Below are 225,946 nucleotides of genomic sequence, written 5' to 3' on the forward strand. Positions count from 1 at the left end.
GCGACTTCGCCGGCGGCGGCAGGGGCGAAGAGCTGGGCTTCATCGACGACGACGAGGACAGGGTACCAATAGTCGCGGTCGGCGTCGAACATGCCGCCGAGGAATGCGGCGGCGGCGCGCATCTGCTGCTCAACGTCGAGGCCCTCAAGGTTGAGGACGACCGAGACGCGGTGCTGGCGGACGCGGGCGGCGATGCGGGTCAATTCGGCTTCGGTGCGTGTCGCATCGACCACGAGGTGGCCGTAACGCTCTGATAGCGTTGTGAAATCGCCTTCCGGGTCGACGATGCACTGCTGCACCCAAGGGGCAGATTGCTCAAGCAGGCGGCGCAGAAGATGGGATTTGCCGGAGCCGGAATTGCCCTGCACCAGAAGGCGCGTGGCCAGCAGCTCTTCGAGGTCGAGAGTCGCGGGCGCAGTGCCGCCGCTCACGCCCATGTCGATTGCTACCTTCATCAAGTCTCCGGATCGGCGGGTCACATCCCATCGCTCGGGAGGCACGCACACTACGAATTCGCTAGCAGACTGTTAGCACTGACGCGGGCGATTCGGGGAAAGTGTGAAAATTTGCGCACAGGCGTGAGATTTGGTGCGTCGTTGCGGGTTTTGGGCTGGTGGCGTCATCACCCGGCTTGTCCGGATGATCCATTGTTGCGGGAACCGAGAGATGGATTGCCCGGACAAGCCGGGCAATGACGGTTGAACGGCAGGCGGTCGTCCTACAGATCGCGGAGGAGTCTTGCGGGTCTCGCCGAGGCGGCGCGGAGGATGGTGAAGGCGCCGAGGAGGGCGGTGATGACGATGGCGGAGAACAGGACCACGCCGAGCGCATCGGTGTTGGAGGTGAACTCGACATTGAGCATGACCATGCTGACCAGCCAGCCGACGCCCAGACCCAGAATGACGGCAGGGATGGCGGCCAGCGCTGCGAGGATCAGATATTGCGTGAAGGCGGAGGCGAGCAGTTCAAAGCGGGTGGCGCCGAGCACCTTGGTGATGACCGTATCGGCTTCGCGCTGACGGCGACCGGTGGCCAGGCTGCCGATGAGGACGAGCAGGCCATTGCCGACGGCGAGGCCGCCGACCAGGGTTGCCGCAAAGGACAGTTGGCTCAGGGCATCGGTGATTTGCTTGAGCGTATCGCCGATGGCGATGAAGCGGACGTCGGGCAGCTCGGCGGCGAGGGCGCGCTGTACGGCTTCTTCCTGACCCGGTGCGGCGGTGACGGCCGCGAACAGGGTCGACGGATAGCTTTCGAGCACGCCGGGCGAGAAGGTGGCGAGGAAGTCGATGCCACCCTGCCAGGAATAGTCGCGGAAACTGGCAACGGTGACGGTGATGGGATCGCCGAAGACGGTGAAGGTCAGGGTGTCGCCGAGATCAACGCCGAGGCCGGAACGCAGGCTCTGGTGCAGCGAGACGAGGCCGGGGCCGGAATAATCCTGTGGCCACCATTCGCCGGCGACGACGCGCGACGAGGCGGGCAGCACGCTGCGATAGGTGAGGGGGACTTCGCCGGCCAGCAAGAAAGTGGCTTCGGGGCCGCGGGTGCGGACCTGAGCGGAGGGGACGCCGTTGATTTCGGTCAGGGCGCCGCGCAGCATGGGGGTTGCGACGAACTTGGCGATGTCGCTGCCCTGACGGGTTTCGAGCGTTTCGACTTCATCGGGGAAGAGGTCGGAGGCCACCAGTGTCGGGGCGTCAAAGGCCGATGCGCCCAGAAATTCCTGACGGAGATTTGCCTGTAGCACCAGAACGACGATGAGCATGGCCAGCGCCATGCCGGCCGAGACGACGACCGATGCGGCGTTCTGGCCGGAGCCTGAAATGGCGCGCAGGGCGTGGCGCAGGATGCGGATGTTGGGTTCGGGCAGACGGCGCAGCACGAACTGGATGGCGTGGATGAACAACTGGAAAATGATGGCGGCCAGCGCACTCGCCAGACCAAATGCAGCGACCAGCAGAACGTCGCCGGTCATCAGATAGGCCAGAACGAAAAAGGCGATGCCGGCGGCGATCAGCGGCAGCACCTGCCAGGACAACAGCAGGCCGCGCCAGTCGATGGGCGGTGCCGAGAGGCCCTTGGAGCGGAACAGCAGGACCGGGCGAATGGTCTGGGCCTGTTGCAGTGGCAGATAGGCGAAGGCAAAGGCGGTGACAAAGCCAGCGCCGGCGGCGACCAGCAAGGGCTGGATATGCAGCTGTGGCGCAAGGCCAATGCCGACGGCCTGACCGATGAAGGGCAGCACGAAATAGGCCGCGCCACCACCTATGATCAGACCGATGCCAACGCCGACGGCGGCGAGCATGGCGACCTGGGAGAAGAAGTGGATGAAGACGCGCGAGCGGTCGGCACCCATGCTGCGCAGCACGGCGATGACGCCAGCGCGTTCGGCGATATAGGCCTGCATGCCGGTCCAGACGCTGACGCCGCCGATGAGCAGCGAGCCGAGGCCGACGATGACGAGGAAGCGCATGAACAGGTCGTAATAGAGCACCATCTGGCCGAGGCCATCGCGGGCCGAACGGACGGTCCAGCCGGTATCGGCAAAGACGTCCTCCAGCGCGGTCTTGCCGGCTTCGGCGTCGCGATCGTTGAGCAGCAGCTTGTAGCGGAACCAGCTGCCCAGGCCGGGGAGCGGCGAGGTGCGGTCGCTGACGGTGGCAAAACCATCGGTGGTGATGAGCGTCGTCAGGCCCAGGCGGAAACCACGCACGGCGCTATCGGGGAGCTTGGACAGCGTGCCGCGCGCCTGAAAGGTGGTGCCGCCGAGCGAGAAGGTGTCGCCGACAGAAATGCCGAGCTGGTCGAGCAGCAGTGGATCGACCAGAGCGCCATGGTGGCCGTCGCGTTCGGCGAGGAATTCATAGAGCGGGGTGCCCGATGCCATTTGCGGACTGACGATCTGGCCCAGTAGTGGATAGGTCGGGCCGACGGCGCTGAGATCGACAAAGGCGTCGGCCGTCATGGTTTCGGCGCGCAAATTGGTATCGACTACGCTCGACACAATGCCGAACTGGGCCATGGTGGCGAGTTCGTCGGCAGAGGCGACGCGGTCGGCACGGGACAGTTCGAGATCGCCGCCCATCAGTTCGGCGGCGCTGTCATCAATGGCGCGGGTAATGCTGGCGCCAACCGAATTGACGCCGGCGATCAGGGCGGTGCCAACGGCAAGGCAGACCACGAGCAACAGGAAGCGGCGCAGGTCGCCGCGCATGTCGAGCAGCCCGATGCGGACTGCGGCCAGAAGCGAGCGCATCAGCGCGCCACCGTCGTTTCGACGAGTTCGCCCGAGGTCATGGTGAAGACCCGGTCGGCGCGTTGCGCCAGATGGGGATCATGAGTGATGAGCACGACGGCGGTGCCCTGCTTGCGGGCCAGGTCGAACATCAGCTCGACGACGAGCGCGCCGGTGGTCTGATCGAGATTGCCGGTCGGCTCGTCGGCCAGCAGCAATGGCGGATTGGCGACCATGGCGCGGGCGAGGCCGACGCGCTGCTGTTCGCCACCGGAAATGGCGGAGGGGCGGTGATCGAGGCGCTGGCCGAGGCCGACAGCCTCAAGTGCTGCAGCGGCCTTTTCGCGCACCTGGGACATCGAGAGTTCAGGATTGGCGATTTCAAGCGCCAGCCCGACATTGTCGAGCGCGGTCAGCGATGGAATGAGATGGAAGCTCTGGAACACGATGCCCAGCGTCTTGCGGCGGAAGCGGGCCAGCTCGTCTTCGCCGAGCTTGGACAGGTCCTGACCCTTGACCGAAACGAGACCGGAGGTAGCGCGTTCGAGCCCGGCCAGCAGCATCAGCAGCGAGGTCTTGCCGCTGCCCGACGGGCCGACAATGGCGACGACCTCGGCCGGCGCAACGCGCAGCGAAACCTTTTTGAGAATGTGGAGCGGCCTGCCGGCGACTTCGAGCGAATAGGTTACATCTCTGGCATCAACGATCGGTGTGTCAGTGGTGTTCACGCGAACCAATTCCATCTTTAGGGCGTTCAGTCATCAAGCGGCGGAAAAGCCGAAGCGGCTGCCCCGGTCTAACCCGAACTTTATAGCGCATTCATAACATCTGCGTCAGGTGGGGCAGATTTGTACTGGCTTCCGCTTCTTTCTGCTGGCAGACATAACAAATTATGATTGTTTCGGATCATAGCGAGGAATTTGTAGATGAAGAAGCGGACTGGCATTATTGCGGCTCTGCTGTTGGCCCCTTTGGCCATGGTCAGTGTACCCGCACAGGGGGGCCAGGCAGAGCTCGATCTGCTGACATCCTATGTCGGGGACTGGCGTGGTGAAGGCGCCCTGGTTGGCGGAGATCGCAACGAGCCGTTCCGTTGCCGCCTGACCGTTTCCAAGGGCAATCAGCTGCGCATCAATTATGCCGGACGTTGTTCGCTGGTGAACGCGAACCTGTCGATCAGCGGCACCATCGCCTACAACGACAATGCCAAGCAGTATGAAGCAGCGATGAGCTCGAATGCCGGTTTCACCGGCATCGCCATCGGAACAGAAAACGGCGGCCGGATCAGCTTCGATCTGCGCGAACGCCAGAAGGACCAGGGCGGCAGCGACGTGCGCATCGGTTCGCGGATTTTGCTGGTGAACAACAAGATCACGGTGGACTTCGAGGTCGAGTTCAACAATTCGGGCGAAGTGCTGAAGGCCTCGGTGCCCTTTAACCAGTAGGTTCTTCGGGTTTGAATTTGTGGAGTGCCATCCCTGCGGTCGTGGGGGTGGCATTTTTGTTTTGGCGCAGGCGCGAGGGCCATGAGAGGCGATTGACAGCGCAACTGATATGATCAACCTTGTATGGAAGATGTAACTGACCGGTTCGGTCGCTTCCAGCAGCAAGATCCATGTCCAAGAAATTCGCCATTGTCGGCACCGGTGGGCGCCATCAGATGTTTCGCGAGGCGGTCGCGGAAACCCATGCCGATACCGCCGAACTGGTCGCGCTGTGCGACATCAATCAGAGCCGGCTGGCGCTGAGCGCCAATAAGGTGGCCAACAAGGGCGGCAATGGTATCGCCACCTATCTGGCGGCCGATTTTGACCGGATGCTGGCCGAGCAGGACCCCGATACGGTGATCGTGACGACGCCCGACTACCTGCACGACGAATATATCGTGCGGGCGCTGCATGCCGGACGCAATGTGATGACCGAAAAGCCGATGACCATCGATCTGGCGCGGCTCAAACGGATTTTGGATGCGCAGCGCGAGACCGGTAAATCGGTCACCGTGACGTTCAACTATCGCTATTCGCCGGCGCGGACGCAGCTCAAGGATATTTTGCAAAGCGGCACCATCGGGGAGATCACGGCGATCGATTTTCGCTGGTATCTCGACCGAGTGCATGGCGCCGATTATTTCCGCCGCTGGCACCGTTACAAGGACAACTCGGGCGGCTTGCTGGTGCATAAATCGACGCACCATTTTGACCTGCTGAACTGGTGGGCCGGATCGACGCCGAAGAGCGTTTCGGCGACGGGGAAGCGCGATTTTTATACGCCGGAAATGGCGATCAACCTGGGGCTCGAGGGGCATGGCGAGCGGTGCCATACCTGCCCGGTGGCGGCGAAATGCGATTTCTACATGGACCTTGAGGCGGACGAGCCGCTCAAAGAACTCTATCTCGATGCCGAGGATGATGACGGTTATTGGCGCGATAAATGCGTCTTTGCCGAGGACATCACCATCGAGGATACGATGCAGGTGCAGGCGCAATATGCGTCGGGGACGTCGCTGAATTATACGCTGGTGGCCTATTCGCCCTGGGAAGGGCTGGAGGTCAAATTCCACGGCACCAAGGGCGAGCTGACGCATCGCCATATCGAGGTGCATGGCGTGTTTGCCGGCGGTGAGCGCGATAAGGAAGAACGCCACAACATGACCACCGAACTGCATCTGGCTGGCGGACTGCCGCAGCAGCTTGTCGTGTGGGAGGGCAAGGGCAGCCATGGCGGGGCCGATCCGATCATGCTGGGCTATCTGTTTGACCCCGAGCATATGGAGGCGGACACATATGGCCGGGCTTCCGATCAGGTGGCGGGGGCGTGGTCGATCCTGTCGGGGATTGCCGCCAATCGCTCGATTGCGCGCAATGGCGAGCGGGTGTTTTTGGATGAGATGTTGAAGGAAGCTGGCATAAGCCTCTAGAAAGCTGTGAATCACCGCATTTGCCGCACACACAGACAGACCATTCCGGCCCAAGGTCGATGAAGCAAACAGCAAGGTGGCGACTTTGGTGAACGAGACGGGCGAAGAAACCATGTCGCTGCGCGTCGTGGGCGCGTTGCGGGACGATATCGTCACCATGGTGCTCAAGCCGGGCGATGTGATCTCCGAGAGCGATATTGCGGCGCGCTATGGCGTGTCGCGCCAGCCGGTGCGCGAGGCCTTCATCCGGCTGGCGCAGCAGGGGCTGTTGCTGATCCGGCCCAAGCGGGCGACGGTGGTCAAGAAAATCTCGCCAGAAGGGGTGCGGCAGAGCCGGTTTATCCGCGAGAGCATCGAGGTCGAGATCGTGCGCCGGCTGGCGGCTTTGCCGGGCTCTGGGTCCGGTCCGGTGCTGCAGAGCCTGATCGCCGATCAGGAAGCGGCGTCGGCGGCCAATGACAGCCGCACGTTTCATACGCTGGACGAGCTGTTCCACCGCACTTTGGCGCGGCTGGCGGGCGTCGAATATGCTTGGCGGCTGATCGACGACCACAAGATGCAGCTCGACCGGGTGCGGTATCTGACGCTGGGTGTGTCCTCGTCACAAGTGGCGATCGGCGAGCACAAGGGGATTGCCGCGGCAGTGGTCGAGGGCGATGCACCGCGGGCGGAAGCGGCGATGCGGGCGCATCTGGCGCGGGCGGAAGTGCTGCTCAACCAGACCATTGGCGATCATCCAGACTTTTTCGAGTAGGCGTTTTTCGACCCCAATCCTGGTTTCGCAGGAATGCCATTTTGCGGTGGCAGTGTGATGTCGCTTGACCGCGTTCATGTGCTCGGGCATCGGTGAAAGTCTAATCTGACTTTTATCATCACCAAATTATGGGTCGCCCATGAAGCCGACGGAATGGTCGCTTATCTACCCCCCGTTGCGCGCCATTTACAGCCGGTTCTGGTCGGGTGAGCGGTGGCTGCTGATCGGCACGGCGCTGATCGTTCTGGCCTCCGCCATCACCGAAGTTCTGACCCCTTATGTGTTTTCGCGGCTGATTGACGGGCTGGGCCTGGGCGAAGTGGGCACGGCCATCGTCTGGGCGTTTATCGCTTATGCGGTGCTGCGCGGCATCACCACGGCGCTCGACTATTGCGTCAATTACCTGTCGATCATCGCGGCGGAAAACCTCAACTTCATCACCTCGACGGTGTTTTTCGCCGAACTGCTGAAAAAGCCGATTTCGTTTTTCATCGAGCACAATCCGGTTGAGGTGCAGTCGGCGCGCACAAAGGGCGAAAACGCCGTCTATATGGTGGTGCAGCTGCTGATCATCGTTTTCGTGCCGGGGCTGACGCTGATTACGCTCAGCATTGCCATGCTGGGCGCGGTGATCAACCTCGAAATGGCGCTGATCGTTCTGGCCTATGGCACGATCTTTATCGGGCTGACCTATCTGTCCAACAAATGGACGCGGCCGCTGCTCGATCACGCCATCGAGGCCAATCAGGACAATGCGCGCTTTGTCGGCAATGCCATGACGGCGATGGAGACGCTGCGCTATTTCAATGGCGACCGCTGGATCAGCCAGCGCTTTGGCGAAAAGGCCGATCTGTCGCGGGCCAGCTGGGTCAACTGGTCGTCCAAGCGCATGGCGCTGTCGGTGGTGTTTGGCGCAGCGCTGGCGGCGCAGCTGGCCCTGACCTTTTTTCTGCTGCTGCCGCGCTATAGCGCCGGTGAACTCAGCGTTGGCGATATCGTTCTGATCAACACCATGCTGATCCAGCTCAACCGGCCATTCGAGATGATCGGTTCGGCGATTGACGACGTGATGCGGGCTCTGAGCAATTTCCGGCCGTTCGCGCAGATGTGGAACGAGCCCAATGACCGGCTGGTGGTCGGGGCCGGGGCGCTCGATCTCAAGCAGGGCAGGTTGGCGTTTGAGAATGTCAGTTTCTTCTATGGCGAAAAGCAGATCCTCAAGGATCTCAGCTTTACCGCGGGGCCGGGCCAGATCACGTTCCTCTCGGGGGAAACAGGCGCGGGCAAATCGACGGCGTTCAAGCTAGCGCTCAAGGCGCTGGAGCCGGCGAGCGGGCGCATCACCGTCGATGGCATCGACCTCGCCGATGTGCAGCGCGAAAGCTGGTATGCCCATATTGGCGTCGTGCCGCAGGAAGTGATGCTGCTCAGCGATACGCTGCGCGCCAATATCGTTCTGGGCCGCGATGATGACGAAATGCGGCTGCGGGCCGTGGCGGCTAAGGCGCATATCCTGCCATTCATCGATCGCCTGCCGGAGGGCTTTGAAACCAGTGTCGGCGAGCGTGGCCTCAAACTATCGGGTGGCGAGCGGCAGCGCGTGGCGATTGCGCGGGCGCTGTATGGCGATCCTAAAATGCTGCTGCTCGATGAAGCCAGCTCGGCGCTGGACGAAGTGACCGAGGCCTCCATCGTCAACGAGCTGCGCGAACTCGATGGTGACGTGACCATTTTGGCCATCACGCATAGAAAGAGCGTGATTGCGCCGACCGACCAGGTGATTCAGTTCACGGGCGGCTCGGGCGCGCGAGACAAAGTGGAGACCGACAATGAAGACACGGCGACTGGGCAAAACGGGATATGAGGTTTCCGAAATCGGTCTGGGCTGCTGGCAATTGGGCGGCGACTTCGGACCGGTGGGCGACGACACGGCCAATGCCATTCTCGATGCGGCCAATGCGGCTGGCGTCAGCTTCTGGGACACGGCTGACGTCTATGGCGGTGGGCTGAGCGAAAGCCGGATCGGCGCGCATGTGAAAAATCCGGGCGTGCATGTGGCGACCAAGCTGGGTCGCTCCGGCGCGCTCTATCCGGACCAGTATTCACGCGAAGGCGTCAAAGCGAGCCTTGTCGCTTCGGCGCAGCGGCTGGGTGTCGATACGCTCGATCTGGCGCAGCTCCATTGCGTGCCGCCGGCCGTATTGGCCGATGGCGCGATCTTTGGCTGGATGGACGAGTTCAAGGCCGAGGGGTTGGTGCGCCATTGGGGCGCGAGCGTCGAAACCATCGAGGAAGGCCTGTTGTGCCTTGAGCAGCCAGGTTGCTCGACGCTGCAGATCATCTTCAACCTGTTCCGTCAGGACGCGGCCAAACAGCTGTTGCCGAAGGCGGCGGAAAAGGATGTCGGCATCATCGTGCGCCTGCCACTGGCCAGCGGTTTGCTGAGCGGCAAATACGACAAGACCACCACGTTCGACGCCACCGATCACCGCAATTTCAATGCGGATGGCGCGGCGTTTTCGGTGGGCGAGACATTTTCGGGCATTCCGTTCGAGCGTGGCGTGGAGCTGGTGGGCGAACTGCGCGGGCTGGCGCCTGAAGCCATGCCGATGAGCCAGTTTGCACTGCGCTGGATTTTGGATCACCCGCAGGTCAGCACGATCATTGCTGGCGTGAGCAAGCCCGAGCAGTTGGCAGACAATGTCGCGGCCAGCGAGCAGCGGAGCCTGTTCCCAGCGCTGATGGGGCAGCTCAGCGAGTGGTATGAGAAGGACGTGAAGTCCGCCATTCGTGGTGGGGTTTAGGTTTGTCACCTCGCCCCGCTGGTGCGTGTGAGGGGACGAGATTGTTTGTCGTCCTGACACTGCACCCCTCACCCTAGCCCTCTCCCCTGAGGGGCGAGGGGACTGTTCGGTGGTTTGGATTGAAGTCGTGTGAAATGGCCGCTTGGTGTGGCATCGCTCTGAACCTTACGCTTCCGCTTCGATCTGCGTGAAGAACTCCATCAGGCCAAATGGCGCGCGGTCGCCTATGCAGAGGTCCATGACTTCCTGGGCGTCGATGGCCTCCTGGTGGGTGCGGGGGAACATGGCGGTTTCGTAGGCGGTGAAGGCGGCTTCGGTGTCGTCGGGATAGGCGGCGATGGCTTTGGCGAGTTCGGCGGCGTCGAACATGGCAAGGTTGGCGCCTTCGCCGGCGGGTGGCATCAAGTGGGCGGCGTCGCCGATCAGCGTCACGCCGGGAACGCGATCCCAGCGGTGGTTGTCGGGCAGGGCGTAGATCTTGCGCGAGACGGGGGCGGTTTCACCATCGGTGATGAGGGCGGTCAGCTCTGGGGCCCAGCCTTCGAACTTGGCGGCGACCAGAGCCTTCACGGCGGTGGGATTGGTGAAATCAACGCTGTCGGCCCAGTCTTCGGGGCAGCTCAGCTGGACATAGGTGTGCAGCACCGCACCGGCTTCGCGGTGGGCGGAAATGCCCTTGCCGGGGCTGAGCGAGAACATGCCGCCATCGCCAACCGCAGCGGCGGTCGCGGGGTGGCGGGCATCCACGTCGTAGAGATAGGTCTCGACATAGGTGGTGCCGGTATAGGCGGGTTTGACGTCGGTCAGCAGTGGGCGAACCTTTGACCAGGCGCCGTCGGCACCAATCAGAATGTCACTGATGACATGAGTGCCATCGGTGAAGGTCAGCTCATGTTTGCCCTGGCCGAGGGCGGTGACGCTGGCGAGCTTTTTGCCCCACTGAATGGTGCCTTCGGGCAGGGACTCCCGCAGGATACGACGCAAGTCGCCGCGCAGCACTTCGGGACGCGTGTCCTTGCCATCATCGGGCTCGTCGAGCAGCACGGTGCCATCCTGAGCGAGCACGCGGGAGGCGGCACCGCCTTCGTGGATGATGGCGCGGAACTGCTCGGTAAGGCCGGCATCGGCGAGGGCGAGCTGGCCATAATAGGTGTGAATGTCGAGCTGGCCGCCCTGGGTACGGGCTTCGGGCGAGGCTTCGCTTTCATAGATGGTTGATGGGATACCCTGCACATGCAGGACGCGGGCGAGCATCAGGCCGCCGAGGCCGCCGCCGATGATTGTGACTGGTGTCATGGTGAACTCCTGTTGAAAAAACTGGCTGGAACGCCGTTCCATTAATAGTAATTGGAACGCCGTTCCAGTGATGTCAAGATGGTGCCCATGGCAAATTCGATTCCGCAGACCGAACGCCGCCGCGAAGGGCTCTCCAAGGAGCGCATTGTCGAGGCGGCCATTGAGATCCTCGACAGTACTGGCGAAAGCGGGCTGACCTTTCGCGCGCTGGCGGCGCGGCTGGCGACGGGGAGTGGCGCGATCTATTGGCACGTCGCCAACAAGGACGAGCTATTGGCGGCGGCGACCGACCATATCGTGGCGCGCGTGATGGCAGAGATGGCCAAGAGCGCTGGGCCACGCGAGGCAGTGCGGACCATTGCGCTGGGTGTGTTCGATGCGATCGACGTGCATCCCTGGGTCGGGGCGCAGATGCAGCGCGCGCCGTGGCACACTTCGATGCTGCAGATTTTCGACAGTATCGGGCGGCAGCTAGAGGCGCTGGGCGTGCCGCAGGCAGCACAGTTTGACGCGGCGACGGCGCTATTGAGCTACATTCTGGGCGTGGCCGGGCAGAACGCGTCGAACGCGCGGATGCATGGGCATGACCCCGACCGGGCGGGCGTTTTGGCCAAGACCGCCGCGCACTGGGCGCAACTGGACGCGGCGGAGTATCCGTTCGTCACCAAGGTGGCGGATCAGATGAACGATCACGACGATACGGCGCAGTTTTTGGCCGGGATCGATCTGATCATGGCTGGGATCGAAGCGCTGACGTGAGGCTTAGTCCGCACAGTCCAGCGGCAGGATGGCGGAGAGTTCACCTTTGGCCGGTTCGAGATGGCCTTCTTCGATGTGGAGCGGGCGGAACGGCGGGGCGGCCTGATTGGCGGGCTGGACCAGTTTGAGCGTGTAGCAGCCGGCAAACTGGGTGTGCTCGCCTGCCTCGTTGACCGCGTCGATGGCGACGGGGAGCTTGTAATAAATGCTGCCGGCGGCGCCTTCTGAATCTTCCTCGCCGGTCAGCACCGTCACCGTTTTGGTATCGGCATAGCCCTTGGCGAATTCCTCGAATTTGGCGGTGATTTCGGCCGGGTCAGTTTCCTCGTGCTGGTAATAGGACCAGGCGCGGGTCAACTCGTTGCGGGCGACGGCGTTGTAGAACGAGGTGATGGTGCTGGTGGCCGTGGAACGGTCATCGATATAGCCATCGTCTGCAAAGGCGGCAGTGGACACGAGCACGGCAAGCGAAGCGGCAAGCAGCAGGCGGGGCATGACGGGCACCTCATCGATAACGATCATCAGCACTATCGCATATGTTATGGCGAAAGTGGGCCAGCGGGGGCCGCTTTGACTGGCGTTCGTCAATCGGGCTCCCTATCTTGAGGCCAACACGAATAGAGTATTGTTGTCATGACTTCCCATCCCGCCTTCGAATTGATCCGCGACGAGCATGTTGGGGAGGCCAATTCTCAGGCGCAATTGTTCCGGCACAAAAAGACCGGCGCCGAAGTGCTCAGCCTGATCAATGACGACGAAAACAAGGTGTTCGGCATCACCTTCAAGACGCCGCCCGATGACTCGACGGGCGTGGCGCATATCCTGGAACATTCGGTGCTGTGCGGGTCGCGCAAATACCCGGTCAAAAAGCCGTTCGTCGAGCTGATCAAGGGATCGCTCAACACCTTTCTCAACGCCATGACATTCCCGGACAAGACCGCCTATCCGGTGGCCAGCCAGAACCTCAAGGACTTCTACAACCTCGTCGATGTCTATCTCGACGCGGTGTTTTTTCCGCTGATTTCCGAGGATACGTTCCGGCAGGAAGGTTGGCACTACGAGCTTGAGGATACCAAGGCGCCGCTGGTTTATAAGGGCGTGGTGTTCAACGAAATGAAGGGCGTGTTCCAATCGCCCGACGCGGTGATGCGCGATATTTCGCAGCGCTCGATTTATCCCGACACCACCTATGGCGTGAGCTCGGGCGGCGATCCCAAGGCTATTCCCGACCTGACCTATCAGCAGTTCAAGCGCTTCCACGAGACGTTCTACCACCCGTCCAATACGCGGGCGTTTTTCTCGGGTGACGACGACGCGAACGAACGGCTGGCGATCCTCGATGCCTATTTTAGCCAGTTCGAGCGGACCAATGTGGACGCAGAGGTCAAACTCCAGCCGCGCTTTAATGCGCCGCGCTCAGTGGTGGCGACCTATGCCGGCACCAAGGAAGAGGGCAAGGCGCGCGACGGCATGGTCTCGGTCAACTGGATGATCGATCCGCCGGCCGACCGCGCGGAATCGCTGAGCCACGGCATGCTGAGCTATCTGCTGGCCGGCAATTCGGCGGCACCTTTGCGCAAGGCACTAACCGAAAGCGGCCTGGGCGAGGGCATGACCGGCGGCGGCATTGGTGGAGGGTTGCGCCAGCCGATGGCGAGCTTTGGCATGAAGGGGATCGACGCGGCGGATGCCGAAAAGGTGGAGGCGCTGATCCTCTCGACGCTCGAAGCGATTGCCGAGCAGGGCTTTGCGGCCGACCAGCTGGAAGCGGCGGCCAATACTTTTGAGTTCTCGCTGCGCGAGAACAATACCGGGTCCTATCCGCGTGGCATGGTCTATATGTTCAATGCGCTGGGGACCTGGCTGCATGGCGGCGATCCGATTGCGCCATTGGCGTTTGAAGACGCGCTGGCGGGGCTCAAGGAGAAGGCTGCGAACGGCCATTTCGAGCGCGAAATCCGCCGCCTGTTCCTCGACAATATGCATCGCACGACGGTGACGCTGAGCGCTGATCCTGGGCAGGGCGCAAGGGAAACGGCCAAGGAAGTCGAGATTTTGGCCGGTGTGCGCGCCGGGCTGGATGAGAAGGCGCTGGAAGAAACCGTCGCCGAGACCGAAAAGCTCAAGGCGCTGCAGGAAGCCGTGGATGATCCGGCTGAACTGGCGAAAATCCCGACCCTGACGCTGGCCGATCTGCCACGGGAATCGCGCACCACGCCGATCGATATCGGCACGTTGGGCGATGCGCGGTTGTTCTACCACGACCTGCCGACGCTGGGGATTTTGTACCTCGATTTCGGCTTTGACCTGCATGTGCTCGACAAGGGGCTGCTGCCCTATCTGCCGCTGTTCGGGCGGGCGCTGCTGCAGACCGGCACGAGCAAGGAAGACTTCGTGTCGCTGACGCAGCGCATCGGGCGGTCAACCGGCGGCATTGCGCAACATCGGGGCCTCTCTGCTCGACGGGGCAGCGATGGTAGTGCGGCGTGGTTTTTCCTCTCGGGCAAGGCCGTGCCGGACAAGATCGAGGAAATGCTCGCCATCATGGGCGATGTGCTGCTCGATGCGCGGCTCGATAATCGCGAGCGCTTCAAACAGATGGCGCTCGAGGAAAAGGCCGGATTCGAAGCGCGACTGGTGCCGAGCGGCAATGCGATTGTGGATACGCGGCTGAAATCCGGGCTGACGGAAGCGAGCTGGATTGCCGAGCAGATCGGTGGCGTCAGCTATCTCAGCTTCCTGCGCGATCTGGTGAAGCGGGTCGATAGCGATTGGGATGGCGTGCACGCGGCGCTGGTGCGTATCCGCGATACGCTGTTCAACCGGGGTCGCATGGTGGTCAATGTGACCGCCGACGGCGCGCTGTGGAACCGGGCCAAGGGCGAGATCGAGAGCTTCCTGACGCGCCTGCCGAATGGCGATTTCCCCTATGCCGACTGGAGCATCGACTATGCGCCGAAGTCGGAAGGGCTGATCATTCCGGCGCAGGTCAACTATGTGGGCAAGGGGGCAAATCTGCGGGCGCTCGGGTTCGAGTTGACCGGCGCATCGAGCGTGGTGCTGAAGTTTTTGAACACCACCTATCTCTGGGACAAGGTGCGTGTGCAGGGCGGCGCCTATGGCGGGTCGAGCCGGTTCGATCTGACCTCGGGCAATTTCAGCTTCTTGAGCTATCGCGATCCGAACCTGCTCAAGACGCTCGATGCCTATGATGGGGCAAGTAAGGCGCTCAATGCCGGGATCGGTGAGAACGATCTGACGCGCTCGATCATTGGTGTGATCGGCGATGTGGATGGCTATGAGTTCCCCGATGCCAAAGGCTATTCGTCGATGTGGCGGCAGCTGACGGGCACGACGGACGCGATCCGCCAGCAGCGGCGTGACGAGATTTTGGGGACGACTGGGGCTGACTTCAAGCGGCTGGCGGAGGCGGTGGATGCCGTGGCCCAGCATGGCCATGTAGTGGTGCTGGGTGGTGAAGCGGCGATCAATGCGGCCAATGAGCAGCGGCCGGGGTTGTTGGCGGTGACGAAGGTGATGTGAGGGGCGGGCTTTGTGCTGAGCCGATATTGCGGTGCGTGTGACTCACCCCCACCCTTGATCCCTCCCCGCAAGGGGGAGGGTGTCGACTGAGAGGTATGGCTGGCTGGTGGGTGGGGAGAGAGCTGGGGCACGCCCTCGTGGTTCGACAGGCTCACCATGAGGGCTACTGGTGGTCGGGGCTCGGTTTCGCGACTGGACGCCTTCTTCACCTCTCCCCTGAGGGGAGAGGTCGGCGCGGAGCGCCGGGTGAGGGGTTCGGTGGTTGGTGCGTCTGCGGTGCCTCAACTTGACACTGAACCCCTCACCCCAACCCTCTCCCCTCAGGGGCGAGGGGGTTGTCTGGTGGGTGAGGTGAGGGCGTTGTGCTCCTAAGCGCTCAACGCCTTGGTCAAGTAGGGCAAACTGATATCCATGCGGTAGTCGACGCTGGAGTGGTTGTCGGGGAATTCTTCGTAGCGGTGGGGGATATTCTTTTCGTCCAGCGTGCGGTGGATGCGGCGGGTGCCGTAGAGGATGTTGTATTGGTCGTCGGTGCCGCAATCGAGGAAGAAGGCCTTGAGGGTGCCGATGGCGTCGGCGTGGGTTTTGACCAGATGGGCTGGATCGAACGCCAGCCAGTTGGTCCAGCGGTCTTCGATCAGCTCGCAGGTATAGGGATCGACCGGCAGGCGCAGGCCGAGGAAGGTGTCTGGATTTGGGTCCGGATCAAAGCTGGCGGCTTGCGCCAGGATCATCAGCGTATTGATGTCCTTGTCGCCGGGCTTGGGCTTGGCTTCAAAGGCTTTGAACCAGGTTTCGATGGAGAGGCCTTGTTTGGCGAGTTCGCGCAGCAGAGGCGGGAATTCGGGCAGGTAGAGCGTTTCAAAACCGGCATCGCCGGAATGGCTGGCGGCGGCGGCCCAGACATTTGGGAACATCATGGCGTGATAGAGCGCGCCAAAACCGCCCGAGCTTTTGCCGAAAACGCCGCGCTTGCCGGCGCCGCCGCAGGCAAAACGGGTTTCAACGGCTGGCAGCATTTCTTCGATCAGAAAACTCGCCCAGCGGCCCATCACGGCACTATCGACATATTGGTTGCCGCCCAGGCGCGTAAAGCAATCGGGGAAGGCGACGGCGACCGGCGGCATAGCACCTGAGCCGATCAGGCGATCAAGCCGTTCCGGCACGTTTTCGCCAAGGCCTTTCCAGGATGTGTGGGCGGGGCCACCTGCGGTATAGCCGACGAGATCAACCAGCAGCGGCAGGTCTTTGCCGTCATGGCCATGGGGCACATAGACATCGACAATGCGGGTGGTGTCTTCGTCCAACCGGTTGCCGGCCAGCAGCGCGCTATCGACGGTGAGGCGGTGGACGGTGCCCACGGGGTGATTGTGTCGGCGCATGTGTGATTTCCCCAAGCTGCAAAACCTCTTTGTCCCGCGCGGGCAAGGCATTGGCAAGGCATGTCGACGGAACGCCGGGCAGGGCGGCGCGTTGCAGTGGGACATGGAGCGAGTAACGAATGGAAAAGGCCAAGGCCGGCGCGTTGGGGCGGATCGTTGAAAAGGTCGAGCAACGGGTCGAGAACGGCGAGCAGATTTCCATTGGCATGATCCAGGCGGTGGCGGGACGACGCGCGGCGGGGCCGATGCTGTTGTTTCCGGCGCTGATCGTAGTGTCGCCGCTCAGCATTATTCCGGGCCTGCCGACGCTGATCGGGCTCAATACGATTTTGGTGGCGAGCCAGTTTGCGCTGGGTCGCAAGACGATCTGGTTGCCGCGCTGGCTGACTGAACGGTGCCTGCCGGCCAAGAATGCCAAAAAGCTGCTGGGGTTTTTGAAGCCGGTGACGGCCACCATCGACGGCGTGTCGCGCAAGCGCTGGGGCGCGGTGATGATCGACCCGGTGCTGCGGCTGGGCGCGGTGGTGTGCATGGCGGTCGGCATGATCATGCCGGCGCTTGAATTCATCCCCTTTACCTCGACCTGGGCGGGGGCGATCATTGCGACATTCGGGCTGGCGCTGACGGCGCGCGATGGCATGGTGGCGCTGGCCTGGGTGGCTCTGGTAACGGCTGTCGCGGGTGTCGCGACCTTCCTTTTGGTGTGACCATGCTGCTGGACCGCAACCTCCATATCCGCGCCATCGACGCCTATATCGACCCCGGCGTGCCGCGCGAGCGGGCGATCATTACCCATGGCCATGCCGATCATGCGCGCAGCGGGCACAGGCATGTGCTGGCGACGCCGGACACCATCGCCATCATGAAGGTGCGCTATGGCGAGGATTGCGCCGGGTCGTTTGAGGCGCTCGATTTCGGCGTGCCGCTTCAGATCGACGATGTGACGATCACGCTGTTTCCGGCCGGGCATGTGCTGGGATCGGCGCAGGTGCTGATCGAAAAGGACGGGCAGCGTGTGGTGGTGACGGGCGACTACAAGCGCCTCGCCGACCGGACGGCGCAGCCGTTTGAATTGGTGCAATGCGATCTGCTGGTCACCGAGGCGACGTTCGGGCTGCCGGTATTTCAGCATCCCCATCCAAATGTCGAAATCGGGCGGTTGCTGAAATCGGTGGCGGATCAGCCCGAGCGGAGCCATCTGGTTGGGTCCTATGCGCTGGGCAAGGCACAGCGGGTGATCGGGCTATTGCGGGACGCGGGGTGGGATGCGCCTATTTATCTGCATGGCGCGATGATCCGGCTGTGCGAGCTTTATCAGGAGCTTGGCGTCGATTTGGGTGATCTGCGGCCGGCGACGGGGACGGTCAAGGCCGAGATGGCGGGGCAGATCGTGATCGCGCCGCCTTCGGCCATACGCGACCGGTGGAGCCGGCGTTTTCCCGATCCGGTGGTGTGCCAGGCGTCGGGCTGGATGAGCGTCAAGCAGCGGGCGCGGCAGGCGCTGGTCGAATTGCCGCTGGTGATTTCGGACCATTGCGACTGGGGCGAGCTGCAGCAGACCATCCGCGACACCAAAGCGGGCACGGTGTGGGTGACCCATGGGCGCGAGGATGCGCTGGTTTATTGGTGCCAGACACAGGGACTGACGGCCGAACCGCTTAATATCCAGGGCTTTGAGGACGATGGCGGGGAGGGCGCGGAGGAATGAAACGCTTTGCCCAATTGCTGGAACTGCTGGCGCTGACGCCATCGCGGACGCGCAAGCTCGCGGCGCTGACGCAATATTTTCGGGAAGTGCCGGACCCCGATCGCGGCTATGCGCTGGCCGTTCTCACCGGGGCGCTGACATTTCGCAATGTGAAGCCGGCCTTGCTCAAGGACATCGTGCTGCGCGAGGTCGATCCGACGCTGTTTGCGATGAGCTATGATTATGTCGGCGATCTGGGCGAGACGATTGCGCTGATCTGGCCGCATCATGGGCAGCAAAGCGATCTGCCGTCGCTGACCGATCTGATCGAGCTGTTCAATACGACGTCCAAATCCGAACTGCCCAAGCTGATTGCCGCGCTGCTGACGCAGGCGGGGATCAATGAGCGTTGGGCGGTGGTGAAGCTGGCGACGGGGGCACTGCGGATCGGTGTGTCGGCGCGGCTGGCCAAGACGGCGCTGGCGGATATGAGCGGGGTGGATTTGCAGGCGATAGAAGAGGTGTGGCACGGGCTCAAGGTGCCTTATCTTGATCTTTTTGCCTGGCTCGATGGCAAGGCGGAGCGGCCGGATATCGACCAGTCGGCGCGGTTTCATCCGCTGATGCTGAGTAATCCCATCGACGAGGAAAAAGACCTCGGCAAGCTGGTGCCAGCGGACTTTTCGGCGGAGTGGAAGTGGGACGGCATCCGCGTGCAGCTGGTGCTGGGCGAGGGGACGGTATCGCTGTTTTCGCGGACGGGCGACGACATTGCGGCGGCGTTTCCCGACATTGTCGAGAACGTGCAGGGGCAGGCGGTGCTCGATGGCGAATTGCTGGTGGGCAAGGATTTTGAGCCGGGGAGTTTCAACGACCTGCAGCAGCGGCTGAACAAGAAGGTCGCGAGCGCCAAGCATCTCAAGGAGGGCCCGGCCTTTATCCGCGTCTATGACATGCTGTTTGACGGGCGCGAAGATGTGCGGGTGCTGGAATGGACCGAGCGGCGCAGGCGGTTGGAGGCCTGGTTTGAGGCCAATCCGCAGTCGCGGCTCGATCTGTCGCCGGTTTTGCCGTTTGCCGATTGGGACGATCTGGCGGCGCAGCGACGGCAGGGAGCGGATGAACATGGCCATGAAGGGGTGATGATAAAGCTGCGGACCTCGCCCTATGTGCCGGGGCGGCCGAAGGGCTATTGGTTCAAATGGAAGCGCGATCCCAATGTGGTGGATGCGGTGCTGATGTATGCGCAGCGCGGGCATGGCAAGCGTTCGAGTTTTTATTCGGACTATACGTTTGGCGTGTGGAAGGGCAATGAGATCGTGCCCATCGGGAAGGCCTATTTCGGGTTTACCGATGAGGAGCTGAAGCAGCTCGACAAGTGGATCAGGGCCAATACGATCCAGGCGTTCGGGCCGGTGCGTGAGGTGAAGAAGGAGCTGGTGTTCGAGGTGGCGTTCGATAGCGCGCAGGAGAGCACACGGCACAAGTCGGGCGTGGCGCTGAGGTTTCCGCGGATCAGCCGGATCCGGTGGGACAAGCCGGCGAGCGAGGCGGCGACGCTGGCGGATATGGCGGTGTTTGTCGGGGCGACTTAGAACGGGAAGAAAGTTGGATTGCCCGGACGAGCCGGGCAATGACGGTGGGGTGGGGGCTCATGGTCCATCCACCGTCATCACCGGGCTTGTCCCGGTGATCCAACTGCTGGTGCCGGGTGCCATGCTTGAAGGAGGCAAAGATGTCATCGCGATCGATCAATGTGAAGTTGACTGAGCTGACGACGCAGATGAATGCGGCGGCCGAAGCGATGGATTTTGAGAAGGCGACGGCGCTGCGCAATGAGATTGCGCGGATCAAGGGGGAGGCGCCGGTGCAGGAGGGCGATCCCGATACGGTGACGGTGGGGCAGCCGCCGCCGGGGGCGATGGGGTTGGGGACGCAGGTGCCAGTGCGGCAACCGCCCAAGGGGTGGGTGAAGCCGAAGAAGCCGGATTTTATGACGAAGGGGCGGAAGTAGGGGGGCGAATGCCTTGCTCGCCTGACATGCGCAAAGAACTATGTTGGCGTGATGTGGGCACGCCCCCGTGGTTCGAGGCTCGTAAGAACTCGCACCTCACCATGAGGGGTGCTGGTAGTTTGATGTCATGCGACTGAGGGATCGGAGTACCCCCACCTAGCCTCCCCCTGATAGGGGGAGGAATCCGCGCGGTGATTGGGGCGGGGTGGTGCTTCGCACTGGATCTGTTCCTCCCCCCTTTTCAGGGGGAGGCTAGGTGGGGGTATTCTCTGGCTCAGCTCGCCTTTTCTAGCCGCTCATCGGCCAGACGTTTGATCTCGCGCAGTTCGCCGATGGTGGTTTGCAGGTCGAGCAATTGGCCTTCGAGCGAGGCCAGTCTCTCGTCGACTTTGGCGGTGAGGAGGTGGACCTGCTGGCTGCGGTTGGCGTCGTAGAGGCTGAGGTAGTCGGAGATGTCGCGCAGCGAGAAGCCGAGGCGTTTGCCGCGCAGGATGAGGATGAGCCGCGCGCGGTCGCGGCGGCGGAAGATGCGGGTGGCGCCGACGCGCTCGGGGGCGAGCAGGCCCTTGGCTTCGTAAAAGCGGATGGCGCGGGTCGAAATGCCGAACTCCTTGGCGAGGTCGGCAATGGCGAACAGGTCGCGATTTTCAGCGGTGGCGCGGGTCACTTTTTTGCTCGTGTCTTGGCATATTCTTCGCGGAGCTCTTTTTTGGAGAGCTTGCCGATCAGCGTCTTGGGGAGAGCATCCTTGAAGATGATCTCCTTGGGCATTTCGATCTTGTTGAGGCGCGTGGTGAGGTACTTCTTGAGCGCCTCTTCGGTGACATTCTGGCCGGGGCGGAGCTTGACATAAGCGACCGGAGCCTCGCCGCGATACTCGTCCTTGACGCCGATGACGTTGGTTTCCTCGACCGCTTCATGGGTCATCAGCGCTTCCTCGATGGTGCGCGGATAGACGTTGAAACCCGAGCAGATGATCAGGTCCTTGATGCGGTCAACGAGGAAGACATAGCCGTCATCGTCCATGTGGCCGACATCGCCGGTGCGCAGCCAGCCGTCCATGAAGGCGTCCTTGTCGGCGTCCGGGTTTTCGAAGTAACCGGCCATCACCTGCGGGCCTTTGACCTGAAGTTCGCCGTCCTGGCCCTGTGCGGCGACCTCGCCGGAATCGACATCGACGAAGCGAATGTCGGTGCCGGGGAGTGGCATGCCGATGGACATGGGTTTGGAGGCAACGCGCAGGGCGGCGCAGCAGACGACCGGCGAGGCCTCGGTGAGGCCGTAGCCTTCGGCGAGGATGGCCTTGGACTTTTTGCCGAACGCGGCGCGCACTTCATCGGGCAAAGCGGCGCCGCCGGAAATGGCGACTTCGAGGCTGGCCAATTGATCGGCGGTGGCGCTATCGGCGCGGGCGATGGCGTTGAGCAGGGTGGGGACGGCAGGCAGCACATTGGCGCGGGTGCGGACCAGCAGATTGAGCAGCGCCTTGAGCTCGAAGCGGGGCAGCATGACGACCTGCGTGCCATTGCACAGCGGCACGTTCATGCAGACGGTCATTGCGAAAATGTGGAAGAAGGGCAGCACCGCCACGACCTTGGAGGGCGGATAAAACAGCCCGTCACCCCATTTGTCGATCTGGCTCATATTGGCCGAGATATTAGCGTGGGTGAGCAGTGCGCCCTTGGGCAGGCCGGTGGTGCCGCCGGTATATTGCTGGACCGCGATATCCTTGATCGGATCGATGACGACAGCTTCAGGCGTGTCGCGGCGGTCGATCATGTCGTGGAAATAGGTGATCTTGTCGCGAATTGGCGAGCGCCGGAGATGGGCCAGATCCTTGCGCTTGGCGACCGTGTAGAGGACTTTTTTGAGCAGCGGCAGCGCATCGGGGAAGTGGCAGACGATCAGCGATTTGATGTCGCCGGCAGCGACCAGTTTTTCGGCCTTTTCGTAAATCTGCTGCAGATCGAGCGTCACCATCACATCGGCCCCCGCATTGGAGGTGATGTGGCTGAGTTCAGCGACGGTATAGAGCGGGTTGCAATTGACCACGATGCCGCCGGCGCGCAGCACTGCGTAATAGGCGATGGGATAGAAGGGCGTATTGGGCAGCATCAGCGCGACGCGAGTGCCCTTTTTGACGCCGAACTGGCGCTGCAAGGCCCCGGCAAAAGCGATGATCTTTTTGGCCAGGTCGCCGAAGGTCGTGGTGCCGCCAAGGAAATCGAGCGCGACCGCGGACGGGTTTTTGGCGCAGGCGGCGAGCACCTGTTCATGGACCGGGCGGGTATTGATCTGCGCATCCCAGACGATGCCGTCAGGGTAGCTGGCAATCCAGGGGCGGATGGCGGCAGCTTTTGCGGTCGTCGTGTCCATGAAATGTCCTCCGGGCGCCAGTTTCGGCGATGCGCTTTGCGCATTCATTGAGAGGAATATTTCATGGCTTTACGTTAGCGTCAAACCGTTGCCCGAACTTTTGAGCGGGTGGTGCGTTGACGCTTGGGGTAGGGCGTGACGTCGTCTCTGTCTACGTATTGGGCACTTGGTTGACGTTTACGTAAACCGCGTTAGACTGGGTGCATGACTGGCGGGCTTCTGCGCGACGATCCCGGCGCGGCGAGCAAAAAGCGACCTAACCGAATCTTCGGAAAGTGGTGGCCATGATGGGGATCGAGTTGCTTGGCTACTCGCCAGGGCAACGCCAAGGAGGGCATGCCGTGACCTTAGCGCTTATCGCACTCAGCCTCGTGATCTTTGCCGTATTGGCAATGCGGGAGAGCCCGCTGTGGCAGTGGGGCGTGGCTGCGCTGGCGATCGGGCTGCTGTCGGGGCTGAGCTTTCCCGGCACGGGCATCAGCTATGGGCTGGGCGGCGGAAGCTGGGTGATCCTGATTTTTGCAGCGGTGTTGCTGCTGCTCAGCGTTGCGCTGATCCGCAAGGTGGCGCTGATGACGCCGGTCTATGGCGCGGTCAAATCCATCCTGCCCAAGGTGAGCCGCACCGAGCAGGAAGCGCTCGACGCAGGCACGGTGGGCTGGGACGCGGAGCTGTTTTCGGGGCGTCCCGACTGGACCAAGCTGACCTCGATCCGCCCGCTGACGCTGACCAGCGACGAGCAGGCGTTTTTGGATAACCAGACCGAAGTCGCCTGTTCGATGATCGACGACTGGGACATTCGCAACAATCGCGCCGACCTGTCGCCCGAGCTTTGGCAGTATTTCAAGGACGAAGGGTTCCTCGGCATGCTGATTGCCAAGGAGCACGGCGGGCTTGGGTTTTCGGCGCAGGCACAGTCGATGATCGTCTCCAAGATCGCCAGCCGCTCGGTGGCGGCAGGGATTACGGTGATGGTGCCCAATTCTCTCGGACCGGGCGAGTTGCTGGAAAAATACGGCACGCAGAGCCAGAAGGAAAAGTATCTCGGCCGTCTGGCGCGCGGGCTGGAAGTGCCGTGCTTTGCGCTGACGGGCGTGCATTCGGGATCGGATGCGGGTGGCATGCGTGATATCGGCATCGTCACCAAGGGGCAGTGGCAGGGCAAGGAAGTGCTTGGCGTCAAGCTGAGCTTTGACAAGCGCTATATCACGCTGGCGCCGATTGCGACGCTGGTCGGCCTGGCGTTTTTGCTCAAGGACCCGGACAATCATCTGGGGCGTGGCGAAGATATTGGCATCACGCTGGCGCTGGTGCCGCGCGACCATCCGGGCGTCGAGATCGGGCGGCGGCATTTCCCCGCGCGGCAGGCGTTCATGAATGGTCCGGTGAAGGGCCGAGACGTGTTCGTGCCGATGGAGTTTCTGATCGGCGGCACCGACTATGCCGGACAGGGCTGGCGCATGCTGATGGAGTGCCTGTCGACCGGGCGCGCCATTTCGCTGCCGGCGATTGGTTCGATTTCGATCAAGCAGACGCTGCGCACGACCTCGGCCTATGCCCGGGTGCGGCGGCAGTTCGGCATTCCCGTCGGGATCATGGAAGGCGTGGCGGAGCCGCTCGGCGAGATGGTCAAGCGCGCCTATACGTTCGAGGCCGGGCGGCGGTTGACGGCGTCGATGGTTGACGAAGGGCAGCGCCCGGCGGTGATCGCGGGACTGCTGAAGTACACCACCACGGAAGCCATGCGCGACAGCATGGACGACGCGTTCGATATTCACGGTGGCCGCGCCATTCAGGATGGGCCGGGGAACTATCTGTTTGGCGCCTATATGGCGCTGCCGGTGGCGATCACGGTGGAAGGCGCCAATATTTTGACGCGCACGCTGATGACCTTTGCGCAGGGCGTGCTGCGGGCGCATCCGTATCTGCTCAAGGAAGTGCAGGCGGCGCAGAACAAGGATCGCAAGGCCGGACTTGAGCAGTTCGACGTGGCGTTCGGTGGCCACACGAAATTCATGCTGCGCAATATCGTGGCGAGCTTCCTGCATGGCATGAGCAATGGTGCTTTTGCGACGACGCCCAATCAGGGGCCGATGGCGCATTGGTATCGGCGGCTGCATCGCTATAGCCAGGATTTTGCGCTGGTGGCCGACTGGACCACGGTGTTTCTGGGCGGTGCGCTGAAGCGCAAGCAGAAGATTTCGGGCCGTATGGCCGATATTTTGAGTGACCTTTATCTGATGTCGGCGACGTTGCGCCGCTTCGAGGATGAGGGCCAGATTGCCGAGGATCGGGAACTGGTCGAGGCGATCATGGAAGATCGCGTGGCTTCGCTCGAAAAGACCTTTGGCGAAGTGTTTGCCAATTTTCCCAATCCGGCCTTTGCCTGGGCGATGCGGTTCCTGTGCTTCCCGCTGGGACGCCATGCCAAGCCGGCCAGCGACCGCGTGAACTATCGCTTCGTGCGGTCGGTGCTGCGGCCCGGTGCGTTCCGGGATCGGCTGACGACGGGCACCTATGTGTCGTTTGACCCCGACGACATTACCGGTGTGCTCGAAGATGCGTTCATCAAGGTGACCGAGGCCGAAGAGATCGAAGCGCGGTTTGTCAAAGCGGCGCGCAAGGGCGTCATCGAGCGTCGGTTGGATCGCGATGCAATTGACGATGCGGTGGCGGCGGGCGTGCTCAACGACAATGAGGCGGGCATCATGCGGGCGGCCGATGAAGCGACGGACCGCGTGGTGAAGGTGGATGATTTTGCCAGTGATGAACTGGCGGCCGAGCATAAACATACGGTGGCGGCGGAGTAGTGCCACGCTCTCGTGGTTCGAGGCTCGGCAAGGCCTCGCACCTCACCATGAGGGCTACTGATAAACCGAGCTCCCAGTAGACCTCATGGTGAGGTGGGAGCGCAGCGACCCTCGAACCACGAGGGCGTGGCGAGAGGAGCAATGATGATTCAGCCAGTGATGCCTGCAACCCGGAACTGGAGCTTTCACCGCGATGTGGAAAATCTGGGCTGGCTGACGATCGATACGCCCGATGCGCCGGTTAATACGCTGAGCCGCGAGGCGGTCATGGAGCTCGAAACGCTGGTGACGCGGTTCGAGGAACTGGCGCAGACCGGGGAGCTGGTGGGCGTCATCCTGCTCAGTGGCAAGGATAGTGGCTTCATTGCGGGTGCGGACATTTCCGAGTTCGATGCAATGAGCGATTTTTCGGTTCTGCCGGAGGCGCTGAAACGCACCCATGCGCTTTTTGCGCGGATCGAAAAGCTCAAGATCCCGGTGGTTGCGGGCATTCACGGCTTTTGCCTGGGCGGCGGGCTGGAGCTGGCGCTGGCGTGTCACTATCGCGTGGCGGTCAATGACGACAAGACGCGGATCGGGTTTCCGGAAGTCAATCTGGGCATCTTTCCGGGCTTTGGCGGCACGGGTCGGTCGATCCGGCAGGCTGGGCCGGTTGACGCCATGGGGATCATGCTGACGGGGCGGATGCTCAAGGCCGGTGCGGCGCGGGGGCTGAACCTGGTCGACAAGCTGGTGCGCCATCGCGACATGCTGCGCTGGGAAGCGCGCAAGGCCGTGTTGCAGAAGCGCAAGGCGAGCCCGGCGGCGCTTTACAAGAAGGTGATGGCAATGGGGCCGCTGCGCGGTTACGTGGCCAACAAAATGCGCGAGCAGGCGGGCAAAAAGGCCAACAAGGCGCATTATCCGGCGCCGTTCGCGCTGATCGACCTGTTCGAAAAGCACGGCAATAACTGGCAGGCGATGATCCGGGGCGAGATCGACGCCTTCGTGCCGCTGATGGGCAGCGATACGGCGACCAATCTGCGCCGGGTGTTCTTTGCCTCCGAGGCGCTGAAAAAGCAGGGTCGCAAGGGCCAGAAATTTGCGCGGGTGCACGTGATCGGCGCGGGCGTGATGGGTGGCGATATTGCCGCGTGGTGCGCGCTGCGCGGCATGAGCGTGACGCTGCAGGATATCGATATGGAGCGCATCCAGCCGGCGCTGGAACGCGGCAAGGCGCTGTTTAAAAAGCGGCTCAAGAAAAAGCACGAAGTGGACGCGGCGGTGCTGCGGCTGGAGGCCGATCCGACCGGCAAGGGCGTGAGCCGGGCCGATGTGATCATCGAGGCGGTGGTGGAAAAGCTCGAGGTCAAGCAATCGATCTTTGGCGGGCTGGAAGACAGGCTGAAGCCGGGCGCTATTCTGGCGACCAATACGTCTTCCATTGAGCTGGAGCGGATTGCGGAAAAGCTCAAGCAACCGGAGCGGCTGATCGGGCTGCATTTCTTCAATCCGGTGGCGCAGCTGCCGCTGGTGGAAGTGATCCGCTCGACGTTCAACACCGATGCCGAAATCGGCAAGGGCGCGGCCTTTGCGCTGGCCATTGGCAAGTCGCCTGTGGTGGTGAAATCCGCACCGGGCTTCCTCGTGAACCGGGTGCTGATGCCCTACATGTTGGGCGCCGTGCAGCGGGTCGAGGCGGGCGAGAGCAAGGAATTGCTCGATGCGGCGGCGGTGGCATTCGGGATGCCGATGGGGCCGATCGAGCTGATGGATACGGTGGGCCTCGATGTCGGCAAGTCGGTCGCGACCGAGCTCGGGCATGCCGTGCCGGTCGAGAGCAAGTTTTCGGGTCTGGTGGCTGCGGGCAAGCTGGGTCGCAAAACCGGCGAGGGCTTTTACAAATGGGTGGATGGCAAGGCGCAAAAGGGCGAGGTGCCGGCGCATGCCGATCTGGCTGGATTGGGCCGAGAGCTGGTGAAGCCGCTGGTGGATACGACCGAGGTCGTGGTCGCCGAGGGCGTGGTGGCCAATGAGGGCATGGCGGATATCGGGGTGATTTTGGGGACGGGGTTTGCGCCGTTCCTCGGCGGGCCGCTCAAGGCGCGCAAGGATGGGCGGGCGTGAAATCGGTCCCGCAATGCGTGATGCCGGCCTGCGACAGGCGTTCGTCAGCGCTCCGGTGCTCACGTAGTAATCTCCGCTCCGCTCCGGTGCTCGACGAACACCTGTCTCGGCTCGGCCTGACGCATTCCAGAACCAATTTCCGGAGGAAAAATGACTGAACTTCGTAGAGTCGCGATCGTCGGTTCGGCGCGGATTCCGTTTGCGCGGGGGAACACGGCCTATGTCGAGGAGACCAATCTGTCGATGCTGGGCACGGTGTTGGCGGGGTTGGCCGACAAGTTTGGGCTCAAGGGCGAAAAGATCGATGAGGTGATTGCCGGGGCGGTGATCGGGCATAGCCGCGATTTCAATCTGGCGCGCGAGGCGACGCTCGATGCCGGGTTTTCGCCGCGCACGCCGGGGACGACGATGCAGATTGCCTGCGGTACGAGCCTGCAAGCCGCACTGGTGCTGGGCGCCAAGATCGCGTCGGGCGAGATCGATAGCGGTATTGCGGCGGGGTCGGACACGGTCAGCGATAGCCCGATCGTGTTCGGCAACAAGTTCCAGCATCGGCTGCTCGATGTGAACAAGGCGCGCTCGACGGGCGAGAAGTTCAAGGCGTTCAAGGGCTTCTCGTTTGGTGAGCTGACGCCAGTGGCGCCCTCGGTCAACGAGCCGCGCACCGGCATGTCGATGGGCCAGCATTGCGAGCTGATGGCGCGCGAATGGGGCATTACGCGACAGGCGCAGGACGTGCTCGCCGTGGCCAGCCACCAGAACGCCGCCAAGGCCTATGACGAGGGGTTTCACGACGATCTGCTGGTGCAATGCGCGGGCCTCGTCCGCGACAACAATGTGCGGGCGGACTCCAATCTCGAAAAGATGTCGACGCTCAAGCCTGCCTTCGACAAGTCGAGCGGGCTGGGCACGCTGACGGCGGGCAATTCGACGCCGCTAACGGATGGCGCAAGTTCGGTGCTGCTGGCGAGCGAAGAGTGGGCGCGGGCACGGGGCCTGCCGATCCTTGCCTATCTGACCATGGGCCGGGTTGCGGGCAATGATTTTGCGCATGGCGAAGGGTTGCTGATGGCGCCGACCATTGCGGTCAGCGAAATGCTGGCGCGAGCCAATCTGAGCTTCGACCAGATCGATTATTTCGAACTGCATGAAGCCTTTGCGGCGCAGGTGCTGTGCACGCTCAAGGCATGGAATGACCCGGAATACTGCAAGACGGTGCTGGGCCGTGACAACGTGATGGGCGAGGTCGATCCGGCCAAGATCAACGTCAAGGGATCGAGCCTTGCCTATGGGCATCCGTTTGCCGCGACCGGGGCGCGTATTCTGGGGCTGACGGCCAAACTGCTCTCGACGGAGCCAGGAAAACGCGCTTTGTTGAGCGTCTGTACGGCCGGCGGCATGGGTGTCGCGGCCCTGGTTGAAAGCGCTGCATGAGCGACAATGTCGTAAAATTTCGCCCCATCAAAAAAGAACCCGAACCCAAGCCACCCCGCAAGCCAATGCCGGGCTGGATGACCTGGCTGGTGTTTTTTGCGCTGGCCTTTGTGATCTATGGTGCGCAGCAGGCTGGATTGCTCGGATAGAGGGTATTTCGTTCCGATTCCTGTCCTTCGCGCGCAAAGGCGTGCTGTTTTTCTCCAGTTCAGAGCCTGTTAACAATCGGGGCAAGCTTGACGCTTAGGTCAATGTTTTGCTTGTCAGTGGACGGATTTGCGTAATACCGTCCATCCAAGTTGGCGGGTTCATGACCCTGCCACCGAATTTTGAACTCCGCTGCACCAAGATGGCGGGCAAAAAACGATCAGAGACTTCCACAAGGAGATGGGACGACAATGAAGCTCATGCAAACCCTCACTGCGGTAGCAACCGCCGGCGCCGTAGCGCTGATGATGAGCACGTCTGTCATGGCGGCAACGCTGCAACTGCACAACGGTGGTGATCCAAAATCGCTGGATCCGCACAAGGTTTCCGGCGACTGGGAAAACCGCGTTGTTGGTGATTTCATTGAAGGTCTGCTGACTGAAAATGCCAAGGCCGAGGCCATTCCGGGCCAGGCCGAAAGCTGGGAAATCTCCGAGGATGGCACTGTTTATACGTTCCACCTGCGCGACGGCATTCAGTGGTCTGACGGCACGCCAGTGACCGCAGGCGACTTCGAGTTCGCCTTCCGCCGCCTGTTCGATCCCAAAACTGCTGCCGGCTATGCCTATCTGCAGTTCCCGATCAAGAATTCGGAAGCCATCAACTCGGGCGAAATCACCGATCTGACCCAGCTTGGCGTCAAGGCGATCGATGACAAGACGCTTGAGATCACGCTGAACGCGTCGACGCCATTTTTCCTCGATGCGCTGACCCACTACACCGCTTACCCCGTGCCAAAGCACCTGGTGGAAAAGTTCGGTGATGACTGGGCCAAGGTTGCCAATATCGTCAGCAACGGTCCTTATTCGATCAAGGAATGGCTGCCGGGCTCCTATGTCCGCTCCGAAAAGAGTGAGACCTATTACGATGCTGCCAATGTGCAGATCGACGAAGTGTTCTACCACGTGCTGGAAGATCAGGCGGCAGCGCTCAACCGTTACCGCGCGGGCGAATTCGACATTCTGACCGACTTCCCGGCTGACCAGTATCAGTGGCTGCAGGACAACCTGCCTGGCCAGGCACACGTCGTGCCGTTCCTGGGCGTTTATTACTACGTGATGAACCAGGAAAAGGGTCCACTGACCGACATCCGCATCCGTGAAGCGCTGTCGACCACCGTTGTGCGCGAAGTGATCGGGCCAGACATTCTGGGCACCGGCGAACTGCCAGCTTATGGCTGGGTGCCTCCGGGCACCAACAACTACGTTCCAGATGCCTATCACCCTGCCTGGGCTGATCAGCCATATGAAGAGCGCGTTGAGCATGCAAAGCAGCTGATGGCTGACGCTGGCTATGGTCCAGACAAGCCGCTGACCCTGCAGCTGCGCTACAACACCAATGACAACCACCAGCGTATCGCTGTGGCGCTCGCCGCCATGTGGGAGCCAATTGGCATCAAGATCGAGCTGTTCAACGCTGAAACCGCCGTGCACTACGACGCACTGCGCGCCGGCGACTTTGAAATCGGCCGTGCCGGCTGGCTGCTCGACTATTCCGATCCGTCCAACACGCTTGACCTGCTCAAGACCGGCGTTGAACAGAACGGCGTCGTGAACTGGGGCAACAATTACGGCCGTTACTCGAACGAAGAGTTTGACAACCTGCTGGTTGAGGCTTCGACCGAACTCGACCTCGTCAAGCGCGGCGAACTGCTGGCCCAGGCCGAGCAGATCTCGATGGACGAATTCGGCGCGATCCCGATCTACTGGTACGTGTCCAAGGACGTCGTGTCGCCCAAGATCACTGGCTTTGAAGAAAACGCCAAGAACATCTTCCGCACCCGCTGGCTCTCGAAGTCGGAATAAGCGGACCAGAAATCAGATCGTGGGGGCCAAATGGCCCCCACGGTTCTTTTGTCCGTGAAGCACAAGTGGCCCCTGTCGCACCGGTGCTCCGGCCAAGGAGTTCAAATACATGTTGGCCTATGCCTTTCGGCGCGTGTTGTCGGCGATCCCGATTGCACTGATCGCCGTTACAGTCTGTTTCTTCATCCTGCGTCTGGCGCCGGGTGGTCCTTTTGATGGTGAACGCGCCCTGCCGCCGACCGTGCTGGCTAACCTGCGCGCCCATTACAATCTCGATCAACCGCTGTTCATGCAGTATTTCATCTATATCGGGCGGCTGTTCCAGGGTGACCTGGGCCCCTCGATGGTGATTGATGGTTTCAACGTTTCCGACCTGATCCGTATCGGCTTTCCGTTCACGCTGACCATGGCGATGACGGCGTTCGTCATCGCCACCATCATTGGCGTTATCGCCGGCATGGTTGCGGCGGTGAACCAGAACAAATGGCCAGATTACGTGCTGGTGCTGGCCGTGATGCTGGGCGTCGTGGTGCCCAACTTCCTGATGGCGGCGCTGCTGCAATTGTGGTTCGGCGTTTATCTCAAATGGTTGCCCGCCGGTGGCTGGGTCAACGGCTCGTGGCTGCATCTGGTGTTGCCGGTGACCGTTCTGGCGTGGCCGCATGCGGCGCGTATCAGCCGGTTGATGCGCGGTTCGATGATCGAAGTGCTGGGCACCAATTATGTGCGTACGGCACGGTCCAAGGGCATTGGCGAACGGCTGGTGCTGGCGCGTCACGCCATCAAGCCCGCGCTGATCCCCGTCGTCTCCTATCTCGGACCGGGCCTCTCGTATCTGTTGACCGGCTCGCTGGCCGTCGAGCAGATTTTTGGCCTGCCGGGTATCGGCAAATACTTCGTCACAGCCGCGCTTAACCGCGACTACGGCATCGTGCTGGGAACCACCATCCTCTACATGTTCATCATTCTCGCGCTCAATCTCATCGTCGACCTCGTCTATGCCTGGCTCGACCCCAAGGTGAGGTACCGCTGATGGCTGGGTTCACTGGAAAAGACCACGTCCTCACCGAGTACGCCAAAAAGCTCGAAACGCTCGACCCGCCCAAGGGCCGCTCGCTGACGCAGGACGCCATTCGGCGTCTGGTGCGCAACAAGGCGGCGGTGGCGTCCATCGCCATCGTTATCCTGATCGTGCTGGTGGCGTTTATCGGGCCCTATTTCGTGCCATGGGGCTATTCGCAGGTCGACTGGGGCAATATCCGCAAGCCGCCCAACTTCGATGCCGGGCACTATTTCGGCACCGACCAGAACGGGCGCGACATGCTGGCCCGCGTGCTGCAGGGCACGCAGATGAGCCTGATCGTGGCGTTTGTCGCCACCTTCGTTTCGGTGTCGATCGGCGTCGTCTATGGCGCGGTGGCCGGCTATTACGGTGGCCGGGTCGACGCGATCATGATGCGCATCGTCGACGTGATGTATGCGCTGCCTTACATTCTCTTTGTGATCATCCTGATGGTCATGTTCGGGCGTAACCCAGTGCTGCTGTTTGTCGGTATTGGTGCCATTGAGTGGCTGACCATGGCGCGTATTGTTCGTGGGCAGACGCTGAGTTTGAAGGAAAAGGAATTCGTCGAAGCGGCCAAGGCCGGCGGCGCAAAGCCTTTCACCATCATCATGCGCCACATTGTGCCCAACCTGACCGGGCCCGTGGTGATCTATGCAACGCTGACCATTCCCGAAATCATCATCGCCGAGAGCTTCCTGTCATATCTGGGCCTTGGTGTGCAGGAGCCGCAGACCTCGCTGGGTACGCTGATTTCCGCCGGTGCGCCGGTGGCCGAAGTGCTGCCCTGGATGCTGATCGCCCCCGCCGCCGTGCTCGTGACGTTGCTGTTGTGCCTCACCTATATCGGTGACGGTTTGCGCGATGCGCTGGACCCGAAGGATCGCTGATGACCAAAGTTCTCGACGTTCAGGACCTCGGCGTGACCTTTGCTCTGCATGAGAGCGAGGTGCGCGCGGTCAATGATCTCAACTTCTCGCTCGAAGCAGGCGAGACCCTTGCCGTGGTGGGCGAAAGCGGTTCCGGCAAGAGCCAGGCGTTCTTGTCCATCATGGGGCTGCTCGCCAAAAACGGCCGCACCAGCGGCAAGGCGATGTTTGGCGACATAAACCTCGTTGGTATGGAAAAGTCGCGGCTCGACAAGATACGCGGCAAAGACATTGCCATGATCTTTCAGGACCCGATGACCTCGCTCAATCCCAGTCTGCGGGTCAAAACCCAGCTGGCCGAGGTGCTGGTCAAGCATCGCGGGTTCGACAAGGCCAAGTCTATCCGCACGGCCATCGAAATGCTGGAGCGTGTCGGTATCCCCGAACCGGTTAAACGCGCCAATGCCTATCCGCATGAACTGTCAGGCGGTATGCGGCAGCGCGTGATGATTGCGATGGCGCTGCTGTGCCAGCCGAAAATCCTGATCGCCGATGAGCCGACCACGGCGCTCGACGTGACAGTGCAGGCGCAGATGCTGGACCTGTTCAAGACACTGACCGACGATTTCGGCACGTCGCTGGTGATCATCACCCACGATCTGGGTGTGGTGGCCGGTGTGGCTGACCGCATGATGGTGATGTATGGCGGACGCGCAGTGGAAAAGGGCACGGTCGACGACCTGTTCTACGATCCGCGCCACCCCTATACGCTGGGGCTGCTGCATTCGACGCCGCACATTGCTCATCGCGCGGCGCGGCTTGACCCAATCCAGGGCCTGCCGCCCAGCCTTGAACACTTGCCCAAGGGCTGCTCGTTCAATCCCCGGTGTGCCTTTGCGTTCGACCGGTGTCTGGTCGAGCGGCCGCCGCTGACCGATACCGGCAATGGCCGCCAGAAGGCGTGTTTCTATGATGGCCCGATGGCCTATGGGAAGGTGGCGTGATGAACCAGACCCCGGTCAATCTGCTCGAGATCAAAAATCTCAAGAAGACCTTCTCGCTGTCGAGCGGCCTGCTTAGTCGGCCGCTGACGCTGACGGCACTGGAAGATATCAACTTCTCGATCCGCAAGGGCGAGACGCTCGGCATCGTGGGCGAAAGCGGCTGTGGCAAGTCCACGCTCGGACGCTGCATCCTGCAATTGCTCAGCCCCGATGAGGGGCAGGTGCTGTGGCTGGGTCAGGACCTGACCAAGCTGCCCGCCGAGGAAATGCGCAAGCGTCGCGCCGACCTGCAGATCATTTTCCAGGACCCGCTGGCCTCGCTTAATCCGCGCATGACGGTGGGCGAGATCATCGCCGATCCGCTGCGTGCCCTGCGCCCTGAGCTGACCAAGATCGAGCGGCAGGCGCGCGTGCTCAAGACCATGGAATCGGTCGGGCTGCTGCCGGAAATGATCAACCGCTATCCGCACGAATTTTCGGGCGGGCAGGCACAGCGTATCGGCATTGCCCGGGCGCTGATCACCGAGCCCAAGCTGATCGTCTGCGACGAGCCGGTATCGGCGCTCGACGTGTCGATCCAGGCGCAGATCTTGAACCTGCTGGCCGAGCTCAAGGATGAGTTCGGGCTGACGCTGATCTTTATCTCGCACAACCTCAGCGTCGTGCGGCACGTGTCGGACCGCATCCTCGTGCTCTATCTGGGGCGTATCGTGGAGTTGGCGACGGGTGATGAGATCTATGACGATCCCAAGCACCCCTACACGCGGGCGCTGCTGACGGCGGTGCCGATCCCCGATCCGAAACTGGCGCGATTACGCAATATCGACGCGCTGAAAGGCGAAATTCCATCGCCGATCAATCCGCCATCGGGCTGCACCTTCCGCACGCGCTGTCGCTTCGCCAAGCCATTCTGTGCGGAGACGCGGCCGCCGCTGGAAATGATCGACAATAGCCGATTGGTGGCCTGCCATCGCTGGCGCGAAATCGAAGTGCCCGAAGTTGCGGTGCTGGGCGTTTGACATGTTTTTCACCGCGCCTCAGGGCGCGGTGATTTCAAATTGTGCTGCGGCCTGGGTGACGTAGCTGTCATCGGCAAAGAGGCGCAGCTCATAACGGCCCGGCGGCAGGTCGCCGAGTGTGTCGGCATCGAGCACCTGGCTGCCGTCGACGCGGGCGCCGGTATAGATGTAGCCGCCGTAATCATAGACATCGGGCGCGGGCAGGGCATAGACGGCCATCCAGTCAAAGCGCAGGCCAAGGGCGCTGGTCCAGCTGGCGGTGATTGCTTCGCCAGTGGTGTACTGGCTTTTGTCGAGGCTGAGCGTGGCGCGGTTTTCGGCGGGCACTACGGTGAAGCGCGTGCGGGCACGTTCGGCGCCGGATTCATCAAGCAAGACCGCATCATAGGGCGCGGGTGGCAAGCCAATGGTCGAGAGCTTGATGGTCGGGCGGTCGCTCTGGCCGACATTGGCAATGCCGGTGAGGCCATCTGTCGTCGCATCGCCGCCGCGGGGCACGACGACGCCAGACCACAGACCCAGGCCGGGAATGCTGGCGCGCAGGATGAAGTTCTGGCCATCGACGATGCGGGGCGGTTCGACGGCGATCATGCCGGGCGCGATCGCGGGCGTGACTTCAAACGTGGTCAGCACGGCGCGGTGATCGGACGGATAGGGCGCAAAGCCGACATCGACATCGGGGCCGCCGACTTCGCCGAAGATTTCGCTGCTGACCGGTTTTGCCGTGGCGCTCCAGACATAGTCGATACGGTCATGGGTGCCGTCATCGGGCTGCAACGGATAGGGCGCGCCGGGGGTCCAGGTGAGGCCGGGCCGCTGGGCGGCATCGGGATAGACGGCGCGATAGCTGTCGGTGAGGCCGGCCTGTTCCATGACGCGGCTGACCGGCCAATCGACGGCGTATTTCACTTCCGGGCGGATTGCCGTCATCTCGGCGGTCCAGTCGCGCCACGACGGCACGTTGAAATCGCCGGTGAGGAAGACCGGCAGGCCGCTGGCAATGACGGGGGCCAGCGCATCGGCAAGGCTTTGGGCTTCCGGCAGGCGCGTTTCGGCTTCGATAGCCAGAATGGCGTCGAGCGGCTCGCCGTCGCGCACCGCTTCTGGGCCATAGGGATTGCTGGTCAGATGGGTATTGGCCATGGCGATGACCTGGCCGGGCGCGACCGCGATCAGCGCATGGACCGCGTTGCTATCGAGCGAGGGCATGGAATAAAGCCCCGGGCCGGCCTGGGTGCGCTCGCCCAGCGCTGGATCGAAAATGGGGAAGCGCGAGATGATGTTGCGGCGGGTGTCGTAATAGACAAGGCCCGTTGCAGCCGCGAGGCGGGCCAGATTGCCGTCGGTTTCCTGCAGGCCGACAATATCGGCGCCGGAGGTGCGGATGACCTCGGCAATGGCCGCCTGATTCACATTCTCGCCGCCATACCAGACATTAAAGCTCATCACCTTGAGAGTGATGGCCTCAGGGGCGGGCTGCGCCAGAACGGGCACGGCGAGCGCGGCAAAGGCAAGCGACAGCATGAACTTGTGCATCACGGGCTCCAGAACGAGCCCGTGCAGTAGGGGCGACGTGTGAAGCCCTGATGACGTCGATTGCGGGGCGACTAGCTGGCTTTGCTGGCCCTGGCGGCGTCGCGGCGGTCTTGCTCGACATCGACAGTCTTGCGACGGCGATCGGGGCCTTTGTATTCGCCGGCCTCGATAAAGCCGCGCGGATTGGCGGCGATGCTGGTTAGGCGGGTTTGCAGGTGATTGGAGGCGAAGGGCTTGCGCAGGAACTCGGTGACGCCGGCATCGCGGGCCTCGGCGATGCGCTTGGCATCGGGCGCGGAGCTCATCATAATGATGGGGATCAACCGGTTTTCGCACTCTGTCCAGGCGCGCAACTGGCGGGTGAAAGCCACGCCATCCATGCCGTCGAGCGCATCATCGATGATCAGCACCTCATAATTGCGGCGCTTGAGCTCGATCATGGCCTGATTGGCATCGGTGGCTTCGCGGATGTCCTTGCGGCCAAGATTGCGCAGCATCTGTGCCACAAGCGATGTCATATGTGTGGAGCGATCAGCGATCAGAACCCCGCTGCGGGTGATTTCCTCTTTGCCCACCAGGCGTATCCCTAGGTATATTTCCCATCGGAGACAGTAACTTAGCTTTGACTACAGGCGGTTAACCGGGCGCGCATAATGCAATTGGGGGAAACCGACGCGGTGAGGTGATTTCTCGGTCCGTTGCGCGTTGACAGGCAAAGTCATTTTCCATATGTATGCCCCCAAGTTTCCGGGCGCCTTGGCGCCTCTTTTGTTTGACTCAAGGATTGACCGATGAAAGTCCGTAACTCGCTGAAGGCGCTGATGACTCGCCACCGCGCGAACAAGCTCGTCCGCCGTCGCGGCCGGGTCTACATCATTAACAAGGTGGACAAGCGCTTCAAGGCCCGTCAGGGCTAAGCCGATCCGCATTGACGACTTTCAAAGCCCGCGCAAGCGGGCTTTGTTGTTTCTGGCCGCTCGCGTTTGGTGCGACCGCCGCCTTGGCCGATAGAGCCAGATCCCGATCATGTCTAATGCTGCTGAGCACGACTTTCCGCTGTGTCGGGGTGGCGGGGCTTTCGTTGGTCGGCCAGATGGTCCAGCCAGCAAGCCGCAGTCAGCTTTTCGGCTAGACCTTGTTGGCTGGCTTGCAATGTTTGTGGTGTGCGTTGTTTTCTTGATGTTGCTTGATATAGTAATCATAAGGACATAGGTCCTAAAACTCGGACTATATTCGGATTTCTGATGAATACATCGCCATTCAAACTATACAAATTAACAAAAGATTAATAAGAGATTCTCGTGGCCCGCTGATTACGCGGGGTAACTGGGAGGCGGGTTGTGACATCAAGTTCTGTATTCGGGAACTGGGGGAAGAAGAAGACAACAGAGGCGGAGGCAGCACCAAGGGTTGACGTGGTGCAGCAGACTGCGCCCGCTCCAGCCCCGACCTTCGTCAGTCCGCCCGATATTGGCATCGACCACAACGGGGCCTTTGGGGCGTTCGTCGAGAAGAACCAGCAGTTCTCCCAGGATCTGCTTATCCAGATCAAAGACATCAACGACAGCGCAGCCACTTTGGTCAGCAGCTATGGCCAGACGCTGACCGATCTCGGCCAGTTACGGATCGAGCATTCGCGGGTCAATTCGCTGCTGGAAGACGAGGCCTCGGCCCGCCGGAAGTTTGAAGGCATGGCGGGAACGCTGAGCGCTGAAAACCGCGATATCTATGCCCAGCTGGTGCAGCACCGCTCGGACCTTGATTCCCGCACGTCCGATCTGGCGCAGATGCGCACGCTTTATGAGACTGAGGCTGAGCGCTATCAGGCCGCGGATTCTCGCCTGCGGACACTCGAAACCGAGGTGACCGAACAGACGGCTCAGCTTGAACTCAGCCAGGCTGATCTGACCCAAACGCAGGAAGAACTCGATGCGCGTGGCGCTGAGCTGCTGACCATGCGCGAGGCGCTGGACCAGGAACGCGATGCCCGGGCTATCGACATCGAAACGTCGGGCAAGCAGATCGATGCGCTGGCCCGCGAAAACGCGGCGCTGGTCAGCTCCAACACGCAGCTGCGCAGCGAAGTGGAAGAGAACCGCACGCTGGTGGCGAACCTGACTGCGGCGATCGAAACGCTCAAGCTCGACGCCGCCGAACAGGCACCGCGCCATCGCAAGACGCGCGAAGAACTCGATACGCTGCGCTCCAGCAGCACGCTGGAAATCTCGCAGCTGTCGACACGGCTTGAGGCGCTGACGTCCAAGGCCGCTTTGCTCGAAAAGCTGCTTGAAACGGCCCATAGCCGCAGCACTGCTGTGGAAGAAGAACTGCAGGCCTCGCGCAACGAAACGCGTCGGGCCAAGACCGACGTGACCAATGCGACAGCACGGGCCGGACGGCTCAACGATGCGCTTGAAAAGCTGCGCGCCACAGCAACGCAGAGCGAAACGGCTCGTCGCGCGCTGGCGCTGCAGCTCGACGATGTGGTGACCAAGCTCAACAATGGCGCCAATACGCAGACCGCGCTGGAGCGCGATCTGGACGTGTTGACCCGCGAGCAGGGCGTGCGCACCGAGGCGGATCAGCGCGAGATCGACTTCCTACGCTCAAACCTTGAAATTGCGCGGGCCGATATTCGCCAGCTCAAGACCGAGGGCGCTCAGCTCAAGGGGCAGCTTGAAGTGGCGCGTAGCGACAAGGGGCGGTTGAGCAGCGCGTCTGCGCAGGCCGAAGCGACCAAGGCAGGACGGCCATTGTCGGTGGTGGCGATCAGCAGCAAAGCCAGCGCCAAGGCCGAGGCGACGGAGCCACGAGCAGAGGGCTAGTCGCCCGACGACGGAGACAATCAAAGAGGCCCGCTTCGATGGTGAAGCGGGCCTTTTGCTTTGGAGATTAGCGGCGGGTCAGCTCGACGACAGGAATGCTGTCGCGGGTGGTTTTTTCGGCGTACTCGGCGAATTGGGGGAAGAGGCTGGCCTGTCTGGTGTAAACGGTGTCGCGCTCATCGCCTTCGAGCACGCGGGCATGCACGGGGATGCGCTCGATGGTGGTGCCATCGCCAACGGAAATGTCGAAATCGGGCTGAGCGACGACATTGTGGAACCAAGCCGGGTCCTTCGGACCGCCGCCATAGGAGGCGAAAACGAACCAGGGGCCATGGCCTTCATGCAGGAACATCAGGGGCTGGGTGCGCTCAAGGCCTGATTTGGCGCCGATGGCATGGAGCAGCAGCACGGGAGCATTTTCGAAGTAGCCACCGGGCTTCCCGCCGCTCTTGTTAAAGTCGGCAATAACCTGATCGTTGAAGTCGCTCATGATCCTGAACTCTTGTGTGAATGGTGGTGCGCCCTACAGCTAGGGAGCGCGATCTTGCCAGACAAGGGCCATGCTTGGGATGGCGTCATAAGATCCCGCGCGCCGGACAGGGCGCCCAGGTTGCGAAATGCGGTCAGGCCGGCTGGACGCTCGACTTGGGTGTGTTGAAGCGAAGGCCGAGGATCAGCGGAATGCTGATGAGGTAGACGGCGACGACGGTGAGCCAGATGGCGCCGGGCCATTGTTGGCGGACCACGAAGTAGAAGCTCGAAAAGAACAGTGGCGCGATAATCGAGGCGAGGCTGAGCGCCGAGGCCAGAACGCCCTGGAACTGGCCCTGCAGGCTTTCATCGACCTGCCGGGTGGCCAGCGATTGCAGCGTTGGCACGCCAATGCCGCCAAGGGCAAAGATGGGCATGATGGCAAAGATCATCCACGGCTGGGTGGCGAAGGCCATGACGGTCAGCGCGATGCAGGCGCAGGCGATGCCGGTGAGGATGGCGCCGCGTTCGCCGAGCAGCTTGACGGCCGGGCCGGGCAGGAAGGCCTGGGCCAGCGCTTGACAGACGCCGTAGGCCCCCAGCGACAGGCCGATCCAGAGGCCATTCCACTCGAATGTATCCTTGCCCCACAGCGCCCAGGTGGTGCCATAGGCTTCGCCGGTGGCGCTGAAGATGAAGAAGACAAAGACGATGGGCAGCACGCTTTTGACCGTGAAGATCCAGCGCAGGGGGCGGAGCGGATTGAGCGCGGCGAAATCGATCGTGCCACCAGCTGGCTTGCGCGATTCTGGCAGCACGAAGATGGCGAGCAGGAGGTTAAAGCCATTGAGCACGGCGGCAGCGATGAAGGGGAGACGGACCCAATAGTCGCCGAGCAGGCCACCGAGAATGGGGCCGATGATAAAGCCGATGCCGAACATGGCGTTGAACAGGCCGAAGCGGCTGGCGCGCTTATCTTCGGGCGAAATGTCGGTGATGTAGGCGGTGGCCACCGAGACGTTGGCACTGCTGATGCCGGCAATGGCGCGGCCGAGCAGCAGTAGCCAAAGGCTGGGGGCGAAGGCCAGGAACAGGTAGTTGATGGCGGCGCCGCCGAGCGAGATCAAAAGCACCGGGCGGCGGCCGAGGCGGTCGCTGAGCGAGCCGAGCACCGGCGCGAAGATGAACTGCATGGTGGCATAGAGCGCCGCCATGATGCCGATATAGGTCGCGACATTGTCTGCGTGGGTGACGTCCTCGAGCAGCGTCGGCAGAATGGGGAAGATAAGGCCAATACCGACGGCGTCGAGCACAATGGCGGTGAAGATGACGATGAGTGGTTTATTCATGAGCGTGTTCCGATCAGCGCAAACACGCAGCCCCAGTGGAGCCAATGCTTGCGGAATAGCCCGACGAGTCAGGCATTGATGTTTTGGGAACGCTGGCCGATCCATGCCAGAAATTGCATGAATGGCGTGTGCTTGACTGCCTGGACGATAATTCGTCCACCTTCTTACTCCGTTACTGAACGGATCTAGGGAAGCAGTCGCTTTTCGCGATGGCTGTCAATTACGCCCGAAATTTGCTGTGTGCAAGAGTGATTTTGCGGGCGAATACTTTCGGATGGTGGTGCAGGTCAGGTTCTGGAAAGTAAAGCGCAAGCTGGCTTGGTCGATTTTTGGAGATCAGGTGTTACAAGCCACGATTGTGGATAGCCTTGCTGATGGTCAAATCGGGTGGAAGGCGGAGTGGCGGCTTTTACCGTCGTGTCACTCAGCCTGACATCGCGGGTCGGTTGCAGAAAGGTCGAAGGCCGAACTTTCCAAGCCAGTGACAGCATCGGCAGTGTGAGCGTTCCCATCGCTAACTCGCCGGCCTTACCACCCGGGTATCACTCCAGGTCATCGGTCGACCCGTTTGCGCTTGCAGTTCCAAACGCGCTACTTGGGCCCCTGTCTCCGTCTCGACCAGCAAGGATCGAGGCTCATTGATTTGGTAAAGGTGGTCTTCACCCCATTGACGCAACGCAACGATAACCAGGAAAAGTCCCCGCCCTTTTTCGGTCAAGGCGTATTCCCTATAGGCGCTGCCGTCTGAGGCAGGTGCCATTTCCAGAACACCGCTTTCCACCAGATTGCGCAATCGGGTGGAAAGCATGCCCTTGGCGATTCCCAACCCATTCTGAAATTCACCAAACCGTCGGGCGCCATCGAGGGCGTCTCGTATGATCAGCAATGACCACCAGTCTCCGATTACGTCGAGCGCTCTTGCAACCGGGCAATCCACATTTCCAAAGCTGATGCGCTTAACCATGACCTACCTATGGATCTGCCAGAACTGGTTCTAACTTAGAACTAGAAATCGAGCGGCACAAGTGGTCTTAACTTGGAACCAGAATTTGTTTCCGAGGATTTGTCATGGACCATGGCTTAATAGCGGGCGCCAAGCCCGCGTCGGCCGGCGGACTGGGGAAGATCACCACTCTGATCTTTGCCATCGCTGCCGGTTTGAGCGTAGCAAACATCTACTACGCACAACCCCTGCTCGATACGTTAGCCCGAGACTTCGGGATGTCGTCCGCATCGGTTGGCATCGTCGTCACTCTCACACAGGTTGGTTACGGTCTAGGGCTGATTTTCCTCGTCCCTTTGGGCGATCTGATCCCGCCACGCCGACTCTTCCTCGCCCAAGGTGCTTTATCGGTCTTGGCATTGATCGGCGTTGCCACAGCGAGAACGGAAGCAATCCTGCTGGCTAGTTTGGCAGCTGTCGGCCTGCTGGCCGTTGTCGCACAGGTGCTGGTCGCACTCGCTGCCAGTTTGGCAACGGCGGCCGAGCGGGGCAAGGCTGTCGGCGCCGTGACGAGTGGCATCGTCATCGGCATTCTGGCCGCTCGCTTCTTTGCCGGCCTACTGGCCGACATGGGTGGGTGGCGGGCGGTTTACCTAACCTCCGCCTTATTGACGGCGGTGACCGTCGCCCTGCTTGTGCGTGTTCTCCCGCGCAAAGGCTATCGGGTGGGGCATGAAGATTACACGGCTGTGCTGCGATCCATTCCGGCCCTGTTTCTGCACGATCGTGTTCTTTTGCTCCGTGGCGTTCTCGCCTTTCTTATCTTTGCAGCATTCAGCACATTCTGGACGGCGCTTGTCCTGCCATTGAGCGCCGCGCCGTTCTCCTACTCACACACCCAGATAGGCCTGTTTGGGCTGGTCGGTGTGGTGGCCGCTATGGCTGCAACAGTTGCGGGCAAGCTCGCCGATCGTGGCCTGGGGCAACGCGTGACCGGGGTTTCACTCGCCATACTGCTCGTATCTTGGGTTCCCATCTCATTTCTACCGACGTCGCTCCCCTTGCTGCTTGTTGGTGTCATTTTGCTCGACCTCGCCGTGCAGGCCGTCCACGTCACCAACCAGAGCATTATCCTCGGGCGACACCCTGAGGCGCGTAGCCGCCTAATAGGCGGCTACATGGTCTTCTATTCCTTCGGCAGCGCCCTTGGCGCTGCTGCATCGACATTGGCCTTCGCCATGGCCGCTTGGCCGGGTGTGGTGACACTGGGCGCCGGCTTCAGCGGTTTAGCCCTTCTCGTCTGGGTCCGCACGCGAGGCCTGCGATAAAGCTTTCTGTTAAGACTGCTCGACAATGCTACGATCCTAAACGAGGTCGACAAGGGAGACATGATGTGGGCCGGGGCCTCCGCGCCAGGACATTGTCTCGCGGCCAACTCTTGAACTGGGGGCGGGGGTACCCATTTCATGGGGCGAATGGAGAACCTTACATGACCATGGACCGCACTTCGGCCCAATATGATATCGAAAAGAAATCGCTGCTCGTTGCCTATCTGCTATGGGCGCTGCTTGGCTATGTCGGGGCGCATCGGTTTTATCTCGGGCGGCCGGTGAGCGGGATTATCATGCTGGCGCTGTCCGCGGTGACACTGGTGCTGACATTCGTGTCGTTTGGCCTGTTGGGCTTTTTATGGTTCGCGGTGGCGCTGTGGTGGCTGATTGATGCCCTGCTGATCCCCGGCATTGTGGGGCGCAGCAATAGTCGCATTGCTGATCGCGTGTTTTCAACGCGACGCTGACGGAACGAAAAAAAGGCCCGCTTGCGCGGGCCTTTTTTATGGGGTGATCGCCAAGGCTTAGCTGGAGCCAGCGCCGTCCTGGCGGACGAAGGCGATGCGCAGCATGTTGGTGGCGCCGGGCGTGCCCAGCGGAATGCCGGCTGTGATGGCGATGCGGTCGCCGGGGCGGGCAAAGCCTTCCTGATAGGAAATGACGCAGGCGCGGTCGACCATGTCTTCGAGCGATACGGCATCTTCGGTCTGCACGCAGTGCACGCCCCAGACCACTGACATGCGGCGGATGGTGCGCATGTTTGGCGACAGCACGATGATCGGCTTGCTGGGCCGTTCGCGGGCGGCGCGAATGCCGGTCGAACCGGATGCGGTATAGGTGACGATAGCGGCCAGATCGAGCGTTTCGGCAACCTGGCGCGTCGCCGCCGAAATGGCGTCGGCGGCAGTGGCTTCGGGTTCGGTCTGGGCAGCGCGGATGATGCCGCGATAGTTGGCGTCGCCTTCAACGGCCACGGCAACCTTGTTCATGGTCGCAACGGCTTCGACGGGGTAGGCGCCGGACGCAGACTCGGCCGAGAGCATGATGGCGTCGGCGCCTTCGAACACGGCAATCGAAACGTCCGAAACTTCGGCGCGGGTCGGGACCGGTGCGGTGATCATCGATTCCAGCATCTGGGTGGCGACGACCACTGGCTTGCCATAGCGGCGGGCCATGCGGATCATGCGCTTCTGCAGGCCGGGAACGGTTTCGAGCGGCAGTTCAACGCCCAGATCGCCACGTGCCACCATGATGGCGTCGCACAGCTTGATGATTTCTTCGAGGCGATCGATGGCCTGTGGCTTTTCGATCTTGGCCATGACGCCGGCGCGACCCTGAACGATCTTGCGCACGTCGATGATGTCTTCGGGACGCTGGACGAAGGAGAGCGCGATCCAGTCGGCTTCGGCCTTGAGGCCTTCGAGCAGATCGGCGTGATCTTTTTCGGTCAGTGCGCCGGTGGGCAGCAGGGTGTCTGGCAGCGAGACGCCCTTCTTGTCGCTGAGGCGGCCGCCATAGATGACTTCGGTTTCAATCGAGCCATTACCGACTTTAGTCGCCTTGAGCGCGAGCTTGCCATCGTCTAGCAAGAGACGGTCACCGACCGAAACGCTCTCGATGATTTCCGGATGGGGCAGGTAAACGCGCTCGGCATTGCCGTTGTCGTTCTTGTCGCTGTCGAGCGTGAACTTCTGGCCGGCGACCAGATTGACGGCGCCTTCGGCAAACTTCCAGACGCGCAACTTGGGACCCTGAAGGTCGACCAGGATGCCGAGTGGATGGTTGAGACGTGCCTCGACCGCGCGGATGCGCGCCACGGTCTGATGCAGCACTTCGTGGCTGGCATGGCTCATGTTGATACGGAACACATCGGCGCCGGCCTTGGCCAGTTCCTCGATCATCTTCTCTTCGTGGCTGGCGGGGCCAAGAGTGGCGACGATCTTTGCGCGTCTCATGCGTCTCATTGCGTGTCCGTTTCTTCGGTCGTTATGTCATCCTGAGGCTCGTCGGTGTCGACGTTGTCCGGATCGACAAGGAATGTCGGGTCTTCCAGATCTTCACTCGCATCGGGACCAACCACGGCTGGGCCTGCTGCATTCTCGGTCAGTTGCAAAGTCCAGTCGGTGCGGTTTTGCGTGTCGATTTCAAAGAAGCCGGTTCGCTCATAGCCGCGAGCAAGGCAATCCTCAACCCCGAATATTGTGAAGGTTTCGTCACGTGTGCACATGAAAACCGCGCCATCCCAGGCGCCGCCAGCAATGTCGTCCACCGCGAAGATGTAATAGAAACGCCGCTGCAGGTCGCCCTGATAGAGCACGCGGCAATCGCCGGGTGGGGTCTGCCACCAGCCTTCACTCATCCAGCCGCGGTCGGCACGATAGCCGAGCGACACTGAAACCAGATTGCTGGTTTCATTACAGATGCGCAGATCGGCACGGGCAGGCGTCGCGAAAAATGCGAGGCTTGCGAGCATCGCGCCGATCAGGGTCATGCCGAGACGGGTGATATGCAATTTTCTGCCAGCAAACATCGGAAAACGTGCCTTCTTTGAGCCCATGGTGACGCATTGGTCAATGGCTAAAGCCGTGATTTGACCGAATTGCGGGTATGCACCCTTCAGCCATGTGGATTGGACCACAAAAGTGTTGAACCGCAGCGCGGGGTAAGGTTGAACGGGGCCACAGAACAAGAGGATTATGCCATGGCCGTCGAAGACAGCGTTGCACAGGACCAGTTGCGGGCGTTCATCGAGCGCATCGAGCGCATGGAAGAAGAAAAGGCTGCGATCGCTGCCGACATCAAGGAAATCTACGCCGAAGCCAAGGGCAACGGCTTCGACACCAAAATCCTGCGCAAGATCGTGACGATCCGCAAGCAGGACGCCAATGAGCGCATGGAGCAGGAAGCAATCCTGGAACTCTACATGGCTGCTCTGGGCATGGTTGACCATCCGGCCGACGACTGATCGCGGCACAAACCGCACGAGATTGAATGGGCCTGAGGATCGCGGCATCCTCAGGCCCATTGTTTTTTTGTCGATCTTAAGGGCGCTCCCGCATAAATTTCACTTCGTTCAGTATTGATTGAACGAAGCGAACGATCTAGTGAGTGGCGATGAGCACGCCAGAGTCAGCAGAAGAAAATTTCATCGAGCAGATGGGATTGATCACGCAGGTGGACGGAGGGCCGCGCATTGCGGGGCGGATCCTCGGCCTTTTGCTGGTTGAGGGCACCGCTTTCAACCTCAGTGAAATGGCCAAGCGACTCAAGATCAGCAAGGCCAGTGCCAGTACCAATGCGCGGATGCTTGAAGCCAGTGGCATTATCCGGCGGACGGCGCGGCCGGGTGATCGGCAGGACTATTACGAACTGGGAAGCGATCCCTTTTCGCGCATGATCAGCTCGATCAGCACGCGGATGCGCGACACGGCGGGGCTGGTGCTGGAAGCGGAAGCGCAGTTCCTGCCCGGTCAGGAAGCGGCGCGCGCCCGGGTTCACGAGCTGGCCGACTTTTATATGCGTTCAGCGCAATTCATGGCCGGATGGTCGGCCCATATCAAACATCAGCCTTCTGACGCCCCAACAGAAATCACAGGTCCAAAATGACAACCGAACAGCTCAAACCCGAATGGGCCCAGTCGAAGCGGGAAAAGGAAAATGTCGAGCGCGTTGCCGCTGGGCTGAAGCCAAAGCGTCGCCGTTGGCCCTGGATCATTCTGGCGCTGATCATTATCGCGGCGGCCGTGGGGTGGTATCTGTCCAGCCAGCAGCCGGCTGAGACGCCGGTCGTTGAAGCGGAAACTGCGCCGGTGATGCAGATCAATCCGTCGGAGATTTCGACGATCCAGCCCCAGACGCTGGTGCAGACGGTGCGCGTCACAGGTTCGCTTGAGCCACAGCAGCAGACTGACCTCTCGTCGCAGGTTTCGGGGCGCGTGGTTGCCGTGATGGTGCGGCGCGGCGATGCGGTCAAGACCGGCGACGTGCTGTTGCAGCTCGATACCGAAAGCCTGCGCATTCAGCTCGATCAGCAGACCAGCACGGCGGAAGCCACGCGGGCCCAACTGGTGCTGGCGGAAAGCCAGTTGCTGCGCACGACCGACCTGATCGAGCGTGGCCTCGCCGCGTCGTCGGGCATCGAGCAGGCGCAGTCGAGCGTAAACGCCTTGCGGGCCAATCTGGCAGCGCTGCAGGGGCAGGTTGATGCGGCTCAGATCGCGTTGCAGAACGCGACGCTGAAGTCGCCAATGACCGGTGTCATTTCGGAGCGCAGCGTGCAGCCGGGGCAGACCGTGCAGCAGGGTGCAGCGCTGTTCACCATCGTTGATCTGTCGACGCTTGACCTCAACGCTGCGGCGCCGCTCGGCTCCAGCGCGCTGCTGGCCAAGAACCAAGCCGTGACTATTACCATTGAAGGCGTTGCCAACCGCACGTTTGAAGGCGTGGTGGATCGGATCAATCCGGTTGCCGCGACCGGCACGCGGACGATCCCGGTCTATATCTCGCTCGACAATACGGACGGCCTGCTGCGCGGTGGCATGTTTGCCATCGGTCAGGTGGTGATCGCCGACCGCCCCGACGCATTGGCGGTGCCGCCAGCGGCGCTACGCGAAGATGCCGAGGGCTATTATGTGCTCAAGCTGGCCGACGGCAAGGTGGTGCGCCAGGCCATCAAGCAGGGCGGCAGCTGGAACGGCAATCGTCTGGTCGAAATCACCTCGGGCCTTGTGGCTGGCGATGTTGTCGTCACGGCGCCCCTCACCCAGTTGCAGCCGGACGATCTGGTTGAGATGGTGGAGGGCTAAATGTTTCTCACCCGCATCAGCGTAAACCATCCGGTTTTCGCCACCATGATCATGGTGGCGATGCTGGTTTTTGGTATCTATTCATACCAACGCCTGCCCATCGAGCAGTTGCCCGACATCGACCTTCCGGTCGTTGCCGTGGTGGTCAGCTATCCCGGCGCCTCGCCGGAAGCGGTCGAGAACGATATCGTTCGACCGATCGAAGAAGCGGTCAATACGATCAGCGGGCTCGACACCATTCAGTCGACCTCGCGTTCGGGCCAGGCCCTGGTCATCATCCTGTTCGACATGAGCGTCAATTCGCAGGCCGCCGCACAGGACGTGCGCGACCGGCTAGCGACGGTTGAGGCGAATTTCCCCGACAATGCGGGCGATGCGCAGGTGCTGCGGTTCGATCCGTCGGAACTGCCAGTGATGTCGCTGGCTGTGAGTTCGGAGACACTGTCGCCGCGCGATCTGACCGCGCTGACCGATGACGTCATCGTCAGCCGGCTGTCCAATATTGCCGGTGTCGGTCGTGCGACCGTCGTCGGTGGCGTGCCGCGCCAGCTCAATGTTCTGGTCGATCCTGATCGGTTGAACGCCTTCAATGTGGGCGTTGGCGAGGTCATTCAGGCGCTGGGGCAGGACAATCAGAACCTGCCGGCCGGCTCGATCACCGATGGTGCCGTGGTGCAGTCCATTCAGGTGGAAGGCCGTATTGAGAACGCCGACGATTTCCTTGAAATCGTAGTATCGCGTCAGGGTGGGCAGGCGGTTTACCTGCGCGACGTTGCGACCATCGAAGACGGTCAGGCCGATGTGACCAGCCTTGCGCTGCTCAACGGCGAGCGGGCCTTGGCTATCGACGTGGTCAAGACGCAGGGCGCCAATACGGTCGGCGTTGCCGAAGAGGTGCGCAAGGTCATTGCCAATATGCAGGCCAATGTCCTGCCCGATACGGTGCATCTGGAAATCATCACCGACAATGCCGTGCCTGTGGAAGACTCCTTCCACGCGGTGCAGAACATGCTGGTCGAAGGCGCCGTTCTGGCGGTGCTGATCGTCTTTGTGTTCCTCAACTCGTGGCGGTCGACGGTCATTACCGGCCTGACGCTGCCGATCTCGATCATCGGCACGATGATCGTGCTGTATTTCGCCGGCTTTACCCTCAACATGATGACCCTGATGGCGCTGTCGCTGGCGGTGGGTATTCTGATCGACGACGCCATCGTGGTGCGTGAAAACATCATGCGACATCTGCATATGGGCAAGAGCCACCGTCAGGCGGCGCTTGATGGGACCAACGAAATCGGCCTTGCCGTGTTGGCGACAACGCTGTCGATTGTGGCGGTGTTCCTGCCGGTGGCGTTCATGGATGGTATCCTTGGCCGCTTCTTCCTGCAGTTCGGCGTCACCGTTTCGGTGGCAGTGCTGATCTCGCTGTTTGTGGCGTTTACGCTCGATCCGATGATGTCTTCGGTCTGGTACGATCCGGCGGCGCATCCCGGCGTCAAGCGTGGTCCGGTGGGCCGCGCCATCAACCAGTTCGACCGGTTCTTCCAGTGGATCAATGATGGCTATCGCGGCGTGCTGCGCTGGTGCCTCAAGTTCCGCAAGACCACGCTGGCGGCAGCTTTCCTGTCGTTGATCGGCTCGTTCTTCCTGTTCCCGCTGGTCGGGGTGGAATTCGTGCCGGCGACCGATACGGGCGAGTTCCAGGTGTCGATCGAAACGCCGACCGGCTCGTCCATCGACTATACGGCAAGCAAGGTTCGTCAGGTTGACGCGACGCTCAAGCGTTTCCCGGAAGTTGAAAGCACCTATGCCACGATCAATGCGGGCACGACTTCGGGTGATAATCGCGCCAGCGTCGTCGTTTCGCTTGTGGACAAGGGGCTGCGCAACCGTTCGCCACAGGACATGACGGTGGAAGTGCGTCAGGCCCTGGCACAGATCCCCGGCGCGGAATTCACCATTGGTGCCGCGTCCGGTCTGGGCGGTAGCTCGGCGCCGATTTCGATCACCATCTATGGCGATAATTTCACGGTGCTCGAGCAATTGGCCGACCGGCTGGCGGCGCGCATGCGCTCCATCGAAGGTCTGGAAGACGTCGAGTCGAGCCTTGATGCGGCGCAGCCTGTGCTGGGTGTGCGGATCGACCGAGACCTTGCCAGCGATCTGGGCGTGAGCCTGTCGCAGATCGGCAATACGCTTGGGCCCATGCTGGGCGGTCAGGAAGTGACCGACTGGACCGCACCAAACGGGGACAATTACAAGGTCATGGTTCGCCTGCCGGAATGGGCGCGCAATGACATTGAATCCCTCGGCTCGCTGCCGATCACCCAGAGTGGGGCGACCGGGTCCAATTCGATGATCCGGCTCGATCAGGTTGCGCGCATCGTGCAGTCGGAAGGTCCGGGCGAAATCCTGCGTAAGGATCTGTCGCGTCAGGTCAGCGTCACGGCCAATCTGTCGGGCGTTGGTCTGGGCGATGTGACGGCACAGGTGCAGGCGGCCATCGACAGCATCGAAATGCCGACCGGCTATCGCATCACGCAGGGCGGTGATGTCGAGCAGTTGGGTGATACGGCGGCGGCAGCGGGTTCTGCGCTATTGCTGGCGGTGATCTTCATCTACCTCGTGCTGGCCAGTCAGTTCGGCAGCTTCCTGCAGCCGATTGCGATCATGGTGTCGTTGCCACTCGCGTTGATCGGCGTGATGGTGGGTCTGCTGATCGGCGGGTCGACGCTCAACATGTTCTCGGCCATCGGCTTCATCATGCTGATGGGTCTGGTGGTGAAGAACGCCATTCTGTTGGTCGACAATGCCAACCAGCATGTGCGCGAAGGCTGGAACCTTTATGAGGCGCTGGTCGAGGCGGGGTCTACCCGTTTCCGCCCGATCATCATGACGACGCTCGCCATGATCTTTGGCATGTTGCCGCTGGCACTGAGCCTGCATGAAGGCAGCGGCCAGAACGCGCCGATGGCTCATGCGGTGATCGGTGGCCTGATCAGCTCGACGGCGCTGACGCTGGTCGTGGTGCCGGTGATGCTGACCTATATCGAGTCGTTGGGACGCTTTATCGGGCGCTTCATGCCCCGCGCGCCCGATGACGAGGAAGCGGCAATCGCAGCCCATCCGGCGGGGTAGGCCGGTCAGACTACGGCGAAGGCGCTGAACGACACATTATCCCGCCCGGCAGTCATCACGCTGCTGGGCGGAACTGTTTCCCAGTGGTCGCCGCTATCGCCGAACGGTTCGGAGGCGATGGCAATGCCGGCGTCCATCTGGCGCCAGTAGAGCGAGGGCGGGTGATCGTCGCTCGACCAGCGGAAGGCGCGCAGGGTTTCGCCATCGGCCAGAATGGCGGTAAAGCGCAGGGCGGTGGTGACGTCATTGGACGCCATGATGCGCAGGCATATGCCCAGCGTCGCGGCGACGGCGGCGACCGGATCGAGCGCCAGACCATTGCCGAGCGCGGCAAGGAATATGGCTTCGCTGTCGCCATTGCCACGGCGCTTGGCATAGAGGTCGTCGGGAATGACGGCTTCGATCGAGCGGCGGATGCGGTCGTAGCCGCCGATCTGGCCATTGTGCATGAAGAGGTGGCGGCCAGCGACGAAGGGGTGGCAATTGGCCATCGAAACTTCGCCCGACGTGGCCGAGCGCACATGGGCCAGAAACATCGGGGCGCTGACCTGATGGCAAAGCGAGGCCAGGTTTGCATCGGACCATGCGGGGAGAGTGCCGCGATAGCAGCCCGGTTCGAGCCGGGCGCCGTACCAGCCAACGCCGCAACCGTCGCCATTGACGACGGTCTTGGCTTCACGCGCGGCCAGCGACTGGTTGACCAGCGACGAGGCGGGTTCGATCAACAGCTTGTCGAGGAAGACCGACTCCCCCGTGTAAGCGAGGAAGCGGCACATGTCAGGCGGCGCGCTCCATCACGTCAGCGAGGGCAAACCGCACGGCGGCTTCGGCATGGATGGCGGTCGAGTCATAACCGCGCACCGGCAGGGTTGCCGGATCGACCAGCATCGAGATTTCGGTGCAACCAAGGATCACCGAGTCGATGCCCTTGGCGCGGGCGGCGTCGATGATGTCGAGATAGCGAGCGCGCGACATGTCGTGCACCTTGCCCTGGCAGAGCTCGTCGAAAATGATGTTGTGCACGTCGCCGCGCTCGTCATCGCCCGGTGTCAGCACTTCGATGCCGTGCTGCTTCATGCGCTCGGCGTAGAAGCCGTGCTCCATCGTGTAGCGGGTGGCCAGAAGCAGGGGGCGACGGCGACCATCGGCGAGCAGGGCGTGGGCGGTTTCATCGATGATGTCGATCAGCGGTACGCCACTCATGGCCGCGACGGGCTTGGAGACCAGATGCATGGTGTTAGTGCAGATCAACACGCAGGATGCGCCGGACCTGGCCAGACCCGCACCAGCTTCGCCGAGCAGGGTGCCGGCATCGTCCCAGCGGCCGGCCTTTTGCAGTTCAACCACGCGGGTGAAATCGAGCGAGCGCATGGCGATCTCGGCAGAATGCAGGCCACCACGCTGGTTGCGCACTGCTTCATTGATGAGGCGATAATACACCGCGGTGGATTCCCAGCTCATGCCGCCGATAAGGCCAATGGTCTTCATGCTAACGCTCCTATTCTGACCTCGGAGTGTGCGGCAGGATGGGTGCAGTCGGCGCGCATTGTTGCGAGTGTAATGGCTGGTACTTGCATGTTTTACGCGCGAATTCGGAAAGAGGCGCTTCGGGTTTGCAATTGTGGTCCGGATGGCGCATGAATCGCGGCATGCTTGATGATCGCGACCGCAAAATTCTCGACCTGTTGCAGGGTAACGCCGAAATGGCCGTCAACGACATTGCCGATGCGGTGTCGCTTTCGGCGTCGGCCTGTTCGCGCCGCATCGCGCGGCTGCGCGAGGAGGGCTATATCGAGCGCTCGGTGGCGCTTCTGAATCGCAAGAAGCTCGGCCTGCCGACCACGGTCTTCGTCATCGTGCGCACGGGCAAGCATGAGGCCGGCTGGCTCGATGATTTCCACGCGGCGGTCAGCACCATTCCCGAGATTGTCGAAGTGCACCGGCTGACCGGGAATTTCGATTATATCCTCAAGCTGGTGTTGCCCAATGTGGAGCATTACGACGTCATCTATCGCCAGCTGGTTGGCCGGGTCGAGCTGTTCGACATGTCGGCCTATATCTCGATGGAAACGGTGAAGCTGTCGACGGGGCTGCCGACGCATTACGTGGGGTGAGGGAGGCATCCACCGGAAGTGCCTATGCACCCAGCTGCCCTCGGGCTTGACCCGAGGGGCTGTTTCGGAGCCACAATAATGGCATCGTGAGCGTGGATGGTGGCCCTCGGGTCAAGCCCGAGGGCAGCGCGGTGGTTTATTGATGGACAGATTGAGGGCCAGTCGCCCCTAGCTGATCTTGCCCAGTGCGGCAGCCATGGCGGCTTCGTCGTAGCCGAGGGTGGTCAATGCAGTGGCGACGATGCCAGCGCGGTCTAGACCGGCATCGGCGTACATGTCGGCCTGGCTGGAATGCTCCACGAAACGATCGGGGATCATCAGTGGCCGGAAGCGCAGTTTGCCGTCGAGCAGGCCATTGGACGCCAGGAACGTCGCGACGTGGCTGCCGAAGCCGCCGATGGAGCCTTCTTCCGTGGTCAGCAGCACATCGTGCGTGGTGGCCAGCTTGGCAATCAATTCTTCATCAAGCGGCTTGAGGAAGCGGGCATCGGCGACGGTTGGGTTGAGCCCCAGAGCGGCCAGTTTGTCGGCTGCCGCCAGTACTTCAGCGAGGCGGGTGCCGTAGCTCAGAATGGCGATGGTTGCGCCTTGACGGACGATACGGCCCTTTCCGATGGTCAGCTTTTGGCCACGGGCGGGCATGTCGACGCCCATGCCTTCACCACGCGGGTAGCGGAAGGCGATCGGGCCGTTGTCATAGGCGGCGGCGGTCGCCACCATGTGGCGCAGTTCGGCTTCGTCTGCGGCGGCCATCTGCACAATGCCGGGAATGGCGCCGAGATAGGCGGCGTCGTAATTGCCGGCATGGGTCGGGCCGTCGGCGCCGACATAGCCAGCGCGGTCGATGGCAAAGCGCACCGGCAGATGCTGGATGGCGACGTCATGCACGACCTGATCGTAGGCGCGCTGCAGGAAGGTCGAATAGATGGCGACGAAGGGCTTCATGCCTTCGCTAGCCAGACCGGCGGCAAACGTGACCGCGTGCTGTTCGGCAATGCCGACGTCAAAGACGCGCGTGGGGTGCACTTCGCCGAATTTGTCGAGGCCGGTGCCGGATGGCATGGCGGCGTTGACGGCGACGATCAGCGGGTCGTCATTGGCTTCCTGGATCAAGGTCTCGGCAAAGACATTGGTATAGGAGGGCGCGTTGGAGACGGCCTTGGCCTGCGCGCCGGTGATGACGTTGAACTTGGAGACGCCGTGATATTTGTCGGCGGAATCCTCGGCCGGGCCATAGCCCTTGCCCTTTTTGGTCACGACATGAACGAGGATCGGGCCAGCGGCCGCGTCCCTTACATTATCGAGAATGGGTAGCAGGTGATCGAGGTTGTGGCCGTCGATGGGCCCGACATAATAAAAGCCAAGCTCTTCAAACAGCGTGCCGCCGGTAAAGAACGAGCGGGCAAACTCTTCGGTGCGGCGAGCCGGTTCGTGCAGGAACGGCGGCAGCTTGCTGAGGAGGTTCTTGGCCGCTTCGCGCGTGCCGCGGTAGACCGGGCCTGAGACCAGCCGGGCCAGATAGGCGCTGAGCGCACCGGTGGGCGGGGCAATCGACATGTCATTGTCGTTGAGCACGACGATCAGCCGGGCATCCATGGCGCCAGCATTGTTCATCGCCTCATAGGCCATTCCGGCCGACATGGCGCCATCGCCGATAACCGCGATGACATTGCGCGGGGTGTCGGTCAGTTCGCTGGCGACCGCCATGCCGAGGCCGGCGGAAATCGAGGTCGAGGAGTGGCCAGCGCCAAACGGATCGTATTCGCTCTCGGCGCGGCGGGTGAAACCGGACAGGCCATCCTTTTGGCGCAACGTGCGAATGCGGCCGCGGCGGCCAGTCAGGATCTTGTGCGGATAGGCCTGATGGCCGACGTCCCAGATGATCCGGTCATGCGGGGTATCGAACACGGCATGGAGCGCAACCGTCAGTTCGACAACGCCGAGCCCCGCGCCCAGGTGGCCACCAGTGACGGAGACCGCGTCGATCATTTCCGCGCGGAGTTCATCTGCGACCTGGCGCAGGTTCTCACGGGGCATGGCGCGCAGGTCAGCAGGGGACTGCACGGTGTCGAGAAGGGGTGTTGTGGGCTTGTCAGCCAAGGGCGGCGTCCTTTGCCAAAAGCGTCGTTAACCCAGTTCTTTAGGCTCAGGTCGGGGGCTTTGCAATAAGTTCAACCCCGCTGCGCCAAACTGCGGCAGGTTTAGCTAGGGCGCTAACGCGCCCCAATTATGGCTGAGATTGCGAAGGCTTAGTTGACCGCGAGCGCGACGGGCGCTGCCGTGACGAAACCGGTATGGGACAGGCCCTGTGGGAAATCACCCACGGCAAGCGTCGTCACATAGCGGCCCATTTCGGCAGTTGGGTCGAAATCGGCTTCGTCATGATCCCAGATCACTGCGAAGTGGTCCGAAGTCAGGGCGGCCGGGGCGGTGAACACATCGGCGATATGCTCGAGATCGGGCGCGATCAGGTCTGGCGTGCGCATGTCGTTGACGCCGGGGCGCTTGGCGAGATGGGCAGCAAGGGCTGCGGCGACAGGTTCGTCCTGCTTGGCGGCTTCAAAGGTGCCGCTGAACAGGTTGCTGGCGCCGGTAACCGTCTGCTGACCGCCGAGAGAGGCCGTGCGCACGTTTGGAACGAGAGCGGGCAGGGCACTGGCCGGCGCCGGAATGGCGGCGGTGGTGGCTGGAGCGTTCTCGATCAGCATCTGCAGGGATCGCTGGGATTCAGGATTCTGCGTTGCGGCATAGGCGGTCACGATATCTTCGCGATCCGACATGATCAGGCGTGGCTGAGGTACAGGGGCCATGAAGGAGGCCAGAGCGCTGACGGCGCTGCCGGCCGGCATGGCGGCAGCGGTTGCAACCTGCAGGCGCTCGGATTTGAGCGCAGGAACTGGCGCGATGTCAGCAGCTGGAACTTCGGCGGTGCGCAGTTCTTCTTCACTCAGTGGCGCGCTGCCAACGGTCGAGAATGGAATGGCGATGGGAGCGGGCGCAACATCGGCCTGCGCAGCCTGCATTGGCGCAGGAGCGGCGGCGAGCGACGCCGAGCGCATGGCTGGCATTGGGGCCAACTGTGAGCTTGCCTGTTGCGGCGCAATAGCTGCCATCTGAACAGGTGCAGCCGCGGCAATTGGCGCTGGGGCCGGAGCCCGTGGTGCTGGCGCTGCGGCTGCGGCCTGAACGGGGGCCGCGGGGCGGGCTGCTGCCTGCTGGCTGTTGCCATTGCCGCCAAAGAACATGTCCATCAACGTGCGGCCACCATTGCTGTTGGACGCAACCTGGGTGCCCGAGCTGCTCGAGGAACCATTGCATGGATAGGCGTGGCACTTCTTCCACTCGGCCATGGCGACCTGATAGCCTTCCTGCGACAGCGGCTTGCCATCGGTGGGAACGTGCATGGTGCGGCCGTCGGGAAAGAGTTCCTGCAACTGGGCACGGGTCATGCGTGGCCAGGCGCGGACGGAGCCGACGTCAAGGTGAACGAAAGGGCTGCCCGAGGTTGGGTAAAAGCCGACGCCGCCGACCTGCTTGCGCATGGCCGCAGCGCGCAGACGTGGCAGGGCCACGCCGGGAATGAAAAAGTCCATCGCTGTGCCGCGCATGTGCTGGGAATTTTCAGCAACGCCCGATGAGGTTTCGCGCAGCATGGCATTGGTGGCGGGCGAGCGATAAGCCGACACGACATTGATCGGCTGGCTCGCGCCAACTTCCTGGTAAACTTCCCAGACCAGATCGAACAGACGCGGGTCCATCTTGGCAGGTTCGTTACGGCGCCAGTCGCGCAGGAAGACGTTGAGCTCATTCAGGCCCGATTGGACATATTGCCCATTGCGCTTGAAGACGATCCGCGAGGTTTCCTTGGTGTGGGTATAGTAGAGGTACAGCGCACGCTCACTGGCCGCTGCGGCCGGAACAACGGCCTGCGGCAGGATGATTGTGATGCTCATAAGGGCGGCTACAAAGAGCCGCGCGATATGGTGCCGTATCAAATTGGAATTCCCCGTCACGCGATACTCTGCCCGGTTGGTTGCCAGTGTGGTCAGATATTAGCGTAGAAAGTCATCGAATTTATTAACGCTAAGAAGACCTCTAGCAGCCCATTGGGCCCCTCACGGATAGTTTATAACCCCCAAAACGGGGCGCAACCAAGGCAAAATTATGAACTGAGGGTTAAGAGCCATGGCGGGGGAGGCAGCGTGGAGGGCCAAGTTATGACCGATGAAACGGTCTCGGCCCTCCCGGCTTAATGCGTGATCAGGGTGCCAGCTGATCGACCACCGGGGCCGTGTCGGCAACGATGGCAGGCGTGCTGCCGGCAACCTTGAGGCCCATGGCAGCGATCAAAGCAGCGTTGTGGCCATAGACGTCGCCGTAGGAGCGGAGCGAGCCATCGGGGGCAACGCGGATCGTGAAGTAGGCGATGTGGACCGGGATCTGCTTTTCCGGATTTACCCAACGCTCGGACGGGCCAAACATGGCCTCAAGCGAGGCACGGCTGATATTGGCTTCATTTTCCATCAAGGCGCCGGCAAATTCCATCGGGTTTTCCACACGCACGCAGCCATGGCTGAAAGCGCGCGCCGAGCGGGCAAACAGCGACTTGGACGGGGTGTCGTGCAGATAGACGTCATGCTTGTTGGGGAACAGGAACTTGATCTGGCCCAAAGCATTGCCCGGCCCGGGGCGCTGGCGCACGCGGAACGGGAAGTTGTTGACGCTGACCTGGGACCAATCGACCTGCGACGGGCTGACCGGGTTGCCATTGTAGAGCAGGTCCATGTTCTGGCGGTCGGTATAGCTGGTATTGCGCATCACAGCGGGGGCGATTTCGCCCTTGATGATGGAGCTTGGCACGTTCCAATAGGGGTTTACGACGACATGGCGGATGTTGTCGGAAAAGACCGGCGTCTGGTTTTTCACGGTGCCGACGACGACGCGGGTGGCGTATTCTTCGGCGCCATTGCGATTGATCGAAAGGCGGTATTCGGGGATGTTGACCAGTACGTTGAACGCGCCAAGGTCGCGCGGCATCCAGCGCCAGCGTTCCATATTGGCCACGATGTCGGCTCGGGTGATCTGGAGGCCACCATTGAGCGCGACCAGGGTCGCCGGGCCCATGACGCCATCAACCTCAAGGCTGAGGCTGGCCTGGAAGGTCTTCATCACTTCGACCAGGGCATCGTCATAGACGAGGCCATCGACAGGCGGCAGGCCGAGGCGGGCGCGGAGCGCTGGCACACGTGGATCGCTCATACCTGGCTTCAGGGTCGGGCCGGACGCGATCTGGGCCGGGCGCTGGTTGTTCTTGTCGTCGAAGTTGACGAGAGCGGCCTTGAGCGCCAGAAATTCGGGATGGGTTGGTTCGAGCGCTGCCAGCACTGCCACTGGATCGGGGCTGGTGGCGAGCTGCACGAGGAGCGCGGCCTCATCGAGCTTTTTGGGCGTGATGTCGAGGTTTTCGCTGACCGATAGCGGCACGATGCGGCCGGTATAGATATGGGTCGCATAGCGCAGGGCGGCAGCCGAAAACGCGGTTTCGAGCGCGGCCATCTTGAGCGGTTCGCCCTTGGCGCCAGCGGTATTGAGGTTAGCGGTCAGATAATCCTCAGGGCGCAGGCCTTCGTCGGCCGCGGATTCAAACAGCTTGAGGATTTTCTGGGCAGGGGCGGAAAAGGTCACGTCGCCATTGGCGGCCTGATCGAGCCAGATCGGCTCAAAATGGCGGCCGCCATAGAAGAAATAGAGCTTCTGGGCTTCGTTATAGGCGACCGTCTGCTTGGCCGAACCGTAATAGGTCGCCGACAGGCCGGTCTTGATGGTCTGGGCCAGTTCGGATTGCGGTGGAGCGATAATGACCGGGCTGGCGGCAAGGCCGGCCACTTCCTGGGCATAGACGGGAAACACGCCACCAGCGCCAGCGAGGGCGACAACCAGACAGACCGCAATCTTATTCATTTGTGCTCCATGCACGGCAAAGGATTTTCGCCGATCAACTGACCCGTTGCTTGCTGAGTCCAAAGATCAGGCGATGAAAATCAATACTCTGCAAACCTTAACAGGAGCAATTGCTCGCAATTTTGTGAGCATGAATTGTGGTGCTGGTGCAACGTTTTGGCCACGGCGCGGCGTGTGGTTACGCCGCGTCGTTGATCAATTCTTCGGCCAGGCCGTATTCGTGGAGTTTGCGATAGAGCGTCGAGCGACCGATCTTGAGGGCGCGGGCCACGCGTGACATGCGACCGCCATGATGGGCGATGGCAAAGACGATTGCGGCGCGCTCGATTTCGGCAAGGGCGGCGATTTCCCCGGTTGGATCGAGGAAACGATCTGGCACCGACGGCATTTCGATCACGGCGCGCTGGCGGGCAGGGGCGGTGTCGATGTGGATCGGGCCATCGGGAACAGGAACGGCGGCAATGGCTTTGACGGCGATGTCGCGGCCTGAAGACTGGGCGACGATCTGCGGGAAATCAACGCTTTGGAGGAAGGCTTCGTCGGTGAGGACGATAGCGCGATAGACCGCGTTTTCGAGTTGGCGGACGTTGCCCGGCCAGTCATAGGCCATGAGAAGGCTGAGCGCCGACGGTGAAATGCCCAGGATGCGCTTGCCGGCTTCGGCGGCAAAGCGCGAGGTGAACATCGACACCAAGTCCTGAATGTCTTCCATGCGCTCGCGCAGTGGCGGCACATAGATGGGGAAGACATTGAGGCGGTAATAGAGGTCTTCGCGGAACTCGCCGGATTTGGCGAGGTTGAGCAGGCGGCGGTTGGTGGCCGAGATGACCCGGACGTTGACGCGCTCTGAGCGGGTGGCGCCGACCGGCTCGATCTCGCCGTCCTGCAAAGCGCGGAGCAGTTTGACCTGCGTGTCGAGTGGCAGTTCGCCAACTTCGTCGAGGAATAGCGTGCCGTTATGGGCTTCGGCGAATTTACCGACCTGATCGGCCACGGCACCGGTAAAGGCGCCCTTCTTGTGGCCGAACAAAACCGACTCCACCAGATTGGGTGGAATGGCGCCGCAGTTGACGGTGATGAAGGGCTTGCCGGCGCGGTCGCTGGAACCCTGAATGATGCGGGCGATCAGCTCTTTGCCGACGCCGGTTTCGCCTTCGATCAGCACCGGAATGGTGGATTTTCCGGCCTTGGCGCAGAGCGTCAAGACACGCTCCATGCTGGGCGCGCGGGCGATCATGTCGGAGGCCGAGAATGTGCCGCTCTTGCGGGCGCGTTCGGAGCGGATGGCGGCTTCGAGCGCATCGAGCTTCATGGCATTGCGCAGCGAGACAACGAGGCGTTCGGGCGCGACTGGTTTGACGAAATAGTCGGCAGCGCCATTGCGCATGGCCGAAATCACGGTTTCAAGCGAGGCGTTGGCAGTCTGGATGATGACGGGCGTGGTCAGGCCTTCGCGGCGCATCGCGTCCATCACGCCCATACCGTCGAGGTCGGGCATGACGAGATCGAGAATCATCGCGCCGATATTGCGATCATCGCGCAGAATGGTCAGCGCCTGCTCGCCGCTGGTGGCGGTGAGCGGCTTGAAACCAGCGCGATTGGCGACTTCTGCCGTCAGGCGCAGTTGAACCGGATCATCATCGACTACCAGAACGCGCGTCATCCAAACTCCAGTCTTCTTGGTTACGGCATCGAATCGTGTGCCGTTTTGGGAAGAGGATGGGGCGAGGGTGTTAAGGGGCGATTAATCATAGGAATTTTATCGCCGCGTTTTAGCAGTGCGCATTAATTTGACTGTAGAAGTCATATTAATTACAGGCTCAGGCAATGCCGCCATTTGGTGGTGGTGCTGTTGACGGAGACTGTCGTGCGCCTGCCCAAAACCATCCTTTTCGCCTTGGCACTGCTGGCGACACCCGTCGTTGCCCAGGAGTTTCCGCAGGTGTTCGAGCACAAGTTCGGCACGACGACGCTTGAGGCTCAGCCGGAGCGCGTGGTGAGCCTGGGCTATTCCAGTATCGACCATTATCTGGCGATGGGCGTGGCGCCGGTCGCCGTGCGCGAATGGTATGGTGGGTATCCGAACGGATCGTGGCCCTGGGCGCAGGACGCGCTGGGCGATGCGAGCATCACGCTGATTCCGGAAGACTTCACCTATGAGCAGATCGCGGCGCTGGAGCCCGATGTGATCGAGGCAGTGTCCTCCGGCATTACCGCCGCGCAATATGCCGAGCTCTCCCGGATCGCGCCGGTCGTGGCGCCGCAGGAGCAGTATGGCGACTATGGTACGCCCTGGTATGTGCAGACCGACACGATCGGCCGGGTGCTCGGCAAGAGCGCCGAAGCCAAGGTGCTGGTTGATGGTATCAATCAGCGCATCGCCGATATCGCGGCGGCTCATCCTGAATGGAAGGGCATGACCGCAGCGGTGGCCTTTGCCGACGTCAATCCCGGCGCGTTCCGCTCGGACGATATCCGCGTCATGACGCTCAACCAGCTTGGCTTTGTGACCCCGGCCGGGATTGACGAGGCGGAATCCAAATATGGCTTTTTCACCGAGTTCTCGCTGGAAGACCTGTCGCTGATCGATACGGACCTGTTGGTCTGGATGATGGGCGATGACCTGCCAGACGGTATTGCAGCGCTCACCATGCGCTCGCGCCTCAAGGCGCATCTGGAAGGTCGCGAAATTCTGGCGGACCGGATGCTGGCGGGAGCCTTCTCTTACTCCTCGCCGCTCAGCCTTGACTATCTGCTCGACCGGCTGGTGCCCGAGATCGAACTGGCGGTGGATGGCGATCCGGCGACGGTGGTGCCTTCGGCGGCGGCGGTTGGCCTCGCGCCATAGTGCCACAGGGCGGGTTGACGGGCGTGGCAGCTTGCGCCCTTCCCATCATCCCGCCCGCTCGCTAAGGTCCGCGCAAATTCTGACCAGCCGGAGAGCCACGCCATGACCGCCACCGCCCAGAAAGGCCACAACCAGTTCGGCAATCTGCCGGTATGGGACCTGACCGACCTCTACACGAGCGGCGACAGCGCGGAATTCAAGGCCGACCTCGAAAAGGCCAAGGCGGACGCGGTCACCTTCGAGGCGACCTATAAGGGCAAGCTGATCGAGCTGACCAAGTCCGGCAAGCTGCTAGCGGCGATCAAGGACAGTGAAAAGCTGGGCGACCTGACTGGCCGTCTCGGCTCGTTCGCGTTTCTGCAATATGCGCAGAAGGCCACTGATCCGGACCGCGCCAAGTTCATGGGCGATACCAATGAGGCGATCACCAATCTCGCCACCAAGGTGCTGTTTTTTGAACTCGAACTGAACCGCGTCGATGACGCCGATCTTGAGGCGGCGTTTGCCAAGGATGCCGAGCTGGCGCGCTACCGCACCTGGTTTGACGAGCTGCGCAAGGCCAAGCCCTATCAGCTCGACGACAAGCTCGAGGAGCTGTTCCACGACAAGTCCACCACGGCGTTCTCGGCGTGGAACCGACTGTTTGACGAGACGCTATCGAGCCTGGAATTTGAGGTCGATGGCGAGACGCTCAACATGGAGTCAACGCTCCACCTGCTGAGCGAAAAGGACGAGACCAAGCGCGAAGCCGCCTTCAAGGCATTGGGCAAGACGCTGGCCGCCAATAGTCGCCTGTTCACACACATCACCAATGTGCTGGCCAAGGACAAGGAAATCTCGGACCGTTGGCGCGGCTACGAGGACATTGCCGATAGCCGTCACATGGCCAATTCGGTCGAGCGCGAAGTGGTCGATGCGCTGCAGAAGGCCGTCGAGGACGCCTATCCGCGCCTCAGCCATCGCTACTACAAGATGAAGGCCAAGTGGTTCGGCAAGGACAAGCTGAACGCCTGGGATCGCAATGCGCCGTTGCCGACCAGCGATGAGCGCGTCTGGGACTGGGACAGCGCCATTTCGACCGTGATGGAAGCCTATGGCAAGTTCTCGCCAGAGCTCGCCGAGGTGGCTGCGCCGTTCTTTAATTCGGGCTGGATCGATGCGCCGACCGGCAATGGCAAGCTGTCGGGTGCCTTCGCGCATCCGACCGTGCCGAGCGCCCATCCCTACCTGATGCTGAACTATCTCGGTCGGTCGCGCGATATCATGACGCTGGCCCATGAATTGGGTCACGGCGTGCATCAGCGGCTGGCGGCGGCACAGGGACCGATTCTGGCCAACACGCCTTTGACGCTGGCCGAAACCGCGTCGGTGTTTGGCGAGATGCTGACCTTCCGGCATTTGCTCAACAACACCACCGATCCCAAGCAGCGCTTCGCGCTGCTGTCATCGAAGGTGGAAGACATGCTCAACACCGTGGTGCGCCAGATTGCGTTCTACACCTTCGAGCGGCGCGTCCATACCGCCCGCCGTCAGGGCGAATTGCGCACCGAAGAGATCAACCAGATCTGGCTCGATGTGCAGAAAGAATCACTGGGCGATGCCATTGTTGCCAATGAAGGCTACGACATCTTCTGGGCCTACATTCCGCACTTCATCCATTCCCCGTTCTACGTCTATGCCTATGCGTTCGGGGACTGCCTTGTGAACTCGCTCTACGCACAGTATGAGAAATCAAGTGACGGCTTTGCGGAGCGCTATTTCGAGCTGCTCAAGGCCGGCGGAAGCAAGCACCATTCCGAACTGTTGGCGCCGTTCGGGCTGGACGCCAAGGATCCCCAATTCTGGTCGTTGGGTCTGTCCATGATCGAAGGACTGATCGACGAACTGGAAGCGACTTCGCCTTAAGCTTTTCTGCTTGGAAAGCGAAACAATCCGACTGGCCGACTTTCGGCTGATAGACTTTTGGACGACTGGACTAAAGAGGACGACATGGCCACTAAACACCGCCCCGAGCACCACTCCGAATTGCAGGTTGAATCCCCGATGGACTACGCACAACACGAAGCCACCTATAACGGCTTCCTGGCTGGCGTGAAGTACGGGATCGTCTGCATGGCTATCCTGCTGGTGGGGCTGTATTTCGCAATCATCGCCGATCAGGCAGGCGTTGGTTTCGTGCTGATTTTCGCATCGGTGATCGTGCCTGTCGTCATGGCGGTCATGTCGCGCAAGTAACGCACGTCAAACAGATCATGCCCGGCACTCGTGCCGGGACTTAATGAGCCGCGGACGCAGGCCAACTTGGCTCGCCTGACGCGCGAGGAGAAATTGGCATGAAGATCGCAGTTATTCGCGAGCGTTTCGAGGGAGAAAACCGCGTTGCGGCGACTCCCGAAACGGTCGGCAAGCTTATTGCGCTGGGCGCCAGCGTCAGCGTGGAAAAAGGGGCCGGGCTTGGCTCGCGCATCCTCGACAAAGAATATGAAGCCGCTGGCGCGACCATTGCCGCCAGCGCCGACGCAGCCCTAAAGGCTGCCGAAATCGTGCTCACCGTGCGTCGCCCGACTGCGGCTTCGCTCAGCGGCGTCGCCAAGGGCGCGCTGGTGATCGGTGCGCTTGACCCCTACGGCAATGACAAGGACGTCGCCGCACTGGCCAAGGCCGGTGTGACTGCCGTGTCGATGGAGTTCATGCCGCGCATTACCCGTGCGCAGGTGATGGATATTTTGTCGTCGCAGGCAAACCTTGCCGGTTATCAAGGCGTCATTGAGGCAGCAGCCGAATTTGACCGCGCGTTCCCAATGATGATGACGGCAGCCGGTACCGTGCGTCCGGCCAAGGCCTTCGTCATGGGCGCAGGTGTTGCTGGCCTTCAGGCCATTGCGACCGCCAAGCGCCTCGGCGCCGTGGTTTCGGCAACGGACGTTCGTCCGGCAGCCAAGGAACAGGTTGAATCGCTGGGCGGCAAGTTCGTCGCCGTCGAAGACGAAGAGTTCAAGCAAGCCGAAACGGCTGGCGGTTACGCCAAGCAGATGTCGGCGGAATACCAGGCCAAGCAGGCCGAGTTGACCGCTGCCCACATCGCCAAGCAGGACATCGTCATCACCACCGCTCTGATCCCCGGGCGCCCTGCGCCACGGCTGATAACCAAGGCGATGGTCGAATCGATGGCGCCGGGTTCGGTGATCGTCGATCTGGCGGCTGAGCGCGGCGGCAACGTCGAGCTGACCGTGCCTGGCAAGATTGTCGAGCACAAGGGCGTCAAGATCGTCGGCTACACCAATGTGCAGGGTCGCATTCCGACCACCGCCAGCCAGCTCTATGCGCGCAACCTGCTCGCGTTTGTCACCACGCTGATCGATGCCAAGGCCAAGGTTCTGGCGATCAATTGGGACGACGAACTGGTCAAGGCAACGGTGCTGACGCGCGATGGCGCTGTCGTGCACCCAAGCTTTGTGACGGCCGCTGCTGCAGCGCCTGCTGTTGAAGCCAAGCCAGCTGCTGTTGCCAAGGACGCGCCAAAGGCACCAGCCGCGACGGTTGAAGCCAAGGCCGCTCCAGTCAAGACCGGTGCCGCCAAAGCTGCACCAACCAAAAAGCCGGCCGCCCCAAAGGCTGTCGTGGCCGCAATGGCCGATACGCCGAAAAAGGCCGAGCCCGGTGTGGAGCAATCCATTCCAGCCGCTGCCGAAGCCCCGGCAACGCCTACCCAGACTGCTGCCACCAAGAAGGCCAGCGCCGTGATCGACGCCGCTGCAGCCGTTCCGGCCGCCGCCAAAAAGCCTGCTGCCCGGAAACCTGCGGCCGCCAAGCCAGCGGCTGAAAAGCCAGCCACCGCGAAGCCAGATGCTGCTGCCAAGCCGGCTGCTGTCAAGAAGCCCGCAGCCAAGAAGCCTGCTGCACCCAAGGGAGCCAACTAAATGGAAGCGACGGCAGAACAGACCGCCGATGTGATCGCGGCCGCGGTGCATTCCGCAACAGGTGGGGTCATCGACCCCTTCACCTTCCGTCTCGCCATTTTCGTGCTGGCGATTTTCGTGGGCTATTTCGTGGTGTGGTCGGTGACCCCGGCGCTCCATACCCCACTGATGAGCGTGACCAACGCGATCTCCTCGGTGATCGTGGTGGGCGCACTGCTCGCCGTTGGCGTGAGCCTGGTGCATGGCGGCAGCTGGGAATCCAAGATCTTCGGCTTCATCGCCCTGGTCTTTGCCAGCGTCAATATTTTCGGCGGGTTCCTCGTCACCCAGCGCATGCTGGCAATGTACAAGAAGAAGGGTTGATTAGATGATCTCTGGGGATATCTCTGCCCTTCTTTATCTGGTCGCGGGCGCCCTGTTCATCCTGGCGCTGCATGGGCTTTCCAGCCCCAAGACGTCGCGTCGCGGAAACACGTTCGGCATGGTCGGCATGGGCATTGCCATCGTCACCACGCTGCTCGTTGCTGCGCCGTCCGATTGGGAAAGCTGGGCGCTGATCATCGGCGGCATCGCCATCGGTGGTGGTATCGGCGCCTATATGGCCCGCACGGTCAAGATGACCGACATGCCGCAGCTGGTTGCCGCTTTCCACTCGCTGGTTGGTCTGGCTGCCGTGTTCGTGGCTGCTGCCGCACTCTATGCACCAATCGCTTTCGGCATTGCCGAAGTGAATGCGCAGGGTCTGGTTGACCACATTCACGTGCAGGCGCTGGTCGAAATGTCGATCGGTACTGCCATCGGTGCCTTTACCTTCACCGGTTCGGTCATCGCCTTCCTCAAGCTCAACGGCAATATGGGCGGCAAGCCGATCATGCTGCCGGCGCGTCACGCCATCCACATCGTGCTGGCTGCCGTGATCGTTGGTCTGGTTGTGGTGTTCGCACAGTCGGGCGATCCGATGCTGTTCTGGGTCATTACCGTGCTGGCGCTCGTGCTGGGCGGCCTGATGATCATCCCGATCGGTGGCGCCGACATGCCCGTCGTCGTCTCGATGCTCAACTCCTATTCGGGTTGGGCTGCGGCAGGCATCGGCTTTACGCTGGGCAATACCGCGCTGATCATCACCGGTGCGCTGGTGGGTTCGTCGGGTGCGATCCTCTCCTACATCATGTGCAAGGCCATGAACCGCAGCTTCATCTCGGTGATCCTGGGTGGCTTTGGTGCCGATACAGGCGCTGCCGGTTCGGCTGAAGAAGAGACCCGTCCGGTCAAGCAGGGCGCGGCAGACGACGCTGCCTTCCTGATGAAGAACGCCGGCAAGGTGATCATCGTCCCCGGTTACGGCATGGCCGTTGCCCAGGCTCAGCACGCGCTGCGCGAAATGGCCGACTTGCTCAAGAAGGAAGGCGTTACCGTCAAGTACGCGATCCATCCCGTTGCCGGTCGTATGCCTGGCCACATGAACGTGCTGCTGGCGGAAGCCAACGTGCCTTATGACGAAGTGTTTGAACTCGAAGACATCAACTCCGAGTTTGCCCAGTCCGACGTGGCGTTCGTTATCGGCGCCAACGACGTGACCAACCCTTCGGCCAAGACCGACAAGACATCGCCAATCTATGGCATGCCGGTTCTCAACGTCGAAGACGCCGGCACCGTGCTGTTCATCAAGCGCGGCATGGCGGCTGGTTATGCGGGCGTCCAGAACGAGCTGTTCTTCCGCGACAACACCATGATGCTGTTCGGCGACGCCAAGAAAATGACGGAAGACATCGTCAAGGCTCTCGGCCACTAAGAATTGAAAAGGCCCGCTTCGGCGGGCCTTTTTTATGTCTGGGAGTTGAACATGGCTGATGTGACGCTGGAGCCCGGCGAGACGGTGGTGCTCGATACGCTTGGCGATATCGGCAAGGGGGTTGGGTTCGCCAAGGGCAGGGTGGTGTTGACCACTCAGCGGCTGCTGTTACGGCCGGATGGGTTCAATCTCGATAATCGGCCAAGCGATGTGGCTTTGGCGGATGTGGCGTCGGTCGAGGCGTTCAATATCCTCGGCTTTATCCCGTGGGGCGTGACGCTGCGCTGTCGGGATGGACGGGTGCAGAAATTGCGGGTGATGGGGCGGGATCGGCTGGTGGCTGCGATCCGGCGTGGTGCTGGGGTTTAGGCTGAGATCCCTCAATAATGCGGCGGTGGCGGCTCGCTGCTTGGATCGGCGATATGTACGCCGGAGCGCACCTGTTGTTCCATCTGATCGAGCTTGCGCGTCAGCAGGTCGATCTGGCGCCACTGGGCGGTGATGGTGGCGTTCAGTTCCTCGATGGTCTGGTCCTGATAGGCGATCCGCGTTTCGAGCGCTTCGAGGCGATTGGTGATGTCGGTCATGGGGCGCTCCGTCGATTTTGCTCGCTTCTAAAGCATGCGCGGAGCTGTCGCCAGCTTGGGCGTGGTTGACGTAAACGGAACCCTTTTGCTGTCTCGACCATTTCTCTGGCAGGCAATGGCAAGGGCGGGAGCCGATGATGGCCACCAGCATGACAGTTTCTAGGGCATTCCATACAGCACTTGATGCAGACCGGCACAATATGCTGGGCCTGGTGCTCAGTGCTACACTGCCTCTTGCCGTTTTTGTCATCGCCAATGGTATCGGCGAACTCAATCACTATCTGCCGCTGTTCTTTGCGCCATTCGGCCTGCCCGGCTGGGTGGGCGGTGCGTTGCATCTGGGCAGTCTGCCCCTGCTGGGTATTGCCCGCTGGATGGTGGTCAATCACGGTGCGGAGGGCAAGCGCGCCGGCTGGTGGATTGTCGGCTTGATGGCCGCGACGATTGCCTTCCCCTTTGTTGTTGCCCCACTCGATTCCCTGATGCTGTGCATCATCGCCTTTGCGATGCTAGTGGTGGCTCTGGGCACCATGGTGAGGGTTGCCGCCGTTGAGCCAAAGGCCGCGCTGGTGATGGCGCCGGGCCTTGCCTGGATGGGCTTTTCGGCCTTTGTCGGACTGAGCTTTGCCGCTGGTTGGGCACCGCCTTTTGCAGTCACTAACAGCCACGCTGCCGTCTAGGTTACCTTCACGTACGTTCTTGCGAAGCGGGTCATTCCGCGCCATGTCATGGGCAAAGAGGATTTTTGCCATGACCAAACTGCTTAAGATCGACGTGTTCACCGACGTGGTCTGCCCCTGGTGTCTCGTCGGCTCGGCACGGCTCGACAAAGCCATTGCGGCGCTGCCCGACGATGTCGACGTCGTCGTTGAAAACCACCCCTTCTATCTTGATCCCAACACGCCTGAAGAGGGTGTCGTGGTGGCCGATATGCTGCGCGAAAAATACGGCAAAGAGCCCAAGGAAATGTGGGAGCGCGTCGAGAGCGAAGCCAAAAAGGCCGGCATTGACCTTGATCTGAGCAAGCAGCCACGCATGTTTCCGACCAAGAAGGTCCACACCATCACCCGTCTGGCCAAGCCGCTCGGCAACCAGCACGAATTGGCCAATGCCATTGCCAACGCCTATTTCCTCGAACATCGTCAGGTCAACGACGATAATGTGCTCGCCGATATCGCGGTCGAGTTCGGCTTTGATCGTGGCGATGCGCTTGATGCGATGAATGACGAGAACGAGCTGGCGATCACCGAGCAGCTGGCGACGGACGCGGCGGCACAGGGTATTCGCGGCGTGCCGTTCTTTGTCTTCGGCGAGAAATATGCGCTTTCGGGCGCGCAGCCGGACGAAGTGTTCGAGCGCGCTCTGGCGCAGACGATCGACGAGCTCTAGGCCTTCGTTGCCAGGCCACCCTCTCTCGCGAACGGCGGGGTGAGGGTGCCCGGCGGCGCGGACTGGTGTAGTCTGCCGTCGAATCTAGTCTGGGGTCTGCGTCGTGAAGCTGTTGAGCCGTCTTGTCATCGGTCTCGTTGTCCTGATCGTGCTCGCCTATGCGGCGGCGGTTGGCTACATGTATTTCAACCAGCGGGCGCTGCAGTATGATCCGCAGGGGCCGATAACGACGTTGGCCGAAACGACGCTGAGCGGCGCCGAGAACGTCGCCATTCCGGTCGATGGTAGCGTCGTCAATGGCTGGTATCAGGCACCAGCGCCGGGCAAGCCGATCATCGTCTATTACAAGGGCAATTCGGGCAGCTTCAGCGCCGAGCACGAGCGCTACCAGCAGTTTGTGGCCGATGGCTTTGGCTTTGTCGCGTTCGATTATCGCGGTTTCCCCGCGTCACCCGGCAGCATCAGCCAGCAGGGCATTCTGGACGATGCGGTCGCCGTGTTTGACTGGGCGGCGCAAAAGGGCTTTCCGCTGGTGATCTGGGGCCGTTCCATTGGCTCGGGGCCGTCGACCTATGTGGCCAGCGTGCGCGACGCCAAGGCGCTCCTGCTCGAAACGCCGTTCCTTTCGGCAGTGACGGTGGCCGGCGAGCGCTATCCCTATCTGCCGGTCGCGCTGGTCATGCAGGACCAGTTCCCCGTCAATCAATGGATCCTTGATGTCGCAGAGCCGGTGCTGATTGCGCATGGCACGGCTGATACGGTGATCGAGGTGACCAATGGCGAGCGGCTGTACCAGCTGGTGCCCAACAAGGATGAGCTGTGGATCGTGCCCGGTGGCAACCATGGCGACCTGTGGGCGCGCGGCATCTGGCGCCAGGCCGAGCCGTTCTTCGAGCGTGCGGTTGCGACCCCTTAGGGCTTGACCTTCCAATCTGTCAGGCTGGCCTATGCGGCCTGACGTTTCTCTGATCTGCCTGAGACCATGACCAGTTCTGTTGCCGCTACGCCAATGTCCGCCCGCCGCACCGCCTGGGTGGGCGGTTTGATGGTGGCGGCTGGGCCATTGTCGATCACGCTTTATGGTCCGGCGCTGCCCACCATTGTCGCCGACCTAGGCAGTACCGAGGCGATGGGTAAGCTGTCGCTGGCGGTCTATTTCGGCGCCTTCGCGCTGGCGCAACTGGTCTGCGGCCCGCTGTCGGACAGTCTGGGGCGGCGGCGCGTCACGGTGCTGTTTTTCCTGCTCTATGTGATGGGCAGTCTGGTCGCCGCCTTTGCGCCGAGCATGGAATGGCTGCTGGCGGGCCGCGTGTTGCAGGGCGTTGGTGTTTCGGTCGGCGTGGCGCTATCGCGAGCCATGGTGCGCGACCAGTTTGTCGGCGGCGAATCGATCCGCATCCTGACGCTGATCAATTTGATCCTCACCGTGGCGCCTGCTGTTGCGCCGACACTGGGCAGCCTGATTCTGCTGGGCGGAAACTGGCATTTGCTGTTTCTGGTGATGGCCGCCTATGGGCTGGCGCTAGTGGCTCTGATCGGACTGGCGGCACGCGAGACGCATCCGCCGGAGCGGCGGGTCCCGTTCCGGCCAATTGGCATCATGCGGAATTACGGCACGCTGCTGTCATCGCCCGCGTTTCTCCTGCCCGCGTTGGTGCTGGGGCTGGCCTTTGGCGGCTTTTATGGATTTTCGGCCTTGTTGCCCTTTGTCATGATTGACGGGCTGGGGCTCAGTCCCTTTCAATATGCCATGGCCATGCTGATCCAGACGGCGTCGTTTATCGCCGGCAATATCGTGGCTGGGAGACTGTCGCGCAGATTGACCGGGGTCGGCATGGTGCGCGTCGGGCTGGTGATGATCGCGCTGGCCGGCATCGGTTTTGCCCTGGGCCTACGAATCTTTCCGGGCTCGGTGATGGCGGCCATGCTGCCGGTGGGGCTGTGGATGCTGGCGCTGGCTTTTATCGGGCCTAGCGCCACCTCGGGCGCCATGGCTGGCTTCGGGGCGATAGCGGGCGCTGCCGGGGCCCTTACGGGCGTCTTTCAGGTGGGCGGGGGCTTTCTTGGCTCGACGATCGCCAGCCTCGCCTTTGCGGACGCCACAACGGCCCTGACGACACTGATGCCCATCATGGCGGCGCTGACGGTGATTGTCGCGTTGCTGCGCCGCATCACAATGCGGGCGCACAACACGACACCACCCCAGACCTGACAAACAAAAACGCCGTCCCGAAGGACGGCGTTTTCAAATTCTTGCTCGGCGCGACACTTACGTGCGTGGCGTTGCCGATGCTGCAGCGGCCGGACGGCCGGGCTGGCCTGGACGCGTGGTGGTTGGCGCTGGCAGACCGCCTTCGCGCTGTGCGCGCTTGCGAGCCAGCTTGCGGGCGCGGCGGATAGCCTCGGCCTTCTGGCGAGCCTTCTTCTCAGAGGGCTTCTCATAGTAGTTGCGCAGCTTCATCTCGCGGAAGACGCCTTCGCGCTGCAACTTCTTCTTAAGCGCGCGCAGCGCCTGATCAACGTTATTATCGCGAACGACTACTTGCAAAGGTCAACCGCCCTTTCGAAGCTTAGACATGTGGGTTTGGATGATAGCGACCGAGCCAAATAACTCCGTCGCCGACCAGCAGGGCTAGTCACCGTGGGCCGCTCTATAGCCCAGCTATCTGGGCTTGTCCACTGCGACGGTAAGAAAAACCAAGGAATCCGACTCTCTTGGGGTTGCTGCACCGCACGCAAGACTGAACAGTCGAGCCAGACGATTTTGCCGACCGGAGACGAAAATGACAAGCGCGTTGGTATTATTGCCAGGTTTGATCTGCGACGAGCGCCTGTGGCGGGACGTGATCAGCGGGTTGGACGCCCAATCGAGCGTCGCCGATCTGACGCAGGATGACACGATGGCGGCAATGGCGGCGCGCACGCTAGCGGCTGCTCCGCCCCGATTCGCCCTGGCTGGGCTGTCCATGGGCGGCTATGTGGCGCTCGAGATCATGCGGCAGGCGCCCGAGCGGGTGACCCATCTGGCGCTGCTCGATACCTCGGCCCGACCGGACGACGATGCGCGCCGCGCCACACGGCGGAAGGGCATTGAAATGGTGGGGCAGGGCAAGTTTGTCGGGATGTCTCGTGGCCTGCTGATGAACCTGATCGCGCCCCAACATATGGGGACCGAGATTGGCCGCGAGGTGCAGGCAATGAGCGAGCGAGTGGGGCAGGTGGCCTATCTCAACCAGCAGGTCGCCATCATGAACCGCGCCGATTCTCGGCCTCTGTTGGCCAGCATCAAGGTGCCGACGCTGGTGGGAGTCGGTGAGGTGGACAAGATGACGCCGCTGGAGCTGGCGGAGGAGCTTGCAGCGGGGATCGAGGGTGCGGAGCTGGTGCGGTTCGCCGATAGTGCGCATTTGCCGACCATGGAGAACCCCAAGGCGGTTGTGGCGGCGATGCAGGGGTGGTTGAGGCGGTAACCCTTCACCTCTCCCCCAGAGGGAGAGGTGAAGAGGGCGCTACACCCGCCGTGTAATCCTGTTCACATGGCCCATCTTGCGGCCGGGGCGGATCTCGGTTTTGCCGTAGAGGTGGGGCTGGGTGTTGCCGTCGAGTCCGCCGGGAACGGTCAGCACTTCGTCGCCGACCAGATTTTCCATGACCACGTCGGCCATGCGAGCCGGGTCGCCCAGCGGCCAGCCGACGACGGCGCGGATATGTTGTTCGAACTGGTCGGTGAGGCAGACGGCCTCGGTCCAGTGGCCCGAATTGTGCACGCGGGGCGCGATTTCGTTGACCATCAGCGTCGGCTTGTCGCCGGGGATGACGAAGAACTCGACGCCGAGCACGCCGACATAGTCCAGCGCCACGACGATAACCTTGGCCAGCATGGCTGCGTGCTTTTCAACGCCCGGTGGAATGTCGGCCGGGACGGTACTGGTGAAAAGGATGTGGTGGCGATGCACATTCTCGGCGGCATCGTAGGCGCGGACTTCGCCACTGGTGTTACGCGCCACGACGACCGAGATTTCTTTTCCGAACGGCACGAAGGCTTCGAGCACAAGCGGCTTGGGCTCAAGCGCTGCAAAAGCTGCGGCGGCTTCAGCGCGTTCGCGGATAACGCGCTGGCCCTTGCCGTCATAGCCGAGCCGCGTGGTTTTGAGCACTGCAGGCAGGCCGAGAGCGTCGATGGCAGCTTCGAGGTCTGCCAGCGTCTCGACGGCCCTGTGGGGCGCGACGGGGATGTTCTTGCTGGTGAGGAAGTTCTTTTCGGCCAGCCGGTCCTGTGACACGGCCAATGCATTGGCGCCGGGGCGCAGTGGCTTGCGGGCGGCGAGAAATTCGGCGGTCGCGGCGGGAACGTTCTCGAACTCGTATGTGATGACATCGACGGCGTCGGCGAAGGCGGCGAGGGCCGCTTCATCGTCATAGGCGGCGACGGTCTTGAACGGGGTGACGTCGAAGGCCGGGCTGTTCGCATCCGGGCAATAGATGTGGCTGCGGAACCCGAGCTTGCTGGCAGCAAGCGCCAGCATGCGGCCGAGCTGTCCGCCACCCAAAATGCCAATCGTGCTGCCGGCAGGCAGCGGAGAATTATCGTGCGCCAAGACTTACTCGGTATCTGTGGGGAAAAGCGGGACGGAGGCCGTCTGGCGGGCCCGATGGGCATCCAGCCGGTCGGCCAGTTCGTCGTCATTGAGGGCCAGCACGGCGGCTGCGATCAGCGCCGCGTTGATGGCGCCGGGTTCGCCAATGGCCAGGGTGCCGACGGGGATGCCGCCCGGCATCTGGACGATGGAGAGCAGGCTATCCTGCCCATTGAGCGCCTTGGAGCGGACCGGCACGCCAAACACCGGCAGCGGCGTCATTGCGGCGATCATGCCCGGCAGGTGAGCTGCGCCGCCGGCACCGGCGATGATGACCTTGTAGCCTTCGGTTTTGGCCGTGGTGGCAAACTCGACCATGCGTTGGGGGGTGCGGTGCGCCGAGACGATCATCGCCTCGTATTCGACCTCAAGAGCCTCGAGCGTTTCGGCGGCGAGGCGCATGGTGGGCCAATCGGACTGGCTGCCCATGACGATGGCGACTGGTGGTTTGGTCAGCATAGAGCCGGTTCCCTCAAGCTCCACAAAGCGCGCATTTAGCCCAGATTTCGCCACAACTCAAGGCTGCGGAGGCCCTCAGGCGATGATGTCGGGGAGCAAAATGTTCTCAAGTTGGACGATGCGATCCTTGAGCGCCAGCTTGCGTTTCTTGAGTCGCTGAATCAGCATGCGATCGGCGACATGAGACGCCGTCAGCGTATCGATGGCCGCGTTGAGATCGCTGTGTTCTTGGCGTTTGGTGGCCAACTCCAGCCCGAAGCCGGCTTCCTGTTCTTTGGTGAGCGAAAGCATAGATTCCAGCGCACTCCTGACGCCTCAACCGTCACCCTTGGTTAACCGATCGCGATAAGTTTTGCACCCGATTTCCAGAGGGCCCGGAAAGGGCGTCGACAAAGCATGAATTATTTGTGACGATCGATTCGTCCAAATAGGCTTTCAAGGAGTTGTTATGACGACTGAAGGGCATATCGCGGCGCTCGAACGGCGCCATCAAGAGTTGGATCGGCAGATCCAGACCGAGATGCAAAGTTCCCGGTTTGACGATTTGACGATCGCCGCGCTCAAGCGCAAGAAGCTCGAAGTGAAGGACGAACTGAGCAAGTTCAGTATGACGACTCAATAAAGCTCAAGGATTATCCCAGGTGGGGATGCGAAGGGTCACAGCGGATGCTGCGGCCCTTTTTTGTTGGATTCTTCATGGCTTTTGAATGAGAGCGGCTAGAGGCCCCAGAAGACGCCGCGGGCACCGTCCCAGACCAGTTTGAGCGCCAGCAGGAACACCAGCCAATAGGCGATGCGGTAGAACCATTTCATGGAGATACGGCGAACCAGCCAGACGCCGATCAGCACGCCGCCAATGCCGACCGGGATCAGCGTGGCCGACAGGGTGAGATTGTGCGTGTTGAGCTGGCCGAGGAAGAAATAGGGGATCAGCTTGGCGGTGTTGACGATAGCGAAAAAGATCGCCGTCGTGCCGGCATAGATGGCGGGCGACAGGCGCTGGGGCAGCACGTAGATCTGGAATGGCGGGCCACCGGTGTGGCTGATGAAACTGGTAAAGCCGGCAAAGCCGCCCCAGAACGTGCCCCAGGGTTTTGACGGCGGCAGGCCTTCGAGCTTTTTGCGCAGCGGCAGAATGGCGTCGAGAATGAACAGCAGCGTCACCACGCCGACAAACAGCAGCACCGCAGAATCGGACACAAAGGCCCACAGCGCCCAGCCGAGCAACGTGCCGACGGCTGCGCCCGGCAGCATGATCCTGAGAATCCGCCAATCGAACTCCTTGCGGTAGTTCCAGATGGCGATGGCATCCATGGCCAGCAGCACCGGCAGCATCACCCCGGCAGCCTCGCGTGCGGGCATGACGAGCGTCAGCAGCGGCACGCCGACCATGCCCAAGCTGCCCAGCAGGCCGGCCTTGGACAGACCGACGATAAAAACGGCCGCCACGGCGACGGTGACGAAATAGGGATCAAAGATGGGCATGGAAACGTCCGAGGCAGGGTGCGTACTAGTGGGTACGCTTCGGGCCACGTTGTCAACGGGGAAGCGTTGGGCGGTCGGTGCGAATCCGCCACCAGATGTTTTCGGCGCTGACTGCTCGAATGCTGGCTCGCGCCGCTAGAAGGGGGAGTTGGGAAATTCGGCGGTGATCGGCCCGAATTTGGCATCTCGGCAAAGGGGGCTGTCGTAGCCGCTTCTGACGGTGGCCCGCACGCCGTGCTCCGAGAAGACGAGGATCGTGTCGAAAATCCCCTGCGGTGGCGACACAAGATTTGTCACTGCGGCTTCCAGATTGGGCGTGCGCGTTGATGGCGGCGGCGCAGGCAGGCCCCTGATGCAGGCGTACCAACGACGTGGACTAAATGCTGAAGCCCCCAAGGTTGGCAGGGGATATGAAACCGTCGAGCTCTTTAAGTCTCCGCGCTTCTCTTTGACCACGCGGGCCGCTTCATCCTGATAGTTATTGGGAAACGCGATCTGCTCGCCAGAGAACTGCATGCGCTGAAGGTGGATGTTCGGCCCGGCGCACCCGGCCAATAGTGTCAAAGCAAGTCCGAAAAGCAGCGCCCGCATTCGTAACTCCACCGAGTATCCTCAATGATGCTAGCAGACATGGCGTGAGTTCCAACCTCAAAAGACTCTCTTGTTTGTCGACCTGCTCGGGGCGCGCTCCTTGGGTTGTTCATGGGCAAACAAAAAGGCCACCCGGTGGGGTGGCCTTTGTTCGAACTGGCTGATGCCTAGTTGTCGGTGTCGCTCTTGAGCGACTTGAGCTTGGAGAACACGGAGTCGGCGTCGAAATCGTCCTGGGCGTGCTCGGGGCGATGGTCGTTGGCGGCGAATTCATTTTCTTCCCCTTCGACATGGCCGCGGTGGCCGGAACGGGCCAGAGCCTCTTCGGCGGTCATCAGAGTTGTGCCTTCTTCGGCCTCATCAGGGCCCGTAGAACCCTTGGATGCGCGCTTCACTTCCAGATCGAGGTCGATCTGGCTGCAAAGGCCCAGCGTCACCGGGTCCATCGCGGCAAGGTTTGCAGCGTTCCAGTGGGTCGATTCACGCACCGATTCGATGGTCGACTTGGTGGTGCCGACCAGGCGCATGATCTGGGCGTCCTTGAGCTCGGGATGATTGCGCACCAGCCACTTGATGGCGTTCGGGCGCTCATTGCGGCGCGAGATCGGGGTGTAGCGTGGGCCCTTACGCTTGGCAGCGGCAACACGAACCTTCGGCTCGCTGAGCTTGAGACGATAATTTGGGTCTTTCTCGGCCTTCTCGATTTCCTCGCGGGTCAGCTGACCGTTCTGGATCGGGTTGGCGCCCATGATGCCACCAGCGACGTCACCGTCGGCAATGCCCTGGACTTCGAGAGGGTGCAGCGTGCAGAAGGCGGCGATCTGTTCGAACGACAGCGCAGTGTTGTCGACAAGCCAGACAGCGGTTGCCTTTGGCATCAACAGTGGCTGGGTCATGATAAATCTCTCCTGCAGGCGCGGCCGGTTTTCCTCCGGACCGCTCCGCCTCTTTGCTTCATGCTGAGGGGGAACAGCCCCCAATATATGGCTTTGCAGGCCGATCCGCAATGGCAATATGGGCTATTGCCCACTGCCGAACCGAGTGATCAGGACAATTTTACCTATGTGAGCGCGTGTTTCCATCAGTCGATGCGCGTCTTGCGCCTCGGCAATGGGAAAGGTCGTGATGCGCGGTTTGGTAAAGCCGGGTGCGGCAAGAGCCGGCAGCAGGGCGGTGCGAATGCGGTTGGCGATGGCGGCTTTGGTTGCGGGTGTTTGCGGCCGAAGGGTTGAGCCGGAAAGGGTCAGTTGCTTGGCCATGATGGTGCGCAGGGCAATATTGGCGCTGCCGCCGTCGAGCGTTGAGACCTGCACGATGTGGCCGCCGCGCGCCGAGGCCGCGACGTTCTTTTCAGCCATGCTGCCGCCGATGATGTCGAGCACGCGGTCGACGCCCTTGTTGTCGGTTAGCTCCATGACGCGGGCGACAATGTCTTGGCTGGTATAGTCGATGGTGGCGATTGCGCCGAGCGAGCGGGCATAGTCGGCCTTTGCTGGCGAAGACACGACGGCGATGACGCTTGCGCCCAGGATGGTGGCGATCTGGATGGCCGCGCCGCCAATGCCGCCGGCTGCGCCGTGGACGAGGACAGTCATGCCGGCCGTTAAGCCAGCGCGCATGACGAGGGTCTGGGTGACGGTGAACCAGGTTTCGGGCAGGGCCGCGGCTTCGGCAAAACTCCATCCGGCGGGAATTGGTAGGACCTGACCGGCGGGGACGGCGACGTAGTCGGCATAGCCACCACCATTGACTAGCGCCATGACGCGGTCGCCGACAGCCCAGCCCGATACACTCGTGCCGATGGCGGCGATTTCGCCGGAAACTTCAAGGCCTGGCAGGGGCGATGCGCCGGGCGGCGGATCGTAGTGGCCGCGACGCTGGGCCAGATCGGGGCCGTTGACGCCAGCGGCGGCGATCCGGATCAGCACGTCGCCGGGATTGCAGGTGGGTGTTGGCCATTGGGTGGGCTGGAGGGCTTCCGGGCCACCGGGGGGTGCGATGGCGATGGCGGTCATGTCGGTTGGGATGGTCATTTCGCCATGCTGGCGCAACCCGATTTGCGCCGCAAGGCTTTGGAGCTACACTGGGGCTCCTCATCCCGGCACAGGAGGCTGAAAATGTTTGAAGAAGAAATCAAAAAGCCCAAGGGCCACGAAGTCGGCATGCCGATCGACACCATGTCGGTCGAGGAACTGACTGAGCGGGTCGGGATATTGGAAAGCGAGATTGCCCGCCTCAAACTGGCTATCGAGGCGCGCGGCGCGACCCGCAAGGCGGCAGAGTCGGCGTTCAAGTTTTAGGTGCAACCAACAGGGGAGCGCCCGGGGCGTATGCAAAAGCGGTCAACGGAACAACAAAGGGCAAGGTTAAGAAATCGAGTCCTGTTAACCCGCAATTAATACCTGCGCGGTAACCTGACATTATTCAGATTCCTCTGGATTTTACGGAGTGGTTTCTCCCTCTGTTTGACGCCTCCCTGTTAACTTCGAGAGCGGTTCTTACCGCTCTTTTTTCTTTTCTGGGGGGCGTTTTGTCATCGTATGGCCCTGATCTTAAAGCTCTTTTTAGATTGATCCAGCCTTAGGGATGACGGGTCTCCATAATGCGCCTAGCATCGGCTGCAGAGGAGTTACGGCTTGAGCGAAATGAAGGATCCACGCGCTGCAATCGCCATCGGACCACGCATTGTGGCTTCGGGTGGCTTTGACATGCTCTATCGCGAAGGCATGGGGCTGATCGAACAGGTCGCCAGCTATCTCGATGGCGACGGTCGTGGCGATGCCCGTATCCTGTCGCGCGAAGCGTCTTTCCTCTATGCCACCGAATCGATGCGCCTGACGACGCGGCTGATGCAGCTGGCCTCGTGGCTGCTGCTGCAGCGTGCGGTCAATGAAGGCGAAATCACCAAGGAAAATGCCCGCTCCGAAAAGGAGAAGGTTAAGTTCTCGGCGACCCCGTCCGAACGCGGTGGCCCTGGATATGACCAGCTTCCCGAAGTGCTGCGGGACTATATCGACAAGGGCGACCGGCTGTTTGACCGGGTGATGCAGTTCGACACGCTGGAGCGGGGCAAGATGCCCGAGCTTGACCCCGGCACCGCCAATGGCATTGCCGATCAACTGGCGCGCCTGAAGGCCGCCTTCGGCCGCGCCTAGCTGCGCGGGGCGAAGAAGATGACGCCTGCGCCGACGAGGCAGATCGCGACGCCGGCCAGATCCCACATATCGGGGCGAACCTTTTCGACGGTCGCCATGAACACCACCGACGCGGCGATATAGATGCCGCCATAGACGGCAAAGGCACGTCCAGCGCTTTCGGTGCCGGTAAAGGCCAGCAGCAATGCGAAGAGAGCAAGGCAGGCGATAGCGGGCAGCCACAGCCAGATCGGACCCTGCCGGATGGCCTGCCAGATGAAATAGCACCCCGCGATCTCAAAAGCCGCAGCGCCGAAGAACAGTACAAATTGCAGGGCGGGTACTCCGATGGTGCAGACGCCGCCGCTGGTGAAAACGACTAGCCCGACAAACAAAAAACCCGACACGAATGCCGGGCTTTTCGAAACCTGAAAGGGTTGGCTTAGATGCCGAGGCCCTTGAAGCGCTCCTTGAAGCGCGAAACGCGGCCACCGCGGTCGAGCAGCTGGCCCGTGCCGCCGGTCCATGCTGGATGGGTCTTTGGATCGATGTCGAGCTGCAGCGAGTCGCCTGCCTTGCCGTAGGTCGAACGCGTCTCGTACTTGGTGCCGTCGGTCATTACCACGGTGATGGTGTGGTAGTCCGGATGGATGTCAGCCTTCATCGGTATCGCCTCAAATCAAACGGGCGCCGTGGCGCCCGGAGAGCATCTAAAACTATGTGTTGGCGGCTTCATACAGAAAGCGTGCGCTCTCCGCAAGGGCAGGGGCGCGGCAATTTCGCACCAGACAAAGCAGTTGCTGGGACGCCATGCAGTGCCTATATCGGTGCCTCACGCGGCGCGCACCACCCGCTCCCTTCATAAACATACTGGCATAACCGAGCGATGACAGATCAAGCGGTCCCGGTTGAGGCTGACGCAGAAAAGCTCGCCACGACATCCAGGCTCAATCCGCGCAAGCTGCAACCGCTGCGCAAACTCTTCCCTTTTGTGCTGCGCTATCCGCTGCGGCTGGTGCTGACCATCCTGTTTTTGCTGGTGTCGGCGCTGTCGTCGCTGGCCATTCCTTATGTCATGGGCGGCGCGATCGATCAGGGTTTCCTCGCGGAAAACCTCGATAGTGTGACCCAGTATGGCTGGCTGATCGTTGGCATCGCCGCGATCATGGGTGTCGCCAGCGGCGCGCGATTCTATTTCATCTCGAGCCTGGGTGAGAAAGTTCTCGCCGACCTGCGCGAGGCCGTGTTCGGCCATCTGCTGCGACTCGATACGCATTATTTCGACACCAACCGCGTCGGTGAACTGACCAGCCGCCTCAATGGCGACGTGAACGTCATTCGTTTTGCCATCAGCTCAAGCTTCTCGCTGGCGCTGCGCTCGCTGGTGACCATTGTCGGCGCGTTGGTGTTGATGGCGCTGACGAGCCCCGTGCTGACCACGGCAGTCGTGGTGCTGGTGCCGTGCATTTTATTCCCGCTGATCGCCTATTCGCGCCGTTTGCGCGGCATGTCCCGGCGCACGCAGGATGCGCTGGCGGATCTGTCGGCGATGTCGACCGAAATGCTGGGCGCGACCCGCACCGTCAAATCCTTCACGCAGGAAGAAGCGCAGTCGGGCATCTATAACCGCCATAGCCGCGACAGCTATCAGGCCGAAGTCAATCGGCTTGGCGCGCGCGCCGTGCTGGTGGGCATGGCGATTTTCCTGGGCACAGCAGCGATCGTCGTGCTGGTGTGGTGGGGTGCTCGCGCTGTGTTTGAGGGTTCGGTCACGGCCGGCCAACTGGCGCAGTTCATTGTCTATGCTCTGATGGCCTCCGGCGCTTTGACCAATATCAGCGACGTGCTGGGCACGTTGCAGCAGGTGTCTGGTGCCACCGAACGTCTGACCGAAATCCTTGATACCGATGCGACGATCCATGATCCGGCCGAGCCGCGCGATCTGCCGACGCCGCCGCTGGGCACCGTCGCGTTCGAGAATGTCGCGTTTGGCTACGACAAGGTCGGGTTCGAGCGTGTGCTGAGCGATATCAGCTTTACCGTGTCGCCGGGTGAAACCGTGGCGCTGGTGGGGCCGTCAGGGTCTGGCAAGTCCACGACGCTCTCCCTGCTGCAGCGCTTCTATGATGTGCTGGGTGGCGCTATCCGCGTCGATGGCGTCGATATCCGTGAAGCGGGTCTGGTGCAGTTGCGGCAGCGCTTTGCCTATGTCGAGCAAGAGCCAACGATCTTTGCTGGCACGATCGCCGACAATATCCGCTTCGGCAAACCCGATGCGAGCGATGCCGAAGTCGAGGCTGCAGCGCGTGCGGCGCTGGTGCATGACTTCGTCGTCGAAATGCCGCTCGGCTACGGCACGATGGTCGGCGAGCGCGGTATTACGCTCTCAGGCGGCCAGAAGCAGCGTCTGGCGATTGCCCGCGCAATCCTCAAGAACGCACCGATCCTGTTGCTCGACGAGGCCACCAGCGCCCTTGACGCACAGAGCGAGCGTCTGGTGCAGATGGCGCTTGAACATCTTATGAAGGGCCGAACGACACTGGTCATCGCGCACCGGTTGGCGACCATTCGCGACGCTGACAAGATTTTGGTGCTCGAAGGTGGCCGCATTATCGACCAGGGCACCCACGACCAACTGGTCGCCAAGGGGGGCCGCTATTCGGAACTGGCACGATTGCAGTTCCGCATGGAGGATGCCTCGGCTTAGCTGAGGAGAGCGTCCCACCATGCCGTCATTCCCGCGCAGGCGGGAATCCATTATTTCGAACTAGCCCCAGTGCCGTGCGAGCTCGTGATAGCGGTCCAGCCAATGCGGGTTGGCTGTCTCTATAAGGCGGACCTTCCAGGCCCGATTCCATTTCTTGAGTTGCTTTTCACGGGTGATCGCAGATTCAGCACTGTCGTGGGGTTCGAACCAGACGAGGTCGTGCACTCCATATTGGCGGGTAAAACCGGCGATCAGATCGTTCCGATGCGTATAGGTTCGTCCGATCAGGTCGCTTGTCACGCCGATATAGATCGTGCCGTTCTTCCCGCTTGCCAGCATGTAGACGCAAAAGAGCTTTTGCATGTGCGGCCCTAGAAGAATGGATTCCCGCCTGCGCGGGAATGACGTCGTGTGTCGAACCTTCCCGCCCACTACCCCTCGGTCAACTTGAACTCGATGCGGCGGTTGCGGCGGTAGGCTTCGTCGTTTTGCGCTGGGTCTAGCGGCGTGAATTCGCCGAAGCCGGCGGCGACCAGTCGGTTGGGCGAGACGCCGCGCGAGACGAGGTAGCGGGCGACCGAGATGGCGCGGGCGGCCGAGAGTTCCCAGTTGGACGGGAAGCGGGCGTTCGAGATGGGGCGGATATCGGTATGGCCGTCAATGCGGAGGACCCAATTGATATCGGGCGGGATTTCCTGCTCGAGCTGGAGGATGGCTTCGGCGAGTGCGTCGAGGTCGGGCGTGCCTTGGCTCGAAATATCGGCCTGACCGGGCGCGAACAGCACTTCGGACTGGAACACGAAACGGTCGCCGACGACGCGGACATCGGCGCGGCCTTCGAGAATTTCGCGGAGGCGGCCGAAGAAATCGGAGCGATAGCGCGAGAGGTCCTGTACGCGCTGGGCGAGGGCCAGGTTGAGGCGGCGGCCGAGATCGGCGATCTGGGTCCGGCTTTCGGTATCACGCCCTTCAGAGGCCTCAAGAGCGGCTTCCAACGCACCGATCTGGGTGCGGAGGGCTGCCAGTTGCTGATTGAGTAGTGCAACCTGCGCATTGGCTTCGTCCGACAGCTCCTGGGCGCTCAGCAGGTCGTCCTGCAGGCCTGCAATGGTGCTGTCCTTTTCGCCGAGCCCGACACCGATGCCCGCGAGCTGGCCGGAGAGGCTGGCATTGTCGGCCTGGGCGCTCCCGAGCGTGGCGGTGAGCGTCGCGATCTGGGTGGTCAGGTCGTCGGAATTGGCACGTTCGAGCTGCAGCAGGTCGGTCAGTTCGGCGATCTGGCTGTTGAGCCGCGCCAAAGCCGTGTCGCGGCCCTGAATTTCCTGGCCGAGGAAAAACTGGGTCAGCATGAACAGGCTGAGCATGAAAATGATGACGAGCAGCAGGCTCGACAGGGCGTCAACGAACCCCGGCCAGTAATTGGCCTCCTGCCGCCGACGGGAACGGGCTCCCGGCATCGACTAGTCCCGCCGCTCGGTGGTGTCGGCTTGCGACAGGACGGCCTCGATCAGTTCGCGTAGCTTGGCGTTGGTTTCGCCCTGTTCGGTGATGTGCTTGCGCAGATCGTCCTGCTCGACGCGGATGTGCTTGACCAGACCGTCAATGCCGCGGGCCAGTTCGGCCATGGCACGAATGGCGTTTTGCGACGAGTTCTGGTTCTGCATGCTGTCGCCGAGCTTATCGAACATGGCCTGCATTTCGGGGCCACCAGCGTTGGCCTGCATGGCGCTGACCGGGTGATCGAGCTCGGTCATGGAGGTCATCCAGTCTTCGAGGTCGGTATAAAAGGCGTTCTGCGCCTGGCTGGTCTGTAGGTCGAGGAAACCCAGTACCAGCGATCCGGCAAGACCAAATAGTGAGGACGAGAATGCGGTGCCCATGCCCGAAAGCGGCGCTGCAAGGCCTTCCTTGAGGTTGGCGAACAGGGCTGTGCTGTCGGCCGAGGTGACGTCGAGCGCATTGATGACGCCAGCGACCGAACTCACGGTTTCAAGCAGACCGTAGAACGTGCCCATGAGGCCAAGGAACACCAGCAGGCCAGTGAGGTAGCGCGAGGTGTCCTTAGCTTCGTCGAGGCGATTGCCGACCGAATCAAGGATCGAGCGCATCGAGGATGGCGTTATAATCGCCTCGCCGATCCGCTCGCGCAGGATACCGGCGACGGGCGCGAGCAGGATGGGGGGGCGCACATTGGTGGTGGTGCCGTCCTGCAGGGAATTGACCCACTTCACCTCGGGAAAGAGGCGGATCACCTGCCGGAAGCTCAGAAAAATACCGACGAACAGGGCGAAAAAGATCATCGAGTTGATGAACGGATTGGCCCAGAAGAAGGTGATGATCTGGGTGAACAGGATGGCGCCGACGAGCGCAACCAGCACCAGGAAAATCACGATCTTGATCAGGTAAACGGTCGGACTGGCGAGGTGATAGGGATCGTAGCCTTGCGTCATCTTGCCTGAACCTTGCCCCCGTACAGCCAAATCACTTGTGCGCAGACTAGTTAGCGCGCGCGGGCGGGGCAATCACAAAGGTTAATGGTGTTGGAGGTGTGATCGTGGATTGGGCATCGATGGATGTCTGGGGCGCGGGATCTTGAACAAAAAAGCTCTCCAACGCTGAATGTCGCTGGAGAGCTACATTGTGACCTGGTCAGTCGAGTTACTGAATCGGGCGCAGTTCCTTGAGCAGGGCTGGCTGCAGATATTCGTTGCCGGCAACGATCTGGCCGTTCCAGACCGAACCGGTCGTGCCGGCATAATCGGAAACGAAACCGCCGGCTTCCTTGACGGCGAGCAGGCCGGGCGCGACGTCCCATGGCGCCAATCCGGCTTCCCAGATCGCATCGTAGCGGCCGGCGGCGAGCCAGGCCATGTCCATCGAGATCGAGCCCGAGCGGCGGATGCCGGCGACCGCTGGCGTGATATGGGCCAGCTGGCGCAGCTGCAGGCCGTCATTGGACGTGCCCTGAGTCTTGATGCCGGTGCAGATCACGGCATCGGACAGCGAGCGACGACCGGCAACGCGCAGGCGCTTGCGGTCATTGAGCCAGGTGCCGCCACCTTTTTCGGCGGTGTAGAGTTCGTCGAGCACTGGATTGTAGATCACCGAGGCGACGATCTCGTTGGCGCGTTCAAGGGCGATGGCCACGGCAAAAAGCGGGATCGAGTGCAGGAAATTGGTGGTGCCATCGAGCGGGTCGATGATCCAGCGGTGCTGGCCGTCGGTGCCTTTTACCTCGCCGCCTTCTTCCATGAGGAAGGCATAGGTCGGACGCGCCTTGAGCAGTTCGTCATAGACGATCTGTTCGGCGCGCAGGTCGGCCTTGGAGACGAAATCGGCCGGGCCCTTGCGGGAAACCTGCAGGTTTTCGACTTCGTTGAAGTCCTTGGTCAGGGATTTGCCGGCCTTGATGGCGGCGCTGACCATGACATTGAGGATAGCTGAACGTGCCATGGTTTAGTCCGCCCGACGCATGTAAGTGGCTTCTGTGGTGTCGACGACGATGCGTTCGCCGACGGCGATGAATGGGGGCACCATGACCTTGAGGCCATTGCTGAGAATTGCCGGCTTGAACTGGCTGGAAACGCTCTGGCCCTTCTGCACCGGATCAACTTCGGTGACTTCGAGCACGACGTTGGCTGGGAACTTGATGCCCAGTGGGGTTTCTTCGTGCATTTCGAGCGTGATCTTCATGCCGTCCTGCAGGAACGCGGCGCGTTCGCCGACGAAGTCCTTGGGCAGTTCGACCTGCTCGTAGGTGTTCTGGTCCATGAAGACGAGGTTGTCGCCCTGCTCATAGAGATAGGTGAAATCGCGGAATTCGAGCTCGACGGTCTCGACGGTCTCAGCGGACCGGAAACGTTCGTTGAGCTTGGTGCCGCCGAGGATGGCCTTGAGTTCGACCTGGGCATAGGCGCCGCCCTTGCCGGGCTTGACGTGATCGACCTTTACCGCGACCCACAAACGGTCCTGGTGATTGACGACGTTGCCGGGGCGGATTTCGTTGCCGTTGATCTTGGCCATGCGGGTTTTGCTTTCGGGTACCGAATTGTCGGTCAAGGCCTACGCGCCGGATGCGGCGGGCCGATGATGATGGATTGAGCTGAAGGAGCGTGGCGGCTTATTGCCCCAGAACGCCCGTTGGTTCAAGGGTCTTGCGGTTCGGGCGGCGCGGTGGAGGCTGGCGCTTCGCCGCTATCGGTTGGTGCGGGCAGCACAGGGCCGCCGACCTGAGGGGTGGTCGGGATTTCAAGAACTGTCTCGATGCGGGGCGGTGTCGAGGGCCAGAAGCGGGCGCGTTCTTCGGCGCGGGCAAGCTGGGCAGGCGGAATAGAAATCAGCAAACGATCCAGCGATGGGTCCGACAGGCCCTGGCGGCGGGCAAGGGCGCGCCACATCGCCGCTTCTTCGAGATCGAGCGACACGCCTTCGCCGACGGCGAGCAGCTTGGCATAGCGGTTCTGGGCCACGGCATTGCCGGATTCGGCGGCGCGCAAATACCAGAGGGCAGCCGTTGCGACGTCCTGATCGACGCCCTGACCAAGATAGAGCAGGGTGGCATAGTCGATCTGTGCGGCGACAAGGCCCTGCTGCGCGGCAAGCTTGAGATAGCCAGCACCGGCGGCAACGTCAGGCGCAACGCCGGCGCCTTCGATCAGCATGCTGGCATAGTCGTACTGCGCTTCGGGCAGTTCGGCGTCGGCGGCTTCCTTCATCAGGCCAGCGGCGGTCACAAGGCTTGGCGTGGCGTAGATGCCCTCAACATGGAGCAGGGCCATGTTGTATTTGGCGGGGATATAGCCGGCGGCGGCGGCCTTGTTGAACAGGTCAGCGGCGCGGGCACGGTTTTTCGGCACGCCGATGCCGTCCTGATAATAGAGCGCCAGCTCGAACGTTGCGAGGCGATCGCCGCCATTGGCAGCAAGCTGATACCAGCCTGCGGCGCGCTGATCGTTCTGTGCAACGCCGAGGCCCTTGGCGTAGATCTCGGCGATCAGGGTCTGGGCGGCGGCGTCGCCTTTTTCGGCACGTGGCAGGGCAAATTCGAGGGCGGTCAGGAAATAGCCGCGCTGGAAGGCGCCAAAGGCGTAGTCGCTGGGGACGCGTGGCCCAAAGATCTGGTCGGAAATGGCATCAGCCGGTGCAGCCGCAGGAGGGGTGGCGGGCTCCGCTTCCTGTGCGAAGGCGCAGACGGGCGTGAAAGCAATGAGTGCGGTCAGCAGGAGACGGCGCATCATGCGTTTTCTCCAAGGCTGGCAACGATCGCTGCGACAGCCTGAGCGGGATTGGCAGCCGACCAGACGCTGTCGGAGAGCGCGAAGAATTCAGCACCGCGTGCGTCGACTGTGTCGGCGGCCGGCTGGCTCAGAACGGCTGGAATTTCAAAGGTCTCTGCCCACCACTGGCCAAGATCGGCGGCTGTTGCATCGTCGACGCCATCGAGGGGACCAAAAAACACGTAGTCGATGTCCATTTCGCCAGCGGTCATCGCATCGTGGCGCGACGGCACATTGGCAGCGCCGACGATCATGGCGGGCTTAAGCGCGGCGATGGCAGTCTTGATCGCGGCCGGGCCCTTGGTGATGTGGACGCCATCGGCGCCGAGGCGCTTGGTCAGCGCGATATCGTCTTCGATCAGCACGGCGCAGCCGGCGCCCTGGCCGACATTGACGATGGCGGCTGCGAGACGGCCATAGGCGGCGTCATCCATCGCGCCGCGGCTGACCAGCAGCGCGGAGAATTCGGCAGCGTTGAGCACAGCCATCAGGGTGGCGGGAAAGCTCTCCGGCTCGGCATTGGCAGGTGTAATCAGATAAAGCTGGGGGGCCATGGCTTCCGGTACTCGACGCGAACTACTCTTCTTGTCTGCCTATTTTGGCGAAAAGAGGAAGGCCATCCAATAGGCGATGGCCGGAGCGGGCGCAAAGAAAATGCGCGCCACCGGGGGGAGGCGCGCATTTGTCGTCAATTTGAAGCGGTCGACGGCCTTAAGCGGCGCGGTCGAGCGCGTTGTTCCAGGTGCCCAGAGCGGCCAACGAGTTCATATGGGCGCGGTGGGTGAAGGCGGCCTGTGCCTGCGGGAAGTTCTCGCGACGACCGGCCCAGGTGCGCAGGGCAACGTTTTGCAGGGCGCGGCCATAGGAGAAGGTCAGTGGCCAAGGCTTGCCGCCGATCTGGTTCATGGCGGAGAGATGGGCGGTGGCTTCTTCGTCGGTCTGGCCGCCCGACAGGAAGGCAATGCCGGGAACGGCGGCTGGCACATGCTCGCGCAGCACTTCGACAGTGCGGCGGGCGACGTCTTCGACCGTCGGCCGATCGCGCGAATTGATGCCGGGCAGGACCATGTTTGGCTTGAGCAGCATGCCCGAGAGGTCAACGCCGGCCAGACGCAGTTCCTTGAAGACGTTTTCCAGCACTTCGCCGGTCACTTGGGCGCAACGCTCCAGCGAGTGATTGCCGGGTTCGCCATCGCCAACCACTTCGGGCTCGACGACAGGCACAATGCCAGCTTCCTGGCAGAGAATGGCGTAGCGGGCCAGCGAGTGGGCATTGGCGCGGATATTGTTGCGGGTCGGGGCGACGTCATTGATGGTGATCACGGCGCGCCACTTGGCAAAGCCGGCGCCAAGATCGGCGTAGCGCACGAGGCGCTGGCGCAGGCCATCGAGGCCTTCGGTGATCTTTTCACCGCTATCGCCGGGCATCGGGAACGCGCCGCGGTCGACCTTGATGCCGGGGATAACGTCGGCATCGGCAAGGATCGAACGGAATGCAGTGCCGTCGGCAGCCGATTGTTCCAGCGTTTCTTCAGTCAGGATGACGCCGGAAATGTAGTTTTTCATTGCATTGGTCGAGCGAAACAGCATTTCGCGGTAATCGCGACGCAGATCGAGCGAGTTGGGGAGGTTAATCTTGGCGAACCGCTTGGCAATTGTGCCCTCGGATTCGTCAGCAGCCAGAATGCCCTTGCCGGGCTCCATGAGTTTCTGGGCAACAGCATTGAGCGACTTCGTCATGAATACCTCAGCAGTTTGGGTTGCTTTAAGTATTATACTTTGGTTAGGCCGATATCGATTAGACCTGTGGTTATGCGACTAAAGTTAGAGCCGCATTCTAGGCCGCTTCAAGTGCCGCGATATCGAGTTTTTTCATTTCCAGCATGACTTCGAGGACCCGTTTGGCACGGGCTCGATCGGGGCTGGCGATCAGCTCGATCAGCCGCTTGGGGACGATCTGCCAGGAGACGCCAAAGCGGTCCTTGGCCCAGCCACATTGCTCGGCCTCGGGAACGGCCGAAAGCGCCTGCCAATAGCGGTCGACCTCTGCCTGATCGTCGCAGAGCAGTTGCAGCGAAATGGCTTCATTGAACTTGAAATAGTCGCCGCCATTGAGGGCGGTATAGGCTTTGCCGGCGAGCGTAAACTCCACCGTCAGCACCTCGCCCTCTTTGACTGAGGGGTTATCAGCGGGCGAAAGAACGCGCTGGTTGATGCGGCTATCGGGGATCAGCTCCGTGTAAAAACGGGCCATTTCCTCGGCATTGTTATTGCACCATAGGCACGGCGTTATCTTGTCCATCACATACCTCCGCCACTGTGGGTGGAGGTAAACGCGGCACGACGAAAAGCGTTCGCCGTGCTGCGTGTTCGTTGCTTATTTCTTGAGGGCTTCGACGCCGGGCAGGGGCTTGCCTTCCATCCATTCGAGGAACGCGCCGCCAGCCGTCGAAACATAGGTCAGGGCGTCCTTGACGCCGGCATGGGCCAGCGCGCCAACGGTGTCGCCGCCACCAGCGACCGAGACCAGCTTGCCGTCATGGGTGCGCTTGGCGACATGCTTGGCAATGGCGACGGTACCCGCATCGAACGGGTTCATTTCAAAAGCGCCGACCGGGCCATTCCAGACCACGGTATTGGCATCGTCGATGGCGCCCAGAATGCGCTCGACCGAGGATGGGCCGATGTCGAGGATCATGCCATCGGGGTCGATGGCGTCGACGCCGTAGAGGCGGGTCGGGGTGTCGGCCTTGAAGTGCCAGGCGACGACCGCGTCGATCGGCAGGATGATGGCGCAGCCGCTATCGACGGCCTTTTCCATGATGCGGATGGCGGTTTCGGCGAGGTCTTTTTCGCATAGCGACTTGCCGACGCTGACGCCCTGCGCATGCAGGAAGGTATTGGCCATGCCGCCGCCGATGACGAGCGCATCGACCTTGGTGACGAGGTTTTCGAGCAGGTCGATCTTGGACGACACCTTGGCGCCGCCAACGATGGCAACGACCGGCTTCTTGGGCTTGCCGAGGCCGGATTCGAGCGCTTCGAGTTCGGCCTGCATAGCAAGGCCGGCAGCTGCCGGCAGCAGGTGGGCCAAAGCTTCGGTCGAAGCATGAGCGCGATGGGCGGCGGAGAAGGCGTCGTTGACATAAACGTCGCCGAGGCTTGCCATGCGCTTGGCCAGTTCAACATCATTGGCTTCTTCGCCGGGATGGAAACGGGTGTTTTCCATGATCAGCACCGAGCCAGCCGGCGCATCGTCGATGGCCTGCCTGGCAGCGGTCACATCGGTCCAGTCGGTGGAGACAAAGCCAACCGGATGGCCGGTTTCATTGGCGACGGCGGCGCAGACCTGTTCCAGCGAGAATTCAGGATCGACCTTGCCCTTTGGACGGCCGAAATGGCTGAGCAGGATCACCTTGGCATCGTGCTTGACGATGACGCGAATAGTGGGGACCAGCCGCTCGATGCGGGTGGCATCGGTCACCTTGCCGTCAGCGACCGGCACGTTGAGATCGGCCCGGAGCAGCACACGCTTGTTGTTCAGGTCAAGCTCGTCGAGGGTCTTGAAGGTTGCGGACATGCTGGAGTCTCCCAAGGCTGGATCGTGGCCCTTCGCGTAGCAGAGCGGCGGCGAGGGGGGAAGCGCAGCGATGAAGAATCGTTGGGCAGTCGTGAGAAAGTGCCGCCCGGCCCTTTGGCGTCGCGGTTTCACTGTAACGGGCGGCCGTTGGACCTGAAAAGTCAGTAGAGTGGCCCAAGGGCCGCCCGTCACGATCCGCTCTTTGGGCGAGGTCCGGTTCAGGCGGTACCATTCTTGCAGGTCCGGCTGCCGAGTTTCCAACCCCACTGGACAGGCGCCCCCATCCCACGGTCTCCCCGCCCGGCCCTGCGTCGGGGCCGCGTGATGGCGGGAATGGGCACATTGTGCGGCAGGTTTGCGGGGCGGGGATAACTATATCGAAATCTCGCAAAACCATCCGGGAACAGCGGTTCAGGAGCGGACGAACACGCCCGGATAGTCCTCCACCAGCAGATCCGCATCGACTTCGAGCACGCGTTCGAAATCGGCGGACTGGAAGCGGAAGTGGGTTGCGTCGAGCTGGGTGTAGATCTGTTCGCTGCGGCGGACCGCCATTGCGTCGGCATCGATCCAGGCCATGGCGAAGCGTTGCGGCTGGTTGAGTGCCCAGTCGCAGCGCCACAGCGGCAGCGAATTGGTCAGGGGCGTTGGCCAGATGTCGATATCGATGCAGCCGCGCAGGTCTGAAAGCGGCTCGGCGCGATCATCGGACCAGTTGCCGGCGCCATCGGAGAACAGTTCAAGCACCGCGCCATCAGTGCGTTCGAGTTTGACGGTGCGGACGTGCTCGGTGTCATCCAGCTTGATGCGGTAGTAGAGGCCATAGGTGGGCGTGATGATCGTGCCGCGAATACGGGTGTCGCGTTCGGTCGAGATGACGTGGCAGTGCTCGATTGTGGCTGGGTCCAGGCCTTGCCAGCGTATGGATCGGTCAAGGCTCATTTTCGGTTTCTCTTGCCGATTTTGTTTGAAGATGGATCACCCGGACAAGCCGGGTGATGACGATGTCCGGAGAATAATGCGACCCAAATTGTCCAACCACCGTCATTGCCCGGCTCGTCCGGGCAATCCATCACTGGGCATCCAACAACCACGAACCAACATCCTGCCACTCCGGATTGACCGCTTCGATCAGGTTGATCTTCCACTGCCGCGGATATTTCTTGATCGCCTTTTCGCGCCGGATCGCATCGATAACCAGATCATGCTCCTCGATCCAGACAAGCGTCTTAACCCCGTATCGCGCGGTAAACCCTGGGGTAAGCGCATGCTGGTGCTCAAACCAGCGCCGCGACGGATTGGACGTTACACCAGTATAGAGCGTGCCGTTCTTTTTCGACGCAAGGATGTAGACGTAGCCCTTCATGTCCCCAAACATGGCGCGAAATGGATCACCCGGACAAGCCGGGTGATGACGATGTCGGGGAAATAATGCGACCCAAACAAAAAAGGCGCCCGAAGGCGCCTTTCGTGTCGAGTGTTTTGCAGGCTTAGAGCGTCTTGCCCAGCGCGACGGCTGTGTCGGCCATGCGGTTGGAGAAGCCCCATTCGTTGTCGTACCAGGACAGGATCGACACGAAATTGCCGCCCATCACCTTGGTCTGATCGAAGGCCATGGTCGAGGAATGGGGGTCGTGGTTGAAGTCGATCGAGACGTTTGGCTGGGTCGTGTAGTTCAGCACGCCCTTGAGTTCGCCATCGGCGTATTTCTTGATCGCGGCGTTGATCTCGTCTGCGGTCACATCGCGCTTGGAGATGAACTTGAAGTCGACGCAGGAAACGTTTGGCGTTGGCACGCGGATCGAAACGCCGTCCAGCTTGCCCTTGAGCTCGGGCAGCACCAGGCCAATGGCCTTGGCAGCGCCGGTCGAGGTCGGGATCTGGCTCAGGGCTGCAGCGCGGCCGCGATAGAGATCCTTGTGCATGGTGTCGAGCGTTGGCTGGTCACCGGTATAGGAATGGATGGTCGTCATCATGCCCTTTTCGATGCCGAATTCCTTGTGCAGGACATAGGCAACGGGGGCCAGGCAGTTGGTGGTGCACGACGCGTTGGAAACAACGACGTGGTCCTTGCTCAGCTGGGCGTGGTTGATGCCGTAAACGACGGTCAGGTCAGCGCCATCGCCGGGAGCCGAAATCAGCACCTTCTTGGCACCAGCCTTGAGGTGGGCCGAAGCCTTTTCCTTGGAGGTGAAGATGCCGGTGCATTCGAGCGCGATGTCGACATTCATGGCGGCATGCGGCAGCTCGGCAGGATCGCGCACAGCGGTCACCTTGATCGGACCACGGCCGACATTGATGGTGTCGCCTTCGACGGTCACGGTGCCGTTGAAACGGCCGTGCACGCTGTCGAAGCGGAACAGATGGGCATTGGTCTCGACCGGGCCCAGGTCGTTGATCGCCACGACTTCGATGTCGGTGCGGCCGGATTCAATGATGGCGCGCAGGACGTTACGGCCGATGCGGCCAAAGCCGTTAATGGCGACGCGGATTGCCATAGTTAGACGCTCCTAAGGAGGGAGGTGGAAAGGGAGAGCGAGGCTCTCTTACAACTGTGCGGTGACGGCTTCAACAACGGCCTTAGGCGTAATGCCAAAGTGCGCGTAGAGCTCGTCGATCGGGCCCGATGCGCCAAAGCCGTGCATGCCGACAAAGCGACCCTTGTCACCCAGCAGCTTGTTCCAGCTCATTTCCGTACCGGCCTCGATGGCCACGCGAGCCTTGGCAGTGCCCAGAACTTCGGCGCGGTAGGCGTCGGACTGCTTGGCAAAGAGCTCCATGGATGGAACCGAGACGACGCGGGCGCTGATGCCCTTTTCGGCCAGCAGCTTCATGCCTTCGAGCGCGATGGCGACTTCCGAACCGGTGGCGAAGATGATCGCCTGGGCGTCGAGTTCACCGGCAAGGGTATAGGCGCCCTTGGCCGACAGGTTTTCCGTCGTGTGCTGCGTGCGCACGGTCGGCAGGTTCTGGCGCGAGAGCGCGAGGATGGACGGCGCGCTGTCGCTTTCCATCGCGAGCTGCCAGCATTCCGCGGTTTCCACTGCGTCAGCAGGACGGAACACCAGCAGGTTTGGAATGGCGCGCAGGGCGGACATGTGTTCGACCGGCTGATGGGTCGGGCCGTCTTCGCCCAGACCGATGGAGTCGTGGGTCATCACATAGATGACGCGCTGGTGCATCAGGGCCGAGAGGCGGATGGCGGGGCGGGCATAGTCGGTGAAGCACATGAACGTGCCGCCGTAGGGGATCAGGCCGCCATGAAGGGCGATGCCGTTCATGGCCGCAGCCATGCCCTGCTCGCGGATGCCGTACATCATGTAGCGGCCGGAATAGTTATCCGCCTGGAAGGGCAGGGTTTCCTTGGTGTTGGTCAGGTTCGAGCCGGTGAGATCGGCCGAGCCGCCCTGTGTCTCGGGGACAATGGCGTTGATGACTTCGAGTGCCATCTGGCTGGCCTTGCGGCTGGCAACATTTGGCTTATCGGCGCTGAGCTTCTGCTTGTAGTCGTTGATGGCATTGGCAAAGCCAGCTGGCAGCTCGCCTGCCGTGCGGCGCTCAAACTCGGCCTTGTTGGCCGAAGCGGCCAGACGGGACTGCCATTCGCCACGCACGTTCTGCGAGCGGCGGCCAGCAGCGCGCCAGGCTTCCAGCGTATCGGCTGGGATTTCGAAGGCAGGATAGGTGATGCCGAGAGCGGCCTTGGCACCGGCCAGTTCTTCGGCGCCGAGCGGGGAGCCATGCACCTTGTTGGTGCCGGCCTTCTTGGGCGCACCAAAGCCGATGGTGGTCTTGGCAGCGATCAGGGTTGGCTTGTCGGACTTCTTGGAGTCGAGCAGCGCCTTTTCGATGGCGGCCTGGTCATGGCCGTCTATCTCGATGGTGTTCCAGCCCGATGCCTTGAAGCGGGCGATCTGGTCAGTGCTGTCGGAGTTGGACACCGCGCCATCGATGGTGATGTTGTTGTTGTCCCAGATCAGGGTCAGCTTGTGCAGCTTGAGGTGACCGGCAAGCGCGATGGCTTCCTGGGAAATGCCTTCCATAAGGCAACCGTCACCGGCGAGGCACCAGGTATGGTGATCGACAATGTCGGAACCGAACTCGGCAGCCAGCTTGGCTTCAGCAACAGCCATGCCCACAGCATTGCCCACGCCCTGGCCAAGCGGGCCAGTGGTGGTTTCGATGCCCTGTGCATAGCCGTATTCTGGATGGCCGGCGGTCTTGGAGCCGAGCTGGCGGAAATTTTTGACCTGCTCGATGGTCATGTCCTCGTAGCCCAGCAGATAGAGCGAGGAGTAGAGCAGCATCGAGCCGTGGCCGGCCGAAAGGACGAAGCGATCGCGGTCAGCCCACTTGCTGTCTGCGGGGTCGAACTTCATCACCTTGGTGAACAGCACGGTCGCGATATCCGCGCAGCCCATGGGCAGGCCCGGATGACCCGAATTGGCCTTCTCGACGGCGTCCATGGACAGAGAGCGGATCGCATTGGCCAGTTCGTTCTGCTGGGCGGTATTTGTCATCGGTTTCACGCTTTCATCCGGCTGAAAATCTGGGGAGAAGAGGGTCATGAAGCCTCCTCCCAAAGGCGGGTTCGAGGCATAACAGGTTCGCCTATTGTGTCAATGACAAGGCTGGTGCAACGGGTTGGCTAGACCGTTGCATTGGCGGGCAGGGTGATGCAGGCTTACAAGGGCCGGAATCGCCGTGGGCTGAGGACCGTAGTGGCAATGACTGAGACGGAACTTGAAGACGGATTGAACGCCGCCAATGCGCGCTTTGACCGCGCCATGGCGCGGCTGGATCAAAGTGTCCGCAATCTGGAAACACGACTGCGTCAGCATCACCGCATTGAAGTGGACACCCAGCGGCTCGTGCATGAGCGATCGCGGCTGGCCACGGAACTCGACAAGACGGCTGCCCGGGCCAAGCGTCTCGACGATGGTGCCCATGAAGTGTCGCGCCGTCTGGTCGATGCCATGGAAACAGTGCGCGCCGTATTGGCGAAGGCGGAGTAGGCCGATGCCGGAAGTCAATGTCGATATCAATGGCCGCAAATATCGCATGGCCTGCGAAGAGGGCCAGCAAAAGCATCTGATCGGGTTGGCTGAGCGGTTCAACAAGCAGGTCGAGGCGCTCAAGGGCGCGGTGGGCGAAATCGGCGACAACCGGTTGACCGTGATGGCAGGCATTGCCGTGGTCGATGAACTGTCCGAGGCCGAGCGTCGTATCAAGGCGCTTGAAAAGGAAGTCGTGGTGCTGACGCGCGCCGGGCAGGAAGTTGCCGCCGAGATCGAAATGCTCGAGGAAAAATTCGCCTCCAAGCTCAGCGATGCAGCCAAGGCGCTGGAAAGCGTTGCGGGGGCGCTCGATGACGCAGCGCCGATGGCCAGCCGGTAGGCGCTTCTTCGCCCTGACGATCAGACCGTCCTGTCGCGCGTATCCATAAAAGCCTGTTCCAGATCCATGTGTTCGAGCACGTCGCGCAGCACGGTTTCGTCCAGTTCACGCGCGTCGCGCGCAGCGATCAACCGTTTGCGCTTGGCCGCCAGCAGGGTTTTGCTCAGCTCAAATGCCTCGTCCTGATCGAAGTTTCGACCGGTATGTTCGGCTTCGGTGGTCAGCTTGTTGCGACGGGCCATGACTTCGGCGACGCGGCGCGCCGTCGGGGTGTCGTTGGCCTCGCGATATTCCGCCAGCGCCTGTGCGGTGGCCTCATTGGCCAGCTTGCGCGCCAGGTCTTCCTGATCGGCGAGGTATTTTTCGGCGCGTGGATCGTTGAGGTCGAGGTGCTTGATCAGCCAAGGCAGGCTTAGCCCCTGGATCAGCAGCGTCGCGATGGTGACCAGAAAGGCGATGGCGAGGATCGCCTCGCGCCCCGGAAAGTCGAGGCCAGTGGCGGTAACGGCGGGCACACCGGCTGCGGCGGCAAGGGTCACCACGCCCCGCATGCCGGTCCAGGACAGGACGACGTTTTCTTTCCAGCTTAGTGGGCGTTGCGGTGGTTCGAGTTGTGGACGACGACGCGCAGGCGCGTCGGGCCGGTCGGCGCGGGCCGTTCTGCCTCGGCGCTCGAAAGGGTCGTCGCCCCGTGCAAGGGCGGCCTTGTATTCAACCCAGCGTCTCTGGGTGGCGCGGTATCGCCAGCGTCCCACCAATGCAGTGCCGAACACCCAGATGAAGCGGACGGCGACCGTCGCGAGAAACACAGCCGTCGCTGCGAATAGGAGGGTTGGCAGGTCGATGCCGGCTTCTTCGGCGTCGGTGATGACGAAGCGCAGCTGCAGGCCGATATAGGCGAAAACGAAGGTTTCGAGCAGGGTATCGGCCGTGCGCCAGAACTCGCGTTCCTGCATGCGCTCTTCGTAGCCAGATTCCACCGCATGATGGCCGATGGCAAAGCCGGCGGTGACCACGGCGAGCACGCCCGAGGCGTGCAGTTCTTCCGCAACCAGATAGGCAGCGAAGGGCACGATGACCGAGACGACCGTCGAGAGCGACGGATTGCCCAACCGGCGGCGAACAAACTGGGCGAAATTGCCGATGATCAGCCCGAGCAGCACGCCGACGACGGAGGAATAGAGGAAATAGATCGGCAGGTTGTCGATAAAGGCATGGGTGCCAGCGACAGCGGCAACGGCGGCGGCAAAGATGGTCAGCGCTGCCGCATCATTGATCAGGCTTTCGCCCTTGAGCACGGTCATCAGGCCGGTCGGCAGGCCCGCCTTGCGGCCAATGGTGATAGCGGTGACGGCATCAGGCGGCGCCAGCACTGCGGCCAGCACCAGCGCAGCGGGCAGGGTCAGTTCCGGCACGACCCCGGCAGCGACAACGCCGACCGCTGCGGTGGCCGCAAAAACCATGAACACGCCCAGATTGACGATCGAACCCAGCCGTCGCGCAAAGCTGGTAAACGAAAAATCGCTCGCCGCCGAAAACAGCATAGGTGGCAGCACGATGCCCAGAATGATCTCGGGCTCAAGCTCCAGCCTTGGAACGCCGGGAATGAACGATGCCGCAAGTCCCACCATGGCCACCAGAATGGCCGGCTGAATGTTGCGACGCTCGGCAAAAGCGGAAATGGCAATGGCGGCAATAATGACGATGAGGATATGCGCGAACATGGGGCGTCCTGCGAAAGCGGGATAATAGTGCTTTGCGCCGCGCCGAACGGCAAGATGAGAATATAGATGTGACGTTGGCAAAGATTGCCAAAAGTGGTAAAGGTCAGGGATTGAACAAGTGGAGACTGGCCATGGCCACGATGAATGTTTCCCTCCCCGACGCCATGAAGCAATGGGTCGAAGATCAGGTCGCAACCGGCCGCTACGGCAATAGCAGCGACTATGTGCGCGACCTGGTACGCCGCGATCAGGAGCGGGCCGAGGCGCGCGAAAAACTACAGCAGATGGTGGATGAGGCTTTAGCGAGCGGCCGGGTCGAGATGAACCGCGAGCAATTGCTGGAGCGGATGCGCCTTAAGGCCAGGGAAGCCGTCGAACAAAAGAAAAGCGCATAGGAATTGGCGTGGCTACTGACATCTACAGCCATTGCCGACCTTGACGGTGTCGCCAGAGACGGCGCCCTGCGATTTGGATTTGTACAGTCTGAAGCCTATGAGCGCGAACTGGTCGGAATGTTCGATACGCTAGCGGCGATGCCCTATCTGGCCGTCGAACGCCAAGCCTCTCAAAGTGTTGTCCGCCTGATGCCCAGCGGCGCTCACAATATCCTCTATGTCGTTGAGAACGAGGACGTCGTGATTCTACGGGTCCTGCATGGTCTGCAAAACTGGTTCGATCTCCTCTAACTCACCCTTTGCATGGCCGATCAAAACGCCTATATCTCCATGGCTGCCCGGTGCGTGAGGATAACCATATCCCCGGGGCCTTAATCGATCTCTAGGGAGCTGTCCCTGACCGGGCCCGTGGGCTCGGACATACGGCGCCCACCTACGTAAGTAGGTTCCCGGGATCGCATATCCCACGGCCAGGGTGGCACCTTATTTTCGAGCAGGTAACGCGCGCTAATGGTTGATGAGTCGGTCGAGGAAGCCAAGGCGGCGTTGCGGATCAAGGCCCATGCCGCCCGGGCGAGTCTCGACCATCAGGAGCGGGCCGAGGCTGCTGCTGCCGCCGCCAAACACTTCTTTGACGGCATTGCCCTCGATCCATCCCATGTCGTTGCCGCCTATTGGCGCATTCGCGACGAACTCGATTGCCAGCCCATTCTGGTGCGGCTGATGGACAGCAACCAGACCGTTGTACTGCCTGTGGTGCTCGGCGACGAAGAACCGCTGGACCTGCGCGTCTGGGAGCAGGGCGCCTCGCTCTACGAAGCCGGTTTCGGCACGCTGGCCCCGTCCGATCTGGCGCCCCGCGCCGAGCCCGATATCGTCATCATGCCTTTGCTGGGCTTTGACGCGCGCGGGACGCGGTTGGGCTATGGCGGTGGTTATTACGACCGCACGCTGGCCAAGCTCAAGAAGAAGCCGCTGCTGGTCGGTCTGGCCTATGCTGTGCAGGAGCTGGACGACATTCCGCGTGAAGCCCATGACGTGCCACTCGATGCCATCGTGACCGAAGCCGGTGTGCGCCACTTTGGCGACAACGCATGAAACTGCTGTTTTTGGGCGACGTAATGGGCCGTTCGGGCCGCGATGCGGTCAATGAACGTCTGCCGAGCATTATCGAGCGCTACAAGTTCGATTTCGTCGTGGTCAATGGCGAGAATGCCAGCCACGGCAAGGGCCTGACCGAGCCGCATTTCAATGCCATCCGCAATGCCGGCGCCGATATCGTGACGCTGGGCGATCATGCCTTCGATCAGCGCGAGACGATCTCCTATATCGAGCGCGAAAACACCCTGATCCGCCCGATCAACATGCCGCCGGGCACGCCGGGGCGTGGGGCCATGTTCATCGAAGGCCGCAATGGTCACCGTGTGCTGGTGATCAACGCGCAGGGCCGCGTCTTCATGCCGCCGATCGATGATCCATTCCGCGCCGTCGAAGCCGCAGTGGCCGCCTGTCCGCTGGGCGAGCAGGCCGACGCCATCGTGGTCGATTTCCACACCGAGGCGACGTCCGAAATTCAGGCCATGGGCCAGTTTCTCGATGGCAAGGTGAGCCTTGTTGTCGGTACGCACACCCATATCCCCACGGCGGATCATCGCGTTCTGCGCCATGGTACGGCGCTGATGGCCGATGCCGGTATGTGCGGGGATTTCGACTCCATTATCGGCACCGATACCGATGAACCGCTGAACCGGTTTTTGACCGGCATCCCCAATGGAAGGTTCACGCCATCCGAGGGCGAGGCGACGCTGTGTGGTGTTGCCATCCAGACCGATCCGCGCACCGGGCTCACCACCAAGGTGCTGCCATTGCGCTTGGGCGGTTCGTTGGCGCAGGTGGAGCCGATTTTCGATTGAGCCCAAGCTCGGACCGTTTTGGCCCAAGCGGTTGTCGCTCTGGTCGCCCTCCTCCGGCGCGCTCGTTCAGCACATCCCGGGTGGCAGATGCGTCAGCTTCACAAATGCGCCGCACTTGCCTATAACCCGCCACCATAAACCAGCAGCTTCTTTTCGAGGGGAGTGACCTATGGCAGGCCATTCACACGCTAAAAATATCATGCACCGCAAAGGCAAGTCCGACGCGGTTCGCTCCAAGGTGTTCTCCAAGCTGGCGCGCGAAATCACCGTCGCCGCCAAGATGGGCATGCCTGACCCAGCCTTCAATTCGCGTCTGCGCCTGGCCGTTGCCAATGCGCGTTCGCTGTCGATGCCGCGCGACAATATCGAGCGCGCGATCAAGAAGGCCATGGGCAACGATGGCGAGAACTATGATGAAATCCGCTACGAGGGCTATGGCCCAGGCGGCGTTGCCATCATCGTTGAAACGCTGACCGACAACCGCAACCGCACCGCCTCCAATGTCCGCTCCTACTTCTCCAAGAGCGGCGGGGCGATGGGTGAAACCAATTCGGTCGGCTTCATGTTCGACAAGGTTGGCGAGATCACCTATCCGGCCAAGGCCGGCACTGAAGACAAGGTGATGGAAGCCGCTATCGAAGCGGGCGCCGACGACGTCGAGAGCGACGACGAGGGCCACTACATCACCACCACGTTCGAAGCGATGGTGGAAGTGGCTGCGGCGCTTGAGGCCGTTCTGGGCGAGGCTGAATCGGTCAAGGCCGTGTGGAAGCCACAGACCAATGCGCCGATCGATGCCGAAAAAGGCGCGTCGCTGATGAAGCTGATCGCGACGCTCGAAGAAGATGATGACGTGCAGAACGTCTACACCAATTTCGAAATGAGCGACGAAGACGCGGCCAAGCTCGACGCTTAAGCCTTACGGTCGGCGACGAAATTCAGGGCGGTGCTACGGCGCCGCCCTTTTTCATGCGCTGCGCTTGAGCCCGATACTGGGATAGTCATTGACGTGGACGACCGTGGCGCAGTTGCGGCCGGTCTTTTTGGCGCCGTAGAGGCGCTGGTCGGCGATGCGGAACAGGTCCGAGAAACTGGCTGGCTGGTCAAACACCACCCCGCCAATGCTCACCGATAGCGGGTGCTGGCGGCCATCGGGGGCAAAGGTGGCGCTATTGACCGAGCGCCGGATGCCCTCGGCGATGGCTTCGGCGCTGTGCCGGCCGGCATTGGGCAGATAGACGCCAAATTCCTCGCCGCCCATACGCCCCACCAGATCGCCCGACATCAGTGTGGTGCGGATGCAGCGCGCGATGATGGTCAGCGCTTCGTCGCCCGACTCGTGGCCATAGAGGTCGTTGATGGCCTTGAAGTTATCGGCATCCAGCATCAGCAGGGCGCCGCCCGCCCCTTCGCTGCGATGGCTAAGCATGGCACTGACCTTGTGGGTGAAGGCTCCACGATTGAGGCATGCCGTCAGGCTATCGGTGCGCGCCACCAGGCCCAGATGCAGATTGGTGATCGCCATGCCGCGCAGCCTGAGGCTGAGGTAGAAGAAGAACGGCGCGCCCAGCAAAATCGGCAGCACGATGGCGCTCAGCATCGAGCGGCGCTGTGCCTCGGCGCTCATATCGCCAAACATGGCGGCGTTGAACAGGATCGACACGAACATGCAGGCCAAGGTGCCAAAGAGCGTCCAGCGGCCAACGCTGGTCCAGCTTCGCAACGCATTCAAGGTCTTCGAATAGGTCATCGCACCGCTCTTGGCTTGAGTGAGTTGGTGCCGCCTGCTGGAACAGGCGGAGCCGGCATTGTCAGTCTGGGAAACGTGGAGCGCTGACGCGTCAGATCGGGCCGCTTGCATCGCCGAGGGTGCCGCGTCCACGGCCCCCGTCGCGCAAAGCGCCTGTGATGCGAAAAGTCCCAAGCGAAGCCTGCTTTGGCCGCACCCTGCAAAATCTCGACATGCCGTACCCCTGATTCCCACGGGCGAAGCTAGGGTTCGATATTGAAGAAGGTGTTGCCACAATCGTTGCGATTTTATCCATCACAGGTTATCCACCGGCGTTGTTGCCTTTTTGTTCACACTGGACTTGGTAGGGTGTCGTGGTTTCACTAAGGATGTGGGCATGAACGTTGCCACCCGAATCATCGGAATAGATCCCGGCCTGCGCCGCTGTGGTTGGGGGGTTATCGAGACCCTCGGCAACCGCCTGAGCTTTGTTGGCGCGGGGACGGTAACGCCGCCGGTCGATGGCTCGCTGGCCGAACGGTTGGCCGTGCTTTTTGCCGGGCTGGGCGAGGTGCTCGACCGCTATCTGCCCCATGAAGCCGCTGTCGAAGAGACCTTCGTCAATGCCGGCGTGCGTTCGGCGCTGATCCTCGGACAGGCGCGGGGGGTGGCGCTGTTGACGCCTGCAGCGCGCGGTCTGCCGGTAGCGGAATATGCCGCCAATCTGGTCAAAAAATCCGTTGTCGGCACCGGCCATGCGGAAAAATCTCAGGTGGCCCTGATGGTCAAAACACTGATGCCGGCTGCCGACTTCAAAGGCGCCGATGCGGCCGACGCCCTGGCCATCGCCATCTGCCACGCGCATCACCGCGTGGCCAACCAGCGTTTGAAAGCTCTCGCATGATCGGCAAACTCAAGGGGCTGGTGGATAGTTTCGGCGACGATCATGTGCTGATCGATTGCGGTGGCGTCTGCTACGAAGCGTTCTGCTCGACGCGCACATTGCAGAGCCTGCCGCGTGTCGGCGAGGCCGGGGTGGTGTTCATCGAAACCATCGTCCGCGAGGACATGATCCGGCTTTATGGTTTTGCCAGCGAGGGCGAAAAGAGCTGGTTCAATCTGCTGATGACCGTGCAAGGCGTCGGCGCCCGCGTCGCGCTGGCCTTGCTGTCGGCGCTGTCGACGGCAGAGCTATCGAGCGCGATTGCCTTGCAGGACAAGGCAATGATCGGCCGGGCCAATGGCGTCGGACCAAAGCTGGCGGTGCGTCTGGTCACCGAACTCAAGGGCAAGGTGCCGGCTGGTGGCGGCATTGATGCGGGCACACTCGGCCTGCAATCAGCACTGGGCGAGGGCGTCGCGCCGGGGGCGATTTCGGACGCCGTTTCGGCGCTGACCAATCTGGGTTATTCCGGAGCGCAGGCGTCTGCTGCGTTGGCGCGCATCGTCGCGCGGGAAGGCGATGGGATACCGACCGAAAAACTGATCCGTCTGGGTCTGCGGGAGCTTAGCAGTTGACTGATCTGACTTCTCCCGATGCCGGGCGCGACGATCCGCTCGATGTGTCGCTGCGGCCGTCCGGTTTTTCCGAGTTTGTCGGGCAGGCGGCGGCGCGGGCCAATCTTGAAGTGTTTATCCAGGCCGCCAAGCAACGTGGCTCGGCGCTCGATCACGTGCTGTTCGTCGGCCCGCCGGGGCTGGGTAAAACCACGCTGGCACAGATCATTTCGCGCGAACTGGGCGTCGGCTTCCGCGCCACGTCCGGTCCGGTCATTTCCAAGGCTGGTGATCTGGCGGCGCTGCTGACCAATCTTGAAGACCGCGATGTGCTGTTCATCGACGAAATTCATCGTCTCAGCCCCGCCATCGAAGAAATTCTCTATCCCGCGATGGAAGATTTCCAGCTCGATCTGATCATCGGCGAAGGCCCAGCCGCGCGGTCGGTGCGCATCGATCTGGCCAAGTTTACCCTGGTCGGCGCAACCACGCGTATGGGTCTGCTGACCACGCCTTTGCGTGATCGTTTCGGCATTCCTGTGCGGCTGAATTTTTACACACCCGAAGAGCTGGTGCTGATCGTGCAGCGCGGTGCGCGGCTGCTTGGCATGCCGATGGCGCCCGATGGGGCTATGGAAATCGCCCGCCGTTCGCGCGGCACGCCCCGTATTGCCGGGCGCCTGCTGCGCCGAGTGACGGACTTTGCGCTGGTCGAAAATGCCGGCGAGATCAACCGCGCCATCGCCGACAGGGCGCTGTTGCGGCTCGATGTCGACGCGCGTGGATTGGACCAACTGGATCGACGCTATCTCACGACGATCGCCGATTTCTACAATGGGGGCCCGGTGGGCATCGAGACCATTGCTGCCGCGCTCAGCGAGCCGCGTGACGCCATCGAGGAAGTCGTCGAGCCCTATCTGATCCAGCAGGGCTTTATCCAGCGCACGCCACGCGGCCGCATGCTGACGGGCGCCGCCTTCCAGCATATGGGGCGCGTCGTGCCGCAGGGCTTTGTCGGCATGCAGCAGAGCCTGTTCGAGGAGCCCGAAAATGACTGACCGGATTATCCTCAGCTTTCCCGTCGGCGGCACGTGCTTCAACTATCGCGTGGCGGGCGCTGCGATCCGAGACGGCCATGTTCTGGTCTGCCGCGAAGATGGCGATGACTATTGCATGCTGCCGGGCGGTCGCGTCGAAATGGGCGAGCCCAGCGACACCGCCTTGGTGCGGGAAATGGCGGAAGAACTGGTCATGGACGTGACCGTCGGGCCGCTGCTGTTCACCTCCGAGAGCTTTTATGGCCGCGAGGGTGATCGCTATCACGAGCTCGGTTTTATTTATGAGCTGACGCTGCCCGAGGATGTTCGGCCCGGCGGACCACAGCCTTTCCTCGTCCGCGAAGACGAAGGTCATGTGCTGCAGTTTTCCTGGCTGCCGCTCGATGGCTCGGCGCTGTCCGACGCCAACCTGCTGCCGCCCTGGTTGCCGGAACGGCTGCAAAAGCTATCCGGCGCACCAGAGCATGTGATCTTTCACGAGAAGCAGCCATGACGCTGCACACCTTCCCTGTCCGTATCTATTACGAAGACACCGATTTTTCGGGCAATGTCTATCACGCGGCGTATCTGAAGTTCTTCGAGCGTGGCCGCACCGAGTTTTTGCGCGATGAGGGTGTGCATCATTCCGAGCTGGCGGGGCAGGGGATTGCCTTTGCGGTGCGCGGTATGGACATCCAGTTCGACGCTGCGGCCCATATCGATGATCTGCTGACGGTCACCACCGAAATTGAAGCCATTAGCGGCGCTAAGCTGACGCTGGCCCAGACCATTCTGCGCGACGGCAAAGTGCTGACGCGGGCCAAGGTTGTCGTCGTCGCGATCAAGACGGCCGGTGGCGTGGCGCGTCTGCCGCAGCAGATCCGCGATCTGGCGCAGTCCGCTTCGGACAAGAAAAAGGGGGCCGCGTAGGCGGCCCCCCATCACGATTATTTGGCAGCCGTTACCTGGCCGCGAATTTCGCCGTCAGGGTGGGCGGCGGTGTGGACGTTAAAGTACCACTGGCCGTCCTTGAGCTGACCGGCCTGCTCGTCCGTCAGCGTTGCCGTGCCCTTGATCGGGCTGGCTAGCGCGCCGGTGATCGGCACGACAGGCGGGGCATTGGCGTCGGCAGAAGCGGGACCATGGAAGTGCGCGGCGGTGGCGTCGCCGGTCAGCCCTTCATAGGTCACCGTCCAGGCGAAAGCCTTGCTGTCGGTGTCATAGGTTGCTTCGAGCTTGCCGGTGCCCGCTGAGTCATTTTTCGGCACTTCCGATGCGCCATTGAGGTCAGCGCCATAGTTGATGACTTCGGCAAAGGCCGGCGCGGATGCCAGCATGAGCCCGGCGACGATCACGGCGGAAATAGAGGCTGTACGTTTAAACATTGTCGTCCTCCTCCTGTGAGGTGCGCAGCGTCTGCGCGCTCACTAACGAAGCAGTGATCGACCCGTTCCTTCACAAGTTTAAACAATCACGCCGCTGACTCGGTTTGTTAACCAGTCCTTGACCATAATTGCGGCAAAGGGACCCTGCGTCTGTTTGTCTGCCGCTAAGGCCCGGCAAACTGGGCATTTCTCTTAATTTTGACAGATTTCGACCCCATCGCCTGATGGTGGGTCGGGTAAGTGGACCGGGCCGAAAAGGATCATTACATGGAAGCTGTGGACGCTGTGGGAGCCGTTGCCCCCCATGCTGATATGTCCATCTGGGGCCTGTTCTGGGCGGCAGACTGGATTGTGAAGTCCGTCATGATCGGCTTGCTGGGCGCATCGGTCTGGTGCTGGGCCATCATTGTCGACAAGACGATCACCTATCGCCGCACCAATAGCGAGATGAACAAGTTCGAGCGGACCTTCTGGTCTGGCCAGTCGCTGGAAGAGCTCTATCAGCAGCAGTCTGAAAAGGCTTCGGGCGGGTTGGGCGCGGTGTTTGTCGCCGCCATGAAGGAATGGAAGCGCAGCCACGAGCAGAATGCTGCCAGCTTTGTCGGCATGCAGCAGCGCCTCGACAAGGTGCTCGACGTCGCCATCGCCCGCGAAAGCGAACAACTCGAAAAGCGTCTGGGTTTTCTCGCCACCATCGGTTCGGCCGGTCCGTTTATCGGCCTGTTCGGCACGGTCTGGGGCATCATGAACGCCTTTACCGCTATTGCCGCCTCGTCCAATACCAGCCTTGCAGTGGTGGCGGGCCCCATCGCCGAAGCCCTGTTTGCGACCGCTATCGGTCTGGTCGCCGCTATTCCTGCGGTTATCGCCTACAACAAGCTCAGCTCTGATGCCGGCAAGTTGATCGGGCGCCTTGAAGGCTTTGCCGACGAGTTCTCGACCATTCTGAGCCGTCAGCTCGAAGCCCGGAGCCACTGATATGGGCATGGGTGTGGCATCTGGCGGCGGAGGCGGCGGTCGTCGTCGTCGCGGCCGCAAGAAAGCGGTCATGAGCGAAATCAACATCACGCCCATGGTGGACGTGATGCTTGTGCTGCTGATCATCTTCATGGTGGCTGCGCCGATGATGACGGCCGGTGTGCCGCTTGATCTGCCAAGCTCTGCTGCTGCCGCTCTGCCGAACCAGGCTGACCCGATCACCGTTGGCGTCACGCCAGATGGCGCTGTCTATATCGACAATGACCCAGTCGCCGAAACCGACCTGATCGCCCAGCTGACCCAGCGCGGCGTTAATGGCGCCGAGGACCGCATCTTCCTGCGCGGCGATACCAGCGCCAACTATGGCGCCGTCATGCGCGTCATGGGCCTGCTGTCGGCCGGAGGCTACACCAAGATTGGCCTCATCACGCAGCCGGAACCATAGACCAGTCCGATGCGTACCGGCGTAACCGTCTCGATCGTTGCCCACATCGCAATTCTGACCATCGGCCTCATCAATCTGGGGTTCCGTGAACCGTTGACGCCGGTCGTGGAGTCAATTTCGGTCGACCTCATTCCGATCGAGGAATATTCCAATATTCGCGCTGGTCAGCTGACCAACGAAATCGTCGAGACCGATACGCCATCGATCGTTGAAAGCGACACGCCGCCTGAAGTGGCGCAGCCAACCGGCAATACCGAGCAGGATCAGCCGACCCCATCGCCGGCCGATATTCCAACGCCTGCTCCGGTGACCAATTCCGCGCCTGCGCCTGAAACAGCGCCAGAGCCTGCCCCGGTTCCCGAGCCAGAGCCAACGCCTCCGCCGCCACCCCCTGAGCCGGCCCCAACGCCAGAACCCACACCGGCACCGCCAGCACCCGCGCCGACCCCTGAGCCTATCGTGGCGCCTGTTCCGGCGACGCGTCCGGCTCCTACGCCCGCGCCAACCCCGACACCCGATCCGGTCCCGGCGCCTGCTCCAACTCCGACGCCTGCGCCGACGCCAACACCCACTCCAACTCCGGCCCCTACGCCGACGCCAACTCCGGCAACGCCGCAGGCCAATGCACCGGCTCCGGCATCGCGTCCGAGCAATCTGGCGCAATTGCGTGAGCAGTTTGCTGCTGCCGAACGTCGTCGCAAAGAGGAAGAAGAACGTCGCCGGACCGCTGCCGCAGCGCAAACCGCGCCGGTCACACAGCCGCGCCCATCGACCAGCACTTCGGCCGCCGACGATATTTCTGCCATTATCAACACCGATAGGACCACTGGCGGCACCACCGGACGGGGTGGCACGCCAACGCTGGGCGATACCGGCGGAACTTCGGCGCGCCTGAGCCAGTCGGCAATCGATGGGCTGGTGGCGCGGATCAAGACCTGCTGGAACCTGTTGCCAAGCGACATCAACAGCGGTCTCAACGTAACCCTGCGGGTGACCATGAACCAGGACCGGTCCGTGGCCAATACGCAGATCATTTCGGCTGACTCCTCGCCTGCTGGTGGCGCGGTGGCTCGCGCCGCGCAGCGCGCGGTGACGCAGTGCGGTCCATATGAGATGCTTTCGGCAGATGCCTATAACGAGTGGCGGCAGATCGAAGTGGAACTGAGGCCGTGATGGCACTGAAACGCATTTCGGCCGTCGTGCTGGCGACATCGCTTTTGGGCGGCGTTGCCTTGGCGCAAGAGGTTAGCCAGGCGGAAGTGTCCGGCATGGTCGATCGGCTCAAGACCTGCTGGGTGATCCCGCCTGAAGCGCTGAATTCGGGTCTCAGTGTTACCCTGAGCGTTGCGTTCAATCGCGATGGTTCGGTCGCCAGCACTGAAGTTATCAATCCCGGAACCTCTGAACTTGAACGAAACCTCGAAGAGGGGGCAGTGCGCGCGGTGGAACGATGTGCGCCGTACTCTCTTTCTGCGGATACCTATGAACAGTGGAAACAGGTCGAGATCGATCTGCGGCCGTGATTTTGAATTTGGCTTGTTTGGACCGCATAAAAGCGACCGGCAGCGAGAATGGAGACGTGACATGACCCTGTTGACGCGGCGCAATGCGCTCAAGCTCGGCCTGGCTGGCGGTGCCCTGCTTGCCGGTTCATCGATGGCTATGGCGCAATTGCGCATCGTGGTGGAGGGGGCCAACTTCCAGCCGCTGCCCATCGCCATTCCCGATTTCGCCTCGTCCGACCCGGCTTTTGGGCGCGAGATTGCCGATATCGTGCGCGCCGACCTGCGCCGCTCGGGCCTGTTCCTGCCGCTCGATCCGGCCTCGCTGCCGATCCGCGTTGGCGACGTGAACGCGACCCCCGATTTTGCCACCTGGCGCACGGCTAATGTCGATGCGCTGGTGATGGGCGGCGTCGAGCGCGGCGGAACCATTTCCTCGTCGGTGCGCGTCTGGGATACCCAGCAGGCGGCACAGGTTGTCGGCAAGAGCTTCAGCACCGATGGGAACTCGGCGCGTCGCGTGGCCCATATCATCGCCGACGGCATTTATGAATCGCTGGCGGGTGGCTCGGGTTATTTCGATACGCGCGTGATCTACACCGCCGAAAGCGGCCCCAAGGCCAATCGCGTGCGTCGTCTCGCCATTATGGATCAGGACGGCGCGAACGTGCAGTACCTGACCGACGGCAAGACCATGGCGCTGACGCCACGCTTCTCGCCCAACGGCGATATGGTCACTTACATGAACTTTGCCGACGGCAATCCGCAGGTTTACCTGCTGCAGCTGTCGACCGGTCGCCAGCAGCGCCTGACCAATATCGGCGCCATGACCTTTGCCCCACGCTTCTCGCCCAATGGCAGCACCGTGGTGTTCTCGGTTGAGCAGGGCGGCGCGACCAATATTTATTCGGTGGGCACCGGCGGCGGCACGCCGCAGCAGCTGACGTCCGGCGCGGCCATCGATACCGGCCCATCCTTCTCGCCAGATGGCTCTCGGATCGTCTTTGAAAGCGATCGCGGCGGCTCGCCACAGATCTACATGATGGGCGCCGGCGGCGGTAACGCGCAGCGCGTCAGCTTCGGCCAGGGCAGCTATTCGACCCCGGTCTGGTCGCCGGACGGCAAGCTGATCGCCTTCACCCGCGCCTCGGGTGGCCAGTTCAATATCGGCATCATGAACCCCGACGGTTCGGGCGAGCGCATGCTCTATACGAGCTACCACGCCGAGGGCCCGACCTGGGCGCCCAATAGCCGCGTCATCATGTTCTTCCAGGATCCGGGCGGCAATGACGGCCCCAAGCTTCAGAGCGTCGATATCTGGGGCCGTAACCTCCAGACAATTCCGACCGAAACCTATGCGTCCGATCCAGCCTGGTCTGGGCTGCGGACCTAGTCCAAAAACACGCTACAGCCTTAAAAACGCCCGCAGAATTGCTCTGCGGGCGTTTGCATTTGCCCCGGCACTTAACCTTAACGTGATCGACCCGAGCGGTGTTGCAATTGCGCACCATCTCGAAAAAGCCCGGTTTCCCGCCACATTGGCGCCTGAATAGGACAAGATTAACCACGCTGACAAACTCGGCCTTAACACTAAGCGCGGTAAATGCCGTGCTTAAGATTGTTGCCTTTCAGGAGCCTCCCCGTGGTCATCACCGCACCTCTCAATACCGTGTTGCGCGCTGCCGCGATGCTGCTTTTCGTCGTGGTCGTCGCGGCCTGTTCGCGCACGCCAAATAGCAATGTCGGCATGACCGGCGTGGGCAATGTTGGCCCAGGCGGCGGCGCTCCCGGTAGCCAGCAGGAATTCCTGGTGTCGGTCGGCGATCGCGTGTTCTTCACCACCGATTCCAGCTCGCTGACCCCAGAAGCCATGGCCACCCTCGACAAGCAGGCGACCTGGCTGAACCAGTACCAGAACTACCGCGTCATGATCGAAGGCCATGCCGACGAGCGCGGCACCCGCGAATACAACATTGCCCTGGGCGCCCGCCGCGCCTCGGTTGTGGTGAACTATCTCGTGTCGCGTGGCGTTAATAACGGCCGCATCACCAGCCAGTCCTTTGGTAAGGAACGTCCGGTTGCGATCTGTAACGATATCTCCTGCTGGAGCCAGAACCGCCGCGGCGTGACTGTCGTCCAGTAAGAAAAACCAGGCCACGCCAGCGTCTGGCGGGCCTGATCCATCCAGTGCAAACTGGAGGCAAGAGCGTCCGGAGCCAGTCAAATGGCCCGGGCGCTTTCTTTTGACCAAAATTACCCTTTATCCGCGAACCCAACAGCACCATGTTGGGGTCACTGAGACCATACGCTTTGGAGGCGTCGTTTGAAGCTAGCAAAACTTTCACGAAGGGGACGGACGGCGCTTTGCGCTCTGGCCGTTGGCCTCGGGTTCAGCGTGCCAGGGATGGCCGCGCAGAATTCCATGCCGCCAGCCGAGCTTGGCGGATTGACCTTCACCAACAATGTCGCGCCGGCGCGCGTTCAGGTCGCTCAGGCGCAGGATGCTGCCCTGATGGTCCGTATTCAGCAGCTCGAAGAGCAGCTGCGTTCGGTCAATGGCCAGGTTGAAGGCCTGACGTTCCAGCTCACCCAGATGCAGGAAATCGTCAACCGCTTGCAGGAAGACACAGAGTTCCGTTTCCAGGCGCTGGAAGGCGGTGCTGGGGGAAAAACTGAGGCGGTAACCCAACCGGGCGGCGTGACGCAGCCCGAGGCGTTGCCGCAGACCCCCAATGTCGTGCCGCAGGATTCTGGCGCTGTGCCATCGACTGTCATTCCCGAACAGGGCGTTCAGCCACTGCCGGGCGAAATCGAGTTTGACCCGACTTTCGACGATGGCAGCCTCGAACATGGCGAGGATGAGCTTGGCGAATCGTCCGACCCGCTGGTCGGCACGGGCAACCAGGGTGGCATCGACCTGACCACCGGTCAGCCGCTGAACCTGAACTACAATCCGTCGGCTAAGCCGAGCGACAATCCCGATGCCGACGCTCAGTTCAAGGCGGGCTATGACGCCCTCCAGAGCGGCGACTATCTGTTTGCGGAAGACCAGTTCAGCCAGTTTCTGGAGCTCTATCCAACCAACGCCAGGGCGGCGGAAGCAGCCAGTGGTCTGGGTGACGCGCTGATCGAGCGCCAAGCGTATACCGACGCTGCCGAAGTGCTGTTCAACGCCTTCCAGGCCGATCAGACCGGGCCAATTGCGCCTGAACTGCTGCTCAAGCTGGGTGTGTCGCTGTCGGGGGCTGGCGAGCGGGAAACCGCATGTCGGACCTTTGCCGATCTGCGACATCGCTTTCCGGGCCTGCCACCTGATTTCACAGGTCGGTTGGCGCAGGAAAGCTCGCGGGCCGAGTGCCCGCCCGCATGACACCTGATCTCGACGGGGCAGGAGGGCTCCAGGCCCTCTTTGCCGCCGTTGCCGGCGAGGCCGTCATTGGCCTGGCTGTCTCAGGTGGAGCCGATAGTCTGGCGCTGATGCTGCTGGCACAGCGCTGGACGTCCGGCCTGACCAACGCCCCCAAACTCGTCGTCTATTCCGTCGATCATGGCTTGCGCCCGGAGGCCGCCGATGAGGTCGCCGCGGTGTTGGCCGCTGCCCGCGACCTGGGATTGGCGGCGCGAGGTCTCAAGTGGGTTGGCGACAAGCCGGTCAGTGGCCTGCAGGAGGCGGCGCGAATCGCGCGCTATGGGCTGATGCACGCGGCGATGGTCGAAGACGGCGCCAATGTGCTGCTGACCGCCCATCATATTCAGGATCAGGCCGAAACCATTTTGATGCGCATGGCGCATGGGAGCGGCGTAGAGGGCCTTAGGGGCATGTCGGCCTTCAGCGACATTGAAGGCGTGCGCGTGCACCGGCCTTTGCTGGGCGTTGAGCCCGCTGCCTTGCGGGCCGTGGTCGATGCAGCAGGGCTGGTGCCGTCCGAAGATCCATCCAACACCGATCCGCACTACGAACGCGTGCGCTGGCGTCAGGCCATGCCGCAACTGGCGGGGCTGGGCCTCGACGCTGCGACCATCAGCCAGTTTGCATCCCGGATGGCTGATGCCGATGCGGCCATCGCGCAAATGGCCGATGGCTGTTTCAGCGAAATCGTGCGGCTCGACGGGTTCGGCGCGGCACGTATCGAACTCCCTGCTTTTGTTGGCCTCAGTCCGGCGATTTCAACGCGGCTATTGGGCCGTGTGCTCAATATCGTTGGCGGCCGTCAGAAGCCGCGCGCACTGGGGCAGGTCGAGCGTTTGCGCCAATCGATTGCCATCGATGGGTTGGCCAAGGCCACAACGGTGCTCGGTTGTGTCGTCCGCATCAAGGATGGGGCGGTCGTTATTGCTCGCGAGCCGGGCCGGTCGCTGCCCGCCGATGCGCTGCTCACTCCCAATGGCGAACTGGTCTGGGATGAGCGGTTCCGTATTTTCAACGATTCCAGCGACGCAAACCTCACCGCCAGCGTGGCTGACTATCTGCCGCGTCATCGGCTGGAGGAATTTTTGGGCTTCAAGGTGACCGCGCCCGCCGAAGCCATTCGTACCGCCCCCATCGTGCGCGATGCGGAGGGCGGGGTGCTGTCGCTGGGCGGCTGGTCGTTTGATGACCGCATCAAGGTTCAGCTGCTGATCGACTAAATTGCGACAATCGCGATCTGGGGCGTGGAATTGGCGGAACCTTGCTGTATTCCACGGCGTATTAACCCATTCGCGACAATATGACTGGACGGGGCGCTCAAAGGGCCGCAGGTCTTGCCCTTGTAACGCCCCAATGCCGACCATACATTCGGCACAAGCGCCGCGCCCGCTTTTGCCGGCTTCTCCGGGACAGGATTGATGAACGGAAATTTCCGCAACTTTGCCATCTGGCTAGTCATACTTTTCATGCTGATGGGCCTGTTCCAGGTCTTTCAGTCTTCTTCGCGGTCCGTTTCGGTTTCCGATAAGAGTTATTCGCAGTTTGTCACCGACATCGCTGCGGGGAGCGTGACCAGCGTCACCATCACCGACAATGTCGTTTCCGGCACACTGCGCGACGGTACGCGCTTTGAAACCGTGCTGCCTGCTGGCGCCGATGTCATCAGCCGTCTCGAAAACAGCGGCGTGTCGATCACGGCCCGTGCGCCGGAATCGAGCCCATTCTGGTCGATCCTGCTCAGCTCCTGGCTGCCGTTCATCGTCATCATCGGCGTGTGGTTCTTCTTCATCCGGCAGATGCAGGGTGGCGGTCGTGGCGGCGCGATGGGCTTTGGCAAGTCGCGCGCCAAGCTGCTGACCGAAACTCACGGCAAGGTGACGTTTGAAGACGTCGCCGGCGTGGACGAGGCAAAGCAGGATCTGGAAGAAATCGTCGAGTTCCTGCGTGATCCCGGCAAGTTCCAGCGTCTGGGCGGCCGTATTCCGCGCGGCGTGCTGCTTGTCGGCCCTCCCGGTACCGGTAAGACGCTGCTGGCCCGTTCGGTCGCTGGCGAAGCCAATGTGCCGTTCTTCACCATTTCGGGTTCGGACTTCGTTGAAATGTTCGTCGGTGTCGGCGCGTCCCGCGTCCGTGACATGTTCGAACAGGCGAAGAAAAATGCGCCCTGCATTATCTTCATCGACGAAATCGACGCCGTCGGTCGCCAGCGTGGCGCCGGCATGGGCGGCGGTAACGACGAACGCGAACAGACCCTTAACCAGCTCCTCGTCGAGATGGACGGCTTTGAAGCCAATGAAGGCATCATCCTGATCGCTGCGACCAACCGTCCAGACGTTCTCGATCCAGCCCTGCTGCGTCCAGGCCGCTTCGACCGTCAGGTCGTGGTGCCAAACCCAGACGTGTCGGGTCGCGAAAAGGTGCTCAAGGTTCACGTGCGCAAGGTGCCACTGGCGCCAGATGTGGATCTCAAGGTTCTGGCTCGTGGTACGCCCGGTTTCTCGGGTGCCGATCTCATGAACCTCGTCAACGAAGCAGCCCTGATGGCGGCGCGGCGCAACAAGCGCTTCGTCACTCACCAGGAATTCGAAGACGCCAAGGACAAGATCATGATGGGCGCCGAGCGCCGCACCATGGCCATGTCCGAAGACGAAAAGAAGCTCACCGCCTATCACGAAGCTGGCCACGCCATCATCGCGCTCAAGGTTGCGGGCATCGATCCGATCCACAAGGCCACCATCATTCCGCGCGGTCGTGCGCTGGGCATGGTGATGACCCTGCCGGAAAGCGATAGCTATTCGTTCAGCCGTGAGAAGGCTCTGGCCCGCCTCACCATGCTGTTCGGTGGTCGTGAAGCCGAGATCATCAAGTTCGGCCCTGAAAAGGTGACGAGCGGTGCCTCGGGCGACATCCAGATGGCAACGAGCCTTGCCCGCTCGATGGTGATGGAATGGGGCATGAGCGAAAAGCTCGGCCGCGTCCGTTACAAGTCGAGTGAGCAGGAAGTGTTCATTGGTCACTCGATGACCCAGTCGACCAACATGTCCGATGACACGGCCAAGCTGATCGATCAGGAAGTGCGCAAGCTCATCGAGGACGGCGAGGCTTCGGCCAAGCACATTCTCGATACCTACCACGATCAGTGGGAGGCCATTGCCCAGGCGCTGCTCGAGTTCGAAACGCTGACCGGCGACGAGTTGCGGGCCCTGATGGATGGCATTCAGCCGGTTCGTCCGGACGACAACAGCCCATCTTCGCCCAAGGCGACGGGCGTGCCATCGGCCGGCAAATCGGGCAAGAAGCGCCCCGATGCGCCACCTGAAGGCGGCCTTGAGCCACAGCCAGGTAGCTGATCTATCGAACTGCATTAAGGGTCGCCGCAAGGCGGCCCTTTTGCTTGCGCGTTATTTCCGCTATTTCGCCCGAAAGTGATATTATTCGAAGCGGCTGATTTGCCGGACGGCAGGGGGACAGCACAGATGGTGCGTAAATATTTCGGGACAGATGGTATTCGCGGCCTCGCCAACGGCGACAAGCTGACGCCCGACCTGGCGATGCGCGTCGGCATGGCCGCTGGCCACAAATTCGTTCGTGGCGAGCACCGCAATCGCGTTGTGATCGGCAAGGATACGCGCCGTTCCGGCTATATGATCGAGAACGCGCTCGGCGCTGGCTTCACTGCCGTGGGCATGGACGTCTATTTCCTCGGGCCAATGCCGACTCCGGCCGTGGCCATGCTGACCCGTTCGCTGCGCGCCGATCTCGGCGTCATGATTTCTGCCTCGCACAACCCGTTCGACGACAACGGCATCAAGTTGTTCCGCCCCGATGGCTATAAGCTCAGCGACGATCTCGAACTCGAAATCGAAAGCCTGATCGATAGCGATATGGGCAAGCTTTTGGCGCATGGCCGCGATATCGGTCGCGCCTATCGCGACGAGGAAGCCCGCACGCGATACATCGAATATGCAAAGCGCACCCTGCCGCGTGGCGCCGACTTGGGTGGCCTGCGCGTGGTACTCGATTGCGCCAATGGCGCCGCCTATAAGGTTGCGCCAGTTGCCCTGTGGGAGCTGGGTGCCGAGGTTTTCACCATCGGCGACAAGCCCGATGGCTTTAACATCAACGACAAGGTTGGCTCGACTGCGCCTGAGGCCGTTTCGGCCAAGGTCAAGGAAGTGCGCGCCGATATCGGAATTGCGCTCGATGGCGACGCCGACCGCGTCATCATCATCGACGAAAAGGGTGACGTGATCGACGGCGACCAGTTCATGGCCGTGATCGCCCAGAGCTGGCTGGAACGCGAAATGCTGACCGGTGGCGGCATTGTCGCAACCGTCATGTCCAATCTGGGTCTGGAGCGCTATCTGGGCTCGCTGGGCCTGACGCTCGAACGCACGCAGGTGGGCGACCGCTATGTGCTCGAAGCGATGCGCGCCAAGGGCTTCAATGTGGGCGGCGAACAGTCGGGCCACATTATCCTGTCCGATTTCACAACGACCGGCGATGGCCTCGTGGCGGCACTGCAGCTGCTCTCCGTGCTTAAGCAACAGGAACGCACGGTGTCGGAAATCTGTGCGCGCTTCGCCAAGGTTCCGCAGCTGCTGCGCAGCGTCAAGTTCAAGTCCGGCAAGCCGCTTGAACACAAGCAGGTCATTGCGGCGATTGCCGAAGGTGAAGCGCTGCTTGGCACGGGTGGGCGTCTGGTGGTCCGTGCCTCGGGCACCGAGCCGGTGATCCGCGTTATGGGTGAAGCCGACGATGCCGCACTGGTCAGTTCCGTGGTCGCGCAGATCGAAGCAGCCATCCGCGACGTTGCGTAGTTCGGACCAATAGCCTTAACTACAGACCTCACGGGAAACCGGCGCTGACTTGTTTGGGCGTCGGTTTTACTGTTTTTACGGTTAAACGTTTAGGTTAAGTGAGCTTTAAGGAAATCGGCGGATATTGGGCGTCAATCGACTGGTGTCGTGGCAACCCAAAGGACGTTTTTTCATGCGCAAGCTCATCGCTGCGATCCTGGTGGCAGGAGCCGCCTTGACTGCGGGCCAGGCACTCGCGGCCGACATGCCCTACTATCCCCCCGTTATCGAAATTCCAGACGTGAACTACGGCGTCCAGGGTTCGTTCTACCTGCGCGGCAGCGCTGCAGGGAACACCCTGTGGAGCCGCGAAATTACGTCTCAGGGTTGCCCAACGGCATGTGGTGGTCCAACCACATATCGTTACCCGACCGACAAGCTTGGCTACGGCTACAGCCTGGGCGCTGGCTTTGGTTACGAGACCGGTACCGGCCTGCGTTTTGACGCGACCCTTGACTATCTGTCCAACGACGATGCCTCGATCAAGAAAACCGGCAACCCTGCCGTGAATGGCGTCTATGCCCTGAAGTTGCGTTCGACTGTTGCCCTCGCCAACGTCTATTACGATTTTGCCTTCGGTAGCGACTATGGATATGGCGCCGCTGGCGGTGCTTTCGGTTATGTCGGCGCTGGCGCCGGCGTGGCCTTCAACAGTATCGACGTAAGCTCACCACGCGCTAACCCGATCGCATCTGGTACCAATACCAGCATTGCGGCGGCTGGCATGGTCGGTGTTGGCTATGATTTCGGCGCAGTTGTTGCCGATATCGGCTATCGCGGTCTCTACATCAACGACATCTCGAACGGCGCTGCGGCACCCCAGGGCTTCAATGCTAAGGACAACTGGGTGCACGAGATCCGCACCACGCTGCGCTACCGCTTCAACTAAGTCATCGGTCAGCTCTTATGGGCTGATAAGGACTTGGACCAATCAATCGGCGCTCCTCGGGGCGCCGATTTTTTTGTTTGCGGCGGGATGGACATGTCCCCGGGATGAATGATCTCCTTCCTTTCAAGTGGAGGAGACTATGAGAGTTCTGATCGTTGGCGCTGCCGGTATGGTTGGCCGCAAACTGGTGACGGCATTGCTGGATCGCGGCGTCATTTCTGGCCGCAAGATTGAAGCGCTGTCGCTGGTCGACGTCATCACGCCGTCCGTTCCCGATGCCGATATCGCCATCAAGGCGATCGCGGCCGATATGTCGGAACCGGGTGTCGCCGAAACCTTGCTGGTCGACCGGCCCGACGTGATCTTTCATCTTGCCGCCATCGTGTCGGGCGAGGCCGAGGCCGATTTCGAAAAGGGCTACCGGATCAATCTCGATGGCACGCGCTATCTGCTCGAAGCCATCCGCCATGTCGGTTCGCCGTATCGGCCAAGGCTGGTGTTTACCTCATCTATTGCCGTGTTTGGCGAGCCGTTGCCACCGGTGATCAGCGACACGCATGAGCATACTCCGCTCACCAGCTACGGCACGCAAAAGGCGATTTGCGAACTGTTGCTGGCCGACTATTCGCGACGCGGCTTTGTCGACGGCGTCGGCATTCGCCTGCCCACAATTGCGGTGCGTCCCGGCAAGCCCAACAAGGCGGCATCCGGGTTCTTCTCAGGTATCATTCGCGAACCGTTGTCGGGGCAGGAGGCCCTGTTACCGGTGGCCGATAGTGTCCGGCATTGGTTCGCCAGCCCACGCGCGGCAGTCGGGTTTCTGCTCCATGCCGCAGAACTCGATAGTGCCAAATTGAGTAGTCAGCGCAATCTGACCATGCCTGGCCTTGCAGCGACCGTTGGCGAACAGATCGCGGCGCTGGAACGTGTGGCAGGTCCCAAGGCTGTGGCGCTGATCCGGCGGCAGCCCGATCAGACTATCGCCGACATTGTCGCCGGCTGGCCGCAGGCCTTCGACGCCAGCCGCGCAAAGTCGCTCGGCTTTGTCGGCGAGACCAGTTTTGACGAAATCATCCGCATCTATATCGCCGATGAACTTGGTGGACCGCCAGCCTGAGGCGCCGATGCAGAAGAAGACACTGACTATCGACGGCAGTCATATCACTGACATTGCCTCGTTCTACGAAGAGATCAATCGCGTGTTCATGAGCGAAGAAGACTGGGCGCTGGGCCAGAGTCTCGACGCGCTCAACGACATGCTGTTTGGCGGTTTCGGCGCCATCAAGGGCGGCGAGCCGATTGCGCTGATCTGGACGGATTTCGCCGCAAGTAAAGCCGCGCTTGGCCTTGAGGCGACGCGTCAATTCTACCAGGCCAAGCTATCGCGGCCTGAAACCTATGATGTGGCGCGCATCACCAAGGATCTGGCGGAACTCGAAGCAGGTCGCGGACCGACATATTTTGACATTGTGCTCGACATTGTCGCGGACCATCCAAGCATCGAACTGGTACGGCGCTAACAGCCATTCTGGTCAGGTATAGGTCTTCCACGACCATGACTGCTTTGCATGGAAGCCGAAGCACATGCGTTTTTGAAAGGCTGTGCCAATAAGTTTGACGTCGCACTGGTTTTGACTGTGGGTCATGAACGGTAGTCGAATAGGAATATATGACGAGATTTACTAAAGTATTTCGACAATTTGTTAATTTTCATCCGGTTAACTTGCGCGTGAAAGTGCGGTGTAGGGGCTGACTGTGGGGGAGGTTGCGACCGGTTCTGGTCTACTGGCGTGCGCGGCTATCATAATTGCCCCCAACGCATCATGTAGCAACGAACTGCTGTCGTTGGCGGGGCGTGTCGGATTTGGCGCTGCCGTTGATCATGATCGAACGGTCGGACTTGATCCTGATTTGCAGCCATACTTTGTGATGCACTATGCAATCAGCGATACTGCAAAGGCGAGCTTACTCTGTTCAATAAGACAGTCATCAGTCACGAAGGTGCAGTATGCACCCATCGTTGTCATTATGCCTGATGGCCCATTTGAGCAGACAATTCATTACATAAAAATGGGTTTTGACGACGTAATCTCACTGCCGGAGAAGCCCCGAATTCTGTCGACCCGTCTAGCAGGGCAAGTTTGGCAGGATCGCCTGTACATTGAGACAGAAGACTATTTGGGGCCGGATCGGCGGCGAATGGACCTGATGCCGCACGAGAGTCAGAACCGCCGACAGGGCGGTTCGAAGCACGCACGCATAACGTTTGTTCGTGAGCCAGGTGCGGGTATTAGGATTCTCAACCGTCAGCTCGTTCTTAGGCCACCAATGGAGGTGGGACCGGTCGAGGTATTGAATAGTCGCGATGGCCTGGTCTAGTGATGGATCGACTTGTGGGCGACGCCTCTCGTTTGAACTGGTAGAACATCAAAGAGTAGGGCGTGAAGATCGTCCGGAACAAATTGTGGTTGTGATCTCACAATCTCTCTTGCAGCTACGATGAAAGCTTCGTCGTCAGTCGTATCTTCCAATGTCACCAGCATTTCGTCGACACACTTGCCAGCCTTTATGATCTGAACGATCCTTTGCATCTCACCGACCCCCACCGGAGTGGCGAGATTGCCATATATTAATGTTCTGTCAACAAACTCACATTCTGACAATTTGGTGAACTCAAGCAAACCTCTTCCATGACGAGTTTTTGTTTGAAGGTCGTAGTCATTGCTTTAGGTCCTGGGTGCGCTCGAGCTGGCCCTCAGAGGCTAGTGACTCTAGTTGCCCGGATTGCAGGCTGATCGTTTCACCCGGCAGCGGGTGTCGTGGCGTCGGCAGATCGTCAATGCGTCGGCTTCCGCTTCAGCGCGCGTATATCCCCAGTCCGCACCCCAACCGCCGTTGCGGCCGATGGCCAGCGCGCCGCAGGCATTGTTGAAGTTGACGGCGATTTTGCAATCTCTGGCGTACTGGCCGCAATAATACATCGCCCAGTCCTGGGCATTGCCCCGTGACGCCCCTTTGGTGCTGTAGCCGATGGCGCCGGTTTTCGGCGAAAAGGCGATGGCGCCATATTGGGCCGCATTGGCGGTGACACATAGAAAGAGCGTGGCGCAAAGCGCGATTGTCGTTTTAAGCAAGACCGAATTCCCCCAAGGAATAAGTTCCTTATCGGGGAGAGTGCCGCCGCGCCAATGGTTTCTATGCGCCACTATTCCGGCTCTTCCCCCTGCATTGCGGCCTTCCTCGCTTGCTCCACCATGTTCGCGATACGCCGCTTCAGCGCCTTGTTTTCCTCCGTCAGCGCGTTGCAGGTCATTTTGAACTGTCGCATCCGCGCTTCTGCCGCGGCATGCTGATCAACGCCATATTCATGCACGCGGCGGATTTCCACGCCTCCGCCCCTGGTCTCCTGGCGATCCAGCAATTCCCACCAAGTTACACCCAGCGTCGCAACAAGCCGATGCGCCGCCAGCGCCGCCGACGCCCGTTCGCCTGCATGTTCCGACCCCAGCATGCCCAAGACGCGGGTGAGTTTTATCAAATTTGCCCTGTTCATCAGTGCCCTCCCTTTGGTCCCAAAACTGCGGAGTTAGACTACGGAAAGCCACAGCCAATCGGGCATATCTGATGCAACTCAACCCACCTTGCTCAACGTCGTGGGTTTGATAATGTAAGGTCAACGCAGCAGACGTTGAGCCAACCAATTTTAGGAACTGGCTCCGTCGAGATCCGCTCAATTGCGCCTGCGAAGCTCAAGTTGAAATGCCGCCCTTGCTTTACGCGCGTTTAAGGCCGATAAGGTCTGCATACGTTTTCAGCCTACGACGGCTGCCTTTTGCCGGTCATTTCCGGTCCTCGGCTCACTGCTCTGAAATGCGAACGTTTTTGGCCCCATCAGCATGTGCTGGTGGGTAACCGCTCGCGCGCTAACGCATCGAGCTTAGAAGGACTACTTCCATGGGCGCTATCACTGGCACTGTAAAATTCTTTAACACCACCAAGGGCTTTGGCTTCATCTCGCCAGAATCCGGCGGCAAGGACGCATTCGTGCACATTTCTGCCGTTCAGCAGTCGGGCCTGCAGGGCCTGTATGAGAACGACAAGGTCACCTACGACATCGAGAGCGGCCGTGACGGCAAGGAATCTGCTGTCAACCTGACACTGCTCTAGTACCCATCGGCATATTTGGCCTCTCCGTTTGGACTTGCCGAATAGCCTGGGATTGCAAGATTGGCGTTCTACGCCATGTAAGGCTCGCTTCGGCGAGCCTTTTCTTTTTCAGCGGAATATATTGATATTTGGCTGACCACAGGTGAACTGCGTGCCCATCGCCATGGTGGCAATCAGTTGTCGCAATTTTGGTCGCCGCATCCGTCCATCAAGTCTCTTGCGGAGTCTTCGGATTCTGGCTACTAGCTCGTCTCAGGACACTTCTCCCTAACGAGAAGCGCATAGACCTGGGAGGGTCGCTGAAGATGGCTGTTACGCCCCAAACCGCACCGGCGGTAAAACCGGCTAATCCAAATTTTTCGTCGGGCCCATGCTCGAAGCGTCCTGGTTGGACCCTTGATGTGCTTGCTGACGCGCTGACCGGTCGTTCGCACCGCGCCAAGCCCGCCAAGGCACGCATCCAGCAGGCTATCGACCTGACCCGCGAGCTGCTCGAAGTTCCGGCTGACTACCGTATCGGTATCGTCCCCGCGTCCGACACCGGCGCTGTCGAAATGTTCCTGTGGAGCGCTCTTGGCGCGCGCGGCGTCGACATGCTGGCCTGGGAATCGTTCGGCGCCGGCTGGGTCACCGATGTGCAAAAGCAGCTCAAGCTGGACGACGTCCGCATCCTTGAAGCCCCCTATGGCGAATTGCCCGATCTGACCCAGGTCGATTTCAACCGCGACGTGGTGTTCACCTGGAACGGCACGACGTCGGGCGTCCGCGTGCCAAATGCTGACTGGATTGCGGCTGACCGTGCAGGTCTCACCATCTGCGACGCAACGTCGGCTGCATTTGCCCAAAAGCTCGACTTCGCCAAGCTCGATGTCGTCACCTTCTCCTGGCAGAAGGCTCTGGGCGGCGAGGCTGCACATGGCATTCTGATCCTGTCGCCACGCGCTGTCGAACGGCTCGAAAGCTTCAAGCCAGATCGTCCGCTGCCCAAGATTTTCCGCATGACCAAGGGCGGCAAGCTGATCGAAGGCATCTTCAAGGCCGAGACCATCAACACCGTTTCGATGCTGTGCATCGAAGACGCCGTCGATGCGATGAAGTGGGGCCTCGAGATTGGCGGCCTCAAGGCCATGCAGGCGCGTGCCGATGCCAACTTTGGCGTGCTGGCGGACTGGGTTGCAAAGACCGACTGGGTCGAGTTCCTGGCCAAGAATGCCGACCAGCGTTCCAATACCTCGGTATGCCTGTCGATTGTCGATCCGGCGATTGCCGCGCTCGATGCCGATGGTCAGGCAGCGTTCGCCAAGGCCATCGTGTCGCGTCTCGACAAGCTCGGCGTCGGCTACGATTTCGGCTCCTACAAGGACGCTCCGGCGGGCCTGCGCATCTGGGCTGGCTCGACCATCGAAGCCTCTGACCTCGCCGCGCTGACGCCGTGGCTGGACTGGGCCTTTGCCGAAGAAAAGGCCGCGCTCGCAGCGGCTGCCTAACTTCTAGATCCGAGTACCCCCACCCAACCTCCCCCTGATAGGGGGAGGGGCTGATCGAGTAAGTGGCGAGATGTGCTGCCGACTCGGAGCTGTTCCTCCCCCTATCAGGGGGAGGCTAGGTGAGGGTATCCCCTCAAAAAACCTTTATATTTCAGGGATTACCCCAATGCCCAAGGTTCTCGTTTCCGACAAGCTCAGCCCAACCGCCGTCCAGATCTTCAAGGACAATGGCGTCGACGTCGACTATTTGCCAGATCTGGGCAAGGACAAGGAAAAGCTGCTCGAACTTATTGGCCAGTATGATGGTCTGGCGATCCGCTCTGCGTCCAAGATCACCGAAAAGATCATTGCCGCTGCCACCAATCTCAAGGTGATCGGCCGCGCTGGTATCGGTGTCGACAATGTCGACATTCCGGCTGCGACCAAGAAGGGCATCATCGTGATGAACACCCCCTTCGGCAATTCGATCACGACGGCTGAGCATGCCATTGCCATGATGATGGCTTTGGCCCGTCAGTTGCCAGAGGCCGACGCCTCCACGCGCGCTTCGAAGTGGGAAAAGAACCGCTTCATGGGCGTTGAAGTCACCAACAAGACGCTCGGCTTGATTGGCGCTGGCAATATTGGCTCGATCGTTGCCGATCGCGCCATTGGCCTGCGCATGAAGGTCATCGCGTTTGACCCGTTCCTGTCGCCAGAACGCGCCCAGACCCTGGGTGTCGAAAAGGTTGAGCTCGACGAGCTGCTGGCCCGCGCCGATTTCATCACGCTGCACACGCCGCTGATCGACGCGACCCGCAATATTCTGAGCGCTGACGCCCTCGCCAAGACCAAGAAGGGCGTTCGCATCATCAACTGCGCCCGTGGCGGTCTGATCGATGAAGCAGCGCTCTATGACGCGCTCAAGTCCGGCCAGGTTGCCGGCGCGGCGCTCGACGTGTTCCTCGAAGAGCCAGCCCAGAACAATCCACTGTTCGAACTGCCAAACGTCATCTGCACGCCGCACCTTGGTGCTGCAACGACCGAAGCGCAGGAAAACGTGGCGCTGCAGGTTGCCGAGCAGATTTCCGCCTATCTGATGAGCGGCGAAATCACCAATGCGCTCAACTTCCCGTCGATCTCGGCTGAAGAAGCCCCGATCCTGACGCCATGGGTCAAGCTGGCGGAAACGCTGGGTTCGTTTGCCGGTCAGCTGACCGAAACGGCGATCAAGGGCATCAAGATCGAGTTCGAGGGCAATGTTGCCCAGCTCAACACCAAGCCGATGATCGCGGCAGCCATCAATGGCGTGCTCAAGCCATCGCTGGGTGACATCAACATGGTCTCCGCGCCCCAGATCGCCAAGGATCGCGGCATCACGGTCGAAACCACCAATCGCGACCGCCAGGGCGCCTATGAGGGCTATATCCGCCTGACGCTGATCACCGAACGTCAGGAACGCGCCGTGGCCGGTACGCTGTTCGCCAATGGCAAGCCGCGCATCATTCAGGTCAAGGACATCAACATGGAAGCCGAGCTGTCGCCGTCCATGCTGTATGTCACCAACGAGGACAAGCCGGGCCATATCGGTCGTCTGGGCACACTGTTGGGCACGCTTGGCATCAATATCGCCAACTTCAACCTCGGCCGTGCCGATGTCGGCGCCGACGCCATTGCGCTCGTGTCCATCGACGGCACCCTGACCGAACCCCAGCTGGCCGAAATTGCCTCGCTGGAAGGCGTCAAGCAGGCCAAGGCACTGCGGTTCTAAGAAATTCGGCAGACTGACAATTAGAGCCGGCGCGCAAGCGCCGGCTTTTTTCGTTTGCGCTCCCGTGAGCCTGTCGAACCACGAGGTGGGGACGCAGATCCTGTCTTAGTAGACCTCGTCCTTCGACAGGCTCAGGATGAGGTCTACTGCGACAGACCTATCGTCCGCAGTCGCACAGCTGCCTTTGGCGAAATCCCATCCAGCTCGGCAATCGGCGCCCACTTTGCGGCATGGACTTCTTCCACCTGATGCACCAGTGGCGCGGCCGGATCGGCGATGAACAGATATTGCAGGTCGTGATGCACATGCGGCGGTTCATTGCGCGCGGGCTTGCCGGGAACGTCGTGGCTGTCGATGACAAAGGGGCGGTCCGTGCCCCCATGCCATTGGTGCAGCCTTAACCCGGTGATCCCGGTTTCCTCCACGGCCTCGCGCTCGGCAGACTGCCAGAAATGCTCGGATGGCTCATAGTGGCCGCCGGGCTGCAACCAGCGTCCGATGGTGACGTGATCGATCAACAGAACCTGCTGATGATCGGGCGACAGGACGATGGCGCTGGTCGTCAGGTGGCCGGGCATGGTGGTGCGCAGGTCAAGGCGATCGGCTTGGCCGATCTGCCAACGCAGCAGCGAGAGCATTTCGCCCGGCGCGGCCGTCACCCGCAGATAGTGGGCAATAGTTGCTTCAAGATGGGCGGCAAACTGTGCGTCGCTAAGCAATGTGGTCAGTCCGTTTGCGTCGCGCCGCCCATTCGGCCAGCACGATGCCGCCGATGATGATGATCGCTGCGAGATAGTGGTAAAGCTCAAGCCGTTCCCCCAAGATCAGCACTGAACCCAGTGCGCCAAACACCGGGATCAGGTTATGGCTTGGTGCCGCGCGATTGGGACCAACCAGTTCCACGCCGCGGGCGTAAAACACCTGGCTGAACATGGATGGAAAAATCATCACATAGGCCAGCACGGCCCAGACCGTCGGCGACATGGATGGGATGGTGGTGAACGAGCCGACGCCCGGCCCGAACAGCTGCAGCATCACCAGCCCGGTGATGGCAGCGCCCAAAAATGCCACGGCCATAAAGCTCATCATGTGGATTTGCGGGCGGAAGCGCAGCGCCAGCGTATAGGCGGTGTAGGTCAGGCAGGCGAGCAGCACGAAACCGTCGCCGATATTGATGTCGAGCGTCAAAAGCCGGGTCAGGTCACCATGGGTGGCTGTCAGCATGACGCCGGAAATAGCGATCAGCACGCCCAAAATCTGCAGCCAGGTGGCACGCACCCGAAACACGATGAAATTTGCCGCGAGAATCATCATCGGCAGCGCGCCGGTTTCGATCGATGAATTGACGGCGGTGGTCGTGGTCAGGCCGATATAGAGCAGCACATTATAGAGCGCATAGCCCAGCGCCCCGAACCCCATGACCAGCGGCCAGGTGCGCGCAATGACTGGCCAATCCGCCCGCAGATAACGCCAGGAGAATGGCATGATGAACAGCGTAGCGCCCACACAGCGGGCCGCCAGCAGCAGGAAAGGGTCGATTTCGCCGACCACCAGTTTGGCCGCCACGACATTGCCGCCCCAGAACAGCGGCGCTAAAATCAGCAACAAATAAGGCTGATCGAGCAGGCGGGCGGAAATGCCGCGATTTTCGGTGTCTAGCGGCTTTGTCATCGGCGCCTTGGTGATGTAAGGACAATCGGACTTAGCAGTTATTCGGCCGCGTTCAAAATTGAACCAAAGGCGGCCGGGGGAACAGACGTCCAATGTGGATAAGGGAGCGGCCTGTGCGCCGGGCCCTTTGTGTCGTGCCTATCGTGGAGAAGGTATTTCAATGGCTAATGTGGTTGTCGTCGGCTCGCAATGGGGTGACGAGGGCAAGGGCAAGATCGTCGACTGGTTGAGTGAACGCGCCGATGTGGTGGTGCGCTATCACGGCGGCCACAATGCCGGTCACACTCTGGTCATTGACGGGGTCAGCTACAAGCTGGCGCTGCTGCCATCCGGTCTGGTGCAGGGCAAGCTGTCGGTCATCGGCAATGGCGTGGTCGTTGATCCACACCACTTCGTGGCTGAAATGGCCAAGCTGCGCGCCCAGGGCGTCGAAATCACCCCTGAAATCCTGCGCATTGCCGATAATGCTCCCCTGATCCTGTCGCTACACCGCGAACTCGACGCGATCCGCGAAGATTCCACGTCCGGCCTCAAGATCGGCACCACCAAGCGCGGCATTGGCCCAGCTTACGAAGACAAGGTTGGTCGTCGCGCCATCCGCCTGATCGATCTGTCCGAGCCAGAAACGCTGATGGTCAAGATCGAGCGCCTGCTCGGCCACCACAATGCGCTGCGCCGTGGCATGGGCCTGCCTGAAATCGAAGCGCAGGTTATCTATGACGAGTTGACCTCGGTCGCTGCCGAAATCCTGCCTTTCATGGACCAGGTCTGGAAGGTTCTCGACGACAAGCGCAAGGCTGGCGCCCGCATCCTGTTCGAGGGTGCGCAGGGCGCGCTGCTCGACAACGATCACGGCACCTATCCGTTCGTTACCTCGTCCAACACCGTCGCTGGCCAGGCTGCTGCCGGTTCGGGCCTTGGCCCAACGGCCATCGGCTATGTGCTTGGTATCACCAAGGCTTACACGACCCGCGTCGGCGAAGGCCCGTTCCCTTGCGAGCTTGATGACGAGATCGGCCAGCACCTGGCAACGGTCGGTCGCGAAGTTGGCGTCAATACTGGTCGTCCACGTCGCTGCGGCTGGTTCGATGCGGTGCTGGTGCGCCAGACGGTCAAGACTTCGGGCATTTCGGGCATCGCGCTGACCAAGCTCGATGTTCTGGATGGCCTCAAGGAGATCAAAGTGTGCGTCGGCTACGAGCTCGACGGATCACGAATTGATTATTTGCCTGCCTCAATGGGGGCGCAAGCGCGCGTTAAGCCGATTTACGAGACGCTTGAGGGCTGGTCCGAAACGACCGCTGGCGCCCGCAGCTGGGCCGAACTGCCTGCTCAGGCCATCAAATATGTCCGGTTCATCGAAGAACAAATCGGTGCGCCGGTCGCTATGCTGTCTACAAGTCCAGAACGGTTGGATACGATCCTTGTCGTAGACCCATTCCAAGACTAAGTTTTTTTGTTACAACACGTCGCTGCAATAGTGAGTACCAAGTAACCGATGGCGGACTACAAGGAGCTGTTGCGCCGGGCTATCTCGGCGTTGCCGGAGAATAATGGGGCTGCCCGTCGGGCGGTTTATGAGAAGGCGCGTTCGGCTCTTGTGGGCCAGCTGCGCGCCATCAATCCCCCATTGCCGGCACGCGATATCACCCAGCATCGGCTGCAACTTGAAGATTGCATTCGACAGGTTGAGCAGGAAGCCAGCGAGGCCGTCATCTCGCTGGGCCGCGAAACTGTAGCTGCCGCACGCCCAATTCCGATGCCGCCCATTGCGGCATCGACTCCTCCGCCAGCACCTGCTCCAGAGCGGATTTCTCCAGCGCCTGCGCCGGTCTTGGCCGAAACGCCCAAGGCCGCTGAGCCAGTTGCACCCACGCCAAAGCCGGTTGAAGCAGCGGCTGCGCCCGTGCCGACCACTTCGATCGAAGACATCATCTCGCAGGCTGCTGCCAGCTCCAGCGTGCCCGTCACGCTGACCAGCGAAGAAGAGCCTGAGGACGAGCCATCGCCCGAGCCGCAGCCCACAGCCGAGGTGCGTTCGATCCCCTCGATCGTGGCGCGCGCCGAGGCCAGCAAGCAGGGACCATCGTCGACCCTGTCGCCCATTTCCAACGTCCGGCCACTCGAAGCGCCGCTCCGTGCGCCAAGCTTTGAGCCGCGCCGTGATTCGCTGCCTCTGGCCGCAAATACGGCGTCGGAGTCTGTTCGCCTGCCGGGCCGCATCGAGCCGGTGTCGATTTCGGGCAGCCAGGCCGTTGCGCGTCAGTCGGTGCTGATGCCCGTCGAGGTCTCTGAGCCGGTTATCGATCCCGCGCTGTCCAGCGTTCGCGAAGTGGACGTCGAGCGCGATACCAGCGAGGCGGAAGGCGTTATTGCCAGCGCCATCGAAACGCTCGATCGCGAAGCGCGCGGCGAAAGCACGCCATTCGTTGAAGACCGTCCGCCGCTATCTGCGCTGAACAGCGAGCGCGATGACGCCGCCTTTGCCGTGGCGCCGACGCCGCCGCGCAGCGGTTCGGGCCTGACCATTTTCCTCGTCGTGTTCGCCATTCTGCTCGCCGGTGTCGGCGGGGCAGGGTTCTGGGCATGGCGCGAAGGCTATGTCGATCTCGACCAGATGTTTGGCCGCACCCAGGTTCCGGTGACGGATTCCGCGCAGCCGACCGTCTCGACGCCGACGCTTGATCCTGTCGAGCCCAATGCCGACGCTCAGGCTGCGCCCGGCAACACGGTGCCGACCACGACCGATCAGCCCAATGCCGAGATTACCGATCTGCAGGCTGACGATCGCCTTGAGCCAACGCCGCAGGCCGTTCAGCCGACCGGCAATGAGAGCGTCCTGCCGGACGTGACCAATGGCGAGATCAAGTCGGAAGAGCGTCTGCAGGGTGAAGAAGCGCCGGTGGCGATGTCGACCGACGATCCGGCCGCACAGGTTGATCCAGCGGTCCTCGCCGGTAGCCAGTCGCTGCTGCTCGAAGCCAGCCAGAACGGAACCACCGGCGCCGTGCCTTTCTCGGGCACCGTCGAATGGACCGAAGGCGTTGACGAACTGGGCCTGCCGACCCTTAAGGGCGCGGCGAGCATTCCGGCGCGTAACCTTGGCGTCGACATCACGATCCGCAAGAACTCCGATCCGAGCCTGCCAGCCAGTCATCTGATGGAAGTGAACTTCAACGTCAGCGACACCTTTATCGGTGGCACTATTGCCAACCTTCCGGGTGTGCTGCTGAAGGATCAGGAACTGGTGCCGGGTACGGCGCTGGTGGGTGCCTCGGCGCGTGTCGTCGGCAACTCGTTCCTGTTCGCGCTAAGCGCTACGCCGGGCGATGCGACCAACAACACCAATCTGCTTGAGAACCGCAAGTGGATGGATCTGGCCGTGGTCTATGGGACCGGTCGCAACGCCATCATCACCCTCGAAAAAGACGATGAAGCACAGGAACTGTTCAAAAAGGTCTTCACGGCCTGGGCACGCTAAGGGCGGCTGAAGCACTCCTTTGTGCCCTCGCTCTCCAAGCCCCACCACGCTGCCCTCGGACTTGATCCGAGGGCAACTCACAATCCGGCACAAGCGGTAAGGGACCCTCGGATCAAGTCCGAGGGCAGCACCGTGGATGTCGAGCTATCGTTGCTCATCCCATCACCATTCGCGACCTCCCTGAGACCTCATGGTGAGCCTGTCGAACCACGAGGTCGGGCAACAGAAGCAACTAAGCCGCCACCAGTTTACCACCACTCAGCGCATAGTGCCTGCTCGCCAGCGCTTCGACATCATCGGAGTGATGGCTGACCAAGATCGTGTGCCAGCCATGCCGCACCGTCAGCTCCCGCACCAGTTGCCGAATGACACCACGCGTATCGTCATCCAGCGCCGAAAACGGTTCGTCCAGCAGCAGCACCGGCCGATTGCGCAATAGTGTTCGCGCCAGCGCAACGCGCTGCTTTTGGCCACCCGATAGCGTGCTGGCTGGCTGATCTTCCAGACCGGGCAATCCCACTTCTCCAAGCGCTTCAGCAATCTGGCGCTGCGTTTCAGCTTTCGCGGTGCCTGCCGGCAGCCCCAGCGCGATGTTTTTTGCGGCGCTCAGATGGTCGAACAGGCTTTCCGACTGCAGCAGCAGCGACACAGGCCGGGCTTCCGGGGGCAGGGGAACGAGATTGCTGCCATCAAGGTCAATGCGTCCCGCCACCGGCGTCAGGAATCCAGCCAGCAAATCAAGCAGCGTGGATTTTCCCGAGCCACTTGCGCCGGAAATGGCGGTGACGGCGCCAGCCTCCGCCTCGAAGCTGAAGTCGTAGGATTGGCTTTGGCCGGGATGGGCGAAGGTCAGATGGTCAACGCGCAGCATTGGCTATTCTTTCGAAGAGATTGGGCAGGCCGACAAAGGCGACGATGGTGCCGATCAACAGGAGTGCGGCAATCGCGGCCGCATCATTGCTGCGATAGGAGCCGAGCGCGCGGAACATCATCAGTGGCAGGGTCTGGAAGTCCTGCGTGCCGAACAGGGCGATGACGCCGAGATCGCCCAGCGAGAAGCAGAAGGCCAGCGCCAGCATGACGCCGATATCGCGCCCGAGGAGGGGATATTCGACAAAGATGAATTGCCGCCAGCCCGACAACCCCAATGAGCGGATCAGCTTGCCGCGCGTCCGGGCAATCGCCTCCATGGGCGGGCCAAGCGTCGCCATGGCGAATGGCAAAGCCAGCAGACTATTGGCGACGATGACGACGAATGGCGCGGCGGTGGCAGGCGCCACGCCGAGATTACGCACCAGCAGAAAGAACCCCAGCGAAAGCACGACGGCGGGCACGGCAAGATAGGCGAAGGCTGGCATGCCGAGGATTGTTCGCAATACGCCGCTGCCGGTCGCGCCCCGGCCCAGTGCCAGTGTCAGCGCAAGCGCCAGTGTCAGCAGCGCCGACGCGGTGCCGATGGTGATGCTGCTCAGCGTCGCCCACCAGAAGTTGGGCTGCATCAGCACCCTTATCGTGCCGGGGCCGAGGCCATCAATCAGCACCGATACCAGCGGCAGCATGAAGCCGATGGTGCAGACGCCCAGCGCCAGCCATTGCAACAGGCGCGCCGCGCCCCGGTCGCGCCAGCGCGGCGTCGCCGAACTGCCGAGGCTGGTGGGAATGGGTGCGAGGGCCGATGCGGCGAGGATAACGACAGAGCAGATGGCGATCTGCGTTGCCGCCAGCCGCACCGCGCCAGCCAGATCGAAATCCTGCCGCACGGCGGCATAGATCGCCACTTCCAGCGTCTGGTTGGCCGGGCCGCCGCCCAGCATCAAAACGATGGGGAAGCTGGTGAAAGCCAGAAGGAAAATGATCGCAGCCAGTCCCGGAATGGTGCCGCGCAGAGCCGGCCAGTCGATGATGGAAAACCGCTGCCAGGCGGATAGCTCAAGCGATTGCCCGATCTTGAGACGGTTATCGGGAATGGCATCGAGCCGCGCCAGCATGATACGGGCGGCAAAGGCGCCATCGAGGATGACATGGGCAAAGAGGATTCCCGACAGGCCAAAAGCGGGGTTGCCGATGGAGGCGCCAAACAGCGCTTCGCTGGCCTTGTTGATCCAGCCATTGCGGCCCCAGATCGACAGCAGGCCGAAGGCCACCACCATGCCGGGGGTGACGATGGCCGAGGCAAACAGTCCCACTACCAGATCGCGGCCGGGAAATCGCAGCCGGTTGAGCGCCCAGGCCAGCACGATGCCGACGGCGATGGAGAGCACGGTGGTCAGCCCGGCCTGAATGGAGGTCATCCGTAGCAGATGCGGAATGTCGATGCGCGACGTGCTGCCGACATCGCCAGTCGCGGCGGCAAGGATGGCCCAGAGCACGAGCGCGATGAGCAGCGCAATGCCGATGGCAAGCGCGACGGCTGCGGCGATACGGATTGGGCGGTGGGGAAGGGTCAGCATGGTGGCTCTCGCCCCCCACCCTTGATCCCTCCCCACGAGGGGGAGGGAGCTGACTGAAGACTTGGTTGGCATAACGTATCCGCAGGCATGAGGCTGGCGTCCCTCCCCCTTGTGGGGAGGGAATGAGGGTGGGGGTATATTCGACGCGGAGCGAGTTGCAGGGGCGGCGATACTTGATGCCGCCCGCCTGCGTGCTCAGCCATTTCGGCGCCTACTGCACAGCCTTGAGCATTTCGTCGATCCATTCCTGGCCATGCGCTGCGATGTCTTCGTCGGACAGGGTCAGCGTCTTTTCCGGCTGGGGCAGGCTGGCGAAGGTGGGATCGAGATCGCCGGCGAGGTTGGCCACGGGGAACATCCAGTTGGTGTGCGGGATGATCTGCTGGGCGTCGGGCGAAACGAGATAGGCGAGGAACTGCTTGGCGAGGTCCTGGTGCTTGGATGACTTCAGCACGCCTGCCACTTCGATCTGCGGATAGTGCCCTTCGGTGAACAGCGCCGCCTTGATGGTCTCATCGTGGTCTTCGATGATGTGGTAGGCGGGCGAGGTGGTGTAGCTCAGCGCCATGTCGGCTTCGCCGGTCAGGAACAGGTTATAGCTCTCGCTCCAGTCGCGGGTGATGGTCAGGATATGCGGCTTGAGGCCGGCCCAGATTTCGGAAGCGCGGTCGCCATAGGCGGCCTTGACCCAGAGCACCAGACCAAAGCCGGGCGTCGACGAGCGGGGGTCCTGAATGACGATCTTGACCGAATCCGGCAACGCGATCAGCTCCTCGAACGAGGTCGGGGGCGTCTGCATCGTGTCGGTGTCATACATGAAGGCGAAGTGCGAATAGTCGAACGGCACGAACTGCGCGTCGGTCCATTGGCCGGGCAGTGCGAGGTCGGTCAGCGACAGGCCGTGATCGGCAAAAAGGCCGGTGGCGCGGGCTTCACCGGCTACCGCTGTATCGAGCCCGACGATGATATCGGCTGGGGTCGTGTCGCCTTCAAGCTGCACGCGGCGCAGGGTGCCGATGGAGCTGTCGGCGGCAACCCATTCGACGGTGCAGCCGCCGCAGATGGCCTCAAAGCCGGTCTTGAGCGCCGGGCCGGGGCCCCATTCGGCGGCGAAACCGTCATAGGTGTAGATGGTGAGCTTGGGCGCATCCTGCGCCATTGCGGGCGCGGCAATCAGTCCGGTTAGGACCGCAAGCGCCAGACGAGTGAATTTGACCATAGGTCATTCCCTTCATTGGTGTGCGGCCATGAGTAGAAGGGATGTGTCAATGGTACGGACGTCGAGACGCCCTTGCCATCTCGATCTTCCTCCGCCAGCATGACCTGGTTCAGGTTCAATGGGTAACTCTCAGCTCCGGAAAACTCCGGAACACCCCAGCGAGACACCCCACACTTAATGAGAGCGATGTGACAGTGCAAGACACTTCCGTGCGTGCGGTGGATGCGCCAATGGTCGTATTCGATGGGCCCATGGCCATTGTCGGCGGCGGCGTGGTCGACCCGGCGCTGCTGGTAGAGCTGGTCGAACGCGGCGTGGCGCTGGTGGCCGCCGATGGCGGCGGCAACACCATTGGCGATGCCGGGCTGGTGCCCGTCGCCATCATTGGCGATCTTGATTCGCTGACCGATCGGGCCGATTGGGAGCGCCGCACGCGGGTTATCCACATCCCCGAACAGATCACCACCGATTTCCAGAAGGCGCTCTATTCGACTTCGGCGCCGGTGACGCTGGCGCTCGGCATGACGGGCAAGCGCCTCGATCACACGCTGGCCGCGCTTAGCGCCGTGCTGCAGTTTGCGCCCAAGCGGAAGCTGTTGCTGGTCGATGAGGTGGATGTGGCGCTGGCGGTGGTGGGGCCGATTACGTTTACGGCCGGATTGGGCGAGCGGGTGTCGATCCATCCGCTGTTGCCGGTGGATTTTTTGAGGTCGACGGGGCTGCTTTATCCGATGGATGGGCTGCGACTGGAGCCGGGTGGTTTGATCGGGACGTCCAATGAGGGGACGGGCGGGGTTGTGCAGGTGGTGCCGGCGGATGAGACGCCGTGGCTGTTGATTTTGGGCAAGGAGCGGTTGTGGGATCTGGTTGGGCCATAGTGCCAAGCCCCTCGTGGTTCGAGGCTCGTTGAGAACTCGCACCTCACCATGAGGGCTACCGAACCACTGCACCAAGAGTAGCCCTCATGGTGAGGTTGGAGCGCAGCGACCCTCAAACCAGGAGGGCGTGCCTCCAAGCGCCCAACAAAAAAGGCGGGCACATGGCCCGCCTTCATCATCTCTATTCGTGAAGCTTAGTTTACGTGCGCAGCTTGCTTGACCGCGTCCTGTACCTTTTCAAAGGCGCGGACTTCGATCTGGCGGATGCGCTCGCGGCTGACGTCATACTGCTGGGCCAGTTCCTCGAGGGTCGAGGGGTTGTCCTGCAGGCGACGGGCCTGGAAGATGGCGCGTTCGCGTTCGTTGAGTACGTCCATTGCACTGTTCAGCAGACCCATGCGCTCAGAAAACTCCTGGCTTTCGCCCAGGCTTGTTTCCTGGCTTGGGGTGTCATCGACCAGCCAATCCTGCCATTCAGACGAGCCTTCGTCAGCCCGCATTGGCGAGTTGAGCGAAGCGTCCCCGGAGAGCCGCGCATTCATCGACACGACGTCGGCTTCGGTGACCTTGAGCGTCGTTGCGATCTGGGCGATCTGGTCTGGATGCAGCGCACCATCGTCCAGCGCAGCGATCTGGCCCTTTACCTTACGCAGGTTGAAGAACAGACGCTTCTGGGCGGCGGTGGTGCCGATCTTGACCAGGCTCCAGCTGCGCAGCACGTATTCCTGAATGGCAGCGCGGATCCACCACATGGCGTAGGTCGCCAGGCGGAAGCCCTTTTCAGGCTCGAAGCGCTTGACCGCATGCATCAGGCCCACATTGCCTTCCGAAATCACCTCGGAAATCGGCAGGCCGTAGCCGCGATAACCCATGGCGATCTTGGCGACGAGACGGAGGTGGCTGGTGATCAGCTTTTGCGCTGCGCCGGGATCAGCATGTTCTTTGTAGCGCTTGGCAAGCATGTACTCTTCGTCCGGTTCCAGCATTGGGAACTTGCGAATTTCCTGAAGATAGCGGCTCAAGCCCCCTTCGGCAGAGAGGACTGGAAGATTTGTCTGGGCCATGCACGCACCCCTTTCTTGTTCCCCCACACTGGCTTTGCTGGATTGCGGCAGAATTACCAAACCGCTCAAGCGCCCAGTTAGGGCAGATATTATTGCCGGCGTCCCAAAGGCCCATCGGCATAATACGATGGATATATAATCCGCATTTTGGCTTTTGTAAGAGAGGCAGCCGCAAGAAACGTCAGAAAAACGTTTTGGTTGCACCAATCGGCCGCAGCCACGGATTATATACGCGTTCAACCAAGGTTTGGTTCATTCACCTTGTGGTGAGACCGGGGGCACGCCCTTGTGGTTCGAGGGTCGCTTACGCTCCCACCTCACCATGAGGGCTACTCTTGGTGCAGTGCTAAAGTAGCCCTCATGGTGAGGTGCGAGTTCTTACGAGCCTCGAACCATGAGGGCGTACCACTAGCCTATCGTGCAAAAGCCTTATCGTAATTCTCCAGCGCGTCTTCGAGCGCCTGCAGATCTGGCGGCAGCGGGGCTTCAAAGAACATTTCCTCGCCCGTTACCGGATGCTCAAATCCCAGTTCGGCCGCGTGCAGGGCCTGACGGCCCAGCGCCTGGATCGGGCCGGCCACATCGGGTGGCAGGCGGTTGATCTTGGTGGCGTAGCCTGAGGCATAGACGGCGTCGGCGACCAGCGGGTGGCCAATATGGGCCATGTGGACGCGGATCTGGTGGGTGCGGCCGGTTTCGAGATGGCACTGCACGCGGGTGATGTCCCAGCCTTCGTCACCAAAACGGGCTTCGACGAAATAGTGGGTGATGGCCTCGCGGCCATCCTTGCGCACGGCTTGCTTCAGACGATTGTTCTGATCGCGGCCCAGCGGGGCCTCGACAGTGCCCTTGCCGGTTTCAGTCACGCCCCAGACGAAGGCGATATAGGCGCGGTGCAGTGGGCCCGTGCGGCCGTGGTCGGCAAACTGGTCAGAGAGGTGTCGATGGGCGCGCTCGGTCTTGGCGGCAACCATGACGCCAGAGGTGTCGCGGTCGAGCCGATGCACGATGCCGGGGCGCTTGACGCCGCCAATGCCCTGCAGGCTATCGCCGCAATGGAACAGCAGCGCATTGACCAGCGTGTTGTCCGGCGAGCCGGGGGCAGGGTGCACCACCATGCCGACAGGCTTGTTGATGACGATGAGCTGATCGTCCTCATAGAGGATGTCGAGCGGGATATCCTGGGCCTGCGGCTCGGCATCTTCTGGGGGTGGGGCAACAAGGACGATTGTTTCCCCAGCCGTAAGCCGGTATTTGGGCTCGCTAACGGTTTTCCCGTTGATGGTGACGGCGCCGGCAAGGATCAGATCCTTGATCCGGTTGCGGCTCAGCACGGTATGGACCTTCGCCAGGGCGGCATCGAGCCGTCCGCCGGCAATGTCGGCGTCCACAAGGACTTCGACTTCGTCGCCCTCGAACTCTTCAGCGGTATTTTCGGCCATGAGTGATCCTAATCTGACTGGGCCTGGCGGCCCCAAAGCGGACGAGCCACTGTCCCCCGAGGCGCTGGCCATGTTTGCCAAGGCGCGCCGTTCGTTCGGGATATCGATAGGCATCCTGTTGCTGGGCTTTATGGCGATTGGCTTCGCCCTTGTCTATCGCGTGATGCGTGACTCGCCGCCGCCAAAAGTCGCGGAGCAGGTTGCATTGCCGCCCGGGGCGTCGGTCGTGTCGGCTCTCGTCAACGAGGGCGCGATCAATGTGACCTATGTGATCAATGGCGTGACGACACTGGCGCTGTTTGATCAGGCGACCGGCGAGCTGACCCGCACCGTGGTTATCGGCGAATAATCAGCGGGCCTGGATTTCGCGCAGCGCGGCCATGCGGTCCGATACGTTGCCCTTGCGTTCGCGCTTGGGCTGACGGACTGGCGCGGCTTCGGCCACGACTTCATCGGCAAATCGCTGCACGCGGTCGAATAGGCTTTCTTCCTCGACGCGGGCGACCGGGGCCTCCTTGTCGGCGGCGTAAACCAGGCCGCTGACGCTGGCGGCGATTTCCGCCAGTCGGTCGCGCAGTTTGCCTTCGTCCATGCGTTCGGTATCCCAATCGGCCAATATGGTCACTTCGACATTGGCGACCTGCTTGCGCAGGTTTTCAACGTCGGCTTCGCGGCGCAATTGATCGGCGAGCAGGGGCTCGCTGGTTGCGCCCGGCAGTTCCACCACACGGCCCGTCTCAGTCAAGAGCGAGGTGAGGCTTTTCTCGGCGCTGGCGATGCGCGCTTCGGCGGCACTGAGGTTTTCGGCCGCTGCGGCCTTCTTGTCGTCGCTACCGGCCAGCGCGTCGCGCATCTTGGCAATGGCGTCGCTGGCTTCGGCGCTGCGGCGATCCGAGGTTTCCAAACGGCTGATCAGGCTCTTTGCCTGATCTTCGAGGAAACCGACGCGCTTGCGTTCGACCGCCAAGGCGGTGGTCAGGCGATCGACGTCCTCGTCATAGTCGCCGCTCAGGGTGTCGGCATCGAGCTGGGTGTCACGCGGAATGCCATCGCGCAGGGTATCGCGGAGCTTGCTGACTTCCTCGCCACGCGCTTCGAAATCGCGCTCGCGCATGCGCAGGCGTTGCGCCAGATCGGTGCCTTCGCGTTCGAGTTCGGCAAGACGGGCGGTCGCTTCGGCGTTGCGGGCTTCGAGTTCACCGACGATGGAAACGTGCTGCTCGCGCTCGGCCTTGAGCGCGCCCAGATCGCTGCGCTTCTGGTTGACGTCGCCCAGCTGTTCGGCCAGCCGACCGCGCAGGGTCTCGACATTCATTTCCAGCTTGCGCGTCGACAGGGCAAATTCAGCGCGCAGCTGATCCTTGTCGGCGCGGAATTCCGCCATGGTGATGGGGGTGGCGGCTTCGATGCGGCGCTTGGTCAGCCGGACGGCGCGCTTCCAGACGGCTGGAAGAATGATCAACGCGCCCAGGCCCGCGACGAGCAGGCCGAGCGCGAAATACATCATGTTCTCGATGACCATTGGTCAAACTCCGAAATCCATGTGCGCCCACGGACTTTTGCGACTGTATAGCAACGAAGTGCAGTGGCCATCTTCGCCGGGGATTAACCCTAACGCTTTTTAAACGGCCCGTCACGTGGCGCCTGAGATCGTGACTTCGCGTATTGCAAACATATCTTTGCAAATATTTGTTTGCGATATATGCTGCCGCTATGAGCCAGTCCGAAAAGCCCTCCGCCGTAACTCCCCGCGACCTGTCCCGCGTCGTCCCAGACGCCACGGCGCTCAAGGCGCTGACCCATCCGGTGCGTCTCAAAATGCTCGGCATGCTGCGCATCGATGGCCCGGCCACGGCCACGCAATTGGCCGGGCTGTTGGGCCTCAATAGCGGCGCCACCAGCTACCATTTGCGGCAGTTGGCGTTGCACGGATTTATCGAGGAAGCACCGGGCATCTCGCGCCGCGACCGCGTCTGGCGCGCCCGGCATGAGACGACGCAGGTGTTGAGCGATGTCACCGACGGCGACGAGATGCAGGCCGGGCTCGCCTTCACGCAGGCAGCTCTGTCCTGGCAGGTTGGCCAGATGCAGCAGGCACTCGACGAATATCCGGCCCTCTCAGAGCCATGGCGGCAGGCCAGCACCGCCAGCGATTTCACCATTCCCCTGACACCCGAACAGGCCAAGGCCCTGACCGAGCGAATGACCGAACTCTTGTTTGAAGTCATGCGCACCGCGCCCAAGCTGGGTGAGCCATTGCCTGAGGGCACCGTGCCATTTTCGGTTCACCTCCATGCCTTCCCCTATCCGGGGCGGATGCCCGACCCCGACGACACAAGATGAGCGCGCGCGGGCCCTTCCTTGCGCTGTCCGTCGCGCAGACGCTTTCCCTGTCGGGCACGCGGCTATCGACCATCGCCATTCCCTGGCTGATGCTGACCACGACGCGCGATCCGGTGCTGACCGGTTTCGTCGCCATGCTGGAACTACTGCCCTATGTGGTGGCCAAGGCGTTGGGTGGGCCGCTGATCGACCGTGTTGGCCCCAAGCGCGTGGCGATCGTCTGCGATTTTGCCTCGGTCTTCGTCGTCGGCCTCATTCCGCTGCTGCACACGCTGGGATTGTTGTCGCTGCCGGTGCTGTTGCCCATCGTCTTCCTCATGGGTGTGCTGCGCGGCCCGTCAGACGCCGCCAAGCAAGCCATGGTGCCCGATATTGCCGAACTGGCCGACGTGCCGCTGGAGCGCGTTACTGGCGTGGTGGGGGCCATCGAGCGACTTGCCTCGAGCGTCGGCGCGGCCGGGGCAGGGGCGCTGATCGGGTTGATTGGTTCGGCCGAGGCGCTGTGGGTCAATGCCGCCACCTTTGCCCTGTCGGCACTGGTCGTCTGGTGGGGCATTCCGCGCCTGCAAGCTGCCCCAAAAGAGCAAACCCTCCCCGCCACTTCCTATCGTCAGGAACTGCTCGAAGGCTGGAATTTCCTGCGGAGTGATGCGGTGCTGGTCAGCATCATCATCATGGTCGCCACCACAAATCTGCTCGATCAGGCCTATGCGGCCATCCTTCTACCGGTCTGGACTCAGGATGGCGGACATGGTCCCGAACTGCTCGGCATGTTGCTGGCGGTCTTTATGGCTGCCTCGATTGCCGGGGCCGCCATTGCCGCCATGATCGGCGCGCGCCTGCCGCGACTGCCGGTCTATGTCATTGCATTCCTGCTTACCGGGTTTCCGCGCTTTATCATCTTCGCGGTGGATGTGCCGATGGCGGCGATCTTTGCCACGTTGATTATCGGTGGCTTCGCCTCGGGATTTCTCAATCCCATCATTTCGGCAGTGATGTTCGAACGCATCCCGCGGCCGCTGGTGGGCCGGGTGATGTCACTCAATATGGCGCTGTGCTGGGTGTTGTTGCCCTTTGGCGGGCTGGTCGGCGGGGCGATGATCACCCTTGCCGGGCTGCCCATGACGCTGGTGGTCATGGGCCTTGTTTATTTGGTCGTCACACTGTTCCCGCTGGCCCGCAAGAGCTTTCGGGAGATCGAAAAACGGCCGGTATCGAACCCGGTCTAGATCAGAAGGGGTTCCAGGTCGGCTCGGAGGTGAACTTGAGGTAGCCGACATTGACGCCGAGACGCGCGCCGACACCGGAGCGGATCGGCACGATGACCACGCTGGCGCGCTGGATCACGGTCATGCCGAACCCGCCCAGCACATAGGCCGAACCATCGACACCCGGAAAGCGGCCGAGCACGTCTTGGATCTGGTTGAGGTTATAGACCAGCATCATGACCTTGGAGCCGTCGCCGCCCACGTCAAAGCCGATCGATGGCCCCTGCCAATAGACGTTGTATTCACCGGCATTGCGGGTGTGCAGAATGCCTTCGCCATAGCGCGCGCCGGCGAACAGGGCGCCACCGGCATCTTCACCCAGAATATAGCCATTGGGCAGGCCGAACTGGCTGACAGCGCGTTCCACCAGCGATGCGAGACCCTGCGAGGTCGAGCCGAAGAACTGCTTGCCGTCGTTCAGCAGTTCCTCACCCGAGAAGGTGTCGCTCAGCGAGCCTTGGGCATATGCGACTGATATCGGCGAAGCCAAACCGGCAATAACGGCGATGAGCAGGGCAAGGCGCTTGAACATAAAATTCTCCCGGGCGTGGTGCGATAGCCGGCAATTACGGAGTCATTAAGCCTTCGACACTAGTCTTAGGCAGCAGACTTTTGGCCATCGGCAAGCCGATCATTGGGTCGATGATGAAGCAAACCTCTAAACAAATCTTAACCATCCTCGCCTTTGTTTTGCCTCTTTTGGCCATGGTTTCCGCCACTTTGGGGCCGGTGCTGGGTCAGTCGATGGTGACGCGCTATGTCACCGACCCGCTGACGGGCATCGGTATCTACGGCATGGACCCGGTCAGCTATTTTACCGAAACCGAGCCACAGCAGGGGCGGGGGGATTACGAATATATCTGGCAAAATGTGTCGTGGTATTTCGCCAGTGCAGCCAATCGCGACGTCTTCATGCGCCAGCCCGAAATCTATGTGCCTCAGTTCGGTGGTCACTGCGGCATGGCGATGGCGCGCGGATATGTTTCCGACAGCGACCCCAGAATTTACACCGTCTTCAAACAGCGCCTGTATCTGTTCTACTCAGCCGCAAACCGGGAAGCCTTCCTGTTATCGCCCGATGCCGCCGGCAGTCAGGCCGAAACCAACTGGACGCGGCTTTCGCCGACCCTTTCGATCAATTAAGCCGCGACCGCTTCCTCCCGAAACGACCGCAATTTCATAGCCATATTTGCTGATCACACACTAATGTCGGCAAAACTGATTCTTACGGAGACTGCCCAGATGACCGAAATCATCGAGCTAAAGGCAACCGATCTGGCGGCCATGCTGTGCAGCCGGGTTTGTCATGACCTGATCAACCCCATTGGCGCCATCGGCAACGGGCTTGAAGTGCTGGGCGATCCCAACCAGACCGAAATGGCCGAAGGCGCGCGCGATCTGATCGCCAGCGCTGCCAAGCAGAGCCGCGCCAAGCTCGAATTTGCGCGTCTCGCCTATGGCGCGTCCTCGACCTCGGGCACCGATATCGACACCCGCGAATGCGAACGCGTAGCGCGCATCCAGTTCGAGATCGAAAAGGCCGACCTTGAATGGAATGTGCCGCTGATCCTTTTGCCCAAGCACAAGGCCAAGCTGTTCATGAACCTGCTGCTGATCGCTGCCATGTCGGTGCCGCGCGGTGGCAATGTGACCGCCTCGATCACCGGCGATGCCGGCAATGAGCGCTTTGATTTCACCTCCAAGAGCGATCCGGAAAAGCGCCAGAAGACGCTGATCCCATCTGGTGCGGCAGGCCTTCTGGCCGGTACGCCAGACGAGGGTTTTGTCGACGCGCGGGGCATCCAGCCGTTCTATACGGGTCTTCTGGCACGCATGACCGACATGGAAATCTCCATCGGTATCGAAAACGACGAGTTCTACCTGCGGGCCGTCCCGAAGGCTGTAGCCGAAGCTGCCGAATAGTCAGTATTTTGCTAACCAATCTGTAGGATGTGCGCGCCATAATTGAATGGAGCGTTAGTCTCTGCGGAGCCTTTGATGAAGTCCTGTCTTATTGTCGATGACTCGACTGTGGTGCGCAAAGTTGCGCGCCGCATTCTTGAAAACATGGACTACATTGTCGACGAGGCCGAAGACGGTCAGGAAGCCTTCGACAAGTGCCGCCAGGAAATGCCGGACGCCATCCTGCTCGATTGGCAGATGCCCATCATGAGCGGACTGGAATTCCTCAAACTGCTGCGCGGCTATGTCGGGGGCGAAAAGCCACACATCGTCTACTGCACGGTCGAAAACGACATCGGCGCCATCGCCATGGCGCTGCGGGCCGGCGCCAGCGACTATATGATGAAGCCGTTTGAGCGCGCCCATCTCGAAGCCAAGTTTGAAATCGAAGCCGAAATCGCCGCCTAAGCGGTCTGCTCTGCCCGCCCGAGCAGATAGGCTTTTTCTCGTTCATTGCGGGTGAGTTCGGCCGCGTGGCGGAATTCGAGCATCGCCTCGGTATGCCGCCCCAGTTTGCTCAGCAAATCCCCGCGAACGCCATAAAGCAGATGGTAGTTCTTGAGCGCCGGATTGTCCCTTATCGTATCGATCAGCGCCAAGGCTGCTGCAGGTCCGTCCGCCATTGAGATCGCCACGGCGCGGTTGAGTTCGATCACCGGCGAGGGTGTCACCGTTCCAAGCCTCTCATAAAGCGCCGCGATTTTCGTCCAATCGGTGTCGGTGGCCTTGCGGGCCCGGGCATGGCAGGCGGCGATGGCGGCCTGCAGCGCGTAGGGCGCATTCTCGCCGCCTAGCGCGATAGCGCGATCGAGCGCCGCCAAACCCCTTCGGATCAGCAGGTGATCCCAGCGCGCACGATCCTGATCGAGCAGCAGCACCGGCTCGCCCTTGGCGTCGGTGCGGGCGGCGGTGCGTGAGGCCTGAATTTCCATCAACGCCACCAGCGCATGCACCTCGGAATCGTCGGGCGATAGCTGCGCCAACACGCGCCCGAGCCGCATGGCCTCCTCGCACAGCTGCGGCCGCATCCAGTCCTGCCCGGCGGTGGCCGAATAGCCCTCGTTGAAAATGAGATAAAGCACGCCCAGCACCGAAGCGAGCCGCTCCTCCCGCTCAGCGCCGCGCGGCACCTCGAACGGAATCCCCGCTTCGACGATAGTCTTTTTGGCGCGCACGATGCGCTGGCCGATTGTGGGTTCTGCCGCCAGGAACGCGCGGGCGATTTCCTCGGTGGTCAGCCCTCCCAGCAGGCGCAGCGTCAGCGCCACGCGGGACTCTGCGGTCAGGATGGGGTGGCAGGCGGTAAAAATCAGCCGCAGCAGATCGTCGCCGACCTCGTCGTCCATGCTCTCGATCAGCGCCGCTTCTTCATCGGGCTGGTCTTGTTCCAGCACGCGACCGACTTCGGCCAGCTTGGTGGTCGCCATCTTGCGGTGGCGGAAGTGGTCGATGGCGCGCCGTTTGGCGGTCTGCATCAGCCATGCGCCGGGATTGTCGGGCACGCCGGTTTGCGGCCAGGTCTTGAGCGCCACCACCAGCGCATCCTGCGCCAGTTCTTCCGCCATCGAGATATCGCGCGTCATCCGCGTCAATCCCGCAATCAGGCGCGGCTGCTCGATTTTCCAGACGGAATTGATGGCGCGATTGGTGTCGGTATCGATGCTCATGGCGGCAGCCTACGCCAAAAACCGCAGTTGGCTCCAGTCGCTCTTTTGGTCAGACCTCGTGGTTCGAAGGGCTCAGGATGAGGTCCACTGCTGGAGAGCACCCCAAAGCAAAAAAAAAGCCCCGAACGACCAGGTCGCACGGGGCAGATGGAGACGTCTGAAGCCTGGGAGGACTTAGGCGACGTTCTCGCTGTAATTTTCGCTTTCGTCTGGCTCGCGCAGCACGTAGCCGCGGCCCCAGACGGTCTCGATGTAGTTCTTGCCGCCGGTCGCAACAGAAAGCTTCTTGCGCAGCTTGCAGATGAACACGTCGATGATCTTGAGCTCAGGCTCGTCCATGCCGCCATAAAGGTGGTTGAGGAACATTTCCTTGGTGAGCGTGGTCCCCTTGCGGAGGGAGAGCAGCTCGAGCATCTGGTATTCTTTGCCCGTGAGGTGCACGCGCTGGGTCTGGACTTCGACAGTCTTGGTGTCGAGGTTGACCGTGAGCTCGCCGGTCGAGATGACCGACTGGGCGTGGCCCTTGGACCGCCGAACGATGGCGTGGATGCGGGCCACGAGCTCGTCCTTGTGGAAGGGCTTGGTCATGTAGTCATCGGCGCCGAAGCCGAGGCCGCGAACCTTATCCTCAATGCCGGCAAGACCGGACAGAATGAGAATCGGCGTCTGAACCTTGGCAACGCGGAGGGTGCGAAGCACCTCGTAACCGCTCATGTCCGGCAGGTTCAGGTCGAGAAGAATGATATCGTAGTCATAGAGTTTGCCGAGATCGACACCCTCTTCACCGAGATCGGTGGTGTAAACATTGAAGCTCTCGGACTTCAGCATCAACTCGATGCTTTGCGCCGTTGCGCTGTCGTCCTCAATAAGGAGTACCCGCATTATATTCCCCTTGTCATTCGTTCCTGCTGGAACCGTGGGACCTGGCCTGCCCACGCCAACCCTACTGGATATGACTGAACCCTAAGCTCAAATAGTTAACAAAGTTTAATTCGGTTCGGCAATACGCAAATGTCGTTAGTATGAATTAAGATTAAGTCATTGAAATTTAAGGGTTAATTCTATCAATTTTTCTTAAGAAAATGGTTTAAGTAGGCGCTCTAAGCGACTCTTGAGACTCAAGCAATTGGAGGTGTGTCAGGGGTTTGGAGGGTGGTGGGCGCAAAGCGCCAGACGGACCGGTCCATCTCCCTCAATAGCGCCTTTTGCTTAATGATCGGTTACTCTGTGATTCGTTGTTACCATCGCAGCGGGCTCGCCGGAAACCATATTTCGAGCTTGGCAGTGAAACGGAAGCTGAGGGCAGAATGAAGGCGTTGATCTCGGCTATCGAGGCTATCGACGAGATTGAAGTGTTCGGCCGGGTCAAATCCGTGCAGGGCCTGCTCATCGAAATCGTCGGCCCGGTGCGCGAATTGCGGGTCGGCGGGCGCGTGCAGATCGAAACCACCAATGAAGACGTCCTCGCCGCCGAGATTATCGGCTTCAAGGATGGCCATGCACTCTGCCTCCCGTTCGGTCAACTGTCGGGCGTGCGGCTGGGCTGCAAGGCGGTGTTCCAGCGCAGCGACGGCGCGGCCTTCCCCTCGGCGGGTTGGCTGGGCCGGGTGATCAATGCCAATGGCGAGCCGATCGACGGCAAGGGCCCGTTGCCGCGTGGCGCGACGCCTTATCCCTTGCGACAAAATCCACTGCTGGCGCATGACCGTGTGCGCGTCGGCGATCCGCTCGATCTGGGCGTGCGGTGTCTCAATACCTTTACCACCGTCTGCGAGGGGCAGCGCCTTGGCATCTTTGCCGGCTCGGGCGTCGGCAAGTCGGTGCTGATGTCGATGCTGGCGCGCAATACCAATGTGGATGTCGCCGTCATTGGGCTGATCGGCGAGCGTGGCCGCGAGGTGCATGAGTTCATCCAGGAATATCTGGGTGAGGAAGGCCTCAAGAATGCCGTGGTCGTCGTGGCCACCAGCGACGAGGCCGCGCTGATGCGGCGGCAGGCCGCTTATATGAGCCTCGCCCTCAGCGAATTCTTCCGTGACCAGGGCAAGCGTGTGCTGTGCATGATGGATAGCCTGACGCGCTTTGCCATGGCGCAGCGCGAAATCGGCCTCGCCATCGGCGAACCACCGACTGCGAAGGGTTATCCACCCACTGTTTTCACAGAATTGCCACGATTATTGGAACGAGCGGGCCCAGGGACGATTACAACGGGTTCTGTTACCGGACTTTTTACCGTTTTGGTCGAAGGTGATGATCACAATGAGCCCATTGCGGACGCCGTACGCGGTATTCTTGATGGGCACATCGTAATGGAGCGCGGTATTGCCGAGCGGGGAAGATATCCCGCCGTCAACGTGCTCCGGTCCATCTCGCGCACCATGCCAGGGTGTGTTCCGGTCGATGTTCGACCGGTCCTGGCTAAGGCAAGAGAACTCATGTCCATCTATTCGGACATGGAGGAGCTGATCCGGCTTGGGGCTTACCGGAAAGGGTCAGATCCGAAAGTGGACCGCGCGATCGCTATCTATCCTGCGCTCGAGGCTTTTTTGAGCCAGGAGCGGGAAGAGACGACGACGATTGCCGAGGGCTATAAAATGCTCGAAGCCATTGTTGCCGAGGCGGGCGCGGCAAACTGATGGGACCGTGTATGGGTCCCGGAACTGACTTGGTGTGTAAGGAGTACAGGTCTTGAAATCGCGCAGCGAGAGCCTCATTCGGCTCAAGAAGTTCCAGGTGGACGAGAAGCGACGTCAGGTTGCGCAGATCGAGATGATGGTCAACGATTTCGAACGCATGGCGTCCGAACTCGACCAGCAGATCGAAATCGAGCAGACCAAGACCGGTATCTCGGACGTGGCTCACTTTGCCTATTCCACATTTGCCAAGGCAGCGCTCAGCCGCCGCGACAACCTGCTCAATTCCGCCAATGACATGCGCGGCAAGCTTGAAGCTGCCCAGGACGCATTGGCCGAAGCCCTCGAAGACCTCAAGAAGGTCGAACTGCTGGACCAGCGCGAACACCAACGCGAAGCGGCCGAGCAGCTCAAGGTCGAGCAATCCGAATATGACGAAATCGGCCGCCTGCGCTTCCGCGCGCAGTAAGGCCGATCCCATCGTCAAAATGTAAAAAGGCTCGCGCTTGGCGAGCCTTTTCGTTTTCGGTCGAGGTTGCCGCACGTTAAGCCCATGGGGTCGAAAGAAAATCTCGGATCGCTTAAAGTCCAACTGACGGCGGACGATCTGGCTGATATCGAAGAAGCCAACGTTCCGATCGTGGGCGCGCGCTATCCCGATGCCATGTTGAAAATGAGCGGCCGCTGAACCAACAGCCAGCCGCGACAAGGACGCCTGATGACCACGACGACCATGAGCTCTACCGGTCTGGTAGAGCGTCCCCTGCGCGGCTTTGTTCTCATCCTGGGGGCAACGCTGCTGTTTGCGGCCAATGACGCGACCAACAAGTTCCTGCTGACGGAATACAACGCGCCATTGGTCACGGCCATTCGCTACATCGTCCACTGCCTGCTGATGCTGGCAGTGGTCGCGCCGATCCAAAAGCAATTGATGTTCAAGACGCGCCGCACCGGTCTGGTACTGGTGCGGGCGGTGTGCCTTGCCACCGGCTCACTGCTGATGGCGTTTGCCTTGCAGCGCATGCCGATCGCCGAGGCCACGGCCATTGTTTACCTGTCGCCCATTCTGGTGATCCTGCTGGCCGGCCTGCTGCTGAACGAAGAGGTCGGCATCATCGGCTGGGTCGCGGCCGGCATGGGCTTTGCCGGTGTGCTGCTGATCGTGCGGCCGGGCAGTGGGCTTGATCCGATCGGCGTTGCGCTGGTGCTGTGCAACGTCGCGGCGGCGGTTGGCTATCATCTGCTGTCGCGCGTATTAGCCTCGACCGAGCGCACTGTCGCGCTGCTGTTCTATACGGCTCTGGCGGGGGCAATCCTGTTCGGCCTGGCTTTGCCATGGACGCTTTATGGCGAGGTGCCGACGCCGATCCAGGTCATGCTGTTCATCAGTCTCGGCGTCACCGCCGGGCTGGGGCATTACCTGTTCACCGCCGCCTATCGCTATGCGCCGGCAAACCTGCTCGCCCCGATGAACTACATGCATCTGGTCTGGGCGGCGCTGCTCGGATGGCTGGTGTTCAACCATGCCCCCGAGCCGCTGACGCTGATCGGCATTGCCATCATCGCGCTGGCGGGCGTGCTCAGTGCGCTCAGAACACGCCGCCCAGTTCCGGTCGAACCCGCTTAAGGCGTGATCACCATGCGCTGGGTGTCGCGCTCGCCGGCATAGGTTTGTGGATCATAGGTCGGCTGGTTTTCCAGCTGCTCGCGCGTGGTGTTGAGAAACAGGTAGCGGTGGCCAAAAGTGTCGGCCGAAAAGGCCAGGTTCTCAAAACCAACAGCAACCGGCTTGGCGCCAAGGCCGAGGAACCCGCCCACGTCGACGATCACCGCGTCGAACGTGCCATCCGGATTGGTGACGATATCGCCGATGGCCCCGATCTGCTGGTCGTCGATGCCATAGACGCCAATGCCGCGCAGGTCGTCGGCGGTCAGGCCGGATTTATCGAACGCCGAAAAGCCGGTGCGATCAACCGGCGTTGAGATCGTCGTTCGTTCCGGCTGGTCGGTGGTCAGGGTTGGATCGACAGGCACCGCATTGGGATCGCCATCGACAAGCTGCTCTTCCTGCTGGTCGCGCGTCAACGCGGGCTGGCCGGTGGCTTCTTCGCTATCGGCCCAGATAAAGGCCGGCGCAGCGGACAGCGCTTCGGCAGTCGTCGCCAGCACCCAACGGCGCGAACCATCCTCGCGGCTGGCCCAATCGAGCTCAGCAAAATCGACGGCGACTTCCTTTTCGCCAACGCCGAGGAACCCGCCAACGCTGATCACCACGGCCGAAATGCCGAGGCCGCTGGTCACCACCATGTTGGAAATCTTGCCGATCTCTTCGGCATTGTCATCGATCGAAGAATACACTGTCTGGCCCAGCAATTTGGTCACCAGCACATCTTCGCCCTGGGTCGCAAAACCCTCCGAGACCATGGCGGGTGGCGTCAATCCGCTCTGTTCGAGTTGCGTCGGCGCGGCAGGCGCTGTGACCTGCGCCATGGCGGGCGATGCCAGAACAAGGGCGAAAACAGAGGCGGCGATCATCGGGCGAAACATGGCAGTCTCCTTATTGACGCAAAAAGGGCCGGCCTGATGGCCGGCCCTAAAGTTAGTATCCCGAGGGATTACATGGCTGGGGCAACGGGTGCCGGTGCCATGGTGTCGACTGGTGCGGTGGCATCGACCGGCTCATCTTCGCGCCAGACGAATTCTGGAGCCGAGGTCAGCGCATCAGCGGTGGTTGGAACAACCCAGCGCTCGGTATTGTCAGCAGCGCGGGTGAATTCAAGCGACTGGAAGTCCACTGCAACGGACTTTTCGCCGATGCCGAGGAAGCCGCCAACACCGATCACGACTGCGGTGATGTCACCTTCAGCGTTGAACACGATGTCGGAAATGGTGCCGATTTCTTCGGCATCTTCACCCGAGCTCGAATAGACGGGCTGACCCATCAGGTGCGAACCAAGATTGTCGGTATCGACCGCAATGTAGCCGGCCGAAATATCCCAAGGGGTGTGCACTTCGGTGGTCTGCGCAGCGCCGGTGTTGACGTCAGTGCCAGCTGCCGGAGCGGCTGGTGGCACAACGGCAGGCGCCATTGGTTCAACCACAGGTGCTTCCGTGGTCACGGGGGCTGCGGGATCGGCAGGCGTGGCTTCCTGAGCAAATGCGCCCGAAGTCATCAGGGCAGCAATAGCAGTAGTGGCCAGAAGGGTGCGGATCATAGTAGGCTCCGTATTGTTCATTGTTGAAATGGACGGGCCGTGCGGTGCAAAACTTGCCGGTAGAGTACCGTGCGGCCCATTATGCATCGACAACGCAACAAGCGGCGCAGACGTTCCGAAAACAATGTGTCGCAGTGCCATTGAAAAGGCCGGCGCTCGTAAAAACGAGGCCGGCCCTGTCCGCCTCCCCGGCGGTTTTTTTGTTCTCGGCGCCGCGCTGCAAATGCGCGCAAGGCTCCTGACATCGGGGACAATAGCGCAGATCAGAGGGCAGGGGGACTACGGACCTGCGACAGGCTTAAGCAGTTGCTAACTGGTTAATTTCGCCGTGTCTTTTTCGTAGGTCCGCATGGCGTAGTGCGGCATGCCGCCATCCTGAAACTCGGGACCGAAGGCGACATAGCCCAGCCGTTCGTAAAATCCGAGCTTGTCCGATTGGGCGGTGAGATAAAAGCGATCCCGCCCCTTGGCGCGGGCATGATCCATCGCCGCGATCATCATCTGCTTGGCAATACCATTGCCGCGATAGGCCTGCCGAACGGCGACGCGGCCGATCTTGATATGCTCTGGCTTATCGAGCATGCGCAGCGTGCCGACTACTTCGCCCTCGGCGATGGCGACCAGATGTGTCGCTGTCAGATCGTCGGAGTCGTGCTCCTCTTCCTCGGGAACCTTCTGTTCCCAAACAAAGACCTCACGGCGAAGATTGAAGGCGGCATTGCAGAGGGTGGAAAAGGGCGGAACGATCAGGACGGTGATTTGCATCGCGCGAGAATATCGCAACCGTCCCGCCACTCCAATTGCCTAGTTGAGCTGGCCGTGTACGAGCTGGTGAATATAGCCCAGCTTTTCGATCACCTGCGGCGTCAGCACGAATGGATAGGCATCGGGATGCCCCATCGCCCGGTTGAGGTTGTTGAGCATCGAGGCCAGCGGCACCCAGTTCCTGACGATCACGTCCGCACTGGCGGCCGTATAGGGATCAAAGCTGACGCTGATATCAAGGCTCTGGTCATTGGTTTCTGGATGCGCCCGCACCCCAAAGGCCGAGGCCATTTCCACTGTGTCGGTGATGTGGAGGTAATGCGCGAAGGTTTCGGCGAAATCCTCCCACGGATGAGCGGTGGCATAAGCGCTGATATGGCTCTGGTACCAGCCGGCGGGCGCGCCATTGGCGTAATAGTTCTGCAGCGCCAGCGTGTAGTCGGCGGTCTCGTCACCAAACAGCGCCCGGAACCCCGTCAGCGCCGGGCGGTTGGCCACCAGCAGGTCCCAGTAGTGATGCCCGATCTCGTGACGGAAATGGCCAAGCAGCGTGCGATAGGGTTCGCCCATGCTGGTGCGACGGGCCTCGCGTTCGGCGTCATCGGCCTCGGCCAGCGAAATGGTGATGATGCCGTTCTCATGACCGGTCATCACCGGGCCGTTGGCGATGGGCATGTCGGCGAGAAAACGGAATGACAGGCCGTGCAGCGGATCTTCGTTGCGGGTTTGCAGCGGCAGGTTGAGCCGCAGCAGCGAATAGAACAGGCGTTTTTTGGCGCGCTCGATCACCTGCCAGCGGTGCAGGTTCAGCGGATCGACAATGTCGGGAATGGTCTCGTTGTGGCGGCAGGCGACGCAATAGACGTCCGCGCCGGGTTGGGCCACGAGCAGCCAGTTGCAGGCGCCATGCTTGGTGTTTTCGCAGAATACGAAAGCATCGTCGTGAAAGGCGGGGGTGGACCAGAGGCCACCGTCTTCGACCAATGAAACCAGCGCGTTATACTGGGGCAGATAGCCAAGCTGGTGACCACACCTTTCGCAAACAGCGTTCTCGAAGTAGAGCGTGTTGCCGCAATGGTCGCAGGTGAAGAGTTTCATTGTATTGCCCCGAAGATACCTCGCAACAATGCGCGAGGCGTCGGGATGTTCCGGTGACTAGATGCTGCCGACCGTCTTGAGGCGAATACGGGGATGCACTTCGTTCTGGCTCATCACCACCGTCTGCGGGCGGAACCGCTCGATGATCGAGCGGACATGCGGACGGATCGAGGGCGAGGTGATCAGCACCGGCAGTTCGCCCTGCTGCGCCGCCCGTTCGAAAGCGGTCTGGATGGCGCCGATGAACTGCTGCAACCGGCTCGGTGCCATTGCTAGGTGACGATGATCGCCTTCGCCAACCATGGCTTCAGCAAAGTCGCGTTCCCACTGTGGACCCAGTGTCAGCAGCGGCAGGTTGCCGTCGGGACCAAGATTGGCCGCGCACAGCTGACGGGCCAGGCGGCTCCGCACATGCTCGGCAATGACCTGCACCGAACGGCCGGGGCCGGCGATTTCGGCGATGCCTTCGAGAATGGTCGAGAGGTCACGGATCGAGATGCGTTCGTTGAGCAGGGTCTGCAGCACGCGCTGCACGCCCGAGACCGAGATCAGGCCCGGCACGATGTCTTCGACCAGCTTCTGCTGATCCTTGGGCAGGCCCGATAGCAGCGACTGCACATTGGCGTAGCTGAGGAGGTCCGCAACATTGGCCTTGAGCACTTCGGTCAGGTGGGTCGAAATCACCGTCGATGGATCAATGATCGACAGGCCGCGCAGTTCGGCCTCGTCGCGCATGGCAGGCTCGATCCATGTCGCGGGCAGGCCGAAGGTCGGCTCGGTCGTGTGGGTGCCCGGCAGGTCGATCGGATTGCCATAGGGGTCCATGACCATCAGCTGGTTGGCATAGATTTCGCCCGCACCGGCTTCGACTTCCTTGATCCGCACCTTATAGGCGTTGGGCTCAAGCTGCATATTGTCGAGGATGCGCACCGGAGGCATGACGAAGCCCAGCTCGATCGCCAGCTGACGACGCAGCGCCTTGATCTGTTCCGTCAGGCGATCAGAACCGTTCTCGTCTTCCTTGACGAGGCTGAGCAGGCCATAGCCGAGTTCGAGCTTGAGTTCGTCGATCTTGAGGCTGTCGGTGATCGGGGCTTCGGTGTTGCCAGCCTTGTTGCCACCGGGATTGGCGGTGGCAGCGTCGAGCGCCGTCTTGACTGCCGCATCCGCCTTGGCCTCGTCCTTGGTCCGCGCCGAGCGCCAGGCGACATAGCCGACAGCGGCGGCGAGGCCCAGGAATGGAATGATCGGCATGCCGGGCAGGAAGGCCAGGGCGCCCATCACGGCCGACGACATGCCCAAGGCGCGTGGGTAGCCGGTGAACTGGGCGGACAATGCCTTGTCGGCAGAGCCGGTCACGCCGGACTTCGACACGAGGATACCGGCTGCGGTCGAAACGATCAGGGCCGGGATCTGGGACACCAGACCATCGCCGATGGTCAGCAGGGTATAGACGCTGCCGGCTTCCTGAAAGCTCAGGCCTTCCTGCATCATGCCGATCAACATGCCGGCGGCAACATTGATGAAGGTGATGATCAGGCCGGCAATGGCGTCGCCGCGCACGAATTTGGACGCACCGTCCATGTTACCGAAAAAGGCGCTTTCGCCTTCGAGTTCGGCGCGACGCTTTTTGGCGGTGTCTTCGTCGATCAGGCCTGCCGAAAGGTCGGCGTCGATGGCCATCTGCTTGCCGGGCATGGCATCCAAGCTGAAGCGTGCCGCGACTTCGGCGATACGGCCTGAACCCTTGGTGATGACGATGAAGTTGACGATCACCAGGATGATGAAAATCACCGTTCCGATGACGAAATTGCCGCGAGTCACGAAGTTGCCGAAGGCCTCGATGACGTGACCGGCCGAGGCGGTGCCGTTATGGCCTTCGCTCAAAATCAGGCGGGTGGTGGCCAGGTTCAGGCCCAGCCGCAGCATGGTGGCGATCAGCAGAACGGTCGGGAAAGACGAGAATTCGAGCGGCTTTTGAATGAACAAAGCCGTCATCAGGATCATCACCGAAAAGACGATGGAAATCGCCAGAAGCCCATCCACCAGCAAAGGCGGCATGGGCACGATGAGGATGACGATGAGGCCCATGACGCCTGCGGCCAGGGCGATATCGCCCGAGCGCAGGATGTCGAAGACGGAACCAGCCGACGGGATCTTGAACGGAGCGTGCTGGCGGCCGCCGGGCAGGTCGGTCATGAACGGGTCCGGGCGTTAGCGCGAAAAGTCATCAGGCGACCGATCTGCGTTCGCCGGGTTCTGGCACGTTGGTGCCCTCGTCGGCATATTGGTTGAGCTTGTTGCGCAGCGTGCGGATCGAAATGCCAAGGATATTGGCCGCATGGGTGCGGTTGCCCAGCGTGTGATCGAGGGTATCAAGGATCAGGTCGCGCTCGACATCGGCCACAGTGCGGCCGACCAGCGCGCGCGACATGGCGTCGGCGGTCTGGGCCAGCTGCGAGGACAGCGAACTCGTGGACGCCGCTTCGGTCAGCCCCATGCCGTCTGGCAAAACGATGGCTTCGGGGCCGATCACGTCGCCGGACGACAGCAGCACGGCGCGGTGCAGCGTATTTTCCAGCTCGCGCACATTGCCCGGCCATGGCGCCTTGCTCAGCGCCGTGCAGGCTTCGGCGGATAGCTCACGCGGCGGCAGGCCATTGGCCTTGGCATATTTGGCGACGAAGTGCTCGGAGAGCACCGCGATGTCGCCCGGACGGTCGCGCAGAGCGGGCAGCTTGAGGTTCACCACATTGAGGCGGAACATCAGGTCTTCCCGGAACGTGCCTTCGCGCACAGCCTCGTTGAGGTTGCGGTTGGAGGTCGCGAGAATACGTATGTCGACCGGCACAGGCTTGCCGCCGCCGACGCGGTCGATCAGGCGTTCCTGAATGGCGCGCAGCAGTTTTGACTGCAAACGCACGTCCATTTCGCTGATTTCGTCGAGCAGCAGCGTGCCGCCCGAGGCTTCCTCGAACTTGCCGATACGGCGCGCGATGGCGCCGGTAAAGGCGCCCTTCTCGTGGCCGAAAAGTTCGGATTCCAGCAGCGCTTCAGGGATGGCGGCGCAGTTGACCGAGATGAACGGCTTGTTGGCGCGCTTGCTCCGCGCATGCACGTATTTGGCAATGACTTCCTTGCCGGTGCCGCTTTCGCCGGTGATCAGGATCGAGGCATCGGAGCCAGCGATCTGGTCGGCCATCTTGACGACGCGTTCCATGGCCGGGTCGCGGAACAGAAACTCCGAGGAATCCCGCGCAACGGCGGCGATCACCGCGGCGATCAGCTCGGCATCGGGGGGCAGGGGTATGTATTCCTTGGCGCCGGCGCGGATGGCGTTGACGGCAGCAGCCGCATTGGCTTCGACACCGCAGGCCACCACTGGAATGGCGATGCGCTCGGCTTCAAGGCCGGCGATCAGGCCAATAATGTCCATGGCCACATCGACCAGCAGCAGATCGGCGCCACGCCCGGCGCGCAACGCGGCCAGCGCGATCTCGACCGATGGCGCATGGGCGACCTTGGCGCCGCCGGTCATGGCCATTTTGGTGGCTTCGCTGAGCTGGCCTTCGAGGGCCCCGACGATGAGCAAGCGCATCCTCTTCTCCCTTACTGTGGTTTGATGATTTCGGTCATGGTGACGCCGAGCTTGTTTTCGACCAGCACGATTTCACCGCGCGCCACGAGGCGCTCATTGATGAAAATCTCGACGGCTTCGCCAACCTGGCGGTCCAGTTCGATGACGGTACCGGTATCGAGGCGCAGCAGATCGCTCACCGGCATCTTGGTGCGGCCAAGCACCACCGAAATGCGGACGGGAACGTCGAAAACGGCTTCAAGATCGGCGGCAGTGCGTTCGATATGGGCTTCGGGCGCGTCGCCCTTGCTGGGGGAAGCCATCTCTTCGAAGGTGATACCGTCCTGGGGATCGTTATCGGAAGCGCTCAATGGTCGCTCTCCTGTTGGTTGGTGTCACCGCCATGGGCGCTGAGATAGGCTGAAATCTTGGTGTCGATGTCCTTGGCGATGGCGCCAAGGTCACGCACGAGGCCGCCATCGACCCATTCGAGGCGGCCATCGCCGAGCCGCTGATCGGGATCGCCCATGACGACAAGACGGCCGGAAAAACCGGACGTCTGCATATGGGCGGTGGCGATGTCGCGGATGGCATCGGCAATGGCTGGATTGCACCGCACGACCAGGTGCGGCACGCCATTGAGGTTTTCCATGCACTCGGCAATCAGCGCATCGAGTTCGACAGTGGGGTAGCGGGCCAGCAGGTGCAGCGCGAGCTTGCGACCGATGCTGGCGGCCAGTTCGATGGCGTCGCGCCGGGCCAGGTTGGCGGCGTCGTCGAGAGCGGCAGTCATTTCGGCGGTCTGGGTGGCCAGCGTTGCTGCAGCGGCGGCAAGGGTTTCCGCCGCGACAGTGGTTGCATTGCGCTGACCGGCAGCCACGCCTTCGGCATAGGCTTCTTCACGTGCCTGGGCGATGAGCTGGGCAACCAGATCTTCGGGCACGGTCGGCTTGGGCGGCTGCGCAGCGGTGCTGCGCTGACCGAGGTCCAGATCGAAGTTAAAGCGGGCAGGGGATGCCATGGGTTACGCCACCATCTGATCGTCGGCTTTGGACTTCATGATCATGATCTCGCCCTTTGCGGCGAGATCCTTGGCCGTGGACACCATGCGACCCTGGGCGTCGTCGACGTCCTTGAGGCGTACGGGGCCCATGGTTTCCATGTCCTCCTTGAGCAACTTGGCGGTGCGGGCCGACATGTTGTTGAAGAACATTTCCTTGACCTGATCATTGGCACCCTTGAGCGCCAAGGCCAGTTCGCGCTTGTCCATTTTGGTCAAGACGGTCTGGATTGCAGAGCTATCGAGCTTGGACAGATCCTCGAAGGTGAACATCAGCGCCTTGATGCGCTCGGCATCATCGCGGTTTTGTTCTTCAAGGGTCGTGATGAAGCGCGCTTCGGTCTGACGGTCGAAGCTGTTGAAGATCTCAGCCATCTGTTCGTGGCTATCGCGGCGCTTGGACGTGTTGAGCGTCGACATGAATTCGGTGCGCAGCGTGGTTTCGATCTTTTCGAGAATCTCCTTTTGGATCTGGTCGAGGCCCAGCATGCGCTGAACCACGTCCATTGCGAGCTCCTCCGGAAGGACGGCCAGGACCCTGGAGGCGTGATCGGTGGCGATCTTGGAGAGCACCACGGCGATGGTTTGGGGATATTCGTTCTTGAGATAGGCCGCGAGCACGTCGGCCTGCACGTTGGAGAGCTTCTCCCACATGTTGCGACCGGCCGGTCCGCGGATTTCTTCCATGATGGTGTCGACCTTTTCGGCTGGCAAAAAGCTCAGCAACAGGCGCTCGGTGGAGTCGGTATTGCCCGACAGCGTGCCGTTCGACGAAATGGTGGTCACAAATTCCACCATCAGGTCATCGAGCATGCCCTGGGTGATCGGGCCGAGCGTCACCATGGCGCGGCTCAGCTGCTTGATTTCCATCTCGTCGAGTTCGTCAAAGATCGGCTTGCCGTAATCGGGGCCAAGCGCCAGCAGCAGCACGGCCGCTTTTTCGTCGCCGGTCAGCACCCGCTGGTTCGACGAGCCGCCCAAAATCAGTTGCTTGGGGGTGCCCAGCTCTGGAACATCGAGTGATTGGGAAACAAGGGCCATGGCGGTTACGCTGCACTACTCAACCAGTCGCGCACGATCAGCGCGGCCTGCTTGGGGTTTTCTTCGACCAGTGTGCCGACGGTCTTGAGAGTTTGGAGTTGGGTTTCGCCCATCGAGCGGGCGTTGGCGACCCAGGCAGGTGTCTTGTCCTTTTCCGTGTCGGGCTGAGCGTCGTTCACAACGATGCCGCTAGCGGTCAGAACGCCATTGTGGCCGACTTCGGCAGCGGGTGGCAGAGCGAGGGGCTGGGCTTCGGGCGAAAGCACCTTCTTGAGCAGCGGGCGCATGACGAAGAACACCAGAGCCAGTGCGATCAGCAGGGTCACGGCCATTTCGGCGCCGCTCATGATGTCGTCGCGGGTGAAATCGAGCAGACCACCAGCCGCATCTGTGCCTGGAATGGACAGTTCAGGCCGCTCGGCAAACTGCATGTTGACCACTTCGACGCTGTCGCCGCGCGCCTGCGAATAGCCGACGGCCGAGCGCACCAGCGTCAGGATCTGCGCAATGTCTTCAGCCGAACGCGGGGCATAGGTTGATGTGCCGGATTGGTCGGTCGTGTAAACGCCATCGACAACCACGGCCACCGACAGCCGCTTGATCGCGCCGGCTTCGGTCACTGCCGTCTGAGTGGTCTTGGAGATTTCGTAATTGGTGATCTCTTCGCTCGACGTGCCCTTTTCGCTGGGGCCATTGGCGCCGGCATTCTGGCTCGCGCCGGGCAATTCATTGGCAACGCTCACCTGCCCACTGGCACCGGCGCTGTTGTTCTCAGTCTCGCGGGTCTGGCTGGAGCGAACGACCTGACCATCGGGATCAAAGGTTTCCTGCGTGGTGGTCGAGCGATTGAAGTCGATCTCGGCCGAAACTTCGACGCGGGCGCGACCGGCGCCCACGACATTGGCAAGCATGTCCTCGACCCGCGTGCGCAGGCGGTTCTCAAAACCGAGTGTGCGTTCGGCCGCTTCGCCAGCCAGTGCGCCCTGCTGATCGTCCGCTGTGCCCGAAGCCAAGAGATTACCCTGGTCATCGACGATCGAAACCCGGCCAGGGGTCAGACCTTCGATGGCGGAGGCAACGAGATGCTGGATCGAGCGGATTTCGCCGCCCGAGAGCGCACCGCGCACCGACAGAACGATCGAGGCGGATGGGTCGGAGCGTTCACGGCGAAACAGTTCGCGCTCGGGCAGGACCAGATGCACCCGGGCCGACTTGATGCGGGCAAGCGAGCCGATGGTGCGGGCCAGTTCGCCTTCGAGCGCGCGAACGTTGTTGAGGTTCTGCACGAAGCTGGTGGCGCCCAGCGTCGACTGCTGGTCAAAGATTTCGTAGCCGACCTGGCCACGAGTTGGCAGGCCGGAGCCGGCCAGCGCCATGCGCACGGTGGTGATCTGGTCGCGCGGGACCAGAATCGTGTCGCCTTCGCCGCGCAATTCGTAGGGGACATTCTGCGTTTGCAGTTCGCTGATGATCGCCGATGAGTCTTCGAGGCTCAGTCCGGTGTAGAGTGGCGCCAGATTGGGAGTCTGCGCGCGGAGAATCAAAAAGCCGAAGAAACCGAGCATTAGGGCCGCAACAACGGCCATGGCTGCCATGCGGGGCAGTCCAATGCGGTTGATCAGCTGGGTAAAATTGTCCACGCCGGCACTCGATTTGATGGGACCCATGCCGACGCAAACGCACGTGGAGGTCGCTGGGCAAAAATTACCTAGCGGATGGTAAACATTGTCTTAACTACTGGTCGCAATTTGCGAATTCCGGCAGAAAATGCCGAGTGAGTGAAAGAAAGGTGAACTTGATGCTGACCATTTTGGGACGGGTGACCTCGGTCAACGTCCGAAAAGCGACGTGGGCTGCCGACGAATTGGGACTTTCTTACAAGCGGGAGGACTGGGGCCTGCCGATCCGGGACCCAAAAGTGCCGGAGTTTCTGGCTCTGAACCCCAATGGCACCGTTCCGGTGCTGCTCGATGATGATTTCGTGCTGTGGGAAAGCATCGCCATCATGGTCTATCTCGACCAGAAGGCGGGCGGCGACGCCCTTCTCCCGGCCGATCCACGGCAGCGGGCCATCGCCATGCAGTGGTTGCTTTGGCAGACGGGCGAGCTCGGACCCAATTGGGGCTACGCGCTTAACGCCATTGTTCGCAAGACGCCCGGCTATGACGATCCGCAAAAGCTGGCCAATAGCCTCAAGGGCTGGACGTCGGCGATGGGGATACTTGAAGCCCATCTGGCGCAAAGCGGTGATTTTGTCGGCGGGTTCCGCTTCACGCTGGCCGATATCGGCATCACGCTGGGGCTGCATCGCTGGTTCACGACGCCGTTCGATCACCCGCCAATGCCCGCATCGCTTGATTATTACGAGCGGATGAAGCAACGCCCGGCTGCTGCGCCCTGGCTCACGCCACAAACGCCCTGATACAACAGAAAAGCCCGCCCGGACGGATCCGGACGGGCTTTAAAACTCTGGGTAGCCTTTAAGGCTAGCCTTCGCGGTAGTGCTGGATCCAGGTGGTCCGCAGCCCGGCAAGTCCATGCTTGTCGATGGCGGCCTGCCAGTTCAGAAATTCATCGACGCTGAGCGTATAGCGGTCACAGGCCTCTTCAAGGCTTAGCAAACCGCCGCGCACTGCTGCGACGACTTCGGCTTTACGGCGGATGACCCACCTCCGCGTATTGGCGGGGGGAAGATCTGCGATCGTGAGCGGACTTCCGTCCGGTCCGATAACGTACTTAACGCGAGGACGCATCTGTACGGTCATTTTACTCTCTACTCAACCTGACCATATGTGATGAGAGTAGGGCAACGGCCTTAAAATTCGACTAAGGGGAAACTTACAACAGGTTAAGAATGGTATTGGATTTCAAGGGATTGGATTCAAGTCTTGGAGAGACTTGGTTAATCTCGCAGCAGCGGAAATCAGCGCCACGCCCTCGTCCTTCGACAGGCTCAGGATGAGGTCTACTGAGCTTGCAGGAGGGCCAAAAAACCACACGCCCGCAAAGACGTTATGCCCCCAGAGCCCACACGCCCCCAGAGACCTGATGGTGAGCCTGTCGAACCACGAGGTCGCGCGAGTGGAGACCGTCGATCAGGCAGCAGGTGCTGCTGGTGGAACGCGCACGTCGGTGACGTCGGTGATGGTCACCTTGCGGGTGCCAACGGTCAGCACGGGCACATTGCCGGTAAAGTCCACACCGGTCACGATGCCCACCGAAGAGGTGTTGACCGCGATGGTGTTGCCCTTGAGGTCGGTGCCCTTGATCTCGATGGTATAAAGTCCGTTGGACGCGATGTTGCCATCGTCCTTCTTGCCATCCCAACGGAACGTGCCGGGGCCAGCCGCGAGCGAGCCGGCCTGGTTGTAAACCACCTGGCCCTGCGCGTTCTTGATGGTCACCGTGGCGTTGGCGACGGTGGCCGGGGCGTTATAGTCCCAGAACACGGCGTTCTGGTCGGTCAGCTCACCGGTCTTGCCCGAGGCGGTCACCTGCTTGCCGATATAGGACACGGCATCGGACTTGGCCGAGTTCTGGCCCGACAGCATCAGCGTTTCGAGGAAGTCATTGGTCTTGAGCTGCTGCTCGACGCCGGTGAACTGCACCAGCTGCGAGGTGAACTGGTTGGTATCGAGCGGGTCGAGCGGGTTCTGGTTCTTGAGCTGGGTGGTCAATATGCTCAGGAACGTGTCGAAATTGTCCGCTATGGTCGACCGCGATGTCGCTGTCTGCTTTGCACCGCTGCTGCCGGAAACGCCGTTGACTGCCATGGCTCGTGATCCCTATGCGATGATGTTGACGCCGCTGGCGCTGAGGCTGCCGCGGTAAAGGTTGACCTGGGGCGGTGGGGTTTCGTCCGTCTCGTCGAACGGGCCATTGCCAAACAACGCCTGGCGGCCGTCGTCGCCCTGACCCTGCTGGCCACTGAACGGGCCCTGCTTGAGCGAAAACTCAAGGCTGGTCTTGTTGCTGTCGAGCCCGGCCTGCTGCAGGGCTTTTTCGAGCCCGCGCTGGTCGCGCTGCATCAAATCGAGCGTTTCGGACTTCTCGACCACCAGCCGCGCCTTGACGTGGCCGGAGGTATCGATATCGAGCCGCACGTCGATCTTGCCAAGGTCGGCAGGGTCGAGGCGGATCTGGAAGCGAGTATTGCCGTCCGTGACCTGCCGAGCGATCTCAAAGGCAAGCTGGGGCAGGTTTAGCTGCTGTTGGCTTGTCTGGTAGCCCACCTGCACCACGCGCGGCGCTGCAACAGCATCGACACGCGCGGTCTGCGCCGTCGGAATGGTTGGCTGGGCATCTATCTTGTCGTCCGCAACAACCGGCGCTGCGACAGCCTTGGTTTCGACCGGCTTATGGGTTTCGGCGGTGACTTTGACCTCAGCCGGCGCCGGCTTGTCGCTTGTGGGTGCCGCAGTCGCGCCGATCTGGCGCACGGCATCCGGCGTCTCGGTCTTTTGCGCCGACTTGTCCGCCGGTGCAGCGGTTGGCTGTTCGGCGGTCTTGGTGGTCAGCGCGGATTCGGGCAGCTTGAGTTCGGGCGTGCCGAGCACTGGCGGTGCTGCCGCGTCGATCTTGACCGCAGGCTTCATCAGCCGCGCCAAGGCCGCGTCCAGATCGGCGCTGGCATCCGAGCCGAGTTCGGCCAATTGATCGACCGGGACGTCGCCTTGATTGATCGACTGCAGTAGCGCGCCCAACTTTTTGCCGATGGAATCCATCAGTGTCGCAACGTCCGCATCGGCGCCCGTGCCGGCCGAGCCATCGAGCAGGCTCTGCGCCAGCGGGCCAAGCGCCAGCATCATCTGCCCCTGCAGGCTCGCATCATCGGGCAGCACGCCGCCGACCATGCCGGCCAGAATGGTCAGCGAGGGAAAGGCGCTCAGATCAATACCGAGTTCGTCGGCCAGATCGGTCAGGTCGGCATTGAGCTTTTTGAGCTGTTCCGGATCGAGCTTTTCGCCCGCTTCGAGCTTTGAGCGGACATCGGCCAGCTGATCGACGATCTTGGCGACCTTGCGGCCGGTTTCGTTGCGGTCGCGCGCTGGGATGGTCGCATCGACGGGGGCGGCAATCGGGTCGGTATCGCGGCGACGTTCGCGGTCCTTGGTGTCGGAACCGAACAGGTCGACGCGTGCAGTGGACGAGGATGTGCTTTTGGTCTCGGTCTTTTGGCCGGACGAACCCAATAGCTCCGCAAAGGCATCGCGGCCCTTGTTGGCATTGTTGGCGGCGTTGCTCGACCAGTTGGAACTGGTGCCGCCGGTGTTCATCAGGAATGACAGAGGTGTTGCCACGTAAGCGGACCCGCAGAATGAGACTAATCCGGGCTCAACAATGCAAGCGCGGTGCCAACTGGCCATTCCGCGGCAAAGCCCCATGATTTCAAAGCCTTGGCAGCCCGATGCTAGTCCTGTCGACAATGTGAGTTTGTCCCAACGGCAAAAGCTGCCGGGCAAATGTTGCGAGGCAAACCGGAAAGGCGTATGCAGCGCGCTGTTATTCGTCCGCTGGCCCTTGAACCCAACCGGATAGAGGAAAATGTTGAACTCGCTTGATTTTGCCAAGCGTCCCGAAGACACGCGCATTGTTGTCGCGATGTCGGGGGGCGTGGATTCGTCGGTCGTCGCCGGGCTGTTGGCTCGCCAGGGCTATGACGTCGTCGGTGTTACCCTGCAGCTTTACGACCATGGTGAAGCCACCCATCGCAAGGGTGCCTGCTGTGCCGGTCAGGATATTCACGATGCGCGCCGCGTGGCCGCAACGCTGAACATCCCGCACTATGTGCTCGACTATGAAGAGCGCTTCAAAAAGTCGGTCATCGCGCCCTTCGCCAATGCTTATCAGCAGGGCGAAACGCCGGTGCCGTGCATTGCCTGCAACCAGTCGGTCAAGTTCGTCGACCTGATGGCGGTGGCGCAGGACCTTGGGGCCGACGCTCTGGCCACGGGCCACTACGTGCAGTCCCGCCTCGGCGATGATGGCCGTCGCCAGCTGTTCCGCCCGGTCGATGCCGAGCGCGACCAGACCTATTTCCTGTTTGCCACCACGCAGGAACAGCTCGATTATCTGCGCTTTCCGCTTGGCGGCATGGGCAAGGCCGAAGTGCGCGAGCTAGCCCGCGAAATGGGCCTCGAAATCGCCGAAAAGCACGACAGCCAGGACATCTGCTTCGTGCCGCAGGGCAAGTATGCCGACATCATCCGCAAGATGCATCCCGAAGCGGTCGCCACCGGCGAAATCGTCCATCTTGATGGCCGTTTGCTGGGCAGCCATGAGGGGATCGTCAATTACACCATCGGCCAGCGCAAGGGCCTGGGCGTTGCAGCGGCCGAGCCGCTCTACGTCATCAAGCTCGAGCACAAGACCGGCCGGGTGATCGTCGGTCCGCGCGAAGCGCTCAAGACCCACACCGTGCGCCTGCGCAACGTCAACTGGCTCGGCGGCACGCCGCTGGCCGAGTTGAGCGCCGGCAATGGCGCGCCGGTCGAGGTCAAAGTGCGCTCGACGCGCGGCCCACAGCCCGCCGTGATCCAGATGCAGGGTGATGATGTGTTCGTGACGCTCGTATCGGGCGAATACGGCATCTCCCCCGGCCAGGCCTGCGTGTTCTACGCCGACGACACGGCAACCTCGGAAGTCTGGGGCGGCGGCTTTATTGCCGAAGCCGTGCCACAGGTCTTCGCGGCCTGAGGGGCACACACTCTCCCACCCACAATCGCTGCCCGCGGACTTGATCCGCGGGCCACTCTCAACCCTGCACAAGCGGCGATTGGCCCTCGGGTCAAGCCCGAGGGAAGCGGCGGTGCGTGGGGGCGGTTCTTAGTTCGCTGGTGCCACGTCCGGCACCTGCTCAGGCGTTGCGGTGGTGGCTGCCGCATTGGCTTCGCGCAGGGACTGATACGCATTGATCCCGCCCAGCGAGGTCGAAATGGCGATCACCACCAGAACGGCGCCCAGAACCAGCAGCAAGATCCGGCCACGGTTGAGAGCGAAGGGACTTTGTTTGTCTTGTTCGACCATGGGAACGGCTTTCAAAAAAATCTGCGGATGACACCCAAGGACTGGGTACGCCACGGCGTCTTACCACTAAGGTGCGACTATAGGTAGGCACAGGTGCATGCTTCGGTGATGGGACTGACTGCCGCAGGACCGGTTGAGGTAACGGCCGCGATCACGCGGGCGCTGGTTACCCGTGCCCAAAATGGCGACGCGCAGGCTTTTGGCGAGCTGATCGAGGATCATTACGACCTGATCCATCGCACTGCCTGGAAGTGGTGCGGCAATCGCAGCGATGCCGAGGATGTGGCGCAGGATGTCTGCGTCAAACTCGGCAGTGCCATTGCCGGGTTCGATGGGCGTTCGGCGTTTTCGAGCTGGGTCTATCGCATCACGCTCAACACGGTGCGCGACATGCAGCGGGCCGGGCAGCGGCGCGGCAAATATGCCGATGCCTATGCCGAAATATCGCCCGAAGATCATCCACCCGATCAGGAAGAGGCGGCCACCAGCCGTCAACTCTGGGCGGCGGTGCGGGACTTGCCGGAAAAGCAGCGCGACGCGGTGCTGCTGGTTTACGCGGAGGAATTGAGCCATGCGGCGGCGGCCGAAATCATGGGCATCAAGGAGGCCACGGTCTCCTATCATGTGCATGAGGCACGCAAGACCCTGAGGGGGCTGCTATGAGCAACGACATGCCAAACGATCCGTTCAACGCCCTCAAAGGTGGCGCGCCAGACCCGCGCGCCGAGGCGAAGAAACGCGCCATGCTGGCCGGAATGGCCGCGTTCGAAGCCTGCCAGAAGAAAGTTGAAACCGCTCCCAAAGGAAACATCTGGGGTCAGCGTCTCAGTTCCATCATCACTTCCTTGAAAGGGAAATCGATCATGGACATGCGTATTCCCATTGGAACCGTCGCCATTGCGCTGGTGGTTTTGCCGCTTGGCTATCAGCTCTATTCCTCAACCTCCATGACGCCCGCACAGAGCGTGGCCGAGCGTCAAGAATTGGCTGAACCCGTCGTCGCTCCAGCACCAATCGCCCCGGCGCCGATTGCGCCGGCCCCAATCGCAATCGAAGCGCCTGAGGCGGCTGCCAAGGAAACCATCGCCGTCGCGCCCCCGCCGCCACCACGCCCCGCGACGACGCCAGCCCCGGCACCCGAGCCCATTCCGCAGGCGGAAGTGAACAATCTGGCCGGCCAAGCTGCCGATGAAGCGCAGGTTGCCGCCGAGCCGGCCCAGCAAGCCCCGATGGCCGATATGGCCACGCCGCCACAGGTTCTGCGCCCGGCGCCGATGGCCGCTCCATCGGTGATGAACCGCGTTGCGCCACAGGGCGTCATGCTGCCGGAAACCATGGCCATCCAGCGCCCGCAGCCAGATGGTGACCAGTTCACCAGCTTTGACGAGCAGCGCCTCAAGGTGGTGGCCAGTGACCCCGTGTCGACCTTCTCGCTCGACGTCGATACGGCCAGCTATTCCTATGCCCGCCGCTTGCTGGAAGAGGGCTATCTGCCCGCGCCGGACTCCGTTCGCATCGAAGAGCTAATCAACTATTTCCCCTACGACTACCCCGCCGCGCAAAGCGCCGAGGTGCCGTTCCAGCCGACAATGGCGGTCTATCCGACACCGTGGAACCCCAAGACGCAGCTGCTGCAGATCGGCATCAAGGGTTATGTGCCCGTCGCTGGCGAAGACAAGCCGAGCAATCTGGTGTTCCTGATCGATACCTCCGGCTCGATGGACGCACCCGACAAGCTGCCCCTGCTCAAGCGCGCCTTTAGCCTGCTGGTCGATCAGCTCTCGGGCAATGACACGGTGTCCATCGTCGCTTATGCCGGTTCGGCTGGCGTCGTGTTGGAGCCAACCGTCGCCACCAAAAAAGCCGAAATCCTCGCCGCGCTTGACCAGCTGTCGGCTGGCGGCAGCACGGCGGGTTCCGAGGGCATCGAGCTGGCCTATAAACTGGCCGAACAGGCCAAGGTCGTGGGCGGCACCAATCGGGTGATCCTCGCCACCGACGGCGACTTCAATGTCGGCATCGACGATCCCGCCAAGCTCAAGGACTTCATCAAGGCCAAGCGCGATAGCGGCGTGACGCTATCGGTGCTCGGCTTCGGGCAGGGTAATCTCGACGACGCCACGATGCAGGCTCTGGCCCAGAACGGCAATGGTAATGCCAGCTACATTTCCAGCTTCCGCGAGGCACAAAAGGTGCTGGTCGAGGAAATGGGCGGCACGCTGCACATGATCGCCAAGGACGTCAAAATCCAGGTCGAGTTTAATCCGGCTCTGGTCAGCGAATATCGCCTGATCGGCTATGAAGCCCGCGCGCTCAACCGCGAAGACTTCAACAATGACAAGGTCGATGCCGGCGATGTCGGCGCGGGCACGACGGTCACCGCGATCTACGAAATCACCCCCGCCGGCTCGGGCGCAGAACTGGTCGACCCGCTGCGTTACGGCCAGACCGCCAATGAACCGACTGCGGCAGGCGACGAAATCGCGTTCCTGCGCATGCGCTACAAGCTGCCCGACAGCGATGTCAGCCAGCTGATCGAGCAGGCCGTCACGCCAAGCGTGGTCTATGACAATATTTCCGAGGTCAGCGATGACATGCGCTTTGCCGCCGCAGTGGCGGCCTTTGGCCAGAAAATCAAAGACAGCAACTACGGTGGCTCGATGACCTGGGCCGAGATCGAAGCGCTGGCCCGTTCGGGTCGCGGCGCCGATGAAAACGGTTATCGCAGCGAGTTCATCCAGCTGGTCAAAGCTGCCGCTTCGCTCAAGCCCGACACGGCATCTGCCAACTAAAACGACAAAGGCGGCACGCTCACAGCATGCCGCCTTTTATCTGTCTGCAACCACAGCCTACCCGACGCACTGCCGGACGCGTTCGATTTGCGCGGTTGACAGGTCGGCGTCAGAAACAACGTGGAAAATGTCGCCGGTCGACTTGGCCTCATACATGCAGCGGTCCGCCCGATTGAGCAAAGTTTCGGCGGTATCATTGGCGGGATCGAATGCGGCGGTACCGATCGCCGCCCCCACGCGCACCACTTCGCCGTCGATCATCATGGGCTCAAAGGCGTGTTTCATCATGCGATGAAAGGCCGGGAAAGCCGATGCTGCGCCGCCGCTTGGCAATTGCAGCACCACCACGAACTCGTCGCCGCCGAGCCGCCCGACAAAGTCGCTGCTGCGGCAATTGTCGCGCAGGCGAGCGCCGACATGCTGCAGCACCTTGTCGCCAAAGGCGTGGCCGCGCGTGTCGTTGATGGTCTTGAAGCCGTTGAGATCAATGAAGGCCAGCAGCACGCAGGCATTGTCATGCGCCAGTTTGCGACCGATAAAATCGTCGTAGGAGGCGCGGTTAGGCAGGCCGGTCAAAGCGTCGGTGCGCGCAGCCTGGATCAGCGCCTGATCGAGTTCGGTCTGCAGCCTGACGCGCGCCGAAATGTCGATGATGATTTCGATGTCGTAGGATTGCTCGCCGATTTCGGTGCGCTGCGCCGAGATCAATGTCGGAATGACGGTGCCATCGACATGCTTGATATCGACTTCCTGCAAGCGAAATGCCCCTTCGACGTCGAGCAGGCGGCGGCGCTCGTCGCGCGCCGGACTGTTGATGGCCGATCCAGATGCGGCCAGTTCGCGTTGCTTGATGTCGTCCCATTTGTAGCCCGTCAGCTTCAAATAGGCGTCGTTGACCTTCACATAGCGCGAGTCCGCCTTGTGGCTGGTCGTGATGGCCATGGCCACTGGCGCGAATTCAAACATCCGCATCAGCATTTGCGACAGGATCTCGGGTGAGATGGGATCATCTGCAGCCATTGGAACAAGACCTTTCGCGGCGCTAGGTTCACAGAACGGATCGAGGCGAAATTCTACCTAGGTGTCAGTCTAAGCAGCCAAGACCCTAATTTAAGCTGAAGGATGGGGTCTGGTACTTCCAAGTTGATTGGGTTGAGCGCACTTGGTTTCTTTTGTGTTGCCGGAAGAATTCTCATTAGTATTCAATTTACCATAATTGTACTCACAGGCGCCCAAGGCAAAACACCCCCGGACGGAGGTCCGAGGGTGTCTGGCTATCGCTGATAACCCATGTTCGCTGTTAGACGAGCGGCTTGAGGTTGGCCTCGATGCTGGCGCGGCGACCTTCGAGGAAAGGTGGCAGCGCCAGGCTTTCGCCTAGCGTTTCCATCGGTTCGTCGGCGGCAAAGCCGGGCACGTCGGTGGCAATCTCGAACAGGATGCCGCTTGGCTCGCGGAAGTAGAGTGAGGTGAAATAGAACCGCTCGACTTCCCCGCTCGACCGGATACCGGCCTTGGTCACCCGATCGATCCATTGGCGCAGGCTGTCCTGATCCGGCGTGCGGAATGCCACGTGATGCACGCCACCAGCGCCGGGCCGGGCAGGGCTCAGGCTTGGGTCTACCACCACGTTCACCTCAGCGCCCGGACCGCCGGGGCCCATCTCAAAGACATGGGTTTCGGCATTGCCATTGGCGGCAGGGTACGAGCGCACCTTGCGCATGTTCATCACCTGCGTCAGCACGGCCTCGGTCCGGTCAAGCCGCGGCACCGACATCGAGATCGGACCCAGCCCGATGATCTGCCGTTCAGCCGGCACAGGCGACTTTGCCCAGGGCACGACCTTGTTGACCTCGTCGATTACCATGCGGAAACGCTGACCCTCGAAATCCTCGAAATCGAGCGACAGCCGGCCATTGCGATCCTTGATCGCCGAAGTGCCGACATTGTTGTTCTGCAGATGCTCTTTCCACCAGTTGAGGCTCTCCTCGCTATCGACACGCAGACCAGTGCGGCTCACCGTATGGTTGCCGCGCTGTTCGCGGGCCGCGTCAAAATCAAAGAAGGTCAGGTCCGCGCCGGGCGAAGCGACGCCATCACCGTAAAACAGGTGATAGGCGGTGGGGTCGTCCTGATTGACGGTCTTCTTGATCAGCCGCATGCCCAGCGTCTGCGTATAAAAAGCCAGGTTCTTCTTGGCCTCGGCGGTAACCGCCGTGAGGTGATGGATGCCTCCGAGTTCGAGCGTCATGGTGATTGTCTCCTGCTGGGGCGCGATTGCCGCGCCGCTGTTGAGACAAGATGTAGAGCAATGCGCTGGGTTTGTGCAGACTGACAATCCCAACAGACTGGTGTCGATTTTTGAACGATGAGCGATGAACGATGAGCGAACGCGATGCTGCCCCCTCTCCCCTGAGGGGAGAGGGTTGGGGTGAGGGGTTCAATCTCTGAACGACCACTCTGCCTCCACCAACCCCTGAACCCCTCACCGGCGCTACACGCCGACCTCTCCCCTCAGGGGAGAGGTGAACCTCAGCGCACTCTTGCTCATTTGAAAAAGGTCTTCATAGGGAGGGGTATTTCTCCGAGAATGCGGTGTGCGTGGCTCACCCCCTCGCTTGATCCCTCCCCTCAAGGGGGAGGGTGTCGACTTTGGCATCGCGGAAAGGACGCTGTGAATAGGCGTCCAAGTTCACACATCCGCCGGCCTAACTCCCTGTCCCCTCAGGGCGAAGTGAAGGCCCCGACAAGCCACCAGTAGCCCTCATGGTGAGGTGCGAGTTCTTACGAGCCTCGAACCACGAGGGCGTGGCACAATCCGATCACAAAACCCGACACATGTCTTTTTGCCATGCATCCCCCCGCCAGATGCGCTATCCCTGCACATGAACATAAAGGGAACGAAATGGCAGCCCTCACGCTTCGCCGCAAACTTGCTGTCCTGTCCGATGCGGCAAAATACGATGCGTCCTGCGCCTCCAGCGGCTCGGAGAAGCGCAATAGTGCGGGCACCGGCGGCATTGGCTCGACCGAAGGGAGCGGGATTTGTCATTCCTATGCGCCGGACGGGCGCTGCATCAGCCTGCTCAAAATCCTGCTGACCAATTTTTGCGTCTACGACTGCATCTATTGCGTCAATCGCTCGTCTTCAAACGTCGAACGCGCCCGCTTCAGCGTCGAGGAAGTCGTGCGCCTGACGCTCGATTTCTACAAGCGCAACTATATCGAAGGCCTGTTCCTCTCCTCCGGCATCATTCGCTCGCCCGATTACACGATGGAAGAACTGGTCCGAGTCGCGCGTTCGCTGCGACAGGACCACAAGTTTGCCGGCTATATCCATCTCAAGGTCATCCCCAATGCCACAGCCGAGCTGCTGACCGAAGCGGGGCGCTGGGCCGACCGGCTGTCGACCAATATCGAAATGCCCACCGACCTCGGCCTGGAAGCCCTCGCGCCCGAGAAAAAGCCCAGCGAAATCCGCACTGCAATGGCCCGCGTGCGCGGCAAGCTCGATGAGGCAAAGCCCGATCTCAAGTCCAAGGCAAAGCCCGCCAAATTCGCCCCCGCCGGCCAGTCCACCCAGATGATCATCGGGGCCGATGGGGCCGACGATGGCGCCATTCTCAATCGCGCCGCCGGGCTCTATTCCGGCTACAAGCTGCGCCGCGTCTATTACTCGGCCTTTTCGCCCATCCCCGATGCCAGTTCGCGCCTGCCGCTGCGCGCTCCGCCGCTCATGCGCGAGCACCGGCTCTATCAGGCCGATTGGCTCATTCGCTTTTACGGCTTTGACGTGCCCGAAATCATCTCGGGCGGGGAAGGGGGCCTGCTCGATCTCAGCATCGATCCCAAGCTTGCCTGGGCGCTGCGTAACCGGGCGCGCTTCCCGGTCAACGTCAATCGCGCCGATCGCGAAATGCTGCTGCGTGTGCCGGGGCTTGGCACCAAGAGCATTGATCGCATCATCACCACCCGCCGACACCATCGGCTGCGGCTCGACGACGTGGCGCGCATTGCCGGCAGCATCGACAAGGTGCGGCCCTTCATCGAAACCGAAGATTGGACGCCGGGTGGTCTTACCGACGATCAAAGGCTGCGCGCCCGGCTGACGCCGCAGCCGGAACAATTGAGCCTGTTCTGATGCACATCGTGCGGGTGCAAGCGCTCAATGATTTTGCCGAATGGCGCGGCAAGGCGCGCCAGCTTCTGGCCGCCGGATTATCCCCTGAACAGGTCGAGTGGCGTATGGTGGGCGAAGCGGGAGGTCTTTTCGGCGATGTCGAAGAAGTACCCCTGCCAGCCGCATCGGGTCCCGTCGGGTCCGTGCCGCGACAGTTCCTCGATCTGGCGGCGCAAGCCATCTGTCACAGCGATCCCGCGCGGTTTTCTGTGCTCTATCGGCTGCTCTGGCAACTGCAAAGTGATAACCAATTGCTGGGCAATGCGGTGCTCGATGATAACAGTCTGTTAACGAAATGGGCCGCTGCGGTCCGTCGTGATAGTCACAAGATGAAGGCCTTCGTGCGCTTCAAATCCATCGTCGATGATAGCGGCCTCGAACGTTTCGCCGCCTGGTTCGAGCCCGATCACTATTGCCTCGAACTCACCGCGCCGTTTTTCGCCCGCCGCTTCGATGGCATGATGTGGGCCATCATCACGCCTTATGCCTCCGCCTTCTGGGACGGCGAAAGCATTGCCTTCGGCCCTGGTGGCCGCAAGTCCGACGTGCCGCAGGACGATGCCGTCGAGGGTGACTGGAAGACTTATTTCTCCTCTATCTTCAATCCCGCCCGCCTCAAGGTCGCGATGATGAAATCGGAAATGCCGGTCAAATACTGGCGCAATCTCCCCGAAGCCGAACTCATCGCTCCCCTCATTCGCGGCGCCCGCGAAGCCGAAAAATCGATGATCGAACGCGCCGCCAGCCAGCCGCCATCGCGCCATCTGCGTCAGGCTGCCCGTGAAATTGCTGAGGAAAAGCGAAGCGATATCAAGTCTCTGACGGACGTCCGCTCTGCCGTCCAAACCTGCCAACGCTGCCCGCTTTTTGAACACGCCACCCAGCCCGTGTTCGGTGAAGGCCCCGAACATGCCGATGTGATGTTCGTGGGCGAGCAGCCCGGCGACCAGGAAGATCTCGCCGGCAAACCCTTCATCGGCCCGGCCGGCGCGGTGTTCGATGAGGCACTCGCCAAAGTCGGGATAGACCGTAGCCGGGTCTATGTCACCAATGCCGTCAAACACTTCAAATTCGAGCCACGCGGCAAGCGCCGCATCCACCAGCGACCCGACGCGGGCGAGGTGCAGGCCTGCAAATTCTGGCTCAACCTCGAACGTGATTTAGTCAAACCAAAGATCATCGTCGCCCTCGGCGCCACCGCCGCGCAAAGCCTTTTGGGCAAGTCCGTCACCGTCGGCAAACTGCGCGGCGAATCGCTGAAAATAGAAGACGGAACAACGGTTTATGTCACCAACCACCCGTCCTATCTGCTGCGCATTCCCGATGCCGAAGGCCGCGCCCGCGAAGCCATCAAGTTCGAGGCCGACCTTGCTATGGTGCGCGACGCCATCGCTGCATCATAAACGTTGGTTGAAAGTGCTAAGGCTGGCGCTTGACAGGCAAGCCCGCTAAACTTAGTTAGTGCAAGTCGCCGGGGAAACCCGCGTGCCCCTTGGGGCGGAGTAGCTCAGTTGGTTAGAGCGGCGGAATCATAATCCGTGTGTCCCCAGTTCAAATCTGGGCTTCGCTACCATTTCAAACCCCCGGGAAACCGGGGGTTTTTTGTTGCGGTTGATTTCCGCGAAGCCTGATCCCAGGCTAGCACAGTCAAGCACAGCGACTGAGCACCCCCATTGAAATCATTAGCAAATCACCCGCGCAGCACCGAAGTCACCTCGTTCAACAAGGTTTGCCTCAGCCCTTCCTCACAACTTGGCGCGGCGTGCATAGCTGTAGAATTGTCCCGTAAGTACTACCAATTGAAGAGCAGAATGTTTTGTAGATAGTGCACGAATGGATTGGCGAGACGAGGGAGACCGGTGGCGATGATCAAACCCAGAGCCATGGTCAACCAGAGCCAGTAGTGCTTGAGGCGATAGGAGGGGATGGAACGAAAAGCTGCGATCCAGTGCCCCATGGAAAAGGGGGGTAAAGGGATGAGGTTGAACAGCGCATAAGAAATGCTGATTTTGCCGAAGGCTTCAAGCACGCCGACCGCGACCACTGCGGGCATGCCGCCAGGAAAGTGGCGCACCAGCATCGGGCGCAGCTGCCACGCCAGGTTGGCAGAAAACACCAGGATGAGCAGGCTGCCGGCAGTGACCATCCAGATGCTGGCGCGACCAAAGCGCAGTTGGGTGACGTCGATCTGTATCGGCTTGATCCAGCCTATTTGGGCCAGACAGACGCAGAACGTGCCAACCAGATCGAAATGCACCAGCGGATTGAACGTTAGGCGGCCGTCATGTTGTGGACCGCGATCCCCCAGCGTTCGCGACATGAAGGCGAGCGCCCAACCGTGAATGGAAATGACCAAAAGGCCTGCGAAAATGCTATAGGCCAGCGTCTGGCCGGAGGTCGCAAAAAAACGCTGCAGATCAAACATGCTGGGCCTTGAGTGGAAACGGGAGTGGCGACGTAGTTGGCTCAGTTGTCGCCGGGGATGGCGGCAACGCCGTAGCGGGCGGCGAGTTGGGTGAAGCGGCCTTCGTGCTGCAGATCTGTGATGATGGCGTTGATGCGGCGCTTCAGGGTGAGGTCGCCCTTCCATAGCCCGAAAGCGATCGAGTCGTGGGTGTCGCCGGGTAGCCATCGGGCGGTCCAGCCGTGTTCGGCAGCGATGGCGCCGCCTATCAGCGCCTCGGTGACTACCAGATCAAATCCGCCATTTTTCATGTCGGCGACTAGCTTGTCGGGGGCATTGACTAGCTTGATCTGGGCCTGCTGATCGCGCAGCAGGCGGCTGAGCTGGATGCGGTCGCGTCCGGTAATGCCTACATAGACACCGACGCGCTGATCCTGGAGGCTTGGCTCATCGTCTCCGGGCGAAAGCACCACCCAGCCCGTTTCGAGATGCGGCGGGGTGGTGTCAAGAAAGCTGCGGATAGTGGCATTGTCGACGATGCCACCGCCGATGATCTGGCAATTGGCGCGGCTGACTTGCCAGTTACGCGGATTGAGCTCGCGGCCAATGGCGGCATTGGTGTTGAGCACTAGGCGGACCCCAAGGCGATCGGCGACATCCTGCAGCAACTCGATTTCAAAGCCGGGAAGATCGGCATTCGGCTGGACCAGAGGCGGATAGTTTTGCGGCACGCAGGCGCGCAGGTAGCCGTTGCGCTCGAGCTCGGCGAGCGAGGTATCGGGGGGCAGCAGATAGATCCCGGCAAAAAGCACCAGCACGACGATGGCCCCAACCAGGTTGCCAAGCCAGCGCGGGCGCTCGTCTTTGGAGAAGGTGGTGGTCACGGTGTCAGCTCTTGCCCATGCGGGTAAAGTCACGCAGGCCGACGAGAAAGAAGACGATGGCGATGACAATCATGATCAGGGGGCCGCGCAGCGGGTCGAACTGGTTGAAATTGATGAAGACTCCGCGGAAACAGTCCACCGCATAGGTCATCGGATTGTATTGCACCAGGAGCACCAGCCATTCGGGATAGAGCACGCGGGTCTGGGCGCCGCTCAAGGCGGGATCGAGCGGGAAAATCGAGCTGGAGGTGAAATAAAGCGGCAGGATGACAGCGTTGGAAAAAACACCAAAACCCTCAAAACTGCGCACCCGATTGGCGATGACGATGCCGAGGCAAGTTAGGCCAAAGGCGAGCAGAAACATCAGCGCGAGGCCGAGGACAAGATCGGTCAACCGCAGGCTCACATCAGTGAACTGGGCCAGCAACAACACAATGCAGCCATGGAGCATGGCGACGGTGGCGCCGCCCAGCACCTTGCCCAAAAGGATCACCCAGCGTGGCTTAGGCGAGACCATGATCTCGCGCATGAAGCCGAATTCGCGGTCGGAGATCAGCGAAACCGCCGACTGGATGGCGGTGTACATGATGTTAAGTACGATCACTGCGGGGAAGATGAACTGCAAATAGGTGTAAGGTACGGCGAAGCGTACCTGGCCGAACACTTCAGCGCGGAAATAGGGATTGAGCCCGATGCCCAGGATCAGCACCCAGAGCAGGGGACGGCTGATGCCGCCAATGAGCTGTCCTCGATCGCGCAGCGAGCGTTTTACCTCGCGCAACCAGATGGCATAGACCCCCACCAGATTACCCATCACGCGCCCCTATCGTGCCAAAGGCCGCGCCAGACTGGCGTGGTCGCCAGGTTTGGTTTCGCGCAGATCGCGGCCGGTCAAACTGAGAAATACAGTTTCAAGCGATGGCCGATCGAAGGAAAGATTGCGGATCGAATTGCCGTAATGCGACAGCAGGGCGTCGATCATGGCTTCGCTTGAGCCGCTGGAGGGAATGACGATCTCTCCGCTGCGCAGTTTTGACGCTCCGGCATAAGCGCTAAGGATGGCGGTTTCGGTGGCGGCATCGCGCGGGCGTACCCGAATGATCTCGTGGCCATGGCGGTCGCGCAGGGCGTCGGGAGTGTCGAGAGCGAGTACCTTGCCGTGGTCGACGATGCAGACGCGGTCGCAGGCGTCGACTTCCTCGATGTAGTGGGTCGAGATGATCATGGTCAGATCGCGCTGGCGCTTGGCTTCGGCCAGATACTCCCAGATGCGATCGCGCGACTGGGCGTCCAGCCCCACTGTGGGCTCATCCAGAATCAGCACGCGGGAATCATGGACCAGGGCGCGAGCGATCTCGACACGCCGCCGCATGCCGGGGGAGAGGGTGCGCACCAGTCGCTGGCGCACGTCGGAGAGTTCGACCATGGCCAGCAGATCGGTGATGCGCTGACGGCGCAGGGTCTGAGGGACATCGTAGAGCAGGCCGTGAAATTCGAGATTTTCCTCGACCGTCAGGCGGTTGTCGAGGCTGGGCTCCTGAAACACCACGCCGAGTTGGCGGCGCAACTGGAGCGGCTGGCTGCGGGCATCGAAGCCCAGGACTTTGGCTGTGCCGGAATCGGCCTGCAGGATGGTGCACAAGATGCCCATTAGCGTGCTTTTGCCGGCACCATTTGGCCCCAGCAATGCGAAGGTTTCACTGCCCAGTATATCGACCGAGATTTCATCGAGCGCCTGGGCTCGGCCAAATCTTTTGGAAATGGAATGCACGGAGACGGCAATTGGGGCCGAGGCTGTCGGTGAGTTGCTCTGGTCTAACCCGGTGCCATCCAAAACCAATGCATTTTCTCCTCTAGAGTGATGCCGCCTATCCCACGATGCTGCGAGCGCAGCTCGAGATATTGGACTAAGAAATTGCGCCACTCCCGATGCTAGAAGTAGCGCTCTATCGATGCACTATAGCAGTAACGCGCTTGCTATGCTCTAGCGCATTCCGAAAAATATATAATAGTACGAATACGATTATGAATCTTTCTTGACGTTGCCTATTGATTAGTTGGTCATATTACCAGTAGATTTTTTAAATGAATCGATGTTTGGTTGCTTTGTTCCAGACTGAGAGGTTTCTATGTCGATGTATATTTACATCTGAAGATATATATCTTTTGTATGGCGAATCTAATATTTTAGATGTCTCAGTTGTACTGTAAAGGCGGGGTTGTGGACTAGTAATGATTGAGATAACAAAAGCACTGCGCAACGCAGGCCTTGGCGTGATGGTCGGAGCCGTTTCACTTGGGAGCGTGAGCGCTGGCGCGGTGGCGCAAGACAGCGGCTGGTTCTCGGCTGAGCAGGTCAAGCGCGGCGCAGGTTTGTACGAGCGCCGTTGCGCTTCCTGCCACGGTGATGAGATCGCCCAGAGCTTTGGCGGCACCGCCTCATCGGCAGCCACAATCATCGAAACCATCGTATCGATGGGGATGCCGCAGGACAATCCAGGCGGCTTGCCGAAACAAGACTACACCGACATCGTCGCTTACATCATGAACCTGCATGGTCTGCCAGAAGGTGTACCCGTAGAGGCAGGCGCTGCCGAGCTCGAGACGATCCATCTGCCATAAATGACGCTGCGGACCCGGTTCCGCAGTCTGATCGCTAGTCTATCCCCAGGGCGGTTGTCCGCAAAACGTCCCGGGAAACCGCGTTCCTGCCGTCGCTGGCAGGAGCGGTGCTGGCGCCGGTCACTTTAGATGACCGAGCTCGCGCCACTGACTGTCAATCTGTAATGAGGATAAAAAGTACGGATTGATCCATCGGCAATAGCCCATGAGAACTATGGGCTTCGCTATGTTAACTAGTTTGATAGGGGGTAATTCTAGTGATTTCTAGGAAACTAATGTCGGCATCATCGCTTATGGCGATGGCAATGCTGATAGTACCAACTTTTGCTCAAGATGTGGCCCGTGAATACTCTCCGGTTACGTCTGATATGATAGTGAACCCGAATCCGGGTGACTGGCTGCAATGGCGCCGGACCGTAGATAATCATGGTCACAGCCCGCTGAAGCAGATCAACCGAGACACAGTGTCCAGCCTTGAGCTTGCCTGGTCATACCCGATGGGTGTGCCTGGGTTGCACGAAGTTGTGCCACTGGTGCATGACGGCGTCATGTTCCTCGCTACCAATCAGAATTTCGTTCAAGCGGTGGACGCCGTGACCGGCGATATGCTGTGGTCGTATACGCATGAGCGTCCCGACTTCGAGGGCGCTTACCACGTCAACCAAGCGGCGCGTCAGAAAAACTCGATCGCCCTGTGGGACGACAAGGTTATTCTGACCACTGTCGATGCCAGGTTGATCGCCCTGAATGCCGTCACCGGCCAAGTGGAATGGGACATTCAGGTCAATGAATGGGAAAAGGGCTATAGCTATACCGCGGGCCCGCTGATCGCTGCCGGGAAGATCTTTACCGGCACCTCGGGTTGCTCGATCGTGGGCACTAATGGTGGATGTTACATCACTGCGCACAACGCCGACACTGGAGAGGAGCTGTGGCGCTTCAATACTCTCGATGATCCGAACAACCCAGAAGTCGATGCCAGTTGGAACGGCGTACCGGCCGAGAACCGTTGGGGTGCAACGCCTTGGGCCACGGCTTCTTACGATGCCGAACTGAACATGGTGTATTATGGAACCGGTATGCCGGTTCCCTACACCGAAGTGACCCGTGGCACTGGTGATGGAGACACGCTTTACACGAACTCGACCTTGGCGCTTGATGCCGACACAGGCGAGCTGAAGTGGTATTTCCAGCACCTGCCGCGCGATAATTGGGACATGGATTCCCCGTTTGAGCGCCTGATCGTGGAAACCGAGATTGATGGCGTGATGCGCAAGCTGATCGTTACCACCCCGGGCAAGAACGGGGTGACTTTCGCGCTCGACGCCGCCACCGGCGAGTTCGTCTGGGTCAAGGAAACCATTTATACCAACATGATCGGCGACATTGACTCCAAGACCGGCAAGGTCACGGCCAATGTCGACACCATCCCGACCGACTTCGGGGACATGAAACAGTTCTGCCCCGCCATCAATGGGGGCCGGCTGTGGCAGGCTACCGCATACAGTCCCGATAGCGGCAATTTCTACCTGCCCGCTGCCAACACCTGCCAGAGCCTCGCGCCGCGCCAGTTCGAGCTTGCCCCGGTCGGTCAGTCAATGGCAGTGGTCCAGTACGGCCCAACAGTTCTGGCCCCCGGCTTTGACAATGTTGGTTCGCTCCACGCCCTGAACGTCAAAACCGGCGAGCACGCCTTCGAGCTGCAGCAGGGACCACGCTTCACCAGCTCTGTGCTTGTCACCGGTGGCGGGCTGATGGTGGTCGGCGATGCTGACCGTTGGGCTTACGCGATGAACGACGAGACGGGTGAAGTGCTTTGGAAGCAGCGCCTGCACGCCCCGATCGGCGGCTCACCCATCACTTACGAAGTTGATGGCGTACAGTACCTGGTGATCCCGGCTGGCCAGTCCGGCACCACCCAAGCATCGCTGACCCCCGGCATGGTGATCCCACCAGTCAATGGCTCGAACCTGATCTATGTGTTCAAGGTTCGCAGCTAAACTTGATTGATCCGACTTCGGGGGAGGAAACTCCCCCGAAGTCATGTCTGCCCCAGTCCTCGAAAGTTTGTTTCCATGCACATTTTTCCGGCCGTTGTTCGTTCTCTAACGCTTGTCAGCGCGCTTGCCATGGTAGCGACGGGACCTGCATTCGCGCAGATACTAGAAAAACTGGGAGATGCGCACCGACTGACCCCTTGGTTGCTCAACACCGGCAATACGATCAGGTTCTGCTCCTATGCCAGTTCGGAAACTCGCGATCTCGATATCGCGGTGGGGGAGGCGATCGCCGACAGGATTTTGCTCGACAGCAGCTTTACAAGCTTGAAGTCAGGCTATGGTATCGGCGGAGAATTTGCCGATGAGGACCTCTATATTTCGCTGACCAATGATTGCGACGTGGTGCTGGGAATGGGTTTGGGTAGCGACGCCTATCCGGCCGAATTCACCATCACACGGCCCTATGTTAGTTACGGCTATCTGACCATTGCTGCCGATGCGGAGCTGAACAGTCTCAACGATCTTGCCGCCACGCGAAAAGTGGGCACCCAGATGTTGTCTTATGGAGCATATCTGTTTCGCCAGTACAATGCCGTACGGCCGGCGGACCAGCGGTGGACCCAACTTGTTTACGCAGATATGGATCTGATGCTGACGCGGCTCCTCGAGGACACTGTGGGTGTCGGCATCATCTTTGGGCCTAGCTGGCGCCAACTGCGGCAGCAGCGCAACGATAGTGCTCAGGTGAAGGTACTCGACCCTGTCCCAGAACTGGCCTCAATGCTCAATGTCGGAGCCGTGCTACTCAGCAATAACGTCTTTATGCGGACCGAAATAGACAAGGCAATCACGGACCTCGTGGATGACGGCACCATGGCAGCAATTCTTGTTCGGACCGAATTCGATGCCATCGGAGCCAATGCAGGTGGCTTCTAGCCGCCAACTACCGCAGCGTTGTGGTGTTTGTACGCGTACGGAAACCAGCAACCTCATTGCCAAGCCTCCCGGTGGCAAACAAGACGGCAGTAAAATGACTGGTACTACCTAGTCCTTAGTGGATTTCCGACCGTTCAGCTCATCGCGCTATTGCACGGCGGCAAGCCTACTATTCCGTTGCAGGCACTAGTATGTCACCCAGCACCGCCTCATGGGACTGCCCCCCCTAGGAGCAACCCAACCATACTCGATCAGATGACATTGGATGGCGTTGAACCATGTGCCGATTGGATATTCTTAGCGGCTTGACGACGGCCCTCGCGCAGGACTTGGAGGCGTAGCGTCACCTGCAACGGACTCATATCCCGTTAGAAAGCCGCTTTTAGGCCGAGGCCGATATCGTGGCTGTCGCAAGTTTAAAATACGTTGTCCGACCAGCTTTTGCTGTATTGATAGTTCACCGTTGGCATAAACGGGCCGATCTTGAGAGCGCGGTGACTAACTTCGGTGCGAGCGCTTACGAAGGTGTCTACCTGGTTTTGACCGAGGACAAATGGAGCTGGTCGGGCGTGGTAGCGTTGGCCGATTGTGCCTTCGACGCCCAGCAGCAATCCACCCTCAAGCAAAGTGTCTATCCGCGCTGCCGCTGTTGCTTCCAGTGAGCGCAGGGTTTCGTCGGCAGTGTGATCGTATAATACTCGTGCGGAGGTCGTCAGGTTGACGTTCGGCGCGAGGACGGTTGATGCGGACGCACCGCCATCCACGACAACGCTATTGCGAGTAGGGTTGAGTGGCCTTTCTACCGCTGCGATACGAAGGTTGAGAACCAGCCGGCTATGCGCGGATATCGGCAGCGATATAGATGTCTTGCCGCCGGCCTCACTTCGGGTGTGCTGGCCATCGTGCAGCCCTACGGCCACATAGGGAGTGAATACAGCATTGATAGATGCCGTAGAGCGAAAGGTCAGGGGCAATTCTGCCCCAAAGCTGGGTTGGAAGACCTGATCTGCCGTAGAATATCGGACATCGGTGCGCAGCACGCCCGCAATGGTCAGGTTTTCAAGCGTGGCGAGCTGTACGGTCATGGTGCCGCCTGCATCGAAAATAGTACCCGCCTGGCCTCTGGCTGAGTTTGGAATAGTGCCAACACCCCACGGCCCACCGTTGATCGTGGTGGCGTCCGTCTGGCGATTGACGTTACTGGACGGGCTTGCGCTGGCGTAGGCGCTGAACGCGGGGCGGTCTTTAGCGCGTTCGTTTTGTAGGATCTGGGAGATAATATCACGTTCGGTGCCTTGTGGCAGAATGGCGATCAGGGTTTCCAGCCGCGCCAGGGCCGCAGGCCGGTTCCCCAGAGCCATAAGGCAGCGGTAAGCAAGGGAATACGGAGCCGCGAACAGTGGCAGGACCCTTGTCACGACATCGGCCAGTACAGCCGCTTCTTCGCACTGGCCTTGTGCCGCATGGCGGACAGAGGCCGCATAAGCCGCCATAATGTCGCCGCGCTGAGCTCTTTCATCGAGTTCCTGCGCAATCTCTGCGGCTTGTTCCCATTGCCCGACGGCCAGTGCGCTGTCGAGCGTGTTCAGAGAATTGGCTTGTGTTGGCATCGGCAAAGAGACCGCGCTGCAAAGACACAGCGCAGCCAGAGAGATCGCAATGTGGCGCATGCGGAACTTTCGGCTGGAAAGGGATAGACTGCCAAAGGGGGCGATACGGCGGAAAAGCCGCCGTATCGTCTCCGTGCTGATCAACGGTGGCCGTAAACTATGCCGTAGGTCTGTTCGCCGTTGCTTTGACCTTGGATGATGCCGCCCAATTCTTCAGCATTTGGCCCGTAAAACTGGCCATTGACAGTGTTCTTGGAGACGAAGCCACCCGTCGTATTAAAGCTGCCTGCAAAAGTGGTGCCTGTGATGGTCCCGCTTCCTGTTCCCGATACAGGGTTAACAATCGTAATGTTGCCGCCGCTGCCGCTGGCACCCTCGGCGTTCATTCCTGCTAGATTCATCGACCATGTGCGGCTGTTGAAATCTGCTGTGCTCGTGAACAGGCCATTTGCGCCAATAAGGTCTGAATAGGCGCAGAAGGTCTGGCCCTGGCAATGGGCGGGAGTCGTACTGCCCACATAACCTGACGCCTTCGCGGTCTGGACGGCCCATTCGCCCACATAATTCGCCGTCTGGGTGGGAAGCGATTGGGTTTGCTGGCCGCCGATAATAATCGACGCTTCGTCCATACCAGTGAATGCGCCAGAGCCAAACCTTGTGGCACGAGGATCTATCGCTCCCCACAGAACATGTTGCCCAGCAAGGACGGTTGCTGCCGGACCTTGCGGGTTCTTCGGGTCATAATCGGCGAGCAAGGTATACCCATCATAGTATGGAGATTGCCAGTTCGACGCTGGAGCTCCCAGATTTGCCGCGAGAGGAGCCACGACATCAGGCGGACGAGTGCCCGCAGTTTTCTGGGTATGACCCGTCAAATTGTAGGTGGCACCACCTGCTGTAATTGTGCCGGTGGCATTTGAGCCATTCTTATCCAGTACGATGCTGGCTGGACCCGTTGTGATTTGCGGGTTTGTCAGCGCATGCGTAACATTAATCGCAGAATAGGCTGTCGTAGGCGCAGACGGTCGCCCGCCACCATTACCCCCACCACCTGGGCCGTTCGCCGTCGGGTTGCACGCGGCCAAAAGCACCGTTGCTTCGGATACACCCAATACATACTTAAGGTTCTTCATACCTATCTCACCCGTTCTCAGGATTCGTGAAAATGGGCAAACTGGTGTGAGGCGCTAAACGCCCAAGCACACTACAGACCCACGAGCTCACGCGGACGGGCTGGTCACCAAAGTGTACTGGCATGTCCGCGTCATACGGGGACTAAAGCAAAAATGCGAGGATCGTTTACCTAGCGAGTCTGATAGTCTGCACCTACAAAGCTCGGTATGATCAGCCCGTAGCGTAGCGCTTTCACTACAGCCAGAGTGCGTTCATTCACCCCTAGTTTCGCGAAAATGTTCGCCATGTGGTAGCGAACAGTTGGGTAGGAAATGCCTAGGAGTTCTGCAATGACCGGGTCGCTTTTTCCTTCGGCGGCCCAGAGCAGGATTTCTCTCTCGCGGGCAGTCAGATGCACCTGGCCAAGAGGGTTCGGAGGGGCTTCATGGTCCCAATAAGCTAGGTGAAACTGGTAGGCCATCGCGCGGAGTAGATAGAGCGCTGAACGATCAAGGTTTGTGCCTCCTTCGCTACTGGCCAGGCCGAGGCCGGCAATCTCGCCATTTGGGCCGTAGAGTGGCATACCGACCCCATCTCTTAGGTGGGCTTCATGAGCTTCAAGCATCACCTTTCGTTCCTCGTCGGAAAGTGGAAGCTCATTCGTAATCCGGTCCCACGTGAAAGGGCGCGATGAAGCGAAACAGTATTTGGGTACTGGGTCGATTCTCTCATATCCGTTGCGTGTGTAATGCTCCATCCAGTCTTGAGGGTAGCTGTGCTGTATCCCGTGACCGGCCAATTTGTCGAGCGAAGGGGGATCTGTGATGAGGCTGTAGACGACTCTATCAAAGCCCAAATCAGCAAGAGTAATTCGAAACAGTTCGAAAACAGCGCCCGCGTCGCTTGCTTCGTTGGTTTTAACGACAAAATCCTCGAAGCTTACCATTTTCGCTAGTACCCCCGTGTAACGAAATTTTAGTCATATGACTGATCGGAATGAATTGCAAAATGCCCCTCCTCACATGAACGGCGATTGAAGTCGCGACAGAGCTGGCGGCGAGTACTTAGGAATCAATCTCAAATGGGTCATGAGTGGAACAAATAGCAGAATTGCACATGATGTCCGATTCGTGGGCCACGGGGGCTTAGACTTGTGGGGGATGGGTTCTGTTGTTGGACAGACGATGTGTAGTGTTTGGACTGATGCCAAGCAGCCGTCCCCCAATATCGACAATCATCGGATATTACAGAATGCCGATGGTCCGCTCCCAACTCGTTTTCGTCTTTCAGGGCTGCGATTTCGAACGGCAGTTTTTGGTAACTCGCTGATGCCGCCTGAATTGCTGAAAAAGGGCGCCGAGCAAGGTCAAAAAGCTCCAGCCAAGCTTGGCGCCGTGGATAAGCCAAGGCGCTGACGGAGAGTTGGCTGATGGTCCACGGCGAAAACCGCCCTTGCAACAAGCGCTGGGACGACCAGATCTACGAAGCTCTGCAGGTCGGCGGGCATGAGGGGGGCCATGACATTGAAGCCGTCAGCTGCGCCATTTTCGAACCAGAGCTGCATTGTGCCAGCAATATCTGGACCTGTGCCGACGGTGAGCAGATGGCCCCGGCCGCTTGCAAGGCGCATAAGGAGTTGCCGCAGGGTCAGGTGGTCGCGGCGGGCGATATTGACCGGAATTGCGGCGCGGCTTTGGCTTGACTGGTTATTTGATGCGTTGGCGCCGATCATGGCGGGCAATGGGGCATCGAGATTGGCATCGGAGAGATCTGCGCCGAGGAATTCAGAGAGCTTGGCGAGCAGGTGCTCAATGACCATGAAGTTGTTCATTTCCAGAGCCGTTTTTCGGCCTCTTGGTGTGTAGCGGCGGCGATGGGCACGATGCCGGGATAGATCAGAAGGCTCTCGGGTGCGCGGCCATGGTGGACGGCACGGGTTTTCATGTCACTGTAAAAGGCCTGCGCGCCGCCAAGGTCGGACTGCACGGTGAAGACGATATCGGCATAGCGGGCGGCGAAGTCGCGACCGGCTTCGGAGGCGCCGGCTTGCGCAAGGACGGGGCGGCCTTGTGGCGGGCGCGGCACGTTGAGCGGTCCGCGACTACGCACGAAAGGACCGTCGTGATCTACGGTCTGCACCTTTGCGGGGTCGAGGTAACGGCCCGATTGCTTCTCGGCAATACGGGCGTCACTGTGCCAAGAGTCCCAGAGGGCAATGGCAGCCTGGGTGACATCGGCAGCCCGGGCATGGCGCTCGGCATGGTCGGGCATGGTGTAGAGCCCAAAATTGTAGGCTTCGAGCGGATTGGACGATGTGACGATATCCCATCCTGCGCGCCCCCGTGTGACGTGATCGAGCGAGGCAAAGCGTCGGGCGAGGTGGAACGGGTGATCGAAGGTCGTCGAGGCCGTGCCGATGAGCCCGATGCGCTGGGTGACCGCGGCGAGGGCCGAGAGGATGACCAGCGGGTCCATTGCATCGGAGAGATGCCGATCGGCACTTTGTTGGAGGGCCAGCACGTCGCCGAGAAAAAGGGCATCAAAGCCCCCATTCTCGCAGCGGCGGGCTATGTCGATCCAGTAGTCGAGATCAGTCGAGGCAAGAGCATTGCTCTCGGGCATTCGCCAGCCTGATTCATGGCTGCCCAAGCCGAAAATGACGGCATTGAGCCCCATGCGCCGGCTGTTGGTCATGGTGTTGTGCCCAGATAATCGTTGGAAAAAAAGGCGCTGAAATCGGGCTTGGTGGTGATCGGCGTACCATTGCCGTCCTTGAGGATGCCGGCGTCGAACAGAAAACTGCCGACGGCGTCCATTTTGGCGGGGTCGATTGTGCCGACGACGCCGTTTTCCGCCTTGAGATAGTGGCCGTCGATCAAAGCTTGCAGCGAGGCTCGGACGAAATCTCGGTCGAGCAAAACATCGGCATTGGCAGCGACGAGAATATCTGTGGCCTCGTCGGGATGGGCGACGGCATAGTCATAGCCGCGCTTGCTGGCAGAGATGAAGGCCTTGGCAGTTTCACCATTCGCGGCGAGATAGGCGCTGCTGGTGCCGATGAAATTGGTGTGCTGATCGGGCACGCCGAAATCTGCATAGCGGAAGGCGCGATGCGCCGGGCCATCGCGCTCCGCTTTGACGCCTTCCCACGTATAGACTTCGAGCGTGAAATCGACGGCGCCATTGGCGAGGGCTTCATAGGCCGAGGTGCCAAGGGTGACGGTTTCGAATTCGCCAGTACCGCCATCATGGCGGATGATGGTATCAATGAGAGCAGTTTCCCAGGCGCTGCCGAAGCCGCCATACACTTTCCCATCAAGATCGCTCGGGGTCTGGATGTCCTGCCGGTCGGCATTGAAAACCAGACGTCCCGTCTCGGTCTGAACCAGCGCATAGGTGGCGACAAGATCAGCCCCCGCTGTGCGCTGGGTGAACAGGCCTATCGAGCCCAGAATACCGAAATCGGCGACATGATTGGCGACCAGCGTGCCGGCGGATGTATCCGTATAGGGCAGGATTTCGACCGCGACCCCGGCTTGCTCGTAAAAGCCCTTAGCCTCGGCGACATAGAGGCCGATATGGTTGGTATTGGGCGTCCAGTCCAGCGCAATGGTGACGGGGTTGGGCTGGGCGAAGGCTGGGCTTATCAGCAGGCTGGCGGCGAGGCCGAGCGTTGGGATGAGGCGTGAAAAGGGCATAGTTTAGTCCTCCGGATTAAGCAGTGTCTGCAGGATTTGGGCTTCGATGGCGGCCAAGGCCGTCGCGCCGGCGCCTTGGCGGGGATGGTCGAGCGGCACCTCGAATTCGTGCGCGACGCGGGCGGGCCGGGCTGACAGCACATAGATGCGGTCCGACAGGAGCACGGCTTCTCGCACGTCATGGGTGATGAGCAGGACCGTCCAGCGGTGGCGGGTCCACATCGTGGCGAGCCAGCGCTGCATCTGTGCGCGGGTGAGGGCGTCCAGCGCGCCGAAGGGCTCATCGAGCAGGAGCATGGGTCGCTGCTGAACCACGGTGCGCAGCAGCGCCGCGCGCTGGCGCATGCCGCCAGAAAGCTGGGCGGGATAGTGGTCTTCGAAACCTGCAAGGCCAAACTCGGCGAAGAGCGGCTTCACTTTGGCTCGGGCGGTCTGGCGGCTGAGGCCCTGAACTTCAAGGCCAAGCGTCGTATTGTCGATGATACGGCGCCAGGGCATGAGCGCATCGCCCTGCGGCATGAAGGCGAAGCGGTGTTGGGATGGCGTGAGGGCCTTGCCATCGAGCAGCATCTGGCCGGCATCGGGCGCGGTGGTGCCGGTGAGCAATTGCAGAATGGTGGATTTGCCGGCGCCGGAGGGGCCAAGGATCGAGACGAATTCGCCCGGTTGTACGCTGAGGCTGATATCGGCCAGGACGTGGGTGGAGCCGAAGTTTTTTTTCAGGTTCTTGAGCTCGAGGCGGGCCGGGGTCATGGGCGGGTCTCCGTCAGGCGGGCCCAAGGCATGGCGGCGCGTTGTAGAAGCACGGTGGCGCCGAAGAGCAGGAGCGTGAGCGTAGCGCTGACAAAAACCGCCGCGAGCACGAGATCGGGACGGAAATTGTTTTTGGCATTGAGGATGTAGATGCCAAGGCCCCTGGCCGCGCCGGCATATTCGGCAAAGATGGCGCCGACCACGGCATAGGTGATGGAAATCCGCAGGCCCGCAAAAAAATAGGGCATAGCCGAGGGCAGGCGGGCCAGGGCAAAAATACGCCAGCGCGAGGCGCCCATGGAGGCCAGGAGCGCCGAGATATTGCGGTCGGTGGCTTCATAGCCCTGGGCAAGCGCGACCAGCATGGGAAAGAAGGTGACGAGCGCGACCAGCACGATCTTAGGTGTGAGGCCGAAGCCGAACCACAAAACGATCAGCGGCGCGATGGCGACGAGAGGCAGTGTCTGGGTGATGATGAAAACGGGAAACAGAGCCCGGCGCAGGGGCCGAAAAAAATCGATGAGGATCGAGAAGAAGAAGGCGGCCGTAAGCGAAGAAGCGAAGCCGAAAGTGGTGGCCAGAAACGTTGCGCTGGTGTGGCGGGCGAGGGCTTCGCGCTGCTCGAAACCCTGGACCATGATGCGCGAGGGCGCCGGCAGGGCGGTTAGCGAAATCCCCGAAAGCTGCACATAAGCTTCCCAGCCCAAGATCAGGGTTGAGACTGATGCAATGGCCGGGCCGGTATGACGGAAAAAGCGCGCGAATAAGCGCGACGAGGCGAGATTGGACATGAACCGGCCTTCCGCTTCAGCGCGCGCTGGGGCTGTTGGCCGAAACCGTCAGATCAATGGTGACATGCCCTTGCGGTGGGCCAAAGCGGCAGAAAGCCTGCTCGACGGTGGCAAAAAGGGCGCCGCTATCGCCACTGAGCTTGGTGGCGAAATGCTTGGACTTTTCGAACGTGCCCGACTGTTTCAGAAAGTCTATGCAACCACAGATTTCGTCCATGTGGTTGCCTTGGCCCAGTACGTAAAGCGAGAGCTGGGCGACCGAGAACACCCCCATGTCAGTGGCGTTCTGTACGGCAGTAAGCGCCGCTGTCTGCCGCTCTAGAAAGGGGACGACGGGACCGTCGAAGTGGGACGAATTGCAGATAGCATCGTTGGGCTCGCCGGGGCAGCCGCGCGAAATGGTGGCCGACAGCACGCAGTGTTTGTCGCTGCGGGCGGCGGCGCTGAACAGATCGCGCATGGCTGGGAACAGCACTTCGGGCGGTCCGACGAGCAGGGTGGAAATGTCATCGGTTTCGATGCGCAGCTGCGCGCGATAGGGATCAAGCGCGTTCAAGGCGCTCGTGATGACGTCGACGAAATCGTCGGTCATGGGGTAGAGGGAAATCTGTGCGCCCGAAAACATGGCCCGCCTCGCTCCGCTGGTATTACCCAGATCAGCTATAGGGTCCGAAGGCTTTCCGCCCTCATCTCAGCCCCGACCTACGGAGCACCCCTGTGGATGCAGTCACCATAAGCGCTGCTGGTTGCGGAAAGCAAGCCTTCTTAAACGAAGGTACGATGAAGGGGCCGACGCGTAGATATCGGCTTTTAGGTGACAGCCCGGAGGGCAGGGGGGAGGGGCGGCTGAAATAGGGCGCGTTCCCGCCCGGCTGCTTCCGACCCCACTGCTGCCGCTCAGCCATGCGGCGCTATTTCTGACGTTTACGGCAGATTCCAGAGGCCGACGCTGCCATTTAGCTGTTTTAGTGAGATATGGGCTCCACGCCAAGGACGCTCAGATCACCGGATGTCAATTTGGAAGATCTTTGGGTCAGCGACCCTCACCGGTATGGCACCTCCTAGTTCAACTTGATCAGCGTAAAGATAGAACCGTTCCGTCAGATCGGCATAGGCAGCCGTCAGAACAGGGAGACGGGCAATGACGCCATAGCCATCATTTCGTATCGTTATCTCCACCGCTTTTACCGCTGTCACGTTGCATGAATCTATAAACTTCAGCCACCGTTTAGTGACGCCTATGGGAGGCGTGTTGCCGGATGAATGAAGCAAGAGAGACCTTGCCGCGCACGTCAGACATTTCCCGACAGGGTCCTTCCGGCTGGTTACGGATGCGCAGTCGGCAATCTCCACGAATCGGACGCAGGAACCAGATCAAGCTGGTGCTGGCGCAGGTGCAGTTTATCTCAAGTTTCCAAGTGGTGAGAGCCCCCAAAAACGCCCCGGCCGCCACTGAGGGAGACGGCCGGGGTGCAGGAGGAGTTGGGTTCTTGCGTTAGCCGTGGTTGATCATGACGTGGCGGACGCTGGTGTAGTCTTCAAGGGAGTAGCTTGAGAGGTCTTTGCCGTAGCCGGATTGCTTGATGCCGCCGTGGGGCATTTCGTTGACGAGCATGAAGTGGGTGTTGATCCAGGTGCAGCCGTAACGAAGGCTTGCTGCGGCGTTCATCGCCTTGGAGATGTCCTTGGTCCAGACCGATGAGGCGAGGCCATAGTCGCTGTCATTGGCCCACTCGACGGCCTGTTCCGGCTGGTCGAAGCGGGTGATGGAGACCACCGGGCCGAACACTTCGCGGCGCACGATTTCGTCGCTTTGGAGGGCACCGGCGACTACGGTTGGCTCAAAGAAGAAGCCCTGATCGCCCGAATTCTTGCCACCGGCGGTGACTTCGATATGCGACATTTCCTGCGCCCGTTCGACAAAGCTGGCGACCCGGTCGCGCTGTCGCAGCGAGATCAGTGGGCCCATTTCGTTGAGGCTGTCGTCAGCTTGGTTGAACTTGATGGTGGAAACAGCAGACGACAGGTCCGCCACAAGCCGGTCGTAAATTTTGGAGCCGGCATAGATGCGGCAGGCGGCGGTGCAGTCCTGTCCGGCATTGTAGTAGCCGAAAGCGCGCAGGCCGGTGACGACGGCATCGAGGTCGGCATCGTCATAAACGATGACGGGGGCCTTGCCGCCGAGTTCGAGATGGGTGCGCTTGACCGATTTGGCGGCGGCCTGCAGCACCTTCTTGCCGGTAGCGATATCGCCCGTGATCGAGACCATGTCGATCTTGGGGTGATTGATCAGCGCGTTGCCGACGCTTTCGCCGCGGCCCAACACGATATTGACCACGCCTTCGGGCAGGATTTTCGCAAAGATCCGAGCCAGTTTGAGCGCGCTGAGCGGGGTCTGTTCGGAGGGCTTGAACACCACAGTATTGCCACCGGCGATGGCTGGCGCCAGCTTCCAGGCCATCATCATCAGCGGGTAGTTCCAGGGCGCAATCGAGCCGACAATGCCGATCGGGTCGCGCCGCACCATGGAGGTGTGGCCTTCGAGATATTCACCCGCGACGACGCCCGACATGTTGCGGACCGCGCCGGCAAAGAAGCGGTAGCAATCGACCACGGCGGGGATTTCGTCATTGCGGACGGCGTTGATCGGCTTGCCGCAATTGAGCGCTTCGAGCACGGCGAACTCTTCGGCTTCGGCCTCGATGGCGTCGGCGATGCGCAGCAGATAGGTCGAGCGCTGCTGCGGCGTCGTGCGCGACCATTGGCCGAAGGCCTTGCCGGCTGCCGTCACGGCGCGATCGACCTGAGCAAGCGACGCCTCCGGGATGGCCTTGATCAAGCCGCCCGTACGCGGATTAAGCACCTGTTCTTCAGTCTCGACGCCGTCTTCAAACTGCGCGCCGATCAGCATGCTGGTGTCCATAATAATCTCCTGAACAGAGTTACTTGCCGCTGCCGGCGATCTGGTCGCCGTCGCGTGTGAGGTAATAGGCGGCCAGGATTGGGATCGTGGTGACCAGAACCACAACCAGGGCCACGACATTGGTCACCGGGCGCTGGCGCGGCCGGATCAGTTCCTCCAGCATCCACAGCGGCAGCGTCTGCTGCTGGCCGGAGGTGAAGGTGGTGACGATGACTTCGTCAAAGGACAGCGCGAAGGCCAGCATGCCACCGGCCAAAAGGGCGGTGCCGATATTGGGCAGGATGACGTGGCGGAAGGTCTGGAAGCCGTCCGCACCAAGGTCCATCGAGGCTTCTATCAGGGACTTGGAGGTGCGGCGGAACCGCGCCACGGCATTGTTGTAGACCACCACGACGCAGAACGTGGCGTGGCCCAGCACGATGGTCCAGAAACTGAACGGGATTTCGGCGAGGCTGAAGGCCGAGCGCAGCGCGATACCGGTGATGATGCCGGGCAGGGCGATGGGCAGAATGACCAGCAGCGAAATGGTCTCGCGGCCAAAGAACTGCGTCTGGCTGACCGCCGCGGCGCAGAGCGTGCCGAGCACGAGGGCGATGGCGGTGGAGATCGAGGCAACCTGCACCGATAGCGTCAGCGCCTGCCAGACGTCGGGGCGGTTCAGGGTGACTTCGAACCAGCGCAGCGTCAGGCCCGGGGGTGGCCACTGATAGCTCTTTTCCTCGGTGGTGAAGGCATAGATGAAGATCAGCAGCAGCGGCGCGATCAGAAAGACCAGCCCGGCGGTGGAGGCAATCTTGAGGCCCAGCGGTGCCCGCGTCCTATCAGAGTGCATCGAATGCCCCCTTCTTTTTGGCGGCCCAGAGATAAAGGCCCATGATGACGATCGGCACGACGGTAAAGGCGGCGGCTAGCGGGATATTCCCGGCGGTGCCCTGGTGTTGGTACACGGCCTGACCGATGAACAGGCGCGAGGTGCCCACGATCTGGGGAATGATGTAGTCGCCCAGGGTCAGCGAGAAGGTAAAGATCGAGCCGGCGATAACGCCCGGCAGAGCCAGCGGGAAGATCACTTTCCAGAAGGTCTGGAAGGGTGTAGCGCCAAGGTCGGACGATGCGTCGGTCAGGTTGACCGGGACGCGCTCGATGGCTGCCTGCGTCGGCAGGATCATGTAGGGCATCCACACATAGACAAAGACCAGGAAGGTGCCGATGTAGCTGATCGAGAGCGAGCTGCCGCCGATCACCGGGATGGAGAGGATTGCGTCGAGAATGAAGGTAATGTGGAGCTGGGCGAAGACCCAGTTCAGGATGCCTTCCTTGGCGAGGATCAGCTTCCAGGCGTAGATCTTGACCAGATAGCTCGACCACAGCGGCAGCATGACGCCGAGATAGAACAGGGCCTTCCATTTGCCGCGCACATAGCGCGCGGCCATATAGGCGATGGGGAAGGCGATGACCGCTGACGCGAGCGTTACGGCTGCAGCCATCAGCACGGTGCGGACGATGATATCGAGATTGGCCGGCCGGAGCAGTTCGCCATAGCTCTTGAGCGTGAGGTGGGAATAGTCGACCACACCGCTGAACTCGTCGATGGCGTAAAAGCTCTGGGCCAAGAGAGCCAACAACGAGCCGATATAGACAATGCCGAGCCACAAGAGGGGCGGCGCCAGCAGGATCGCCACGAACAGTTTCGGGCGGCGCCACAATTGATCCGAAAGCCAGCCGAGAACACCCGGACGCCGCTCGGTGATGACGAGGGCAGGTGTTGTCATTGCTCTGCCTCCATCAGGTGCAGTGCGCTACGCTCGAAGGCGAGGCCCGTGCGGGCGCCGATGGAGGGCAATGTCTCGCCCGATGGCACCAGCGCATGAATGCTGCTGCCATTGAGGTCAATGCCGAGGCGGGTGGTGGCGCCCAGATAGTTCTTGGTCGTCACCACTCCGGCCAATGCGCTGCCCGCTTCGGGAACCAGTTTGACCGCCTCGGTGCGCAGGCTTGCCCAGCGGCGTTCGCCGGTCAGTGCCGCCACCTGGGTGGGATTGAGCACGTTGGACGAACCAACGAAGTCGGCAACGAAGCGGTTGTTGGGGCGGGCATAGATGTCTTCGGGTGTGCCGACCTGAATGACGCGGCCGCCGGAAAACACCGCGACGCGATCCGCCATCGACAGGGCTTCACCCTGGTCGTGGGTCACTAAGATAAAGGTAATGCCGAGCGCCTTTTGCAGAGACTTGAGTTCGTCCTGCATGCTCTCGCGCAGCTTGAGATCGAGCGCGCCGAGCGGCTCATCGAGTAGCAGCACCTTGGGTCGGTTGACCAGGGCGCGGGCCAGAGCCACGCGTTGGCGCTGCCCACCAGACAGTTCTGACGGGCGGCGCGCGCCATAACCATCGAGCTTGACCATATCCAGCGCCTGTTCGGCGGCCTTGGTCCGTTCGGCTCGCGGCACTTTTTTCAGCATCAGCGAATAGGCGACATTGTCGACCACGTTGAGATGCGGAAACAGCGCGTAGTCCTGAAACACGGTGTTGACGTTGCGCCGATAGGGCGGCACGCCGGTGGCGTTTTCGCCGAAAATTTCGATATGGCCGGCCGTTGGTTGCTCGAAGCCGGCAATCACGCGCAGGCAGGTTGTCTTGCCCGATCCGGATGGGCCCAGCATGGCGAAGAACTCGCCGCTGGCGATGGTGAGATCAACCTGATCCATGGCCTTGATGGGGCCGAAATAGCGCGAAACGCCTTGCAGGGTTACAGCAGCGGTCATTGTATGCAGCTCCGTTTCGGGCGGCGGACGCACCGCCGCGCAGCGCGGCCAAATTGGCCGGGCCAGACAGATCTTCAGCTAGGGGAGGTGGAGGGGGAGGCGCGGTGCGCCGCCCCCGGATGCTGTAGCGGTTATCGCCCGCCGATCACGCCGATATAGTCAGAGACCCAGCGGTAGTAGGGCACGCACTCGCCCTGCGAGCACTGCGTAACCGGGGTGCGCCAGAACTTGACCTGGTCGAATTGGTCATAGCCGTTGTCGGTGCAACCGGTGGCGCCGAGCAGTTCATTGTTCTGGCAAGCGGTGGGCACGGATGGGTTGGCGCCGAACCAGGCCGAAACGTCGCCCTGAACCTTTGGCGAGAGCGAGTGCTCCATCCACATATAGGCACAGTTCGGATGTGGGCTGTTGGCGTGCAGCATGGTGGTGTCGGCCCAGCCAGTAGTGCCTTCGGATGGGAACACCGAGTCGATGGGGGAGTCAGCCTTGAGCAGGTTGACCATGAACGGCCAGGAGCTGGAGGCGGCCATGCCTTCATTCTTGAAGTCATCCATCTGGATGTTGGCGTCGTGCCAGTAGCGGCCAACCAGGGTGCGCTGCACGCGCAGCAGGTCGAGCGCGGCGGCATATTGGTCTTCGTTGAGCTCGTATGGATCGGTAATGCCCAGCTCTGGCTTGTGCGCCATCAGGTAGTTGGCGGCATCGGCGATATAGATCGGGCCGTCATAGGCCTGGATGCGGCCGGCATTGGGCTTGCCGTCTGGAAAGTCCATTGGCTCGAACACAACATCCCAGCTGGTTGGCGGCTTATCGCCAAACACTTCGGTATTGTACATCAGAACGTTCGGACCCCAGACATAGGGGGTGCCGTAGTGCTGGCCGTCATAGGTGTGCCAAGCAGCATTCTGAATGCGCGGATCAATGGTCGACCATGATGGGATCAGCGAGGTGTTGATCGGCTGCACGCGGCCACCGGCGATCAGGCGCTGCGAAGCGTCGCCAGAAGCAGTCACAAGGTCGAAGCCGCCTTCATTCATCAGCGCGACCATTTCGTCGGAGGTCGCCGCGGTCTTGACCGAGACCTGGCAGCTGGTGGCCTTCTCGAACTCGGTGACCCAGTCATAGGCAGGATCGGTTTCGCCGCGCTCGATATAGCCGGCCCAGGCCACGATGCTCAGCTCGCCTTCACCAGCGCCCAGCGCCTTCAAAGGTTCAGCGGCGACGGTCTGCCCTACAAAAACGGTAGCCATCGCAATGGCGGTACACGTGCGTAATACGGACTTCATGTTTTCCTCCCTTATTTGCCGGTCCCCGCCAGCAATCAAAGAGTACGCGCGAGTTTAACTTTCGCAAATTCATTCCACAGATAGATGGTATCGGAAATGCCGATATCAGGGTCTCAAAACTTGCGCTGGTTTTGTTGGGCCTGCACTAAGCCTATGAAATCACGAGCTGATTGCGGCAGACCCGAGCCGCGCCGCCACACCATGCCGACTTGAACAACCGGCAAAGATCCCGAGATAATCCGGTTTTCAATGCGGTCGCCTTCCAGTGACCAGGGGCGATAGACCAGATCTGGCAGCACCGCGACGCCTGCTCCGGTCGCCACCAGACTGCGCACAGCTTCCACCGAACGAGTACGAAACGCCACGCGGGGCTTGGTACCCAGCGCTGAAAGCAGCTTGCCGGTGTTCTCTTCGGTCTCGTCCACGGTCAGCATGATCAGCGGCTCGGGGACGATGTCCTCGATCTGGATCACATCAGCTGCGGCCAGCCGATGGCCGAGCGGCAGCCATAGGCGGTAGGACGAGGTCTCAAAGATTTCCGCCTGCAGCGCGTGGCGATCCTGCAGGTCGGAAATCACCATCACCGCGACGTCCAGTTCGCCGCCGATCAGCAGGTGTTCGAGATAGTCGCGATTGTCCTCGATGGCCGTGACCTGCACTGCCGGATAGGCGCGGCGATAGCGCGCGAGCAGTTCGGATAGGACATAGCCTGCCACCAGCGAGGTGACGCCCAGATGCAGCGGACTTGGCGGCGCTGACGCGACCTCGACAAAGCTGCGCCGGGCATCCTGTACGCCCGAAAGGATACGGGTGGCGTGGCGATGAAACTGATGACCCTGATGGGTGATGTTGAGCCCGCGCCGGTGGCGCTCGAACAGCGTGACGCCCAGATCGAGTTCGAGGTCGCGGATGGCTTCGGTCACCGCCGATTGCGAGATCGACAGATTTTGCGCCGCGCCCGAGACGGTGCCATGCTCGGCCACGGCGATGAAATATTGCAATTGGCGCAGGGTGAAGGACATGGCTTTCACCCTAGCGCGGTCACAGCGCCCGCGAAAGCGGGCGCACTATCATCAGGCCGATAGCCCGCCGATGCAGGCATATTTGAGTTCGGTGAACTCCAAAATGCCGTGCTGGGAGCCTTCGCGCGAATTGCCGCTTTCCTTGACGCCGCCAAAAGGCGCCAACTCGGTGGAAATCAGCCCGGTATTGATGCCCACCATGCCGTATTCCAGCCCTTCCATGACGCGGAAGATGCGTCCCACGTCGCGGGCATAGAAATAGGCGGCCAGTCCGGTTTCGGTGTCGTTGGCGGCGGCGATCACTTCGGCCTCGGTTTCGAAGCGGAAGACGGCTGCGAGCGGACCGAAGGTTTCTTCATTGGCCAAGGTCATGTCGGCGCGCGCGCCGGTCAGAACCGTTGGTTCAAAAAAGGTGTGGCCGAGGGCATGGCGGTGGCCGCCCAGCCGCACCGTTGCGCCCTTGGCGGTGGCGTCGGCGATATGCGCCTCGACCTTGCGCACGGCGTTTTCGGTGATCAGTGGACCCTGATTGACGCCCTCGGCAAAGCCGTCGCCGACCTTGAGTCCGGCGACCCTCGCGAGCAGTTTTTCGACGAAGGTGTCGTGCACGCTGGCCTGTACATAGAAACGGTTGGTGCAGACGCAGGTCTGGCCCATGTTGCGGTATTTCGAGACAATGGCGCCTTCAACGGCGGCGTCAATGTCTGCGTCGTCAAAGACGATGAACGGCGCGTTGCCGCCCAGCTCCAGCGCCACTTTCTTGACGGTGGTGGCTGCCTGCGCCATCAAAATCTTGCCCACTGCGGTCGAGCCGGTGAAGCCCACCAGTCGCACCTTTGGATGGCTGGTCAACACGCCCCCGATGGCCTTGGCATCGCCCGTCACAACATTGATCGTACCGGCAGGAAAGCCCGCGCGCTGCGCCAGTTCTGCCAGCGCCAGCGCAGTCAACGGTGTTTCAAGCGCGGGCTTGACCACGACGGTGCAGCCCGCCGCCAGCGCCGGGGCAATCTTACGGGTGATCATCGCGGCGGGAAAATTCCATGGCGTAATCGCCGCGACCACACCGATTGGCTGCCGCAGCACCATCAGTCGCGCATCGGCGCGGTGGCTGGGCAGCATTTCGCCGGCGATCCGCTTGGCTTCTTCTGCGTAGAACTCGATATAGGATGCCGCATAGTCGATTTCCCCGAGCGCCTCGGCAATCGGCTTGCCCTGCTCGCTGGTGAGGATCGTCGCCAGATCCTGCCGATTGGCCATCACCAGATTGAACCAGTTTCGCAAGACGGTGCTGCGTTCTTTGGCCGTTTGGGCGCTCCAGGCGGGCAGGGCGGCAGCGGCCGCTTCCACGGCCTTGGTCGCCTCGTCCGCGCCCAAGGCCGGAACCTGCCCCACTACGTCGCCACTGGCCGGGTTTGTTACGTCCAGGCTCGGCGTGCCGACAAACTGCCCATTGAGAAAGGCCTGGTTCTTGAGCAGGGAATTGTCAGCGAGTGAGTGCATGGTCATGTCCTTAGTTTCCTGCCGCAATGAGCGCTTTCTCGAGCTTTTCCAGCCCCTCATCCAGCAGATCATCGCTGATGGTCAGCGGGTTGAGTAGCCGAATGGTATTGCCGTGGATGCCGCAGGACAACAGGATCAACCCTTCGGACAGCGCCGCCTGAATGACCTTCTTGGTGCCTGCCGCATCGGGGCTGCCGTCACTGCGCGACACGATATCGAACGCCACCATCGAGCCGGGGCCACGGATAAACGCGATGGGGGTAATGTCGTTGCGCAGCGAAGCTGTTTCCAGCGTCGCCTTGATCCGCGCTCCAATGCGGTTGGCGCGTTCCACCAGCCCTTCTTCGACGATCACGTCCAGCACAGCTAGAGCTGCGGCGCAGGCTACGGGGCTACCGGCATAGGTGCCGCCGAGGCCGCCAACTTCTGGTGCGTCCATGATCGCGGCGCGACCGATCACACCCGATAGCGGGAAACCACCGGCCAATGCCTTCGCCACGGTTACGAGATCAGGCTCAACGCCAGAATGTTCGATGCCGAACATCTTGCCCGTGCGCGCAAAGCCGGTCTGGATTTCGTCGGCAATCAGGACGATGCCATGCTGGTCGGCGATCTGGCGCAACGCCACCAGCAATTCGGTTGGCGCTGGTAGGAAACCGCCTTCGCCCTGTACCGGTTCAATGATGATGGCTGCGACTTCGCTCGGATCGATATCGGCGCGGAACAATGTTTCCAACGCGCGCAGGCTCTCGGCGACGTTGACGCCATGCGAGTCGGCGGGGAAGGGCACATGGAAGACGCCCGGAGGCGAAATGCCGAACTTTTTCTTGTAGGGCGCTACCTTGCCGGTCAGTGCCATGGTGAAAGTCGTGCGGCCATGAAAGCCACCGCTGAAGGCGATGACGCCGGGGCGACCGGTATGGGCGCGGGCGATCTTGATGGCATTTTCGACCGCTTCGGCACCGGTCGAAAATAGCACCGACTTTGCCGGGCCGGAAAACGGCGCCATGACGTTGAGCCGTTCGCAGACCGCCAGATAGGGCTCATAGGGCACGATCTGGAAGGCCGTGTGGGTGAAGCTTTCCAGCTGCGCCCGTACCGCTTCCATCACCTTGGGGTGGCGATGGCCGGTATTGAGCACGGCGATGCCAGCGGCAAAGTCGATATAGCGATTGCCCTCGACGTCCCACAATTCGCTGCCTTCGGCATGCTGCGCAAACACTGGAAAAGCTGTGCCGATGCCGCGTGGCAAGGCCGTCTGGCGGCGGGTCTGCAGGGTGGCGTTGTCGGTCATGGCAATACTCCTCAGTTTGGCGCAGCCTATGCCGTTGCCCGGGCGGGGCGGTATGTGATTATGTGGTGCAGTGTGGTGCATCAGTGTCACCACTGGAGATATCGCCTTGCCCACCCGCGAAGACACCGCCGCGCGCCTGCCGCCGCTGCTGATGCTGCGCGCCTTTGAGGCCACGGGCCGCACTGGCTCCATGCGCAAGGGCGCCGACGATCTGGGCGTCAGCCACACTGTGGTCAGTCGGCACGTCCGCAACCTCGAAAGCTGGATGGGTCGCAAGTTGCTGACAGCGGGTCCGCGCGGGGTCGTGTTGACCGACGAGGGGCAAATTCTGATGGCCTCGGTCACGAAGGCTTTTCGTCTGATCGCCAACACTGCGGGCGAACTGCGCTCTGCACGTGCTGGGGCGATCCTGCGTATCTGGTGCATTCCAGGCCTTGCCACACGCTGGCTGACCCCACGCCTTGCCGTTATCGAAGAGATTTTGCGCGGCACCGACGTGGTGCTGCGCTCCACCGACTCCTTGCCCGATTTCGCCAGCGGTGAGGCCGATCTCGCCATCGGCTTCGGTGATTTCGGCACTCTCGCTGCGACCGGCCGACCGCTCTTGCGTCCCCGCATGTTTCCGTTGGCCAGCCCGCAATGGTTGGCCACCCACGGCACGCCGGCGTCTCTCGCTGACCTGCCCAATTGGCCCCTTATCCACGAAGAAAGCCACCGCCAGTGGACCGACTGGTTCGACGCCGCTGGCGTCGGCACCGGCCATCGCTTGCACGGACCGCGCCTATGGGACGCGAGCCTTGGGCTCGACGCCGCCCGCGCCAGCCAAGGCATCGCGCTCGGCAGCCGCATCCTCGCCGCCGCCGACCTCGCCGCCGGCCGACTGGTGGAACTCTTCCAGACCGATATCCACCTCGGCGGCTACTACATCCTTACACCCGCCCACAGCCAAGGTAACCCTGCGCTCGATCGGTTGATTTCATGGCTGGGTAGAGAGTTGGAACTGGCGGAAAGAGGGTAATACCGCCGACCTCGGAAGCTTGCTGCTGCTGGTGTTTATTTTTACAGAACTAAGCGACGACGACTGTCACATCTGCGGCCTCGAGCGCCTTCATCAGCGGATCGGGGGGCAGGGCGTCAGTTACTATCGCCGAAATGCCGGACAAATTGCAGATCTTGACCAACGACATGTGTTCGAATTTGGAAGAGTCGCACAGAGCGATCTTATAATTGGAGCGTTCGATATAGATGCGCTTCATCTCGGTGTCGTCGAATGAATAGTCGTAGAGACCCGTCGTCGTCAGTCCGGAAATGCCGATAACAGCTGTATCAAACCAGAGCTTGCTGAATTGGGCGACAGCAGATGCGCCACCCACAGCCAGTTCTCCGTCACGAATGCGTCCGCCAGCGATGTAGACCTCTCGATTCGGAGTTGATATTTCTGCTGCGATGCGAAGGCTGTTCGTGAATACTTTCAGCCCTGGTGTGTCAGGTATGTGTTTTACCATTTGGAATGTTGTTGTTCCAACATCAATTGCAATGGTTCGAGAATCCTCTAATAGTTTTGCCGCGGCCGCAGCAATTCGTTGTTTTACATCGAATTGCTTACGCATTCTAAGGGCGAATACTGGCTCATTTCGGTCAACGGCAATCTCGTTATCTTCAGGCAGAAGTACCGCACCGCCGTGGACCCGAAGGAGTTTTTTGTCATTCTCCAGTTCGATAAGGTCGCGCCGTACCGTCATGTCTGAAACCTGAAGTTCTCGGGCAATTTGAGTGACCGAAACGGATCCGTCGGCATGCACGCGCTGCAGAATTTTTTGCTGGCGTGCTTGTGACGGCAGGGCGGAGTGAGCGTTGGACGGTTGAGGATTGATACGTTGCATCGTCTTGGTCCCTATAAAAATACTCGGCCGTGCCAAGATTCGTGTGCGCTTTTCAAACCAGCATACAGTTTATAACAACCTCGGACACGTACTCAATCACACCGTCCTGCAATCCTCCCCAATTGGACCGCGTTAGGGGATACTTGTTAGTTCGCCGGAGACGGCGACGAGCTTACCCCTGCGAATGACCATCTTCCTTGGCTGAGCGCCACCGATCACCGCCTGCTCGATGTTCGGAGCGACCAGAACCACCAAATCGCTAGCGCATCCGACGTCCAGGCCATAGCGAGTTATGCCTAGAGCTTTTGCTGCAGAGAATGTCGCAAGATCAAAAGCCCGCTGCAAATCCTCATTCGTCAACATTTCCTGCCGCTGGGCGACTATGCCCACCCTGTCGAGCATATCTCCGTTGCCAAATGGCGACCAGCAATCCCGTATATTGTCTGAAGCGGCAAAGACGTTGACGCCGGCATTCTGCAGGCGACGAATAGGTGGAACCGGAACGGGGGCGGGGCTGGATGTCATAATCGAAACGCCCGCCTTGGCGAGGAGGTCGCTTGTTGTTGCGAACGACGAGGCCGCCAGCATGCCCAATGCGAACGCATGACTCACCACAACGCGCCCCTCCATCCCTGCGGCGATTGTCCGTCGAGCGATATCGCGGAGTTCGTTTCCGCCGTTTTCGCCACCGTCATGCAGGTGGATATCGATCCCTTTGCCGTGCTTCTCAGCCAAGGAGAAGATCACGTCCAGGTGTTCCTTAACCTCGCCGTCAAACCCAAGCGGATCAAGTCCTCCGATAAGGTCTGCCCCAGAGCGCAATGCTGCATCAAGCAAATCGGGCATGCCCGGTTCGCTTGTGATGCCGCTTTGCGGAAAGGCGACGATCTCGATATCGATGTAGTCAGCGAAAGTGGCGCGAACGTCTACGAGAGCTTCGAGGTGCTTTAGGCCAATATCTGAATCTATGTCCACGTGTGAACGGACGCGTGTCGTGCCATTCTTGAGCAAATGTTTGAGAAGCGCTGATGCTCTCTCACGCACAGGAAGTGGCAACTTGTGGCGCTCGACGCGTTCTATCGCAACGCGTTCTTTGACAGAAACCCCTTCCTGGTGAGGGACGGGAGGGCAACCAAAATAGGTCTTGTCCAAGTGAATGTGCCCGTCGATGAACGCTGGGGAAACCAGTGCGGTTTCCAGGTCGTAAACATCGTCAGACTCCTCAACCCTGCCAGGTTCGTCCACCCTGAGAATTTGCTCGCCATCAAGGAGCAAATCGACAAGCCTGCCATCTGGCAGTCGCGCGTTCTTTAAAAGCATTCGTGCTTTCGTTCCTATCCACCGGGTTACAGGGAGCTTCGATTGAATTCAGTTTCCCTTTTCAATCTGTCCAATGGAAACGCGCGCATCTCACTGATGATTGTCAGGAGTGCTTTTGCTGCGCGGTCGACGCTTTCTTTGCCACGCTCGGCATCGGCGGCGGCGGCATTTCCGCTCGCACCCGCTGGATGCAAATCCTGCGCCTGCCAAGCAAAAGAGGCCTCAGTATGGGGGCCCAATAGAGTGTTTTCCTGCGCCATCGAAACAGACACAGTTTCAAAATTATCTGCGTAGGCCATGTCCACCAGATCCGGCCGGATATGAAGCATGGCGCTCGTCTCAAATTCTCCGCCATGAACGCCGTGCTTCAGTTCGAATTCACTGAACAGATCACTGCGATCAAAGATGCGGGACCAAGAGCTTGCGACTGCCAGCATGCCGAGCTTTACGCGTAGCTCCCGGCAGACAATTTCCATGACGGCGCGGTTGCCACCATGGGCATTCACGAACACGATCTTGCGGCAACCGGACCGATAAACGGCTTCACCGATCTGGAACCACATGCGAGCCACCAGATCGTAGCTAAATGCCAGAGAGCCGCTGAACTCCGAATGCTCGTCAGATTTACCAATTTCCTGAACAGGCAAAACCAACGCCGGAAAATCCGGTGACATCAGCTCAATTGCACGCGTTACAACGCCTCGTGCCAGCACTGCATCAACGCCGACCCCCAAATGTGGCCCGTGTTGCTCCGTGGCACCTACAGGCAATACAGCAACAAGTTCAGACATGTCCAAATCTGAGAACTCGCGCGTGGAAAGATCGCTCCACCAGTGTGATCGTAACTTCATAGCGTGACTTTCGATTTTTTGCAGGAGTGGATTAGATCAACTTGAGTCTTCTGGCGGTGACATACTGGTAAAGCCGGTCGCCATAGAGCTTGAACTCTTGGGACGCCGAGAAGGTCAGGCTCAGGTCATGTTCTTCAGCTTCTGATGCGCCATGCATTGAGTGCTTCAATGCTTCTGCGAACAGCTCGGGCCAGTCGGGCAGCGACAGGTTGCGCCATTCGTCGAGTTGCTCCCGGCTGGCAAGGACTGGGAAGCCGATTTTGGGAACCAGTGCGGAAATTGCTTGCCAAAAGTAACGCATGGCAACTCTGTTGTCGGGAGAATAGGGTTCGATAAACCTCAACCAGTGCGCGCCCGTTAGCGCATGTAGGGCAGAGAAATCTTCAGTCGAGGCGAAGAGGGTGAGCGAGGCGTTCGCTAGTCTGGCGAGTGTTCCGTCATCAATTTCCAGCATGTTGACGACCGGTCCAAATTCGGATTTACCGGAAATTGCCCGCATGTTGTGCCAAAGTAGATCTATCTCGGTTTTCACGCCTCTAAAGGCGTCAGGCCCGTACATGTACTTCAGAACATCCAGCGGTTCTCTGGTCGTGGGCGCGGAGCCGTCAGCGACGCCCAAGCATAGGTAGGTGCTCGACCAATAGGCGAGGGCGATGGCAATTTCTGTGTCGTTGTTGGTATAGGCGGCGTAGGCCATACGCATGAAGGCGTGGATGGCGCTCGCTGCGAAACCCTCATAGAGAATTGGTAGATAGTGTCGTGCTGCGTCGCGTCCGCCCCTGTGTGCCACTTCTGCAGCAAAAAACGCCCTAAAATCTGCTTCGCGCTCTCGCTGGCCAAGGAAGTCCCGCCAATTCTGCGGCGTAATCGCCGCCATCCGCTCTGTCACCAACTGGAGATTGTTGGCAACGCGATACTGCTCGCAGAATTCTTCCATTCTGGTCGCTGGCGCGCCGGCGCGGTCCATGATCACGAGGACCATTGGCAGATGATTGGCCATGCATGGAGGGTATTCGGCGCTAAACTGCTGAGACCATGTGAGGCAACTTGATAGCACTTCTTCACGCGATAGTTCTGATCCAAGCTCAAGCGTTTTCAAGCGATGCTCCCTTCCACCTTGATTCCCAACGACCATTGCAACATAAAACAACAAAATACAACAAAGTCCATCATGTTGATCGGGGCTGGGTTTGAGTGATTGGGGCAAAATTTGACTGTGAATCGTCGACCCGGCGCCCTCATCCTCGCCGCTATCTTTCTCTGTGCCTTCAATTTGCGATCTTCCATAACTGGTTTTTCCGCTCTCTCCGACATCGTTTTAGCCGCTGTGCAGCTGAATGGTGCGTGGTCAGCGGCGATCGGGGGCGTGGGCATATTTCTGCTCGGTGCTGCAAGTCTATTCGGCGGCTATTTGCTAACTTATGTCGAGCTACAGAAGGCTGTGGCGGGGCTGCTTGTTGGTCTATGTGCCGCGATCTTGCTGCGGACGACGGGGCAGTCGTTTGCTCTTCTGACTATGACCCTACTGTTGTTTCTGCAAATAGGTCTTCTAGGAGCGATCTTGCCGCTGGCTATCCGCCAGTTTGGCGACAAGGCACCCCCGCAGGCGGCTGGGGCGATGACTTTCGGCGTGATCGCCGGCGCCGCCTCGGGGCCTGTCTCGACCATATTTGTCTTTGACCACACGGCAAGCTGGCAGGTGGCTCTATGCTCATCCCTGCTCCCCGCCGTCGTAGCGCTGGTTATTTGGCTGTTGCTGAAATTTCCAAGCGAAGTTGCGGTCTCAGGTCATCACAAACTCCCTGTTGCAAGCCGCAGCGGATGGTTTTTGACGTTCTATTTCGGCAGTCAGTCCGCTTTGGCTTTCATCGTTTTCATCTGGATCGTTCCTATCCTTCGCGTGCGCGGGCTGCAGGCGGGTGAAGCGGCAATGCTGGCGTCTGGCTCCATTGCCAGCCAAGCCATCGGTGTGATGCTGCCGCTCGTATTTCAAGCGTTGCGAACGCGTGCTGGAGTTGTTGCGGCCGTTCTTGCATTCACCACACTGTGCACATTCCTGACGCTGATTTTTGGACCCTGGGCACTGATATGGCCGGCGGCAATCGGGCTGGGAGTCGGGCAGGGCGGAACACTCTGTCTTTCCTATGTAATGCTGAACGATCGAGCGGGGAGCGGTGCCGGTCTATCCAGCATGATGCATGGCTTTGGATTGCTGCTGGCAGGAATCGGGCCATTGCTTGTCGGCTTTGCCATGGGTGGAGAGTTGGCGTTGCGGGGCGTCGGCGGAGTGGTTGTGGGCTTTGGCGTATCAGCTGTGGTGTTCGCCCTGCTCTGCAGCCCCAGGCGGACTCAGACTAATTAAGCTCTGTTTGCGCGCACCAATCCTGTGCCATCTGCCAGATAGCGGCTGTTTAAAAAAAGCGTGGGAGATTTCTGTGTGTTTGAATTTCGTTGTTGTTTGAATTGTTGGATTATGTGAGATTACGTTCAGCGAATATCACTTGAGGCGGCATAGATGGCTTTAAAGTCACATTGGTGGTGGGACCACAGCACCTTAGATTTCTCTCAACTCAAAATGGACGATATCGTAGCCATTCAGCCGGTGGGGGCTGTGGAGCAACATGGTCCGCACCTTCCCGTCAGTGTGGATGCGACCATCAATGCGGGCATCGTGGAGAGGGCCGTTCAACTGATGGCGCCCAATCTTCCGGCCTTAGTGTTGCCTATGCTCCCGGTAGGTAAGTCAAATGAGCATCATGCATATCCGGGTACGCTGAGCTTCTCTTACGAGACCCTCGCTCGAATGTGGTTTGAGATCGGCGAGTCCGTACATCGCGCCGGCTGCCGCAAGATCATCTTTTTCAACTCCCATGGCGGTCAACCGCAGGTCATGGAAATTGTGTGCCGTGAGCTTCGCGTGAAGCTCGGCATGCTTGCCGTGGGAGCCTCGTGGTTCAACACCATCGATCAAAGTGACATGTTTTCCGACCGAGAGATGCTGCATGGCATCCATGGCGGGGAGGTCGAGACGAGTTTGATGCTCCATCTCAAGCCGCAAAAAGTGGATATGAACTTTGCGCAAAATTTCAAACCGCTCTCCATGCAGATGGAGCAGGAGTTCGAGATTTTGCGTCCGGACGGCGCCGCGGGTTTTGGGTGGGAGTCGCAGGATTTGCATCCGGCGGGCGTCAGCGGCGACGCTGCATCCGCAGACGCTGTGCGAGGAGAAGAGGCGGTCGAAAGAGCCGCTCGAGCGCTGGTCAAGATTACCCAGGAAGTCAGCGACTTCCCGGTGTCACGGCTGGCTAAAGCCACTGCCTTCAATGGATTACATCGACTATGACGGATTGCAATCAAAACGATGCGGGTGCCGGATCACCGGCCTATCTTGAGCTCGACAATCTTGTTGCATCCTATGGCGGTGTTACTGCGGCCAAGGATGTTTCCCTAAAGATCAAAAAGGGCGAGCTTGTCGCGCTGCTCGGCCCGTCAGGTTGTGGCAAGACCACGACGCTGCGCATGATCGCAGGCTTCGTGAAGCCGGCCAGCGGTCGGGTGGTCGTCAACTCTCGGGAAATAACCCGCACCCCGCCGCATCAGCGCAATATCGGTATCGTATTCCAGTCCTACGCCCTGTTTCCGCACCTAACCGTGCTTGAAAATGTGGCTTTCGGCCTACGCATGCGCAGCGTGCCAAAGCAGCAACGCAACGAGCGTGCCAAGGCAGCTTTGGACTTAGTTAGCCTGGGGCAGTTTGGCGATCGTTATCCGGCAAATCTGTCAGGTGGGCAACAGCAGCGCGTCGCGCTGGCCCGCGCTTTGGTCATTGAGCCGGACGTGCTGCTGCTCGACGAGCCTTTATCGAACCTTGACGCTTTGTTGCGTGCCGAAATGCGGACGGAGATCCGCACGCTGCAGCAACGCCTGTCGATCACGACCGTGTTCGTCACACACGACCAGGAAGAGGCCATGGCGATGGCTGACCGCGTCGTCGTCATGAACAAGGGCAGTATCGTCGAGGTGGGAGAGCCGCGTGCGCTTTCTGACAATCCACGTTCTGCTTTCACCGCGTCGTTCCTTGGGGAGCGAACTGTTCTTTCCGGGCAGACAAAGGCTGGGGTCTTTGAGGGGGTGGAGTTTCAATGGCCAGATGTGCCGGAGGGAACGAGTGCGTTGGTGCTTCGCGCTTCGCGCCTCCGATTTGATGCCGCAGCTGGTCCTTTGATCTTGAGCGGTCAGGTCAGTTCGTCGTCATTCCTGGGCGATGTGGTGGAAACCGACGTCACTACTCCGGCCGGACGGGTCCGAGTTGTTACGCCGTCGGATTTGAAGGTGCCCGGCGTTGGTGAGAGGTGCTCGCTGCACGTCCTACCGGGGGGCGTCGCGTTTATCTGAATTAAAGAAGGAGGAGGAACTTAAAATGAAGATGACACGAAGAACTTTCGGTAAACTTGTTCTTGGGGCAGGCGTGGTCGCGCCGTTCCATTTCATTCGACCTGCAATCGCACAGCCAAAGGCTGGTGATGAGCTGGTTATCGGCATCTGGGGTGGCGTGCAGGAACGCATCGTTCGCGAGCATGTCGAGAAGCCACTGGTTGAAAAATATGGCTGCACGGTGAGCTATGTGCTTGGTGGCACCGGCGAGCGCCGCGCACGCGCCTACGCAGAGCGTGGCCGCCCAAGCTTTGACGTGATCTACCTCAATATCTATGAGAGCCGCCAGGCTGTTGCGGACGGGGTTACGCAACCTGCCTCTGAAGCTGTTCCGCAGGCCGAACATCTCTATGATATGGCCAAGCTGGGTGGCTATGGAGTTGCATTCAACCCCGTCACCATTGCCTACGATAAGCGCAAGGCTTCCAGCCCGATCACCTCGTGGAAGGACATGTGGAACGATGAGTGGAAGGGGCGTATTGCCTTCCCACTGTATCCGGGGTCCCAAGCCACTGCGGCGCTTGTCATGTCGTCGCTCGCATGGGGCGGCGACGAGAAGAATATGGACATCGGTTTCGAGAAAGTCCGTGAGCTCAAGCCATTTGCCGCTCTTCAGAACAGCGCCGAGCAGGCGTTCCAGATGTTTGATCAGGACCTTGCTGACCTGACCGTTGAATTTGGCTCGCACGCACGTCGTCAGTCAGAACAGGTTAACCCAAACATTGAAGTCGCTGACCCGATCGAAGGTCAGTGCGCTGCCATGAACGTTGCATGTATTCCCGTCGGAGCACCCAATCAGGTTCTGGCAGAAGAGTGGGTGAACCTGCACCTGAGCGAACCTTGCATGCAGGCTTATATGCGCGAAGCCTACTATTCGCCGACCGTGACAAACGTTGCTGTGCCTGACGATCTCAAGGGCAAGCTGCTCACTCCCGAACAGATCCAGCGCATGCCGAACCTTGATTGGGAGTACATCGCTTCCCAGCAGGCCGCATGGTCTAGCCGCTTCAACCGGGAGATTGCAGGCTAAAATGCGATTGCACGGACAGATACTCGCTACACCGATCACCTTGTGGCTTCTGGTTGCTTTTGCAGCACCTTTCCTGGTGGTTATTTTGATGTCGCTGCATCCCTATGCAGATCCATTTGGCCCTCTGTTCGTTGCGCCTAGCATCGCCCAATTCGCCCTGATACTTGGCGATCACTTCTACTTGGGCGTGGTATGGGAAACCGTAGCACTTGGCATGGTAGTTACTGCCTTGTCTGCGGTCTTAGGGTTCCCACTTGCTCTGTGGCTCGTCAGCGTCCCCGGACGCTGGCGACCACTCGCCTTCATGGTCATTTTGATCCCGCTTTTGACCAACGTGGTGGTGCGCTCGCTCGGCATTGTGCTTTTGCTTGCCCCTGACGGTCTCATCAATGTGGCACTAGGGTTCGTTGGCATCCCGCCGATTACGAACATGCTTTTCAATCATTTTGCGGTGGCGATTTCGCTGGCGCAGGTGTTCATGCCTTTCATTGTTCTGGCGCTTTACGACAACCTGCAAGGCACATCACCTCGCGTGTTCGAAGCCGCTGAAAGCCTGGGCGCTTCAAAGACCGTCAATTTTTGGACCGTCCGACTCCCACTGGCTTTACCGGGGTTGCGGGCCGGCATGATCATCGTCTTTATGATGTCGTCCACCGCATATGTGTCTGCACGCATTCTGGGTGGCGGGCGCGTGTGGACTACCGGTATGTTGGTTTGGCAGGAAGCAATTGCCAATCTCAACACTCCCACTGCTGCGGCTCTTGCGCTTGTCATGACAGTGGCATGCATTGCCTTTGCAGCAATCTGCATATGGGTATTCTCAAGGCTTATGCCGTGGCAACGAAATGTTCCGGCCAGCGCGTCCTTCACGCTCCCGCCCGGATTGGTGCGCGTCCTTGATGTGGTTGGCCCGGTCGTTTCAAAACTGCTGTTGTTCTCGGCGCTGGTCTTGCTGCTGATGCCACTCCTTCTGGTCTGCGTCCAAAGCTTCAACGACGTTTCGCAGGGGACGCTCGCCACTTTTAAGGGGTTCACTCTGAAGTGGTATGAGATTGTCTTCTTGCAAGGTCCCTATATCAAGGGCTTCATCAATTCCCTGCAATTGGGTGCCGCAGCTACTGTGATTGCCTTGGCTCTTGCTCTCCCAGCGGCTTTTGCTCTCTCGCGCTATCGTTTCCTTGGAATTGGCGCGCTGATGATCTTCTGGACACTGCCGCTGTCTTTGCCAGGGGTTGCTATTGGTGTTGGAATGTTGCGCCTGCTGCAGTACTTCACCGCCGTGCCGACTTTCATCGGCCTTCTGGCTCTCCATGTCGTGCTGATCTTGCCATTCTGTTTGGCCCTTCTGACGACGTCGATCCAGCAACTGGATCGCTCCCAGGAGGAGGCGGCACAGAGTCTAGGCGCCAACGGTCCGAGACGCTTCTTCCTAGTCATAATCCCTAACCTTATGCCTGGATTGGTGGCGTCGGCCATCATCACCTTCCTGATGAGTTTTGGCGAAGTGACCGTGACGAGCTTCCTGACCACCGCTCGCATGACCACATTGCCCGTTATCATCTATGCCGAGGCCAACAACATTCTGGAGCCGACCGTACATGCGGTTTCTGCATCCATGATCGCTGTTACCCTATTGGCGCTGTTCTTGATCAATCTGGTGTTCAAGGTTGACCGACTGCATGTGCGATAGGGCGACGCCTTTGTGAACCGGGCACATGACGTTTCGCGCTCGCGTGGCTGGCCCGGAACGTTACGAGAGCAAGACGCAGCCGTGGGATGGACTAAGGATGGTCAGTCCCACGGCTTCTGGACTTTTGGTTCTGCTCTGACAGCAATGCATAGGCGTTGCAAACACAGGCGACGAAAGTGCCACCAAAGACGGCATCTCCAGTAAATAGCGCAGCGGCGTTCTGAGAGCGGGAATACCCCCTCTCGCTCGTTCTGCCGGTCTCGCTGACGACGCGGGTCTGGTTGGTTTTTGTAATTCAGGGCCTTGGGAGGCTGAGCCCGCCAAAATGACAGTGGCCAGATATCATCTTGATATCTGGCCACTTGGCACTATTCGTCAGTTCGGCGTTTACATCTTGCCTGCCCCGCAAAACATCGGGTGAGCTCGATTAGCCCATGTAAACGCCGCCAGTGACGTTGATGCCTTGACCGGTCATGAAGCGGGCGGCGTCTGAGCACAGGAACACCACAACGCTGGCAACATCTTCGGGCGTCTCGATGCGCCCGAGTGGTGTTTGGTCGACATAGCTCTGGTAGACGCCTTCTGGAGTCATGCCCCGGAGCTGGGCTTCCCACTCGATTTCACGTGACTGCATTCCCGTCTTTACAAATCCCGGACAGACGGCATTGACGCGGATGCCGTGCGGAGCCAATTCGCGCGCGAGCGCCTGCGTCCACCCGAGAACAGCGAACTTGGACGCTGAGTAGTGTGCCAGCAAAGGGGCGCCGACTTTGGCCGCCAGTGACGCTGTATTTACAATGACGCCCTTGCCTGTGGACAGGAAGTGGCGGGCAGCAATCTGATTGGTAAGGAATATACCGCGCGTATTGACGTCAAAATTGAAGTCCCACTCGTCGTCCGTCAAATCCACCGCGGCTTTCATTGTCGACACGCCGGCATTGCCAATCAGAATATCGAAGCCTTGCCACTGGTTTATGACCGCTGAGAAGGCATACTCGACAGAATCGCGCTTTCTGACGTCGACTGCGACTGCAATGCTGTCCCCACCAAGTGCACGTGCCGCTTCCTGCGCTCTGTCCAGGTCGATGTCTGCAATTGCTACTCGCACATCCTGATTCACAAGTGCCGTTGCAATGGCGCGACCAATGCCGGTTGCTCCGCCTGTTATCAAAGCCCGTTTGCCCTTCAAATCCTGGGCGATTCCGCGATCTGACATGATATCTCCTACATTGTTTTTTTGAACATTAACGCACAGACGAACACGAGCAAACGAAAATTATGTGCGAAATTGTTAGTTTGAGTGTTTACATTTGATGTGGGGTTGTGGCTTGTTGGTGAGAAATCCGGGGCTCGTGGAGCCGTAGGAATAACTATTTGGAGTTTGACATGGTTTTTGACTTCTTCGGCGCTAAAAAGAAGGTCGTGGTGGCAATGGTCCACATCGGGGCTTTGCCTGGCACGCCGCTCTATAACGCCAAAGGCGGTATGCAGGCGCTTATCGATGGCGCTAACGCCGACTTGGAGAAGCTCCAAGCCGCGGGCGTCGACGCTGTGATGTTCGGAAATGAAAACGATCGACCTTATGTGTTCGATGCTCCGAAGGAAGGTGTGGCGGCTATGACAGCGGTCGTGTCGGCCGTGAAGCCAAACATCAAAGTTCCGTTCGGCGTGAACTTCCTTTGGGATCCCCAGGCCAGCGTGGCTATCGGTGCTACGACGGGCGCCAGCTTCGTGCGTGAGATCTTTACCGGCGTGTTCGCATCGGACATGGGTGTGTGGGAGCCGAATGCAGCGCGCGCAGCCCAGCTACGCCGTAATCTTGGTCGCGATGACATGAAGCTGTTCTTCAATATTAACGCTGAATTCGCCCATGCTTTGGATCAGCGGCCGATCGAGATGCGCGCGCGTAGCGCCGTGTTCTCGTCGCTTGCTGATGCCATACTGGTATCGGGCCCGCTTACTGGCGAGCCTGCTGATCAGTCCAATCTGCGTAAGGTCGCTGAAGCGCTCACGGACGTACCAATTTTTGCCAACACGGGCGTGAACATCGACTCGGTTGCTGACATTTTCACCGTCGCGCAGGGCGTGATTGTTGGCACTCACTTTAAGGTGGATGGTAATACCTGGAAGCCAGTTGATGGCGATCGCGTGAAGCGGTTCATGGACAAAGTCGAAACGCTGCGATAGCCGCACAAACATGTGTGGGCGGCTCTCAAGCAGTTGAGCCGCCCAACTTTACCCGCAGGAGAGCGCGCGATGGCCTTCGTTGTCGGCTTTGATATTGGAACCACGTCAACAATTGGCATCTTAATAGAGCTGCCTAGTCGCGTTGTCGCTGTGGTCAAGCGCAGTGTTACTCTATCAACTCCACATGCCGCCTGGGCTGAGGAGGACCCTGCGCAGTGGTGGTCTAACCTCTGCGAGATTTCCCGGGAGCTAATCGCCAGGTCTGGTGTTGGTCCCGGGCAGATCAAAGCCGTTGGAGTCGCGGGCATGTTACCTGCAGTTGTCCTGCTTGATGCGGAAGGCCAATTGTTGCGTCCCTCGATCCAGCAAAGTGATGGCCGGGCCGGACAAGAGGTTATCGATCTGAAGGCTGAGGCTGATGAAGTTGCTTTCATTGCCAAGGCCGGCAATGGCATCAATCAGCAGTTGGTGGGCGCCAAGCTTCGTTGGTTGGAGCGCCACGAGCCTGAGGTTTTCTCGCGCATTCACACGGTGCTCGGCTCCTATGACTACATAAACTTCAAGCTTACAGGCGAGCGCTCCATCGACCGAAATTGGGCGCTGGAAGCTGGTTTCGTAAACGTGCAGACTCATGAACTTGATGATGATCTCATCAATTTTGCACATATTGGGCGGTGCAATCTTCCTCCCATGCATCGCAGCGAAGAGATAGTTGGGCACATCTCCAAGCAAGCATCAGCTGAAACTGGGCTGGCTGTTGGAACGCCGGTGGTCGCTGGGGCGGCGGACCATATCGCTTCCGCGTACGCGGCAGGTGTGACGCGCCCTGGTGACATTCTGTTCAAGTTCGGTGGGGCGGTTGACGTTCTGGTTTCGACCGACATCGTTGCTCCGGATTCCCGGATGTATCTGGACTACCACCTGGTACCTGGCCTCTACATGCCCAATGGATGCATGTCGACGGGCGGCTCCGGGCTGAACTGGTTTGCAGCCAACTTCGCCAGTTCGTTAGCCAGTAGCGACGACCACGACGGTTTGCTCAAAACACTGGACCGACTGGCGGGTAGCGTCGCGCCTGGTAGCGACGGGTTGATATTTTTGCCCTATTTTCTGGGCGAAAAGACTCCCATCCACGATCCCGCACTGCGGGGTACTCTGACAGGTCTAAGCTTCACTCATGGCGTGGGGCACGTCTGGCGTGCACTGCTTGAGGGGTACGGCTATGCCATCGCGCATCACGTCGAGGTTTTCACCGAGATGGGCCACTCGGTGACCAATTGCTATGTTTCGGATGGTGGCTCTAGTAGCGACGTCTGGATGCAAATGGTCAGCGATATATTGCAGCGACCACTGCAACGGCTGTCCGGCCACCCTGGCTCTTGTTTGGGCGCTGCGTGGATTGCTGCGATTGGAGCCGGCCTTGAAGATGACTGGGGTAAGGTATCGAGTTTCATCACCAAATCGAAGTCGTTCGAGCCCAATCAGGCCAATGCCGGTATCTACTCGCGCGGATACAATAAGTTCCGCGACCTGGGTCGGCGAATGTCGGGTTTTGTCGCGTAGTAGGAAAGCAGCTCTTTGAATTTTGGCATCGTCAGATACAAAGACGATGGTCTCTATTGCTGGGCTTCTGCTGGTGTTGCAAGGACGATGACCTTGGTGCGTTGCCCGTAATGTATTGTGCCAAACCCCGTCGCGACGTAGTGCATTAGTATTATTAAAGGATGAGCTCTACCCGCTTGCCATGTGCTTCTTATGCGGTTCTAATGGATGTACGGGCATTGCTCGGGACGAATAAAGCCACCTAAAACAAAAATAACTATATATTCGTCCTGATGTTTGCTCTGTATTGGAGGGGACATTGTTACATTCTAACATTTATGAATTTGGATCGTCAAAGGACGGAATGCCGCGTCTGAATATTGATGGGCAGATCAGGTCTACACATGATTTGATAACTAGAGAGATTGCGAAAAGAATCCTAGGCGAAGTGTACGTCGCCGGAGATACGCTGCCGAATGAAGGCGATTTGATTGATGAATTCAGAGTTTCGCGAACAGCGCTTCGGGAATCTCTTAAAACGCTTGCTGCCAAGGGTTTAGTTGTCGCCAAAACCAAAATTGGCACACGTGTATTGCCATCAGCGTTCTGGAATTACTTCGACCCGCAAGTATTGTCGTGGCGCCTTGAGCTGGGTGTTGATTCAGAGTTCTTGGTTCGACTTTATGAGGTCAGGCAGGCGCTAGAGCCTGCGGCCGCGGCGATGGCCGCCGTGCGCCGAACGCCAGAAAATATCGAGCGGATGGAACAGTTTCTGGATCAGATGGACCAGAAACACGCGACACGGCAGACCTATGCCGAGCCTGATCTGTGGTTCCACCAGGAAATCCTTATGGCGTCGCATAACCCGTTCATCCAAAGCTTTGGTTCGATCATCGAGGCCAGCATTCTTTGCGCCTTCGAAATCAGCGCTCCCATTGACTCGCCAGAGCGTCAGGCACTGTCGATCTCGCGTCACAAGCTGATCCTTGACCGCATCAAGGAAAGAAACGCGGCGGGGGCAAGCGAGGCGATGTCTGATGTCATCGTCGAGGGGATTGGCAACGCACATATCAGCATGGGCAATTCTCCGATCATTGTGTCGCTGCCGCTTAGTTCGGCCATCCCCTGATATGCATCTTCTCTGATCGCTAGCCTGACAATAAAAAAAAGCCGCCGTCTGCAGACGGCGGCTTTTCAATTTGGGTGGGCTGCCTAGTTGTAGACTAGGTCGCGCAGTAGAAGCGTGATCGGCGGGAAGTAGGTCACAACCAGCAGACACGCGATCATCATGAGGATCATTGGCAGCAGTCTTGGGACCACTTGGTCGAACGGTATTCGACCAACTGTACATGCAGCGAAAACGTTCACTGCCAGAGGTGGGGTGACCATGCCGATTGCGAGGTTGATGATCAGGATCATACCGAAGTGGACCGGATCGACGCCCATACTGATGGCCACTGGAGCCAGGATCGGTGCCAACACAAGAACAGCTGAGTTGGTTTCGAGGATCATGCCGATCAGCAATAGACCAACGTTAAGCATGAGCAGGAAGATCAGTGGGTCGTGGAAGGCATCGCTTAGGAAACGACCAACCTGGGCCGGAACACCGGCGCGGGTGATCAGGTAGCTGAAGAGGCCGGCACAGGCGATGATGAACATGATCATCGTTGTGGAGACCACCGACTTGCGCAGGATTTGCGGAATGTCGGAGAACTTGATCTCGCGGTAGACCACCATGCCGATCAGCAGCGCCGCGAACACCGCCACAACCGATGCTTCGGTTGGCGTGGTGATACCGCTATAGATGCCGCCGAGAATGATGGCGGGCAGGCTGAGTGCGGGCAGGGCAGAAACAAATGCCTTAGACAGCGCCTTTCGGTTGACATTGTCGTTCTGGCCGTAGCCCTTGATCCGCGTGTAGATCAGGGTGAAACCCAGCATGACACAGCCGATGAACAGGCCTGGTCCGATGGCGGCGATGAACAACTGGCCGATCGAAACCTCAGCGGCCACACCATAAAGGATCAGTGGAATTGACGGTGGTAGGATGATGCCAAGTTCGGCGGACGTTGCCTGCAGGGCCGCCGCATAGGGGCGGGGATAGCCGTGCTTGATCAGCGCCGGTATCAAGATGGCGCCCACCGCGAAGGTGGTAGCGATCGATGAGCCCGAAATAGCGGCGAACATCATGCAGGTGAGTACGCAAGTGGCCGCGAGGCCGCCCTTGAGGCCGCCAACCATGGACTTGGCCAGTTCGACGAGACGCATCGAGATGCCGCCGCGTTCCATGACGTTGCCGGCGAGAATGAAGAAGGGAATGGCCGCAAGCGGGAATTTGTCAATAGCCGTATAGATCTCTTTGGGCAGGATGAGCATGTTGGTGCCGCTCATCCAGAGGCCGACAGCCCCAGCCGTACCAATCGATACGGCGACGGGTAGCGAGATCGCAAACCCAACCAGAATGACGATAAGCATTACGATAGACATCATCGTCTCCTAGATGGTGTTTTCGATTTCGACATCGGTGGAGTCTTTCGGCGGATCGATGTAATTCGCGATGACAGCGAGCGTGCCGAAGAAGCAACCAACGGGGATGCTAAGATAAGCCCAGAACACTGAGATGAACTCGAGGCCGATGATCGTCTGCGTCGCGCCTCGATTGGCGTAAATCCAGCCCCAGTAGCCGAGGAATAGCAGGAAGCAGATGGTGATGACGGCAAGGATTCGACTGTGCAACAGCTGGTACTTTTGCGGCATCAGGCGCCGCATCATGTCGACGGTGATCATGCCGCCCATACGGAACACGACGGCTATGCCAAGGAACACCATCCAGTTCAGGCTGATGCGGATGAGTACCTCTGTCCATTCGAAGGGGAATTTGAACAGGAAGCGGGAAAGGACCTGCAGAAGGCCGAGCGAAGCTGCCAGGGCCAGTAGAGCAGAGGTGATGTACGAGATGACAAGTGAGATATACTTGTCCACCCGGAGAAATTGCGCTCTCATTTAGAGAATCTCCAGCAACATAACCGCTAGGGTCGTTGCGCCGACTATGGGGTGGTGTGCGAATACGCCGGGCACCGCACGGCAATAGCCGGCGCCCGTAGGGCACCGGCCAGCTCGCGGGAGGGACGTCTTACGGCTGGAAGTCGCGAATGCGCGCGATTTCTTCTGCGCCAAAGTCGGCAACGAACTGCTCGTTGGCCTTGCCGATTGCGGCAATAAAAGCGTCGCGATCGATCTCGGCGACGATCTGCAGGCCTTCTGCGGCCATCGAGCCAATGGCGCTGGCTTCATCGGAGTCAACGCGGGCGCGGTTGGCAGCAGCGCCAACCTTAGCGGCGGCAACGAATGCAGCCTGATCTTCTTCAGAGAGGTCGTTGTAGAGCTCGAGGTTCATCAGGAAGACGCATGGGGAGAACACGTGGCCGGTCAGGGTCAGGTAGTTCTGCACTTCCTGGAAGTTGTTTGACTCGATCACTGAAAGCGGGTTTTCCTGACCGTCGACAACGCCCTGCTGCAGTGCAGCAAACACCTCTGTGAAAGCCATTGGCGTTGGCAGGATGCCGAACTCGCGATAGGCGGCGATGTGGACCGAGTTCTCCATCGTGCGCATCTTGAGGCCGTTCAGATCGGCAGGCGCCACGATTGGACGCACGTTGTTGGTCATGTGGCGGAAGCCGTTATCGGCCCATGCCAGACCCTTGATGCCGTGTGGTTCGAAGCGGGCGAGCAGTTCGTCGCCGATTTCGCTGTCGAGCAGGCCACGCGCGTGGGCGTAGTCGCGGAAGAGATAGGGAATATCGAGCACGCGCAGCTCTGGCACGAAGTTCGGCACTGGGCCGGTCGAGGTAAAGGTCAGCTCGAGGGTGCCGAGCTGGACGCCTTCGATTGACTCACGTTCCGCGCCAAGTGAGCCTGCGTAGAAGGTCTCAACGTCAAAGCGCCCTTCGGTGAGGCGTTCGAGTTCCGCTGCAAAAGCGTCGATTGCCACGCCGTGGTGCCCGTTCTGGGGCATCGACACGTTGATACGAACGGTTTGCTGGGCCAGGGCGGCGGTGCTCATGAGCATGACACCTACAGCCGCCAGGCCGGCTGTTTTGGCAAGATTCCAGACTATAGACATTGATTTTCCTCCATTTGGGTCGTTCCCGCATTCGGGCGGCGGGCGTGGAGTCAATGCACACCAGAAGCGTTGAAGATTCAAGCAAAACAGAAGTAAATCTGATTAATAGTATTATAGCTTGATAGCATTACGACAGAATAATTGCATTGATGTTTGACATGCGCTGAGGTGCGCGTTAGCCATTTGTCAGTTCTACAGTAATGTATGGTGCTGATGTGGTTATAATGACTGTTGAATACTTTGTTCGCCCTGGTCGGGTAGGTGAAGTATTGGACGCGCTTACAGAGATGAGCGGCGCTATGCGTGCAGATGAACCGGGTTGTGTCGGCTATGAGGTCTTGCGTTCTACCGATGCAGAAGACCGCTTGCTGCTGATCGAAACGTATGTCGACCAGGCGGCATTGGCCGCACATCGTGAGACCCCCCATTTTAAGGCAATTCTCGAAAAGCGGGTGATCCCGCTTCTTGAGGACCGTGTCCGGCACCACTACAGCCCGGCACTTTCACTTCGCTAGTGAGTCAAATCACGACGAAATCAAAGAGTTTGCGCAAGTGGGCGGCGCGACTTCAATAAAACGCGCCCACGTTTCGCCAGAACTTGGCGTGGAGGAAGGAAAACGAAATGAAGAGTATCTTGAAGCAAGTGGTGGCAGTATCGATGCTGTCTGCTTTGGCAATGCCCGTGATGGCGCAGGATGCGTTCAAGGCCGCTGACTTTGAGTATGGTCCGCGTGACGTTGTCGAAGGCGAAATGCCGATCTGGAACACCGCCAAGCAGAAGATCCTGGCTGGCGACGATCTAGTTGGTGTGACTATCGAAGCGACCGATCCGCGTACCTATTGCGCTGCCGCAAATGCCGGCTACGACTTTACCTGGGTTGAAATGCAGCACCAGGCGACCAGCTGGGAATCGGTTGCCCGTATGTATGCGTCTTGCCCCAAGGCCACCGCAGCACATGGCGCTCGCCTGCCATATGTCGATGAGCATCAGGTGCAGCAGGCACTCGACTCCGGCGCCACGGTTCTCGTGTTCCCGACGATCGACACCGAAGAAGAAGCCCGCATGGCCGTTCAGTGGTCCAAGTTCCCTCCTTTTGGCCTGCACAGCCAGGGCGGCGGGCAGCGCTGGGGCATGTATGCTGACGTTCCAGGTGGCTATCGCCCAACGGCCAATGCGAACACCGTTGTCATCCTGATGATCGAAACGCTGGAAGGCGTCGAGAACATCGATGCCATCGCTAAGGTCGAAGGGATCGACGCCCTGTTCATCGCCTCGGGCGATCTGGGCAACTTCTCGGGTTACAAGCAGGGTGAGCCACAGTACGAAGATCTGGTCGACCGGATCACTGCGGCCGCCAACGCCAACGACATTCCTCTTTGCGGCCCACTCGCATGGCGTGCCGACCGCGAAGGCTTCTCCTGCTTCCAGGCTGGTAGCGAAGCAAGCCTGATCCGTCGCGGTTTCGCATCGGAAGCTGAAGCCACCGCACGCAAGTAAGCATAGCGAGAGGGCGCCTCGCAGCGCCCTCTCAACCTTTAGAAAAATGCTGATGCGGATCGCCGTTGCATTCTGACCAGGCCAGCCCGGTCAGGCGAGATTTTGAGGAGTATTGTTATGAAAATCGGTTTTATCGGTCTTGGCATTATGGGTACGCCGATGGCGGGCCATCTGCTCAACGCTGGCCACGAGCTTTTTGTCTTTGACCGCGCCGGTCGTCCGGAATCCCTGTCGAGTGCCACTTTGTGTGCCAATTCCAGGGAAGTTACCGAACGCGCCGATGTCGTGATCATCATGGTGCCCGATACGCCGCATGTCCGTGCCGTGCTGTTTGATGAGAACGGTGTTTTCGATGCTCTCAAGCCCGGTCAGCTGGTGATCGACATGAGCTCGATTTCCCCAATTGCGACCAAGGATTTCGCCCATCGCGTTCGCGAAAAGGGCGCTGAATATGTCGACGGTCCTGTTTCCGGTGGCGAAGTCGGTGCCAAGCAGGCCAGCCTTTCGATCATGGCCGGCGGCAGCGAGAGTGCCTTCGAGCGCGCGCGGCCCCTATTTGAGCTGATGGGCAAAAACATCACCCATGTCGGCGAAGCCGGTGACGGCCAGACCGCCAAGATCGCCAACCAGATCATCGTCGCGCTCAATATCGAGGCCGTTGCAGAAGCCTTGGTCTTTGCATCAAAGGCTGGTGCAGATCCGGCAAAAGTTCGCAATGCGCTGATGGGCGGTTTCGCCTCCTCGCGTGTGCTGGAAGTGCATGGCGACCGCATGGTCAAGCGCACGTTCGATCCCGGTTTCCGCATCGAGCTGCATCAAAAAGATCTGAACAACGCCCTCGAGTCCGCTCGCGCACTCAAGATTGGCCTGCCGGCAACGGCTATGTGCCAGCAATTGTTCAGCACCTGCGCAGCAAATGGCGGATCGGCCTGGGACCACTCGGCCCTTATCCGCGCCATTGAACTGCTCAGCGCTCACGAAATCGGCTGATCCGCCGCCAGGTAGCGAGCTCTCAATGTCTCTAGTTCAGAATCACGCGGGCGCGCAGGGCGCGTCCGACAGCGAAGTTGCGCCGAGCAGCCAGCATATCCTGCACAGCTTGCTCGAAGCGGCGCTCGATGCGTCATACCCCGAGGGCAAGTTCGACAAGGTTTTGCCCGCGCGGCCAAAGGGCCGGACTATTGTGGTCGGCGCAGGCAAAGCGGCGGCCCGTATGGCCGGAGCCTTCGAAAAGGCCTGGAATGCGCCTTGCTCCGGCCTAGTTGTGACCCGCTATGGGCATCAGGCGCCGACGCAATCGATTGAAGTGGTCGAAGCCGCCCACCCGATCCCCGATGAAGCCGGCCTCGCAGCAGCCGAGCGCATCAAGGCCCTGGTTCGGGATGCAACCGCCGACGATCTGGTGGTCGTGCTGATCTCTGGCGGCGCCTCGTCGCTAATGGTCAGCCCCATTGATGGGGTCAGCCTGGCGCAAAAGCAGGACATTACCCTGCAGATGTTGCGCTCCGGTGCGCCAATCGGCGCCATCAACACAGTTCGCAAGACCCTGTCGTCGATCAAGGGCGGGAACCTTGCTCGCCTCGCGGCACCCGCCAGGGTCGTGACCTACATCATATCCGATGTCCCCGGCGACGATCCGGCGATGATTGGCTCGGGTCCGAGCGTTATTGCCGACAATTCGGTTGCCGAGGCCGAACAAATCCTGCGGCGCTACGAAATCGTTTTGCCGGACGGCGTGGCAGCCGCGATTGCCCGGCAGAACAAGGTCAGCGGTGGTCAAAGCGGCTCGGTCCATATCATCGCCAGCCCAAGACTGGCGCTGGAAGCGGCGGGACGACGGGCGCTTGGCTTTGGACTGCGCCCGCTCATTCTGGGTGATGCCCTTGAAGGCGAAGCCCGCGAAGTCGGGACGCTGATGGCCGGTATTGCGAAATCGGTCAGCCGGTTTGGCGATCCAGCCGGCCCTCCCTGCGTGCTGCTCAGCGGTGGCGAAACCACCGTCACCGTGCGCGGCAAGGGGCGCGGCGGGCGCAATGCGGAGTTCCTCTTGGCCCTTTCCATTAGCATGGGCGAAGTCCCGGTCTCAGCGATTGCCTGCGATACGGATGGCATCGACGGCTCCGAAGACAATGCCGGCGCGTGGTTTGACGAACATATGGCCGCGCGCGGCGACATGCAGCGGCGTGAAGCATTCCTGCACGACAACAACGCCTACGAGTACTTCGACAGTCTCGGTCAACTGACCATGACTGGTCCCACGCTCACCAACGTCAACGACTTCCGCGCCATCATCATTCGGTGATGGCCTGCCTTCCTCCGCGTCAGCACCAGGTGCCCAATGAGCAGAACCCGTCGGGTCAAAATTATCTCCACTATCGGGCCGGCGTCATGGGGGCAGGCAGCGTTTGAAGCACTGATCAATGCGGGTGCGGACGTCTTCCGCATCAATATGAGCCATACCAGCCACGCGCTTTTGCGCGAGGCGGTTGCCGATATCCGAAGTGTCGAAGAGAAGCTTGGCACCTCCATCGGCATCCTTGTCGATCTGCAAGGGCCCAAGCTGCGCGTTGGCCGTTTTGAGGCGCCATATGAGCTGACCGGGGGAGCAGCATTCAGGCTCGACAACACTCCCGAGCCCGGAAATCAGGATCGGGTGTTTCTGCCCCATCCCGAAATCATCGAACATGCCCAGGTCGGCCATCGTCTGCTGATCGACGACGGCCGGGTCACCTTGCGCGTCACCGCCGTGGCCAAGGATCATCTGGATACCGAGGTCGTCTATGGTGGCCGTATTTCCAGCAACAAGGGTGTCTCCCTGCCGGATACCGAACTGCCGGCAGCGTCGATGACCGAAAAGGACCGGGCCGATATCGGCGCCGCAATACAACTCGATATCGACTGGATCGCTCTGTCGTTCGTGCAGCGGGCCGAAGACATGATCGCGCTGCGGCAACTCGTCGGGCCAAGCTTCGGCTTGGTCGCAAAGCTCGAAAAACCACAGATGCTGCCGCATCTCGATGCGATCATCAGCGCAAGCGACGCGGTGATGGTGGCGCGTGGGGATCTTGGTGTTGAACTGCCAATGGAGCAGGTGCCCAGCATTCAAAAGATGATCGTGCACAAGGCCCGCGCATTGGGGCGCCCGGTGATCGTGGCAACCCAGATGCTGGAATCGATGATTTCGTCGCCGGTGCCGACGCGGGCCGAAGCCACCGACGTATCGGTTGCGGTGTTTGAGGGCGTCGATGCCATTATGCTGTCGGCCGAAACGGCGTCGGGGAAATATCCGGTCGAAGCCGTCAACACGATGCACAGGATTGCGTCGACGGTAGAACAGGATTCCGGCTATCCCGCCATGATCCGCATCAGCCAGGCCATTCCCGAGCGCACGATCCGCGATGCCGTCGCAGCAGGCGCGCGACACATCTCCGAAGTTGTCGGTTCAGCGGCCGTCGCCGTTTACACTGTCTCCGGCAACATGGCTCTACGCATCGCCCGCGAACGTCCGGTCAAACCGATCATCGCTCTTACCTCAGACCGCCGTGTGGCCCGCCGCATGCGCATGGTTTGGGGCACGTCAGGCACGCTCTACAATGCCAACGAAAACGTGGCCATGGCAGCCCTCGCCGCCGCCAACGAGCACGGCTACACCAACAAAGCCGACAGCATTGTCCTGATCTCGGGCCCCGTCAGCACCGACAAAAACGCGCTACGGGTTTTGACTGTGAAAGACTGAGGTTCACTCAGTTTCTGGCGGGCGCTCGGCGCCCGTCGCGCATTCCGGCTCGCTCGGATTACACAGTAAGTCTGCGTCGATGTCGTAACGGGCCGCGATCGTGGCCACGGTGCCATCGCGCCACATGTCCAACAGCGTTTCTTCGACCGCTTGCTTTAGGGTGAGATCTCCCTTCCAGAAGCCGATGCCGAGACCGAAGCTTTGCAAGGGCGTGCCCAGGAGTGCAGTTTCGTAGGCGCTATCGGCGAACACTTGTCGGGCGGAGAGTGCTTCGGTGACAGCACCGGAATAGACGTTACCTTCAAGACCTGCGCGCAGAGCCTTGGCGTCCTCAGTGACAGCCACCTCAAGGCGCTTTTGGCGAAGGTATTGCCCTAGGCCGATGCGGTCCAGCCCGGTCATGCCTGAGTGAAAACCCACTGGCCCGCGGACCGTGTCCAGCGTCTCGCCGCTAGCGCCGACGAACGCCCAGCCCGTCATCAGGTAGGGCGCAGTGAGGTCGAGGAAGGAGCTGGTGGTTTGGGTGTTGGCGATGCCGCCGGCCAACATCTGGCATTGGGCGCGGGTGATGCGCCAGTGACGCGGATTGAAATCGCGGCCCATGGCGGAATTGGAAACCACGTTGACCCGCCAGCCATTCCGCTCGGCAATGGCGTGGACGAGATCAACGTCAAAGCCGGGTGTGGCGCTCT

At 60.7% G+C, this 225,946-nt stretch carries 216 protein-coding genes, 1 tRNA gene, 1 other RNA gene, 1 pseudogene and 2 riboswitches (2 of these 221 only partly in view); of the genes and pseudogenes, 111 read left to right on the forward strand and 108 right to left on the reverse strand.

The features are described 5' to 3' along the window. The 3 genes from ABIE28_RS00550 to ABIE28_RS00560 all read right to left on the reverse strand — a co-directional run. Positions 1–455: the beginning of a helicase HerA domain-containing protein gene (locus ABIE28_RS00550; protein WP_354059137.1), read on the reverse strand. Its footprint begins 1,057 nt before the window's first position; 455 of the gene's 1,512 nt are visible here — the first part of the coding sequence; the start codon lies at positions 453–455; its stop codon lies off the left edge, out of view. Between the two features lie 263 nt (positions 456–718). Then, a complete protein-coding gene (locus ABIE28_RS00555) occupies positions 719–3,259 on the reverse strand; it encodes an ABC transporter permease (protein WP_354059139.1) in 2,541 nt (846 codons plus the stop codon). Next, positions 3,259–3,966, reverse strand: coding sequence for an ABC transporter ATP-binding protein (locus tag ABIE28_RS00560; protein WP_354059140.1), 708 nt, complete (start codon positions 3,964–3,966; stop codon positions 3,259–3,261). The genes ABIE28_RS00555 and ABIE28_RS00560 overlap by 1 nt, the downstream gene beginning before the upstream one ends. A gap of 198 nt (positions 3,967–4,164) precedes the next feature. Here ABIE28_RS00560 and ABIE28_RS00565 point away from each other — a divergent pair, with 198 nt between their 5' ends. From ABIE28_RS00565 to ABIE28_RS00585, 5 genes are all read left to right on the forward strand, one after another. Beyond that, the gene (locus tag ABIE28_RS00565; RefSeq protein ID WP_354059142.1) at positions 4,165–4,683 is read left to right on the forward strand and encodes a heme-binding beta-barrel domain-containing protein; all 519 of its coding nucleotides are present in this window, start codon (positions 4,165–4,167) and stop codon (positions 4,681–4,683) included. Between the two features lie 170 nt (positions 4,684–4,853). Beyond that, positions 4,854–6,155: a Gfo/Idh/MocA family protein gene (locus ABIE28_RS00570; RefSeq protein WP_354059144.1), complete on the forward strand. Its 1,302-nt coding sequence runs from the start codon at positions 4,854–4,856 to the stop codon at positions 6,153–6,155. Between the two features lie 88 nt (positions 6,156–6,243). Next, positions 6,244–6,909, forward strand: coding sequence for a GntR family transcriptional regulator (locus tag ABIE28_RS00575; protein WP_354059146.1), 666 nt, complete (start codon positions 6,244–6,246; stop codon positions 6,907–6,909). A 139-nt stretch (positions 6,910–7,048) separates the two neighbouring features. Next, entirely contained in the window at positions 7,049–8,773 is a 1,725-nt protein-coding gene (locus ABIE28_RS00580; RefSeq protein ID WP_354059148.1) for an ABC transporter ATP-binding protein, read from the forward strand. Next, positions 8,739–9,713 (forward strand): aldo/keto reductase, encoded by a 975-nt coding sequence (locus ABIE28_RS00585; protein WP_354059150.1) that lies wholly within the window; start codon positions 8,739–8,741, stop codon positions 9,711–9,713. Before ABIE28_RS00580 ends, ABIE28_RS00585 begins: the two co-directional genes overlap by 35 nt. A 165-nt stretch (positions 9,714–9,878) precedes the next feature. On the opposite strand, the gene ABIE28_RS00590 is transcribed toward ABIE28_RS00585, so the two are convergent. Beyond that, positions 9,879–11,009 (reverse strand): FAD-dependent oxidoreductase, encoded by a 1,131-nt coding sequence (locus tag ABIE28_RS00590; protein WP_354059152.1) that lies wholly within the window; start codon positions 11,007–11,009, stop codon positions 9,879–9,881. Between the two features lie 87 nt (positions 11,010–11,096). Here ABIE28_RS00590 and ABIE28_RS00595 point away from each other — a divergent pair, with 87 nt between their 5' ends. Then, a complete protein-coding gene (locus ABIE28_RS00595; RefSeq protein ID WP_354059154.1) occupies positions 11,097–11,768 on the forward strand; it encodes a TetR/AcrR family transcriptional regulator in 672 nt (223 codons plus the stop codon). Positions 11,769–11,771: 3 nt separating this feature from the next. Here the strand turns inward: ABIE28_RS00595 and ABIE28_RS00600 are convergent, their stop codons facing one another. Beyond that, positions 11,772–12,290, reverse strand: a complete 519-nt coding sequence (locus tag ABIE28_RS00600) for a hypothetical protein (RefSeq protein ID WP_354059155.1) — start codon at positions 12,288–12,290, stop codon at positions 11,772–11,774. 111 nt (positions 12,291–12,401) lie between these two features. Between ABIE28_RS00600 and ABIE28_RS00605 the strand changes: the two genes are divergently transcribed. Continuing rightward, the gene (locus ABIE28_RS00605) at positions 12,402–15,311 is read left to right on the forward strand and encodes an insulinase family protein (RefSeq protein ID WP_354059157.1); all 2,910 of its coding nucleotides are present in this window, start codon (positions 12,402–12,404) and stop codon (positions 15,309–15,311) included. Positions 15,312–15,679: 368 nt separating this feature from the next. On the opposite strand, the gene ABIE28_RS00610 is transcribed toward ABIE28_RS00605, so the two are convergent. Beyond that, positions 15,680–16,693 (reverse strand): alpha/beta hydrolase, encoded by a 1,014-nt coding sequence (locus ABIE28_RS00610; protein ID WP_354059158.1) that lies wholly within the window; start codon positions 16,691–16,693, stop codon positions 15,680–15,682. A gap of 119 nt (positions 16,694–16,812) precedes the next feature. Here ABIE28_RS00610 and ABIE28_RS00615 point away from each other — a divergent pair, with 119 nt between their 5' ends. The 4 genes from ABIE28_RS00615 to ABIE28_RS00630 all read left to right on the forward strand — a co-directional run bounded on the left by ABIE28_RS00615 (position 16,813) and on the right by ABIE28_RS00630 (position 20,394). Continuing rightward, complete coding sequence (locus ABIE28_RS00615) at positions 16,813–17,400, forward strand: exopolysaccharide biosynthesis protein (protein WP_354059160.1); 588 nt, start codon at positions 16,813–16,815, stop codon at positions 17,398–17,400. A gap of 2 nt (positions 17,401–17,402) precedes the next feature. After that, positions 17,403–18,401: a ligase-associated DNA damage response exonuclease gene (locus ABIE28_RS00620; protein WP_354059162.1), complete on the forward strand. Its 999-nt coding sequence runs from the start codon at positions 17,403–17,405 to the stop codon at positions 18,399–18,401. Next, entirely contained in the window at positions 18,398–19,975 is a 1,578-nt protein-coding gene (locus ABIE28_RS00625; protein ID WP_354059164.1) for a cisplatin damage response ATP-dependent DNA ligase, read from the forward strand. Before ABIE28_RS00620 ends, ABIE28_RS00625 begins: the two co-directional genes overlap by 4 nt. A 140-nt stretch (positions 19,976–20,115) precedes the next feature. After that, a complete protein-coding gene (locus ABIE28_RS00630; RefSeq protein WP_354059165.1) occupies positions 20,116–20,394 on the forward strand; it encodes a UvrB/UvrC motif-containing protein in 279 nt (92 codons plus the stop codon). Positions 20,395–20,668: 274 nt separating this feature from the next. On the opposite strand, the gene ABIE28_RS00635 is transcribed toward ABIE28_RS00630, so the two are convergent. Together ABIE28_RS00635 and ABIE28_RS00640 are read right to left on the reverse strand one after the other, a co-directional pair. Beyond that, positions 20,669–21,061 (reverse strand): MerR family DNA-binding protein, encoded by a 393-nt coding sequence (locus tag ABIE28_RS00635; protein WP_354059166.1) that lies wholly within the window; start codon positions 21,059–21,061, stop codon positions 20,669–20,671. Then, positions 21,058–22,770 (reverse strand): long-chain-fatty-acid--CoA ligase, encoded by a 1,713-nt coding sequence (locus tag ABIE28_RS00640; RefSeq protein ID WP_354059168.1) that lies wholly within the window; start codon positions 22,768–22,770, stop codon positions 21,058–21,060. The genes ABIE28_RS00635 and ABIE28_RS00640 overlap by 4 nt, the downstream gene beginning before the upstream one ends. Positions 22,771–23,111: 341 nt before the next feature. Between ABIE28_RS00640 and ABIE28_RS00645 the strand changes: the two genes are divergently transcribed. The 9 genes from ABIE28_RS00645 to ABIE28_RS00685 all read left to right on the forward strand — a co-directional run bounded on the left by ABIE28_RS00645 (position 23,112) and on the right by ABIE28_RS00685 (position 35,087). Continuing rightward, complete coding sequence (locus ABIE28_RS00645) at positions 23,112–25,580, forward strand: acyl-CoA dehydrogenase (RefSeq protein WP_354059169.1); 2,469 nt, start codon at positions 23,112–23,114, stop codon at positions 25,578–25,580. Between the two features lie 141 nt (positions 25,581–25,721). Next, on the forward strand, positions 25,722–27,686 hold the full coding sequence (locus ABIE28_RS00650) for a 3-hydroxyacyl-CoA dehydrogenase NAD-binding domain-containing protein (protein ID WP_354059171.1): 1,965 nt from the start codon (positions 25,722–25,724) through the stop codon (positions 27,684–27,686). 150 nt (positions 27,687–27,836) lie between these two features. Then, positions 27,837–29,120, forward strand: coding sequence for an acetyl-CoA C-acetyltransferase (locus tag ABIE28_RS00655; protein WP_354059173.1), 1,284 nt, complete (start codon positions 27,837–27,839; stop codon positions 29,118–29,120). Further along, positions 29,117–29,269, forward strand: a complete 153-nt coding sequence (locus ABIE28_RS00660) for a hypothetical protein (RefSeq protein WP_354059175.1) — start codon at positions 29,117–29,119, stop codon at positions 29,267–29,269. The genes ABIE28_RS00655 and ABIE28_RS00660 overlap by 4 nt, the downstream gene beginning before the upstream one ends. A 258-nt stretch (positions 29,270–29,527) precedes the next feature. After that, entirely contained in the window at positions 29,528–31,132 is a 1,605-nt protein-coding gene (locus ABIE28_RS00665; RefSeq protein WP_354066370.1) for a peptide ABC transporter substrate-binding protein, read from the forward strand. Between the two features lie 109 nt (positions 31,133–31,241). Continuing rightward, positions 31,242–32,165 (forward strand): ABC transporter permease subunit, encoded by a 924-nt coding sequence (locus tag ABIE28_RS00670; RefSeq protein WP_354059177.1) that lies wholly within the window; start codon positions 31,242–31,244, stop codon positions 32,163–32,165. After that, positions 32,165–33,085 (forward strand): ABC transporter permease, encoded by a 921-nt coding sequence (locus ABIE28_RS00675; RefSeq protein ID WP_354059178.1) that lies wholly within the window; start codon positions 32,165–32,167, stop codon positions 33,083–33,085. The genes ABIE28_RS00670 and ABIE28_RS00675 overlap by 1 nt, the downstream gene beginning before the upstream one ends. Continuing rightward, positions 33,085–34,068 (forward strand): ABC transporter ATP-binding protein, encoded by a 984-nt coding sequence (locus tag ABIE28_RS00680; protein WP_354059180.1) that lies wholly within the window; start codon positions 33,085–33,087, stop codon positions 34,066–34,068. Before ABIE28_RS00675 ends, ABIE28_RS00680 begins: the two co-directional genes overlap by 1 nt. Next, positions 34,068–35,087, forward strand: a complete 1,020-nt coding sequence (locus ABIE28_RS00685) for an ABC transporter ATP-binding protein (RefSeq protein ID WP_354059182.1) — start codon at positions 34,068–34,070, stop codon at positions 35,085–35,087. The genes ABIE28_RS00680 and ABIE28_RS00685 overlap by 1 nt, the downstream gene beginning before the upstream one ends. A gap of 18 nt (positions 35,088–35,105) precedes the next feature. Here ABIE28_RS00685 and ABIE28_RS00690 read toward each other — a convergent pair whose 3' ends face one another. Together ABIE28_RS00690 and ABIE28_RS00695 are read right to left on the reverse strand one after the other, a co-directional pair. Further along, positions 35,106–36,623: an endonuclease/exonuclease/phosphatase family protein gene (locus ABIE28_RS00690; RefSeq protein WP_354059184.1), complete on the reverse strand. Its 1,518-nt coding sequence runs from the start codon at positions 36,621–36,623 to the stop codon at positions 35,106–35,108. A 71-nt stretch (positions 36,624–36,694) separates the two neighbouring features. Beyond that, positions 36,695–37,198 carry a response regulator gene (locus ABIE28_RS00695; RefSeq protein WP_354059186.1) on the reverse strand — a complete coding sequence of 168 codons (504 nt, stop codon included), beginning with the start codon at positions 37,196–37,198 and terminating at the stop codon, positions 36,695–36,697. Between the two features lie 216 nt (positions 37,199–37,414). On the opposite strand from ABIE28_RS00695, the gene ykgO reads away from it, so the two are divergent. Together ykgO and ABIE28_RS00705 are read left to right on the forward strand one after the other, a co-directional pair. Next, the gene (gene ykgO, locus ABIE28_RS00700) at positions 37,415–37,540 is read left to right on the forward strand and encodes a type B 50S ribosomal protein L36 (RefSeq protein ID WP_046139985.1); all 126 of its coding nucleotides are present in this window, start codon (positions 37,415–37,417) and stop codon (positions 37,538–37,540) included. 501 nt (positions 37,541–38,041) lie between these two features. Next, on the forward strand, positions 38,042–39,448 hold the full coding sequence (locus tag ABIE28_RS00705; RefSeq protein WP_354059188.1) for a coiled-coil domain-containing protein: 1,407 nt from the start codon (positions 38,042–38,044) through the stop codon (positions 39,446–39,448). A gap of 67 nt (positions 39,449–39,515) precedes the next feature. Here the strand turns inward: ABIE28_RS00705 and ABIE28_RS00710 are convergent, their stop codons facing one another. The 3 genes from ABIE28_RS00710 to ABIE28_RS00720 form a co-directional block, all read right to left on the reverse strand. Beyond that, positions 39,516–39,938 (reverse strand): nitroreductase/quinone reductase family protein, encoded by a 423-nt coding sequence (locus tag ABIE28_RS00710; protein ID WP_354059190.1) that lies wholly within the window; start codon positions 39,936–39,938, stop codon positions 39,516–39,518. Positions 39,939–40,071: 133 nt separating this feature from the next. Next, positions 40,072–41,268, reverse strand: coding sequence for a TCR/Tet family MFS transporter (locus ABIE28_RS00715; RefSeq protein WP_354059192.1), 1,197 nt, complete (start codon positions 41,266–41,268; stop codon positions 40,072–40,074). A 514-nt stretch (positions 41,269–41,782) separates the two neighbouring features. Then, positions 41,783–42,232 (reverse strand): winged helix-turn-helix transcriptional regulator, encoded by a 450-nt coding sequence (locus ABIE28_RS00720; RefSeq protein WP_354059194.1) that lies wholly within the window; start codon positions 42,230–42,232, stop codon positions 41,783–41,785. A gap of 104 nt (positions 42,233–42,336) precedes the next feature. Between ABIE28_RS00720 and ABIE28_RS00725 the strand changes: the two genes are divergently transcribed. Beyond that, positions 42,337–43,539 carry an MFS transporter gene (locus tag ABIE28_RS00725; protein WP_354059196.1) on the forward strand — a complete coding sequence of 401 codons (1,203 nt, stop codon included), beginning with the start codon at positions 42,337–42,339 and terminating at the stop codon, positions 43,537–43,539. A gap of 161 nt (positions 43,540–43,700) precedes the next feature. Continuing rightward, a complete protein-coding gene (locus ABIE28_RS00730) occupies positions 43,701–44,009 on the forward strand; it encodes a TM2 domain-containing protein (RefSeq protein ID WP_354059197.1) in 309 nt (102 codons plus the stop codon). A 57-nt stretch (positions 44,010–44,066) separates the two neighbouring features. Here the strand turns inward: ABIE28_RS00730 and pyk (ABIE28_RS00735) are convergent, their stop codons facing one another. Both pyk (ABIE28_RS00735) and ABIE28_RS00740 read right to left on the reverse strand, forming a co-directional pair. Further along, complete coding sequence (gene pyk, locus ABIE28_RS00735; RefSeq protein ID WP_354059199.1) at positions 44,067–45,506, reverse strand: pyruvate kinase; 1,440 nt, start codon at positions 45,504–45,506, stop codon at positions 44,067–44,069. After that, entirely contained in the window at positions 45,503–46,231 is a 729-nt protein-coding gene (locus ABIE28_RS00740) for a DUF1036 domain-containing protein (protein ID WP_354059201.1), read from the reverse strand. Before ABIE28_RS00740 ends, pyk (ABIE28_RS00735) begins: the two co-directional genes overlap by 4 nt. 12 nt (positions 46,232–46,243) lie before the next feature. On the opposite strand from ABIE28_RS00740, the gene ABIE28_RS00745 reads away from it, so the two are divergent. From ABIE28_RS00745 to ABIE28_RS00760, 4 genes are all read left to right on the forward strand, one after another. Then, a complete protein-coding gene (locus ABIE28_RS00745) occupies positions 46,244–46,507 on the forward strand; it encodes a DUF2312 domain-containing protein (RefSeq protein ID WP_354059203.1) in 264 nt (87 codons plus the stop codon). A 149-nt stretch (positions 46,508–46,656) separates the two neighbouring features. Further along, positions 46,657–47,148, forward strand: a complete 492-nt coding sequence (locus ABIE28_RS00750) for a GbsR/MarR family transcriptional regulator (RefSeq protein ID WP_354066371.1) — start codon at positions 46,657–46,659, stop codon at positions 47,146–47,148. Further along, positions 47,145–48,347 carry an efflux RND transporter periplasmic adaptor subunit gene (locus tag ABIE28_RS00755; RefSeq protein WP_354059205.1) on the forward strand — a complete coding sequence of 401 codons (1,203 nt, stop codon included), beginning with the start codon at positions 47,145–47,147 and terminating at the stop codon, positions 48,345–48,347. Before ABIE28_RS00750 ends, ABIE28_RS00755 begins: the two co-directional genes overlap by 4 nt. Continuing rightward, positions 48,348–51,482: an efflux RND transporter permease subunit gene (locus ABIE28_RS00760; protein ID WP_354059207.1), complete on the forward strand. Its 3,135-nt coding sequence runs from the start codon at positions 48,348–48,350 to the stop codon at positions 51,480–51,482. Between the two features lie 5 nt (positions 51,483–51,487). Here the strand turns inward: ABIE28_RS00760 and ABIE28_RS00765 are convergent, their stop codons facing one another. After that, positions 51,488–52,258 (reverse strand): class II glutamine amidotransferase, encoded by a 771-nt coding sequence (locus ABIE28_RS00765; protein ID WP_354059209.1) that lies wholly within the window; start codon positions 52,256–52,258, stop codon positions 51,488–51,490. 1 nt (position 52,259) lies between these two features. Further along, positions 52,260–52,970, reverse strand: coding sequence for an aspartate/glutamate racemase family protein (locus ABIE28_RS00770; RefSeq protein WP_354059211.1), 711 nt, complete (start codon positions 52,968–52,970; stop codon positions 52,260–52,262). Positions 52,971–53,131: 161 nt separating this feature from the next. On the opposite strand from ABIE28_RS00770, the gene ABIE28_RS00775 reads away from it, so the two are divergent. Then, entirely contained in the window at positions 53,132–53,596 is a 465-nt protein-coding gene (locus ABIE28_RS00775) for an Lrp/AsnC family transcriptional regulator (protein ID WP_354066372.1), read from the forward strand. A 168-nt stretch (positions 53,597–53,764) separates the two neighbouring features. On the opposite strand, the gene dxs is transcribed toward ABIE28_RS00775, so the two are convergent. From dxs to ABIE28_RS00795, 4 genes are all read right to left on the reverse strand, one after another. Continuing rightward, a complete protein-coding gene (dxs, locus tag ABIE28_RS00780) occupies positions 53,765–55,696 on the reverse strand; it encodes a 1-deoxy-D-xylulose-5-phosphate synthase (RefSeq protein ID WP_354059212.1) in 1,932 nt (643 codons plus the stop codon). A gap of 149 nt (positions 55,697–55,845) precedes the next feature. Continuing rightward, positions 55,846–57,549: a peptidoglycan L,D-endopeptidase MepK gene (locus tag ABIE28_RS00785; RefSeq protein WP_354059214.1), complete on the reverse strand. Its 1,704-nt coding sequence runs from the start codon at positions 57,547–57,549 to the stop codon at positions 55,846–55,848. 307 nt (positions 57,550–57,856) lie between these two features. Next, a complete protein-coding gene (locus ABIE28_RS00790) occupies positions 57,857–59,557 on the reverse strand; it encodes a L,D-transpeptidase family protein (protein WP_354059216.1) in 1,701 nt (566 codons plus the stop codon). Between the two features lie 178 nt (positions 59,558–59,735). Further along, positions 59,736–61,220 (reverse strand): sigma-54-dependent transcriptional regulator, encoded by a 1,485-nt coding sequence (locus ABIE28_RS00795; RefSeq protein WP_354059218.1) that lies wholly within the window; start codon positions 61,218–61,220, stop codon positions 59,736–59,738. 204 nt (positions 61,221–61,424) lie between these two features. Here ABIE28_RS00795 and ABIE28_RS00800 point away from each other — a divergent pair, with 204 nt between their 5' ends. From ABIE28_RS00800 to ABIE28_RS00830, 7 genes and pseudogenes are all read left to right on the forward strand, one after another. After that, entirely contained in the window at positions 61,425–62,405 is a 981-nt protein-coding gene (locus tag ABIE28_RS00800; protein WP_354059220.1) for an ABC transporter substrate-binding protein, read from the forward strand. A gap of 102 nt (positions 62,406–62,507) precedes the next feature. Further along, a complete protein-coding gene (locus tag ABIE28_RS00805; protein ID WP_354059222.1) occupies positions 62,508–64,310 on the forward strand; it encodes a M3 family oligoendopeptidase in 1,803 nt (600 codons plus the stop codon). Between the two features lie 84 nt (positions 64,311–64,394). Beyond that, the gene (locus ABIE28_RS00810) at positions 64,395–64,640 is read left to right on the forward strand and encodes an aa3-type cytochrome c oxidase subunit IV (RefSeq protein ID WP_354059224.1); all 246 of its coding nucleotides are present in this window, start codon (positions 64,395–64,397) and stop codon (positions 64,638–64,640) included. Positions 64,641–64,738: 98 nt separating this feature from the next. Further along, a pseudogene (locus ABIE28_RS00815) lies at positions 64,739–66,028 on the forward strand (Re/Si-specific NAD(P)(+) transhydrogenase subunit alpha); the annotation flags it as partial. Positions 66,029–66,325: 297 nt separating this feature from the next. Then, the gene (locus ABIE28_RS00820; protein WP_354059226.1) at positions 66,326–66,688 is read left to right on the forward strand and encodes a proton-translocating transhydrogenase family protein; all 363 of its coding nucleotides are present in this window, start codon (positions 66,326–66,328) and stop codon (positions 66,686–66,688) included. A 4-nt stretch (positions 66,689–66,692) separates the two neighbouring features. Continuing rightward, entirely contained in the window at positions 66,693–68,117 is a 1,425-nt protein-coding gene (locus tag ABIE28_RS00825) for an NAD(P)(+) transhydrogenase (Re/Si-specific) subunit beta (RefSeq protein ID WP_502913348.1), read from the forward strand. Positions 68,118–68,168: 51 nt separating this feature from the next. Then, positions 68,169–68,486, forward strand: coding sequence for a PH domain-containing protein (locus ABIE28_RS00830; RefSeq protein ID WP_354059228.1), 318 nt, complete (start codon positions 68,169–68,171; stop codon positions 68,484–68,486). Positions 68,487–68,497: 11 nt separating this feature from the next. Here the strand turns inward: ABIE28_RS00830 and ABIE28_RS00835 are convergent, their stop codons facing one another. Further along, positions 68,498–68,704 (reverse strand): SlyX family protein, encoded by a 207-nt coding sequence (locus ABIE28_RS00835; protein ID WP_354059229.1) that lies wholly within the window; start codon positions 68,702–68,704, stop codon positions 68,498–68,500. Between the two features lie 149 nt (positions 68,705–68,853). On the opposite strand from ABIE28_RS00835, the gene ABIE28_RS00840 reads away from it, so the two are divergent. From ABIE28_RS00840 to ABIE28_RS00855, 4 genes are all read left to right on the forward strand, one after another. Then, positions 68,854–69,384, forward strand: coding sequence for a tryptophan-rich sensory protein (locus ABIE28_RS00840; RefSeq protein WP_354059231.1), 531 nt, complete (start codon positions 68,854–68,856; stop codon positions 69,382–69,384). Between the two features lie 70 nt (positions 69,385–69,454). Further along, the gene (locus ABIE28_RS00845; protein ID WP_354059233.1) at positions 69,455–70,093 is read left to right on the forward strand and encodes a DsbA family oxidoreductase; all 639 of its coding nucleotides are present in this window, start codon (positions 69,455–69,457) and stop codon (positions 70,091–70,093) included. A gap of 103 nt (positions 70,094–70,196) precedes the next feature. Next, positions 70,197–71,009, forward strand: a complete 813-nt coding sequence (locus tag ABIE28_RS00850; protein WP_354059235.1) for an alpha/beta hydrolase — start codon at positions 70,197–70,199, stop codon at positions 71,007–71,009. A 66-nt stretch (positions 71,010–71,075) separates the two neighbouring features. Next, a complete protein-coding gene (locus ABIE28_RS00855) occupies positions 71,076–72,305 on the forward strand; it encodes a multidrug effflux MFS transporter (protein WP_354059237.1) in 1,230 nt (409 codons plus the stop codon). A gap of 57 nt (positions 72,306–72,362) precedes the next feature. Here the strand turns inward: ABIE28_RS00855 and rpsU are convergent, their stop codons facing one another. Next, positions 72,363–72,641 (reverse strand): 30S ribosomal protein S21, encoded by a 279-nt coding sequence (gene rpsU, locus ABIE28_RS00860; protein WP_354059238.1) that lies wholly within the window; start codon positions 72,639–72,641, stop codon positions 72,363–72,365. Positions 72,642–72,876: 235 nt separating this feature from the next. Here rpsU and ABIE28_RS00865 point away from each other — a divergent pair, with 235 nt between their 5' ends. Continuing rightward, entirely contained in the window at positions 72,877–73,563 is a 687-nt protein-coding gene (locus tag ABIE28_RS00865) for an alpha/beta fold hydrolase (protein ID WP_354059240.1), read from the forward strand. A gap of 39 nt (positions 73,564–73,602) precedes the next feature. On the opposite strand, the gene ABIE28_RS00870 is transcribed toward ABIE28_RS00865, so the two are convergent. From ABIE28_RS00870 to ABIE28_RS00880, 3 genes are all read right to left on the reverse strand, one after another. Then, complete coding sequence (locus ABIE28_RS00870; protein ID WP_354059242.1) at positions 73,603–74,691, reverse strand: 5-(carboxyamino)imidazole ribonucleotide synthase; 1,089 nt, start codon at positions 74,689–74,691, stop codon at positions 73,603–73,605. A 3-nt stretch (positions 74,692–74,694) separates the two neighbouring features. Continuing rightward, on the reverse strand, positions 74,695–75,189 hold the full coding sequence (purE, locus tag ABIE28_RS00875; RefSeq protein WP_354059243.1) for a 5-(carboxyamino)imidazole ribonucleotide mutase: 495 nt from the start codon (positions 75,187–75,189) through the stop codon (positions 74,695–74,697). 75 nt (positions 75,190–75,264) lie between these two features. Continuing rightward, positions 75,265–75,480, reverse strand: coding sequence for a YdcH family protein (locus tag ABIE28_RS00880; RefSeq protein WP_354059245.1), 216 nt, complete (start codon positions 75,478–75,480; stop codon positions 75,265–75,267). A 157-nt stretch (positions 75,481–75,637) separates the two neighbouring features. On the opposite strand from ABIE28_RS00880, the gene ABIE28_RS00885 reads away from it, so the two are divergent. After that, positions 75,638–75,811, forward strand: a complete 174-nt coding sequence (locus ABIE28_RS00885; protein ID WP_354059247.1) for a YdcH family protein — start codon at positions 75,638–75,640, stop codon at positions 75,809–75,811. Between the two features lie 95 nt (positions 75,812–75,906). Here the strand turns inward: ABIE28_RS00885 and ABIE28_RS00890 are convergent, their stop codons facing one another. The 4 genes from ABIE28_RS00890 to ABIE28_RS00905 all read right to left on the reverse strand — a co-directional run bounded on the left by ABIE28_RS00890 (position 75,907) and on the right by ABIE28_RS00905 (position 79,298). Continuing rightward, complete coding sequence (locus ABIE28_RS00890; RefSeq protein ID WP_354059248.1) at positions 75,907–76,674, reverse strand: sulfite exporter TauE/SafE family protein; 768 nt, start codon at positions 76,672–76,674, stop codon at positions 75,907–75,909. Between the two features lie 135 nt (positions 76,675–76,809). Continuing rightward, positions 76,810–77,265: a hypothetical protein gene (locus ABIE28_RS00895; RefSeq protein ID WP_354059249.1), complete on the reverse strand. Its 456-nt coding sequence runs from the start codon at positions 77,263–77,265 to the stop codon at positions 76,810–76,812. A 167-nt stretch (positions 77,266–77,432) separates the two neighbouring features. Then, positions 77,433–78,161: a DUF1013 domain-containing protein gene (locus tag ABIE28_RS00900; RefSeq protein ID WP_354059251.1), complete on the reverse strand. Its 729-nt coding sequence runs from the start codon at positions 78,159–78,161 to the stop codon at positions 77,433–77,435. Positions 78,162–78,284: 123 nt separating this feature from the next. Further along, positions 78,285–79,298, reverse strand: coding sequence for an NAD(P)H-quinone oxidoreductase (locus tag ABIE28_RS00905; RefSeq protein WP_354059253.1), 1,014 nt, complete (start codon positions 79,296–79,298; stop codon positions 78,285–78,287). An 84-nt stretch (positions 79,299–79,382) separates the two neighbouring features. Between ABIE28_RS00905 and ABIE28_RS00910 the strand changes: the two genes are divergently transcribed. Beyond that, on the forward strand, positions 79,383–79,565 hold the full coding sequence (locus ABIE28_RS00910; RefSeq protein ID WP_354059255.1) for a DUF1192 domain-containing protein: 183 nt from the start codon (positions 79,383–79,385) through the stop codon (positions 79,563–79,565). Between the two features lie 345 nt (positions 79,566–79,910). Next, complete coding sequence (rcdA, locus tag ABIE28_RS00915; protein WP_354066374.1) at positions 79,911–80,420, forward strand: protease adaptor protein RcdA; 510 nt, start codon at positions 79,911–79,913, stop codon at positions 80,418–80,420. Here rcdA and ABIE28_RS00920 read toward each other — a convergent pair. Next, on the reverse strand, positions 80,417–80,806 hold the full coding sequence (locus ABIE28_RS00920) for a YnfA family protein (protein ID WP_354059257.1): 390 nt from the start codon (positions 80,804–80,806) through the stop codon (positions 80,417–80,419). The genes rcdA and ABIE28_RS00920 overlap by 4 nt on opposite strands. Positions 80,807–80,841: 35 nt before the next feature. After that, positions 80,842–81,063, reverse strand: coding sequence for a 50S ribosomal protein L31 (gene rpmE, locus ABIE28_RS00925; RefSeq protein WP_354059259.1), 222 nt, complete (start codon positions 81,061–81,063; stop codon positions 80,842–80,844). A 222-nt stretch (positions 81,064–81,285) separates the two neighbouring features. Here rpmE and ABIE28_RS00930 point away from each other — a divergent pair, with 222 nt between their 5' ends. Continuing rightward, the gene (locus ABIE28_RS00930; protein ID WP_354059261.1) at positions 81,286–83,106 is read left to right on the forward strand and encodes an ABC transporter transmembrane domain-containing protein; all 1,821 of its coding nucleotides are present in this window, start codon (positions 81,286–81,288) and stop codon (positions 83,104–83,106) included. A gap of 60 nt (positions 83,107–83,166) precedes the next feature. On the opposite strand, the gene ABIE28_RS00935 is transcribed toward ABIE28_RS00930, so the two are convergent. The 14 genes from ABIE28_RS00935 to tkt form a co-directional block, all read right to left on the reverse strand. Next, positions 83,167–83,469: a GIY-YIG nuclease family protein gene (locus ABIE28_RS00935; RefSeq protein WP_354059263.1), complete on the reverse strand. Its 303-nt coding sequence runs from the start codon at positions 83,467–83,469 to the stop codon at positions 83,167–83,169. 68 nt (positions 83,470–83,537) lie between these two features. Then, positions 83,538–84,563, reverse strand: a complete 1,026-nt coding sequence (locus tag ABIE28_RS00940) for a peptidoglycan -binding protein (protein ID WP_354059265.1) — start codon at positions 84,561–84,563, stop codon at positions 83,538–83,540. A 3-nt stretch (positions 84,564–84,566) separates the two neighbouring features. Next, complete coding sequence (locus ABIE28_RS00945; RefSeq protein ID WP_354059267.1) at positions 84,567–85,556, reverse strand: flagellar motor protein MotA; 990 nt, start codon at positions 85,554–85,556, stop codon at positions 84,567–84,569. Positions 85,557–85,764: 208 nt separating this feature from the next. After that, positions 85,765–86,559, reverse strand: a complete 795-nt coding sequence (locus ABIE28_RS00950; protein WP_354059269.1) for an inositol monophosphatase family protein — start codon at positions 86,557–86,559, stop codon at positions 85,765–85,767. Between the two features lie 3 nt (positions 86,560–86,562). Next, on the reverse strand, positions 86,563–87,129 hold the full coding sequence (gene efp, locus ABIE28_RS00955) for an elongation factor P (RefSeq protein WP_354066375.1): 567 nt from the start codon (positions 87,127–87,129) through the stop codon (positions 86,563–86,565). A gap of 122 nt (positions 87,130–87,251) precedes the next feature. Beyond that, positions 87,252–88,343, reverse strand: a complete 1,092-nt coding sequence (locus ABIE28_RS00960) for a tetratricopeptide repeat protein (RefSeq protein WP_354059270.1) — start codon at positions 88,341–88,343, stop codon at positions 87,252–87,254. After that, a complete protein-coding gene (locus ABIE28_RS00965; protein WP_354059272.1) occupies positions 88,340–88,936 on the reverse strand; it encodes a thiamine phosphate synthase in 597 nt (198 codons plus the stop codon). Before ABIE28_RS00965 ends, ABIE28_RS00960 begins: the two co-directional genes overlap by 4 nt. A 157-nt stretch (positions 88,937–89,093) precedes the next feature. Beyond that, entirely contained in the window at positions 89,094–90,122 is a 1,029-nt protein-coding gene (locus tag ABIE28_RS00970; RefSeq protein ID WP_354059274.1) for a class I fructose-bisphosphate aldolase, read from the reverse strand. Positions 90,123–90,219: 97 nt separating this feature from the next. Further along, a complete protein-coding gene (locus ABIE28_RS00975; RefSeq protein WP_354059276.1) occupies positions 90,220–90,684 on the reverse strand; it encodes a VOC family protein in 465 nt (154 codons plus the stop codon). A 75-nt stretch (positions 90,685–90,759) separates the two neighbouring features. Continuing rightward, positions 90,760–91,962, reverse strand: coding sequence for a phosphoglycerate kinase (locus ABIE28_RS00980; RefSeq protein ID WP_354059278.1), 1,203 nt, complete (start codon positions 91,960–91,962; stop codon positions 90,760–90,762). Between the two features lie 411 nt (positions 91,963–92,373). Further along, positions 92,374–92,904: a putative glycolipid-binding domain-containing protein gene (locus ABIE28_RS00985; protein WP_354059280.1), complete on the reverse strand. Its 531-nt coding sequence runs from the start codon at positions 92,902–92,904 to the stop codon at positions 92,374–92,376. A gap of 130 nt (positions 92,905–93,034) precedes the next feature. Continuing rightward, complete coding sequence (locus ABIE28_RS00990; RefSeq protein ID WP_354059281.1) at positions 93,035–93,328, reverse strand: GIY-YIG nuclease family protein; 294 nt, start codon at positions 93,326–93,328, stop codon at positions 93,035–93,037. 124 nt (positions 93,329–93,452) lie between these two features. Further along, complete coding sequence (gene gap, locus ABIE28_RS00995) at positions 93,453–94,460, reverse strand: type I glyceraldehyde-3-phosphate dehydrogenase (protein WP_354059283.1); 1,008 nt, start codon at positions 94,458–94,460, stop codon at positions 93,453–93,455. A 48-nt stretch (positions 94,461–94,508) separates the two neighbouring features. After that, complete coding sequence (gene tkt / locus ABIE28_RS01000) at positions 94,509–96,482, reverse strand: transketolase (RefSeq protein ID WP_354066376.1); 1,974 nt, start codon at positions 96,480–96,482, stop codon at positions 94,509–94,511. A 207-nt stretch (positions 96,483–96,689) separates the two neighbouring features. Between tkt and ABIE28_RS01005 the strand changes: the two genes are divergently transcribed. Both ABIE28_RS01005 and ABIE28_RS01010 read left to right on the forward strand, forming a co-directional pair. Beyond that, a complete protein-coding gene (locus tag ABIE28_RS01005; RefSeq protein ID WP_354059285.1) occupies positions 96,690–96,977 on the forward strand; it encodes a DUF4164 family protein in 288 nt (95 codons plus the stop codon). Positions 96,978–96,981: 4 nt separating this feature from the next. Beyond that, positions 96,982–97,359, forward strand: a complete 378-nt coding sequence (locus ABIE28_RS01010) for a cell division protein ZapA (RefSeq protein WP_354059287.1) — start codon at positions 96,982–96,984, stop codon at positions 97,357–97,359. A 20-nt stretch (positions 97,360–97,379) separates the two neighbouring features. On the opposite strand, the gene ABIE28_RS01015 is transcribed toward ABIE28_RS01010, so the two are convergent. After that, a complete protein-coding gene (locus ABIE28_RS01015; protein WP_354059289.1) occupies positions 97,380–99,083 on the reverse strand; it encodes a cation:proton antiporter in 1,704 nt (567 codons plus the stop codon). Between the two features lie 131 nt (positions 99,084–99,214). Between ABIE28_RS01015 and ABIE28_RS01020 the strand changes: the two genes are divergently transcribed. From ABIE28_RS01020 to ABIE28_RS01045, 6 genes are all read left to right on the forward strand, one after another. After that, on the forward strand, positions 99,215–99,478 hold the full coding sequence (locus tag ABIE28_RS01020; RefSeq protein WP_354059291.1) for a type II toxin-antitoxin system ParD family antitoxin: 264 nt from the start codon (positions 99,215–99,217) through the stop codon (positions 99,476–99,478). A gap of 3 nt (positions 99,479–99,481) precedes the next feature. Continuing rightward, entirely contained in the window at positions 99,482–99,769 is a 288-nt protein-coding gene (locus ABIE28_RS01025; protein WP_354059293.1) for a type II toxin-antitoxin system RelE/ParE family toxin, read from the forward strand. 37 nt (positions 99,770–99,806) lie between these two features. Continuing rightward, a non-coding RNA gene (gene ssrS / locus ABIE28_RS01030) (6S RNA) lies at positions 99,807–99,964 on the forward strand. A gap of 24 nt (positions 99,965–99,988) precedes the next feature. Then, positions 99,989–100,576: a 5-formyltetrahydrofolate cyclo-ligase gene (locus tag ABIE28_RS01035; RefSeq protein ID WP_354059294.1), complete on the forward strand. Its 588-nt coding sequence runs from the start codon at positions 99,989–99,991 to the stop codon at positions 100,574–100,576. Further along, on the forward strand, positions 100,573–101,391 hold the full coding sequence (locus ABIE28_RS01040; protein ID WP_354059296.1) for a TIGR00282 family metallophosphoesterase: 819 nt from the start codon (positions 100,573–100,575) through the stop codon (positions 101,389–101,391). The genes ABIE28_RS01035 and ABIE28_RS01040 overlap by 4 nt, the downstream gene beginning before the upstream one ends. Before the next feature lie 169 nt (positions 101,392–101,560). Beyond that, positions 101,561–102,307, forward strand: a complete 747-nt coding sequence (locus ABIE28_RS01045; protein WP_354059298.1) for a YebC/PmpR family DNA-binding transcriptional regulator — start codon at positions 101,561–101,563, stop codon at positions 102,305–102,307. Positions 102,308–102,358: 51 nt separating this feature from the next. Here ABIE28_RS01045 and ABIE28_RS01050 read toward each other — a convergent pair whose 3' ends face one another. Further along, positions 102,359–103,141 (reverse strand): GGDEF domain-containing protein, encoded by a 783-nt coding sequence (locus tag ABIE28_RS01050; protein ID WP_354059300.1) that lies wholly within the window; start codon positions 103,139–103,141, stop codon positions 102,359–102,361. 376 nt (positions 103,142–103,517) lie between these two features. Between ABIE28_RS01050 and ruvC the strand changes: the two genes are divergently transcribed. The 5 genes from ruvC to ABIE28_RS01075 are packed head-to-tail and all read left to right on the forward strand — an operon-like array spanning position 103,518 to position 106,584. Next, complete coding sequence (gene ruvC / locus ABIE28_RS01055) at positions 103,518–104,024, forward strand: crossover junction endodeoxyribonuclease RuvC (protein ID WP_354059302.1); 507 nt, start codon at positions 103,518–103,520, stop codon at positions 104,022–104,024. Beyond that, positions 104,021–104,638, forward strand: coding sequence for a Holliday junction branch migration protein RuvA (gene ruvA / locus ABIE28_RS01060; protein WP_354059304.1), 618 nt, complete (start codon positions 104,021–104,023; stop codon positions 104,636–104,638). Before ruvC ends, ruvA begins: the two co-directional genes overlap by 4 nt. Further along, positions 104,635–105,675 carry a Holliday junction branch migration DNA helicase RuvB gene (gene ruvB / locus ABIE28_RS01065; RefSeq protein WP_354059306.1) on the forward strand — a complete coding sequence of 347 codons (1,041 nt, stop codon included), beginning with the start codon at positions 104,635–104,637 and terminating at the stop codon, positions 105,673–105,675. Before ruvA ends, ruvB begins: the two co-directional genes overlap by 4 nt. Next, positions 105,668–106,168 (forward strand): NUDIX hydrolase, encoded by a 501-nt coding sequence (locus ABIE28_RS01070; RefSeq protein ID WP_354059308.1) that lies wholly within the window; start codon positions 105,668–105,670, stop codon positions 106,166–106,168. Before ruvB ends, ABIE28_RS01070 begins: the two co-directional genes overlap by 8 nt. After that, positions 106,165–106,584, forward strand: coding sequence for a YbgC/FadM family acyl-CoA thioesterase (locus tag ABIE28_RS01075; RefSeq protein ID WP_354059310.1), 420 nt, complete (start codon positions 106,165–106,167; stop codon positions 106,582–106,584). The genes ABIE28_RS01070 and ABIE28_RS01075 overlap by 4 nt, the downstream gene beginning before the upstream one ends. Before the next feature lie 17 nt (positions 106,585–106,601). Here the strand turns inward: ABIE28_RS01075 and ABIE28_RS01080 are convergent, their stop codons facing one another. Then, positions 106,602–107,039 (reverse strand): CHRD domain-containing protein, encoded by a 438-nt coding sequence (locus tag ABIE28_RS01080; protein WP_354059312.1) that lies wholly within the window; start codon positions 107,037–107,039, stop codon positions 106,602–106,604. Positions 107,040–107,315: 276 nt separating this feature from the next. Here ABIE28_RS01080 and tolQ point away from each other — a divergent pair, with 276 nt between their 5' ends. The 13 genes from tolQ (at position 107,316) to ABIE28_RS01145 (ending at position 120,641) form a co-directional block, all read left to right on the forward strand. After that, complete coding sequence (gene tolQ, locus ABIE28_RS01085; RefSeq protein ID WP_502913419.1) at positions 107,316–108,017, forward strand: protein TolQ; 702 nt, start codon at positions 107,316–107,318, stop codon at positions 108,015–108,017. Between the two features lies 1 nt (position 108,018). Then, positions 108,019–108,462: an ExbD/TolR family protein gene (locus ABIE28_RS01090; RefSeq protein WP_354059316.1), complete on the forward strand. Its 444-nt coding sequence runs from the start codon at positions 108,019–108,021 to the stop codon at positions 108,460–108,462. A gap of 9 nt (positions 108,463–108,471) precedes the next feature. Beyond that, positions 108,472–109,635: a cell envelope integrity protein TolA gene (tolA, locus tag ABIE28_RS01095; protein WP_354059318.1), complete on the forward strand. Its 1,164-nt coding sequence runs from the start codon at positions 108,472–108,474 to the stop codon at positions 109,633–109,635. Then, the gene (gene tolA, locus ABIE28_RS01100) at positions 109,635–109,985 is read left to right on the forward strand and encodes a cell envelope integrity protein TolA (protein ID WP_354059320.1); all 351 of its coding nucleotides are present in this window, start codon (positions 109,635–109,637) and stop codon (positions 109,983–109,985) included. Before tolA (ABIE28_RS01095) ends, tolA (ABIE28_RS01100) begins: the two co-directional genes overlap by 1 nt. A gap of 61 nt (positions 109,986–110,046) precedes the next feature. Beyond that, a complete protein-coding gene (gene tolB / locus ABIE28_RS01105) occupies positions 110,047–111,357 on the forward strand; it encodes a Tol-Pal system beta propeller repeat protein TolB (RefSeq protein WP_354059322.1) in 1,311 nt (436 codons plus the stop codon). 294 nt (positions 111,358–111,651) lie between these two features. Continuing rightward, positions 111,652–112,107: a peptidoglycan-associated lipoprotein Pal gene (pal, locus tag ABIE28_RS01110; RefSeq protein WP_354066377.1), complete on the forward strand. Its 456-nt coding sequence runs from the start codon at positions 111,652–111,654 to the stop codon at positions 112,105–112,107. Between the two features lie 261 nt (positions 112,108–112,368). Next, positions 112,369–113,334: a tetratricopeptide repeat protein gene (locus tag ABIE28_RS01115; protein ID WP_354059324.1), complete on the forward strand. Its 966-nt coding sequence runs from the start codon at positions 112,369–112,371 to the stop codon at positions 113,332–113,334. Next, positions 113,331–114,593, forward strand: coding sequence for a tRNA lysidine(34) synthetase TilS (gene tilS / locus ABIE28_RS01120; protein ID WP_354059326.1), 1,263 nt, complete (start codon positions 113,331–113,333; stop codon positions 114,591–114,593). The genes ABIE28_RS01115 and tilS overlap by 4 nt, the downstream gene beginning before the upstream one ends. Positions 114,594–114,791: 198 nt before the next feature. Further along, on the forward strand, positions 114,792–116,723 hold the full coding sequence (ftsH, locus tag ABIE28_RS01125; RefSeq protein WP_354059328.1) for an ATP-dependent zinc metalloprotease FtsH: 1,932 nt from the start codon (positions 114,792–114,794) through the stop codon (positions 116,721–116,723). Between the two features lie 126 nt (positions 116,724–116,849). Continuing rightward, a complete protein-coding gene (gene glmM, locus ABIE28_RS01130; RefSeq protein ID WP_354059330.1) occupies positions 116,850–118,193 on the forward strand; it encodes a phosphoglucosamine mutase in 1,344 nt (447 codons plus the stop codon). A gap of 172 nt (positions 118,194–118,365) precedes the next feature. Next, positions 118,366–119,121, forward strand: a complete 756-nt coding sequence (locus ABIE28_RS01135) for a hypothetical protein (protein WP_354059332.1) — start codon at positions 118,366–118,368, stop codon at positions 119,119–119,121. Between the two features lie 139 nt (positions 119,122–119,260). Beyond that, positions 119,261–120,238: a D-erythronate dehydrogenase gene (gene denD, locus ABIE28_RS01140; RefSeq protein WP_354059334.1), complete on the forward strand. Its 978-nt coding sequence runs from the start codon at positions 119,261–119,263 to the stop codon at positions 120,236–120,238. Between the two features lie 7 nt (positions 120,239–120,245). Further along, positions 120,246–120,641, forward strand: coding sequence for a barstar family protein (locus ABIE28_RS01145; RefSeq protein WP_354059336.1), 396 nt, complete (start codon positions 120,246–120,248; stop codon positions 120,639–120,641). Between the two features lie 1,251 nt (positions 120,642–121,892). Here the strand turns inward: ABIE28_RS01145 and ABIE28_RS01150 are convergent. Together ABIE28_RS01150 and ABIE28_RS01155 are read right to left on the reverse strand one after the other, a co-directional pair. After that, positions 121,893–122,327, reverse strand: coding sequence for a DUF4189 domain-containing protein (locus tag ABIE28_RS01150; protein ID WP_354059338.1), 435 nt, complete (start codon positions 122,325–122,327; stop codon positions 121,893–121,895). Continuing rightward, positions 122,327–122,674: a hypothetical protein gene (locus tag ABIE28_RS01155; RefSeq protein WP_354059340.1), complete on the reverse strand. Its 348-nt coding sequence runs from the start codon at positions 122,672–122,674 to the stop codon at positions 122,327–122,329. Before ABIE28_RS01155 ends, ABIE28_RS01150 begins: the two co-directional genes overlap by 1 nt. 401 nt (positions 122,675–123,075) lie before the next feature. Between ABIE28_RS01155 and ABIE28_RS01160 the strand changes: the two genes are divergently transcribed. The 3 genes from ABIE28_RS01160 (at position 123,076) to serA (ending at position 126,525) form a co-directional block, all read left to right on the forward strand. Continuing rightward, on the forward strand, positions 123,076–123,288 hold the full coding sequence (locus ABIE28_RS01160; protein ID WP_354059342.1) for a cold-shock protein: 213 nt from the start codon (positions 123,076–123,078) through the stop codon (positions 123,286–123,288). Positions 123,289–123,593: 305 nt separating this feature from the next. Next, positions 123,594–124,775: a phosphoserine transaminase gene (locus tag ABIE28_RS01165; RefSeq protein ID WP_354059344.1), complete on the forward strand. Its 1,182-nt coding sequence runs from the start codon at positions 123,594–123,596 to the stop codon at positions 124,773–124,775. Between the two features lie 166 nt (positions 124,776–124,941). Further along, complete coding sequence (gene serA / locus ABIE28_RS01170) at positions 124,942–126,525, forward strand: phosphoglycerate dehydrogenase (RefSeq protein WP_354059346.1); 1,584 nt, start codon at positions 124,942–124,944, stop codon at positions 126,523–126,525. 143 nt (positions 126,526–126,668) lie between these two features. Here the strand turns inward: serA and ABIE28_RS01175 are convergent, their stop codons facing one another. Both ABIE28_RS01175 and ABIE28_RS01180 read right to left on the reverse strand, forming a co-directional pair. Beyond that, a complete protein-coding gene (locus ABIE28_RS01175; RefSeq protein ID WP_354059348.1) occupies positions 126,669–127,244 on the reverse strand; it encodes an NUDIX hydrolase in 576 nt (191 codons plus the stop codon). Further along, positions 127,237–128,196 (reverse strand): DMT family transporter, encoded by a 960-nt coding sequence (locus ABIE28_RS01180; protein WP_354059350.1) that lies wholly within the window; start codon positions 128,194–128,196, stop codon positions 127,237–127,239. The genes ABIE28_RS01175 and ABIE28_RS01180 overlap by 8 nt, the downstream gene beginning before the upstream one ends. A 160-nt stretch (positions 128,197–128,356) precedes the next feature. Between ABIE28_RS01180 and ABIE28_RS01185 the strand changes: the two genes are divergently transcribed. Both ABIE28_RS01185 and ABIE28_RS01190 read left to right on the forward strand, forming a co-directional pair. After that, positions 128,357–129,646 carry an adenylosuccinate synthase gene (locus ABIE28_RS01185; RefSeq protein WP_354059352.1) on the forward strand — a complete coding sequence of 430 codons (1,290 nt, stop codon included), beginning with the start codon at positions 128,357–128,359 and terminating at the stop codon, positions 129,644–129,646. A gap of 48 nt (positions 129,647–129,694) precedes the next feature. Beyond that, positions 129,695–131,677: a hypothetical protein gene (locus tag ABIE28_RS01190; protein ID WP_354059354.1), complete on the forward strand. Its 1,983-nt coding sequence runs from the start codon at positions 129,695–129,697 to the stop codon at positions 131,675–131,677. 232 nt (positions 131,678–131,909) lie between these two features. Here the strand turns inward: ABIE28_RS01190 and ABIE28_RS01195 are convergent, their stop codons facing one another. The 3 genes from ABIE28_RS01195 to thiB form a co-directional block, all read right to left on the reverse strand. Then, positions 131,910–132,548, reverse strand: coding sequence for an ATP-binding cassette domain-containing protein (locus ABIE28_RS01195; protein WP_354059356.1), 639 nt, complete (start codon positions 132,546–132,548; stop codon positions 131,910–131,912). After that, the gene (locus ABIE28_RS01200) at positions 132,535–134,127 is read right to left on the reverse strand and encodes an ABC transporter permease family protein (protein WP_354059358.1); all 1,593 of its coding nucleotides are present in this window, start codon (positions 134,125–134,127) and stop codon (positions 132,535–132,537) included. Before ABIE28_RS01200 ends, ABIE28_RS01195 begins: the two co-directional genes overlap by 14 nt. 211 nt (positions 134,128–134,338) lie before the next feature. After that, a complete protein-coding gene (thiB, locus tag ABIE28_RS01205; RefSeq protein WP_354059360.1) occupies positions 134,339–135,346 on the reverse strand; it encodes a thiamine ABC transporter substrate binding subunit in 1,008 nt (335 codons plus the stop codon). A gap of 67 nt (positions 135,347–135,413) precedes the next feature. Further along, positions 135,414–135,514: riboswitch (TPP riboswitch) on the reverse strand. A gap of 62 nt (positions 135,515–135,576) precedes the next feature. Between thiB and ABIE28_RS01210 the strand changes: the two genes are divergently transcribed. Then, positions 135,577–136,224, forward strand: a complete 648-nt coding sequence (locus ABIE28_RS01210) for a thiamine diphosphokinase (protein WP_354059362.1) — start codon at positions 135,577–135,579, stop codon at positions 136,222–136,224. 194 nt (positions 136,225–136,418) lie between these two features. On the opposite strand, the gene rpoH is transcribed toward ABIE28_RS01210, so the two are convergent. After that, the gene (gene rpoH / locus ABIE28_RS01215) at positions 136,419–137,288 is read right to left on the reverse strand and encodes an RNA polymerase sigma factor RpoH (RefSeq protein WP_354059363.1); all 870 of its coding nucleotides are present in this window, start codon (positions 137,286–137,288) and stop codon (positions 136,419–136,421) included. A 413-nt stretch (positions 137,289–137,701) separates the two neighbouring features. After that, positions 137,702–138,730: an RluA family pseudouridine synthase gene (locus tag ABIE28_RS01220; RefSeq protein WP_354059365.1), complete on the reverse strand. Its 1,029-nt coding sequence runs from the start codon at positions 138,728–138,730 to the stop codon at positions 137,702–137,704. Between ABIE28_RS01220 and ABIE28_RS01225 the strand changes: the two genes are divergently transcribed. Continuing rightward, complete coding sequence (locus tag ABIE28_RS01225; RefSeq protein WP_354059367.1) at positions 138,729–139,079, forward strand: DUF6476 family protein; 351 nt, start codon at positions 138,729–138,731, stop codon at positions 139,077–139,079. The two genes, ABIE28_RS01220 and ABIE28_RS01225, sit on opposite strands and share 2 nt — an antisense overlap. Here the strand turns inward: ABIE28_RS01225 and ABIE28_RS01230 are convergent, their stop codons facing one another. Beyond that, a complete protein-coding gene (locus ABIE28_RS01230) occupies positions 139,080–140,252 on the reverse strand; it encodes a coiled-coil domain-containing protein (protein WP_354059369.1) in 1,173 nt (390 codons plus the stop codon). A gap of 191 nt (positions 140,253–140,443) precedes the next feature. Between ABIE28_RS01230 and ABIE28_RS01235 the strand changes: the two genes are divergently transcribed. Then, positions 140,444–141,073 (forward strand): ArsR/SmtB family transcription factor, encoded by a 630-nt coding sequence (locus ABIE28_RS01235; RefSeq protein WP_354059370.1) that lies wholly within the window; start codon positions 140,444–140,446, stop codon positions 141,071–141,073. Next, positions 141,070–142,302: an MFS transporter gene (locus tag ABIE28_RS01240; protein ID WP_354059372.1), complete on the forward strand. Its 1,233-nt coding sequence runs from the start codon at positions 141,070–141,072 to the stop codon at positions 142,300–142,302. The genes ABIE28_RS01235 and ABIE28_RS01240 overlap by 4 nt, the downstream gene beginning before the upstream one ends. Before the next feature lies 1 nt (position 142,303). Here the strand turns inward: ABIE28_RS01240 and ABIE28_RS01245 are convergent, their stop codons facing one another. Continuing rightward, the gene (locus ABIE28_RS01245; protein ID WP_354059374.1) at positions 142,304–142,873 is read right to left on the reverse strand and encodes a DUF1134 domain-containing protein; all 570 of its coding nucleotides are present in this window, start codon (positions 142,871–142,873) and stop codon (positions 142,304–142,306) included. A gap of 80 nt (positions 142,874–142,953) precedes the next feature. Here ABIE28_RS01245 and ABIE28_RS01250 point away from each other — a divergent pair, with 80 nt between their 5' ends. From ABIE28_RS01250 to ABIE28_RS01260, 3 genes are all read left to right on the forward strand, one after another. Continuing rightward, a complete protein-coding gene (locus tag ABIE28_RS01250; protein ID WP_354059376.1) occupies positions 142,954–143,484 on the forward strand; it encodes a YHS domain-containing (seleno)protein in 531 nt (176 codons plus the stop codon). Between the two features lie 99 nt (positions 143,485–143,583). Then, positions 143,584–144,264, forward strand: coding sequence for a histidine phosphotransferase ChpT (chpT, locus tag ABIE28_RS01255; RefSeq protein WP_354059378.1), 681 nt, complete (start codon positions 143,584–143,586; stop codon positions 144,262–144,264). Between the two features lie 75 nt (positions 144,265–144,339). Then, entirely contained in the window at positions 144,340–144,711 is a 372-nt protein-coding gene (locus tag ABIE28_RS01260; RefSeq protein ID WP_354059380.1) for a response regulator, read from the forward strand. On the opposite strand, the gene ABIE28_RS01265 is transcribed toward ABIE28_RS01260, so the two are convergent. Then, positions 144,708–145,970 carry an RNA polymerase sigma factor gene (locus ABIE28_RS01265; RefSeq protein ID WP_354059381.1) on the reverse strand — a complete coding sequence of 421 codons (1,263 nt, stop codon included), beginning with the start codon at positions 145,968–145,970 and terminating at the stop codon, positions 144,708–144,710. The two genes, ABIE28_RS01260 and ABIE28_RS01265, sit on opposite strands and share 4 nt — an antisense overlap. A 174-nt stretch (positions 145,971–146,144) precedes the next feature. Further along, positions 146,145–146,852, reverse strand: a complete 708-nt coding sequence (gene ctrA / locus ABIE28_RS01270) for a response regulator transcription factor CtrA (RefSeq protein ID WP_354059383.1) — start codon at positions 146,850–146,852, stop codon at positions 146,145–146,147. Positions 146,853–147,277: 425 nt separating this feature from the next. On the opposite strand from ctrA, the gene fliI reads away from it, so the two are divergent. The 4 genes from fliI to ABIE28_RS01290 all read left to right on the forward strand — a co-directional run bounded on the left by fliI (position 147,278) and on the right by ABIE28_RS01290 (position 150,230). Further along, a complete protein-coding gene (fliI, locus tag ABIE28_RS01275; protein ID WP_354059385.1) occupies positions 147,278–148,606 on the forward strand; it encodes a flagellar protein export ATPase FliI in 1,329 nt (442 codons plus the stop codon). Between the two features lie 52 nt (positions 148,607–148,658). Next, positions 148,659–149,072 (forward strand): flagellar export protein FliJ, encoded by a 414-nt coding sequence (gene fliJ, locus ABIE28_RS01280; RefSeq protein WP_354059387.1) that lies wholly within the window; start codon positions 148,659–148,661, stop codon positions 149,070–149,072. An 84-nt stretch (positions 149,073–149,156) separates the two neighbouring features. Beyond that, positions 149,157–149,291 (forward strand): hypothetical protein, encoded by a 135-nt coding sequence (locus ABIE28_RS01285; protein ID WP_354059390.1) that lies wholly within the window; start codon positions 149,157–149,159, stop codon positions 149,289–149,291. A 30-nt stretch (positions 149,292–149,321) separates the two neighbouring features. Beyond that, the gene (locus ABIE28_RS01290) at positions 149,322–150,230 is read left to right on the forward strand and encodes a DMT family transporter (RefSeq protein ID WP_354059392.1); all 909 of its coding nucleotides are present in this window, start codon (positions 149,322–149,324) and stop codon (positions 150,228–150,230) included. Here the strand turns inward: ABIE28_RS01290 and ABIE28_RS01295 are convergent. From ABIE28_RS01295 to fliF, 10 genes are all read right to left on the reverse strand, one after another. Continuing rightward, positions 150,227–151,150 (reverse strand): PRC-barrel domain-containing protein, encoded by a 924-nt coding sequence (locus ABIE28_RS01295; protein WP_354059394.1) that lies wholly within the window; start codon positions 151,148–151,150, stop codon positions 150,227–150,229. The genes ABIE28_RS01290 and ABIE28_RS01295 overlap by 4 nt on opposite strands. A 68-nt stretch (positions 151,151–151,218) precedes the next feature. Beyond that, complete coding sequence (locus tag ABIE28_RS01300) at positions 151,219–151,818, reverse strand: PRC-barrel domain-containing protein (protein WP_354059396.1); 600 nt, start codon at positions 151,816–151,818, stop codon at positions 151,219–151,221. A gap of 309 nt (positions 151,819–152,127) precedes the next feature. Continuing rightward, positions 152,128–152,583, reverse strand: coding sequence for a GNAT family N-acetyltransferase (locus tag ABIE28_RS01305; RefSeq protein ID WP_354059398.1), 456 nt, complete (start codon positions 152,581–152,583; stop codon positions 152,128–152,130). 39 nt (positions 152,584–152,622) lie between these two features. Beyond that, positions 152,623–153,681 (reverse strand): zinc-binding metallopeptidase family protein, encoded by a 1,059-nt coding sequence (locus ABIE28_RS01310; RefSeq protein ID WP_354059400.1) that lies wholly within the window; start codon positions 153,679–153,681, stop codon positions 152,623–152,625. Positions 153,682–153,738: 57 nt separating this feature from the next. Further along, positions 153,739–155,880 carry a flagellar biosynthesis protein FlhA gene (flhA, locus tag ABIE28_RS01315; RefSeq protein WP_354059402.1) on the reverse strand — a complete coding sequence of 714 codons (2,142 nt, stop codon included), beginning with the start codon at positions 155,878–155,880 and terminating at the stop codon, positions 153,739–153,741. Between the two features lie 31 nt (positions 155,881–155,911). After that, positions 155,912–157,279, reverse strand: a complete 1,368-nt coding sequence (gene flbD / locus ABIE28_RS01320) for a sigma-54-dependent transcriptional regulator FlbD (RefSeq protein ID WP_354059403.1) — start codon at positions 157,277–157,279, stop codon at positions 155,912–155,914. An 11-nt stretch (positions 157,280–157,290) separates the two neighbouring features. Further along, positions 157,291–157,581 (reverse strand): flagellar motor switch protein FliN, encoded by a 291-nt coding sequence (gene fliN / locus ABIE28_RS01325; protein ID WP_354066378.1) that lies wholly within the window; start codon positions 157,579–157,581, stop codon positions 157,291–157,293. Positions 157,582–157,625: 44 nt separating this feature from the next. Beyond that, positions 157,626–158,279 carry a FliH/SctL family protein gene (locus ABIE28_RS01330; protein ID WP_354059405.1) on the reverse strand — a complete coding sequence of 218 codons (654 nt, stop codon included), beginning with the start codon at positions 158,277–158,279 and terminating at the stop codon, positions 157,626–157,628. Positions 158,280–158,282: 3 nt separating this feature from the next. Then, the gene (fliG, locus tag ABIE28_RS01335) at positions 158,283–159,359 is read right to left on the reverse strand and encodes a flagellar motor switch protein FliG (RefSeq protein WP_354059407.1); all 1,077 of its coding nucleotides are present in this window, start codon (positions 159,357–159,359) and stop codon (positions 158,283–158,285) included. A 5-nt stretch (positions 159,360–159,364) separates the two neighbouring features. Continuing rightward, entirely contained in the window at positions 159,365–160,999 is a 1,635-nt protein-coding gene (fliF, locus tag ABIE28_RS01340) for a flagellar basal-body MS-ring/collar protein FliF (RefSeq protein WP_354059409.1), read from the reverse strand. 158 nt (positions 161,000–161,157) lie between these two features. Here fliF and ABIE28_RS01345 point away from each other — a divergent pair, with 158 nt between their 5' ends. After that, on the forward strand, positions 161,158–161,781 hold the full coding sequence (locus tag ABIE28_RS01345) for a glutathione S-transferase family protein (protein WP_354059410.1): 624 nt from the start codon (positions 161,158–161,160) through the stop codon (positions 161,779–161,781). 64 nt (positions 161,782–161,845) lie between these two features. Here ABIE28_RS01345 and sciP read toward each other — a convergent pair whose 3' ends face one another. The 3 genes from sciP to ABIE28_RS01360 form a co-directional block, all read right to left on the reverse strand. Further along, positions 161,846–162,124 (reverse strand): CtrA inhibitor SciP, encoded by a 279-nt coding sequence (gene sciP, locus ABIE28_RS01350; RefSeq protein ID WP_035102845.1) that lies wholly within the window; start codon positions 162,122–162,124, stop codon positions 161,846–161,848. Between the two features lie 330 nt (positions 162,125–162,454). Further along, positions 162,455–163,132, reverse strand: coding sequence for a flagellar hook assembly protein FlgD (locus ABIE28_RS01355; RefSeq protein ID WP_354059413.1), 678 nt, complete (start codon positions 163,130–163,132; stop codon positions 162,455–162,457). Between the two features lie 12 nt (positions 163,133–163,144). Then, the gene (locus ABIE28_RS01360) at positions 163,145–164,659 is read right to left on the reverse strand and encodes a flagellar hook-length control protein FliK (RefSeq protein WP_354059415.1); all 1,515 of its coding nucleotides are present in this window, start codon (positions 164,657–164,659) and stop codon (positions 163,145–163,147) included. Positions 164,660–164,903: 244 nt separating this feature from the next. Here ABIE28_RS01360 and mnmA point away from each other — a divergent pair, with 244 nt between their 5' ends. After that, positions 164,904–166,055: a tRNA 2-thiouridine(34) synthase MnmA gene (mnmA, locus tag ABIE28_RS01365; protein WP_354059417.1), complete on the forward strand. Its 1,152-nt coding sequence runs from the start codon at positions 164,904–164,906 to the stop codon at positions 166,053–166,055. Positions 166,056–166,184: 129 nt separating this feature from the next. Here mnmA and ABIE28_RS01370 read toward each other — a convergent pair whose 3' ends face one another. After that, a complete protein-coding gene (locus tag ABIE28_RS01370) occupies positions 166,185–166,385 on the reverse strand; it encodes a hypothetical protein (RefSeq protein ID WP_354059419.1) in 201 nt (66 codons plus the stop codon). Between the two features lie 150 nt (positions 166,386–166,535). Here ABIE28_RS01370 and ABIE28_RS01375 point away from each other — a divergent pair, with 150 nt between their 5' ends. Together ABIE28_RS01375 and ABIE28_RS01380 are read left to right on the forward strand one after the other, a co-directional pair. Beyond that, positions 166,536–167,048, forward strand: coding sequence for an RNA polymerase sigma factor (locus ABIE28_RS01375; protein WP_354066379.1), 513 nt, complete (start codon positions 166,536–166,538; stop codon positions 167,046–167,048). After that, positions 167,045–169,177, forward strand: a complete 2,133-nt coding sequence (locus ABIE28_RS01380) for a vWA domain-containing protein (RefSeq protein ID WP_354059421.1) — start codon at positions 167,045–167,047, stop codon at positions 169,175–169,177. The genes ABIE28_RS01375 and ABIE28_RS01380 overlap by 4 nt, the downstream gene beginning before the upstream one ends. A 57-nt stretch (positions 169,178–169,234) precedes the next feature. On the opposite strand, the gene ABIE28_RS01385 is transcribed toward ABIE28_RS01380, so the two are convergent. Both ABIE28_RS01385 and ABIE28_RS01390 read right to left on the reverse strand, forming a co-directional pair. Then, a complete protein-coding gene (locus ABIE28_RS01385) occupies positions 169,235–170,197 on the reverse strand; it encodes a GGDEF domain-containing protein (RefSeq protein WP_354059423.1) in 963 nt (320 codons plus the stop codon). A gap of 280 nt (positions 170,198–170,477) precedes the next feature. Further along, positions 170,478–171,428, reverse strand: a complete 951-nt coding sequence (locus ABIE28_RS01390; RefSeq protein ID WP_354059425.1) for a ring-cleaving dioxygenase — start codon at positions 171,426–171,428, stop codon at positions 170,478–170,480. A 654-nt stretch (positions 171,429–172,082) separates the two neighbouring features. On the opposite strand from ABIE28_RS01390, the gene ABIE28_RS01395 reads away from it, so the two are divergent. From ABIE28_RS01395 to ABIE28_RS01405, 3 genes are all read left to right on the forward strand, one after another. Continuing rightward, positions 172,083–173,318 carry a putative DNA modification/repair radical SAM protein gene (locus tag ABIE28_RS01395; protein ID WP_354059427.1) on the forward strand — a complete coding sequence of 412 codons (1,236 nt, stop codon included), beginning with the start codon at positions 172,083–172,085 and terminating at the stop codon, positions 173,316–173,318. Further along, positions 173,318–174,760 (forward strand): UdgX family uracil-DNA binding protein, encoded by a 1,443-nt coding sequence (locus ABIE28_RS01400; RefSeq protein WP_354059429.1) that lies wholly within the window; start codon positions 173,318–173,320, stop codon positions 174,758–174,760. The genes ABIE28_RS01395 and ABIE28_RS01400 overlap by 1 nt, the downstream gene beginning before the upstream one ends. Before the next feature lie 93 nt (positions 174,761–174,853). After that, a tRNA-Met gene (locus tag ABIE28_RS01405) sits at positions 174,854–174,930 on the forward strand. 219 nt (positions 174,931–175,149) lie between these two features. Here ABIE28_RS01405 and ABIE28_RS01410 read toward each other — a convergent pair. Genes ABIE28_RS01410 through ABIE28_RS01425 form a run of 4 tightly spaced genes read right to left on the reverse strand, consistent with a single transcriptional unit; the run spans position 175,150 to position 178,485 of the window. Beyond that, positions 175,150–175,782 carry a site-2 protease family protein gene (locus tag ABIE28_RS01410; RefSeq protein ID WP_354059431.1) on the reverse strand — a complete coding sequence of 211 codons (633 nt, stop codon included), beginning with the start codon at positions 175,780–175,782 and terminating at the stop codon, positions 175,150–175,152. Between the two features lie 41 nt (positions 175,783–175,823). Beyond that, positions 175,824–176,645: a substrate-binding periplasmic protein gene (locus tag ABIE28_RS01415; protein ID WP_354059433.1), complete on the reverse strand. Its 822-nt coding sequence runs from the start codon at positions 176,643–176,645 to the stop codon at positions 175,824–175,826. A 4-nt stretch (positions 176,646–176,649) separates the two neighbouring features. Next, entirely contained in the window at positions 176,650–177,459 is an 810-nt protein-coding gene (locus tag ABIE28_RS01420) for an ABC transporter permease (protein WP_354059435.1), read from the reverse strand. 9 nt (positions 177,460–177,468) lie between these two features. Then, positions 177,469–178,485: an ABC transporter ATP-binding protein gene (locus ABIE28_RS01425; RefSeq protein ID WP_354059437.1), complete on the reverse strand. Its 1,017-nt coding sequence runs from the start codon at positions 178,483–178,485 to the stop codon at positions 177,469–177,471. A gap of 392 nt (positions 178,486–178,877) precedes the next feature. On the opposite strand from ABIE28_RS01425, the gene ABIE28_RS01430 reads away from it, so the two are divergent. The 3 genes from ABIE28_RS01430 (at position 178,878) to ABIE28_RS01440 (ending at position 182,203) form a co-directional block, all read left to right on the forward strand. Beyond that, the gene (locus tag ABIE28_RS01430; RefSeq protein ID WP_354059439.1) at positions 178,878–179,267 is read left to right on the forward strand and encodes a c-type cytochrome; all 390 of its coding nucleotides are present in this window, start codon (positions 178,878–178,880) and stop codon (positions 179,265–179,267) included. Between the two features lie 368 nt (positions 179,268–179,635). Then, positions 179,636–181,267, forward strand: coding sequence for a pyrroloquinoline quinone-dependent dehydrogenase (locus tag ABIE28_RS01435; protein ID WP_502913349.1), 1,632 nt, complete (start codon positions 179,636–179,638; stop codon positions 181,265–181,267). A gap of 75 nt (positions 181,268–181,342) precedes the next feature. Further along, positions 181,343–182,203, forward strand: coding sequence for a transporter substrate-binding domain-containing protein (locus ABIE28_RS01440; RefSeq protein ID WP_354059443.1), 861 nt, complete (start codon positions 181,343–181,345; stop codon positions 182,201–182,203). Between the two features lie 416 nt (positions 182,204–182,619). Here ABIE28_RS01440 and ABIE28_RS01445 read toward each other — a convergent pair whose 3' ends face one another. The 17 genes from ABIE28_RS01445 to gabT form a co-directional block, all read right to left on the reverse strand. Beyond that, complete coding sequence (locus tag ABIE28_RS01445; RefSeq protein ID WP_354059445.1) at positions 182,620–183,873, reverse strand: hypothetical protein; 1,254 nt, start codon at positions 183,871–183,873, stop codon at positions 182,620–182,622. An 80-nt stretch (positions 183,874–183,953) separates the two neighbouring features. Further along, positions 183,954–184,946 carry a transferrin-binding protein-like solute binding protein gene (locus tag ABIE28_RS01450; RefSeq protein WP_354059447.1) on the reverse strand — a complete coding sequence of 331 codons (993 nt, stop codon included), beginning with the start codon at positions 184,944–184,946 and terminating at the stop codon, positions 183,954–183,956. A 170-nt stretch (positions 184,947–185,116) separates the two neighbouring features. Beyond that, entirely contained in the window at positions 185,117–185,872 is a 756-nt protein-coding gene (locus tag ABIE28_RS01455; RefSeq protein WP_354059449.1) for a helix-turn-helix transcriptional regulator, read from the reverse strand. Positions 185,873–186,292: 420 nt separating this feature from the next. Further along, entirely contained in the window at positions 186,293–186,757 is a 465-nt protein-coding gene (locus ABIE28_RS01460; RefSeq protein WP_354059451.1) for an LLM class oxidoreductase, read from the reverse strand. After that, positions 186,754–187,620 carry an NtaA/DmoA family FMN-dependent monooxygenase gene (locus ABIE28_RS01465; protein ID WP_354059453.1) on the reverse strand — a complete coding sequence of 289 codons (867 nt, stop codon included), beginning with the start codon at positions 187,618–187,620 and terminating at the stop codon, positions 186,754–186,756. The genes ABIE28_RS01460 and ABIE28_RS01465 overlap by 4 nt, the downstream gene beginning before the upstream one ends. Then, positions 187,617–188,624, reverse strand: a complete 1,008-nt coding sequence (locus ABIE28_RS01470) for an ABC transporter substrate-binding protein (protein ID WP_354059455.1) — start codon at positions 188,622–188,624, stop codon at positions 187,617–187,619. The genes ABIE28_RS01465 and ABIE28_RS01470 overlap by 4 nt, the downstream gene beginning before the upstream one ends. Positions 188,625–188,627: 3 nt before the next feature. Beyond that, complete coding sequence (locus ABIE28_RS01475) at positions 188,628–189,377, reverse strand: ABC transporter ATP-binding protein (protein WP_354059457.1); 750 nt, start codon at positions 189,375–189,377, stop codon at positions 188,628–188,630. Continuing rightward, a complete protein-coding gene (locus ABIE28_RS01480) occupies positions 189,374–190,168 on the reverse strand; it encodes an ABC transporter permease (RefSeq protein WP_354059459.1) in 795 nt (264 codons plus the stop codon). Before ABIE28_RS01480 ends, ABIE28_RS01475 begins: the two co-directional genes overlap by 4 nt. Positions 190,169–190,184: 16 nt before the next feature. Next, positions 190,185–190,793: a YkoF family thiamine/hydroxymethylpyrimidine-binding protein gene (locus ABIE28_RS01485; protein ID WP_354059461.1), complete on the reverse strand. Its 609-nt coding sequence runs from the start codon at positions 190,791–190,793 to the stop codon at positions 190,185–190,187. Next, positions 190,784–190,895, reverse strand: a riboswitch (TPP riboswitch). It overlaps the preceding gene by 10 nt. Before the next feature lie 768 nt (positions 190,896–191,663). Then, positions 191,664–193,091 carry a gamma-aminobutyraldehyde dehydrogenase gene (locus ABIE28_RS01490; RefSeq protein WP_354059463.1) on the reverse strand — a complete coding sequence of 476 codons (1,428 nt, stop codon included), beginning with the start codon at positions 193,089–193,091 and terminating at the stop codon, positions 191,664–191,666. Positions 193,092–193,110: 19 nt separating this feature from the next. Then, a complete protein-coding gene (locus ABIE28_RS01495) occupies positions 193,111–193,923 on the reverse strand; it encodes an ABC transporter permease (protein WP_354059465.1) in 813 nt (270 codons plus the stop codon). Then, positions 193,913–194,863, reverse strand: coding sequence for an ABC transporter permease (locus ABIE28_RS01500; RefSeq protein ID WP_354059467.1), 951 nt, complete (start codon positions 194,861–194,863; stop codon positions 193,913–193,915). Before ABIE28_RS01500 ends, ABIE28_RS01495 begins: the two co-directional genes overlap by 11 nt. After that, positions 194,860–195,855 carry an ABC transporter ATP-binding protein gene (locus ABIE28_RS01505; RefSeq protein ID WP_354059469.1) on the reverse strand — a complete coding sequence of 332 codons (996 nt, stop codon included), beginning with the start codon at positions 195,853–195,855 and terminating at the stop codon, positions 194,860–194,862. Before ABIE28_RS01505 ends, ABIE28_RS01500 begins: the two co-directional genes overlap by 4 nt. Positions 195,856–195,986: 131 nt before the next feature. After that, positions 195,987–197,141 (reverse strand): ABC transporter substrate-binding protein, encoded by a 1,155-nt coding sequence (locus tag ABIE28_RS01510; RefSeq protein WP_354059471.1) that lies wholly within the window; start codon positions 197,139–197,141, stop codon positions 195,987–195,989. 113 nt (positions 197,142–197,254) lie between these two features. Further along, a complete protein-coding gene (locus tag ABIE28_RS01515; protein ID WP_354059473.1) occupies positions 197,255–198,163 on the reverse strand; it encodes a LysR family transcriptional regulator in 909 nt (302 codons plus the stop codon). A gap of 51 nt (positions 198,164–198,214) precedes the next feature. Beyond that, positions 198,215–199,666 carry an NAD-dependent succinate-semialdehyde dehydrogenase gene (locus tag ABIE28_RS01520; RefSeq protein ID WP_354066380.1) on the reverse strand — a complete coding sequence of 484 codons (1,452 nt, stop codon included), beginning with the start codon at positions 199,664–199,666 and terminating at the stop codon, positions 198,215–198,217. 10 nt (positions 199,667–199,676) lie between these two features. Then, positions 199,677–200,960: a 4-aminobutyrate--2-oxoglutarate transaminase gene (gene gabT / locus ABIE28_RS01525; RefSeq protein WP_354059475.1), complete on the reverse strand. Its 1,284-nt coding sequence runs from the start codon at positions 200,958–200,960 to the stop codon at positions 199,677–199,679. A 106-nt stretch (positions 200,961–201,066) separates the two neighbouring features. On the opposite strand from gabT, the gene ABIE28_RS01530 reads away from it, so the two are divergent. Continuing rightward, positions 201,067–201,978, forward strand: coding sequence for a LysR substrate-binding domain-containing protein (locus ABIE28_RS01530; RefSeq protein ID WP_354059477.1), 912 nt, complete (start codon positions 201,067–201,069; stop codon positions 201,976–201,978). Between the two features lie 49 nt (positions 201,979–202,027). Here the strand turns inward: ABIE28_RS01530 and ABIE28_RS01535 are convergent, their stop codons facing one another. The 4 genes from ABIE28_RS01535 to ABIE28_RS01550 all read right to left on the reverse strand — a co-directional run bounded on the left by ABIE28_RS01535 (position 202,028) and on the right by ABIE28_RS01550 (position 206,014). After that, positions 202,028–202,843: a DeoR/GlpR family DNA-binding transcription regulator gene (locus ABIE28_RS01535; protein ID WP_354059479.1), complete on the reverse strand. Its 816-nt coding sequence runs from the start codon at positions 202,841–202,843 to the stop codon at positions 202,028–202,030. Positions 202,844–202,975: 132 nt separating this feature from the next. After that, positions 202,976–204,163: an amidohydrolase gene (locus tag ABIE28_RS01540; protein ID WP_354059481.1), complete on the reverse strand. Its 1,188-nt coding sequence runs from the start codon at positions 204,161–204,163 to the stop codon at positions 202,976–202,978. A 26-nt stretch (positions 204,164–204,189) separates the two neighbouring features. Beyond that, complete coding sequence (locus ABIE28_RS01545) at positions 204,190–205,014, reverse strand: creatininase family protein (protein ID WP_354059483.1); 825 nt, start codon at positions 205,012–205,014, stop codon at positions 204,190–204,192. Between the two features lie 31 nt (positions 205,015–205,045). Continuing rightward, positions 205,046–206,014: a questin oxidase family protein gene (locus ABIE28_RS01550; RefSeq protein WP_354059485.1), complete on the reverse strand. Its 969-nt coding sequence runs from the start codon at positions 206,012–206,014 to the stop codon at positions 205,046–205,048. A gap of 210 nt (positions 206,015–206,224) precedes the next feature. On the opposite strand from ABIE28_RS01550, the gene ABIE28_RS01555 reads away from it, so the two are divergent. From ABIE28_RS01555 to ABIE28_RS01575, 5 genes are all read left to right on the forward strand, one after another. Then, positions 206,225–207,376 carry an MFS transporter gene (locus ABIE28_RS01555; RefSeq protein ID WP_354059487.1) on the forward strand — a complete coding sequence of 384 codons (1,152 nt, stop codon included), beginning with the start codon at positions 206,225–206,227 and terminating at the stop codon, positions 207,374–207,376. A 153-nt stretch (positions 207,377–207,529) separates the two neighbouring features. Beyond that, complete coding sequence (locus ABIE28_RS01560; RefSeq protein ID WP_354059489.1) at positions 207,530–208,357, forward strand: creatininase family protein; 828 nt, start codon at positions 207,530–207,532, stop codon at positions 208,355–208,357. Next, entirely contained in the window at positions 208,354–209,409 is a 1,056-nt protein-coding gene (locus ABIE28_RS01565) for an ABC transporter ATP-binding protein (RefSeq protein ID WP_354059491.1), read from the forward strand. The genes ABIE28_RS01560 and ABIE28_RS01565 overlap by 4 nt, the downstream gene beginning before the upstream one ends. A 25-nt stretch (positions 209,410–209,434) precedes the next feature. Continuing rightward, positions 209,435–210,478 (forward strand): ABC transporter substrate-binding protein, encoded by a 1,044-nt coding sequence (locus ABIE28_RS01570; protein ID WP_354059493.1) that lies wholly within the window; start codon positions 209,435–209,437, stop codon positions 210,476–210,478. A gap of 1 nt (position 210,479) precedes the next feature. Beyond that, entirely contained in the window at positions 210,480–212,168 is a 1,689-nt protein-coding gene (locus tag ABIE28_RS01575) for an ABC transporter permease subunit (protein WP_354059495.1), read from the forward strand. Positions 212,169–212,595: 427 nt separating this feature from the next. On the opposite strand, the gene ABIE28_RS01580 is transcribed toward ABIE28_RS01575, so the two are convergent. Then, on the reverse strand, positions 212,596–213,384 hold the full coding sequence (locus ABIE28_RS01580) for an SDR family NAD(P)-dependent oxidoreductase (RefSeq protein WP_354059497.1): 789 nt from the start codon (positions 213,382–213,384) through the stop codon (positions 212,596–212,598). 170 nt (positions 213,385–213,554) lie between these two features. On the opposite strand from ABIE28_RS01580, the gene ABIE28_RS01585 reads away from it, so the two are divergent. The 3 genes from ABIE28_RS01585 to ABIE28_RS01595 all read left to right on the forward strand — a co-directional run bounded on the left by ABIE28_RS01585 (position 213,555) and on the right by ABIE28_RS01595 (position 217,026). Continuing rightward, complete coding sequence (locus ABIE28_RS01585) at positions 213,555–214,355, forward strand: BtpA/SgcQ family protein (protein WP_354059499.1); 801 nt, start codon at positions 213,555–213,557, stop codon at positions 214,353–214,355. Positions 214,356–214,424: 69 nt separating this feature from the next. Then, positions 214,425–215,918 (forward strand): FGGY-family carbohydrate kinase, encoded by a 1,494-nt coding sequence (locus tag ABIE28_RS01590; RefSeq protein ID WP_354059501.1) that lies wholly within the window; start codon positions 214,425–214,427, stop codon positions 215,916–215,918. Positions 215,919–216,261: 343 nt separating this feature from the next. After that, positions 216,262–217,026, forward strand: coding sequence for a FadR/GntR family transcriptional regulator (locus tag ABIE28_RS01595; protein WP_354059503.1), 765 nt, complete (start codon positions 216,262–216,264; stop codon positions 217,024–217,026). Between the two features lie 83 nt (positions 217,027–217,109). Here ABIE28_RS01595 and ABIE28_RS01600 read toward each other — a convergent pair whose 3' ends face one another. From ABIE28_RS01600 to ABIE28_RS01610, 3 genes are all read right to left on the reverse strand, one after another. Beyond that, positions 217,110–218,384, reverse strand: coding sequence for a TRAP transporter large permease (locus tag ABIE28_RS01600; protein WP_354059505.1), 1,275 nt, complete (start codon positions 218,382–218,384; stop codon positions 217,110–217,112). Between the two features lie 9 nt (positions 218,385–218,393). Further along, a complete protein-coding gene (locus ABIE28_RS01605; RefSeq protein WP_354059507.1) occupies positions 218,394–218,900 on the reverse strand; it encodes a TRAP transporter small permease in 507 nt (168 codons plus the stop codon). A gap of 130 nt (positions 218,901–219,030) precedes the next feature. Then, positions 219,031–219,960 carry a DctP family TRAP transporter solute-binding subunit gene (locus ABIE28_RS01610; protein WP_354059509.1) on the reverse strand — a complete coding sequence of 310 codons (930 nt, stop codon included), beginning with the start codon at positions 219,958–219,960 and terminating at the stop codon, positions 219,031–219,033. Between the two features lie 284 nt (positions 219,961–220,244). Between ABIE28_RS01610 and ABIE28_RS01615 the strand changes: the two genes are divergently transcribed. The 5 genes from ABIE28_RS01615 (at position 220,245) to pyk (ABIE28_RS01635) (ending at position 225,254) form a co-directional block, all read left to right on the forward strand. Next, positions 220,245–220,535 carry a putative quinol monooxygenase gene (locus tag ABIE28_RS01615; RefSeq protein WP_354059511.1) on the forward strand — a complete coding sequence of 97 codons (291 nt, stop codon included), beginning with the start codon at positions 220,245–220,247 and terminating at the stop codon, positions 220,533–220,535. Positions 220,536–220,642: 107 nt separating this feature from the next. Next, entirely contained in the window at positions 220,643–221,518 is an 876-nt protein-coding gene (locus tag ABIE28_RS01620; RefSeq protein WP_354059512.1) for an HpcH/HpaI aldolase family protein, read from the forward strand. A gap of 117 nt (positions 221,519–221,635) precedes the next feature. Next, the gene (locus tag ABIE28_RS01625; protein WP_354059514.1) at positions 221,636–222,508 is read left to right on the forward strand and encodes a 2-hydroxy-3-oxopropionate reductase; all 873 of its coding nucleotides are present in this window, start codon (positions 221,636–221,638) and stop codon (positions 222,506–222,508) included. A gap of 25 nt (positions 222,509–222,533) precedes the next feature. Next, on the forward strand, positions 222,534–223,820 hold the full coding sequence (locus ABIE28_RS01630; protein WP_354059516.1) for a glycerate kinase type-2 family protein: 1,287 nt from the start codon (positions 222,534–222,536) through the stop codon (positions 223,818–223,820). Between the two features lie 36 nt (positions 223,821–223,856). Beyond that, complete coding sequence (gene pyk / locus ABIE28_RS01635; protein WP_354059518.1) at positions 223,857–225,254, forward strand: pyruvate kinase; 1,398 nt, start codon at positions 223,857–223,859, stop codon at positions 225,252–225,254. A gap of 3 nt (positions 225,255–225,257) precedes the next feature. On the opposite strand, the gene ABIE28_RS01640 is transcribed toward pyk (ABIE28_RS01635), so the two are convergent. Further along, positions 225,258–225,946, reverse strand: partial view of a substrate-binding periplasmic protein gene (locus ABIE28_RS01640; RefSeq protein ID WP_354059520.1) — the 3' portion only. The gene runs 178 nt beyond the window's last position; only the last 689 of its 867 coding nucleotides appear in the window; the start codon falls outside the window, past its right edge; it ends in the stop codon at positions 225,258–225,260.

The sequence above is a fragment of the Devosia sp. 2618 genome, from assembly GCF_040546815.1.
Classification (GTDB): domain Bacteria; phylum Pseudomonadota; class Alphaproteobacteria; order Rhizobiales; family Devosiaceae; genus Devosia.

Excerpts from the sequence above, each read along its gene's own strand:
- ABIE28_RS00555 (WP_354059139.1), bottom strand. The coding sequence starts at position 3,259 with ATGCGCTCGCTTCTGGCCGCAGTCCGCATCGGGCTGCTCGACATGCGC.
- ABIE28_RS00565 (WP_354059142.1), top strand. The coding sequence starts at position 4,165 with ATGAAGAAGCGGACTGGCATTATTGCGGCTCTGCTGTTGGCCCCTTTG.
- ABIE28_RS00570 (WP_354059144.1), top strand. The coding sequence starts at position 4,854 with ATGTCCAAGAAATTCGCCATTGTCGGCACCGGTGGGCGCCATCAGATG.
- ABIE28_RS00580 (WP_354059148.1), top strand. The coding sequence starts at position 7,049 with ATGAAGCCGACGGAATGGTCGCTTATCTACCCCCCGTTGCGCGCCATT.
- ABIE28_RS00585 (WP_354059150.1), top strand. The coding sequence starts at position 8,739 with ATGAAGACACGGCGACTGGGCAAAACGGGATATGAGGTTTCCGAAATC.
- ABIE28_RS00590 (WP_354059152.1), bottom strand. The coding sequence starts at position 11,009 with ATGACACCAGTCACAATCATCGGCGGCGGCCTCGGCGGCCTGATGCTC.
- ABIE28_RS00595 (WP_354059154.1), top strand. The coding sequence starts at position 11,097 with ATGGCAAATTCGATTCCGCAGACCGAACGCCGCCGCGAAGGGCTCTCC.
- ABIE28_RS00600 (WP_354059155.1), bottom strand. The coding sequence starts at position 12,290 with ATGATCGTTATCGATGAGGTGCCCGTCATGCCCCGCCTGCTGCTTGCC.
- ABIE28_RS00605 (WP_354059157.1), top strand. The coding sequence starts at position 12,402 with ATGACTTCCCATCCCGCCTTCGAATTGATCCGCGACGAGCATGTTGGG.
- ABIE28_RS00610 (WP_354059158.1), bottom strand. The coding sequence starts at position 16,693 with ATGCGCCGACACAATCACCCCGTGGGCACCGTCCACCGCCTCACCGTC.
- ABIE28_RS00615 (WP_354059160.1), top strand. The coding sequence starts at position 16,813 with ATGGAAAAGGCCAAGGCCGGCGCGTTGGGGCGGATCGTTGAAAAGGTC.
- ABIE28_RS00620 (WP_354059162.1), top strand. The coding sequence starts at position 17,403 with ATGCTGCTGGACCGCAACCTCCATATCCGCGCCATCGACGCCTATATC.
- ABIE28_RS00625 (WP_354059164.1), top strand. The coding sequence starts at position 18,398 with ATGAAACGCTTTGCCCAATTGCTGGAACTGCTGGCGCTGACGCCATCG.
- ABIE28_RS00630 (WP_354059165.1), top strand. The coding sequence starts at position 20,116 with ATGTCATCGCGATCGATCAATGTGAAGTTGACTGAGCTGACGACGCAG.
- ABIE28_RS00640 (WP_354059168.1), bottom strand. The coding sequence starts at position 22,770 with ATGGACACGACGACCGCAAAAGCTGCCGCCATCCGCCCCTGGATTGCC.
- ABIE28_RS00650 (WP_354059171.1), top strand. The coding sequence starts at position 25,722 with ATGATGATTCAGCCAGTGATGCCTGCAACCCGGAACTGGAGCTTTCAC.
- ABIE28_RS00655 (WP_354059173.1), top strand. The coding sequence starts at position 27,837 with ATGACTGAACTTCGTAGAGTCGCGATCGTCGGTTCGGCGCGGATTCCG.
- ABIE28_RS00660 (WP_354059175.1), top strand. The coding sequence starts at position 29,117 with ATGAGCGACAATGTCGTAAAATTTCGCCCCATCAAAAAAGAACCCGAA.
- ABIE28_RS00665 (WP_354066370.1), top strand. The coding sequence starts at position 29,528 with ATGCAAACCCTCACTGCGGTAGCAACCGCCGGCGCCGTAGCGCTGATG.
- ABIE28_RS00670 (WP_354059177.1), top strand. The coding sequence starts at position 31,242 with ATGTTGGCCTATGCCTTTCGGCGCGTGTTGTCGGCGATCCCGATTGCA.
- ABIE28_RS00675 (WP_354059178.1), top strand. The coding sequence starts at position 32,165 with ATGGCTGGGTTCACTGGAAAAGACCACGTCCTCACCGAGTACGCCAAA.
- ABIE28_RS00680 (WP_354059180.1), top strand. The coding sequence starts at position 33,085 with ATGACCAAAGTTCTCGACGTTCAGGACCTCGGCGTGACCTTTGCTCTG.
- ABIE28_RS00685 (WP_354059182.1), top strand. The coding sequence starts at position 34,068 with ATGAACCAGACCCCGGTCAATCTGCTCGAGATCAAAAATCTCAAGAAG.
- ABIE28_RS00690 (WP_354059184.1), bottom strand. The coding sequence starts at position 36,623 with ATGCACAAGTTCATGCTGTCGCTTGCCTTTGCCGCGCTCGCCGTGCCC.
- ykgO (WP_046139985.1), top strand. The coding sequence starts at position 37,415 with ATGAAAGTCCGTAACTCGCTGAAGGCGCTGATGACTCGCCACCGCGCG.
- ABIE28_RS00710 (WP_354059190.1), bottom strand. The coding sequence starts at position 39,938 with ATGAGCGACTTCAACGATCAGGTTATTGCCGACTTTAACAAGAGCGGC.
- ABIE28_RS00715 (WP_354059192.1), bottom strand. The coding sequence starts at position 41,268 with ATGAATAAACCACTCATCGTCATCTTCACCGCCATTGTGCTCGACGCC.
- ABIE28_RS00720 (WP_354059194.1), bottom strand. The coding sequence starts at position 42,232 with ATGGTTAAGCGCATCAGCTTTGGAAATGTGGATTGCCCGGTTGCAAGA.
- ABIE28_RS00725 (WP_354059196.1), top strand. The coding sequence starts at position 42,337 with ATGGACCATGGCTTAATAGCGGGCGCCAAGCCCGCGTCGGCCGGCGGA.
- ABIE28_RS00730 (WP_354059197.1), top strand. The coding sequence starts at position 43,701 with ATGACCATGGACCGCACTTCGGCCCAATATGATATCGAAAAGAAATCG.
- pyk (WP_354059199.1), bottom strand. The coding sequence starts at position 45,506 with ATGAGACGCATGAGACGCGCAAAGATCGTCGCCACTCTTGGCCCCGCC.
- ABIE28_RS00745 (WP_354059203.1), top strand. The coding sequence starts at position 46,244 with ATGGCCGTCGAAGACAGCGTTGCACAGGACCAGTTGCGGGCGTTCATC.
- ABIE28_RS00750 (WP_354066371.1), top strand. The coding sequence starts at position 46,657 with ATGAGCACGCCAGAGTCAGCAGAAGAAAATTTCATCGAGCAGATGGGA.
- ABIE28_RS00755 (WP_354059205.1), top strand. The coding sequence starts at position 47,145 with ATGACAACCGAACAGCTCAAACCCGAATGGGCCCAGTCGAAGCGGGAA.
- ABIE28_RS00760 (WP_354059207.1), top strand. The coding sequence starts at position 48,348 with ATGTTTCTCACCCGCATCAGCGTAAACCATCCGGTTTTCGCCACCATG.
- ABIE28_RS00765 (WP_354059209.1), bottom strand. The coding sequence starts at position 52,258 with ATGTGCCGCTTCCTCGCTTACACGGGGGAGTCGGTCTTCCTCGACAAG.
- ABIE28_RS00770 (WP_354059211.1), bottom strand. The coding sequence starts at position 52,970 with ATGAAGACCATTGGCCTTATCGGCGGCATGAGCTGGGAATCCACCGCG.
- ABIE28_RS00775 (WP_354066372.1), top strand. The coding sequence starts at position 53,132 with ATGCTTGATGATCGCGACCGCAAAATTCTCGACCTGTTGCAGGGTAAC.
- ABIE28_RS00785 (WP_354059214.1), bottom strand. The coding sequence starts at position 57,549 with ATGAGCATCACAATCATCCTGCCGCAGGCCGTTGTTCCGGCCGCAGCG.
- ABIE28_RS00790 (WP_354059216.1), bottom strand. The coding sequence starts at position 59,557 with ATGAATAAGATTGCGGTCTGTCTGGTTGTCGCCCTCGCTGGCGCTGGT.
- ABIE28_RS00795 (WP_354059218.1), bottom strand. The coding sequence starts at position 61,220 with ATGACGCGCGTTCTGGTAGTCGATGATGATCCGGTTCAACTGCGCCTG.
- ABIE28_RS00805 (WP_354059222.1), top strand. The coding sequence starts at position 62,508 with ATGACCGCCACCGCCCAGAAAGGCCACAACCAGTTCGGCAATCTGCCG.
- ABIE28_RS00810 (WP_354059224.1), top strand. The coding sequence starts at position 64,395 with ATGGCCACTAAACACCGCCCCGAGCACCACTCCGAATTGCAGGTTGAA.
- ABIE28_RS00820 (WP_354059226.1), top strand. The coding sequence starts at position 66,326 with ATGGAAGCGACGGCAGAACAGACCGCCGATGTGATCGCGGCCGCGGTG.
- ABIE28_RS00825 (WP_502913348.1), top strand. The coding sequence starts at position 66,693 with ATGATCTCTGGGGATATCTCTGCCCTTCTTTATCTGGTCGCGGGCGCC.
- ABIE28_RS00830 (WP_354059228.1), top strand. The coding sequence starts at position 68,169 with ATGGCTGATGTGACGCTGGAGCCCGGCGAGACGGTGGTGCTCGATACG.
- ABIE28_RS00835 (WP_354059229.1), bottom strand. The coding sequence starts at position 68,704 with ATGACCGACATCACCAATCGCCTCGAAGCGCTCGAAACGCGGATCGCC.
- ABIE28_RS00840 (WP_354059231.1), top strand. The coding sequence starts at position 68,854 with ATGACAGTTTCTAGGGCATTCCATACAGCACTTGATGCAGACCGGCAC.
- ABIE28_RS00845 (WP_354059233.1), top strand. The coding sequence starts at position 69,455 with ATGACCAAACTGCTTAAGATCGACGTGTTCACCGACGTGGTCTGCCCC.
- ABIE28_RS00855 (WP_354059237.1), top strand. The coding sequence starts at position 71,076 with ATGACCAGTTCTGTTGCCGCTACGCCAATGTCCGCCCGCCGCACCGCC.
- ABIE28_RS00865 (WP_354059240.1), top strand. The coding sequence starts at position 72,877 with ATGACAAGCGCGTTGGTATTATTGCCAGGTTTGATCTGCGACGAGCGC.
- purE (WP_354059243.1), bottom strand. The coding sequence starts at position 75,189 with ATGCTGACCAAACCACCAGTCGCCATCGTCATGGGCAGCCAGTCCGAT.
- ABIE28_RS00880 (WP_354059245.1), bottom strand. The coding sequence starts at position 75,480 with ATGCTTTCGCTCACCAAAGAACAGGAAGCCGGCTTCGGGCTGGAGTTG.
- ABIE28_RS00885 (WP_354059247.1), top strand. The coding sequence starts at position 75,638 with ATGACGACTGAAGGGCATATCGCGGCGCTCGAACGGCGCCATCAAGAG.
- ABIE28_RS00890 (WP_354059248.1), bottom strand. The coding sequence starts at position 76,674 with ATGCCCATCTTTGATCCCTATTTCGTCACCGTCGCCGTGGCGGCCGTT.
- ABIE28_RS00895 (WP_354059249.1), bottom strand. The coding sequence starts at position 77,265 with ATGCGGGCGCTGCTTTTCGGACTTGCTTTGACACTATTGGCCGGGTGC.
- ABIE28_RS00900 (WP_354059251.1), bottom strand. The coding sequence starts at position 78,161 with ATGACCCAGCCACTGTTGATGCCAAAGGCAACCGCTGTCTGGCTTGTC.
- ABIE28_RS00905 (WP_354059253.1), bottom strand. The coding sequence starts at position 79,298 with ATGACCATCCCAACCGACATGACCGCCATCGCCATCGCACCCCCCGGT.
- ABIE28_RS00910 (WP_354059255.1), top strand. The coding sequence starts at position 79,383 with ATGTTTGAAGAAGAAATCAAAAAGCCCAAGGGCCACGAAGTCGGCATG.
- rcdA (WP_354066374.1), top strand. The coding sequence starts at position 79,911 with ATGAAGGATCCACGCGCTGCAATCGCCATCGGACCACGCATTGTGGCT.
- rpmE (WP_354059259.1), bottom strand. The coding sequence starts at position 81,063 with ATGAAGGCTGACATCCATCCGGACTACCACACCATCACCGTGGTAATG.
- ABIE28_RS00930 (WP_354059261.1), top strand. The coding sequence starts at position 81,286 with ATGACAGATCAAGCGGTCCCGGTTGAGGCTGACGCAGAAAAGCTCGCC.
- ABIE28_RS00935 (WP_354059263.1), bottom strand. The coding sequence starts at position 83,469 with ATGCAAAAGCTCTTTTGCGTCTACATGCTGGCAAGCGGGAAGAACGGC.
- ABIE28_RS00940 (WP_354059265.1), bottom strand. The coding sequence starts at position 84,563 with ATGCCGGGAGCCCGTTCCCGTCGGCGGCAGGAGGCCAATTACTGGCCG.
- ABIE28_RS00945 (WP_354059267.1), bottom strand. The coding sequence starts at position 85,556 with ATGACGCAAGGCTACGATCCCTATCACCTCGCCAGTCCGACCGTTTAC.
- ABIE28_RS00950 (WP_354059269.1), bottom strand. The coding sequence starts at position 86,559 with ATGGCACGTTCAGCTATCCTCAATGTCATGGTCAGCGCCGCCATCAAG.
- efp (WP_354066375.1), bottom strand. The coding sequence starts at position 87,129 with ATGGCCAAGATCAACGGCAACGAAATCCGCCCCGGCAACGTCGTCAAT.
- ABIE28_RS00960 (WP_354059270.1), bottom strand. The coding sequence starts at position 88,343 with ATGATGCGCCGTCTCCTGCTGACCGCACTCATTGCTTTCACGCCCGTC.
- ABIE28_RS00965 (WP_354059272.1), bottom strand. The coding sequence starts at position 88,936 with ATGGCCCCCCAGCTTTATCTGATTACACCTGCCAATGCCGAGCCGGAG.
- ABIE28_RS00970 (WP_354059274.1), bottom strand. The coding sequence starts at position 90,122 with ATGACGAAGTCGCTCAATGCTGTTGCCCAGAAACTCATGGAGCCCGGC.
- ABIE28_RS00975 (WP_354059276.1), bottom strand. The coding sequence starts at position 90,684 with ATGGACAAGATAACGCCGTGCCTATGGTGCAATAACAATGCCGAGGAA.
- ABIE28_RS00980 (WP_354059278.1), bottom strand. The coding sequence starts at position 91,962 with ATGTCCGCAACCTTCAAGACCCTCGACGAGCTTGACCTGAACAACAAG.
- ABIE28_RS00985 (WP_354059280.1), bottom strand. The coding sequence starts at position 92,904 with ATGAGCCTTGACCGATCCATACGCTGGCAAGGCCTGGACCCAGCCACA.
- ABIE28_RS00990 (WP_354059281.1), bottom strand. The coding sequence starts at position 93,328 with ATGAAGGGCTACGTCTACATCCTTGCGTCGAAAAAGAACGGCACGCTC.
- gap (WP_354059283.1), bottom strand. The coding sequence starts at position 94,460 with ATGGCAATCCGCGTCGCCATTAACGGCTTTGGCCGCATCGGCCGTAAC.
- tkt (WP_354066376.1), bottom strand. The coding sequence starts at position 96,482 with ATGACAAATACCGCCCAGCAGAACGAACTGGCCAATGCGATCCGCTCT.
- ABIE28_RS01005 (WP_354059285.1), top strand. The coding sequence starts at position 96,690 with ATGACTGAGACGGAACTTGAAGACGGATTGAACGCCGCCAATGCGCGC.
- ABIE28_RS01010 (WP_354059287.1), top strand. The coding sequence starts at position 96,982 with ATGCCGGAAGTCAATGTCGATATCAATGGCCGCAAATATCGCATGGCC.
- ABIE28_RS01015 (WP_354059289.1), bottom strand. The coding sequence starts at position 99,083 with ATGTTCGCGCATATCCTCATCGTCATTATTGCCGCCATTGCCATTTCC.
- ABIE28_RS01020 (WP_354059291.1), top strand. The coding sequence starts at position 99,215 with ATGGCCACGATGAATGTTTCCCTCCCCGACGCCATGAAGCAATGGGTC.
- ABIE28_RS01035 (WP_354059294.1), top strand. The coding sequence starts at position 99,989 with ATGGTTGATGAGTCGGTCGAGGAAGCCAAGGCGGCGTTGCGGATCAAG.
- ABIE28_RS01040 (WP_354059296.1), top strand. The coding sequence starts at position 100,573 with ATGAAACTGCTGTTTTTGGGCGACGTAATGGGCCGTTCGGGCCGCGAT.
- ABIE28_RS01045 (WP_354059298.1), top strand. The coding sequence starts at position 101,561 with ATGGCAGGCCATTCACACGCTAAAAATATCATGCACCGCAAAGGCAAG.
- ABIE28_RS01050 (WP_354059300.1), bottom strand. The coding sequence starts at position 103,141 with ATGACCTATTCGAAGACCTTGAATGCGTTGCGAAGCTGGACCAGCGTT.
- ruvC (WP_354059302.1), top strand. The coding sequence starts at position 103,518 with ATGAACGTTGCCACCCGAATCATCGGAATAGATCCCGGCCTGCGCCGC.
- ruvA (WP_354059304.1), top strand. The coding sequence starts at position 104,021 with ATGATCGGCAAACTCAAGGGGCTGGTGGATAGTTTCGGCGACGATCAT.
- ABIE28_RS01070 (WP_354059308.1), top strand. The coding sequence starts at position 105,668 with ATGACTGACCGGATTATCCTCAGCTTTCCCGTCGGCGGCACGTGCTTC.
- ABIE28_RS01075 (WP_354059310.1), top strand. The coding sequence starts at position 106,165 with ATGACGCTGCACACCTTCCCTGTCCGTATCTATTACGAAGACACCGAT.
- ABIE28_RS01080 (WP_354059312.1), bottom strand. The coding sequence starts at position 107,039 with ATGTTTAAACGTACAGCCTCTATTTCCGCCGTGATCGTCGCCGGGCTC.
- ABIE28_RS01090 (WP_354059316.1), top strand. The coding sequence starts at position 108,019 with ATGGGCATGGGTGTGGCATCTGGCGGCGGAGGCGGCGGTCGTCGTCGT.
- tolA (WP_354059318.1), top strand. The coding sequence starts at position 108,472 with ATGCGTACCGGCGTAACCGTCTCGATCGTTGCCCACATCGCAATTCTG.
- tolA (WP_354059320.1), top strand. The coding sequence starts at position 109,635 with ATGGCACTGAAACGCATTTCGGCCGTCGTGCTGGCGACATCGCTTTTG.
- tolB (WP_354059322.1), top strand. The coding sequence starts at position 110,047 with ATGACCCTGTTGACGCGGCGCAATGCGCTCAAGCTCGGCCTGGCTGGC.
- pal (WP_354066377.1), top strand. The coding sequence starts at position 111,652 with ATGCTGCTTTTCGTCGTGGTCGTCGCGGCCTGTTCGCGCACGCCAAAT.
- ABIE28_RS01115 (WP_354059324.1), top strand. The coding sequence starts at position 112,369 with ATGGCCGCGCAGAATTCCATGCCGCCAGCCGAGCTTGGCGGATTGACC.
- tilS (WP_354059326.1), top strand. The coding sequence starts at position 113,331 with ATGACACCTGATCTCGACGGGGCAGGAGGGCTCCAGGCCCTCTTTGCC.
- ftsH (WP_354059328.1), top strand. The coding sequence starts at position 114,792 with ATGAACGGAAATTTCCGCAACTTTGCCATCTGGCTAGTCATACTTTTC.
- glmM (WP_354059330.1), top strand. The coding sequence starts at position 116,850 with ATGGTGCGTAAATATTTCGGGACAGATGGTATTCGCGGCCTCGCCAAC.
- ABIE28_RS01135 (WP_354059332.1), top strand. The coding sequence starts at position 118,366 with ATGCGCAAGCTCATCGCTGCGATCCTGGTGGCAGGAGCCGCCTTGACT.
- denD (WP_354059334.1), top strand. The coding sequence starts at position 119,261 with ATGAGAGTTCTGATCGTTGGCGCTGCCGGTATGGTTGGCCGCAAACTG.
- ABIE28_RS01145 (WP_354059336.1), top strand. The coding sequence starts at position 120,246 with ATGCAGAAGAAGACACTGACTATCGACGGCAGTCATATCACTGACATT.
- ABIE28_RS01155 (WP_354059340.1), bottom strand. The coding sequence starts at position 122,674 with ATGAACAGGGCAAATTTGATAAAACTCACCCGCGTCTTGGGCATGCTG.
- ABIE28_RS01160 (WP_354059342.1), top strand. The coding sequence starts at position 123,076 with ATGGGCGCTATCACTGGCACTGTAAAATTCTTTAACACCACCAAGGGC.
- ABIE28_RS01165 (WP_354059344.1), top strand. The coding sequence starts at position 123,594 with ATGGCTGTTACGCCCCAAACCGCACCGGCGGTAAAACCGGCTAATCCA.
- serA (WP_354059346.1), top strand. The coding sequence starts at position 124,942 with ATGCCCAAGGTTCTCGTTTCCGACAAGCTCAGCCCAACCGCCGTCCAG.
- ABIE28_RS01180 (WP_354059350.1), bottom strand. The coding sequence starts at position 128,196 with ATGACAAAGCCGCTAGACACCGAAAATCGCGGCATTTCCGCCCGCCTG.
- ABIE28_RS01185 (WP_354059352.1), top strand. The coding sequence starts at position 128,357 with ATGGCTAATGTGGTTGTCGTCGGCTCGCAATGGGGTGACGAGGGCAAG.
- ABIE28_RS01190 (WP_354059354.1), top strand. The coding sequence starts at position 129,695 with ATGGCGGACTACAAGGAGCTGTTGCGCCGGGCTATCTCGGCGTTGCCG.
- ABIE28_RS01195 (WP_354059356.1), bottom strand. The coding sequence starts at position 132,548 with ATGCTGCGCGTTGACCATCTGACCTTCGCCCATCCCGGCCAAAGCCAA.
- ABIE28_RS01200 (WP_354059358.1), bottom strand. The coding sequence starts at position 134,127 with ATGCTGACCCTTCCCCACCGCCCAATCCGTATCGCCGCAGCCGTCGCG.
- thiB (WP_354059360.1), bottom strand. The coding sequence starts at position 135,346 with ATGGTCAAATTCACTCGTCTGGCGCTTGCGGTCCTAACCGGACTGATT.
- ABIE28_RS01210 (WP_354059362.1), top strand. The coding sequence starts at position 135,577 with ATGGTCGTATTCGATGGGCCCATGGCCATTGTCGGCGGCGGCGTGGTC.
- rpoH (WP_354059363.1), bottom strand. The coding sequence starts at position 137,288 with ATGGCCCAGACAAATCTTCCAGTCCTCTCTGCCGAAGGGGGCTTGAGC.
- ABIE28_RS01225 (WP_354059367.1), top strand. The coding sequence starts at position 138,729 with ATGAGTGATCCTAATCTGACTGGGCCTGGCGGCCCCAAAGCGGACGAG.
- ABIE28_RS01220 (WP_354059365.1), bottom strand. The coding sequence starts at position 138,730 with ATGGCCGAAAATACCGCTGAAGAGTTCGAGGGCGACGAAGTCGAAGTC.
- ABIE28_RS01230 (WP_354059369.1), bottom strand. The coding sequence starts at position 140,252 with ATGGTCATCGAGAACATGATGTATTTCGCGCTCGGCCTGCTCGTCGCG.
- ABIE28_RS01235 (WP_354059370.1), top strand. The coding sequence starts at position 140,444 with ATGAGCCAGTCCGAAAAGCCCTCCGCCGTAACTCCCCGCGACCTGTCC.
- ABIE28_RS01240 (WP_354059372.1), top strand. The coding sequence starts at position 141,070 with ATGAGCGCGCGCGGGCCCTTCCTTGCGCTGTCCGTCGCGCAGACGCTT.
- ABIE28_RS01245 (WP_354059374.1), bottom strand. The coding sequence starts at position 142,873 with ATGTTCAAGCGCCTTGCCCTGCTCATCGCCGTTATTGCCGGTTTGGCT.
- chpT (WP_354059378.1), top strand. The coding sequence starts at position 143,584 with ATGACCGAAATCATCGAGCTAAAGGCAACCGATCTGGCGGCCATGCTG.
- ABIE28_RS01260 (WP_354059380.1), top strand. The coding sequence starts at position 144,340 with ATGAAGTCCTGTCTTATTGTCGATGACTCGACTGTGGTGCGCAAAGTT.
- ABIE28_RS01265 (WP_354059381.1), bottom strand. The coding sequence starts at position 145,970 with ATGAGCATCGATACCGACACCAATCGCGCCATCAATTCCGTCTGGAAA.
- ctrA (WP_354059383.1), bottom strand. The coding sequence starts at position 146,852 with ATGCGGGTACTCCTTATTGAGGACGACAGCGCAACGGCGCAAAGCATC.
- fliI (WP_354059385.1), top strand. The coding sequence starts at position 147,278 with ATGAAGGCGTTGATCTCGGCTATCGAGGCTATCGACGAGATTGAAGTG.
- ABIE28_RS01285 (WP_354059390.1), top strand. The coding sequence starts at position 149,157 with ATGGGGTCGAAAGAAAATCTCGGATCGCTTAAAGTCCAACTGACGGCG.
- ABIE28_RS01290 (WP_354059392.1), top strand. The coding sequence starts at position 149,322 with ATGACCACGACGACCATGAGCTCTACCGGTCTGGTAGAGCGTCCCCTG.
- ABIE28_RS01295 (WP_354059394.1), bottom strand. The coding sequence starts at position 151,150 with ATGTTTCGCCCGATGATCGCCGCCTCTGTTTTCGCCCTTGTTCTGGCA.
- ABIE28_RS01300 (WP_354059396.1), bottom strand. The coding sequence starts at position 151,818 with ATGATCCGCACCCTTCTGGCCACTACTGCTATTGCTGCCCTGATGACT.
- ABIE28_RS01305 (WP_354059398.1), bottom strand. The coding sequence starts at position 152,583 with ATGCAAATCACCGTCCTGATCGTTCCGCCCTTTTCCACCCTCTGCAAT.
- ABIE28_RS01310 (WP_354059400.1), bottom strand. The coding sequence starts at position 153,681 with ATGAAACTCTTCACCTGCGACCATTGCGGCAACACGCTCTACTTCGAG.
- flhA (WP_354059402.1), bottom strand. The coding sequence starts at position 155,880 with ATGACCGACCTGCCCGGCGGCCGCCAGCACGCTCCGTTCAAGATCCCG.
- flbD (WP_354059403.1), bottom strand. The coding sequence starts at position 157,279 with ATGCGCTTGCTCATCGTCGGGGCCCTCGAAGGCCAGCTCAGCGAAGCC.
- fliN (WP_354066378.1), bottom strand. The coding sequence starts at position 157,581 with ATGGCTTCCCCCAGCAAGGGCGACGCGCCCGAAGCCCATATCGAACGC.
- ABIE28_RS01330 (WP_354059405.1), bottom strand. The coding sequence starts at position 158,279 with ATGGCATCCCCTGCCCGCTTTAACTTCGATCTGGACCTCGGTCAGCGC.
- fliG (WP_354059407.1), bottom strand. The coding sequence starts at position 159,359 with ATGGCCCTTGTTTCCCAATCACTCGATGTTCCAGAGCTGGGCACCCCC.
- ABIE28_RS01345 (WP_354059410.1), top strand. The coding sequence starts at position 161,158 with ATGCTGACCATTTTGGGACGGGTGACCTCGGTCAACGTCCGAAAAGCG.
- sciP (WP_035102845.1), bottom strand. The coding sequence starts at position 162,124 with ATGACCGTACAGATGCGTCCTCGCGTTAAGTACGTTATCGGACCGGAC.
- ABIE28_RS01355 (WP_354059413.1), bottom strand. The coding sequence starts at position 163,132 with ATGGCAGTCAACGGCGTTTCCGGCAGCAGCGGTGCAAAGCAGACAGCG.
- mnmA (WP_354059417.1), top strand. The coding sequence starts at position 164,904 with ATGTTGAACTCGCTTGATTTTGCCAAGCGTCCCGAAGACACGCGCATT.
- ABIE28_RS01370 (WP_354059419.1), bottom strand. The coding sequence starts at position 166,385 with ATGGTCGAACAAGACAAACAAAGTCCCTTCGCTCTCAACCGTGGCCGG.
- ABIE28_RS01380 (WP_354059421.1), top strand. The coding sequence starts at position 167,045 with ATGAGCAACGACATGCCAAACGATCCGTTCAACGCCCTCAAAGGTGGC.
- ABIE28_RS01385 (WP_354059423.1), bottom strand. The coding sequence starts at position 170,197 with ATGGCTGCAGATGATCCCATCTCACCCGAGATCCTGTCGCAAATGCTG.
- ABIE28_RS01390 (WP_354059425.1), bottom strand. The coding sequence starts at position 171,428 with ATGACGCTCGAACTCGGAGGCATCCATCACCTCACGGCGGTTACCGCC.
- ABIE28_RS01395 (WP_354059427.1), top strand. The coding sequence starts at position 172,083 with ATGGCAGCCCTCACGCTTCGCCGCAAACTTGCTGTCCTGTCCGATGCG.
- ABIE28_RS01400 (WP_354059429.1), top strand. The coding sequence starts at position 173,318 with ATGCACATCGTGCGGGTGCAAGCGCTCAATGATTTTGCCGAATGGCGC.
- ABIE28_RS01410 (WP_354059431.1), bottom strand. The coding sequence starts at position 175,782 with ATGTTTGATCTGCAGCGTTTTTTTGCGACCTCCGGCCAGACGCTGGCC.
- ABIE28_RS01420 (WP_354059435.1), bottom strand. The coding sequence starts at position 177,459 with ATGGGTAATCTGGTGGGGGTCTATGCCATCTGGTTGCGCGAGGTAAAA.
- ABIE28_RS01430 (WP_354059439.1), top strand. The coding sequence starts at position 178,878 with ATGATTGAGATAACAAAAGCACTGCGCAACGCAGGCCTTGGCGTGATG.
- ABIE28_RS01435 (WP_502913349.1), top strand. The coding sequence starts at position 179,636 with ATGATAGTGAACCCGAATCCGGGTGACTGGCTGCAATGGCGCCGGACC.
- ABIE28_RS01440 (WP_354059443.1), top strand. The coding sequence starts at position 181,343 with ATGCACATTTTTCCGGCCGTTGTTCGTTCTCTAACGCTTGTCAGCGCG.
- ABIE28_RS01445 (WP_354059445.1), bottom strand. The coding sequence starts at position 183,873 with ATGCGCCACATTGCGATCTCTCTGGCTGCGCTGTGTCTTTGCAGCGCG.
- ABIE28_RS01450 (WP_354059447.1), bottom strand. The coding sequence starts at position 184,946 with ATGAAGAACCTTAAGTATGTATTGGGTGTATCCGAAGCAACGGTGCTT.
- ABIE28_RS01455 (WP_354059449.1), bottom strand. The coding sequence starts at position 185,872 with ATGGTAAGCTTCGAGGATTTTGTCGTTAAAACCAACGAAGCAAGCGAC.
- ABIE28_RS01460 (WP_354059451.1), bottom strand. The coding sequence starts at position 186,757 with ATGAACAACTTCATGGTCATTGAGCACCTGCTCGCCAAGCTCTCTGAA.
- ABIE28_RS01465 (WP_354059453.1), bottom strand. The coding sequence starts at position 187,620 with ATGACCAACAGCCGGCGCATGGGGCTCAATGCCGTCATTTTCGGCTTG.
- ABIE28_RS01470 (WP_354059455.1), bottom strand. The coding sequence starts at position 188,624 with ATGCCCTTTTCACGCCTCATCCCAACGCTCGGCCTCGCCGCCAGCCTG.
- ABIE28_RS01475 (WP_354059457.1), bottom strand. The coding sequence starts at position 189,377 with ATGACCCCGGCCCGCCTCGAGCTCAAGAACCTGAAAAAAAACTTCGGC.
- ABIE28_RS01480 (WP_354059459.1), bottom strand. The coding sequence starts at position 190,168 with ATGTCCAATCTCGCCTCGTCGCGCTTATTCGCGCGCTTTTTCCGTCAT.
- ABIE28_RS01485 (WP_354059461.1), bottom strand. The coding sequence starts at position 190,793 with ATGTTTTCGGGCGCACAGATTTCCCTCTACCCCATGACCGACGATTTC.
- ABIE28_RS01490 (WP_354059463.1), bottom strand. The coding sequence starts at position 193,091 with ATGGACACCAGCATGCTGATCGGCGCGCAGTTTGAAGACGGCGTCGAG.
- ABIE28_RS01495 (WP_354059465.1), bottom strand. The coding sequence starts at position 193,923 with ATGCACTCTGATAGGACGCGGGCACCGCTGGGCCTCAAGATTGCCTCC.
- ABIE28_RS01500 (WP_354059467.1), bottom strand. The coding sequence starts at position 194,863 with ATGACAACACCTGCCCTCGTCATCACCGAGCGGCGTCCGGGTGTTCTC.
- ABIE28_RS01505 (WP_354059469.1), bottom strand. The coding sequence starts at position 195,855 with ATGACCGCTGCTGTAACCCTGCAAGGCGTTTCGCGCTATTTCGGCCCC.
- ABIE28_RS01510 (WP_354059471.1), bottom strand. The coding sequence starts at position 197,141 with ATGAAGTCCGTATTACGCACGTGTACCGCCATTGCGATGGCTACCGTT.
- ABIE28_RS01515 (WP_354059473.1), bottom strand. The coding sequence starts at position 198,163 with ATGTCCTTCACCCTGCGCCAATTGCAATATTTCATCGCCGTGGCCGAG.
- ABIE28_RS01520 (WP_354066380.1), bottom strand. The coding sequence starts at position 199,666 with ATGCACTCACTCGCTGACAATTCCCTGCTCAAGAACCAGGCCTTTCTC.
- gabT (WP_354059475.1), bottom strand. The coding sequence starts at position 200,960 with ATGACCGACAACGCCACCCTGCAGACCCGCCGCCAGACGGCCTTGCCA.
- ABIE28_RS01535 (WP_354059479.1), bottom strand. The coding sequence starts at position 202,843 with ATGCAACGTATCAATCCTCAACCGTCCAACGCTCACTCCGCCCTGCCG.
- ABIE28_RS01540 (WP_354059481.1), bottom strand. The coding sequence starts at position 204,163 with ATGCTTTTAAAGAACGCGCGACTGCCAGATGGCAGGCTTGTCGATTTG.
- ABIE28_RS01545 (WP_354059483.1), bottom strand. The coding sequence starts at position 205,014 with ATGAAGTTACGATCACACTGGTGGAGCGATCTTTCCACGCGCGAGTTC.
- ABIE28_RS01550 (WP_354059485.1), bottom strand. The coding sequence starts at position 206,014 with ATGGCCAATCATCTGCCAATGGTCCTCGTGATCATGGACCGCGCCGGC.
- ABIE28_RS01560 (WP_354059489.1), top strand. The coding sequence starts at position 207,530 with ATGGCTTTAAAGTCACATTGGTGGTGGGACCACAGCACCTTAGATTTC.
- ABIE28_RS01565 (WP_354059491.1), top strand. The coding sequence starts at position 208,354 with ATGACGGATTGCAATCAAAACGATGCGGGTGCCGGATCACCGGCCTAT.
- ABIE28_RS01570 (WP_354059493.1), top strand. The coding sequence starts at position 209,435 with ATGAAGATGACACGAAGAACTTTCGGTAAACTTGTTCTTGGGGCAGGC.
- ABIE28_RS01575 (WP_354059495.1), top strand. The coding sequence starts at position 210,480 with ATGCGATTGCACGGACAGATACTCGCTACACCGATCACCTTGTGGCTT.
- ABIE28_RS01580 (WP_354059497.1), bottom strand. The coding sequence starts at position 213,384 with ATGTCAGATCGCGGAATCGCCCAGGATTTGAAGGGCAAACGGGCTTTG.
- ABIE28_RS01585 (WP_354059499.1), top strand. The coding sequence starts at position 213,555 with ATGGTTTTTGACTTCTTCGGCGCTAAAAAGAAGGTCGTGGTGGCAATG.
- ABIE28_RS01590 (WP_354059501.1), top strand. The coding sequence starts at position 214,425 with ATGGCCTTCGTTGTCGGCTTTGATATTGGAACCACGTCAACAATTGGC.
- ABIE28_RS01595 (WP_354059503.1), top strand. The coding sequence starts at position 216,262 with ATGCCGCGTCTGAATATTGATGGGCAGATCAGGTCTACACATGATTTG.
- ABIE28_RS01600 (WP_354059505.1), bottom strand. The coding sequence starts at position 218,384 with ATGTCTATCGTAATGCTTATCGTCATTCTGGTTGGGTTTGCGATCTCG.
- ABIE28_RS01605 (WP_354059507.1), bottom strand. The coding sequence starts at position 218,900 with ATGAGAGCGCAATTTCTCCGGGTGGACAAGTATATCTCACTTGTCATC.
- ABIE28_RS01610 (WP_354059509.1), bottom strand. The coding sequence starts at position 219,960 with ATGAGCACCGCCGCCCTGGCCCAGCAAACCGTTCGTATCAACGTGTCG.
- ABIE28_RS01615 (WP_354059511.1), top strand. The coding sequence starts at position 220,245 with ATGACTGTTGAATACTTTGTTCGCCCTGGTCGGGTAGGTGAAGTATTG.
- ABIE28_RS01620 (WP_354059512.1), top strand. The coding sequence starts at position 220,643 with ATGAAGAGTATCTTGAAGCAAGTGGTGGCAGTATCGATGCTGTCTGCT.
- ABIE28_RS01625 (WP_354059514.1), top strand. The coding sequence starts at position 221,636 with ATGAAAATCGGTTTTATCGGTCTTGGCATTATGGGTACGCCGATGGCG.
- ABIE28_RS01630 (WP_354059516.1), top strand. The coding sequence starts at position 222,534 with ATGTCTCTAGTTCAGAATCACGCGGGCGCGCAGGGCGCGTCCGACAGC.
- pyk (WP_354059518.1), top strand. The coding sequence starts at position 223,857 with ATGAGCAGAACCCGTCGGGTCAAAATTATCTCCACTATCGGGCCGGCG.